Annotated in this window: 201 protein-coding genes, 5 tRNA genes, 1 pseudogene and 2 riboswitches (2 of these 209 cut by a window edge); of the genes and pseudogenes, 123 read left to right on the forward strand and 84 right to left on the reverse strand. The window is 35.6% G+C overall.

Going from position 1 to position 230,686, the window contains the following annotated elements; translation table 11 throughout:
- The 6 genes in view from BXU11_RS02860 to BXU11_RS18010 are tightly spaced (at most 43 nt apart) and all read right to left on the reverse strand, a layout consistent with a single transcriptional unit that may run on beyond the window.
- Positions 1–166, reverse strand: partial view of a sugar kinase gene (locus tag BXU11_RS02860; RefSeq protein WP_078212034.1) — the beginning only. The gene continues 866 nt to the left of window position 1, outside the view; 166 of the gene's 1,032 nt are visible here — the first part of the coding sequence; it begins with the start codon at positions 164–166; the stop codon falls past the left edge of the window.
- A gap of 10 nt (positions 167–176) precedes the next feature.
- The gene (locus BXU11_RS02865) at positions 177–644 is read right to left on the reverse strand and encodes a RidA family protein (RefSeq protein WP_078212036.1); all 468 of its coding nucleotides are present in this window, start codon (positions 642–644) and stop codon (positions 177–179) included.
- A 4-nt stretch (positions 645–648) separates the two neighbouring features.
- Complete coding sequence (locus BXU11_RS02870; RefSeq protein ID WP_078210946.1) at positions 649–1,968, reverse strand: gluconate:H+ symporter; 1,320 nt, start codon at positions 1,966–1,968, stop codon at positions 649–651.
- 17 nt (positions 1,969–1,985) lie between these two features.
- Positions 1,986–3,512: a SusD/RagB family nutrient-binding outer membrane lipoprotein gene (locus BXU11_RS02875; protein WP_024982699.1), complete on the reverse strand. Its 1,527-nt coding sequence runs from the start codon at positions 3,510–3,512 to the stop codon at positions 1,986–1,988.
- A 43-nt stretch (positions 3,513–3,555) separates the two neighbouring features.
- Entirely contained in the window at positions 3,556–5,397 is a 1,842-nt protein-coding gene (locus tag BXU11_RS18005; protein ID WP_223253657.1) for a TonB-dependent receptor domain-containing protein, read from the reverse strand.
- Positions 5,379–6,710 (reverse strand): TonB-dependent receptor plug domain-containing protein, encoded by a 1,332-nt coding sequence (locus BXU11_RS18010; protein WP_223253658.1) that lies wholly within the window; start codon positions 6,708–6,710, stop codon positions 5,379–5,381. The genes BXU11_RS18005 and BXU11_RS18010 overlap by 19 nt, the downstream gene beginning before the upstream one ends.
- Before the next feature lie 235 nt (positions 6,711–6,945).
- Between BXU11_RS18010 and BXU11_RS02885 the strand changes: the two genes are divergently transcribed.
- Positions 6,946–7,710: an amidohydrolase gene (locus BXU11_RS02885; RefSeq protein ID WP_078210947.1), complete on the forward strand. Its 765-nt coding sequence runs from the start codon at positions 6,946–6,948 to the stop codon at positions 7,708–7,710.
- A 17-nt stretch (positions 7,711–7,727) separates the two neighbouring features.
- Here the strand turns inward: BXU11_RS02885 and BXU11_RS02890 are convergent, their stop codons facing one another.
- Positions 7,728–8,159, reverse strand: a complete 432-nt coding sequence (locus tag BXU11_RS02890; protein ID WP_024980290.1) for a cytochrome c oxidase assembly factor Coa1 family protein — start codon at positions 8,157–8,159, stop codon at positions 7,728–7,730.
- Positions 8,160–8,164: 5 nt separating this feature from the next.
- Positions 8,165–9,832, reverse strand: a complete 1,668-nt coding sequence (locus BXU11_RS02895; protein ID WP_078210948.1) for an Ig-like domain-containing protein — start codon at positions 9,830–9,832, stop codon at positions 8,165–8,167.
- A gap of 182 nt (positions 9,833–10,014) precedes the next feature.
- Here BXU11_RS02895 and BXU11_RS02900 point away from each other — a divergent pair, with 182 nt between their 5' ends.
- The 5 genes from BXU11_RS02900 (at position 10,015) to BXU11_RS02920 (ending at position 14,280) form a co-directional block, all read left to right on the forward strand.
- Positions 10,015–10,998: a hypothetical protein gene (locus BXU11_RS02900; protein ID WP_078212038.1), complete on the forward strand. Its 984-nt coding sequence runs from the start codon at positions 10,015–10,017 to the stop codon at positions 10,996–10,998.
- On the forward strand, positions 10,958–13,273 hold the full coding sequence (locus tag BXU11_RS02905) for a hypothetical protein (protein ID WP_078210949.1): 2,316 nt from the start codon (positions 10,958–10,960) through the stop codon (positions 13,271–13,273). The genes BXU11_RS02900 and BXU11_RS02905 overlap by 41 nt, the downstream gene beginning before the upstream one ends.
- 32 nt (positions 13,274–13,305) lie before the next feature.
- Entirely contained in the window at positions 13,306–13,707 is a 402-nt protein-coding gene (gene mce / locus BXU11_RS02910; RefSeq protein ID WP_078210950.1) for a methylmalonyl-CoA epimerase, read from the forward strand.
- A gap of 137 nt (positions 13,708–13,844) precedes the next feature.
- Positions 13,845–13,918: transfer RNA gene (locus tag BXU11_RS02915), tRNA-Ile, on the forward strand.
- 128 nt (positions 13,919–14,046) lie between these two features.
- Positions 14,047–14,280 (forward strand): hypothetical protein, encoded by a 234-nt coding sequence (locus tag BXU11_RS02920; protein WP_024980295.1) that lies wholly within the window; start codon positions 14,047–14,049, stop codon positions 14,278–14,280.
- A gap of 35 nt (positions 14,281–14,315) precedes the next feature.
- Here BXU11_RS02920 and BXU11_RS02925 read toward each other — a convergent pair whose 3' ends face one another.
- Positions 14,316–14,903, reverse strand: coding sequence for a riboflavin synthase (locus BXU11_RS02925; RefSeq protein WP_078210951.1), 588 nt, complete (start codon positions 14,901–14,903; stop codon positions 14,316–14,318).
- Between the two features lie 57 nt (positions 14,904–14,960).
- On the opposite strand from BXU11_RS02925, the gene pdxA reads away from it, so the two are divergent.
- The 6 genes from pdxA (at position 14,961) to accC (ending at position 19,987) form a co-directional block, all read left to right on the forward strand.
- Entirely contained in the window at positions 14,961–16,004 is a 1,044-nt protein-coding gene (gene pdxA, locus BXU11_RS02930; RefSeq protein ID WP_035717323.1) for a 4-hydroxythreonine-4-phosphate dehydrogenase PdxA, read from the forward strand.
- Between the two features lie 102 nt (positions 16,005–16,106).
- The gene (locus BXU11_RS02935; protein WP_078212040.1) at positions 16,107–16,670 is read left to right on the forward strand and encodes a DUF177 domain-containing protein; all 564 of its coding nucleotides are present in this window, start codon (positions 16,107–16,109) and stop codon (positions 16,668–16,670) included.
- A gap of 9 nt (positions 16,671–16,679) precedes the next feature.
- Complete coding sequence (rpmF, locus tag BXU11_RS02940) at positions 16,680–16,874, forward strand: 50S ribosomal protein L32 (RefSeq protein ID WP_007137315.1); 195 nt, start codon at positions 16,680–16,682, stop codon at positions 16,872–16,874.
- Between the two features lie 174 nt (positions 16,875–17,048).
- Entirely contained in the window at positions 17,049–18,047 is a 999-nt protein-coding gene (locus tag BXU11_RS02945) for a beta-ketoacyl-ACP synthase III (RefSeq protein ID WP_024980298.1), read from the forward strand.
- Between the two features lie 23 nt (positions 18,048–18,070).
- Entirely contained in the window at positions 18,071–18,556 is a 486-nt protein-coding gene (gene accB, locus BXU11_RS02950) for an acetyl-CoA carboxylase biotin carboxyl carrier protein (RefSeq protein WP_078210952.1), read from the forward strand.
- 84 nt (positions 18,557–18,640) lie between these two features.
- Positions 18,641–19,987, forward strand: coding sequence for an acetyl-CoA carboxylase biotin carboxylase subunit (gene accC, locus BXU11_RS02955; RefSeq protein ID WP_078210953.1), 1,347 nt, complete (start codon positions 18,641–18,643; stop codon positions 19,985–19,987).
- A gap of 58 nt (positions 19,988–20,045) precedes the next feature.
- On the opposite strand, the gene BXU11_RS02960 is transcribed toward accC, so the two are convergent.
- The 4 genes from BXU11_RS02960 to BXU11_RS02975 all read right to left on the reverse strand — a co-directional run bounded on the left by BXU11_RS02960 (position 20,046) and on the right by BXU11_RS02975 (position 23,971).
- On the reverse strand, positions 20,046–20,336 hold the full coding sequence (locus tag BXU11_RS02960) for an AraC family transcriptional regulator (protein WP_189318496.1): 291 nt from the start codon (positions 20,334–20,336) through the stop codon (positions 20,046–20,048).
- Between the two features lie 25 nt (positions 20,337–20,361).
- Complete coding sequence (locus BXU11_RS02965) at positions 20,362–20,691, reverse strand: hypothetical protein (protein WP_024980301.1); 330 nt, start codon at positions 20,689–20,691, stop codon at positions 20,362–20,364.
- Positions 20,692–20,795: 104 nt separating this feature from the next.
- Positions 20,796–21,992, reverse strand: coding sequence for an aminopeptidase C (locus tag BXU11_RS02970; RefSeq protein WP_078210955.1), 1,197 nt, complete (start codon positions 21,990–21,992; stop codon positions 20,796–20,798).
- Between the two features lie 77 nt (positions 21,993–22,069).
- On the reverse strand, positions 22,070–23,971 hold the full coding sequence (locus tag BXU11_RS02975; protein WP_078210956.1) for a S9 family peptidase: 1,902 nt from the start codon (positions 23,969–23,971) through the stop codon (positions 22,070–22,072).
- 347 nt (positions 23,972–24,318) lie between these two features.
- On the opposite strand from BXU11_RS02975, the gene BXU11_RS02980 reads away from it, so the two are divergent.
- From BXU11_RS02980 to BXU11_RS02990, 3 genes are read left to right on the forward strand one after another with little or no spacing between them, the layout of a single operon-like run.
- A complete protein-coding gene (locus BXU11_RS02980) occupies positions 24,319–25,431 on the forward strand; it encodes an FAD-binding oxidoreductase (RefSeq protein WP_078210957.1) in 1,113 nt (370 codons plus the stop codon).
- On the forward strand, positions 25,431–26,180 hold the full coding sequence (gene mtgA, locus BXU11_RS02985; protein WP_078210958.1) for a monofunctional biosynthetic peptidoglycan transglycosylase: 750 nt from the start codon (positions 25,431–25,433) through the stop codon (positions 26,178–26,180). Before BXU11_RS02980 ends, mtgA begins: the two co-directional genes overlap by 1 nt.
- The gene (locus BXU11_RS02990) at positions 26,177–27,121 is read left to right on the forward strand and encodes a lipid A deacylase LpxR family protein (RefSeq protein ID WP_078210959.1); all 945 of its coding nucleotides are present in this window, start codon (positions 26,177–26,179) and stop codon (positions 27,119–27,121) included. Before mtgA ends, BXU11_RS02990 begins: the two co-directional genes overlap by 4 nt.
- Positions 27,122–27,389: 268 nt before the next feature.
- Here the strand turns inward: BXU11_RS02990 and BXU11_RS02995 are convergent, their stop codons facing one another.
- Positions 27,390–27,707 (reverse strand): hypothetical protein, encoded by a 318-nt coding sequence (locus BXU11_RS02995; protein ID WP_223253659.1) that lies wholly within the window; start codon positions 27,705–27,707, stop codon positions 27,390–27,392.
- 193 nt (positions 27,708–27,900) lie between these two features.
- Between BXU11_RS02995 and ubiE the strand changes: the two genes are divergently transcribed.
- Both ubiE and BXU11_RS03005 read left to right on the forward strand, forming a co-directional pair.
- Positions 27,901–28,632, forward strand: coding sequence for a bifunctional demethylmenaquinone methyltransferase/2-methoxy-6-polyprenyl-1,4-benzoquinol methylase UbiE (gene ubiE, locus BXU11_RS03000; RefSeq protein ID WP_078210960.1), 732 nt, complete (start codon positions 27,901–27,903; stop codon positions 28,630–28,632).
- Between the two features lie 21 nt (positions 28,633–28,653).
- Positions 28,654–29,373 carry a porin family protein gene (locus BXU11_RS03005; protein WP_078210961.1) on the forward strand — a complete coding sequence of 240 codons (720 nt, stop codon included), beginning with the start codon at positions 28,654–28,656 and terminating at the stop codon, positions 29,371–29,373.
- Here the strand turns inward: BXU11_RS03005 and BXU11_RS03010 are convergent.
- The gene (locus BXU11_RS03010) at positions 29,370–30,104 is read right to left on the reverse strand and encodes an RNA methyltransferase (RefSeq protein ID WP_078210962.1); all 735 of its coding nucleotides are present in this window, start codon (positions 30,102–30,104) and stop codon (positions 29,370–29,372) included. The genes BXU11_RS03005 and BXU11_RS03010 overlap by 4 nt on opposite strands.
- 37 nt (positions 30,105–30,141) lie before the next feature.
- Between BXU11_RS03010 and BXU11_RS03015 the strand changes: the two genes are divergently transcribed.
- From BXU11_RS03015 to accD, 3 genes are all read left to right on the forward strand, one after another.
- The gene (locus BXU11_RS03015) at positions 30,142–32,697 is read left to right on the forward strand and encodes a BamA/TamA family outer membrane protein (RefSeq protein WP_078210963.1); all 2,556 of its coding nucleotides are present in this window, start codon (positions 30,142–30,144) and stop codon (positions 32,695–32,697) included.
- 61 nt (positions 32,698–32,758) lie between these two features.
- The gene (gene fbaA, locus BXU11_RS03020) at positions 32,759–33,826 is read left to right on the forward strand and encodes a class II fructose-bisphosphate aldolase (RefSeq protein ID WP_024980312.1); all 1,068 of its coding nucleotides are present in this window, start codon (positions 32,759–32,761) and stop codon (positions 33,824–33,826) included.
- A gap of 114 nt (positions 33,827–33,940) precedes the next feature.
- The gene (gene accD / locus BXU11_RS03025; RefSeq protein ID WP_024980313.1) at positions 33,941–34,795 is read left to right on the forward strand and encodes an acetyl-CoA carboxylase, carboxyltransferase subunit beta; all 855 of its coding nucleotides are present in this window, start codon (positions 33,941–33,943) and stop codon (positions 34,793–34,795) included.
- Between the two features lie 98 nt (positions 34,796–34,893).
- On the opposite strand, the gene BXU11_RS03030 is transcribed toward accD, so the two are convergent.
- The gene (locus tag BXU11_RS03030; protein ID WP_078210964.1) at positions 34,894–36,141 is read right to left on the reverse strand and encodes an ABC transporter permease; all 1,248 of its coding nucleotides are present in this window, start codon (positions 36,139–36,141) and stop codon (positions 34,894–34,896) included.
- A 152-nt stretch (positions 36,142–36,293) separates the two neighbouring features.
- Between BXU11_RS03030 and purH the strand changes: the two genes are divergently transcribed.
- The 6 genes from purH to rodA all read left to right on the forward strand — a co-directional run bounded on the left by purH (position 36,294) and on the right by rodA (position 43,487).
- The gene (gene purH, locus BXU11_RS03035; RefSeq protein ID WP_078210965.1) at positions 36,294–37,820 is read left to right on the forward strand and encodes a bifunctional phosphoribosylaminoimidazolecarboxamide formyltransferase/IMP cyclohydrolase; all 1,527 of its coding nucleotides are present in this window, start codon (positions 36,294–36,296) and stop codon (positions 37,818–37,820) included.
- 44 nt (positions 37,821–37,864) lie between these two features.
- A complete protein-coding gene (locus BXU11_RS03040; protein ID WP_024980316.1) occupies positions 37,865–38,893 on the forward strand; it encodes a rod shape-determining protein in 1,029 nt (342 codons plus the stop codon).
- A 61-nt stretch (positions 38,894–38,954) separates the two neighbouring features.
- Positions 38,955–39,788: a rod shape-determining protein MreC gene (gene mreC / locus BXU11_RS03045; protein WP_024980317.1), complete on the forward strand. Its 834-nt coding sequence runs from the start codon at positions 38,955–38,957 to the stop codon at positions 39,786–39,788.
- Positions 39,781–40,287, forward strand: a complete 507-nt coding sequence (mreD, locus tag BXU11_RS03050; protein WP_078210966.1) for a rod shape-determining protein MreD — start codon at positions 39,781–39,783, stop codon at positions 40,285–40,287. The genes mreC and mreD overlap by 8 nt, the downstream gene beginning before the upstream one ends.
- Positions 40,284–42,236, forward strand: coding sequence for a penicillin-binding protein 2 (mrdA, locus tag BXU11_RS03055; protein WP_078210967.1), 1,953 nt, complete (start codon positions 40,284–40,286; stop codon positions 42,234–42,236). The genes mreD and mrdA overlap by 4 nt, the downstream gene beginning before the upstream one ends.
- A 15-nt stretch (positions 42,237–42,251) precedes the next feature.
- Positions 42,252–43,487 carry a rod shape-determining protein RodA gene (gene rodA, locus BXU11_RS03060; RefSeq protein ID WP_078210968.1) on the forward strand — a complete coding sequence of 412 codons (1,236 nt, stop codon included), beginning with the start codon at positions 42,252–42,254 and terminating at the stop codon, positions 43,485–43,487.
- A gap of 213 nt (positions 43,488–43,700) precedes the next feature.
- On the opposite strand, the gene BXU11_RS03065 is transcribed toward rodA, so the two are convergent.
- Together BXU11_RS03065 and BXU11_RS03070 are read right to left on the reverse strand one after the other, a co-directional pair.
- Positions 43,701–44,453, reverse strand: coding sequence for a DNA/RNA non-specific endonuclease (locus BXU11_RS03065; protein ID WP_078210969.1), 753 nt, complete (start codon positions 44,451–44,453; stop codon positions 43,701–43,703).
- Positions 44,454–44,590: 137 nt separating this feature from the next.
- Positions 44,591–46,870, reverse strand: coding sequence for a carboxy terminal-processing peptidase (locus BXU11_RS03070; RefSeq protein ID WP_078210970.1), 2,280 nt, complete (start codon positions 46,868–46,870; stop codon positions 44,591–44,593).
- Positions 46,871–47,049: 179 nt separating this feature from the next.
- Here BXU11_RS03070 and surE point away from each other — a divergent pair, with 179 nt between their 5' ends.
- The 6 genes from surE to BXU11_RS03100 all read left to right on the forward strand — a co-directional run bounded on the left by surE (position 47,050) and on the right by BXU11_RS03100 (position 54,421).
- Positions 47,050–47,829, forward strand: a complete 780-nt coding sequence (gene surE, locus BXU11_RS03075) for a 5'/3'-nucleotidase SurE (RefSeq protein WP_078210971.1) — start codon at positions 47,050–47,052, stop codon at positions 47,827–47,829.
- Complete coding sequence (locus BXU11_RS03080) at positions 47,822–48,097, forward strand: hypothetical protein (protein WP_024980324.1); 276 nt, start codon at positions 47,822–47,824, stop codon at positions 48,095–48,097. The genes surE and BXU11_RS03080 overlap by 8 nt, the downstream gene beginning before the upstream one ends.
- Before the next feature lie 208 nt (positions 48,098–48,305).
- Positions 48,306–49,292, forward strand: coding sequence for an SDR family NAD(P)-dependent oxidoreductase (locus BXU11_RS03085; protein WP_078210972.1), 987 nt, complete (start codon positions 48,306–48,308; stop codon positions 49,290–49,292).
- A gap of 11 nt (positions 49,293–49,303) precedes the next feature.
- Entirely contained in the window at positions 49,304–51,019 is a 1,716-nt protein-coding gene (locus BXU11_RS03090) for a hypothetical protein (protein ID WP_139363429.1), read from the forward strand.
- 207 nt (positions 51,020–51,226) lie between these two features.
- On the forward strand, positions 51,227–52,339 hold the full coding sequence (lpxB, locus tag BXU11_RS03095; RefSeq protein ID WP_078212043.1) for a lipid-A-disaccharide synthase: 1,113 nt from the start codon (positions 51,227–51,229) through the stop codon (positions 52,337–52,339).
- A 42-nt stretch (positions 52,340–52,381) separates the two neighbouring features.
- Positions 52,382–54,421: a ComEC/Rec2 family competence protein gene (locus tag BXU11_RS03100; RefSeq protein ID WP_078210974.1), complete on the forward strand. Its 2,040-nt coding sequence runs from the start codon at positions 52,382–52,384 to the stop codon at positions 54,419–54,421.
- A 20-nt stretch (positions 54,422–54,441) separates the two neighbouring features.
- Here the strand turns inward: BXU11_RS03100 and BXU11_RS03105 are convergent, their stop codons facing one another.
- The 5 genes from BXU11_RS03105 to BXU11_RS03125 form a co-directional block, all read right to left on the reverse strand.
- A complete protein-coding gene (locus tag BXU11_RS03105; RefSeq protein ID WP_078210975.1) occupies positions 54,442–54,936 on the reverse strand; it encodes a thioredoxin family protein in 495 nt (164 codons plus the stop codon).
- Positions 54,937–54,988: 52 nt separating this feature from the next.
- The gene (locus BXU11_RS03110) at positions 54,989–56,500 is read right to left on the reverse strand and encodes a peptide MFS transporter (protein WP_078210976.1); all 1,512 of its coding nucleotides are present in this window, start codon (positions 56,498–56,500) and stop codon (positions 54,989–54,991) included.
- A gap of 19 nt (positions 56,501–56,519) precedes the next feature.
- A complete protein-coding gene (locus tag BXU11_RS03115; protein WP_078210977.1) occupies positions 56,520–58,178 on the reverse strand; it encodes a peptide MFS transporter in 1,659 nt (552 codons plus the stop codon).
- A 68-nt stretch (positions 58,179–58,246) separates the two neighbouring features.
- Complete coding sequence (locus tag BXU11_RS03120) at positions 58,247–59,923, reverse strand: peptide MFS transporter (RefSeq protein WP_024980332.1); 1,677 nt, start codon at positions 59,921–59,923, stop codon at positions 58,247–58,249.
- 33 nt (positions 59,924–59,956) lie between these two features.
- Positions 59,957–62,128, reverse strand: coding sequence for a S9 family peptidase (locus BXU11_RS03125; protein ID WP_078210978.1), 2,172 nt, complete (start codon positions 62,126–62,128; stop codon positions 59,957–59,959).
- 241 nt (positions 62,129–62,369) lie between these two features.
- Here BXU11_RS03125 and BXU11_RS03130 point away from each other — a divergent pair, with 241 nt between their 5' ends.
- Positions 62,370–63,692: a hydroxymethylglutaryl-CoA reductase, degradative gene (locus tag BXU11_RS03130; RefSeq protein ID WP_078210979.1), complete on the forward strand. Its 1,323-nt coding sequence runs from the start codon at positions 62,370–62,372 to the stop codon at positions 63,690–63,692.
- 5 nt (positions 63,693–63,697) lie between these two features.
- Positions 63,698–64,612 carry a GYDIA family GHMP kinase gene (locus BXU11_RS03135; RefSeq protein ID WP_078210980.1) on the forward strand — a complete coding sequence of 305 codons (915 nt, stop codon included), beginning with the start codon at positions 63,698–63,700 and terminating at the stop codon, positions 64,610–64,612.
- Between the two features lie 87 nt (positions 64,613–64,699).
- On the opposite strand, the gene BXU11_RS03140 is transcribed toward BXU11_RS03135, so the two are convergent.
- Positions 64,700–65,134 carry a hypothetical protein gene (locus BXU11_RS03140; protein WP_024980336.1) on the reverse strand — a complete coding sequence of 145 codons (435 nt, stop codon included), beginning with the start codon at positions 65,132–65,134 and terminating at the stop codon, positions 64,700–64,702.
- Positions 65,135–65,398: 264 nt separating this feature from the next.
- On the reverse strand, positions 65,399–66,649 hold the full coding sequence (metK, locus tag BXU11_RS03145) for a methionine adenosyltransferase (RefSeq protein WP_078210981.1): 1,251 nt from the start codon (positions 66,647–66,649) through the stop codon (positions 65,399–65,401).
- Positions 66,650–67,380: 731 nt separating this feature from the next.
- Between metK and BXU11_RS03150 the strand changes: the two genes are divergently transcribed.
- From BXU11_RS03150 to BXU11_RS03180, 7 genes are all read left to right on the forward strand, one after another.
- The gene (locus BXU11_RS03150; RefSeq protein WP_078210982.1) at positions 67,381–68,661 is read left to right on the forward strand and encodes an O-acetylhomoserine aminocarboxypropyltransferase/cysteine synthase family protein; all 1,281 of its coding nucleotides are present in this window, start codon (positions 67,381–67,383) and stop codon (positions 68,659–68,661) included.
- 31 nt (positions 68,662–68,692) lie between these two features.
- A complete protein-coding gene (locus tag BXU11_RS03155) occupies positions 68,693–68,902 on the forward strand; it encodes a hypothetical protein (RefSeq protein WP_078210983.1) in 210 nt (69 codons plus the stop codon).
- A 132-nt stretch (positions 68,903–69,034) separates the two neighbouring features.
- Positions 69,035–69,139: riboswitch (SAM riboswitch) on the forward strand.
- Positions 69,140–69,217: 78 nt separating this feature from the next.
- On the forward strand, positions 69,218–70,183 hold the full coding sequence (locus BXU11_RS03160; protein ID WP_139363430.1) for an alpha/beta fold hydrolase: 966 nt from the start codon (positions 69,218–69,220) through the stop codon (positions 70,181–70,183).
- A gap of 227 nt (positions 70,184–70,410) precedes the next feature.
- Positions 70,411–72,822, forward strand: a complete 2,412-nt coding sequence (thrA, locus tag BXU11_RS03165) for a bifunctional aspartate kinase/homoserine dehydrogenase I (protein ID WP_078210985.1) — start codon at positions 70,411–70,413, stop codon at positions 72,820–72,822.
- Positions 72,823–72,945: 123 nt separating this feature from the next.
- On the forward strand, positions 72,946–73,371 hold the full coding sequence (locus BXU11_RS03170; protein WP_078210986.1) for an OsmC family protein: 426 nt from the start codon (positions 72,946–72,948) through the stop codon (positions 73,369–73,371).
- 123 nt (positions 73,372–73,494) lie between these two features.
- Entirely contained in the window at positions 73,495–74,667 is a 1,173-nt protein-coding gene (locus tag BXU11_RS03175; RefSeq protein WP_078210987.1) for a PLP-dependent aspartate aminotransferase family protein, read from the forward strand.
- A 152-nt stretch (positions 74,668–74,819) separates the two neighbouring features.
- A complete protein-coding gene (locus BXU11_RS03180) occupies positions 74,820–75,230 on the forward strand; it encodes an Rrf2 family transcriptional regulator (protein WP_024980343.1) in 411 nt (136 codons plus the stop codon).
- Between the two features lie 119 nt (positions 75,231–75,349).
- Here the strand turns inward: BXU11_RS03180 and BXU11_RS03185 are convergent, their stop codons facing one another.
- Positions 75,350–76,132, reverse strand: coding sequence for a sulfite exporter TauE/SafE family protein (locus tag BXU11_RS03185; RefSeq protein WP_024980344.1), 783 nt, complete (start codon positions 76,130–76,132; stop codon positions 75,350–75,352).
- A gap of 172 nt (positions 76,133–76,304) precedes the next feature.
- Here BXU11_RS03185 and BXU11_RS03190 point away from each other — a divergent pair, with 172 nt between their 5' ends.
- The 8 genes from BXU11_RS03190 (at position 76,305) to BXU11_RS03220 (ending at position 83,993) form a co-directional block, all read left to right on the forward strand.
- Complete coding sequence (locus tag BXU11_RS03190; RefSeq protein ID WP_078210988.1) at positions 76,305–76,955, forward strand: 4'-phosphopantetheinyl transferase superfamily protein; 651 nt, start codon at positions 76,305–76,307, stop codon at positions 76,953–76,955.
- An 80-nt stretch (positions 76,956–77,035) separates the two neighbouring features.
- Positions 77,036–77,203 carry a hypothetical protein gene (locus tag BXU11_RS17810; RefSeq protein WP_155959406.1) on the forward strand — a complete coding sequence of 56 codons (168 nt, stop codon included), beginning with the start codon at positions 77,036–77,038 and terminating at the stop codon, positions 77,201–77,203.
- Positions 77,200–77,697: a DUF6169 family protein gene (locus BXU11_RS03195; protein ID WP_024980346.1), complete on the forward strand. Its 498-nt coding sequence runs from the start codon at positions 77,200–77,202 to the stop codon at positions 77,695–77,697. The genes BXU11_RS17810 and BXU11_RS03195 overlap by 4 nt, the downstream gene beginning before the upstream one ends.
- Positions 77,698–77,727: 30 nt before the next feature.
- Positions 77,728–78,468 (forward strand): geranylgeranylglyceryl/heptaprenylglyceryl phosphate synthase, encoded by a 741-nt coding sequence (locus tag BXU11_RS03200; RefSeq protein WP_024980347.1) that lies wholly within the window; start codon positions 77,728–77,730, stop codon positions 78,466–78,468.
- Positions 78,461–79,093, forward strand: coding sequence for a nicotinamide riboside transporter PnuC (gene pnuC / locus BXU11_RS03205; protein WP_024980348.1), 633 nt, complete (start codon positions 78,461–78,463; stop codon positions 79,091–79,093). Before BXU11_RS03200 ends, pnuC begins: the two co-directional genes overlap by 8 nt.
- Complete coding sequence (locus tag BXU11_RS03210) at positions 79,045–81,180, forward strand: DUF4301 family protein (RefSeq protein WP_078210989.1); 2,136 nt, start codon at positions 79,045–79,047, stop codon at positions 81,178–81,180. Before pnuC ends, BXU11_RS03210 begins: the two co-directional genes overlap by 49 nt.
- 1 nt (position 81,181) lies before the next feature.
- On the forward strand, positions 81,182–81,583 hold the full coding sequence (arfB, locus tag BXU11_RS03215; RefSeq protein ID WP_078210990.1) for an alternative ribosome rescue aminoacyl-tRNA hydrolase ArfB: 402 nt from the start codon (positions 81,182–81,184) through the stop codon (positions 81,581–81,583).
- 247 nt (positions 81,584–81,830) lie between these two features.
- Positions 81,831–83,993, forward strand: a complete 2,163-nt coding sequence (locus BXU11_RS03220; RefSeq protein WP_078210991.1) for a TonB-dependent receptor — start codon at positions 81,831–81,833, stop codon at positions 83,991–83,993.
- A gap of 203 nt (positions 83,994–84,196) precedes the next feature.
- Here BXU11_RS03220 and BXU11_RS03225 read toward each other — a convergent pair whose 3' ends face one another.
- Positions 84,197–84,610, reverse strand: coding sequence for a hypothetical protein (locus BXU11_RS03225; RefSeq protein WP_078210992.1), 414 nt, complete (start codon positions 84,608–84,610; stop codon positions 84,197–84,199).
- 249 nt (positions 84,611–84,859) lie between these two features.
- Here BXU11_RS03225 and greA point away from each other — a divergent pair, with 249 nt between their 5' ends.
- The 3 genes from greA to BXU11_RS03240 all read left to right on the forward strand — a co-directional run bounded on the left by greA (position 84,860) and on the right by BXU11_RS03240 (position 86,988).
- Positions 84,860–85,336 (forward strand): transcription elongation factor GreA, encoded by a 477-nt coding sequence (gene greA / locus BXU11_RS03230; protein ID WP_024980353.1) that lies wholly within the window; start codon positions 84,860–84,862, stop codon positions 85,334–85,336.
- Positions 85,337–85,347: 11 nt separating this feature from the next.
- On the forward strand, positions 85,348–85,737 hold the full coding sequence (locus BXU11_RS03235; RefSeq protein WP_078210993.1) for an HIT family protein: 390 nt from the start codon (positions 85,348–85,350) through the stop codon (positions 85,735–85,737).
- A 168-nt stretch (positions 85,738–85,905) separates the two neighbouring features.
- Positions 85,906–86,988, forward strand: coding sequence for a transglutaminase domain-containing protein (locus BXU11_RS03240; protein WP_189318497.1), 1,083 nt, complete (start codon positions 85,906–85,908; stop codon positions 86,986–86,988).
- Positions 86,989–87,056: 68 nt separating this feature from the next.
- Here the strand turns inward: BXU11_RS03240 and BXU11_RS03245 are convergent, their stop codons facing one another.
- Both BXU11_RS03245 and BXU11_RS03250 read right to left on the reverse strand, forming a co-directional pair.
- A complete protein-coding gene (locus tag BXU11_RS03245) occupies positions 87,057–87,296 on the reverse strand; it encodes a GlsB/YeaQ/YmgE family stress response membrane protein (protein WP_024980356.1) in 240 nt (79 codons plus the stop codon).
- Positions 87,297–87,360: 64 nt separating this feature from the next.
- On the reverse strand, positions 87,361–88,506 hold the full coding sequence (locus BXU11_RS03250; protein WP_078210995.1) for a PAS domain-containing sensor histidine kinase: 1,146 nt from the start codon (positions 88,504–88,506) through the stop codon (positions 87,361–87,363).
- A gap of 336 nt (positions 88,507–88,842) precedes the next feature.
- Here BXU11_RS03250 and BXU11_RS03255 point away from each other — a divergent pair, with 336 nt between their 5' ends.
- The 4 genes from BXU11_RS03255 to BXU11_RS03270 all read left to right on the forward strand — a co-directional run bounded on the left by BXU11_RS03255 (position 88,843) and on the right by BXU11_RS03270 (position 91,750).
- A complete protein-coding gene (locus BXU11_RS03255; protein WP_078210996.1) occupies positions 88,843–89,718 on the forward strand; it encodes a flavin reductase family protein in 876 nt (291 codons plus the stop codon).
- An 11-nt stretch (positions 89,719–89,729) separates the two neighbouring features.
- A complete protein-coding gene (locus BXU11_RS03260) occupies positions 89,730–90,110 on the forward strand; it encodes a DUF3127 domain-containing protein (protein WP_078210997.1) in 381 nt (126 codons plus the stop codon).
- Positions 90,111–90,216: 106 nt separating this feature from the next.
- Positions 90,217–90,852 carry a leucyl/phenylalanyl-tRNA--protein transferase gene (gene aat, locus BXU11_RS03265; RefSeq protein ID WP_078210998.1) on the forward strand — a complete coding sequence of 212 codons (636 nt, stop codon included), beginning with the start codon at positions 90,217–90,219 and terminating at the stop codon, positions 90,850–90,852.
- Between the two features lie 58 nt (positions 90,853–90,910).
- The gene (locus tag BXU11_RS03270) at positions 90,911–91,750 is read left to right on the forward strand and encodes a DUF2971 domain-containing protein (protein WP_078210999.1); all 840 of its coding nucleotides are present in this window, start codon (positions 90,911–90,913) and stop codon (positions 91,748–91,750) included.
- A gap of 61 nt (positions 91,751–91,811) precedes the next feature.
- Here the strand turns inward: BXU11_RS03270 and BXU11_RS03275 are convergent, their stop codons facing one another.
- The 13 genes from BXU11_RS03275 to BXU11_RS03335 all read right to left on the reverse strand — a co-directional run bounded on the left by BXU11_RS03275 (position 91,812) and on the right by BXU11_RS03335 (position 102,840).
- On the reverse strand, positions 91,812–92,522 hold the full coding sequence (locus BXU11_RS03275) for a HesA/MoeB/ThiF family protein (protein WP_078211000.1): 711 nt from the start codon (positions 92,520–92,522) through the stop codon (positions 91,812–91,814).
- A 141-nt stretch (positions 92,523–92,663) separates the two neighbouring features.
- Positions 92,664–93,785: a 2-iminoacetate synthase ThiH gene (thiH, locus tag BXU11_RS03280; RefSeq protein WP_078211001.1), complete on the reverse strand. Its 1,122-nt coding sequence runs from the start codon at positions 93,783–93,785 to the stop codon at positions 92,664–92,666.
- Positions 93,786–94,008: 223 nt separating this feature from the next.
- Positions 94,009–94,386, reverse strand: a complete 378-nt coding sequence (locus tag BXU11_RS03285; RefSeq protein WP_078211002.1) for a GxxExxY protein — start codon at positions 94,384–94,386, stop codon at positions 94,009–94,011.
- 126 nt (positions 94,387–94,512) lie between these two features.
- Positions 94,513–95,283: a thiazole synthase gene (locus tag BXU11_RS03290; protein WP_078211003.1), complete on the reverse strand. Its 771-nt coding sequence runs from the start codon at positions 95,281–95,283 to the stop codon at positions 94,513–94,515.
- Positions 95,270–95,908 (reverse strand): thiamine phosphate synthase, encoded by a 639-nt coding sequence (locus tag BXU11_RS03295; RefSeq protein ID WP_078211004.1) that lies wholly within the window; start codon positions 95,906–95,908, stop codon positions 95,270–95,272. Before BXU11_RS03295 ends, BXU11_RS03290 begins: the two co-directional genes overlap by 14 nt.
- A complete protein-coding gene (locus tag BXU11_RS03300; RefSeq protein WP_078211005.1) occupies positions 95,901–96,653 on the reverse strand; it encodes a hydroxymethylpyrimidine/phosphomethylpyrimidine kinase in 753 nt (250 codons plus the stop codon). Before BXU11_RS03300 ends, BXU11_RS03295 begins: the two co-directional genes overlap by 8 nt.
- Entirely contained in the window at positions 96,632–97,225 is a 594-nt protein-coding gene (locus BXU11_RS03305; RefSeq protein WP_078211006.1) for a thiamine phosphate synthase, read from the reverse strand. Before BXU11_RS03305 ends, BXU11_RS03300 begins: the two co-directional genes overlap by 22 nt.
- A gap of 75 nt (positions 97,226–97,300) precedes the next feature.
- Complete coding sequence (gene thiC, locus BXU11_RS03310; RefSeq protein ID WP_078212045.1) at positions 97,301–99,124, reverse strand: phosphomethylpyrimidine synthase ThiC; 1,824 nt, start codon at positions 99,122–99,124, stop codon at positions 97,301–97,303.
- A gap of 171 nt (positions 99,125–99,295) precedes the next feature.
- A complete protein-coding gene (gene thiS, locus BXU11_RS03315) occupies positions 99,296–99,502 on the reverse strand; it encodes a sulfur carrier protein ThiS (protein ID WP_078211007.1) in 207 nt (68 codons plus the stop codon).
- Between the two features lie 66 nt (positions 99,503–99,568).
- Positions 99,569–99,664: riboswitch (TPP riboswitch) on the reverse strand.
- Between the two features lie 37 nt (positions 99,665–99,701).
- Complete coding sequence (locus BXU11_RS03320) at positions 99,702–100,268, reverse strand: DNA-3-methyladenine glycosylase I (protein WP_078211008.1); 567 nt, start codon at positions 100,266–100,268, stop codon at positions 99,702–99,704.
- The gene (locus BXU11_RS03325; RefSeq protein WP_024980370.1) at positions 100,268–100,900 is read right to left on the reverse strand and encodes a hypothetical protein; all 633 of its coding nucleotides are present in this window, start codon (positions 100,898–100,900) and stop codon (positions 100,268–100,270) included. Before BXU11_RS03325 ends, BXU11_RS03320 begins: the two co-directional genes overlap by 1 nt.
- A gap of 106 nt (positions 100,901–101,006) precedes the next feature.
- Positions 101,007–101,660 (reverse strand): queuosine precursor transporter, encoded by a 654-nt coding sequence (locus BXU11_RS03330; RefSeq protein WP_024980371.1) that lies wholly within the window; start codon positions 101,658–101,660, stop codon positions 101,007–101,009.
- A 121-nt stretch (positions 101,661–101,781) separates the two neighbouring features.
- Entirely contained in the window at positions 101,782–102,840 is a 1,059-nt protein-coding gene (locus BXU11_RS03335) for an exopolyphosphatase (RefSeq protein ID WP_035717341.1), read from the reverse strand.
- Between the two features lie 204 nt (positions 102,841–103,044).
- On the opposite strand from BXU11_RS03335, the gene BXU11_RS03340 reads away from it, so the two are divergent.
- On the forward strand, positions 103,045–104,292 hold the full coding sequence (locus BXU11_RS03340; RefSeq protein ID WP_024980373.1) for an MFS transporter: 1,248 nt from the start codon (positions 103,045–103,047) through the stop codon (positions 104,290–104,292).
- Positions 104,293–104,549: 257 nt separating this feature from the next.
- Here BXU11_RS03340 and tsf read toward each other — a convergent pair whose 3' ends face one another.
- From tsf to rplM, 4 genes are all read right to left on the reverse strand, one after another.
- A complete protein-coding gene (gene tsf, locus BXU11_RS03345) occupies positions 104,550–105,374 on the reverse strand; it encodes a translation elongation factor Ts (RefSeq protein WP_024980374.1) in 825 nt (274 codons plus the stop codon).
- 126 nt (positions 105,375–105,500) lie between these two features.
- Positions 105,501–106,262, reverse strand: coding sequence for a 30S ribosomal protein S2 (gene rpsB / locus BXU11_RS03350; RefSeq protein ID WP_078211009.1), 762 nt, complete (start codon positions 106,260–106,262; stop codon positions 105,501–105,503).
- 174 nt (positions 106,263–106,436) lie between these two features.
- Entirely contained in the window at positions 106,437–106,823 is a 387-nt protein-coding gene (rpsI, locus tag BXU11_RS03355; RefSeq protein ID WP_024980376.1) for a 30S ribosomal protein S9, read from the reverse strand.
- Positions 106,823–107,278, reverse strand: a complete 456-nt coding sequence (gene rplM, locus BXU11_RS03360; RefSeq protein ID WP_024980377.1) for a 50S ribosomal protein L13 — start codon at positions 107,276–107,278, stop codon at positions 106,823–106,825. The genes rpsI and rplM overlap by 1 nt, the downstream gene beginning before the upstream one ends.
- Positions 107,279–107,609: 331 nt before the next feature.
- On the opposite strand from rplM, the gene BXU11_RS03365 reads away from it, so the two are divergent.
- Complete coding sequence (locus BXU11_RS03365) at positions 107,610–108,635, forward strand: LacI family DNA-binding transcriptional regulator (protein ID WP_078211010.1); 1,026 nt, start codon at positions 107,610–107,612, stop codon at positions 108,633–108,635.
- Between the two features lie 56 nt (positions 108,636–108,691).
- On the opposite strand, the gene polA is transcribed toward BXU11_RS03365, so the two are convergent.
- The gene (polA, locus tag BXU11_RS03370; protein WP_078211011.1) at positions 108,692–111,547 is read right to left on the reverse strand and encodes a DNA polymerase I; all 2,856 of its coding nucleotides are present in this window, start codon (positions 111,545–111,547) and stop codon (positions 108,692–108,694) included.
- 226 nt (positions 111,548–111,773) lie between these two features.
- On the opposite strand from polA, the gene BXU11_RS03375 reads away from it, so the two are divergent.
- Both BXU11_RS03375 and BXU11_RS03380 read left to right on the forward strand, forming a co-directional pair.
- Entirely contained in the window at positions 111,774–113,009 is a 1,236-nt protein-coding gene (locus tag BXU11_RS03375) for a metallophosphoesterase (protein WP_024980379.1), read from the forward strand.
- A 69-nt stretch (positions 113,010–113,078) separates the two neighbouring features.
- Positions 113,079–113,375 (forward strand): co-chaperone YbbN, encoded by a 297-nt coding sequence (locus BXU11_RS03380; RefSeq protein WP_024980380.1) that lies wholly within the window; start codon positions 113,079–113,081, stop codon positions 113,373–113,375.
- A 50-nt stretch (positions 113,376–113,425) separates the two neighbouring features.
- Here BXU11_RS03380 and BXU11_RS03385 read toward each other — a convergent pair whose 3' ends face one another.
- A complete protein-coding gene (locus tag BXU11_RS03385) occupies positions 113,426–114,067 on the reverse strand; it encodes a polysaccharide deacetylase family protein (RefSeq protein ID WP_024980381.1) in 642 nt (213 codons plus the stop codon).
- Between the two features lie 87 nt (positions 114,068–114,154).
- The gene (locus tag BXU11_RS03390; protein WP_078211012.1) at positions 114,155–117,436 is read right to left on the reverse strand and encodes a DUF2723 domain-containing protein; all 3,282 of its coding nucleotides are present in this window, start codon (positions 117,434–117,436) and stop codon (positions 114,155–114,157) included.
- A gap of 240 nt (positions 117,437–117,676) precedes the next feature.
- On the opposite strand from BXU11_RS03390, the gene BXU11_RS03395 reads away from it, so the two are divergent.
- Both BXU11_RS03395 and BXU11_RS03400 read left to right on the forward strand, forming a co-directional pair.
- Positions 117,677–117,747: transfer RNA gene (locus BXU11_RS03395), tRNA-Gln, on the forward strand.
- A 311-nt stretch (positions 117,748–118,058) separates the two neighbouring features.
- The gene (locus BXU11_RS03400; RefSeq protein ID WP_223253660.1) at positions 118,059–120,077 is read left to right on the forward strand and encodes a BCCT family transporter; all 2,019 of its coding nucleotides are present in this window, start codon (positions 118,059–118,061) and stop codon (positions 120,075–120,077) included.
- Between the two features lie 226 nt (positions 120,078–120,303).
- Here BXU11_RS03400 and BXU11_RS03405 read toward each other — a convergent pair whose 3' ends face one another.
- Positions 120,304–121,128, reverse strand: coding sequence for a universal stress protein (locus tag BXU11_RS03405; RefSeq protein WP_078211013.1), 825 nt, complete (start codon positions 121,126–121,128; stop codon positions 120,304–120,306).
- Between the two features lie 187 nt (positions 121,129–121,315).
- Between BXU11_RS03405 and rimP the strand changes: the two genes are divergently transcribed.
- From rimP to infB, 3 genes are read left to right on the forward strand one after another with little or no spacing between them, the layout of a single operon-like run.
- The gene (gene rimP, locus BXU11_RS03410; protein ID WP_078211014.1) at positions 121,316–121,780 is read left to right on the forward strand and encodes a ribosome assembly cofactor RimP; all 465 of its coding nucleotides are present in this window, start codon (positions 121,316–121,318) and stop codon (positions 121,778–121,780) included.
- A 13-nt stretch (positions 121,781–121,793) separates the two neighbouring features.
- Complete coding sequence (nusA, locus tag BXU11_RS03415; RefSeq protein ID WP_024980386.1) at positions 121,794–123,047, forward strand: transcription termination factor NusA; 1,254 nt, start codon at positions 121,794–121,796, stop codon at positions 123,045–123,047.
- A 51-nt stretch (positions 123,048–123,098) separates the two neighbouring features.
- The gene (gene infB / locus BXU11_RS03420; protein ID WP_078211015.1) at positions 123,099–125,996 is read left to right on the forward strand and encodes a translation initiation factor IF-2; all 2,898 of its coding nucleotides are present in this window, start codon (positions 123,099–123,101) and stop codon (positions 125,994–125,996) included.
- A gap of 242 nt (positions 125,997–126,238) precedes the next feature.
- On the opposite strand, the gene BXU11_RS03425 is transcribed toward infB, so the two are convergent.
- On the reverse strand, positions 126,239–126,562 hold the full coding sequence (locus BXU11_RS03425) for an SPOR domain-containing protein (RefSeq protein WP_223253661.1): 324 nt from the start codon (positions 126,560–126,562) through the stop codon (positions 126,239–126,241).
- A gap of 282 nt (positions 126,563–126,844) precedes the next feature.
- Between BXU11_RS03425 and BXU11_RS03430 the strand changes: the two genes are divergently transcribed.
- From BXU11_RS03430 to BXU11_RS03555, 26 genes are all read left to right on the forward strand, one after another.
- The gene (locus BXU11_RS03430) at positions 126,845–128,173 is read left to right on the forward strand and encodes a c-type cytochrome (RefSeq protein WP_024980389.1); all 1,329 of its coding nucleotides are present in this window, start codon (positions 126,845–126,847) and stop codon (positions 128,171–128,173) included.
- Positions 128,174–128,208: 35 nt separating this feature from the next.
- The gene (locus tag BXU11_RS03435) at positions 128,209–131,259 is read left to right on the forward strand and encodes a TAT-variant-translocated molybdopterin oxidoreductase (protein ID WP_078211017.1); all 3,051 of its coding nucleotides are present in this window, start codon (positions 128,209–128,211) and stop codon (positions 131,257–131,259) included.
- A 36-nt stretch (positions 131,260–131,295) separates the two neighbouring features.
- Positions 131,296–132,699: an NrfD/PsrC family molybdoenzyme membrane anchor subunit gene (gene nrfD, locus BXU11_RS03440; RefSeq protein ID WP_024980391.1), complete on the forward strand. Its 1,404-nt coding sequence runs from the start codon at positions 131,296–131,298 to the stop codon at positions 132,697–132,699.
- Complete coding sequence (locus tag BXU11_RS03445) at positions 132,692–133,216, forward strand: DUF3341 domain-containing protein (protein ID WP_024980392.1); 525 nt, start codon at positions 132,692–132,694, stop codon at positions 133,214–133,216. Before nrfD ends, BXU11_RS03445 begins: the two co-directional genes overlap by 8 nt.
- Before the next feature lie 8 nt (positions 133,217–133,224).
- Positions 133,225–133,770 (forward strand): cytochrome c, encoded by a 546-nt coding sequence (locus BXU11_RS03450; RefSeq protein WP_024980393.1) that lies wholly within the window; start codon positions 133,225–133,227, stop codon positions 133,768–133,770.
- A 27-nt stretch (positions 133,771–133,797) separates the two neighbouring features.
- Positions 133,798–135,273, forward strand: coding sequence for a quinol:cytochrome C oxidoreductase (locus BXU11_RS03455; RefSeq protein ID WP_078211018.1), 1,476 nt, complete (start codon positions 133,798–133,800; stop codon positions 135,271–135,273).
- A gap of 20 nt (positions 135,274–135,293) precedes the next feature.
- Complete coding sequence (locus tag BXU11_RS03460) at positions 135,294–136,448, forward strand: cytochrome c oxidase subunit II (RefSeq protein ID WP_078211019.1); 1,155 nt, start codon at positions 135,294–135,296, stop codon at positions 136,446–136,448.
- A 28-nt stretch (positions 136,449–136,476) separates the two neighbouring features.
- A complete protein-coding gene (locus BXU11_RS03465; RefSeq protein ID WP_024980396.1) occupies positions 136,477–138,273 on the forward strand; it encodes a cbb3-type cytochrome c oxidase subunit I in 1,797 nt (598 codons plus the stop codon).
- 78 nt (positions 138,274–138,351) lie between these two features.
- Positions 138,352–139,374, forward strand: coding sequence for a Holliday junction branch migration DNA helicase RuvB (gene ruvB, locus BXU11_RS03470; protein ID WP_024980397.1), 1,023 nt, complete (start codon positions 138,352–138,354; stop codon positions 139,372–139,374).
- A gap of 2 nt (positions 139,375–139,376) precedes the next feature.
- Positions 139,377–140,300: a tRNA epoxyqueuosine(34) reductase QueG gene (queG, locus tag BXU11_RS03475; RefSeq protein WP_078211020.1), complete on the forward strand. Its 924-nt coding sequence runs from the start codon at positions 139,377–139,379 to the stop codon at positions 140,298–140,300.
- Positions 140,301–140,462: 162 nt separating this feature from the next.
- Complete coding sequence (locus BXU11_RS03480; protein ID WP_078211021.1) at positions 140,463–140,891, forward strand: CBS domain-containing protein; 429 nt, start codon at positions 140,463–140,465, stop codon at positions 140,889–140,891.
- A 135-nt stretch (positions 140,892–141,026) separates the two neighbouring features.
- Positions 141,027–143,312 carry an NADP-dependent malic enzyme gene (locus BXU11_RS03485; RefSeq protein WP_078211022.1) on the forward strand — a complete coding sequence of 762 codons (2,286 nt, stop codon included), beginning with the start codon at positions 141,027–141,029 and terminating at the stop codon, positions 143,310–143,312.
- Between the two features lie 90 nt (positions 143,313–143,402).
- Entirely contained in the window at positions 143,403–143,984 is a 582-nt protein-coding gene (gene ruvA / locus BXU11_RS03490; RefSeq protein ID WP_078211023.1) for a Holliday junction branch migration protein RuvA, read from the forward strand.
- A gap of 23 nt (positions 143,985–144,007) precedes the next feature.
- Complete coding sequence (gene sprA / locus BXU11_RS03495; RefSeq protein WP_078211024.1) at positions 144,008–151,153, forward strand: cell surface protein SprA; 7,146 nt, start codon at positions 144,008–144,010, stop codon at positions 151,151–151,153.
- Between the two features lie 81 nt (positions 151,154–151,234).
- Complete coding sequence (gcvH, locus tag BXU11_RS03500; protein ID WP_024980403.1) at positions 151,235–151,615, forward strand: glycine cleavage system protein GcvH; 381 nt, start codon at positions 151,235–151,237, stop codon at positions 151,613–151,615.
- A complete protein-coding gene (locus BXU11_RS03505) occupies positions 151,608–151,988 on the forward strand; it encodes a VanZ family protein (protein WP_223253704.1) in 381 nt (126 codons plus the stop codon). The genes gcvH and BXU11_RS03505 overlap by 8 nt, the downstream gene beginning before the upstream one ends.
- Positions 151,989–152,165: 177 nt before the next feature.
- Positions 152,166–152,909 (forward strand): deoxyribose-phosphate aldolase, encoded by a 744-nt coding sequence (deoC, locus tag BXU11_RS03510; RefSeq protein WP_078211026.1) that lies wholly within the window; start codon positions 152,166–152,168, stop codon positions 152,907–152,909.
- A gap of 18 nt (positions 152,910–152,927) precedes the next feature.
- Entirely contained in the window at positions 152,928–155,036 is a 2,109-nt protein-coding gene (locus BXU11_RS03515; RefSeq protein ID WP_078212050.1) for a gliding motility protein RemB, read from the forward strand.
- 110 nt (positions 155,037–155,146) lie between these two features.
- Positions 155,147–156,040, forward strand: coding sequence for a heme o synthase (gene cyoE / locus BXU11_RS03520; RefSeq protein WP_078211027.1), 894 nt, complete (start codon positions 155,147–155,149; stop codon positions 156,038–156,040).
- 1 nt (position 156,041) lies between these two features.
- Positions 156,042–156,629 carry a cytochrome c oxidase subunit 3 gene (locus BXU11_RS03525; protein WP_024980407.1) on the forward strand — a complete coding sequence of 196 codons (588 nt, stop codon included), beginning with the start codon at positions 156,042–156,044 and terminating at the stop codon, positions 156,627–156,629.
- A 43-nt stretch (positions 156,630–156,672) separates the two neighbouring features.
- Positions 156,673–157,650, forward strand: coding sequence for a cytochrome c oxidase subunit 3 (locus tag BXU11_RS03530; protein ID WP_024980408.1), 978 nt, complete (start codon positions 156,673–156,675; stop codon positions 157,648–157,650).
- A 20-nt stretch (positions 157,651–157,670) separates the two neighbouring features.
- Positions 157,671–158,021: a cytochrome C oxidase subunit IV family protein gene (locus BXU11_RS03535; protein WP_024980409.1), complete on the forward strand. Its 351-nt coding sequence runs from the start codon at positions 157,671–157,673 to the stop codon at positions 158,019–158,021.
- A gap of 77 nt (positions 158,022–158,098) precedes the next feature.
- Positions 158,099–158,740: a hypothetical protein gene (locus tag BXU11_RS03540; protein ID WP_078211028.1), complete on the forward strand. Its 642-nt coding sequence runs from the start codon at positions 158,099–158,101 to the stop codon at positions 158,738–158,740.
- Position 158,741: 1 nt separating this feature from the next.
- Complete coding sequence (locus BXU11_RS03545; protein WP_078211029.1) at positions 158,742–159,428, forward strand: SCO family protein; 687 nt, start codon at positions 158,742–158,744, stop codon at positions 159,426–159,428.
- A 1-nt stretch (position 159,429) separates the two neighbouring features.
- Positions 159,430–159,972, forward strand: a complete 543-nt coding sequence (locus tag BXU11_RS03550; protein WP_078211030.1) for a DUF420 domain-containing protein — start codon at positions 159,430–159,432, stop codon at positions 159,970–159,972.
- Positions 159,962–160,222, forward strand: a complete 261-nt coding sequence (locus tag BXU11_RS03555) for a hypothetical protein (protein WP_078211031.1) — start codon at positions 159,962–159,964, stop codon at positions 160,220–160,222. Before BXU11_RS03550 ends, BXU11_RS03555 begins: the two co-directional genes overlap by 11 nt.
- A 251-nt stretch (positions 160,223–160,473) precedes the next feature.
- Here the strand turns inward: BXU11_RS03555 and BXU11_RS03560 are convergent, their stop codons facing one another.
- Positions 160,474–161,883 carry a DUF4403 family protein gene (locus tag BXU11_RS03560; protein WP_078211032.1) on the reverse strand — a complete coding sequence of 470 codons (1,410 nt, stop codon included), beginning with the start codon at positions 161,881–161,883 and terminating at the stop codon, positions 160,474–160,476.
- A gap of 165 nt (positions 161,884–162,048) precedes the next feature.
- Here BXU11_RS03560 and BXU11_RS03565 point away from each other — a divergent pair, with 165 nt between their 5' ends.
- The 7 genes and pseudogenes from BXU11_RS03565 (at position 162,049) to tsaB (ending at position 169,895) form a co-directional block, all read left to right on the forward strand.
- On the forward strand, positions 162,049–162,750 hold the full coding sequence (locus tag BXU11_RS03565) for an ABC transporter ATP-binding protein (protein WP_078211033.1): 702 nt from the start codon (positions 162,049–162,051) through the stop codon (positions 162,748–162,750).
- Positions 162,743–163,986, forward strand: a pseudogene (locus tag BXU11_RS03570) (ABC transporter permease). The gene BXU11_RS03565 and the pseudogene BXU11_RS03570 overlap by 8 nt, the downstream one beginning before the upstream one ends.
- A 2-nt stretch (positions 163,987–163,988) precedes the next feature.
- Positions 163,989–165,254, forward strand: a complete 1,266-nt coding sequence (locus tag BXU11_RS03575) for an ABC transporter permease (protein ID WP_078211034.1) — start codon at positions 163,989–163,991, stop codon at positions 165,252–165,254.
- A 31-nt stretch (positions 165,255–165,285) separates the two neighbouring features.
- The gene (locus tag BXU11_RS03580; RefSeq protein ID WP_024980418.1) at positions 165,286–166,401 is read left to right on the forward strand and encodes an efflux RND transporter periplasmic adaptor subunit; all 1,116 of its coding nucleotides are present in this window, start codon (positions 165,286–165,288) and stop codon (positions 166,399–166,401) included.
- 81 nt (positions 166,402–166,482) lie between these two features.
- Positions 166,483–167,847 (forward strand): TolC family protein, encoded by a 1,365-nt coding sequence (locus tag BXU11_RS03585; protein WP_078211035.1) that lies wholly within the window; start codon positions 166,483–166,485, stop codon positions 167,845–167,847.
- Between the two features lie 6 nt (positions 167,848–167,853).
- Entirely contained in the window at positions 167,854–169,149 is a 1,296-nt protein-coding gene (locus BXU11_RS03590; RefSeq protein ID WP_078211036.1) for an efflux RND transporter periplasmic adaptor subunit, read from the forward strand.
- A gap of 74 nt (positions 169,150–169,223) precedes the next feature.
- A complete protein-coding gene (gene tsaB, locus BXU11_RS03595) occupies positions 169,224–169,895 on the forward strand; it encodes a tRNA (adenosine(37)-N6)-threonylcarbamoyltransferase complex dimerization subunit type 1 TsaB (RefSeq protein ID WP_078211037.1) in 672 nt (223 codons plus the stop codon).
- Here the strand turns inward: tsaB and BXU11_RS03600 are convergent.
- The 3 genes from BXU11_RS03600 to BXU11_RS03610 all read right to left on the reverse strand — a co-directional run bounded on the left by BXU11_RS03600 (position 169,892) and on the right by BXU11_RS03610 (position 172,271).
- Positions 169,892–170,716, reverse strand: a complete 825-nt coding sequence (locus tag BXU11_RS03600) for a mechanosensitive ion channel family protein (RefSeq protein WP_078211038.1) — start codon at positions 170,714–170,716, stop codon at positions 169,892–169,894. The two genes, tsaB and BXU11_RS03600, sit on opposite strands and share 4 nt — an antisense overlap.
- A gap of 81 nt (positions 170,717–170,797) precedes the next feature.
- A complete protein-coding gene (locus BXU11_RS03605) occupies positions 170,798–171,220 on the reverse strand; it encodes a hypothetical protein (RefSeq protein ID WP_078211039.1) in 423 nt (140 codons plus the stop codon).
- Between the two features lie 157 nt (positions 171,221–171,377).
- The gene (locus tag BXU11_RS03610; protein WP_024980424.1) at positions 171,378–172,271 is read right to left on the reverse strand and encodes a NifU family protein; all 894 of its coding nucleotides are present in this window, start codon (positions 172,269–172,271) and stop codon (positions 171,378–171,380) included.
- Positions 172,272–172,400: 129 nt separating this feature from the next.
- On the opposite strand from BXU11_RS03610, the gene BXU11_RS03615 reads away from it, so the two are divergent.
- Together BXU11_RS03615 and BXU11_RS03620 are read left to right on the forward strand one after the other, a co-directional pair.
- Complete coding sequence (locus tag BXU11_RS03615) at positions 172,401–173,399, forward strand: type IX secretion system membrane protein PorP/SprF (RefSeq protein ID WP_024980425.1); 999 nt, start codon at positions 172,401–172,403, stop codon at positions 173,397–173,399.
- Between the two features lie 21 nt (positions 173,400–173,420).
- Positions 173,421–173,939 carry a gamma carbonic anhydrase family protein gene (locus BXU11_RS03620; protein ID WP_078211040.1) on the forward strand — a complete coding sequence of 173 codons (519 nt, stop codon included), beginning with the start codon at positions 173,421–173,423 and terminating at the stop codon, positions 173,937–173,939.
- Positions 173,940–173,942: 3 nt separating this feature from the next.
- Here the strand turns inward: BXU11_RS03620 and murI are convergent, their stop codons facing one another.
- The 8 genes from murI to BXU11_RS03660 form a co-directional block, all read right to left on the reverse strand.
- On the reverse strand, positions 173,943–174,719 hold the full coding sequence (murI, locus tag BXU11_RS03625) for a glutamate racemase (RefSeq protein ID WP_078211041.1): 777 nt from the start codon (positions 174,717–174,719) through the stop codon (positions 173,943–173,945).
- Positions 174,720–174,808: 89 nt separating this feature from the next.
- Complete coding sequence (locus BXU11_RS03630; RefSeq protein WP_024980428.1) at positions 174,809–175,306, reverse strand: OmpH family outer membrane protein; 498 nt, start codon at positions 175,304–175,306, stop codon at positions 174,809–174,811.
- Positions 175,307–175,325: 19 nt separating this feature from the next.
- The gene (locus BXU11_RS03635) at positions 175,326–176,363 is read right to left on the reverse strand and encodes an OmpH family outer membrane protein (protein WP_024980429.1); all 1,038 of its coding nucleotides are present in this window, start codon (positions 176,361–176,363) and stop codon (positions 175,326–175,328) included.
- A gap of 35 nt (positions 176,364–176,398) precedes the next feature.
- Positions 176,399–179,149 carry an outer membrane protein assembly factor gene (locus tag BXU11_RS03640; protein WP_078211042.1) on the reverse strand — a complete coding sequence of 917 codons (2,751 nt, stop codon included), beginning with the start codon at positions 179,147–179,149 and terminating at the stop codon, positions 176,399–176,401.
- Positions 179,082–179,822 (reverse strand): isoprenyl transferase, encoded by a 741-nt coding sequence (locus tag BXU11_RS03645; RefSeq protein WP_078211043.1) that lies wholly within the window; start codon positions 179,820–179,822, stop codon positions 179,082–179,084. Before BXU11_RS03645 ends, BXU11_RS03640 begins: the two co-directional genes overlap by 68 nt.
- Position 179,823: 1 nt before the next feature.
- Positions 179,824–180,510: a DUF6089 family protein gene (locus BXU11_RS03650; protein WP_078211044.1), complete on the reverse strand. Its 687-nt coding sequence runs from the start codon at positions 180,508–180,510 to the stop codon at positions 179,824–179,826.
- 166 nt (positions 180,511–180,676) lie between these two features.
- A complete protein-coding gene (locus BXU11_RS03655; protein WP_024980433.1) occupies positions 180,677–181,561 on the reverse strand; it encodes an NAD kinase in 885 nt (294 codons plus the stop codon).
- Positions 181,562–181,590: 29 nt separating this feature from the next.
- Entirely contained in the window at positions 181,591–182,250 is a 660-nt protein-coding gene (locus BXU11_RS03660; RefSeq protein WP_024980434.1) for a CBS domain-containing protein, read from the reverse strand.
- Between the two features lie 114 nt (positions 182,251–182,364).
- Here BXU11_RS03660 and BXU11_RS03665 point away from each other — a divergent pair, with 114 nt between their 5' ends.
- The 3 genes from BXU11_RS03665 (at position 182,365) to BXU11_RS03675 (ending at position 186,293) form a co-directional block, all read left to right on the forward strand.
- Complete coding sequence (locus tag BXU11_RS03665) at positions 182,365–183,078, forward strand: pyridoxine 5'-phosphate synthase (protein ID WP_078212052.1); 714 nt, start codon at positions 182,365–182,367, stop codon at positions 183,076–183,078.
- An 80-nt stretch (positions 183,079–183,158) separates the two neighbouring features.
- Complete coding sequence (locus BXU11_RS03670) at positions 183,159–185,435, forward strand: TonB-dependent siderophore receptor (protein ID WP_078211045.1); 2,277 nt, start codon at positions 183,159–183,161, stop codon at positions 185,433–185,435.
- Between the two features lie 3 nt (positions 185,436–185,438).
- Positions 185,439–186,293: a DUF4249 domain-containing protein gene (locus tag BXU11_RS03675; protein ID WP_078211046.1), complete on the forward strand. Its 855-nt coding sequence runs from the start codon at positions 185,439–185,441 to the stop codon at positions 186,291–186,293.
- A 48-nt stretch (positions 186,294–186,341) separates the two neighbouring features.
- Here the strand turns inward: BXU11_RS03675 and BXU11_RS03680 are convergent, their stop codons facing one another.
- Positions 186,342–187,667: a hypothetical protein gene (locus BXU11_RS03680; RefSeq protein ID WP_078211047.1), complete on the reverse strand. Its 1,326-nt coding sequence runs from the start codon at positions 187,665–187,667 to the stop codon at positions 186,342–186,344.
- 177 nt (positions 187,668–187,844) lie between these two features.
- Between BXU11_RS03680 and BXU11_RS03685 the strand changes: the two genes are divergently transcribed.
- The 3 genes from BXU11_RS03685 to BXU11_RS03695 all read left to right on the forward strand — a co-directional run bounded on the left by BXU11_RS03685 (position 187,845) and on the right by BXU11_RS03695 (position 190,039).
- Positions 187,845–188,606, forward strand: coding sequence for an alpha/beta fold hydrolase (locus BXU11_RS03685; RefSeq protein ID WP_078211048.1), 762 nt, complete (start codon positions 187,845–187,847; stop codon positions 188,604–188,606).
- 27 nt (positions 188,607–188,633) lie between these two features.
- Entirely contained in the window at positions 188,634–188,975 is a 342-nt protein-coding gene (locus BXU11_RS03690; RefSeq protein WP_024980440.1) for a phage holin family protein, read from the forward strand.
- Positions 188,976–189,226: 251 nt separating this feature from the next.
- Positions 189,227–190,039, forward strand: coding sequence for an MOSC domain-containing protein (locus tag BXU11_RS03695; protein WP_078211049.1), 813 nt, complete (start codon positions 189,227–189,229; stop codon positions 190,037–190,039).
- Positions 190,040–190,340: 301 nt separating this feature from the next.
- Here BXU11_RS03695 and BXU11_RS03700 read toward each other — a convergent pair whose 3' ends face one another.
- Positions 190,341–191,099, reverse strand: coding sequence for an SDR family oxidoreductase (locus BXU11_RS03700; RefSeq protein ID WP_223253663.1), 759 nt, complete (start codon positions 191,097–191,099; stop codon positions 190,341–190,343).
- A gap of 161 nt (positions 191,100–191,260) precedes the next feature.
- Here BXU11_RS03700 and BXU11_RS03705 point away from each other — a divergent pair, with 161 nt between their 5' ends.
- From BXU11_RS03705 to serB, 4 genes are all read left to right on the forward strand, one after another.
- Positions 191,261–192,586, forward strand: a complete 1,326-nt coding sequence (locus BXU11_RS03705) for a trigger factor (protein ID WP_078211050.1) — start codon at positions 191,261–191,263, stop codon at positions 192,584–192,586.
- 212 nt (positions 192,587–192,798) lie between these two features.
- Entirely contained in the window at positions 192,799–193,473 is a 675-nt protein-coding gene (gene clpP / locus BXU11_RS03710) for an ATP-dependent Clp endopeptidase proteolytic subunit ClpP (RefSeq protein ID WP_078211051.1), read from the forward strand.
- Positions 193,474–193,600: 127 nt separating this feature from the next.
- Entirely contained in the window at positions 193,601–194,833 is a 1,233-nt protein-coding gene (gene clpX, locus BXU11_RS03715; protein WP_024980445.1) for an ATP-dependent Clp protease ATP-binding subunit ClpX, read from the forward strand.
- A 219-nt stretch (positions 194,834–195,052) separates the two neighbouring features.
- Positions 195,053–196,288: a phosphoserine phosphatase SerB gene (gene serB / locus BXU11_RS03720; RefSeq protein WP_024980446.1), complete on the forward strand. Its 1,236-nt coding sequence runs from the start codon at positions 195,053–195,055 to the stop codon at positions 196,286–196,288.
- Between the two features lie 272 nt (positions 196,289–196,560).
- Here serB and BXU11_RS03725 read toward each other — a convergent pair.
- A tRNA-Pro gene (locus BXU11_RS03725) sits at positions 196,561–196,634 on the reverse strand.
- Between the two features lie 122 nt (positions 196,635–196,756).
- On the opposite strand from BXU11_RS03725, the gene BXU11_RS03730 reads away from it, so the two are divergent.
- Positions 196,757–197,197 (forward strand): ATPase, encoded by a 441-nt coding sequence (locus tag BXU11_RS03730; RefSeq protein WP_078211052.1) that lies wholly within the window; start codon positions 196,757–196,759, stop codon positions 197,195–197,197.
- 9 nt (positions 197,198–197,206) lie between these two features.
- The gene (locus BXU11_RS03735; protein WP_078211053.1) at positions 197,207–197,644 is read left to right on the forward strand and encodes a VOC family protein; all 438 of its coding nucleotides are present in this window, start codon (positions 197,207–197,209) and stop codon (positions 197,642–197,644) included.
- 79 nt (positions 197,645–197,723) lie between these two features.
- Here BXU11_RS03735 and BXU11_RS03740 read toward each other — a convergent pair whose 3' ends face one another.
- Positions 197,724–199,238, reverse strand: a complete 1,515-nt coding sequence (locus BXU11_RS03740) for a GH3 auxin-responsive promoter family protein (protein WP_078211054.1) — start codon at positions 199,236–199,238, stop codon at positions 197,724–197,726.
- Between the two features lie 185 nt (positions 199,239–199,423).
- Between BXU11_RS03740 and BXU11_RS03745 the strand changes: the two genes are divergently transcribed.
- A complete protein-coding gene (locus BXU11_RS03745) occupies positions 199,424–200,218 on the forward strand; it encodes a DUF2797 domain-containing protein (protein ID WP_078211055.1) in 795 nt (264 codons plus the stop codon).
- A gap of 60 nt (positions 200,219–200,278) precedes the next feature.
- On the opposite strand, the gene BXU11_RS03750 is transcribed toward BXU11_RS03745, so the two are convergent.
- Entirely contained in the window at positions 200,279–202,867 is a 2,589-nt protein-coding gene (locus tag BXU11_RS03750; RefSeq protein WP_078211056.1) for an AsmA-like C-terminal region-containing protein, read from the reverse strand.
- Between the two features lie 160 nt (positions 202,868–203,027).
- The gene (gene sppA / locus BXU11_RS03755) at positions 203,028–204,788 is read right to left on the reverse strand and encodes a signal peptide peptidase SppA (protein WP_078211057.1); all 1,761 of its coding nucleotides are present in this window, start codon (positions 204,786–204,788) and stop codon (positions 203,028–203,030) included.
- Between the two features lie 136 nt (positions 204,789–204,924).
- Between sppA and folK the strand changes: the two genes are divergently transcribed.
- Complete coding sequence (folK, locus tag BXU11_RS03760; RefSeq protein ID WP_078211058.1) at positions 204,925–206,055, forward strand: 2-amino-4-hydroxy-6-hydroxymethyldihydropteridine diphosphokinase; 1,131 nt, start codon at positions 204,925–204,927, stop codon at positions 206,053–206,055.
- A gap of 219 nt (positions 206,056–206,274) precedes the next feature.
- Here folK and BXU11_RS03765 read toward each other — a convergent pair whose 3' ends face one another.
- The 6 genes from BXU11_RS03765 to BXU11_RS03790 form a co-directional block, all read right to left on the reverse strand.
- On the reverse strand, positions 206,275–207,600 hold the full coding sequence (locus BXU11_RS03765; RefSeq protein WP_078211059.1) for an HlyD family efflux transporter periplasmic adaptor subunit: 1,326 nt from the start codon (positions 207,598–207,600) through the stop codon (positions 206,275–206,277).
- Positions 207,593–209,779 carry a peptidase domain-containing ABC transporter gene (locus BXU11_RS03770; protein ID WP_078211060.1) on the reverse strand — a complete coding sequence of 729 codons (2,187 nt, stop codon included), beginning with the start codon at positions 209,777–209,779 and terminating at the stop codon, positions 207,593–207,595. The genes BXU11_RS03765 and BXU11_RS03770 overlap by 8 nt, the downstream gene beginning before the upstream one ends.
- A gap of 391 nt (positions 209,780–210,170) precedes the next feature.
- Entirely contained in the window at positions 210,171–210,485 is a 315-nt protein-coding gene (locus BXU11_RS03775) for a hypothetical protein (RefSeq protein WP_078211061.1), read from the reverse strand.
- Between the two features lie 28 nt (positions 210,486–210,513).
- Entirely contained in the window at positions 210,514–211,137 is a 624-nt protein-coding gene (locus BXU11_RS03780; RefSeq protein WP_078211062.1) for a hypothetical protein, read from the reverse strand.
- A 46-nt stretch (positions 211,138–211,183) separates the two neighbouring features.
- Positions 211,184–211,969: a hypothetical protein gene (locus BXU11_RS03785; protein ID WP_078211063.1), complete on the reverse strand. Its 786-nt coding sequence runs from the start codon at positions 211,967–211,969 to the stop codon at positions 211,184–211,186.
- Positions 211,970–211,981: 12 nt separating this feature from the next.
- Positions 211,982–212,836 carry a DUF6625 family protein gene (locus tag BXU11_RS03790; RefSeq protein WP_078211064.1) on the reverse strand — a complete coding sequence of 285 codons (855 nt, stop codon included), beginning with the start codon at positions 212,834–212,836 and terminating at the stop codon, positions 211,982–211,984.
- A gap of 277 nt (positions 212,837–213,113) precedes the next feature.
- Between BXU11_RS03790 and BXU11_RS03795 the strand changes: the two genes are divergently transcribed.
- Complete coding sequence (locus tag BXU11_RS03795) at positions 213,114–213,467, forward strand: helix-turn-helix domain-containing protein (RefSeq protein ID WP_078211065.1); 354 nt, start codon at positions 213,114–213,116, stop codon at positions 213,465–213,467.
- Positions 213,468–213,567: 100 nt separating this feature from the next.
- On the opposite strand, the gene BXU11_RS03800 is transcribed toward BXU11_RS03795, so the two are convergent.
- The 3 genes from BXU11_RS03800 to BXU11_RS03810 all read right to left on the reverse strand — a co-directional run bounded on the left by BXU11_RS03800 (position 213,568) and on the right by BXU11_RS03810 (position 218,436).
- Positions 213,568–217,302, reverse strand: a complete 3,735-nt coding sequence (locus tag BXU11_RS03800; protein WP_078211066.1) for a T9SS type B sorting domain-containing protein — start codon at positions 217,300–217,302, stop codon at positions 213,568–213,570.
- Between the two features lie 96 nt (positions 217,303–217,398).
- Entirely contained in the window at positions 217,399–217,929 is a 531-nt protein-coding gene (locus BXU11_RS03805; RefSeq protein ID WP_078211067.1) for an RNA methyltransferase, read from the reverse strand.
- A gap of 66 nt (positions 217,930–217,995) precedes the next feature.
- Positions 217,996–218,436: a DUF1573 domain-containing protein gene (locus tag BXU11_RS03810; RefSeq protein WP_024980454.1), complete on the reverse strand. Its 441-nt coding sequence runs from the start codon at positions 218,434–218,436 to the stop codon at positions 217,996–217,998.
- A gap of 149 nt (positions 218,437–218,585) precedes the next feature.
- On the opposite strand from BXU11_RS03810, the gene mutS reads away from it, so the two are divergent.
- The 4 genes from mutS (at position 218,586) to BXU11_RS03830 (ending at position 221,972) form a co-directional block, all read left to right on the forward strand.
- Positions 218,586–221,192, forward strand: coding sequence for a DNA mismatch repair protein MutS (mutS, locus tag BXU11_RS03815; protein ID WP_078211068.1), 2,607 nt, complete (start codon positions 218,586–218,588; stop codon positions 221,190–221,192).
- Between the two features lie 144 nt (positions 221,193–221,336).
- Positions 221,337–221,409, forward strand: a tRNA-Gly gene (locus tag BXU11_RS03820).
- Between the two features lie 15 nt (positions 221,410–221,424).
- Positions 221,425–221,510, forward strand: a tRNA-Leu gene (locus tag BXU11_RS03825).
- Between the two features lie 114 nt (positions 221,511–221,624).
- Positions 221,625–221,972, forward strand: a complete 348-nt coding sequence (locus BXU11_RS03830; protein ID WP_024981381.1) for a hypothetical protein — start codon at positions 221,625–221,627, stop codon at positions 221,970–221,972.
- Between the two features lie 260 nt (positions 221,973–222,232).
- Here the strand turns inward: BXU11_RS03830 and BXU11_RS03835 are convergent, their stop codons facing one another.
- The 4 genes from BXU11_RS03835 to BXU11_RS03850 all read right to left on the reverse strand — a co-directional run bounded on the left by BXU11_RS03835 (position 222,233) and on the right by BXU11_RS03850 (position 226,487).
- Positions 222,233–222,448 (reverse strand): hypothetical protein, encoded by a 216-nt coding sequence (locus BXU11_RS03835; RefSeq protein WP_024981382.1) that lies wholly within the window; start codon positions 222,446–222,448, stop codon positions 222,233–222,235.
- 171 nt (positions 222,449–222,619) lie between these two features.
- Positions 222,620–224,779 (reverse strand): S46 family peptidase, encoded by a 2,160-nt coding sequence (locus tag BXU11_RS03840; RefSeq protein WP_078211069.1) that lies wholly within the window; start codon positions 224,777–224,779, stop codon positions 222,620–222,622.
- A gap of 35 nt (positions 224,780–224,814) precedes the next feature.
- Positions 224,815–225,258: a GNAT family N-acetyltransferase gene (locus tag BXU11_RS03845; RefSeq protein WP_078211070.1), complete on the reverse strand. Its 444-nt coding sequence runs from the start codon at positions 225,256–225,258 to the stop codon at positions 224,815–224,817.
- Positions 225,255–226,487, reverse strand: a complete 1,233-nt coding sequence (locus BXU11_RS03850; RefSeq protein ID WP_078211071.1) for a 3-deoxy-D-manno-octulosonic acid transferase — start codon at positions 226,485–226,487, stop codon at positions 225,255–225,257. The genes BXU11_RS03845 and BXU11_RS03850 overlap by 4 nt, the downstream gene beginning before the upstream one ends.
- Positions 226,488–226,628: 141 nt before the next feature.
- Between BXU11_RS03850 and BXU11_RS03855 the strand changes: the two genes are divergently transcribed.
- From BXU11_RS03855 to BXU11_RS03870, 4 genes are all read left to right on the forward strand, one after another.
- On the forward strand, positions 226,629–227,759 hold the full coding sequence (locus tag BXU11_RS03855; RefSeq protein ID WP_078211072.1) for a DegT/DnrJ/EryC1/StrS aminotransferase family protein: 1,131 nt from the start codon (positions 226,629–226,631) through the stop codon (positions 227,757–227,759).
- Positions 227,760–227,868: 109 nt separating this feature from the next.
- Complete coding sequence (gene galE / locus BXU11_RS03860) at positions 227,869–228,882, forward strand: UDP-glucose 4-epimerase GalE (protein ID WP_024981387.1); 1,014 nt, start codon at positions 227,869–227,871, stop codon at positions 228,880–228,882.
- 156 nt (positions 228,883–229,038) lie between these two features.
- Entirely contained in the window at positions 229,039–229,197 is a 159-nt protein-coding gene (locus BXU11_RS17815; protein ID WP_189318498.1) for a hypothetical protein, read from the forward strand.
- Entirely contained in the window at positions 229,182–229,508 is a 327-nt protein-coding gene (locus BXU11_RS03870) for a hypothetical protein (RefSeq protein ID WP_139363431.1), read from the forward strand. Before BXU11_RS17815 ends, BXU11_RS03870 begins: the two co-directional genes overlap by 16 nt.
- 40 nt (positions 229,509–229,548) lie before the next feature.
- Here BXU11_RS03870 and BXU11_RS03875 read toward each other — a convergent pair whose 3' ends face one another.
- Positions 229,549–229,800 (reverse strand): hypothetical protein, encoded by a 252-nt coding sequence (locus tag BXU11_RS03875; protein ID WP_139363432.1) that lies wholly within the window; start codon positions 229,798–229,800, stop codon positions 229,549–229,551.
- 135 nt (positions 229,801–229,935) lie between these two features.
- On the reverse strand, positions 229,936–230,686 hold the 3' portion of the coding sequence (gene fabD / locus BXU11_RS03880; RefSeq protein WP_078211075.1) for an ACP S-malonyltransferase. It continues 122 nt past the right edge of the window; only the last 751 of its 873 coding nucleotides appear in the window; its start codon lies beyond the right edge, outside the window; its stop codon occupies positions 229,936–229,938.

A 230,686-nucleotide genomic window follows, 5' to 3' on the forward strand; every position in this document is an offset into this window, starting at 1 on the left:
TCTGTATGCCTAATTGCGAAAGTAGGATACACACATTTGCCTCGGCACCTCCTGTTTGAATACGCATTTCATTTGCCTGAGTAAATCTAAATCCATTGGTAACGCTCATTCGTAATAAGAGTTCGCCAAAAGCAACCACTTTTGCTTGTGTACTTTCGTTATTCATTTGTGATGTATTAGTATAATTCAAAAATTGCTTCAACTTCTACAGGGATGTTATCGGGTAAAGAACCCATTCCCACGGCACTTCTCACTCCAATTCCGTTTTCTTGCCCCCATACTTCGGCAAACAATTCACTGCAACCATTAATTACATACGGATGTAATAAAAAATCGGAATTGCAATTGACCATTCCTAGTACTTTTATAACTCTCTTTACCTTGTTTAGGCTCCCGAAATTTGTGATAATAGTAGATAGCATGGTTAAGCCTACTTGCTTAGCGGCCAATTTTCCTTCCTCGATATCCATATCTTCTCCTATGCGTCCTATAATAAGGGATTTGTCATTTCTTACAGGGCCGTGACCAGAAATGTATAGGTATTTTCCTTCAACTAAGTAAGGTTTATATATTCCAAGAGGCATAGGTGCTGGCGGTAATGATAGGCCTAGCGTTTCAAATTTTTCTTGTGGTAATATGTTCATGATATTAATGTATAATAAAGTTGAGTATAAAAATGAAAACAATTCCAAGTACAGACACCAAAGATTCCATGACGGTCCATGATTTAATTGTGTCTTTCATGCTGGTATTAAAGTATTCTTTAAACATCCAAAAACCAGGGTCGTTGACATGAGAACACATCAAGCTACCGGCTCCTATGGACAAAACTAATAGGTTAGGATCTAGCTCTTTCAATTGTAGTAGTGGCACTAAAACCCCTGCAGTCATTAAGCCCGCTGCTGTAGCCGAACCAATACAAATTCGAATTAATGCGGTGATTAACCAAGCAAGTAAGTAGGGATGAATGTCTGTGGTTATTAAATTTTCTACAACCGTTTGGCTAACACCACTAACGATCATTACTTCTTTTAGGCTTCCTGCGCCACCAATTATTAGTAATATTAGTGCCACATCTTTGATAGCCATCACATAATCTTCAGAAATCGCCTTCATACTTTTTCCGGTGCGTAACCCTAAAGTATAAGTGCAAATGATTAAAGAAAGTAGCATAATATTACTGGGTTCTCCAATGGTTTTACAGATAATGCTTACTTGTTCATTTTTCCAAACAAGAGGTAATAATGATGTAAGGGTTAATCCGAAAACTGGAAATAAGGAAGAAAAGATACTCACCAAAAAACTTGGTTTTGTTGTTGCTTCGATGGATTGTTCAACGGGTACAATCGTGTTTTCGGAGTTGGGTTTAATATTTTTTAAAACATTAGAGAACAACAAACCTGCAATGAGAATAGTGGGGATTGAAATTAATATTCCATAAGTCAGCACCAAACCAATTTCTGCATTAAGGAGATTGCTTAATGCCATGGGTGAAGGGTGTGGAGGCAAAAAACCATGCGCTACTGAAAGAGAGGCCAACATAGGAATGGCCAAATAAACTTTAGGCAATTTGAATTGATAGGCTACCGAAAAAATTAATGGTACTAAAAGAACAAAACCAACACTGTAAAAAAGTGGGATTCCTACTATGAATCCAGTAATCATTAGTCCTAAGCGGGCATATTTTTCACCTGTCCATTTCATGATTGTCTTTGAAATAACAGTTGCTGCTCCAGATGAAACGGTAAGTTTTCCAATACACGTTCCAAAAACAAGTATAAGAGCAATAGAGCCGAGCATGTCACCCAAACCTTTTTGCACAGTTTGTGTTAATGTCATCATTGGCAAGCCCAAAAGAAGGCCTGCCAACAATGAAGTTATAATAAAAGCAATAAATGGATTAATTTTAAACCATGTTATTTGAAGAACAAGAAAAATAATGCATGCTGCAAGAATTAATAGGCTCATTATATTGTCGTATGTTTTTATTTGTCCCACCAAACTCTTGTTGTAAAAGAGTCGGCACCTTGACGTTTAGAAGCTTCTGCTAAGTTAATTGAATTGACAGAATATTCTCCTGTTGGGTATTTAATTCGTCTAGGGATGGTTCCGTTTGTAACGTTTCCAGGGAAGTTTATCGGTGTTAATTTTGGGTATCCTGTTCTTCTCCAGTTGGCATATATTTCTTGTTCATCAACGAATAAAGCAACCCATACTTGAGTATGAATTTGATCCATTTTTTCATCAAATGAACCGTTAGTGTTAAATGGGTTAGCGGTTAAATATGGCGTAGCATCGTTTATGGTGTAACTTGCGCCGTAGATTCCCATATTTGTAAAAGAAGCTTTTACGGCTTTTTCATACAGGTTTTTATCTGTTTCTGCGGTGTACCATCCTCTTAGTGCTGCTTCTGCTAGATACAAATTAGTTTCTACATTACTAAGAATTATAAGAGGCGCATCAAATCTAAGAACCGTACTTTGATTGGGTTCTGAATAAGTAGCTTGTTCAGATGGAGAAGGGGCTGTTTTGATTCCGTTTGGAAAGCCTTTTTGCGCAGCGCTAGTAGTATTTTGTGTAGTTCCTTGCCAAACGCCAGCATACACAGAAATTCTAGGATCGGATGTTGCTTTTAATACATCAATAAAAGTTTTTGCAAGTTTGCCACCTTCCCCATTTTTTTGTCCAAAAGAGCCTTGAGAAAAATCTTGTCTTCTTGGATCGAAAGCGGATGGATTGCGGTTAAAATCATTTGGGCCGTCTGTATATTTCATTATGGCATTGTCTGTACCGTTAATGATTACTCCTCCAGCAATTGCTTTGGTGACCCAAGATTTAGATAGATTAGGATCAACTTTGGTAAGCCTCAACCCTAAACGAAGCATTAATGAGTAAGAGAATTTTTTCCACTTTGCGATATCTCCGTTATAGATCAAATCGGCATTGCCAAAACTTGATTTAGAAGGGTCCAATCCTAAGGCTGCTTCTTCTAACTCTTTTAAGAGATCTTTATAAATTGATTCTTGGCTGTCATACTTTGGCAGGAAAATTTGGGAAGTACTAGATTTTGCTGCGTCAAAGTATGGAATATCACCATATAAATCGGTTATTCTATGATATAAATAAGCTTTCCAAATTCGAGAAATGTTTAATTTGTTACTGTCATTTGGAGTGTTTTTTAGGGCATCAATTACAATTGAAATTTCATTAATCGCAGTTGGGTAGGCTTGAGAAAAATAGGCCGAATAATACACCTCATTGTTGAGGTATTTATCTCCCACACCAGAGGCTTCTTTATAGGTCGCGTAATGTTGGATCATCCCACCACATTGTAGTATGTTGGTAAAAAAATAATTGTTGTTTAAACCGTCTAATTGGGATTTGCTAAAAATAAAATTAACATTTCCTTTTTCAACCGCATTTGGATTGGTATTGATTTCTTCAAAATCCTTGGTACAAGCTGTGATGCTAAATAAAAATAGCCCAGCGAAATATAATATTGTGTTTTTCATTTTCCTTGCGTAATTATATCTTACTAAAAAAATAAGAATTGATTTATAATTTAACATTTAAGCTTAAACCAAAACTTCTAGTTTTTGGCACTCCAAATTGCTCTACTCCTTGTGCATTTCCAGCGCTGAAAACAGATTCAGGATCAACATTTGGTGTTTTCTTATAGAGAATAAATAAGTTTCTTGCTACAAATGACACAGACGCCCCTTGTATTTTTGACAACATTTTTATTCTACTAATTGGAAGTTGGTAGCCAATTATTATTTGTCTTAATTTAATAAAACTAGCATCATATATAAATTCAGATGAAATATTTCTAAGTCCATCGTAATACGTTCTTAAGTTTTCAGGGGCAATAACCATATCAACTGGTTTTCCGTTTGTATCAACACCTTTGATAGGTAAGCCATTTTCGCGACCTTCTAGTGTTAGTTTTGTGAGTCCCATTCTAGTTCCGTACAAGTCAGTACCTGAATACAGGCTACCTCCAAATTTCCCATCAATTAAGAAGCTAAAGGATAGTGACTTGTATTTGAATTCATTGTTGAAACCAGCTGCCCAAGGATGAACACCTTGTCCTAATTCTTCAAGTGGTCCTCTTGCTATACTAGCAGAGCCGCCACTTACATTGTAAACTATATTTCCTTTACTGTCTTTTAGCGGACTGTATCCTTTTATAGTACTATAGGGTCTATTAATATCGCTTGCAATTGTAACATATCCATTTACTGAGGTTCCCATTGTGATAGAATTCAACTGCTCAGTTAATGCTTCTACTTTGTTTTGATTGTATGAAGTATTAAAACTGGCTTCCCAAGAAAAGTTGGTTGTGTTAATTATTTTCCCGCTAATGAGAAGTTCAACACCTTTGTTACTCATTTTTCCAACATTTAATAAAGCACTATTGGCTCCAGATGCCGTTGAGATGGTGGTTTCTACAATATCGTTGGTAGTAGAACGATTATACCAGGCAAAATCAACATTTAAGCGATTATTGAAGAAACCTAAGTCTGTACCTATCTCGAAAGTTGTTGAGGTAAGTGGGCTTAAAGCTGGATTGGGTACCCTTGATCCGGTTGGAGCTTGTAACTGCTGTCCGTTATGTCCTCCTTGGATCATAGAATATGAATAATTTAATGCATAAGGATCTGGTGTAGCGCCACCTACTTGTGCCCATGAACTTCTTATTTTTGCAAATGAAATCCAGTTCGGCATCGTTGCTAATTCTGATAAGATTATACTTGTTCCTACTGATGGGTAGAAAATACTATTATTGTTTTTTGAAAGAGTTGAAAACCAATCTTGACGTCCTGTGAAATTTAAGAATATCGTATTTTTATAATCTAAATCGATTGCGCTATAGATTGAGTTTGTTTTGGTCTTTCCGTATAGATAGTTGTTGTTTAAAGTAGTTAAATTGGTAAGAGAATAAAAATCTTCTAATACAAATCCAGACCCTTCGATTCTTGTTTCATCCCTAGATGTGGTACGTGAATTTACTCCAGCTAGTGCGGTTAGAGAAAAGTTTTCTAAAATATTTTTTTTACTATAATTAAGTACTGCTTCGGAGTTGAGGTTAGACAAGACCATTTTTGAGCTTTGAACATATCCAATTGGATTGTTTAGAGTAGTTTTAGGTATATATCCGTAAAAATTATAATTTGTATAATCTTGTCCGATACGTCCTTGCAAAAATAGATTTGGAGCAAAATTTAGTTTTACATTTAGCATACCAACAAATCTGTTTTTGTTGTCGTTGTTTTTAATTTTGTTGATTACAAATTGTGGATTTGTTGCTATTGGAACTGGATTCCAAGCAATTTCAGTTCCTGAGGAGTCATAACCAGGAGCTAGGTTTCTAATGTCTACTGTATTGGCAAGCATGTAAGCCCCCAGTTTGGATTCGCTTCTGCATCGGATACTGTAGTTCTGTTGTTTGATTTCTCTATATTATATTGTGTAACTAAATCAAGTTTTAACCAATCGGTTAAGTTAACATTAGTCGAGATATTAATTGTTTTGATATTAAAATTTGTGTTTGGAACAACCCCTTCGTTATTCATATTAGAAAAAGAGAACCTTCCTGTTGCTTTTTCGTTACCTCCTGATAAAGCAATGGAGTTGATGAATGTTGTGCCAGTTCTATAAAAGTTTTTAATATTATCTTTTTGTGGACTGTATGGTCTTTTTACGCCATCAAATTGAACCACGTCTGTTCCGTCCATTTTGGCACCCCATGACCAACGACCATAATTAATAGCCTCAGCTTGAGTAAGTGGTTTTTTTCCTAATGCTCCTGCTCCATATTCATACTGCCAATCCGGAAATATTGATGGAGTTTCAAATGTGAAAGATGTGTTGTATTCAACACCAATTCCTTTTTGGGCGGTACCCCTTTTGGTTTGTATTAAAATTACTCCATTAGCAGCATTTGATCCATACAACGCGGCAGCAGTTCCTCCTTTCAAAACGGTTATGCTTTTTATGTCGTCTGGATTAAGAAGTGTAGTTCCGTCTCCTCTGTCAACATTTATTCTTGTTGATCCAGCGCCATTACCAATGCCGGGCAAGTTGAGTTGAGTGTTGTCTATAGGTAGATCATTTACAATGTACATAGGCTGGTTGTTTCCATTTAAAGAGCCATTTCCTCTTATAATTACTCTACTAGAACCATTAGGTCCCGATGCGGCACTACTTACATTTACTCCTGCTATTTTGCCTGTTAGTGCATTTGCAATATTTGCCTCTTTGGCTTTGTTGACGTCAGAGCCTTTTAGTTCTGTAACTGCATAAGCAACTGATTTGCTGGATTTTTTGACTCCTAATGCGGTAACGATTACTTGGTCTAGTACATTTTCTGATGGCTTTAATGTAATTTGTAATTCGTTTCTATCATTGATTGCTATTTCTGCTTTTGAATATCCCATAAAATTCACCACAATATGTGTTTCGTTTTCTGGAACACTAAGTTTGAATTTCCCATCAAAATCAGAGATAGTTGTTATTTTTTTATTACTCTTTGCTTGTATTATTGCACCAGCGATTGGTGTTCCTGTATCTTGGTCTAAGACTTGACCAGTCACTTCAATTTGTTTGCTTTTTTGTTGCAAATTATACTTTGTTGTAGCAGCTTTGGCTGTGCCTGTTGTGAGTAGTATTCCTCCAACAATTAATAGAAATAATAACTTAATTTTCATATTCTATAATTTTTCATGGTTTTTATTGATTAATTTATTTTTCAAATGTAAATAATTCATTTTATTATCAAGCAATTTTTTTGCAATTTTTTTGCAATTTTTTTGCATTTAGAACATTTTAATTCCATTTAAAATCTAAATGCATCTTTTTTTTCTTAATATATATGCTAAAAACTTAGTAAGATTGTGCTTGTAGCCTTGGGAAAACTTAAATGATTTATTTTAAAAAAGTAAAATGAAAATAGCCATCCTGCAATCGTCCTTAGTCTGGGAAAATCCAGCTGAAAATCGCATTCAGTTCGAAGAAAAAATCCATGAGATGGATGAAAAAGTTGATCTAATTGTATTGCCTGAAATGTTTACCTCAGGTTTTACTATGCGCCCAGAATTGGTTGCCGAAACGATGCAAGGCGAAACGATAGAATGGTTAAGACAATTGGCAAAAGCCAAAAATGCCGCTATCACTGGAAGTTTAGTGATTGCCGAGCACGGAAATTTTTATAACCGATTGGTCTTTGTTTTTCCTTTGGGAGAAGTAAAGTTGTATGACAAAAGACACTTGTTTACTTTGGCGGGAGAAGATAAAAAGTATACTGCAGGCAAAGAAAAAGTCATCATAGAGTATTTGGGTTGGAAAATTTGCCCACTGATTTGTTACGATTTACGTTTTCCAGTGTTTTCCAGAAATGTTGAAACGTACGATGTTTTGCTTTACGTAGCCAACTGGCCCGATACTAGAATAAACGCTTGGGACGCCTTACTCAAAGCTCGAGCGATCGAAAACATGTGTTATACTATTGGAGTGAACAGAATAGGAGTAGACGCCAATCATCATCAATACAACGGACATTCGCAAGTGCAAGATTATTTGGGACGCGCTATTATAGAACCACAAGAATCCGAAGGTGTTTTTGTAGCTACTTTGGATAAAAATGCACTAGTAGAAACCAGACAAAAACTAGGTTTCTTGAAGGATAAAGATGATTTTGAAATCAAGTAAAGTGAGTTTAATACCTTTTATTCAGGCACATGGATTTCTTTTTTTGGATTTTTACAGCGTATGGTAATCTTTTGAAAAATCCATTCGTTTCCTTTTTTGTTGGCTGTAAAATCCATTTTTCCCTGATTAAGATTTCCTTTGATTCTAATGGTCGAAGCTATAGAGGTATCGTTATTAGAATAAACAATATTGCCTTCCAAAATAGTTAATTTGTCGATTGCTTCAATGGTACCGATTGTAGTTTTAACATCCGAATTCGCATTGGCTATAGCAATCGCTTTTTCAAAAACTTTAGTATCAGAATAGGCTTTGATAAACTGAGGAGCTTCGTTATTTAAAACTGGAATAATGGTATAAAAAGTCAAAAATAGGATTGCAATTGTAGCTGGAAGTAGCCATTTCCAATTTCGTTTCGTCCAAGAATCGTTATCAATTACATCATTGTTCATCGCTTCTATTTTTTCTTCTTCTTATCCTTGTCCTCTTTCTTTTTAGGTTCAGGAGTGTAAGGGATGCTGAGGTCAAAAGTTTCGTTGACGTTCCAATTTGCTCTGACATCTTTTATAATTTTCGAATAATAGATTACTTCTTCTGCTTGCCGTTTTTCTAAATAATTTCCACTATCCCATTTTCTGTTTTTGTTGTCATCATAGATAACTCTTAGGATGTAATCTTTAGGTTCAAGGAAATTAAATTCAATTTTTGTATTTTTTTCGGAGTAATCGTGAGCAAGTATTTCTCCTTTTTCATTTGTTAATTCAACAATGACAGGAAAACTTTTTGCGTTAGCTAAGCTTACGGTCAAATTCCCATAGTCACTTTCATTTCGGGTTTCCAATTTGTAGGTTAAAGTGTCATTTGATTTTTCAAAGAAATCTGTTAATGCGCCGGGTAACAATTGAATTTGATATTTCTCTGAGGTCTTTTTCGGAAAGTTTATTGCTAATTTCTGATTAAAATCATCATAAACAGGCGTGAAATCTGTGATTTTTGTTTTGCTGTCCGTTATGAAAATTTTGCTTTTGTCCATCTTAACCAAAGGGGTGTTGGATTCTAAAGTAAAATGATCTCTCATGTGCAAAATACCGCTTTGAACAGCGCTAATGCTCAGAGTGTCCTTTTTTTGATTTTTGATTTTTAAGCTAAAGTCATTTTGATATGCTTCTTTTTTAATATTCAATTGTAAAGAATCTATTTTTATTGGCTTGAACCAAACTTGAAGGGAATCTTTTTTGGGGAATTGGGTAACAATACTTTCGAGCGTTTCGGTATTGTTTTTCAAGATAATTTTAGGTTTTGACAGCTCAAAATCTTGCTTACCATCATAGCCAATTACTAATCGATTACCTGAGGCTTGGTAAGGTTTGTAGCCTTTAAAGGGGAGCACTTCTTTGAATAACTCAATCTCATAAACGGTGTCGTTTGGAATGGTAATATATTGTTTATGGAATCCGATTTTTTCCGACTTTGGGTTGAATTTATTATTGTTATTGCGGTCTTTCATGGCAACCAAAAGATATTTTCCCGCCTTTAGATTTTCTAAACGAAAGGTTTTTAAGCTGTCCAATGTGTTGGTAATGTATCTTGGTGTGCTGGTGTAGACAACTGAATCTTTGAATTTTTCGTTCACCTCATACAACATCACAGAAACAAAGGATTCAACTTCTTTTTCATAAGCGTCTTTCACTCTTCCGCCCAAAGCAAGCGAATCAATGTAAGGACCCGTCGAGAAAACATATTTAAATTGGTTCAAAGGGTTGCCTTCGTTGTTATCGGTAATACTTTGACCGAAATTAAAACTATAGGTTGTATTGGGTTGTAGGGTGTCTTTAATTTTAATGGTAAGGTATTTCGTTACAGTTGATGGAATAATCAGCGGTTCATTTTTCATGGGTGGCGAAACGATGAGTTGCTTTTCTATGCCTTTTAATTTTACATACTCATCAAAAGTGAGTTTGATTTCGTTGCCTTTAAAATTAGTACTAAAGTTTTCTGGGAAACTCATCTTTAGTGTTGGAGCAATAGTATCTTTCAGGCCGCCTGTGATACTTCCTTTTTTGGCACAACCAATACAAAGGAATAGAAGTAAAATTGAAATTAGACGATATTGGGATTGCGACATAGCAGTTTTGAATTAGGAACTACAAAATAACAATTATATTTACTGTAATCGAAATAATTTAGCGATTTATTGGTATGTCTTTTGTAGTAAAATTTAGGCTTTGGATGTTTTTGCGTGTTGGTTATTAATATATTTGTTAAGACTATTAATTCTTATGCCTTTTGAAAAATAAATTGGGTTTTATGCTTTTATTACTTTTGCTTTTGGCTTGCCAACCTAGCAAAAAACCGGCTATATCCTTTTATTATTGGAAAACCATTTTTGAATTAACGCCAAAAGAACAAGCAGTATTGGCTCAAAACAACGTCCAAAAACTCTATGTGCGTTATTTTGATCTTACTCTAAATGTGGCTGCTCATCAAGTTTATCCCACAAGTCCGATTCATTTTAAAACGCCTATTCGGCAATTTACAGTAGTTCCTGTGGTGTACATCAAGAACCAGATTTTTTTAGATTCAACAATTGCTGTAAAAGAGATTGCGCATAAAACAGCAGATTTAATCACAAGAATTAATGCTGCTAATGGGATAGCTTGTCAAGAGATTCAGCTGGATTGCGATTGGACATTGAGCACGAAAGAACGCTACTTGGAGTTTGTTGAGGTTTTTAAAAGAATTTCAAAAAAAAGAATTTCAGCAACCATCCGATTGCATCAAGTAAAATATTTCAAAAAAACCAAAATCCCTAATGTAGATTCGGGGGTTTTGATGTATTACAACATGGGAAAAATCGCTCCTGATTCGCTCAATTCTATTTATGACCAAAAAATTGCCGAAAAGTATTTAGAGAGTTTAAAGAAATATCCGCTGCGACTCAATTTTGCATTGCCTATTTATTCTTGGTTTATTCATATTCAAAACCAAAAAGTAGTAGGGGTGCGAACTAAAATTAGCGTAGCTGATCTAGTAAAGGATAAAAATTTTAAACAAGAAGATGTAAAACATTTTAGGGTAATACAATCTAACTACAAGAATGGCGTTTTTTATCAAGAAAATGATGTCTTGAAATTAGAAGTGATTGCTGCTTCGGATTTGTTAGAAATGGCCTCAGATTTACAAGAAAACACTAAAAAATCTCCTAACGAAATACTATTTTACGATTTAGACCAATTCAATTTTAATAACTATGAAAAATCAATTTTTGAGCAAGTTATTGCTGTTTTTTAGCACCATTTTTCTATTTGTGTATGGTATAATTTACGCTTGTGGTGGTGGTTGGGATTTTAATGATTTTTCATTTGATTCTAATTTTACTCCCGAAACCTTTGTCGATGCTTCTTACGAACCACTTTTTTTATCTGGGGATGTTTTTTATTCCATTGGCTTTGAAGATAATTATAACACGAGATTCAACACATCGATCAGAACCGATTGGGAAACGTATCTAAAAGGGAAAGCCGATTCGGCCACGGTGCATTACTTTTTGTTTGACAGTAGTGCAGTAGCGGTTCAAGACATTTATGCTTTTTATAAAACCAAAAAAAGTACTAAAAACGTGGAGATATGGGATTCCAAATTAAAGTTAAAAGACACAAAAATTAAAAACTTTATCGATTTCTTGTATCTAGCAAAACAAATAGAAACCGTTTCCGTAAACACTGATTATTGGAGCTATGATCCCGTTCCGGTAAAAACGTTTAAAAAAGAAGAGACAGTCAAAACCATCGAAGCTAATTATAAAAACACTAAAAATGCTTTTCTAAAAAACAGGTATTGGTTTCAAACCATGAAGGCTTATTTTTATAGTGATAATCGCAAAGAAGCTTTTGATTTTTTTCAAAAAACAGAAGCAACTGTTCCTAAAAATGAATTGTATTATCGCGCTTTGTCTTATTTGGCTGGATTTTATTACAAAGAAAAAGAGTATGCCAAGTCTAATTATCTTTATGCGATAGTTTTTGATAAATGCCCTGAAATGCGAATCGTTTCGGCTTACAATTTTCATCCTCAAGAGGAGAATGATTGGAACGCTTCCTTGGCTATGGCCAAAGATAATCAGGAGAAAGCAGCGCTTTGGGCGATTCAAGGGTATTACAAAGACGAGGTTCGTGCTGTGGAGAAAATTTTTGAATTAGATCCAAAATCTGCCCATTTGGATTATCTCTTGACGCGTTTGATTAACGAAACAGAACGTAATATGAATCATTCTTTTTCTAAAACAGTAGAAAGTAATGATGTAAAAAAACAAACCGTTTCTGAAAACAAATCCGATAATAAAAAGAAGATTGATGCTGAAGTTTTAGGATTAGTGACCAAAATCGCTGGTGCTGGAACCACGGTTCAACCCTATTTGTGGGATATGGCTTTGGGGTACTTGTATACTTTAACAGAAGATTTCTCTAAGGCAGAGGCTTTTTATACGAAAGTGGAACAAAAAATGCCTGCCAAAAAACTAGCCCATTATCAGTTGCGTTTGCTTCGTTTTGTAAATAATTTGAGCAAAATAGAAAAGTTAACGGCTCAAAACGAAAAGACGATTATTAAAGATTTGAATTGGTTGTATCACGAACTGCCTAAAGAAAAAGGAATTCCAGAATTCAGATTTTGGAATGCTACCAAATGGAGTAAAAAATATTTGGCTTCACTTTATAATGCTAGCGGCAACAGAGTGATGGCTGAATTGTTTGATTATACCAATGATTATTGGAGTTGGAGTACGGGGAATTCATTTTATGACTCAAGTTCGAATTTGCTAGCTATGAAAAACTTTTTGACAAAAACAAATAAGACTGATTTAGAGCAAGTAGGGGAAAGTGTTTATGGTGTGAAATTGGCTGAAATAAATAATTTTCAGGCAGTCAAAGCTACTTTCAAAAATGATATTCCCGCAGCTATTGAGTTCATGAAGCAATCTGATTCGCTTCAAAATATCGTTTTTTATGGAAATCCTTTTAATGGTTGGATCAAAGATTGTCACGATTGTGATCATGTGGCCTATCAAAAAAGAAAATATTCACAATTAGATTTTCTGACCACTATCAAAACGATGCAAGATAAGATTTTGGCTAAAGAAGAGGTGTATACCAATAGTTTGTTGTTAGGAAATGCCTTTTATAACATCACTCATTTTGGGAATGCCAGAATGTTTTATGAGTCTCAAATTGCAGGATATGGTTCTACTCCCTATAGTTTTAGAGCGCCAATCAAAAAAATGATTACGGATTGTAGCTTAGCCAAAATGTATTATCAAAAAGCGTTTGAGGCAGCAAAAAATAAAGAACAAAAAGCCAAATGCTTATACATGATGGCCAAATGTGAGCGAAATGAATACTACAACAAGAAGTATAGCGCGATTGCAAATGTTTGGGAGATTCCAGAGGAAAAAGTAAATTTTATTGCATTTGAGGGCTTCGTAAAATTGAAAACAAATTATTCGGATACTAAATACTATCAAGAGGTCATTGGAGAATGCGGATATTTCAGAACGTATGTCAATCAATAGTTGGTATATTTGCGGCTTTAAAAGTGAGAAAAATGAATAAAATTGAACACATAGGAATTGCGGTCAAAGATTTGCAAGCATCCAATTTACTTTTTGAAAAATTATTCGGAGTTCCCGCTTACAAAGAAGAAGAAGTGGTTTCTGAAGGAGTGAAAACGGCTTTTTTTCAAAATGGCCCTAATAAAATAGAATTATTAGAAGCTACTAATCCAGAAAGTCCCATTGCTAAATTTATTGAAAAGAAGGGAGAAGGCATTCATCATATTGCCTTTGATGTAACCGATATTGTTGCAGAAATAGCGAGATTGGAAAAAGAAGGATTTGTGGTTTTAAATCCAACACCAAAGAAAGGTGCCGACAATAAATTAGTCGCGTTTTTGCATCCTAAAAGTACAAATGGCGTTTTAATAGAATTATGCCAAGAAATTAAATGATTTTTTTATTTTTTTTGAGGACTTCATTATCAGTAGATTCCGTTTTTTGATTTTATAAATGGGGATAAAATTTAAAATCCACGACCAAAATATTTGGTCTAAACCAAAAAAAATAGTAATATTGCAAACTCTTAACCGGTCCTATAGCTCAGCTGGTTAGAGCACCTGACTCATAATCAGGTGGTCCCTGGTTCGAGCCCAGGTGGGACCACATTTTGAATCAAGCCTCTGCTGTAGTTTACAGTAGGGGCTTTTTTTCATAAAAAAACATAAATAATATTTTTTTATACAACAAAATAGTAGTTATTTTGCGCAACAATTTCCAAACTAATAGTTTACTTGAAAAGTACATATAGAAAATCATCTTATATTTTGGCTCTCTTACTTGTTTTGTGTAATGGAGGTATTTTTTTTGGTCAGCCAGCGTCTGTTCCTACTCCTTCTGGAGGAGGTATGCCGCCGCCGCCGCCGAGCTTGCCTGTTGACGATTTTATAGTTTCAATGCTGATACTGTCGATTTTTTATGGTTTGTACACCATTAATGATAAAATAAAAACAAAAACTCCAAGATAGCTTGGAGTTTTTGTTTTTATTGAGGATAATGTTTTTTAATGTAGCGAATGCAAACGTGTTACGTACTTGCCAATAACGTCAAATTCTAAATTGACAACGGTGCCAATTTCGAAATTGTGAAAATTAGTATGTTTATAGGTGTACGGAATGATGGCGACACTAAATTTGTTTTTTTCTGAATTCACTACAGTTAGGCTTACTCCGTTTACTGTTATTGATCCTTTTTCGATTGTGATGTTGTTTAAAGTAGTGTCGTATTCAAAAGTGTAGCACCAGCTGCCGTTGGTTTCGTAGGCTTCGATACAAGTTGCTACTTGGTCAACGTGTCCTTGTACAATGTGTCCGTCTAAGCGATCGCCTAGCTTCATGGCTCTTTCTAAATTAACTTCATCATTGATTTTCCATGACGAAATATTGGTTTTTAGAACGGTTTCGTGTATTGCTGTGACTGTGTATTCATTGTTTTGTATGGCTACTACTGTTAGGCAAATGCCATTGTGGGCAATGCTTTGGTCGATTTTAAGTGCTGAAGTTATGCTCGATGCAAGGGTAAGGTGCAGGTTGTTTTGTTCTTTTTTTATTTCTTGGACAATGCCAAGGGTTTCGATAATTCCTGTAAACATTCTTATTTTATTTTACTAAATTTGCACTTCAAAATTAGCAATAAAAAACGGGAGCTCATGAATAAAAGTGCAGAAAATATAATAGTTGGAATTTCAATTGGAGATCTGAACGGTATTGGAAGCGAAGTGGTCTTAAAAACTTTTGAAGATTCAAGAATGTTAGAGTTTTGTACGCCTGTGATTTTTGCGAATGTAAGAATTGTATCCTTTTTGAAAAAAAGTTTTGAATCTACTTCAAGTATTCAAGGAATTGATAAATTAGATCAGATAGTTTTAGGTAAGATTAATGTTTATAACCTATGGCGCGAAGGAGTTGATTTGAATTTAGGTGCCAATGATGATAAAGTAGGCGAGTATGCTGTAAAGTCTTTTGTAGCGGCGACCAAAGCACTCAAAGAAGGGATTGTAGATGTGCTTGTAACGGCGCCTATTAATAAATATAATATACAGTCGGAGGACTTTAAGTTTCCAGGACATACCGATTATTTGGCTCAGGAATTAGAGGGAGATGCCTTGATGTTGATGGTGAATGATAGTTTGAGAGTGGGATTGCTTACGGATCATGTGCCGATAAATGAGGTGGCAAAACACTTGACCGAAGCCTTGATTGTAAAAAAAATAGAGACTATTAAGCAATCGCTGATTAAAGATTTTAGTATAAATACGCCCAAAATTGCAGTTCTTGGTTTGAATCCGCATTGTGGTGATGGAGGTGTTATTGGTTCTGAGGATGAAACCCTGCTTAAGCCTACTATAAAAAAGTTATTTGATAAAGGAACCATGGTTTTTGGTCCGTTTTCAGCGGATAGTTTTTTTGGGAGCAATCAATATGAAAAATATGATGCGATTATTGCGGCCTATCATGATCAAGGATTGATTCCGTTCAAGACGTTGTCTTTTGGACGTGGCGTGAATTATACTGCTGGACTTGATAAAATCCGAACTTCACCAGATCATGGAACAGCGTATGATATAGCTGGAAAAAATCAGGCGGATTTTACATCGTTTAAAGAGGCGGTTTATTTGGCTTTAGATATCTATAAATCAAGAATACAACATCAAGAGGTGGTTTTAAATCCTTTGAAAACAAAAGAAAAATAGTTATAAACAAAAAAAGGTAAATAACATTATTAGATTTATAATAATTTTATATCTTTGCACCCCGATTCAGGTAATTACTTAATTGGGAAAATTATTGATGCCATGAACAAGAGAAAAGAATTCGTAATTCCATTTGTGGGATTGAAACTGGGAAAACATCAATTTGAATACCAAATCAATCAAGCGTTCTTTGAGATCTTTGACTTTAATGAATTTGAAAAATCAAACATCAAAGTAAAGGTGGTTTTAGAAAAAAAAGCCAATTTATTAGAGTTAGATTTTAAACACAAAGGCACCATTGAGGTAGCCTGTGATTTAACTGGAGAAGAGTTTGATTTGCCAGTTAAAGGCAAGATTAAGCTTATTGTACGTTTTGGAGAAACGTTTAACAATGATAATGAGGAATTATTAATTCTTCCATTCGGGGAATTTGAAATTGATATTGCACAATATATTTATGAAATGATTGTGTTGTCAGTTCCTTTAAGACGAGTACATCCAGGAGTAAAAGAAGGTACTTTACAATCAGAAGCTTTAGAAAAGCTAAGTGAATTGTCGGTGAAAAAAGAAGTGAAAGAAAAGAACAACAAGAATACAGAACAACAGAATAAAGACAATATTGACCCAAGATGGGACAAATTAAAGCAACTATTAACGGATAAATAATATAGTAAAATGGCACATCCTAAAAGAAAAATCTCGAAAACAAGAAGAGATAAGAGAAGAACACATTACAAAGCAACTGTAGCTCAAATCGCTACTTGTCCTATTACAGGAGAAGCACATTTATACCACAGAGCTTACTGGCACGAAGGTAAAATGTATTACAGAGGGCAAGTTGTTATAGATAAGTCTGTAGCTGTTGCTTAATATGTTTTAAAAAAAGAAATGATAGAACTCTCACTTTGTGGGAGTTTTTTTTATTGTTTATAATTTTTGTAAATAAGAAATTTCAAAACAATAGGTTTAGAATAAATTTTGTAATTTTCGGGTCTTTTAAATAAAAAAATCAAATAGTGATATTTGGATGAAATAGTCTATATAATGAATACAATTACCGCAGCAATTACCGCAGTAGGAGGGTATGTTCCTGACTTTGTACTTTCCAATAAAGTGTTGGAAACTATGGTGGATACTAACGATGAATGGATCACTACTCGTACAGGAATTAAAGAAAGAAGAATATTAAAAGAAGAAGGAAAAGGAACTTCTTTCTTGGCTGTAAAAGCCGCTCAAGATTTAATAACAAAAGCCAATATTGATCCGCTCGAAATTGATATGATCATAATGGCCACAGCAACACCTGATATGCCAGTGGCGTCTACAGGAGTATATGTAGCTACAGAAATTGGAGCCACTAACGCTTTTGCATACGATTTACAAGCCGCTTGCTCTAGCTTTTTGTATGGAATGTCTACCGCAGCAGCCTACATTCAATCTGGTAGGTATAAAAAAGTTTTATTAATAGGTGCTGATAAAATGTCTTCGATAATCGACTATACCGACAGAGCCACATGTATTATTTTTGGTGATGGTGCTGGCGCGGTTTTATTCGAGCCCAATTATGAAGGATATGGTTTGAAAGATGAATATTTAAGAAGCGACGGCGTGGGTCGTGATTTCTTGAAAATTCCAGCAGGGGGTTCAATTCTTAGAACTTCTGCTCAAACGGTAGAAGAAAACATGCACAATATCATTCAAGACGGAAAAACGGTGTTTAAATATGCTGTAACTAACATGGCTGATGCAAGTGATTTGATCTTGCAAAGAAATAATTTGACGAATGAAAATGTAGATTGGTTGGTACCTCACCAAGCCAACAGAAGAATTATTGATGCTACAGCCAACAGAATGAATCTTGAAGAAGAAAAAGTATTGGTAAATATTGAACGCTACGGAAATACCACATCGGCTACTTTACCTTTAGTGCTTCATGATTTTGAAAAGAAACTAAAAAAAGGAGATAATATTATATTTGCTGCTTTCGGAGGAGGATTTACGTGGGGATCTATTTATTTAAAATGGGCCTACGACACAAAATAAATTAAAACTAAAACAAAACAATTATGGATTTAAAAGAAATTCAAAACCTAATCAAATTTGTAGCAAATTCTGGAGTTGCTGAAGTTAAATTAGAAATGGATGATGTAAAAATCACGATTAGAACTACACTTGAAGGTAACGTAACTGAAACTACTTATGTGCAACAGTTACCTACTCAAGGAGCGCTTCAGTCAGCACAAGCAGTTATACCACAGGCTGTTACAGTAGCTGTTCCAGTAGAAGCACCAGCTCCATCAGAAGAGTCGAAATATGTTATCATTAAGTCTCCTATTATTGGAACGTTCTACAGAAAACCATCACCAGACAAACCCGTTTTTGCTGAGGTAGGAAGTACTATTGCCAAAGGAGATGTGCTTTGTGTTATCGAAGCGATGAAACTTTTCAATGAAATTGAATCTGAAATTTCTGGAAAAATAGTAAAAATCTTAGTAGACGATATGTCTCCTGTAGAGTTTGACCAACCTTTATTCCTAGTTGATCCATCATAATTTTTAAAAATTCCAATAGACAAATCACAAAATCCAAGGAATTGGAATTTGAAGATTGGAATTTGTAATTTTAAAAAAAAGAAGATGTTTAAAAAAATATTAATAGCAAATAGAGGCGAAATTGCTCTTAGGGTTATTAGAACGTGTAAAGAAATGGGCATTAAAACAGTAGCGGTTTACTCTACTGCTGATGCGGATAGTTTACATGTTAAGTTTGCTGATGAAGCCGTTTGTATCGGACCAGCTCCAAGTAACTTATCGTATTTGAAAATGCCAAATATAATTGCAGCTGCCGAAATTACCAACGCAGATGCCATTCACCCTGGTTACGGTTTTCTTTCTGAAAACGCTAAGTTTTCTAAAATATGTCAAGAACACGGTATTAAATTTATTGGTGCTGCACCAGAAATGATTGATCGTATGGGAGATAAAGCTTCTGCAAAAGCGACTATGATCGAAGCAGGAGTACCTTGTGTACCAGGTTCTGTTGGAATTCTTGAATCGTATGAGCAAGCGGCAGAATTAGCGGACCAATTCGGATACCCTGTAATGTTGAAAGCAACAGCCGGTGGTGGTGGAAAAGGAATGCGTGCGGTTTGGAAGCAAGAAGATCTATTGAAAGCTTGGGAAGGCGCTCGTCAAGAATCAGCCGCTGCTTTCGGAAATGACGGGATGTACTTAGAGAAATTAATCGAAGAACCTCGTCATATCGAAATTCAAGTAGTGGGAGATGCTTACGGTAAAGCGTGTCACCTTTCTGAAAGAGATTGTTCTGTACAACGTCGTCACCAAAAATTGACAGAAGAAACACCTTCTCCATTTATGACCGACGAATTGAGAGAAAAAATGGGAGATGCAGCTGTTAAAGCAGCAGAATACATTAAATATGAAGGTGCTGGTACGGTAGAGTTTTTAGTAGACAAGCACCGTAATTTCTACTTTATGGAGATGAATACTCGTATCCAAGTAGAACACCCAATTACAGAACAAGTAGTGGATTACGACTTAATCCGCGAACAAATCTTAGTAGCGGCAGGCGTGCCAATTTCTGGAAAAAACTATTATCCAAATTTACACGCGATTGAATGTCGTATCAATGCGGAAGATCCATTTAATGATTTCCGTCCTTCTCCAGGGAAAATTACAACCTTACATATGCCAGGCGGACACGGCGTGCGTTTAGATACACACGTGTATTCTGGATATACTATTCCACCAAATTACGATTCGATGATTGCAAAGTTGATTACTACGGCACAAACTCGTGAAGAAGCGATTAGCAAAATGCGTAGAGCTTTGGATGAATTCGTAATTGAAGGAATCAAAACTACCATTCCTTTCCACAGACAGTTAATGGATGATCCTCGTTATATCGCAGGAGATTACACTACTGCATTTATGGATGCTTTTAAAATGAATGATCCAGAATAGCCAAAGGCGAACTATTTTAAAAAAAGCGATTGTACTTATTACAGTCGCTTTTTTTAGTTTAGATCTTCGGGTAGGCTAGTAACAATTGCTTTGGGGTACTACCAAAATGTTTTTTGAAGGTAGTTATAAAATGAGAAACACTTTTGTAACCAAGATATCCTGAAACCTCGCTGATTGTTTTTTTATCTAAAGGCAATTTGCGCGCTCGTTGCATTCTCAATTGGGTGATAAAGGAATGAATGGTGCTATTATAGCGTTGTTTGAATCCTTTTTTTAGTTTGCATTCATTCAATAATACCGCTCTTGACAATTGTTTGATGGAGGGATTTTGAAGATAATTTTTTTCCAAAATAATTTAGCATCACTTAGTTTTTCTATTTCTTCATTATGTTGTGAAGACCAACTTTCTTTTCACTTTCGCAAATTTGAGTCGTCAAAAACAGGGCTTTAAGTTTAGATAGTAAATAATAATGGACTAAAGCTCCTTCGTGTGAATTGGTTACTATTTCTTCTAAAATGGAGATCATTTCATAATTAACGTGGATTTTATAAGTACCTAATTCAACAGGCCTGTTTTGTATTACTTCATTGTAAAAAGGATGACTTTTTGCCCAGTGTTCATTTTTTAATAACCCAAGATAGAATTTTTTGGATAAGAGTATTCTAGTGTAATGTAGTTTTTCGTCATGGCTTGACATTTGCATTTCTGCATCGTAATGCTTGAGATATCCTAATTTAGTACTTGTTTATAAATGAAAAAGGAGTCTGAGGTTAAATTCAGACTCCTTTTTTTGGTATTTAAAAAGTATTATACTCCCAATTTCTTGGCAACATCAGCAGAAAGAGCTGTTTTGTTTACCATAAAAGCCGTTGTTTTATATTTCACGTAATTTTTAGTCACATATAAAAAACCTTTGTAATCATTGGTGGCTCCCCAAGAATTTTTTACGATATAATATTCTTTACCAGTTTGATCTTTTGCAAGTCCAACAATATGCATGGCATGATCGTCAGTAGTTTGATAATTATCAAAGGCTTTTTGACGTAATTCTGGAGTGATTTCTAGCTCAGGTTTTGGACCATTAAAAAGGTTTTCTTTTTCTTCATTGCTCATTTCGTCCATTTTTTTGGTAGGAACGAAAGCAATGCCATTTTTCCAGCTAAAGCTTTTCTCACTAACATCAGAAGCCCAAGCTACTGTGTATCCGTTTTTCAAAGCATGATCGATGATGTCTGTCATTTCGTCCATTTTTACGTTGTATACTTGATCAAAAGACCAGTTGTCTGGAACCATCAACATGGTTTTGGTATAGTAAGGTGCGTCTGTAAAAGAGGAAATTTCAATATATTCATCTGGATTTATTCCTACCGCTTCTTTGGCGAAGGATTGAGGAGTGTAATTTTTGCCTTTGTAGTTAAAGTTTTTAGGAGCTTCCCCTAGATACGAGTCAATTACTGCGGTATATGCTTTTTCCCAATTTGGAGTCAATTCTCCGTTTGGATTTTTTACTACTGCTGCTAAAACACCTTCTATGATGGCTGCCATTTCAGCAAACTTATTTTTGGTAGTTCCATAGTTTAAACCAGTATAAACTTCTTGAGGTACCGCACCATATTTTCGGTACATATTGATTACGTCATGACAGGCGCCGCCATCGCCAAGTGCTACAGCTCCGTGCATGCGTACATAATTTTTTCCTTTTTCGATGTAGGCATTACGAGCCGAGAATATTTGAGCCAACTCTACGGGTTGTTTGCCTAAACGAATCATTTCAGATTCTAAGTACGAATTGGTAGAATAACTCCAACATGTTCCTGAAGAACCTTGGTTTTTTACCGAGGTAGTCGCTAAGTTGATGACATCTTTGAATTTGAAACTCTCTTTGCTTTTCTCGCTAGCATTTATTTTTAATGAATTGACTAGACCGTCTTGTGCGGTAACCGTATTTATGCTCAATGAAACAGCTGAGGCTACCAATAAATTTTTAATTGAAAATAGGGACATTTTTTCTGTTAATTTTAAATTTAGAATGAGATTAAATGATGTTTCGTTACTCAAAATAAAGAAGCAACGATTTTAATTTATAAGGTTTCTTTCAACCATTTATAGAATTCTTTTTGCCAAACTTGGGCATTTTGTGGTTTCAACACCCAGTGGTTTTCTTCCGGGAAGTATAAAAAGCGGCTTTTGACACCTCTTAATTGTGCCGCCTGAAAGGCTTCTTGTGATTGCCCAATTGGCACTCTAAAATCAGTTCCTCCTTGTATAATTAATATTGGAGTATTCCATTTGTCTACTAAAGTAATTGGGTTAAAAGTAGTGTATGATTTTTGCGCCACTTTATTGTCTTTTTCCCAATATGCACCTCCAAAATCCCAGTTGTTAAAGAAGACTTCTTCGGTGGTGCCAAACATACTCTGCGTATTGAAAACACCATCGTGAGCTATAAAAGTCTTGAAACGATTGTTGTGAATTCCAGCCAAATAAAACACAGAATAGCCACCGTAGCTAGCGCCTACACATCCCAAACGTGATTTGTCTACATACGATTCTTTGGCAACATCATCAATGGCTGATAAATAATCGTCCATCACTTGTCCGCCCCAGTCACCTGATATTTTTTCGTTCCATTCTTGTCCGTGGCCGTACATTCCTCTACGGTTTGGAGCTACTACTACATAGCCTTGTGCTGCCATCAAAGAGAAATTCCAACGGAAGGAATAACTTTGTGTTAAAGGAGATTGTGGTCCACCTTGGCAGTATAAAAATGTCGGGTATTTTTTAGTTGCATCGAAATTCGGAGGTAAAATCACCCAAACCAACATTTTTTTACCATCGGTTGTGGTAACATAGCGGCGTTCGGTTTTACTTAACGCTAAAGTTTTGTAAGTTGCTGTATTCACATTAGACAATTGTTTCCAAGTGTTTTTCTTTAGATTATAAGAAAAAATTTCAGCAGCGTGATTCATATCGGTTCTCGTTACCAAAACTTGGTTGCCGGAAAAGCCAATAATATCACTTACGTCGAAATCACCTTTGGTAATTTGGCGTACTGTTACCGCTATTCTAGTCATTCCCGGGAAGTTTACCACAAATAATTGCTTGGTACCGTCTACTGCAGCTACAAAATAGACGTTCTTTCCTTCTAGACTCCACATAAATTGGTCTACACTTCCGTCCCAATTGGCGGTAAGGTTCATTTTGATGCCTTTGAAATCTACAATGATGTCGTTTTTGTCGGCTTCATAACCATCACGTTTCATTTGCAACCAAGTCAAGTGACCCGCTGGCGAGAATTGAGGCGCCGTGTCGTACCCTAAATTGCCTTCAGTTCGGTTGATGGTTTTACCAGATTCGAGTTGGTACTCATAAATATCTGTATTCGTAGAAATGGCATATTGAGTGCCTGCTTTTTTCTTGCATACATACAAAATGCTTTTGCTGTCTGGTGACCAAATATAATCTTCGTCTCCACCAAAAGGTTTTTGTGGGCTATCGAAATTTTCTCCTTTTAGGATATCGATTCCTGTGGCGTTTTCTTTATTTTCTTTGTAAAAAACGTGGTTGAATTTACCTTCATTCCAAGTGTCCCAGTGGCGGTAATCTAGACCGTTGTAGATTTGGACATTCGATTTTTCCAGTTCGGGATAGAAATCTTTTCCGTGTACTTTGTCGATTTTTACTTCTTCGTTATAGACAAGATATTTTCCGTCGGGCGAGCTGTTTTTGTCGTTTAGCAGCCCTTTGGTGTCTTTAATTTCGATGGCATTGCCGCCTTCGATGGGAAGCGAATACAACTTAGAGCTGGATTTGTTTTCAGCCACAGAGGGTGTGCTAACTTTATAAATGACGTTTTTTCCGTCTTTTGAAAGGCCTAGAGGTGTTATGCGACCTAGTTTCCAGAGCAGCTCGGGAGTCAGTGTGTTTTGAGCCATTGTTGTCAAACTCATCATGGATAGGGTTAATAAAAGAATCTTTTTCATTGTTTTCAATTTTAAAAACGTAAAAATAATCATTTAAATCGACTTGTTTTGGATTGCTGAGCGTTCGCTTTAAAAAAGAAGGTAGATATGAATGACACTAATCGAAGTACATATAATATTAATAGATTCGTGAAAATGTAACTATTCAGGTATTTTTTTGGACATTAATTGCCTCCAACTTTAGTTGGAGGGGTGAATTTTTTCAAAAGCAAATATCTTGTGGTGCACTTAGTTTTAGCCCAGATGGGAACGGCATCCTTTTCTATTTTTCTTTAAAATAGAAAAGATACAGTGGACAGCTGGAAATAGCTCCTAAAAAATAGTATTTTTATAAAAATTTTCGAAAGATGCATTTGAGTTATTGGGAAATAAAAAATTGGTTTACCGACGTAGATTACACGATTGTCGGCAGTGGCATTGTTGGTTTGCATGCCGCGTTGCGATTGAGAGAGCGATTTCCTACCGCTAAAATCTTGGTGTTAGAGAAAGGAATGTTGCCACAAGGTGCCAGTACCAAAAACGCTGGATTTGCTTGTTTTGGAAGTCTTTCGGAGATTGTCGAAGATTTGAAAACGCATTCCGAAGAGGAGGTAATTGCTTTGGTGCAAAAGCGTTGGTCGGGTTTGCAATTGTTGCGCAAACGGATTCCTGATGCGGTTTTGGATTACAAACCTTTTGGCGGCTATGAATTGTTTTTGGAAGACGAAGAGAGTTTGTACACTGAGTGTGTCAACAAAATGCCTTTTGTCAATGAAATTTTGAATCCCATTTTTAGAGGTGGAGTTTTTACGAAAGAAGTGGATCGTTTTGGATTTAAAGGGATAAAAGAATACCTGATTTTTAATCCTTTTGAAGGACAAATTGATACCGGAAATATGATGCAAGAATTGTTGCGTCAAGCTGTAGCGGCCAATATTTTGATTCTGAACCAGCAAACAGTTACGGGGTTTGAGGATAAGGGTTCAGGTGTTGAAGTAGCTTTGGGGGATTTTAGTTTTACGACCCAAAAGTTATTGTTTGCAACCAACGGTTTTGCTGCTGAACTCACGCAAGGACAAGTGAAACCTGCGCGTGCTCAGGTGCTGATTACAGAACCTATTCCGAATTTGGACATTAAAGGAACTTTTCATTTGGATCGCGGTTATTATTATTTTAGAAATATTGGTGACCGAATTTTATTAGGCGGTGGACGAAACTTAGCTTTTGAAGAAGAAACCACCACCGAAATGGGGCAAACCGAAATTATTCAAAAAAAATTGGAACAGTTGTTAAAAGAAGTAATTTTGCCGAATCAAGAATTTGAAATTGCACACAGTTGGAGCGGTATTATGGGCATAGGCGCAAGCAAGAATCCGATAGTAACCAACCTGTCCCAAAATGTATATTGTGGCGTCCGAATGGGCGGAATGGGTGTGGCAATTGGCAGTTTAATAGGAACCGAATTAGCAGATTTAGTATAATGGCAACCAAAATTACCCCAAAAAAGACAACTTCAAAAAAACCGGTGAAGAAACAAGAATCTAGTTTTGGAAGTACAATAAAACGCTTTCTTTTCAAAGCAATGCTTTGGTTTTTTGGGCTTTCTATCTTTAGTGTGGTAGTGTTTAAATTCGTTCCCGTTCCATTCACGCCGCTTATGGTGATTCGTTATTTTGAAAATGTTGCTGACGGAAAAGAGAATCATTTTAGTCACGATTGGGAACCCATCGAAAATATTTCTATGAATTTGCAAAAAGCCGTAATCGCTAGCGAAGACGGTACCTTTTTGACCCACAATGGTTTTGATTTTTTGGCGATGCAAAAAGCCTATAAAAGCAACGAAAGAGGACGAAAAATAAAAGGAGGAAGCACCATTTCGCAGCAAACCGCCAAAAATGTCTTTTTGTGGCAAGGTAGAAGTTACTTGCGCAAGGGATTAGAAGCTTATTTTACCGTACTAATCGAAATGATTTGGGGTAAAAAACGCATTATGGAAGTCTATTTGAACAGTATCGAAATGGGCGATGGCGTGTATGGCGCCCATGCTGCGACCCAATATTGGTACCGAAAAGACGCCTCGAGTTTGACCAAAATGCAAGCCGCAGGAATTGCTGCTATTTTACCTAACCCGCGCAAATACAAAGCGACAAGTTCGTCTTCTTACATCAACAATCGAAAAGCCAAAATTGTGCGTGTGATGAATCATGTAGGGACTATAAACTACAAATGAGACAGTTAAAACTCTTGTTTTTACTGCTGTTTGGGATGCCTTTTTTGGGTTTTGCCCAAACTTTCGATAGCAAGCAAGTGGGAGTAGAACTCGATAATGATTTGTATGCTTCTTTAAAAAATGACCGCTATTACACCAACGGGATTACCCTGTTTTATGCGTATTTAAATCAAAAACAATCCTCAACTTTATTAAAAAAGACTACGGAATTCCGATTAGGGCAATACATCTACACTCCCAGAACCCGATTGGCCAACGCCATTAAAGACAACGATCGCCCTTTTGCTGGGTATTTGTTTGGAGAGGTCAATCAAACCTTTTTTATGGCCAACCATGCCGTTTATCAAGGAACGGTGCAAATAGGTTTTGTAGGCCCCAACTCCTATGCCGAAGAAATGCAAAACGGATTGCACGATGCCTTTTCGTTGCGCCATGTGCAAGGTTGGCAAAACCAAATCAAAAATACCTTCGCGCTGCAGACTCAATTTCGCTTTTCCCAAAAGCTTTTTCCAAAAGTGACCACCCCTAATTTTGATGTTCATTTTCAAGGGCAAGCGACTTTAGGAACTGTGCAAACTGGTCTTAATTCTGGTTTTTTTGCTAGAATAGGTTTGAAAAATTTGCAACCCATAGCTCATTCTAATTTTTATAGTGGCGGCGTATTAGGTACTTCCAAAACAGAGGAATTGTATTTTTTTATCCACCCTAGTTTGCAGTACCAAGCCTATGACGCAACGGTTCAAGGCGGCTTTTTTGGGACACAAAGCCCCGTAGAATTAGACCTAATTCGTTGGCGCTGGCACACTGCCGTGGGCATCAAGTATCGCTACAACCATTTCAATTGTCAGTATACTTTTTTTTACCGCTCCAAAGAGGTCAACCATCCGGTAAACATCCCCTATTATTATGGGGCGATTGGGCTTACTTACAGCTTTAGGTAATTGATAAGGAGCATAACGTTTCCTTTTCATCACAACGCCTCGTCCTGCTCTCCGCTATATCTTTGCTTTTTGAAAAAAAAAGCAAAGGATGCCGCTGCGATCAGGGCTCATAAAGGACTTTTTGTTTTTTAGAAGAGCTATTTTTTTTTAAAAAAAAAGTAGGAGTTAAATAAATACTTAATCTCTACTGTGAAGCTGGCATCAAAAACAAAAAAACATCCCGCAAAGGATGTTTTTTATTTGTAAAAAATGACTTGTAAAAGTGGGCTTACTCTTGCAACAGTATTTGTGACAACAATAATAAAATACCAATAAACAATATCGATCCCGTTACAGTAATGATAATGTTAGATATTTTTTTTGAGTAAAACTCAAAGTAGCCTTTAATACCAAATACCACAAAGATACTAAAGGCCAAAAAAATTAAAATTTCCAAAAACAAATTTAATCCTAAGAACGTAGTTTGCGCTTCAAAAAAAGAACCATTCCCGAAGGAAATAGTTTCAAAACTGCTAACAAGAACAAATGCGATTATTAGCGCAAGTATAAACCATTTGAGTTGTGCCATTAAACGAATACTTATCATTTATTTTTCTTTACTTGGCAAATTTGACTATAATTTTAGTGCCATACAATACCCACTTTTAGTGATATTTGCGTTTTTTTTGTTAAAATTTGATTTTTTTAATTGTCATTAAATTCATAGCCATTTTGGATTGCCTTGAAAAGCAATTCGCAGTTAATACAGTTTATAGTATATTTGTGCAAATTAAAAAATGATGTCCGAAAAAATAACTCCCTATAAAGATTCGCAACTTAGCAAAAAAGAACAAGTTGCTACTATGTTCAATACCATTTCAGGAAATTATGATAATTTAAATCGAGTAATTTCTTTTGGTATCGATATAAAATGGCGCAAAAAAGTATTGGATTTGGTTGCCAAATCGAATCCTAAAACCATACTTGACATTGCTACAGGTACAGGTGATTTGGCTATTTTAATGGCGCAAACCCCTGAAAGTAAAATTATTGGATTGGATATCTCTGAAGGAATGTTGGCTGTTGGTGTTGAAAAAATTGCCGCAAAACAATTGTCTGATCGTATTGAAATGCTCTTAGGTGATTCAGAAAACATGCCTTTTGAAGACAACTATTTTGATGCCATAACCGTAGCTTTTGGCGTTCGAAATTTTGAAAATTTAGAAAAAGGATTGGCTGAAATTTTACGAGTGTTAAAACCCGGTGGAACTTTTGTGATTTTGGAAACCTCTGTTCCAGAAAAAACACCGTTCAAGCAAGGGTATCATTTTTACAGTAAAAATATCTTGCCGCTCATTGGTAAATTGTTTTCTAAAGACAATACAGCGTATGGTTATCTCTCTGAATCCTCTGCTGCTTTTCCTTATGGCGAAAGACTAAACAATATTTTGCGAAAAACGGGGTTTATAGAGGTAAAAGATATGCCGCAAACTTTAGGTGTGGCAACAATCTATTATGCTACCAAAAAATAATTAGACACCCGCTGTTTCCCTATGAAGAAAATAACTGTATTCCTTTTTTTGATGTCTTTTGCTCTTGCCTCCGCTCAGTGGAATAAACGCCTCTTTAGCAAAGACCCCATCATCAATTTAGAAAATTTTCAAAAGCAAAAATTGCATTTTGGATTTTATATGGGTTTTAATGCCTATGATTTCAAAATGGACTACAAGAATAATTTACCAGATGTTTTGGTAAAAAGAAGTACAGGTTTTAATGTTGGCTTAGTTTCTGACTTGCGTTTACATGAATACATTAATTTGCGCTTCGAACCGGGATTGTATTACACCAAGCGTGATTTGTATTATCCAAGTGATTATTTTCAGTTTACGCCCACGGCATCTGATCAATTACGTGAGGTGAATAGCACGTATATTCATTTTCCGTTGTTGGTTAAATTTTCGTCTTTACGAACAGGCAATGTTAGACCGTATTTGCTTGGTGGAGGCTCGTTAACTTTAAATTTATCTAGTAATGCCAAGTCAATTGATGATAATGCAGAAGGTAAGTTTAGGGTAAAAGCATGGACCCCCAACTATGAACTGGGTTTTGGGATTGATATTTTTTCAGAATATTTTATCTTTTCACCCTCCATTCGAGGCGTTTTTGGAATCAGTGACGAGTTAATTAGAGATAAAGATCCTAATAGTCCTTGGACCAATAACATCGAATCCATTAAGAGTAGAGCCGTTTTTATCAACTTTACGTTTCATTAAGAAGTACAGCCTCGCTTAAATTCGCTCAAAACAATGGCAGTGGCAGTGGCTACATTTAAACTTTCGGTTTGTTGTAAATCGCCAAATCTAGGGATTGTAATGCGTTGTGTTACTAGGGCTTCAATTTCTGCAGAAATTCCATTCGCTTCGTTACCTAAAACAATAATGCCTTCGGTAGGAAGTGTTGAAGTATAAAGATTGTCACCTTCCATAAAGGTTCCAAAAACTGGCAGTGAAGTGGTCTTGAAATAGTCCGTTAGATTTAAATAATTTACGACTACGCGGGCTATAGATCCCATAGTTGCTTGTACTACTTTTGGGTTGTATAAATCGACAGTTTCTGTGGAGCAGACTACTTGGGTAATGCCAAACCAGTCACAAAGTCTCAAAATGGTTCCCATGTTTCCAGGATCACGAATCGTGTCTAAAGCGACAATGAGTCCTGTATTGATGACTGCTTTTTCTTTTGGGATTTTAAATACAGCCAAGCAGGTATTAGGAGTGGTTAAAGCGCTGATTTTTTTTAGTTCACTTTCAGTAATTAGGCTTTTTTTAGAAGGTAAAACAGTTTCAAAATGATCCACTGTAACATACAAATGCTCTAATTCAAAATTAGAATGCAATAATTCTTGAATCCCTTTTACGCCTTCGGCAATAAATAATTGATGGGCGTTTCTAAACTTTTTTTGATGCAAACTTGAGATAAGTTTTATTTGGTTTTTACTAACCATAAAAAAATGTACTTTTGAATTAAATTTATATGAACACTTGAAAAAGAATTCCACAAAAGTAGTTGCATTTCTTCTAATTGCAATATTTATTTCGGCATGTAATGCTGTAAAACGGGTTCCTGAGGGCAAATTTTTACTAACTAAAAACCAAATTATAGTAAATGATAAGCCGATCAAGGAGTCAACGGCCTTCGATCAAATGTATCAAATACCTAACGGAACATTTGGAGGTTTTAGGTTACGACTGGCCTTATATAATATGGCCAATTTAAATCCCGATTCTACGTACCAAGCTAAATTTGCCAACAAACCCGGGAAATATGAACGAAGCGCAAAATGGTTGTCAGCGAAGCAAGTAGATCGTTTGGGGGAGTCGTTCTATTATAAAGGAATTCATCAGTTTTTAAAGAAAGTAGGTGAGCCACCTGTGATTATTGATACCATTAAAACGCAGAAAACGGTAAATCGGTTGAATAATTATTATTTTAACCAAGGATATTTTAAGGCAAAAACAACCTATTCAATAGATACTTTGAGTGCTAAAAAGGCTAGAGTACAATACAAAGTTAATTTATCGGAACCTTTTATTTTGGATTCTATTACCCAGTCAATTGCTTCTCCAGCATTGGATTCTTTGTTTAATGTAGCAAAAGGGAATCGTTTAATTCAGCCCGGACAACAATATAAGACCAGTGATTTTGAGGAAGAAAAAAATAGAATCAGCACCTATTTTCGAAACAGTGGCGCTTACTTGTTTCAACCCAACTATGTGCTTTTCGATATCGATACAATAGGTAAAAAGAACAAAGCCAATGTAGATTTGATAATAAATAATTATTCCTATCAGAAGAACGATTCGACCTATACGGCTCCTTTTAAATTGTTTACCATTAGTGATGTGAAAATTTTCACTGATTTTTCAGCTAAGAACTCACCCGAGACGGTTACCGATAGTTTAGAGTACCATGGCTTTAAATTGTACAGTCATGGTAAATTGCGATACAGACCTGCAGCAATAACAGATGCAGTGTTTATTACCAAAGGAACTTCTTTTGCGGATACTAAGACCGTTTTGACCAACAGATCGTTGAATAACTTGAAAATTTTTGGTTATCCTAGTATACAGTATGAAGTGGATAAAAGAGATACTACGGCCCAATCCTTGATTGCCAAAGTGTATTTGTCGCCCAAGAAAAAGTTTAGTTTTGGCACTACTTTGGATTTTACCCATTCTAATATTCAAGATTTTGGTATAGGAGGAAGCATCACCGAAACCATTCGGAACGTATTCAATAGAGCCGAAACATTAGAGATTGGTTTTCGTGGAAATATTGGATCTTCCAAAGATTTTGCTAATCCTAATGATGCGTTTTTTAATGTTACGGAATTCGGAATCAATTTGAAGTTGAATTTTCCTAGGATTTTCTTGCCCTTTAATACCGATAAAATTATTCCCAAACGAATGATTCCGTATACGCAGATTTCTTCAGGGTTTAATAAGCAAAGGAATATTGGTCTAGATAAAGAAAATTTCACCACATTGATTACCTATAATTGGAATCCTATAAAAAACAATACCGCTAGAGTTGATTTGGTCAATGTGCAATTTGTTCGCAATTTAAATCCAGCCAATTATTTTAATGTTTATGGTTCTTCTTACAATGCTTTAAATGCTATTGCTAAAACCTATAATACCGAAGCTAAATATTTTGATGACAATAAAAATTTGATCATTAATTCTGGAACAACGGGATTTACGGATGATGTTTTAAACTTAAAAACGGCTATTGGGTATGAGGATAGTGAGTATAAGGAGGTGTTAGGGATTGAAGAACGAAGGTTGCGATTGACGGAAAATGATTTTATTCTGGGGACGAGCTACACCTTTACTCAATCTACCAAGAAAGACATTCAGGATAATGATTTTTATCAATTTAAAACTAAAATCGAATCAGCGGGAACCTTATTAAGTTTGATAGCAAAAGCCAGTAAGTTGCCTAAAAATGCTACAGGACAATATGAACTTTTCAATTTGCCCTATTCGGAATATTTGAAATTAGAATTGGATTATATTAAGCACTGGGATTTTTCCAAGGAAAACGTGGTGGCTTTTAGGAGCTTTTTCGGTATTGCAGTGCCGTTTGGTAATGCCGATTACGTGCCGTTTTCAAGAAGTTATTTTTCAGGTGGAACAAATGATAATAGAGCTTGGCAACCTTATAGTTTAGGTCCTGGGAGTACGGGATCGGTATTGGATTTTAATGAAGCTAATATGAAAATCGCCATAAGTGCCGAGTTTCGTTTTAAAATATTAGGAAGCGTAAAAGGGGCTGTTTTTGCCGATGCTGGAAATATTTGGAACGTGCTCGATGGTATGAATGTTGAGTCGGCGCGATTTTCGGGTATAAAAGATCTTACTGAAATTGCTTTAGGTACTGGTTTTGGTTTGCGCTATGATTTGAATTTTTTTGTTGTTCGTTTTGATTTAGGCTTCAAAACCTATAATCCGGGATATGCCGAAGGAAGTCGTTGGTTTAAAGACTTTAATTTTACCAAATCTGTCTTAAATTTTGGGATAAATTACCCTTTCTAAAAATAGAAATGCTTATTTTTGTGAACCTTTAAAAAAATAAAATAACTTAAAATTTAACAAAATGGCACACAACATAAAACCAGGAGTTGCTACTGGAGATCAAGTACAAGAAATTTTTAGATATGCAAAAGAAAAAGGATTTGCACTTCCAGCAGTAAACGTAACTGGTTCTAGCACAATTAATGGAGTTTTGGAAACTGCAGCAAAATTAAATGCTCCAGTAATTATTCAATTTTCTAATGGTGGAGCGCAGTTTAATGCAGGTAAAGGGTTGTCTAACGCTGGTGAAAAAGCTGCTATTGCAGGAGCTATTGCAGGAGCAAAACACATTCATACTTTAGCAGAAGCTTACGGAGCAACAGTTATTCTTCACACGGATCACTGCGCTAAAAAATTATTACCTTGGATTGATGGTTTATTAGATGCTTCAGAAGAACATTTTGCTGCAACTGGAAAATCATTGTTTTCATCTCACATGATCGATTTATCTGAAGAGCCAATCGAAGAAAACATCGAAATTTGTAAAGAATATTTAGCTCGTATGAGTAAAATTGGAATGACTTTAGAAATTGAACTTGGAATTACAGGTGGTGAAGAAGATGGTGTAGATAACTCAGATGTTGACAGTTCTAAATTATACACTCAGCCTTCTGAAGTAGCTTATTCTTACGAAGAATTATCGAAAGTAAGTCCACGTTTTACCATTGCAGCTTCATTTGGAAACGTTCACGGAGTTTACAAACCAGGAAACGTAAAATTGACTCCAAAAATCTTGAAAAACTCTCAAGAATACGTTCAAGAAAAATTCAAAACTGAAGCAAATCCAGTTGATTTTGTATTCCACGGTGGATCAGGTTCTACATTAGAAGAAATTAGAGAAGCAATTGGGTACGGTGTAGTGAAAATGAATATTGATACAGATTTACAATTTGCTTATACTGAAGGAATCCGTGATTATATGGTAAAAAACATCGAGTACTTGAAAACTCAAATTGGTAACCCAGAAGGTGCTGATGTTCCAAACAAAAAATTCTACGATCCAAGAAGATGGGTTAGAGAAAGTGAAGTAACGTTCAATGCAAGATTAGAGCAGTCATTTGCGGATCTGAACAACGTAAATACACTTTAATTTTAGATTAATTAAAAGTTGTAATGTTTCTGGTGATTATACTAAGAAATATTGCAACTTTTTTTATTGCATTTTTTTTATAGTTTTGTACGCTCAACACTGAATACTTAATAAATGGCTTGGTTTAAAAGAAAAGAAAAAGGGATAACTACTGCTACCGAGGACAAAATGGACGTTCCAAAGGGGCTTTGGTATAAATCACCGACCGGAAAAATAATTGATGCTGATGAGTTAGCACGTAATTTGTTTGTGAGTCCAGAGGATGATTTTCATGTACGAATTGGTAGCGCTACCTATTTTGAAATTTTATTTGACAATAACGAATTTGTTGAGTTGGATGCCAACATGACCTCGAAAGATCCATTACATTTTGAAGATACGAAAAAGTATGCGGATCGATTGAAAGAAGTGATGTCTAAAACACAACTTAAAGACGCTGTTCGAACAGGAGTTGGAAAATCTAAAGGGAAAGACCTTGTGGTTTGTGCTATGGATTTTGCCTTTATCGGAGGTTCTATGGGAGCTGTTGTGGGTGAAAAAATTGCTAGAGGAATTGATCACGCCATCCAAAACAAATTGCCATTCGTTATGATTTCAAAATCTGGGGGTGCGCGAATGATGGAGGCTGCTTTTTCATTAATGCAATTGGCTAAAACTTCAGTAAAATTAGCACAATTAGCCGAAGCTGGTTTGCCTTATATTTCACTTTGTACAGATCCAACCACAGGAGGAACTACTGCTTCCTATGCCATGTTAGGAGATATCAATATCTCTGAACCAGGCGCTTTGATTGGGTTCGCAGGACCGCGTGTGGTAAGAGATACTACAGGTAAAGATTTGCCAGAAGGATTTCAAACGGCTGAATTTTTGTTGGAGCATGGTTTCTTAGATTTTATTTCTCCAAGAAAAGAGCTAAAAGACAAGATTAATTTGTATATCGATTTGATTCAAAATAACGAAGTACGATAAATTATCTTTTATAAAAATTAAAGCCGTTCTGTACAAATAGAACGGCTTTTTTTATGGGTGTGTGAATCTGATTGTTGAGATAGAATCTTTACTGTTTCTTACATTCCGGTGCGAATGGCTTCCACAGGATCTAAATTGGCTGCTGAAATTGCAGGCAAAATTCCAGAAAGCAAACCAATAAAAGCCGCTAGACCTGTTCCCAATGCAATGTTCCCGAATCCCAAAACAAACTCAAAATCTAAGGCATTGGTTAGTACTATTGAAATAATCCAAACAAAGAGTAATCCAATTAGTCCGCCAAATAAAGAAAGGATGATCGCTTCGAATAAAAATTGAAACAAAATAAAGCGGTTTTTGGCGCCTAACGATTTTTGGATACCGATAAGGTTGGTTCTTTCTTTTACAGAAACAAACATAATATTGGCAATGCCAAACCCTCCTACCAATAATGAAAAGCCACTAATAATCCAACCTACTACATTCATTTGGCCAATGATTCCGTCAATAAAATCGGTAAAACCAGAAAATACATTGATGAAGAAATTATCAATTTCACCTGCTTTTAAACCGCGTAAAGTTCTAAGTTTTTGGGTAATTTCACCTTTGTAAGCCTCCATGTCTACACCGCTTTCAGGTTTAAAAATGATGACATTGGTCAAGCCATCATTATTATCGCCAAACAATTGACGTACAAAATTAACCGGAATAAATGCCGAAGTGTCGTCTTCGTCAAAAATACCAGACCCTTTTTTCTTTAATACACCAATAACTGAGAAGCGTTTGCCGTACAAACGAATGGTTTTGCCTATAGGATCGCTATTTTCAAACAACGAACTGGCTACTTCGTGGCCTAGAACAATTACAGCAGCGCCTGAATTAGCTTCGGATTCATTATAAAAACGACCTTGTTCAAATTCTAATCCTTGTATGTCAATAAATTCATGCGAAACGGGTACGATATTCACATCGCTGACAGTTTTAGATTCATGTTTGATGGATTCTCTTTTGGTAAAAATTTGATACCCCATTTGCTCGGTTTGGGTCATGGCTCCCTTCATGTAGATGTATTCGTCGTATTTTACATTGGGGAATTGTTCTCGTTTCCATTGTGGGATGTCAGTGGGTCCAAATGAAAATTTCATCAAATAAATGGTGTTTTTGTCCAAACTGCTCAAATCTTTTGATATTTTTCGGTCCAAAGAATCCACTGCAGCCAAAACGGCTATAATTGAAAATATACCAATGGTTACGCCTAACAAGGAAAGTAAAGTCCTCAATTTATTGGCCAATAAGGCATTCATGGCAAAGCGAAAACTTTCTTTCAACAATCGTAAATAAACCAGCATATTTTTAGAATTGAATTAGTGTAAATTGAGTTTAAATTTTGGTTCAAACTGCTATTTTGATAGGTACGAATTTAATTAAAAATGTTACATAAATTCCGTAGATTTTATTTGTAAAAATTAACTATTTTTGCGCTTTCAAAAAACTACTACACATGAACACTACTAAAAAAATACAATCGGCCTTAATTTCAGTATTTTCTAAAGAAGGATTGGAGCCAATTGTTAGAAAATTACACGAACAAAATGTTGTTTTTTATTCTACCGGAGGAACGGAGGATTTTATCAAAAATCTTGGAATTCCAGTAATTCCAGTGGAAGACGTTACTTCCTATCCTTCTATACTTGGTGGAAGAGTAAAAACTTTGCATCCTAAAGTGTTTGGAGGGATTTTGAATCGTCAAGATCATGAAGGTGATGTGCAACAAATGCAAGAATATGATATTCCTCAAATAGATTTAGTAATTGTTGATTTGTATCCTTTTGAAAAAACAGTGGCGTCTGGTGCAAGTGAGGCCGATATTATTGAGAAAATTGATATCGGTGGTATTTCATTGATTCGTGCTGGAGCCAAAAACTTTAAAGACACAGTAATTGTATCTTCAATGGATCAATATGGTTTGTTTTTAGATATGATTACGAATCAAAATGGAACTACAACATTAGAAGATAGAAAGGTATTGGCGACCAAAGCATTTCATGTTTCTTCGCATTATGATGGAGCTATTTTTAATTATTTCAATACAGACGAAACGATTTATAAAGAAAGTATTGCAGACGGTCAAGTATTGCGTTATGGTGAAAATCCACATCAAAAAGGATTTTTCTTCGGAGATTTTGACGCCATGTTTACCAAAGTGCATGGAAAAGAGTTGTCCTATAATAATTTATTAGACGTAGATGCTGCAGTAAACTTAATCAATGAGTTTAAAACGGATGGGCCTACTTTTGCGATTTTAAAACACAATAACGCTTGTGGTTTGGCTACTAGAGCTACTATTAGCGAGGCGTATGATGCGGCTTTGGCTTGTGATACTACTTCTGCATTTGGCGGGGTTTTGATTTCAAATACACCAATAGATGTGTCTACAGCTTCAGAAATTACAAAATTATTTTGTGAGGTAGTGATCGCGCCAGCTTATGCCCCAGAAGCTTTGACTATTTTACAAGAAAAGAAAAACAGAATCATTTTAGTTCAAAACGACGTGGAGCTACCTTCAAGACAAGTACGTACTTGTTTGAACGGGTTATTGATTCAAGATCGAAACAATGTTACAGATCAAGCATCAGATTTGAAAACAGTAACAACTACAGCACCAACTGAGCAAGAAGTAAAAGATTTGATTTTTGCATCTAAAGTGTGTAAAAACACCAAATCAAACACGATTGTTTTTGCTAAAAACGGCACACTTATTGCTTCTGGCACTGGTCAAACGTCTAGAGTAGACGCCTTGATGCAAGCGGTTGAAAAGGCCAAAGCATTCGGTTTTAGTTTAGAAGGGGCTTCAATGGCAAGTGATGCTTTCTTTCCTTTTCCTGATTGTGTAGAATTGGCAAAAAATGCTGGAATTACAGCAGTGATTCAACCAGGAGGATCAATCAAAGATGAGTTAAGTATTAACTACTGCAATGAGAACAATCTTGCAATGGTATTTACTGGAACCCGTCATTTCAAACATTAATTTGTTTAACTTTGTTATTTAATTTTTACAATACATAAAAACGTATGGGATTTTTTGATTTCATGACTGAGGATATCGCGATAGACCTTGGTACCGCAAACACTTTGATCATTCATAATGACAAAGTAGTGATTGATAGTCCTTCTATTGTGGCTCGAGATAGGATATCAGGCAAAATTATTGCTGTGGGAAAAGAGGCCAATATGATGCAAGGGAAAACGCATGAAAACATAAAAACAATTAGACCTTTGAAAGATGGTGTAATTGCGGATTTTGATGCTTCAGAGAAAATGATCAGTATGTTCATCAAAAGTATACCTGCACTTAATAAAAAAATGTTTACGCCTGCACTGCGCATGATTGTTTGTATCCCTTCTGGAATTACCGAAGTAGAAATGCGTGCGGTAAAAGAATCTTGTGAGCGTGTGAACGGAAAAGAAGTGTACTTAATTCACGAACCAATGGCAGCAGCCATAGGTATCGGTATTGATATTATGCAGCCAAAAGGAAACATGATTGTCGATATCGGTGGAGGTACTACTGAAATAGCAGTGATTGCCTTAGGAGGTATTGTTTGTGACAAATCGGTAAAAATTGCGGGAGATGTGTTTACAAATGATATCGTGTATTACATGCGTACACAACACAATTTATTTGTTGGAGAAAGTACAGCCGAAAAAATAAAAATTCAAATTGGAGCTGCTGTTGAAGATTTAGAAACACCTCCAGAGGATATGTCTGTACAAGGTCGTGATTTGTTGACAGGTAAACCAAAACAAGTAGAAGTTTCGTACCGTGAAATTGCTAAAGCTTTGGATAAATCCATTCAACGTATTGAGGACGCCGTGATGGAAACTCTTTCACAAACGCCTCCTGAATTGGCAGCGGATATCTACAACACTGGAATTTATTTAGCCGGTGGAGGATCCATGTTGAGAGGATTAGACAAAAGAATTTCTCAAAAAACAGATTTGCCAGTATACATCGCCGAAGATCCTTTACGAGCAGTAGTTCGTGGAACAGGGATGGCATTAAAAAACATTACCAAGTTTAAAAGTATTTTAATCAAATAAGTTTTTATACTTCATTATAATTATTTTTTCGCTTCTAATTACTTAACCTTTTTATTTCAAAATGCAGCAAATATTTAATTTTATTACAAGAAATAGTTATAGATTACTGTTCTTGCTGCTTTTAGGTATTTCATTAGCGCTTACTATTCAATTTCATTCTTTTCACAGGAGTAAAATTATTAGTTCGGCCAATGTAATTAGTGGTAGTGTCTATCAAGAAGTGAATAATGCCAAGGAATATCTTAACCTGAAAAAGGAAAATGATGAACTTGCTTTAGAAAACGCAAGATTACGAAGTGCTCTTTTTCAGGTTAAAGATTCTTCATTTATGACTAAAATGGACAGTATCAAAGGTGTTAAGCCTTCGGATATTGTAGTGGCCAAAGTCATAAAAAATTCGTACAGCGTTTACGAAAACTACCTTACCTTGGATGCAGGACAAAAAGACGGTATAAAACCGGATATGGGAGTTATCAATAGCCAAGGAATTGTTGGTATTATTGATGATACTTCTCAAAATTACGCTACAGTGGCCAGTATCTTGAATAAAAAATCAAGAATCAATGCAAAAATCAAGAAATCCAATCACTTTGGTTCCTTAATTTGGAATGGAAAAAGTACGGGTTTTGTGCAATTGATCGATGTGCCTAGACTTGCTGATATTAAAAAAGGAGATACCGTAGTTACTGGAGGACAATCGGTCATTTTTCCTGAGAATATTAATATTGGAACAATTCACAGAGTTTTCCGTGATAAAGATAACCAAACCAATTTCTATACGTTAGAAATAAAATTATTCAATGACATGACAAATCTAGGTCATGTTTATATCCTAAAAAATAAAGGCACCGAAGAGATGAAGGCCTTAGAAAACCAAAGAAAAAAGGATGAGTAGTACATTGTTAGTAAATATCTTCCGCTTTATATTATTATTAGCAATACAAATTATTGTTTTTAATAATATGAATTTCTATGGGTATATCAGCCCGTTTCCTTATATACTTTTCATTATTTTGTATCCTGTTAATGGGAACAAGGCCGCTTTGCTATTGTCTAGTTTTTTTCTGGGATTGCTGCTAGATATGTTTTCTAATTCAGGAGGCGTACATGCTACTTCTTGTTTAGTTTTGGCTTATATGCGCCCTTTAATATTTAAATTCTCCTTTGGGTTGAGTTATGAATATCAAACGGTAAAATTGAATGACGTGCTAACGCCCGAACGTTTTTCCTTTTTATTAATAGCTACAATTACGCATCATTTAGTATTGTTTACCTTAGAAGCGTTTGAGTTTAGTTTTATTTTAGACGTATTATTGCGCACCTTATTAAGTTCCACTTTTACTTTATTGTTATCGATTATCATCATATATCTTGTTAAGCCAAATAAACGATGAGAAAAATTTTATTGCCGACCCTTATAATAATTGGAGCAATTTTGCTTTTAGTTCGAATTTTCTATCTTCAAATTATTGATGATACTTTCAAATTGAAGTCAGAAAATAATGCGATTAAAATAAAGTACGATTATCCGGAACGAGGTTATATTTACGATAGATTTGGAAAACTCATGGTAGCCAATCAAGCTTCGTATGACATCATGGTTATTCCTCGTGAAGTAAAGAAAATGGATACTCTTGAGTTTTGTAGACTCTTGAATATTGAAAAAGCGGATTTTATAAAAAGTATAGAAAAAGCTATTATTTATAGTCCAAGACTTCCATCAGTGTTTTTGGCACAATTAAATAAATCTGAATTTGCAGCTTTCCAAGAGAAAATTCGAAATTATGAGGGGTTTTATTTTCAAAAACGATCACTTAGGGATTACGAAGTAGATTATGGAGCTAATATTTTCGGTTTTATTACTCAGGTAAATGAAAATATTATAAAGAAAAATCCATATTATAAAAGTGGAGATTTAATCGGAAAACAAGGAGTTGAAGAGAGTTATGAAGAAATTCTTAGAGGAGTAAAAGGAGTTACCTATATTCAAAAAGACAAATACAATCGAGAAATTGGTTCTTACAAAGATGGTCGATTTGATACAGTTGCTGAGCCTGGAAAAGACATTACTCTTACCATAGATGCTGCGATTCAAAAATATGGCGAACAATTGATGGTCAACAAAAGAGGAGGAATAGTGGCTATAGAACCTGGTTCAGGTGAGATTTTAGCACTAATTACTGCGCCATCTTATGATCCAGGGATTTTGGTAGGAAGACAGCGTTCCAAAAATTATACAAAGTTGTATCATGATTCTATTGCAAAACCTTTGTATGATAGAGGCTTATTAGCGGAATATCCTCCCGGTTCTCCTTTTAAAATAATGACCGGATTGGTGGCCTTACAAGAGCAAGTGGTTGACGAAAATACCGCAGTAGCTTGTAATCATGGTTTTAGTTATGCTAGAGGTCGTTTCATGCGTTGCCATTGTCGAGGTGGTATGCTACAATTGCATCGTGGGATTTATGAATCGTGCAACGCTTATTTTGGTACAGCTTATATGCGAACCATTAATAAGTATGCTAAGCCAAGTTATGCAGTAGATGTTTGGAGTAATCATGTTAAAAGTTTTGGATTAGGTCAGTTTATGGGATATGATTTACCAACGGGTAGAAGAGGTAAGATCCCCACATCTGCCACTTACAAACGAATGTATCCTAATGGTGGCTGGAGAAGTACAGCTATTGTTTCTAATGCCATCGGACAAGGAGAAGTTTTGATGACACCCATTCAGTTGGCCAATATGATGGCAACGGTAGCCAATGAAGGATATTATTACACGCCTCATATCATTAAGAAAATTGCGGACACCCCTATTGATAAAAAGTTTACCACAAAGCATATTACTACTATTGATAAGAAGTATTTCAAGCCAATTATCAGCGGCTTGTTTGATGTGTACAATATGGGAACAGCGTCAAGCCTTAGAGTGGAGGGCATTGATATTTGCGGTAAAACGGGAACTGCCGAAAATTTTGCAAAAATCAATGGAGTTCGTACTCAATTGAAAGATCACTCTATTTTTGTGGCTTTTGCTCCTAAAGATAATCCTAAAATTGCCATAGCAGTAATGATTGAGAATGGTGGCTTTGGTTCTACTATAGCTGGACCAATTGCGAGTTTGATGATTGAAAAATACTTGAAGAAAAAAATATCTAGAACCGATTTAGAAACTAGAGTTCTTAATATAAGCCTTCAAGGGCAATATGCAAAATTAGGTGGTTTGAATGATGAGGTTAAAAAAGAATTGAGACGTAAAGATTCTATCGCACAATTGAAGTTGAAAAAGCTAAATCCAGCACCTCTGACCGTAGTCAAAAAAGACAGTACTAAGAAAAACTAAAGCATCGGGCATACAATGAAAAACCAAAGTGTAACCAGTAATATCGATTGGATTTGTGTCATCATCTATATACTATTAGTTGTTTTAGGATGGCTCAATATTTATTCGTCTTCTTTGTCATCTGAAGACGGAACTTCGGATAAACAATTGTTTTTTATTTTATTGGCTATTCCGTTGATTTTTACCGTGCTGTCTGTTGATGGTAAGTTTTATGAAAAGTATGCCTCAATTATATTTGTCGTAGCTTTAGTTGCTTTGCTAGGGTTGTTTGCCTTTGGTAAAACTATAGCAGGTCAACGTTGTTGGTACGGGATTGGTGGGTTTACATTGCAACCTTCTGAATTTGCAAAAGCAGCTACAGGATTGGCATTGGCCAAATATTTAAGTGATCCTTTAATCAATCTAAAAGACTTGAATAGGCAGTTTCAAGCATTAGCAATTGTTTTTTTACCCATTCTTTTGATACTGCCTCAGCCAGACCCTGGAAGTGCGCTTGTTTTTTGTGTATTTTTTATTGTGTTGTATCGTGAAGGATTGCCAGGATGGTATATTTGGACAGGATTTTCTTTAATTTTTCTATTTGTATTAACGCTTGTTTTAGAATCTTATATGGTGGTGATTCTTTCGGCCTTGGTCTTGGTTGGAGTTCATTTCAAATCCCGTTTGGCTGAAAGAAATGTACTTAGAAGTGTTGTTATATTAGCGCTTATTACGGGTTTCGTGTTTTCAGTGAGTTATGTATTTGATCATGTTTTTAAACAACATCATAGAGATCGATTCAATATATTATTGGGAAAAACAGTAGATATGAAAGGGATTGGATACAATACCAATCAGTCTGAAATTGCTATTGGCTCTGGTGGATGGCTCGGAAAGGGCTTTTTAGAAGGTACTCAAACTAAAGGTGGCTTTGTTCCTGAACAGCACACCGATTATATTTTTACTACTGTTGGCGAGGAATGGGGATTTTTAGGTGCTACTGTAGTTATTGGGTTATTTGTGATTCTTTTATTACGCATTATTTATTTGGCCGAAAGACAAAAAACCAAGTTTAGTCGTGTGTATGGCTACTCGGTTGCGGCTATTATTTTTCTGCACTTTTTTGTCAATATTGCTATGGTAGCAGGCATTTTTCCAACCATTGGGATTCCTTTGCCTTTCTTTTCTTATGGTGGTTCAGGACTTTGGGCTTTTACTATTTTGCTGTTTATTTTTATCAAAATGGATGCCAATAAAGTAAATGAATGGTAGTTTAAACCTAATGTTCTTGATTGCGGTATTTAGGTTAGAGATTACTTCACTCATGCTATTTTCATAGGAGTTCAGTGAACTTCGTTTGCAGTGAAAATCCTTTATGAGGCTTTTTTTCTGCCTCATAAAGATTGTAACTTAATGCCCGACCTGATTGGGGAACGGCAAAATAGTGAGATTAAAAAAGTGCTGTTTGTAATAAGTATGCGGTAGTTAGTTAAAACTCCAAACTTTGTAGCTAGTTTGTTTTTCGAGTGATTGCTCGATTTCATCAGGTAATTTAGGGAAGAAATCGATGCCTGTCATTTGTTCGATTTTATCTACGGAGACTACAAAATCATACAGTGGTTTTTTACTTTCGGCATTAGGTAGCAAGAAGGCTATCATTCGAAACTTACCTTTGTTTTCTTCTAAAATAATTTTGTAAAAATAGTTAGGAACTGCTACTTTTTCAGTGCCAATGGTTTTTAAGTTGGGAGCCAAAACGCCACCTGTAACTACATAAAGGCGATCGTGTTTTACGGCCCAATATCGTATTTTTTCTTCCAGACGATTCCATATACCACTATTGAACTCATGGTTTTGAGGAGAAACGTTCGAGGTCAAAAAAGTACTTTCATAAGCTTGTTTATTGTATTCTCGATCGGCTGCTGGACATAAATGACCTTTATCGTATCCTGAGTTTTTATAGTTTCGCCAATCTGCAGATCCTGTTGTTACTTTTTTATCTTGAATAAAAAAGGGGCGTTTGTAATTGTAATTAACGATTTGCTCTTTTGTTAATTCATAAGCTACCCATTCGGCTTGTTCGTATTTTTCATGATACGATAATGTATAATAGTCATGATTAATGATAACATTAGTAGTCGAAGTAGGGGGATTTATGATACTTTTTTTCTTTTGTGGAGGCGATGGTATAGGTGATGATGGATTGCTGTATTTATTGACGCCATCAATTGTTAGCATGGGTTCTGTCTTATCGATGCAAGATAGAAAGAGGAGTGCCAACTGGAGTATTGTTATTTTAAAAGCTACCATAGTGTTATAAAAAAAAACGACTCAAAAGCAGTTTGCTTTGAGTCGTTTGTGATGTAAATATTCCGTTAGGATTTTGCTAATTTGTTTTTCAATGTTTTGGCAGGAATTGTTTTTACAAGGTTTTTGGGTTGTAAATCATCTAAAACATTCAAAGCCTCTTCAACATAAATATCTTTAGAAAGACTTTCATGCCATCTTTCTCTTTTTTCTTTTAGCGTAGGATCTTTTTGGTATTCTTCCAATTCATGTGGTAATGAGCTGAATTTTAATTGACTTTTATAGTCGTAAATCGGTTTGTATTTTTTAGCGGTTTCCTCCACTTTATTTTGCTCCGATTTGAAAGTGTCAATGTTTAAACTGTAAGTATTGTCATTACTTTTACTGTCAATCCATTTGGCATTTTCTTCAATTAATTTAAATTGAGGATTGGCCGCAATTCTTGCTTTACTGTTGGCAATGGCTTTTTCGAAATGTTGCGTCATTTTCCATGGCGTATAAGGAGCTGCGTCAATTTTATCCCATGGCATGGCGTTTTCTAAATCACGTTCTCCCATTTTAAGATAGGCATAACGATCGGGCATTACTACATCGCTACTTACACCTTCGCGTTGTGTAGATCCTCCGTTGATTCTGTAGAATTTTTGAGTCGTAATTTTTAAAGCTCCCAAATCACCAACCGAGCTATTTCTTACAAATTGATTCAAATCATGTACATTTTGAACTGTGCCTTTGCCATAGGTTTGTTTGCTACCAATGATAATACCACGTTTGTAATCTTGAATAGCTGCTGCTAAAATTTCAGAGGCTGAAGCTGAAAAACCATTGACCATAATTACCAACGGTCCATCCCATTCTATTTTAGGATCGGTATCGTACAATACTTCTTTTTTCTTTCCAGCAGATTTTACTTGAACAATTGGACCTTCGTGAATAAATAATCCAGCAATATCCACCACGGTTGAAAGCGATCCTCCGCCGTCATCTCTTACATCCAAAACAATTCCGTTTACTTTGGCTTGTTTTAAACGTTCTACTTCTAGGGCAATGTCTTTTCCAGCATCGCGGCCGTCACGATTTTCAAAATCAATGTAGAATTTAGGCAAGTAAATTACACCATATTTTAGCCCATTTTTTTCTACTATACTTGATTTGGCATAGGTTTCTTCAATTTCTACTACATCTCGAACAATAGAAATGTTTTTGATGGTACCGTCTACTTTTTTTACGGTTAAGCGTACAATAGTTCCCTTTGGTCCTTTGATTTTTTTGACTACATCGTCCAAACGCATGCCGACTACATCAACAGGTTCAGCACTTGCTTGTCCAACTTTTAGAATAAGATCTCCTGCTTCTAATTGGCGGCCTCTCCAAGCTGGACCTCCTGAAATCAATTCGCTGATTTCAGTAAAATCATTTTTCTTTTGCAAACGTGCTCCAATTCCTTCTAATTTTCCGCTCATACTAACATCAAAACGTTCTTTTTCTTCAGGAGCAAAATAACTAGTGTGCGGGTCAAAACGAGACATGATGGCGTTGATGTATACTGTAAACCAATCATCTCGAGTCAAATCTTTTATAAATCCAAAGGATTCGTCTAGTGATTTTTCGATGTTGCTTCTGCTTTCAACCTCTAATTCTGCAAAAGTTTTGATTTTTACATTTTTCTCAGCTTTTGAGCTTGCATCCATCCCCAATTCTGAACTTAATTCGCTAGGTTTCGTTTTTTCTGTAGCTTGCTCACTTGATGTTGTTGCTGGTGTATCGGAAGGTTTTGTTTTGCTTTCTTGCACACGTAAACGCTCAGTTATGGAGGATAAAGCAGATAATTTCATCTGTTTGCGCCATCTTTCTACCAATTCTTTTTGGTTGGTAGCATACGGCATTTTCTCGTAGTCCGTATCAAAACTTTCTTCTATGGTAAAGTTATTGGGAGTAGCCAATAAGGTTTTGTAGATTTTTTTGCTTTCTTCCATTCTTGTCATCAAGCGGGAGTAGGTCAATTCAAAAAATGTCAATTCTTTGTTATTGATCTGGTCGTCTAAATCCAATTCATATTTAGTAAATTCGTCGATATCGCTTTGTAAAAAGAAGCGTTTTGAAGGATCTAAGGCTTGTATGTAGTCCTTGTATATTCCTTTGGAGAATTCATCGTCCATAGTTGCGGGATCATAATGCCCTTTTTCAATTACAAAAGTCAGTAATTCTAGTAAAAGGCGATCCTTTTCTGGATCGTCTGCGTTCATTCTTGAACCATTTATTTTAAACGCAAACAGCGCACCTGACAAGAATAATACAGCCAGAATAATTTTAAAATTCTTTTTCATATAGGTAATAATTGCATTCATGACATGAAAGTCTAATTAATGTAAAGATAAAACCAAGAAACATTGGCTCGCTATAAATTTTTGTTAAAGATATAAAAATGTTGATTGGATTTATTTTTTATGATAAAAGTTAACAAAAAGAAGATTTGAAGTTTTTTTAAGAAGCTGGATGCTATATTTGTTGTTCTAAAACTACTGCAATGAATCGAAAAAAACCACTTATACTCGTCACTAATGATGATGGGGTAACCGCGCCAGGAATTAAAGCCTTAATCAGTGTGATGGCCGAAATCGGAGATGTTATTGTTGTGGCGCCTGATAAGCCACAAAGTGCCATGGGACATGCTATTACCATCAATAGCACCTTATATTTAAATAAACTTTCGAAAGAAGGGGATGCAGTTACGCAATACAGTTGTTCGGGTACGCCAGTAGATTGTGTGAAATTGGCAACCAATGAAATATTGAAACAAAAACCGGATTTGTGTGTTTCGGGGATCAATCATGGATCCAATTCGTCCATCAATGTGATTTATTCAGGTACTATGAGTGCTGCCGTTGAGGCCGGAATTGAAGGAATTCCAGCCATTGGATTTTCGTTATTAGATTATAATTGGGAGGCTGATTTTAGTCCTATTTTACCTTTTGTAAAAAAAATTGCCATGGAAACCTTGGAAAAAGGACTTCCTGGTGGCGTAATTTTAAATGTGAATTTCCCTAAATTGGCTCAAGAAGAAATCAAAGGAATTAAAGTATGCCGACAAGCTAAAGCCCAATGGGTGGAGAAATTTGACAAAAGAACCAACCCTTTTGGAAAAGATTACTATTGGCTTAGCGGTGAATTTGTGAATCAAGATAAAGGAGAAGATACCGATGAATGGGCTTTGGGGCAAGGCTATATTTCAGTGGTTCCTGTTCAATTTGATTTGACTGCACATCATGCTATACAACCTCTTAATACCTGGAATTGGAATGAATAAAGTAACTTTTTTTTATGGTTTAGCCCTAGGCTTATTAGTGGCTTTTGTTGGTTGTTTTCTGTTTGTTACTTTTTTTACTGATTATGAATTTACAACCGGAGTTGCATTTTTAAAAGCACAAGGTTTTTTAGGGAAATTAATAGCGATAGGATCGTTGCTAGATTTAGCGCTTTTTGGTATTTTACTCAAGCTGAATAAAGAATTGATGGCTCGAGGGGTTGTTTTTTCTGTTTTTATCTTAGCGTTAGCTACCTTGTTTTTTTTGTAGTCAAAAGATTTCTTTTTTGTTTGTCATAGGTTTGATGCGAAGTGAGTTAGAATTTTAGGATGGTGAAAAAAGAGGGGTTTTAGCTTTTTGTGTAAATTCTTAATAAGAAAAGATTGTAGATTATTTAAGTATTTGTTAAAGAATAAGTTAGTTATTTATTTTAATTTTATACTTTGTAATAATTTATGTTTCACTTAATATTTAAAATATGAAAAATCTAAATTTATCTAAAAGTTTAATTAAAACTTTGTTCGTATTTTCTCTCTTTTTTACGATTTCTTTGATTTATGCTCAAACTACTCCAAAAAAGAATGATATCACCCCAATTGATTCTACTTATTTTGCCAAAGACCGACTGAAAGGAAAGGTAATTATTATAACTGGAGCCGCCCGAGGTATTGGTCGCGCAACGGCAATTAGGGCATCGAAAGAAGGCGCATCTGTAGTGATTGCAGATTGGTTAGAAAAAGAAGGAATGGCTACAGCCAAAACAATCGAAGCCAATGGTGGGAAAGTTTTATTTGTAAAAACAGATATTAGAAGCACCGAAGATTGTAATAAATTGGTAGCCGAAACGATTAAAAAATTCGGAAAATTAGACGGAGCAGTATTGAATGCTGGCGTTATGGATGGAATACATTCTGGAGATCCTTTAGATTATGATAAACAAACCGCTTTACTTCCAGCAGCGGTTGATGCAGCTACTGATGAATACTGGGATTTTGTTATTGATGTAAATACTACTGGGACATTTAAATCTATGCGTTCTGTATTAAAGCAATTGCTAAAAGAAGGTAAAGGAGGTGCCTTAGTTACCGTTGGTTCTATAGCCGGACTAACAGGTTTAGCAGGAAATCCAGCTTATGTTGCTAGTAAATATGCAGTAAATGGATTGACCAAAAGTGCTGCTATTGATTATGCTCCATTTGGAATTCGCGTGAACTCCGTAAACATGGCAGCAACCAAAACTCCAATGACTGATAAAGCCTTCGAATTTGTAAAAGAAGTGAAAAAAAGAGGGATTACCGGAATGGGTGGAGCCAAAACCGAAAGTTTATTGATGCTCAATGATAGCAAACATAGAATGTCTACTCCTTGGGAACAAGCCTCAGTTATTTTATTCCTTTTGTCTGATGAGGCCTCAAATTTAACAGGAGGGACTTACGCCACTGATGGTGGATGGACTGCCTATTAATCTGAGATAACATGCTAAAAAAATATAGCTTATTGCTATTATTGGTTCTTTTTGGAGCCAATATGGCCTTTGCTCAAGAAAGCGGTAACTTTTTGGAAGGAGAAAATATTCAATCGGTTTTTATTGAATTTGAAAATCCCTTGGAGGACGAACAAAGTCAAAAAAATTTAAAAGCTAAAATTGACATGCTTTTTCCAGTGTACCCACAAAGTACCGTGCGAACCATTTTACTGGATGCTTATGCGGCCAAAGTGAGACAATTGCCGGAGGTTGAAAACGCTTTTTATGAAGTTAGACCTTCTCTTACAGGGGATATTATCGTTACTTTGAAAGTGAAGTTGAGTAGCGCCCTAAAAGACAAACCTGCCAAGAGTGGAGTTTTAGTGGGAGGTAATGACTTTCCAATGCTGTATATGGATAATAAATCGTTGCTCACTACTCGATTTGCCTTGGCCGAAATGTTGTATTCCAATAACAATTCTTGGTACGGTAGGGATGATGCTATGTTACAGGGTAATCCACTTGTAAATGGACCTGCTGGTAAAGGGTACACGGGTTGGGGAGAAGCGTGGGCTTTGGCAGGCTTGTACGGTATCACTACATTGTCTAATAAACGCAATATTTATTTGTATGGTGGCGCAAGTGTCATAATGAGTGGAACAGCGGGTAGAGAATTGTTTACTGATGTGTCCCGAATTTATACTGCTTTTGATGATGCTTATGTTGGTTTTTTTGGGACAAAATCCTTAAAAAACGGAAATTTATTTAGTTATAACTTTTCGGTGGGGAGACAGCAGTTTACTATTGGTAATGGTTTTATTATCAGAAATACTGCTTCTAACGGAGGAGATAGAGCCGGGTTACAACTCAATCCAAGATGGGCAGCCGATTATTTAGGATTGGCTACCATCAAGTACAACAATTGGATGTTGCAAGTTTTTCAAATCAATCCGGATGAATTACCTGTTATCGATTCTCGAACTGTGATCAATGGATTCAATACCGAATACGGTAATAATCTTGGACATAAATTAGGGTTTACCTATTTGAACGCTTCTCGATCAGACTTTGGTTACTACACGCCTACGGGTGATGTGTTTAGACGTAACGGGCTTAATGTGTATAACATAAGGTATTTCAAAAATTTAACGCAAGGAAGGCCAGGTCTTTTAATTAAAACCGAGTTGGCTCACGAAACGAATGCAAATTTTGATATGTCGGCCTTTGCAGGTTATGCTGAAGTAGGTTGGAGTTTTGCCAAAGCCAAAGCGTCACCCACTTTCATGTATCGTTTTTCCTATTTTTCTGGAGACGATCCTACTACCAAAACATTCGAAAGGTGGGATCCATTATTGACAGGAGGAAATGGAGAAGATTGGGTATTGGGGGCTAATCATTTTAAAATTGTGCAAAACAGTAATTTAATCGCTCATAAAGTGCAAGCCAGTTTGCGAGTAAGTAAAAAAGTAGAATTGGTGCCGCAGTATTTTTATTTTCAAGCCGCTAACAACAACAATGTAGGAGGAAACCCTGCTTTGAGTTATATGCCTAAAAAAGAATACGGTCAGGAAGTCAACTTAACTTGGAAATATTTTCATTCTAGAAAATGGTATTTTCATGGACATTTTGCACAAACTTTTCCAGGAGCTGGTGTAAAAGAAGCCTTGGGGGGCGATGCCAAATCTTGGTTTAGTGCCATGTTATTTTTCAGATATTCGTTAAATTAATCGAGTACGAAATGCGAGAATAGACTCGTTTTACTTCATATCATTAGCAAGAGGCAAGGGTTTTTATTACCTTTGCCTCTTGTTGTTTAGAGTAGTTTTTTATTATTTTTAGCGACCCAAACAGTGTTCTTGAATGCACTCTGATCATTTATCATGGTAGATTCGTTTGGACATTCTTTTAGTACCATACCTTTCAATTATTTATTTATGAAATATTACATTATTGCAGGAGAAGCTTCGGGAGATTTGCACGGTTCAAATTTGATGAAATCCATTTATCAAGAAGATCCAGCGGCCAATATTCGTTTTTGGGGAGGTGATTTGATGCAAAATGTTGGAGGTACTTTGGTAAAGCATTACCGAGATTTAGCCTTTATGGGGTTCGCCGAAGTGCTTTTTAATTTAAAAACCATTCTGAATAATATTAAACTTTGTAAAAGCGATATCTTGGCATTCCAGCCAGATGTGCTTGTTTTTATTGATTACCCTGGGTTCAATTTGAGAATAGCCAAATGGTCAAAAGCCTTAGGTTTTAAAAATCATTATTATATTTCTCCTCAAATTTGGGCTTGGAAGGAAAGTAGAATTAAGGAAATCAAACGAGATATTGATAAAATGTACGTGATTCTTCCGTTTGAAAAGACATTTTACGAAGACAAGCATCATTTTCCAGTGGCTTTTGTAGGGCACCCATTAATCGATGCGATTCAAGCACATCCTTTGGTAGATGATGTTACCTTTAGAAAAGCAAACGAGCTAAATGATTTGCCCATTATTGCTATTTTACCCGGTAGTCGAAAACAAGAAATCACCAAAATGCTGAGCGTTATGTTAAGTGTGGTTGATGATTTTAAAGGGTATCAATTTGTCATCGCTGGTGCACCTAGTCAGGATTTTTCTTTTTATCAACAGTTTATTACCTCGGATAATATTAAATTCTTGTCTAATAAAACTTACGATTTGTTGCAGCACGCCACCGCTGCATTGGTTACTTCTGGGACAGCTACTCTAGAAACGGCCTTGTTTAAAGTGCCTGAAGTCGTGTGTTATAAAGGCAATTGGATTTCGTACCAAATTGCCAAACGAATCATTACACTCAAATATATTTCGTTAGTCAACTTAATCATGGATGCTGAAGTGGTTACTGAATTGATTCAAGAAGATTGTACTTCCTCAAGAATTAAGCAGGAATTAGCCAAGATTTTGCAAGCTGACCATCGTAAAAAAGTGCTGGAAAATTATGCCATTCTAGAAGAAAAATTAGGGGGTAAAGGCGCTAGTAGTACTACCGCAAGATTGATTGTGAAGGAGTTAAAATAATTCAATTCTTTAAATTCTTACTAAAATTTGTATTTTAGTAGGATGAACTTACTACGTTTCCCGCTTTTCAAATTCAGTATTGGCTTTCTAATAGGTCTAGTATCGGCCTATCATGTGTCGTTTACTTTCTTTTTTTTGATGGGCTTGACAGTTGTTGCTGTCCTTCTTTTTTGTATTGCCTATTTTTTGGTTACCAAAAATGACGTCTACCATTGGTTTTTTGATGGATCGGCACTTTGGCTTTCTATTGTGATAGGCATTAATGTTTTAACCTTACATACCCAAAGTAATTCCCCTTTTCATTACAATCAAGATCCATCTATTTATAAAAGTCCCCACGAGATTAAGGTGGTGATTAAAGAAAAACTAAAGAGTAACACGTTCAGCGATCGTTTTATTGTTTCGGTTGAAAGTATCAATGAACGCCATCAAACGGGGTTATTGCTACTGCACTTACAAAAAAACAAATATGCAAAACATCCTATAGTAGGGACACGACTTCGCTTTAATTCGGTGATAGTTCCCCATGCATTGAATAAAAATCCCAGCCAATTTGACTATGCTACTTATTTAAAAAACAAACAAATCTATGCCCAAATCTACTTGGTTCCCGAGGAGATCAGCTATCTGTCTACCCCAGAGAAATCCGTGTGGTATTTTGCCTCTAGTATAAGGGACAAAATCGTAGATAATCTTCATAAAAGTGGTTTTGATCCTAAAGCTTTGCCTGTTGCCATGGCCTTAATTTTGGGGCAGCAGCAAGATATTGACCCTAATATTGCCAAAGATTATCAATATGCTGGAGCGGTACATATATTGTCGGTTTCTGGATTGCATATCGGAAGTCTAGTTTTTTTTATCCACTTTTTGCTAGGGCCGATTCCTAATACCAAAAATGGACGTTTGTTAAAGTTGATAATTTCCTTATCACTGTTGACTCTCTTTGGTATTTTGGCAGGTTTAGCAGCGTCGGTAGTGCGTTCGATCACTATGTTTGCGATTCTTGCGATTGGACAGTATTTGAACAGAAGTACTTCTATTTTTCATACTTTAATGGTTTCCATGGTATTGATTTTACTATTTCAGCCCTATTTTCTTTTCGATGTGGGATTTCAATTGAGTTATGTGGCTCTTTTTTTTATTGTTTGGTTGCAACCCATGCTTACCTTGTTGTGGTCTCCCAAACATAAGATACTTCAATTTTTTTGGGACTTATTGACGGTTTCATTTGCGGCACAGATTGGAACATTTCCATTGAGCGTGTATTATTTTCATCAATTTCCAGGTTTGTTTTTTGTGACTAATTTACTCGTGCTTCCACTTATAGGAGTAATCATGTTTCTGGGTGTTGTGGTAGTAATTATCGCTTATTTTAGTATTGTACCTTTTTGGATTTTCAAACCACTAGAAATGGGGATTTCGTTTATGAATGCCATCATTCATCAGGTGGCTTCTTTTGAAAGTTTTATTTTTGTAGATATTCCCTTTAATGCTTGGTTGTTCTGGTCAAGTTTTATGTTGATTTTTACCTTTGTGTTCTGGGTCAAAAGGATTACGTTTTACCGAACAGTAGCAATTTTATTTGCCATAATCCTTTTTCAGATTTCCTTTTTTATTATCAAATTGAAGTACGAGTCAACCCAAGAATGGATAGTTTTAAACACCACTAAACAAACGATTGTTTGCGAACGCGTAGGGCAAAAAGTGGCAGTATTTGCGAATCAAAAAGACAGAGAAAATATCCTCAAAAATACTGCAGTACGGAATTATGTAACCGCCACATTCAGTGCTGTTTCAAAAATCACTCCCTTAGGTAATGTGGCTTACTTTCTAGGGAATCGAATTCTTATACTGGATAGTACAGTGGTAAAAATCCCCTTGATGCCTGTTGATATTGTACTCATTACTCATTCGCCAAAAGTCAATTTTGATCGCTTGTTGCAAAGTTGTAATCCCAAAAAAGTAGTGGTCGACGCTTCCAATTATAAGTCGCTAGTGACATTGTGGAAAAAATCGTGTAAACAAAAAAATATCCCTATTCACGTGACTAGTGAAAAGGGATACTTTGCGTTGAAAAAATAATTAACTAGAATGGTATGTACTTACGCTTTTTTCTTTCCTAAGAAACCATTGGCTACAGCTAACCATGCCGAAGGACCTCCTGCAACATAGCCAGTACTACCAAGACCCTCAAAATTTGTTTTACCGTTTTTTGTGGTCGCTTTTGCAAAGTGAACGGTTGGATAACCTTGTATGCCAAACGCTTGTTCTAATTCCGCGTTTTGTTTTTTGATTTCCGCGGTTTGGTACTGTTTTCTTGGATAATCTAATTCAACTAATACAACATTTTCTTTAGCCCAAGTAGTAAATTCAGGTGTTTTTAAGACCTCTTTTTGTAAACGAATACACCATCCACACCAATCACTTCCTGTAAAGAAAAGTAACAAGGGTTTGTTTTTTTTGTGGCTCTCTGTAATGGCTTCTTTCATATCAGTGTGCCATTTCAATTCATTTGATTGATTTTTATTGCCTGTACTTTGTGATTGACCTTCTAAGGAGCAAAAAGTAACCAATAAAAAGAGAATTATTTTTTTCATAGTGATTTAGTTTTGTACAAATGTAAAAATATTTTTGAGGTGTAAATGTCAGCTATTTTACTTCTTGCATTAATTTTCTAACCAAGGGCGAGAGCAAAATTAATAAAACACCAGCAATTAAGGCATAAATGGCCAATTGAAAATAGCCATCAGCATACACATTCAGTTTATCAATATTTGATGCGTTTTCAGAAGCTTCGGCAATATTTGCGCCTAAAATTCCAGCGAAGTACTGTCCATAAGCACTGGCTAAAAACCACATACCCATAATCACCGCTTGTGTTTTGGCCGGAGATAATTTGGTCATAGCAGACATTCCAATGGGTGATAAACATAATTCACCCAATGTAATCACAAACCATCCAAATGTAAAAATCCCCAAAGAAGTTCTTCCAAAACCATCGGCAAAAAACTTGGTGTAATAAAACACCCAGAACCCTCCAGCTAAGAACAAAAAGGCGAGTCCAAATTTCACCACTGTATTGGGTTCAATTTTTCTTTTGTTGAGCCATAGCCAAACGAGTCCTACTAAGGCGGCAAAGCCAATTACAAAGAAAGAATTGGCAGAGTTGTTCACGCCATTTGGACTCAATACAACACCTCCGATAGTGTTGTTCAAATTATTCACGGCAAACAAGCTCAGTGAACCACCACTTTGTTCGAAAAAAGCCCAAAAGAAGACTGAGAAAAGAATGAAAATCAAAGCAGCCCATAATTTCTTGTTTTCGGCTACTGAGAAATTTTTCATTTCGTAAAACAAATACAGTATCGAGGCAGGGCCAATGAAAATCATAAAATAATCGGTGTAGGTCGTATTGGCGACCATCACAATAATCAAAGGGATGATAAGTAATGAGCCAGCATACGTTATCCATTCTAATTTTTTTCTTTTGGCAACAAGTATTTCTTTTAAAGGTGAAAGTCCGATAGGGCCTAAACTTTTTTGGGTTTGGGTAAAAGTCAATAAACTAATAATCATTACGATGGCTGCAAAACCAAAGCCTACGTTCCAACGCAAGTGTTCTGGAACAATAGCTTGCCACATGGATCCTTCGGCCACGGCGATACAAATATATCCACCAATTAAGGCGCCTAAATTTACGCCCATGTAAAAAAACGAAAATCCTGCATCACGTCGTGGATCATTTTCGGGGTATAATTGCCCTACCATTGAAGAAATATTAGGCTTAAAAAAACCGGTACCTACTATGGTAAAACCTAGTCCAGTAAAGAAAAAATTCTTCGGATCTAGTGCCAAAATAACACTGCCAATTATCATTAGAATTCCGCCCCAAAAGAGTGATTTTCGAAGGCCTAAAATTTTATCAGCAAACAATCCGCCAATAAAAGTAAAGGCATATACCCAAGCTTGCGTAGCACCATATTGTAAATTGGCCACACGTTCATTCATTCCTAAATGGCCAACCATAAAGACGACCAACATGCCTCGCATACCATAGAAACAAAAGCGCTCCCACATTTCGCTGAAGAATAAATACCACAATTGTTTCGGGTATTTTCCTTTAAAATTTTGTATTTCTTCTAACGTTATATTTGATTCCATGTAATTCTTTTCCGTATTATTAATTTATTCCTTTTTCTTTCATGACTTTATTAAGCTCTTTGACCAAAGCAAACATAAGTAAAGTGGCAAAAAGTAATAGTCCAAAGTTGATCCAGAAAAAATTAGCTTTATTTTCATAAGTGTCCCACATACTAGCCAAAACGCCACTTAATTTGTTTCCAATGGAAGTAGCCAAAAACCAGCCACCCATCATCAGGGACGTGATGTTTTTGGGACTTAATTTTGAAACGACTGACAATCCCATCGGACTCAAGAATAGTTCTCCAATGGTTATAACACCATAATTTGCCACTAACCACCATACTGATACTTTCTCGGAACCGTTGCTACCAATATGCACCGCTGCGATCATAACTAAAACCGATAAAGCAGAAATGAGTAAACCAAAAGCAATTTTGGTTGGAGTAGAAGGTTCTTTTTTTCTTCCTCTTAAAAAGGTAAATAAGGCCACTACCAGTGGTGTTAAAAGAATCACCCAAGCCGGATTAATGGACTGACTCAAATTGGCCGACCACGTGTAGATTTTGCTTTCTTCTTGTGGTAATTTATCTTTAGCAACATTCCTAAAATACAAAGGATAGTCAACTGTTTTGATCACTTTTCCATCCTTTTTTTGGATTCTAAAAGCTGCATCGTAAAGGGCAACAGAATCTTTTTTATAGGTTAGTGTATCGGTTAGAACTAATCTAGAGCCTATTTGTTGGGCTACACCAGTTAATTCTCTATCTGTATATTTGTCTCCCCAATTGTTTAAGGCAGAACCATTCAATTTGAAAACAGCCCAAAATAAAATAACAACGGCAAAAATGGAAAGTAATGCTCCTATGGGGCGTTTGTCTTCTACTTTGGCTTTAAAATAAAGACTAGCGTAAAAGAAAATTACCGGAATACAAGCAAATACAAAGGCATCGGTACTGTCTGAACCAAAAATGGAACTATCTAGATTGGTTTCTGAAGTAATTCCTTTGATTAACCATCCAATTACACCAAATAATAGGGAAGGTAAAAGGATAAAAAGTACAATTTTGTAAAAGGGCATGTCGCCTTCTTGAACTCCTTTTTTCTCGGTTTTATCTCCATAATGCTTGGTTCCTAATAGGAAAATAAAGACTCCCAAAAACATTCCCACTCCAGCAGCCATAAAAGCTTCTTGCCATCCGAAAAGAATTTTTAGTGCCGCTCCAAAGAAATTACAAATAAAAGCACCAACATTGATTCCCATATAGAAAATATTGTAGCCTTCGTCTTTTTTGTCTTTAAATTCTTCATCATTATAGAAATTACCTAATAAGGTCGAAATATTGGGTTTGAAAAAACCATTTCCTACAATAACCAATGTCATAGCGGTGTACAACATCGGGATGCTATGTACTCCCATAATGAGGTAACCAGCACCCATCATTAGCCCTCCTAGAACAATTGATTTTTTATAGCCCAAATAGCGATCTGCAATCAACCCACCAATGAAGGGTGTTAAGAAAACCAACGCAATGAAAGTTCCGTATAAATCAGAAGCTTCTTTTTCGGTCATCGAAAATCCAGACTCTACATCTTTGAGGTAAAGGGTGAATATTCCGATCATTAAATAATAGCCAAAACGTTCCCACATTTCGGATAAGAACAAAAACGGTAGTGCTTTAGGATGACTTTTCCACATAATATAATTGTATTAAATAAGAAGCCTACAAGAGGGATTCTTGTAGGCTATAATAAAGTAGGTTTCGATTAACGAATACCGTGCATCATCTTTTTCAAAAATGGAGTCAAGGCAAATAGAATCAAGGAAGCGATTCCAGTTAAAACCACAAATACCATAAAGAATTCGAAAAGGTTATGAATTTCAAAACCTGCAAAAACAGGATTATTTGGACTGATTTGATTAGTGTCTAATAACTGTAATTGTTCTGCTGTTGGTACTACTTTTTTGTCCAAAACAGCTTGCAAATCGATACCTAATTCTTTTGCTTTATTAAATTTGTCTCCTGTAGCTGGCAAGATAGAACCTAGTGTTCCAGCCAAAGCATAACCTGCAGCATTCGATAAAAAGAATACCCCGTACAGTAATGAAGAGAAACGTTTTGGAGATAATTTTCCAACCAATGATAATCCAATTGGTGATAAACACAACTCAGCACAAGTTTGAATCAAGTACAATAAAATCAACCAATAGATGGCTAATAAACCATTGTTACCTAAATCTTTTACATTGTGAGCAATAATAAAATAACTGATAGCGATTAATCCTAAACCAAAAGCTTGTTTCATTGGAGAAATAGGTTCTCTTCCTTTTTCTCTTAATTTATCCCAAAGTAAACTAAACGGAACGGCAAACATCACCACAAATAATCCATTAAAAATTTGAACCATCGAAGGAGGCATATTCCAACCAAAAAAGTTCCTGTCGGTTTGGTTATCAGCAATAAAAGTTAAGGAAGAACCGGCTTGTTCAAAAGCAGCCCAGAAGAAAATCACGAAAAAGGCAACAATATAAATAACCAAAATACGATCACGTTCCACCTTGGTCAAAGAAGTATCTGAGATGATTAGACCAGCCAACGCCAATCCACTAGCATAAATGATAGAATAAATAATATTTTGACCTAAATAAAAATGGAAAGCCAATCCTAAACCTACAAATCCTAGGATAGCTAAAAGTAGTGCTTTTGAAGAGAATACAGCAACTTGAGATTCTCCTTCTTCAAAATCGCCTGCTTCATTTTTAGAAGGTAAGCCACCAATAGGTCGTCCTTCTGGTGTCACTACATATTTATCTTTCAAGAAATAAAATACGGCTGTACCTAAAATCATCGCAATCGAAGCGGCTAAGAATCCCCATTTGAACGCATGAATATCTCGCAATCCATCAACATCTTTAACATCACCAATAAGTGGGCAAATCAATTGACCTAAAAAGGCCCCTAAGTTAATTCCCATATAGAAAATAGTAAAAGCGGTATCCAATTTGCTTTTTTCTTGTTTTGGATACAAACTCCCCACCATGCTTGAAATGTTTGGCTTAAAGAATCCGTTTCCGAAAATGATAATTCCTAATGCTACCCATAATAAAGTATTAGCCAAAGATCGATTAGGTTCAAATATACTAGCACTAAAAAACAAAAGCAATTGTCCAATGGCCATCATTAAACCGCCTAACATAATACAGTTTCTGTTACCAAAAAAACGATCCGCAATAAAACCACCCAACATAGGGGTTAAGTAACACAATCCAAGGAAACCACCATAAATTAAGGAAGCATCGGCTTCTTTCATCAATAAGGCATTCACCATAAATAGCGTTAAAATGGCACGCATTCCATAGAAATTGAATCGTTCCCACATTTCTGTTCCAAACAATACCCAAAGTCCTTTTGGATGTGCTGTTTTTACTTGTGTTTCTGTCATTTTTGTTTTTATATTAATTTTGTTAGGTTTATGTTATAAATTTTCAAGTATAAAGTTGGTCATTTTATTATACAGTTGGATTCGAGTTGCACCTCCAAAAACACCGTGATTTTTATCAGGGTAAATTTGCGAATCGAATTGTTTGTTGGCTTGAATCAACGCTTCCATCATTTGCATGGTGTTTTGAACGTGAACATTATCATCTGCTGATCCATGAATTAATAAATACTTCCCTTTTAACTTTTGAACATGATTAATAGGTGAGTTGTTATCGTATCCTGTTGGATTTTCTTGTGGGGTTTGCATGTAGCGCTCGGTATAAATACTGTCGTAAAAACGCCAATTGGTTACCGGAGCCACGGCAATCGCCATTTTGAATACATCATTTCCTTTCAAAATACAATTGGAAGCCATGAATCCTCCAAACGACCAGCCAAAAATACCGATTCTGGATGGATCTACAAAAGCATACTTGCCAATGGTTTTGGCAGCGTCAATTTGATCGATAACTTCGTATTTTCCTAATTCTTTTTGGGTTACTTTTTTAAATTCAGCTCCTTTAAATCCAGTTCCTCTTCCATCTACACAAGCTACGATGTATCCTTTTTGAGTCAAGGATAAAAACCAATAATCATTAGCATCTAACCAATCATTGGCTACTTGTTGTGAACCTGGCCCTGAATATTGAAACATAAATACTGGATACTTTTTGTTCGGATCAAAATCTTTGGGTTTGAAAAACCACATGTTTAGCTCTACACCTTTTTCTGTTTTTAACACCGAAAATTCTTTGGTAGGTAATTGGTAGGCTTTTAATTTATTAGATAATGCTTCGTTGTTTTCTATCACTTGTACTAGTTTTCCCGACTTGCTTTCGTTTAAAGAATAAACAGGAGGTTGCGTTGCACTTGAAAAACTATGGATAAAATATTGAAAATTTGGACTAAAAGTAGCTGAGCTTGTTCCCGTATTTGAGGTTAATCGAACTTTGTTTTTGCCATCCAAATCTATGCGATACACGTCGCGGTTGATTGAGCCATTTTCAACAGATTGGTAAAAAATAGTTTTGGTTTTTTCGTCGAAGCCATAGTAATTAGTTACTTCCCAATTGCCTTTGGTGACTTGGTTTTTTAACTTGCCAGCAGCATCGTAAACATAAATATGATTGAAACCATCTTTTTCGCTGGTCCAGACAAAACTGTTGTCTTTTAGAAAGGTTAGGTTGTCTGTAACATCAATATATGCGTTGTCTTTTTCGTTCAAAACTACTTTAGAAACTCCTGAATTACCATCGATAAACAATAAATCTAAGTTGTTTTGATGACGGTTCAAGACTTGCGCCGATAATACGTTAGCGTCGTTTGTCCACTGTAATCGCGCAATGTAAAAATCAGAGTAAGTGCTTAGGTCAACTTTTTTCTTTGCTTGCGTGTTTACATCATAAAGGTGCAAGGAAACAACGGCATTTTTTTCTCCCGCTTTTGGGTATTTGAAGGTTTGTGTTGTAGGATATAAATTTTTCTCAAAAATGCTCATCGAGAATTCTGGAACTTCCGATTCGTCGAATCGAATAAAGGCTATTTTTTTGCTATCGGCACTCCAATCAAAGGCTTTTACAAAGGCAAATTCTTCCTCGTAAACCCAGTCGGTAATTCCGTTGATGATGCTATTCTTTTTTCCATCTGAAGTAATTGATGTTGTCGTTTTTGAAGCGATGTCGTAAACAAACAAATTATTGTCTTTTGCATAAGCAATTTTTTTTCCGTCTGGTGAAAAAGTAGGCTCCTGCACCGGAAAATCAAATAATCGCACCAGTTGATTGGTTTCGATATTGAATAAAAAATACGTAGCGGTAAAAGAATGGCGAAAAATAGGTGTAGTGCCGTTGGCAATTAGGATTGATTTTTCGTCTTGGCTAAAACTGTAGCTATCAATGCCGTCATTTAGTAGAGGAAAATCTTTGGTGTCTAATAAAGTGCGAACTTTTTGAAGAGAAGCATAGTTGTACAAATCGATTTGCTTGCTTCTGTTTTCTCTGTTGCTATTCAAAACCGTGTATTGATTTGTGTTTTTCATAGCCTGTAAAGCGTCCATTCCTTTGGCTCTAAACGCCCCTGAATAAATGGATTCTACTGTTATTTTTTGTTGTCCAAAAACGGTGAACACACTAACGAAAAATAAGAGAGACAATAGTTTTAATTTCATAAAATTTCAGAGATTATTTGTGCTAATTACTGTTGTTGGTTTTTACTACAAAACCGACTGTACTTTTGAGTTATATTTAAAACGACGCCAATTTTAATAAAAAAAAAGCAATAAATGGTCATTTGGTGTGTTAAAACTTAGTAATAAATATAAAGTAACTTATTGAATAATGTGTCTTTCTGAACTCTTAAAAAAAAACCAAAACCGTATATTTGCGAAAATTAATTTTAATTGCTTGAAAATGAATAATACTATCGCTGGATTTTCTAAATTGTCTAAGGATGAAAAAATAAACTGGATTGCTAATCATTATTTTGCCACTCCTGACGAAGCGATTGAAACGGTTAAGAAATATTGGAATTCAGACAAAGTGTTGCAGCAATTGCATGATGAATTTATTGAAAACACGATATCTAATTTTTATGTACCTCTTGGGGTTGCGCCAAATTTTTTAATTAATGGAAGGAACTATACCATTCCTATGGCTATTGAAGAAAGTTCTGTAGTGGCAGCTGCTTCAAAATCAGCTAAATTTTGGGCTACTCGCGGTGGTTTTACAACAACAGTTGTTGCTACCGAAAAAATTGGACAAGTACATTTTTTATTTTCGGGAGATGAATCGAAATTGACTTCCTTTTTTACTCAAATTAAATCCTCTTTTTTTTCAGATACAGAAGCGTTGACACAAAATATGCGACAACGAGGAGGTGGTATTTTGAATATTGAATTGAGAAACAAAACCGATTTGATTCCAAATTATTATCAATTGCATGTCACTTTTGAAACCAAGGATAGTATGGGAGCTAATTTTATTAATTCCTGCTTGGAACAATTGGCTAAAACCTTGAAGAATCAAGCAAACTCCTATGATTTGTTTTCTACCGAGGAAAAAGAAATCGAAGTGATTATGAGTATACTTTCGAATTTTGTTCCCAATTGTTTAGTGCGAGCTGAAGTGTCTTGCCCAGTTGAAGATTTGAAAGAAAAACATATTGAAAATCCCGAAGTATTTGCGCAACGATTTGTTCAAGCCGTTCGTATTGCTGAAGTGGAGCCCTATCGCGCCGTAACCCACAATAAAGGAATCATGAACGGCATCGATGCTGTAGTGATCGCCACCGGTAATGATTTTAGAGCCGTTGAAGCTGGAGTTCATGCGTATGCCGCCAAAAATGGAGGATATTCAAGCTTGTCACATGCAACCATAGAAAATGGGTACTTTCGATTTTGGTTGGAAATTCCTTTGGCATTGGGCACCGTTGGCGGACTAACCGGTTTGCATCCTTTGGTAAAATTTTGTTTGGAAATGCTTGAAAAACCATCGGCCCAAGAGTTGATGGAAGTTGTAGCAGTAGCAGGTTTGGCACAGAATTTCGCAGCCTTGCGCTCTTTGACTACAACTGGCATCCAAGAAGGACATATGAAAATGCATTTGAATAATATATTGAATCAGTTTCAGGTGACTTCTGACGAACGTAATAGCATCAAACAACATTTTAAAAATGAAACCATTTCTCATAGTGCAGTAGTTCGTTTTATTGATTATTTACGAAATAAGCATTAACGATTATGGAACACACTTTCTATAGTAACGGAAAATTATTGTTAACGGGCGAATATCTGGTTTTGGATGGCGCCAGCGCTTTGGCTTTGCCTACTAAAATGGGACAAAGTTTACAGCTAATACCACAAGAAAACAAAAGCATACATTGGAAAAGTTTTGATGCCGATGGAAGCCTTTGGTTAGAAGAAAAGTTTGCAATTGCCGATTTTTTAAATTTCAAACCTGATGCTGAGGATTCAGTTAAAAACACCTTGTTGCATATTCTTCATCATGCGACGCTTTTAAAGGGGAAAGATTTTTCGTTTAACTCAGGTTTTCAAATCGAGACGCGACTCACTTTTCCTAGAAAATGGGGTTTAGGAACGTCTTCAACCTTGATTAATAATATAGCACAATGGTTTCAAGTTGATGCTTTTGAATTGCTCAAGAATAGTTTTGGTGGTAGTGGTTATGATATTGCTTGCGCTCAAAATGATACGCCTATTTTTTATCGTTTAGAAGAAGGTTTGCCAAGCGTAACACCTATAACATTTGCACCGAAATTTACTTCTAATTTGTATTTTGTGTATCTCAATCAAAAACAAAGTAGCAAAGAGGCAATTGCGGCTTACTTTAATAAGAAGCATCAAAATCTGAATGAAAATATCGAAAAAATAAACCAGTTAACTTTGGCTGTTGCTACAGCGCAAGATCTGCATTCTTTTTCTCGAGCCTTGCAGGTGCATGAAAACGAATTGAGTGCTATTTTAGAGATGTTGACCGTTCAAGAAGCTCTTTTTGCTGATTTTGAAGGTGTCATTAAAAGTCTAGGGGCTTGGGGAGGCGATTTTGTTTTAGTTGCTTCAGAAGATAATCCAACGAACTATTTTGTTGAGCGAGGATTTGATACTGTTATTCCATATAAAAAAATGATTTTATAAAAACACACACCCGTTTCTAGTAGTTAGAAACGGGTGTTTTTTAGGAATGCTAAATCAATAGCAGCTGTAATGTTTTCGATAAGAAATTTATCTTCTGGCCCAAACATCTACTTCTGCTCGGCTACCTATTAAGTTTCTAGTTCTGTATTCAAAACGAATTTTGTCTATTCTTCTTTTGAAAGATAGGTTGATAACTCTAGATTCTCCGCCATCTTTAATGTTGTTTCGCAATTCTACATCTTGCTTTTGTCCATTTTCAAAATAGATCGTCATTTTATTAAAGTTGACGGTATTTTTTCTAACCATGACTTTAAGTGCAGAATAACTACTTCTGCTTGATGGTCTAAAATCATCTTTTTCACCTGTTTTTTGTACGGTTTGTGTTCCAATTTTTTCCCATTGGCCGATTTTATTGGATGATCCCCAATTTTTGTTTTTGTCTCTGTTGCCTTGAGCTTCTACGGATGGTGCAAAAAGAGCTAATCCTAATGTGATTACCGCTAGTTTAAAATATTTTTTCATTTTATTGTTTAAGTATTAGACTTCTATTGTTAAATATTTGACAAATGTAATAAAATACCGAAACCCGTGGTTGTTATTAATTTTAAATTAACAATATTAAGTGGTTTTTAATAATTATATCGATTTTTTTTTCTTTTTTAAAATTTGATTTAGATTAAAAGTGATTTTGTCTAATTTACAAATAAAGAGGAGATAAAAAAAAGCCTTCTCGTTTTTACTACAACAAGAAGGCTTTTGATTTGATTTTATTGAAATGCTTTGATCTTACAATCCGAAAGCAGCTTTTACTTGGTCTACGAAATCTAATTTTTCCCAAGTAAACAAATCTACAGTAACGGTTTTTGTTAATCCGCCTGGAGCAGAGAACGTTTTGGTTACGGTTTCTGGAGTACGTCCCATATGTCCGTAAGCCGCTGTTTCGCTATAAATAGGGTTTCTTAATTTCAATCGTTGTTCGATGAAGTATGGACGCATATCAAAAATTTCTTCAACTTTCTTAGCGATTTCACCGTTAGTCAAATTCACTTTTGAAGTTCCGTAAGTTTCGATGAAAATACCCATTGGTTTAGCTACACCAATTGCATAAGAAACTTGTACTAAAATTTCGTCAGCTACACCAGCAGCTACTAAGTTTTTAGCAATATGACGAGTAGCATAAGCTGCACTACGGTCTACTTTACTTGGATCTTTTCCTGAGAAAGCTCCACCACCGTGAGCACCTTTTCCACCGTAAGTGTCTACAATGATTTTTCTTCCAGTTAACCCAGTATCGCCGTGAGGTCCTCCAATAACGAATTTCCCTGTTGGGTTGATGTGGTATTGGATTTTGTCATTGAATAAATGTGCGTGCTCTGGATTTTTAGCGATAATTCTTGGAATCAAAATATCAACAATGTCTTTTTTGATTTTAGCTAACATAGCAGTTTCTTCATCGAAATCGTCATGTTGTGTAGAGATCACAATCGCATCGATACGAGTTGGTTTGTTATCATCGCTGTATTCTAAAGTTACTTGAGACTTAGCATCAGGACGCAAATAGGTGATTTCATTATTTTCGCGTCTCAATATTGCTAATTCTTGTAGCAATTTGTGCGATAAATCTAGTGCCAATGGCATGTAGTTTTCGGTTTCATTGGTAGCGTAACCAAACATCATTCCTTGGTCACCCGCTCCTTGCTCTTCCTTGCTAGCTCTATCAACTCCTTGATTAATATCAGCTGATTGTTCGTGAATAGCCGAAAGAATACCACAAGAATTGGCTTCAAACATGTATTCGCTTTTAGTGTATCCAATCTTACGAATTACTTCACGAGCAATTTGTTGTACATCTAAGTACGTATTTGATTTTACTTCACCAGCCAAAATTACTTGACCTGTAGTTACTAAAGTTTCACATGCTACTTTGGAGTCTGCATCAAAAGCTAAAAAGTTATCAATTAATGCGTCTGAAATTTGATCAGCAACTTTGTCTGGATGTCCTTCACTTACAGACTCTGACGTAAATAAATAAGCCATAATAATTTGTATTTTAATAAATTAAGCGAGAAAAGTGAGATTGCTTGAAAAAACTAAAGGGGGAGTGTTCCTGCTTTAGCATTTTTTTTATACCGAAATAAGTATCAGTATTCATAATGAATGGTTCATTATGAAGAGGTTGCAATCAGTTCAAATTTTTCCTCTGTATTCGGGCGCAAAGGTATGAAACCATTTTTAATTTCAAATTAATCTTTACTTTTTTTTAAAACTTGTTAGGTTTGTGTTGCTCTGGAGGTCAATTTGTTAGTTTTGCAGTAAACGCTTCTTAAAACTTTGTAAAATGTTTTGCGGTTTGAAAAAAACATTGCACATTTGTGAAAACAAAAAACAAATAAAATGAATTTAGTCTCTTGTAAAATGATGAAAGCCATCCAGGATCATTCCTGCGGGTTGCCTATTGCACGTATTTAAACTCATTCAAAATATAGCAAAAGCCTCCCGCCAAAAACGGGAGGCTTTTTTATTTATACAAAAAAAATAATAATTAAAATTTGAATCTTATGAAACAGATCATCCAACAACAGTCCAAATCTCTAAATGTCAAGTCTATTAAGAATGCCAAGGCAATGGTTATGGGTATGTGTATGATTGAGATGTGCTGATTCTGAAAGTAAGTTTATAAATAACTTTTTTAAACCCTTTTGGAACTATTTCTAAAAGGGTTTTTTGTTACCAAAACGATTAAAAATACAATTAAAAAAAATTAAAAAATGAGTACTACTAAATTCGCCACCAAGGCACTACATACAGGACACGATACTACTAAGACGGCTGGAACACGTGCGGTTCCTATTTTTCAAACCAGTTCTTATGTTTTTAATAATTCTGAACACGCTTCTAATTTATTCAGTTTGTCAGAAGCGGGGTTTATTTACACTCGATTGAATAACCCAACAAATGATATTTTAGAACAACGTTTAGCAGCGTTGGAAGGAGGTATTGGAGCTGTAGTTACCGCATCGGGTACAGCTGCAATAGCTACAACTTTATTGGTACTCTTAAAAGCTGGGGACCATATTGTAGCTTCCAACAGTTTGTATGGAGGGACATATAATCTTTTGAGTGTGACTTTGCCAAGACTTGGAATTACAACAACTTTCGTTGATCCATCGGAAGCGGTGAATTTTACTAAAGCCGCTACAGAAAATACGAAAGTCTTTTTTGCCGAATCGTTAGGGAATCCAAAATTAGATGTTTTGGACCTAAAAGCTATTTCGGCTGAGGCTCAATCGCTTAAAATTCCTTTCATCGTGGATAACACTGTTCCTTCTCCCTATTTGCTCAATCCGATTGAATTTGGCGCGAATATTGTAATTCACTCTTTAACGAAATACATTTCTGGAAATGGAACTTCTTTGGGAGGTGTAATCATTGATGCAGGAACTTTTGACTGGAGCAGCGGAAAATTTCCTGAGTTTACAGAACCTTCTGCAGGCTATCACGGTTTAGTGTATCACGAAGCGTTAGGGAATGCTGCTTTTATTGCCAAAGTTCGTATCGAAGGATTACGAGATTACGGAGCAGCACTGAGTCCGTTCAATGCTTTTCAAATCATTCAAGGCCTAGAAACTTTGCCCATCCGAGTCCAGAAGCACAGCGAAAACGCCTTGGCCTTGGCCCAATGGTTAGAGCAAGAAGATGCCGTTGCTTGGGTCAATTATCCAGGTTTGTCCTCGAGTAAACATTACGATTTGGTAACGCGCTATTTACCTAATGGTCAGAGTGGTATCGTAACTTTCGGACTCAAAGGAGGATTCGAAGCAGCGAAAAAAGTAGCCGATGAAACGAAGCTTTTTTCACTCTTGGCCAACATTGGAGATACGAAGTCGTTAATCATTCATCCAGCGAGTACCACACATCAACAATTGTCCGATGAAGACCAAGTAACAACAGGAGTGACCAAAGATTTGATTCGACTCTCGGTCGGATTAGAAGACATAGAAGATTTAAAAGCCGATTTAAAAGCTGTGTTCGATAGCTTTTCAGATTAAAAAAAAGATAAACATATAAAAAACAATCATCATGATAACAAATATAACCTTCCGTAAAATAGTTTCTTTCTTTAGTAGAAAAAACATCAAAAACAAAATAGAAATAGTAGACCAAACCGTACACGAGTTGATTCATCCACGTTTTATTATGGATAAATCTTCTGAAGCTACGAATGAAACTACTAAAAAATCAATGTTGTTTCATATGTATTCTAACGAAAACGATACGCTTTTCATTTAAAGAATATACCATTCAATAAGCTAACAATAACCAAGTTCACAATTGATTTGTAACTTGGTTGTTGTTTTAAAAATTTGCGTGTTAAAAAAATAAATAGTTACTTTGCAGCTTTAAGTTCACAAACGTATTGAAATGTTATAAAGAAAGGCGGAGGGATTAGACCCAATGAAGCCTTAGCAACCCTTCGGAAATCGAAGAAGGTGCTACATTCTATTCGCCTAGCGAAAAAGATAACGCAACAAAATACCTCTAGTCTCCGCTAGTTTTTCTTTCTAATGTTTCCAAATACAAATCAACAACAACAAAGATTTGAGATTGGAAAATAAACCCAACATACTTACCCTTACTAATTTTACCACCGAAAGTGGTGCTTTTTATGCTACGCTAAACTTAAGTTATCAAGTTTTTGGACCTGCTTTGCACACGGCTCCTATTGTGGTTGTAAATCACGCCTTGACAGGAAACTCACAAGTGATTGGCGCAACAGGCTGGTGGAATGATTTAATTGGTTCTGCAAAAACTATCGACACTCAAAAATATACCGTTCTCGCCTTTAATGTGCCAGGCAATGGTTTTGATGGAAGTGTTATCGAATCTTATTTGGATTTTACTGCTCGTGATGTGGCGCAGCTTTTTAATTTAGGTTTGGAACAACTCGAGATTAATAGTGTTTATGCCATTATTGGAGGCTCTGTTGGTGGAGGAATTGCTTGGGAAATGGCCGCTTTGTCGCCACAACTCGCTCAGCATTTAATTCCAATTGCAACGGATTGGAAAGCGACCGATTGGTTGATGGCCAATTGCTATTTGCAAGAACAAATTCTGAATAACTCCTCTCGCCCAATTGAAGACGCAAGAATACACGCGATGTTGTGTTACCGCACTCCAGAATCGTTTGAAGCTAAATTCAACCGAACGATTAATAGCGAATTGGGTGTTTTTAATATCGAAAGTTGGTTGGCGCATCATGGAGAGAAATTGCAACAACGGTTTCAATTGGCTTCTTATAAATTGATGAATCAGTTGTTGAAAACCATTGATATCACTCGAGGAAGAGGTTCTTTTGAAAGTGTGGTAGCGCCTATAACGGCAAACATTCATATCATTGGAATCAATACCGATTTGTTTTTTACCCCAACGGAAAACCGAAAAACAAATCTAGAATTACAACAATTACAGCTTCAAACATCGTATCAAGAAATTGATTCTATTCACGGACACGATGCTTTTTTGATAGAATTTGAACAGTTGCATCGTTTGCTTGCTACGGTTTTTGAATAGTTGAAAAAATGAGATTCCACTAAAAATTTTTTTGGAATCTTGCGTGAGGGATAGCAGCTGGCTACCAATGTAGCGCGTATAGCCCGACCCTGTTAAAGAAAGGGGCTTTGTAAACGGTGCTATAAATAAGCCCCTTTTTTTAACAGGGTCACGCCCAAATTAAAATGAGGGGAAATATAAAAATGAAGTAAATAAAAGGAGTTGAATGACTCGTAAAATAGAATAAAATGAAAATATTAAAATTCGGTGGAAAATCATTAGCGAATGGCGATGGATTGAATAAAGTTTTGGCGATACTTTTAGACAAAGTGTTGAAGGGAGAAGAATTTGCTGTGGTTGTTTCGGCAAGAGGAAATGCAACGGATGAGTTGGAAGATTTGTTAGCGATAGCGTCTAAAAATGAAAACTACAAACCTTTGTTCGAGAAATTTAAAGCCTATCAACAAGCGGATTACCCAACGGTGGATTTGTCGGAGGAATTTACCGTGCTAGAAAAATTGTTCGAAGGCGTAAGTTTGATTGGCGATTATAGCGAAAAAATCAAAGACCAAGTCTTATCGCAAGGCGAATTACTTTCGGCCAAATTGATTACAGCTATTTTGAAAGAAAAAGGTATCAACGCCAATTTTGCTGACGCTAGAGCATTAATCAAAACCGATGGAAAATTTGGTGATGCGCAACCTATTGAGCAAATTTCTAAGAAAAATGTGGTGCAGTTTTTTAAACAACACAGCGATAAAGTCAATATAATTACTGGTTTTATTGGTTCAAATAACAAAAACGAGGCAACGACTTTGGGCAGAAACGGAAGTAACTACACGGCATCGCTTTTTGCGAATTATTTAAATGCATCCGAATTGCAGAATTTTACGCACGTGGATGGAATTTATACCGCCAATCCAGAATTAGTAGAAGATGCTAAAAAAATTGACTTTTTGTCGTTTAACGAAGCCAATGAGCTAGCCAATTTTGGCGCTACTATTTTGCACGCCAAAACTATTATTCCACTTTTGGAAAAAAATATTCCGCTGCGAATTTTAAATACGTTCAATCACGAAAACAAAGGGACTTTGATTACTTCGAATGCTGGAAAGGAAGGAATTAAAACGCTTTCGGTTTTGGAGAATGTTGCTTTGGTCAATTTAGAAGGTCGAGGTTTGCTTGGAAAAACGGGTGTTGACGCGCGTATTTTTAGAGTGATGGGTGATAATGATATTAGTGTAAGTATTATTTCGCAAGGGTCATCTGAACGTGGTATTGGCTTGGTTGTTGCCGCAGACAAAGCGAGTAAAGCGATGATAGAATTGGAAAAAGAATTCGAAAATGACTTTTATTCCAAAGATGTAAATAAAATTTCGGTTACTGATGAAGTTTCAGTAATCTCGATTATCGGTCAGGATTTGAGTACGTTTCACAAACCTTACACGGCTTTAATCAAAAACAAGATTGTTCCGATTTTGTTCAACAACACCGTGACTGGGAAGAACGTGAGTTTGGTGGTGCATAAATCTGAATTGAACCGTGCGTTGAACGTAATTCACGGTGAAATTTTTGGGGTCTCGAAGAAAATTAATATTGCAATTTTCGGACACGGATTGGTAGGAGGAACGTTGATTAACCAAATTTTGGAATCGGCAGATGCGATTGAAAAACGCAAGGACATCCGATTGAATGTTTTTGCGATAGCCAATTCTAAAAATGTGTTGTTGAATAAAAATGGAGTATCGCCGAATTGGAGAAACGAGATTCAAACGCACGGACATTCCTACACTATAGATGAGGTTATTGCTTATGCCAATGAACATCATTTAGAGAATTTAATTGCTATCGATAATACGGCTAGTGCAACTTTTGTTGAAAATTATATTCCATTAATTGAAAGCAGTTTCGACTTGATTTCTTCTAATAAAGTGGCCAATACATTGAGCTATAGTTTTTATAAAAAATTGAGAAAGGTTTTGGATGAAAATCAAAAAAGTTATTTGTACGAAACCAATGTTGGTGCAGGTTTACCTTTGATAGACACCATCAAATTGTTGCATTTGTCAGGTGAAAATATCACCAAAATCAAAGGAGTATTTTCTGGCACATTAAGTTATTTGTTCAATAATTTCTCAGCCAAAGATGTTCCGTTTAGCGAAATTTTGAAAGAAGCTATCGACAACGGTTACACGGAACCCGACCCAAGAGAAGATTTATGTGGTAACGACGTAGGTAGAAAATTGTTGATTTTGGCGAGAGAATTGGATTTGCAAAACGAGTTTGATGAGATTGCAATCCAAAATTTAATTCCAGAACATTTGCGTGAAGGCGATGTGTCGACTTTCTTGAATAAACTAAAAGAGTTCGACCCTATTTATGCCAAAATAAAAGCGGAACAACAACCCAACCACGTTTTACGCTATATTGGAGAATTGTCTGGCGATTTGCAAAACGACAAAGGAAATCTAGAAGTGAAATTAGTTTCCGTACCTTCGGATACCGCTTTAGGAGGTTTGAAAGGCTCGGATTCTTTCTTCGAAATTTACACCGAATCGTATGGCGACAGACCTATTGTGATTCAAGGAGCAGGAGCAGGGTCGGCAGTGACGGCGAGAGGTGTGTTTGGAGATATTTTGAGGTTGTCGGATAAAGGGTAAAAGCCCCCTAGCCCGCCTAGGCGGGGAATGAAAAGTATTATTATATCAAGTATTAATTATAAAAAGACTTACCTCCAGTCTTATACTCCCTCCCTTTTTGGGGAGGGCTGGGGAGGGGCTGATATGAAAGTAACATTAAAAAGAGTAAACGAAAATTTCCATTTCGAGTTAAAAAATGACAGAGGTCATCTAGTAAATGTAGATGCGCGTCCTGAATTTGGTGGAAATGATATGGGACCAAGCCCAATGGAATTAGTATTGATGGGGGTTGCAGGTTGCAGTGGCATCGATATGATTTCAATTTTGAAAAAGCAACGTCAAGAAATCACCTCTTTCAAAGCTGAGGTAGAAGGAGAACGCGTACAAGTGGGCGAAGCCAAACCCTTCAAAGACATTCACGTAGTGTTTTATTTGGAAGGTGACATTATCCCAGAAAAAGCGGCTCGTGCAGCACAACTTTCTTTTGAGAAATATTGTTCTGTTTCCAAAACATTAGAACCAACCGCAACCATTCACTACAAAGTGGTTTTGAACGGAGAGGAATTATAAATTATTCAAGCAAAAAAACACAGATTGCACAGATTTACACAGATTTGTCAGTTTGTTTTTGAAATTTAAAACAATAAGAATTTGTGCAAATTCGTGCAATTCGTGTTAAAAACAAAAAAATAAATGAACGAACAAGATTTTGGTTTTGAAACCCAAGCCATTCGCGGTCAGATAGAGCGATCACAATATTTAGAGCATTCGGTGCCTTTATACTTAACCTCAAGTTTTGTGTTTGAGGATGCCGAAGATATGAGAGCTTCATTTGCAGAAGAAAAAGAGCGCAATGTATACAGCCGCTACAGCAACCCCAACACCATTGAGTTTATTGATAAAATTTGCAAAATGGAAGGTGCAGAATCCGGTTATGCTTTTGCATCAGGAATGGCTGCCATCTATTCTACGTTTGCAGCTTTACTGAAGTCGGGCGACCATATTGTTTCGTCGAGTAGTGTTTTTGGTGCTTCGCATTCTTTGTTTATGAATTATTTTCCAAAGTGGAATATCCAAACGACCTATTTTGATATCAATCAACCGGAAACTATAGAAAGCTTTATTCAGCCCAACACCAAGATTCTTTATGCCGAATCTCCAACGAATCCAGCCATTGATATCATTGATTTGGAATTATTGGGGGCCATTGCCAAAAAACACAATTTGATTTTGATTATCGATAACTGTTTTGCTACGCCATACATTCAACAACCTATCAAATGGGGAGCAGATTTGGTGATTCATTCGGCAACCAAATTAATCGATGGACAAGGAAGAGTGTTAGGAGGGATTACCGTTGGAAGGTCGGATTTGATTAAAGATATTTATCTTTTTTCTCGTTTGACAGGACCTTCTTTGTCGCCATTTAACGCTTGGGTATTGTCTAAAAGTTTAGAAACTTTGGCGGTTCGTGTCGATAGACATTGTGAAAACGCTTTGAAAGTAGCTGAGTTTTTGGAAAATCATCCGCAAGTCAATAAAGTGAAATATCCTTTCTTGAAATCGCATCCGCAATACGAAATTGCCAAAAAACAAATGAAATTAGGAGGAAACATCGTGGCCTTCGAAATCAAAGGTGGACTTGAAGCGGGAAGAGCGTTTTTGGATAAAATAAAATTGTGTTCGTTATCGCCTAATTTGGGAGACACTAGAACTATTGTAACGCATCCAGCCTCAACCACACATAGTAAATTATCAGTAGATGAGCGTTTGGCGGTTAGCATTACTGATGGTTTGGTACGTGTTTCCGTGGGATTAGAAACTGTTGAAGATGTGATTGCCGATTTAAATCAGGCGTTGTCATAAAAAGTTTTAATTATTGATTCACATACAATAACCCACGGTTGAAACTGTGGGTTTTGTGTTTATATTATTAAAAAGTATACTTTTGTTACATAATAAGGTAAAGATTGCTTTATGTAGAATCAGCAATCGGTAATCGTCAACCCCAATTAATTATGCTTTCAAAAAAAACGAAATACGGAATTAAAGCCCTTACTTTCTTAGCTCGTCGAGAAGATAACACGCCCGTTCAAATTGCCGAAATTGCTAAAGCAGAGCATATTTCTTTGAAGTTTTTGGAAAGTATTTTATTGCTATTACGGCATTCGGGTTTTTTGGGTGCCAAAAAAGGAAAAGGTGGCGGATACTATTTAATTAAAGAACCTAAAGACATTAATATGGCTAAGGTTTATCGCATACTCGAAGGACCTATTGCCTTATTGCCTTGCGCTAGCCATAATTTTTATGAACCCTGCGATGACTGTAATGACGAAGCCACATGTGCCGTCCGAAAACTGATGATGGAAGTCAGAGACAATACTTTGATGATTCTAGAGAATAACACCTTGGCAGACATTGCTTTTTAAAAATTAACCGCAAATTCACAAATTTTAACTAGGTTTTAAAATTTGCGAATTTGCGGTTCTTTGTTATGCTTTTAGTTGCCGTTTTGGTTCTAGAAAGTTTATTTAGTGGTGAGAGAAAATTAAAAAATCAATTTATACCCAACAAAAAACAGCATCATTGCTATGGCATTTCTTAGGAATAAATCTGGAACTTTTCCACTGAGCATGCTTCCTATGTAAATTCCTGGTAGAGACCCCATTAATAATTGCACTAATAGTCCATAGTCCATATTGCCCATAGATGCGTGACCAAAGCCAGCCACAAGCGTTAAAGGAACGGCGTGTGCAATTTCGGTACCTACTAATTTTGGGGTAGGTAAAAGTGGATACAAAAAAAACAGCGTTACAGTTCCCAGGGCACCAGCACCAATAGACGTCAATGTCACTGTTGCACCTAGCATCACTCCAATAGCTACAGTTAGAAAATTTTGAGTCTTACTTTCACTATGAAATTTATCTCCTGCGTGTTTTTGAGAAAATACCAATAATTTCTTTTTGAAAATTATCGCAATAGAGGTGATCAATAACGCCCAGCCTAGACTGTATTTGATGATGCTATTCAGTCCCGAAATATCAGCCTTAAAACTTTCTAAAATCCATAAGGTTACAGTAGCAGCAGGTAAACTTCCTAGCGAAAGCCATCCCACAATGGTCCAATTGATATTGCTTTTTTTATTGTGAACAAATATCCCTCCCATTTTGGTAAAAGCTGCATACAATAAATCAGTTCCTACAGCAGTTGTTGGAGGAATACCAAACCAAAGCAATATAGGAGTCATCAATGAACCCCCACCAACACCTGTCATTCCTACTACAAAGCCAACTACTAAACCAGCAATTACAAAACCTATTTGAAAATCCATTAATTTATTTTTTTTTGGCAAATATAAATAAATTTACAATAATCCTATGGATTTAGTAGAATATAATTTGCAGCTATTTAAAACAAGTTTAACTAGTTTTTGTTTTTTTAATTTGACTATTTTTGAAGTCTAAAATTGTTGCTTTTCTCCTTTTTCAAAAGAATTTTATTCCATGCCTTTATACAAAACTATAGTGCTTTCCGGAACAACCTCGCTTTATGTTTGGCATATAACTGAGCCTTTTTCAGCATTAGAGGAACAAGTAACTTTAAACCCAATAAGTCTCCAAAGGCTCGATAGAATGAAGTCACAACTGCATCAGCGCGCCTTTTTGAGTGTTAGAAAATTACTTGCCGTGGCAGGTTATACAGATTTTGATTTGTTTTATGATGCTACGGGAAAACCACATTTAAAGGATGCAAAATATATTTCTATCACTCATTCACACGAATTTGCGGCTATTATTGTAAGTGATCAAGCTGTGGGCATTGACATTGAATTGCAACGAGAAAAAATTATTAGAATAGCAGATAAATTTGTGGATACCGAAGAGTTAAGTAGATTAAAAAGCTTTTCTATTGATGATTTTGTTCGAATATTAACCGTTAAATGGGGTGCCAAAGAGGCCATTTTCAAAATATGCAACGAGAAAGGTATTAGTTTTAAAAATCATATCAAAGTCGGTCCATTTGAGTTAGGCCAAAAGGAAACTACTGCCATTTTGGATTTCGAAAAAAAGCAGCAATGCTTTACTATTTGCTTTGATGAGTTCGATTCTTTTACTTTAGTTTATGCTTTTGAAAATAATTATATTTGTATATAATAAAATCAGTTTATTTGGTCTCAAAACCCAAAAAGAATACGAAATTCCATCTGAACTAAAAAACAACAAAAAACTAACACATGAAAACTCTAGTTAAAAAGACTGTTTTTAAATCTAATGATGAGGTTATTGAATTGATGTTGGAAAGTAAAAAGCAATCTAAAATCGAAAGTCAAGAACGCTATAATACCGAAGAGTTTCAAGAGATTTTGAAAAAGTTACGCCAGTTGAAAAAAGAAAAAAAATGAGTTATCCTTTTTTATTTGATGGTGGAACTAATAATAGTTATTTTTTTGAAACGGAATTGGAAGTTGTTTATGAAATAAAATTTCGTCCTTCAGATTACTTGTTGGGAAATCCAAAGGCGCCTTACGCTCACTTAATTTTTGAATTTATTATTGAAATTGTACATAATCCTCTGGGAAAGAATCCTCCTTTAGACAAATTAGTTTCAACCACGATTTCTGATATTTTAAAAGATTTTTATTTAAAAAAAGAGCAATCTATCTGTATATATATATGCGATTCATCTGATGGAAAACAAGAACTTCGTAGACGAAAATTTGATAATTGGTTTTATACGCATAATCAATTTGGATTGGTCAAAATAGACGAACATATCCGTGATTCTAAAGGAATTTATTACCCTATTTCTTTAATTATTCAAAGAAATAATCCTTATTTTTCAGAAATAATTGATGGATTTAGTCTGCTTGCTTCACTAAGCAATGAAGATAAATAATCGTCATTAATAAATATCCCAAAAGAAATAATGACTACAATTTATCAAGATATTCTGTCGGCAAAAAAAGAAAGACGCAAGCTCCTTGCCATTCTTCTCGACCCCGATAAAATTGATTTGAATACGGTTCCTGCGTTAATTCAAAAAGTGATAAACTCTCCAGCCACACACGTTTTTATTGGTGGAAGCCACGTAACTCATAATATTATAGACGAGTTAATTCTAAAGATTAAAAGCAGTTGTGAGTTACCTATTGTGCTTTTCCCTGGCAATCCATCTCAAATTTCTATTCATGCTGATGGCATTTTATTTTTGTCCTTACTATCGGGTCGCAATCCCGATTTTTTAATCGAACATCAGGTAAAAGCAGCGCCAATGCTCAAAAAAACCGACTTAGAAATTATTCCTACCAGTTATCTTTTGATAGAAAGTGGCAACGAAACGGCAGTGGCTCGCGTGAGTAAAACTACACCCATATCACGAATCGATGTCGAGGCCGTATGTAATACCGCGATGGCAGGCGAAATGCTAGGGCATCAGCTCATTTACCTCGAAGCAGGAAGCGGGGCAAAACAATCGGTTCCATTAGAAATGATTCGAGAAGTTGCTAAAAACACCACTATTCCACTAGTTGTTGGCGGAGGTATTACCTCTTTGTTAGGGATACAAAATGCGTATGAAGCAGGAGCTGATTTGGTAGTAATCGGAACGGCTTTTGAAAAAAATCCTTCTTTTTTTGAAAACAAACACTACACTATAAACAATGATTGATTATTTTTTTGCACAATATAAAGACTATTCCACACTGATGGTTAGTATGGAACTCATTGCCATTTTTTTTGGTTTAGCCAGTGTTTGGTTTGCAAAAAAAGATAATATTTTGGTATTTCCAACGGGTTTGGTTAGTACTTCAATTTATGCCTATTTGCTTTGGCAATGGGAGTTATTAGGCGATTCGATGATCAATGTGTATTATTTTGTGATGAGTCTTTATGGTTGGTATCACTGGACTCGCAAAAAAGGGGATGAAGTAGAATTTCCGATTTCTTATATCAATTCCAAAGAAAAGATATATGCTATTTTAATTTTTGTAATGACTGTAGTATTTGTAGTACTAGTTTATCTTTATTTTGGTAAATTTACAAGCTGGTATTCCTATGTAGATACTTTATTGACGGCTATTTTTTTCGTTGGCATGTGGTTAATGGCCAAACGGAAAATTGAAAATTGGATCTTTTGGATCATAGGTGATTGTATCTCTATTCCGCTTTATTTTGCTAAAGGGTACACCTTTACTTCATTACAATACGTTATTTTTACTATTATCGCCTTTTATGGTTATTTAGAATGGAAAAAAATCTTAAACAGTTCAATGAAGCTGGAGCTTCAGAAATAATACGAATTGCCATTTTTGGGCCTGAGTCTACAGGTAAAACTACTTTGGCAAAACAATTGGCGCATCATTACCAAACCGTTTGGGTCCCTGAATTTGCTCGTGACTACTTACAAGAAAAATTAGATAGTGGTCTTGGAATTTGCGACATTGATGATATGTTGCCCATAGCTTACGGTCAAACCAAATTAGAAAATGAAAGTGCGGCTATCGCTAATGGATATTTGTTTTGTGATACCAATTTAATGGTGACCAAAGTGTTTTCGGAGCTGTATTACAATTTTTGTGATTCACTCCTAGACAAAGCAGCGCGTACTCATCAATACGATTTGTTTTTTCTAACAGACATTGATGTGCCTTGGGAGGATGACGGTTTGCGTGATAGTCCTGAAGGAAGAGAGTCTGTTTTTTCAGTTTTCAAACAATCACTTATTGATAACAAAAAACCATTTATTACTCTAACTGGAGATAAAGAAACCCGACTGAATAAAGCCATCGCTATTCTAGAAGAATTACGAAAGGCTAAAAAAATGGGAATCGACTCTTTGGATTTTGTGCAAATTTATGAGCATGGTATTCCGATAGCGAAAGTGCAAGAACAACTGACCATTTACAAAAATGGAATTGCCAAAACCATTTTAGACAGACCAGCAACTATCGGTGATGGAATTATGCATTTGTCTACGGAGGAGTTTGTTGAAAAAGCTACTTTTTTTGATGCTAACAAAGCCTCTTTAAAGTTGAAAAAATTAGTGCCAGCTTCAGGAGCAGCAACACGTATGTTCAAGTTTTTGAACGAATTTTTAAAGGATTATGATCACGACACCGAAAGTATCAACGCTTATGTCAATAGAAAGCGCGATTTAGAGCTGTCCCTTTTTATTGTCGGAATGGATAAGTTCCCGTTTTTTAAAGCGATTGATAAACGACTTCGAGCTGATTTTTCCGATTTTGAGTTTTGGTCAGCGGATCAGAAGAATTATTATTTTGTTACTTATTTATTGCATTCGGATTATTTTGATTTTGCCAGCAAGCCCAAAGGTGTTTTGCCTTTTCATGACTATATTGATCATGTAGCCACACCTTTTGAAGAGCATCTAAACGAAAGTGTGGCCTATGCTGCTGTGCAACAAAAAAGTTACTTGCATTTCACGATCACTCAGGCACATCAAGCGTTATTTGAAAGATTAGAACAAGAATTAAAAAGTAAAATCGAAGCGAAATCTAATGTAACTGTTGAAATTGGGTATTCGTATCAAGATAAATCTACCGATTCTGTAACAGTAGATGCCAACAATCATTTGGTAAAGAACCAAAATAATCAACTTTTATTTCGTCCAGGAGGGCATGGTGCTTTAATTGAAAATCTCAATGCTTTGGATGCTGATATTGTTTTTATCAAGAACATTGATAATGTGATTCAAAATCATAGTGACGCTATTGCCTTATACAAAAAAGGATTAGCTGGGATTTTATTAGAGTTGCAAATTCGTGTTTTTAAATATGTAGAAGCCATTTATCAACAACAAGTCGGAGAATCCGAAGTTGATGAAATCGTGACTTTTGTTCAAAATGAATTAAGTATTGAGTTGATCAAAGGGTTTTCGAAATTTACATTTGAAAATAAAATAAAAGAATTAATACGTGTTTTAGATCGTCCTATTCGGGTTTGTGGGATGGTAAAAAATGAAGGAGAGCCTGGTGGCGGGCCGTTTTGGGTAATTGATGGTAAAGGGAAGATGAGTTTGCAAATTGTTGAATCTTCTCAGATGGATCTAAAAAATGAAGAACAGCAGAGAATTTTGGATAATGCCACTCATTTTAATCCAGTAGATTTAGTTTGTGGCATTAAAAATTACAAAAGCCAAAAGTTTGATTTAAGTCAGTTTGTAGATCATAATAGCGGATTTATAGTAGAAAGAAAGTTAGGAAGCGACACCATAAAATCCTATGAATTGCCTGGGTTGTGGAATGGAGCTATGGCCAAGTGGATTACCGTTTTTGTTGAGGTTCCAATGGTGACTTTTAATCCAGTAAAAAATGTAAACGACTTACTTAAGCCAGCGCACCAGTTCCATCAAAATTTATAGTATGGAAATAAATCAAATCGTCAAAGAATTGCAATTTAAGGCCGTTAGAAGCAGTGGGGCAGGAGGGCAAAATGTAAACAAAGTTGCTTCTAAAGTGGTTTTAACTTTTGATTTGAAACAATCTCAAGCCTTAACCGAGGAAGAGAAAATAGTATTAGAAAGCAAATTAGCCAGTAGATTAACGTCAGAACAACTCTTGATTTTGCATTGTGATGAAGACCGAAGTCAGCTTAAAAACAAAGCTATTGTGATCAAACGTTTCCTAGCGATAATCCGCAATGGATTGTTTGTTCCCAAAGAAAGAAAAGCCACTAAAATCCCAAAATCGGCCATAAGAAAACGCATTAAGGATAAAAAGAGTTTGTCAGATATAAAACAATCTAGAAGGAAGCCCGATTTTTAGTAGTTTCAAAAACTTTAAACTTTAGACTTGGAACTTCAAACAAATGATTTATATTTGCCCCGTCTCAAAGGGGTGCTCTAAATAACGAGCTGAGATCATACCCAAAGAACCTGGGCGGGTAATGCTACCAAGGGAAAAAATGACAAAATTATAGAGTCTACGCTATTGTCTTGTCATAGAAACAAATCATTTATTAATTTAAAAACAAAAGAATAATTCCCCCTTTTATTCGTAAAACTATTTACGGATGAACACTATCATTACATCAAAAAGGCAAAAGCCAAAAGGCAAAAGCCAAAACCATTCCAGTAGAATATTTTTTTCACTTTTCACTTTTCACTTTTCACTTTTTACCTTTGCTCAAGTACAAGACACGACCAAAGTCAATCAATTGGATGATGTTTTGGTTTCGGCTGTGCGTGTGACTTCTAAAACTCCAGTTTCTTTTAGCAATTTGACCAAAAAACAAATCCAGTTTCGCAATTTGGGTCAGGACATCCCAACGCTTATGAATTATATGCCTTCGGTAGTGACTACTTCTGATGCTGGTAACGGAATTGGCTACTCAGGAATACGCGTGCGTGGTAGCGATGCTACTCGCGTAAACGTTACCATCAACGGAATTCCGTACAACGATTCTGAAAGTCACGGTACGTTTTGGGTGAACATGCCTGATTTTGTTTCTTCGGTAGAAAGTATTCAGTTACAACGTGGTGTGGGGACTTCTACCAATGGTTCAGGAGCTTTTGGAGCCAGTTTGAATATGCTAACCGATTCGTATGCAACGGCGGCTAGTGGCGAAATTGCTAGCTCGGCAGGGAGTTTTAATACGTTTAAAAATACGGTTAAATTTAGTACCGGATTGTTGAATGATCATTTTGAATTGGCTGGTCGTATGTCGGTCTTGCAATCCGACGGTTACATTGATCGAGCGAGTACGGATTTGAAATCGTATTTCTTACAAGGAACGTATGTAGGTAAAACTACTTTAATTAAAGCCTTAGTTTTTGGCGGAAAAGAAAAAACCTATCAATCTTGGAACGGGATTGATGGAGAAACCTTAAACAATGATCGCACCTTCAATTCGGCAGGAATGTATACAGATGAAGAAGGAAATACTCGTTTTTATGATAATGAAACCGATAATTACCAACAAGACCATTCGCAATTGCATTGGAACGAAAGATGGTCGGATAACTGGAGTACAAATTTTGCCTTGCATTATACCAAAGGGAAAGGCTATTACGAAAATTACAAAGAAGACGCTAAATTTTCTAGTTATGGTTTAAAACCGATTGTTATTAATGGAACAACCATTAACAAAACCGATTTAGTGCGCCAAAAATGGTTAGACAATGATTTTTATGGCACCACTTTTTCTGCCAATTATACTAAAGATGCGTTACAATTAATTTTGGGTGGAGGCTATAATAAATATGAAGGCGTTCATTTTGGAAAAGTGATTTGGGCGCGTTACGCTTCTCAAAGTGAGTTGGGAGATCGTTATTACGAAGATTTTGCCACGAAAACTGATGGAAACTTTTTTGTCAAAGCCAATTATCAAGTTTCAGAACAATTGAGTTTGTATGGAGATTTGCAATACCGAAACGTACACTATAAAGCTGATAGTCCAGAAACTGGATTGGTCAATGACACCTTTCGTTTTTTCAACCCAAAAGCGGGTTTAAATTTTAAGGTTAATGAGGCGAATACTTTGTATTTTTCGTATGCAAGAGCCAATAGAGAGCCTAACCGAACAGATTATGAGAACGGTAATCCAAAATCAGAAAAATTAAACGATTTTGAGTTGGGTTGGAGGTTGAATACCGAAAAAATACAATTGAACACCAATGTGTATTATATGGCGTATAAAGATCAGTTGATTTTGACCGGAAAATTAGATGATGTAGGAAATCCTATTCGTTCGAATAGTGATAAAAGTTACCGATTAGGGCTTGAAGTCGACGCTACGATAGCTTTGTCAGAGCAATGGATCATGCGTCCTAACTTTACTTTAAGCGCCAATAAGAATGTGGATTTGAATATCACAGGTACAAATTTTGGAACAACAGATATTGCTTATTCTCCTTCGGTAATTGTGGGCAATGTATTGGTATTTTCGCCTATTAAAGCCTTGCATTTGTCTTTGTTGCAAAAATTTGTAGGAGAGCAATATATGAACAATATCGAGTTGCCCGCTGCAAAACTGGCTGATTACTTTGTAAATGACTTCAATGTGAGTTATACCTTTAAACCCAAAACAATCTTTAAAGAAATTGTGTTAAGCGGATTAGTGAATAATTTTTTGGATAAAAAGTATGTGTCCAACGGTTATATGTATGACATTTATCCTTCTTATTACCCGCAAGCAGGAATTAATTTCTTAGCAGGATTGAATTTGAAATTTTAATTTTTAGTTTACTTGTTTTCTAAGAATCCAGTGTTGTTATGGCACTGGATTTTTTGTTTAAAGAATATGTGAAGTTTTTGCCCGCGTGAGAGATAGGAGCTGGCTACCGAAGTAGCGCGGATAGCTCGACAGCTCACCACAAAGGGGGCGACTCACCAGCATGATGAGTGGCCCCCTTTGTGGTGAGGTGGCACGCCCAAATTTTAATTGTATACCCGAATTACGTCTCCGATGATTGTTACTCGGTATTGTTTTAGGGGATATTGTAGGTCGCTTAAGCCAGTAAATAAGCTGTATTCTTTGCTGTCGCAGGGACAAATGGCGTTGATGCCTTTGATAGTTAGGGTAGAGCAATTGCTTAGTGCTTGATTCGGACAAGCGGCATCGAATGCATTGAAGCCACTTCCAGTGTTAAAAACTAGTATCCCGCGGGCGCCTACACTAGGGATGTAAACCGCATTGCTGGGGAATTTGAGATTTGAATAGGCGGGTAAACTGGTGTTGATGTCTATAGTAAAGGAATAGTTGGGAACAAAGGGGTTTTTATTGGATGGCGCATTGTCGCTACAGCTTGAAATTAGCACAACTATGCATAGAAATAGCCAATTTTTTATCATTTTTAAAATAGTATTAAAGATTAGTGAAACAAATTTAATTTATTTAACTTTGGATTGGTTAAGGTTAACAATTAATTATAGCATAAAAAAAAATGTAGTATATTTGCGGAAAGAAATCCCGTCCCGATGGGATTTTTTCTATTTATATCATTCAGGTTGTGAACTGTAATAGGTAAGAAAACCAAGGACATGAAAATGGTTGATGTGTGTGAAAACAGAAAACCGCTTAAATTATTTAATACAAAAGTTATGAGTAAAGTATCTTATTATACCGCTGAAGGGCTAAAAAAATTAAAAGACGAATTGGATCACTTAAAAGGGGTGATGCGTCCTAAAGCTTCGCAGGATATTGCTGATGCAAGAGATAAAGGTGATTTGTCTGAAAATGCAGAATATGATGCGGCTAAAGAAGCTCAAGGTTTATTGGAAATGCGTATTTCTAAGCTTGAAGAAGTATATGCTAATGCTCGTTTGATCGATGAGTCGCAATTGGATGTGTCTAAAGTTTTGGTGCATTCGAATGTGAAGATTAAGAATCAAGGGAACGGAATGGAAATGAAATATACCTTGGTCGCTGAAAGTGAAGCGGATTTGAAAACCGGAAAAATATCTGTAACTTCTCCAATCGGGAAAGGTTTGTTGGGCAAAAAAGTAGGCGAAGTAGCCGAAATTACAGTGCCAAACGGAGTATTGAAATTTGAAATCATTGAAATTTCTCGCGACTAAAAATAACAATCATGAGCAGTATTTTTACCAAAATTGTAAATGGCGAAATTCCTTGCTATAAAGTAGCAGAAGAAGATCAATTTCTAGCTTTTTTGGATGTTAATCCGAATGCAGTTGGTCATACGCTTTGTATTCCTAAGCAAGAAATTGATAAGCTTTTTGATATGGATGAGGAATTATATCTAGGATTGATGCGTTTCTCAAAGAAAGTTGCTGCTGCTCTAGAAAAAACAGTGCCTTGTGAACGAATAGGTATGGCTGTAATTGGACTAGAAGTACCTCACGCACACGTACATTTGATTCCGATTCATGAAATGAACGAGATGCGTTTTCAAAATAAAGTCGCTTTGACAAAAGAGGAATTCGAAACTTTGGCAACAAAGATTCAACAGAATTTATAAAATCTTTTTTTCATATATTTAAACACGAATAGCAATCTTTGAAAGCTGTTCGTTTTTTTTTTATACCAATTCTCAATTATGAAAATCTTTTTTTCTTATTGCCTCTTTTTTTGTGCCTTACTAACCTTCGGACAAACGAAAGATAATTTTGTTCTGATAGACGCAAAAATGGCAAAGATTCCAAAATCGTCTACCAAAAACTCAAAAAGTATTGCCGATTATATTGCTGCTAATTTTAAGTCAGAAAATGAGAAGCTAAGAGCTAGTTTTTTTTGGGTGGCATCCAACATTAGTTATGATGTGGCCAATATGGAGAATATCGAATTTAGCGACACTTCGGAACAGAAAATTGATAAAACGCTTAACACCAGAAAAGGAGTGTGTATTCATTATGCCGAATTGTTTAATGCGATTGTGAGTCAGTTAGGCTTTGAAAGCGTAATCATTGAAGGATATACCAAACAATTTGGTAAAGTGGCGGCATTATCTCACGCTTGGTGTGCGGTTAAGAGTGAGGGCAAGTGGTGGTTGTTTGACCCAACTTGGGGTGCAGGCTCCGTAAATAATGGTGTTTTTACCAAAAAGCTCAATAATTTTTATTTCAAAACACCTCCAAAGGCAATGTTGGAAACCCATATGCCTTTTGATTATTTATGGCAATTGTCTCGATATCCTATTAGTAATGCTGAATTTATTTCTGGAAAAGTTGTAGCCAATCCAGCTAAATTAGTTTTTAATTTTGCAGATGAAATAGAGAAGTTAAAACAAAAGACTGAAGAGATTAAGCTATTTGAATGTATTAGCAGAGTGGAAGCGAATGGTGTGTTAACGAAGTTAATAAAAGACTATTTAGAAAATAAAAAGAACGAATTGTCTGGAAAAAGAAACAATCAAGCAGTAGAAAAATTGAACTTGATTGTAGAAGAAAGTAATGCTGCAACAGCTATGTTCAACGATTTTATTTTTTATAGAAATAAAAAGTTTAAACCAACTTTGCCCGATGATACAATTAGAGAAATGATTGCAGCACCTAAAGCAAAAGTAGTAAAATGTCAAAAAGAATTGGATGCTATTGGCACTCTTAACGATAGCAATAGAGCAACTTTGACAGCTTTTCGTAAAAACTTATCCGAATTATTACTGCAAATAGAAGAACAAGAAAAATTTGTAAACGAGTATTTGAGTAATGGGAAACTGTCTCGAAAATCGATGTTTAGCAAAGTAACTTGGTTCGGTTTGCCTGTAAATTAATCTTTGGATGTCAGAAACAAAAAAGGGGATTTCAAATTGAAATCCCCTTTTTTATATGAACTAAGAAATTATTTTTTAAATAAACTGATGACGAAAAGTAGTACCCAAGCACCTCCTGCAGCTATTATAATTTGCCAAAGGAGACCTCCGCCTCCAATTCCTAATTTTCCAGCAAGCCAACCTCCGATGATACTACCAACAATACCCACAATGATATTTCCAAATAAGCCAAAACCACTACCTTTCCAAAGTTGTCCGCCTAGCCATCCTGAAATGGCACCAATCAAAAGAAAATACAAAAATTCCATAAGATTATTTTTTATAAGTTAATCTTCTAAAATTAATTATAAATTAATCATAAAAACAATAATATCAGTATTTTATAAAAATGAGTTGCATAGCGGTACCTTTTCCTACTTCTGACTGTAATACTTTTATTTGTCCTTTGTGATAATCCTTTACGATGCGTTTGGTTAAGGATAATCCCAATCCCCATCCTCTTTTTTTGGTGGTAAAACCGGGTTCAAAGATTTTTTTAAATTGATGCTTAGGAATACCGCCACCAGTATCTGTAATGGTAATGGTTACCGATTGAGCATCTTCCTCGATCCGTAAGTCTAGTTTTCCTTTGCCTTTCATGGCATCAATAGCGTTTTTGACCATGTTTTCGATAGTCCAGCCATGAAGGGTTGCATTGAGTGGGACCCAAATGCTTTTTTGCGGAGCAGAATGAGAGAATTCAATTTGTTTAGAAAAGCGAGATTGTAAATAATCGTAGGATTGTAAGGTTTCGGCAACAATGTCTTTAAGTTCTAGTTTGGGTTCCGAGCCTATTTTTGAAAATCGATCCGTGATGGTTTGCAAACGCTCAATATCTTTTTCTATTTCTTGGGTAGTGGACTCAGCAACTTCTTCGGCTTTTAAAAGTTCGACCCAGCCAATTAAGGACGACAATGGTGTGCCAATTTGATGAGCAGTTTCTTTGGCCATACCAGCCCAAAGTTTATTTTGAGTAGCCATTTTAGTGCTTTTGTAATAATTGAAAACCAATCCGGCAAATAAAACGATAATGAGTAGCAAGGCAACTGGATAGTATTTTAATTGATTCAGTAAAGCAGAATTGCCATAGTATAATTTTTGAATTTTCCCTGGCGCATATGTAATGGTGATTGGATCGTTTTCTCTTTTTAATTGTTGTAAAAAAAGATGCGATTTTTGGGCGTTATTGACGATGGAGGTATCAATATTAACTGTATTAATAATGTGCTCGTTTTCAGTTAAGATAATGGGTATGGAGTTGTTGTTGCTAAAAATCAGCAGCGGTAAATCCACATCGGTATTTTCGTCGGCATTGATTAATGTTTTTTGGGCGTTGGCCCAAAGATTCATTTTGATGCGCTCTTCATTTTTAAAAATTTGAAAAAAAGTAAACGTATTCCAAAGAATTAAAGTCACCAATAAAAAACAGAAGGTGACAATGATCCAGCGGGTGGTGTTGCTTTGGTTAGAAAAGTGCATATGATTTTTTTTAATGGATACCAAATTGTTGAATCAATGTCAAATAAAGGTTGAATGTCATAAAAACTAAAATGAATGGTGCTTTTTTTATGCCATATGCCTTAATTAATCTCTTGATTTAGTGTGAATACTTTTTTGTTTCTGCCAAAATTTTAAATGACCGATGCAATTGAAACGATAAAGATAACGCAATTAACCAAAATGTATTTTGGTAATAGTTAAAGAAAACAGAGGATTTTTAACTATTTTTTTGATCATTATCCTTAGGTTTGGCCGATAAATACCCTTGGTTTTGTTTACTTTTGTGGCTGCAAAATCGCTCTTAAATCTTCGTTTATGGTAAGTATTGATCCAAAAAGTATTTCCACTGCCCAATTACAAGGGTATTTACAAAGTAGTGTGGGACCAAGGCCTATTGCCTTCGCAAGTACTGTAGATGGTAATGGCACGCCTAATTTGTCGCCTTTTAGCTTTTTTAATGTCTTTAGTGCTAATCCGCCTATTTTGGTTTTTTCGCCTGCGCGAAGAGTTCGAGACAATACCACCAAGCATACCCTGCAAAATGCGGAAAGTACCGGAGAAGTGGTGATTAATGTGGTGAACTATGATATGGTACAGCAAACATCATTGTCTAGTACTGAATATCCAGAAGGGGTCAATGAGTTTTTGAAGTCAGGTTTTACTCCGATTGCTTCAGATCTTGTGAAGCCTTTTCGAGTAAAAGAATCTCCGGTGCAATTTGAATGCAAAGTAACGCAGATTATTGCCTTAGGTACCGAAGGTGGTGCGGGTAATTTGGTGGTGTGCGAAGTCGTGAAATTGCATATTAGTGAAACTGTTTTGGATGCTAACGGCGCCATAGATCAACATAAAATTGATTTGGTCTCTAGATTGGGAGGCAATTGGTATTCTCGAGCAAATGCAGGACTTTTTGAAGTTGAAAAACCATTAAATACTTTAGGGATTGGAGTAGATGCCATTCCGGATTTTATCAAAGAAAGCGATTTTTTTGATGGGAATGATTTAGGTAAATTGGGGAATGTAGAAAAAATTCCAACGCAAGAAGAAATTGCTATATTTGTAAAAGAAAATTTTGAAGTCAAAGCTGTATTAAGTGCCGACGATTTAGACAAAAAGTTTCAGAAAGCCAAAGAATACTTGGCAAAAGACCGCGCCATTGAGGCCTGGAAGTTATTATTAGCAAAGAAATAAATTTATATATCATGGAAGTTTTAGGAAAAGTAAAAGTAATCAACCCTGTTCAACAAGTTAGTGCCTCTTTTAAAAAGAGAGAAGTAGTAGTGATTACAGATGAGCAATATCCTCAACATATTTCGATTGAGTTTCAGCAAGACAAAACGGATTTGTTAAACAGTTATGCTGTAGGTGAGCCAGTTAAAGTTTCTATCAATTTAAGAGGTAGAGAATGGGTAAGCCCACAAGGAGAAGTGAGACATTTTAATACTATCGTGGGATGGAGAATTGAGAAACAAGCTCCAGTTGCGGCAGCAGCTCCTACGCAAGCTCCTCCAATGCCAACACCAGAAACTTTTGCTCCAGCAACTAATTTTAATGAGGAAGAAGCAGACGATTTACCTTTCTAAAAGAATAAATATCAAATTCTAAATTCCAAATCCCAAAGCAGTAAGTTGTGTTGGGATTTGGAATTTTTTTTGATGGCATTTTTAATTAAATTATTGAACGTAAAAGATGTATCATTTATCTAAAAACTTATTTTTTCCACCTGTTTCTGAGGCAAATGCTGATGGGATATTGGCTATTGGAGGTGATTTATCTCCAGAGCGTTTACAGTTGGCTTATTCAAGTGGAATTTTCCCTTGGTTTGAAGAGGAGCAGCCTATTATTTGGTGGTCGCCCAATCCAAGAATGGTGCTTTTTCTAGAGGATTTGGTGGTGTCAAAAAGTATGCGGAACATTTTGAATCGAAATATCTTTAAAGTCACTTTTAACCAAGATTTTAGAGCGGTTATTGCTCATTGCCAACAAGTAAAACGCGATGGACAAACAGGAACTTGGATTACAAATGATATGATTGAGGCTTATTGTAAATTGCACGAATTAGGTATTGCAAAATCTGTTGAGGTTTGGCAAGATGATCAATTGGTAGGAGGATTGTATGGTGTTGATTTAGGACATATTTTTTGTGGAGAGAGTATGTTTTCTTTGGTTTCTAATGCTTCTAAAGTGGCATTTATTGCTTTAGTTAACCAATTAAGAAATGAAAACTATAAACTGCTCGATTGCCAAGTATACAACCCTCATCTCGAAAGTTTAGGTTGTAAAGAAATTTCGCGCAAGGAGTTTATGGTAATTTTGAAAAATTAAATTAATAAATTTGAGTAAAAAGAATATTGTGTTTTAATCTATTATTTAATTAAAATTTATGAAAAATCATGTGCCTACTTTAAATATAGATTGGGAGTACGAAAATTATAAATATTCACATAATTTTGATTTAGAAAGTACAGGGGCTTATTTTTCTTCTATTACAGAGAAAAGTGAGAAATTTGTAAAACCAGAATTTTTATATAAGTTTTATGGTTTAAATGAAAATAGTTTGAATTCACTATTAGGAGGTTATTTGTTTTTTTCGAGTCCTAAAAACTTTAATGATCCTTTTGATTGTCTGGTTAATAGAGAAAATCATATTATTAATAGAGGTAGTGAAGGAATAAAAAGGCATCGTGAAAATATAGGTGTTTGCTGTTTTAGTTTAGAAGGTAATAATCCATTAATGTGGGGACATTATGCAAGTAGTTATTCAGGGTTTTGTCTAAAATTTGAAAACGAAAAATCGTTATTACAAAATAAAAACATTGCGATTAAAAGTCATGTAGCATATTTGAAAGATTATAAGCCCTGTAATGAGAATCTTGAGAATGTAATAAAAGAATTAAATACGTTGTTTATAAATGAAGAAATGAAGGAATTTATTCGTAAAGTTTTAACGATGGGATTTGAATACTGTTGGAAAATGCATGATTGGAAATATGAGAAGGAATTTAGAGCAATTTCTATAAATTCTAAATCATTTGACAATAAATTATATTTCGATAAAAGTAGAGTAAAGGAAATATATATCGGGCAAAATATGAAAATTAAAAACCCAAATTCATATGATTTTTTGATGTATATATTAAAGAATGAATATCCACATATTAAAATATTTGAAGTAAAACCTCATCCTCTTTTTGTTAAATTAGAGTTTAACGAGATAATTTAGACAAAGAAATGCAAAAGAATTTCTTCTACTTCTTTGATCCGTGTTCGTTTTAATGTTACTGCTAGAAGTTCAACTTCACAAAACTCCAATCTAAAGTTTTATACAAAATCAATTCATTTTCTAAAGTAGGCAAATCCATAATCAATTTTAGCGTTTCGTGTGCCATCATCGTTCCAATCATTCCTGGAAGAGTTCCCAATACTCCATTTATATTGCAATTGGGTACTGTTTTTGGATCGGGTGGTTCCGGAAATAAATCCCGAAGATTTTTACTTCCTTTATGATTGAAAACCGCCATTTGTCCTTCGAATTGTAAGATGCTACCGTAAACTAAAGATTTTCCTAAAGTAACACAAGTATCGTTTACTAAATAACGAGTAGTAAAATTATCGGATCCATCCACAACGATATCAAATCCTTGGATAATTTCAGAGGCGTTTTCAATGGTTAGTTTCGCTTCAAAAGCTTCTACTGTAATCAAAGGATTCAACGCTTCTAATTTTTCTTTTGCTATCAACGCTTTTGATAAACCTACTTGGTTTTCAGTGTATAAAATTTGCCGATGAAGGTTGTGGATTTCGATTTTGTCAAAATCTATAATTCCTATGGTTCCTACTCCTGCGGTAGCGATGTATTGCAATATTGGACAACCTAAGCCTCCGGCACCTATCACCAATACTTTGGCTTTTTTGAGTTTTTCTTGTCCTTCATCACCTATTTCAGGCAGCATAGTTTGTCGGTTATATCGAAGAAATTCTTGTATGATACTCATGTATTTTGGTTTAAAAATGGTGTTGTTAGCAATTCTACGTGAGGGATAGGAGCGGCATCCTCTTGGGGCGGGGTTCGCCCCAAGAGATATAGCGGATAGCCCGACCCGAAGTTTTTACGTAGGGGCACGTCCAAATTATGACTATGTTTTTTGATGAACGAAATAGGGGTTGTCTTTCCAAACGGGTTCATAGCCTTTGTCTTGTATTATTTGAGCGATTTGATGTACGGGGCGTTCATCGCTAATTTCGAATTGTTCCAAAGATTGCGGGTCTACGACATAGCCTCCGGGGTTGGTTTTAGAACCTGCACTCATACTCGTCACTCCAAGAGGAATACTATTGTTTCTGAATTTTTCGTTTTCTCGGGTCGAAATGGAGATTTCTAAATCTTCGTTCCATAAACGATAGGCGCAGATGAGTTGGGTCAAATCTTTGTCATCCATAATAAAATTGGGTTCGATGATGCCCTCGGCAGGTCGTAAGCGCGGGAAAGAAACGGAGTATTTGGTACGCCAATAGGTTCTTTGCAAATAGTCTAAATGTAAGGCATTGAAAAAACTATCGGTACGCCAATCTTCAAGGCCTAACAAAACACCTAGACCAATTTTGTGAATGCCTGCTTTGCCAATGCGATCTGGTGTGTCTAGCCTGAAATCAAAATTGGATTTCTTACCCTTGGTGTGGTATTTTTTGTAGACTTCTTGGTGATACGTCTCCTGATAGACTAAAACGGAATAGACTCCTGCTTTATGTAAAGACTCATATTCTTCTTGCGAAAGGGGCTGTACTTCAACAGAAATGTTTGAAAAAGTGTTTTTGATTTGGTCAATTGCATTGAGAAAATAGTTGATGTTTACTGTATAATTGGCTTCTCCTGTTACCAATAATACATGGTCAAAACCTAGTTTTTTTAGGGCATCAACTTCTAGTTTTATTTCACTATCGGTTAATGTTTTTCGTTTAATTTTATTGTCCAAACTAAAGCCGCAATAGGTACAAATGTTTTGGCATTCGTTGCTCAAATACAAAGGGGCATACATTTGAATGGTTTTGCCAAAACGCTTTTTGGTTAGCTCGTGACTTATTTGCGCCATTTGTTCTAAATAAGGCTGGGCAGCAGGCGAAATCAAAGCTAGAAAGTCATCGAGATTGCGTTTGGTTTTGGCTAAAGCTTGTTCGACTTCTTTGGAAGTTGTCTGATAGATTTTAGTTTGAATCTTGTCCCAGCTGTATTGTTCGAAAATTGATTTGAAATTTGTCATTTTAAATTTTTTTCAGACATTCTTACTTATTTTTTTGTACGCAGATTTTTTTGTCTTTTTTATTTTTTTGCTGCAGCAATTGAGTTGTTGTTTGTGGCACGCAGATTTTGCAGATTTTTTTATCTTTTTATTTTTCACCACAGGAATTACCTTGCTGTTTGTGGTAAGCAGATTTTACTGTTTTTTTATCTGCTAAAATCGGTAGAATCTGCGTGCTAATTTTTTATACTTTATTGGCTATTCGTTTTATGTCTTCTAAAATAGCTGCAGTGTTGAAATTAACAAGAAGCCCCAGTTTTTTATTTGTCAATTTTAAATAATTGGTAATTTGTTTGTAATGAATTGGCGCTAATTCTTCAACTGATTTTAGCTCAATAATGACTTTGTCTTCAACAAGTAAATCAATTTTAAAGGCTACATCTAACGTGATTCCGTCATAAGGAATAGTGATTGCAATTTGCCTTTCAACTTTTAAATCCATTTTAGTTAATTCATAATACAAAGCGCTTTCGTAAACAGATTCAAATAAACCTGGTCCAAGAGTATTGTAAACCTTGAAAATAGCTCCTCTTATTTTGAATGATATTTCATTTTCTGTCATTTTTTAGTATTTTCTTTGAAGGATAGTTTTTTTATGAAAGCAGATTTTTGAATTTACGCAGATTTTTTTAAATAGGTTTTCATTTTATCTGCGTAAATCTGTAAAATCTGCGTGCCAATTTAAAAATTACTCGTATAAAAACGCTGTCAAAGGACTCGAAGCCACCGCTTGTTTGTATTGTTGAGCCAGTTTTGCTTCATAGGCTTTTCTTCCTGAAATAACAGCTTCTTTAAAAGCTTCAGCCATCAATTTGGGATTTCCCGCTATAGCAATAGCAGTATTGACTAATACGGCATCGGCACCTATTTCCATAGCTTTTGCGGCATCAGAAGGGGCGCCAATTCCTGCGTCAATAATTACGGGAACCTTACTTTGTTCGATAATAATCTCTAAAAAATCGATTGTTTTCAGGCCTTTGTTGCTCCCAATGGGAGATCCTAAAGGCATTACAGCTGAGGTCCCTACGTCTTCCAAATGTTTACACAAAACTGGATCGGCATGAATGTATGGCAAAACAATGAATCCTAATTTAGCTAGTTCTTCTGTTGCTTTTAAAGTTTCGATGGGATCAGGTAAAAGATATCTTGGATCCGGATGGATTTCGAGTTTGAGCCAATTGGTTTCCAGAGCTTCTCTGGCTAATTGGGCTGCAAAAATGGCTTCTTTTGCATTGCGTGCACCAGAAGTGTTGGGTAATAAATTAATTCTAGGATGCTTTAAATGTGCTAAAATAGCATCGGTTTCGGTTTCTAAATCGATACGTTTTAGTGCTACTGTCACCAATTCGCTTTCTGATGCTAAAATTGCCGCTTCCATTTCGGTGTTTGAACCAAATTTTCCTGTTCCTAAAAACAAGCGGGATTCGAAGGTTTTATCTCCTATTTTAAATAATGACATGGCTATATAATTTTTCGTTAAGTTCAGTTATTATTTTGCTTTTGTGATCGCTATGGGTAATGATTCCTGATACTGCGATACCGTGAATGCCAGTAGTCATGAGTCCCTCTACATTTTCTAGCGTTATGCCTCCAATAGCATAAATTGGTGTTTCTTTTTGTTTTGGATTCAATTGATTTAGTATCGATTGATAGCCTCGCAATCCTAAAATAGGACTTAAATTAGCTTTGGTTTTGGTAAATTGATAAGGGCCTAAACCAATGTAGTCACAGCCATTATTGATATGATTGAGCACGTCTTCTAGTGTATTGGCAGTGGCGCCAATAATTTTTGTATTCCCCAAAATAGTTCTGGCTTCAGGAATACTCATGTCAGTAAGTCCAAGATGAACACCATCTGCAGCGATATGTTCGGCTAAATGGACATCATCGTTAATGATAAAGTTTGCTAAGTATTCTTCACACAAAAAATGTACGGCTTCGGCCAATGCAAAAGATTTGTTTGTTTTTTGATTCTTAAATCGCAACTGAATCCAATCACATCCATGATCTAAGGCTTGATGAATATTGTACAATTGTTCTTTAACCGTGTCTCCTTGAGAGATGTATTGTAGTTTGTTATACATAATGATGTCCTAATTTAGAGGGAGTTGACAATAAATAGTTCTCTGTGTAGGTTTTAGCCTTTTCGCAAGCCGTTTTTAGGTTTTGTCCTATGGCTAGATTTGCTGTAATCGCTGATGACAAAACACAGCCCGAACCATGTTTTTCGAAAATTTCTTTTTTAGTTTTTGGACGAAAACGAAAAAATTCATTTTCTAGGTATAAATAATCAATGCCAATTTCATCGGGCTTATGACCACCTTTTAGTAAAACGGGGCAGTATTTGGAGAGTAGCATTGCTGTAGTTTCTGCATTAATTTCTTTAGAAGATAATTGTAAAATCTCATCGTAATTGGGGGAAATTAAATGAATTTCTTTCAGTATTTCAATCAAAGTAGTTTGGTTTTCAATAGTTAAAAAATCAAATTCTGTAGTCGATTTTAAAACGGTATCCCAAACTATTTTGGTTTGTGGCGAATGTTTTTTTATCGAAAAAATTATTTCTTTCAAATATTCTAAAGAAGGAACAATACCAATTTTCAAGGCTTTTATGTCGTAAGAATTAAATATTGTTTGAACAGATTGCAAAACAAAATCCAAATCCGTCCATTGTATGGCTACAAATTCATTTTCGGTTTGAATGGTATTTGCAGTACTAATAGCAAAGCCATACACTTGATGTTGTTCGAACGTCTTTACATCTGCCAAAACTCCCGCGCCTGCTGAAGGATCGAAGCCCGCAATACTTACTGCAAAAGGTCGTGACATAGTTTAAAATTTTCTATTGAATGGTTGTTGTTCCAAATACTACCTAAAAGTGCTACATCATCAAAACCAAATGCTAATGCAGTTTTGATATTTTCGGATGTAATTCCTCCCAGAGCAATCAATGCAGTTGTGTTATTTTTTCTTTGTTCTAATTCTTTTTTGAAATCCAGATTTGAAACATAATTGGGTTTTGAGATACTTTCGAAAACAGGACCAAAAAATGCGTAATCAAAAACACTTGACAGCTCTTCAAAATCGGACATTTGATGAATAGAGGTGGAGAGGCTGAATTTTTTTTCTTTCCACTTTTTTAAATGCTCTTCGGATGTTGCGACTCTGTTTTTTTCTGTAAAATGAATGCGATTAATTCCAAATTCTAGCGCTAATTGATGATGACTATGCAAAACCAATCGGTGTCTGAAAGTTGTTTTTATTTTTGATACAAATGTTTTTATTTCTGTTTCTGAAAAATCAGGTTTCCGAATATGAAGTAACTCCAATCCATTCTCAAAGAGATCGTGTATGGTGTGGATTTCGTTTGCTATTTGAATTGGACTTGTGATTAAAATCATTTTTAGATTTAAAGATTTAAAATGGTTTAGATTCAAGAATTTTAAATTTTTAAATCATTTAATTTTTCAATAATTCTAAATATAAATTTCTTTTCCGTGCTCGATAAATTCTTCAGATTTTGCCGCCATTCCTTTTTCGGCCTCGGCAACGTCACGAATTTCTTGAGAAATTTTCATAGAGCAGAATTTTGGTCCACACATCGAGCAGAAGTGAGCCACTTTTGCACCGTCTGCAGGCAAGGTTTCATCATGAAATTCACGAGCAGTATCTGGATCTAATGACAAGTTGAATTGGTCTTCCCAGCGGAATTCGAAACGAGCTTTGCTTAAAGCATTGTCTCGGTATTGTGCTCCTGGGTGACCTTTGGCTAAATCCGCAGCGTGAGCAGCAATTTTATAAGTAATCACACCATCTTTTACGTCTTTTTTGTTGGGTAAGCCTAAGTGTTCTTTTGGGGTTACATAACACAGCATAGCACAGCCGTACCAGCCAATCATAGCAGCTCCAATAGCAGAGGTGATATGGTCATAACCTGGAGCAATATCAGTGGTTAATGGACCCAAAGTGTAAAATGGAGCTTCGTCACAATGTTCTAATTGCTTGTCCATATTTTCTTTAATCATATGCATCGGTACGTGACCTGGGCCTTCAATGAATACCTGAACATCGTGTTTCCATGCAATTTTTGTAAGTTCACCTAATGTTTCTAATTCGGCGAATTGTGCGGCATCGTTGGCGTCGGCTATTGAACCTGGACGTAATCCGTCTCCAAGGGAAAAAGCAACGTCGTATTGTTTCATTATTTCGCAAATCTCCTCGAAATGGGTGTACAAAAAGTTTTCTTTGTGGTGGAACAAACACCATTTGGCCATAATTGAACCGCCACGAGAGACAATTCCTGTAACACGATTAGCGGTCAAATGAATGTAACGTAATAAAACCCCAGCGTGAATGGTGAAATAAGAAACGCCTTGCTCTGCTTGTTCGATTAAGGTATCACGAAATATTTCCCAAGTTAAATCTTCGGCTATTCCGTTTACTTTTTCTAAGGCTTGATAAATTGGTACCGTACCGATGGGAACAGGAGAATTACGGATAATCCATTCTCTGGTTTCGTGAATGTTTTTTCCTGTAGATAAATCCATAATGGTATCAGCACCCCAACGGCAAGCCCAAACGGTTTTTTCCACCTCTTCTTCGATTGATGAGGTAACTGCGCTGTTGCCAATATTGGCGTTAATTTTTACTAAAAAATTACGTCCGACAATCATCGGTTCACTCTCAGGATGGTTGATGTTGTTTGGGATAATAGCACGCCCTCTCGCTACTTCGCTGCGAACAAATTCGGCTGTAATTTTACTTTTTGGTGTGTTGGCTCCAAAACTATTTCCAGCGTGTTGGCATTGCATTGCTTTGGTTTGTTCGTTTAGTTGTTCGATACGTTGGTTTTCTCGAATGGCTATGTATTCCATTTCGGGAGTGATGATACCTTGTTTGGCGTAATGTAATTGAGTAACATTGGCTCCTTTTTTGGCACGCAAGGGTTTGTGTAAATATTCGAAGCGCAAGTAATCTAACTTTTGATCATTTAAACGGGATTTTCCGTATTCGGAGGAGATTTCGGCTAGTTCTTCTACATCATTACGATCCAGAATCCATTGTTCGCGGATTCGAGGCAATCCTTTGCGAACATCAATTTGAATGTTAGGATCTGTGTAAGGGCCTGAAGTGTCGTAAACGGTTACGGCTGGATTTTTTTCTATTCTGCCATTGGATAGTTTAGTATCCGCTAATGAAATTTCGCGCATGGCTACTTTTATGTGATGAATTTCTCCGTCGATGTATGTTTTTTTGGAATTTGGAAACGGAGTTCTTGAGATCTTGTCTTGGTTGCTCATAGCTTTAGTTTTTTTACTTTTTATTGTTTGGCTGTTTGAAAAGTGCTTTTTTTTGCGTGAGGGATAGAAGCTGGCTACCAAAGTAGCGCGTATAGCCCGACCGCATTTGTAAAAGGTGCGCTCTAAACGGTGCGTTGGATAGCGCCTTTTGCAAATGGGGTCATGCCCAAATCATCCACCTTGTGTGGCTGTAATGATGAGAATTTCGTCGGTTGCTTTAATGAGATGAGTATTCCAATTGGCTTTTGGAATGACGGTATGGTTGATGGCTAGGGCAATTCCGTTTTGATTTTCTGGAATTTCCAAGTCAATGAGAGCTTGAACCGTTAGGTTTTCGGCATCGAATTGTTTTGTTTGGTTGTTGATTTTTAGTTCCATTCCTTTTGAATTTAGTATATAGGTATACTTTAGGAATGGCTACGATTGTACCCAATTATGGTACAAGGAAGTCATCTTACTTTTCCCTACGCTAGTATGAACTAGATCAGGTTCAGAGGGTAAAATCTCAGCCTACAGTTGTAGACACCCCTAAAGTGTGAAGCAAATGTAATGAAAATTATGAATTATAAATTATAAATTATGAATTTCGTTTCCAACAATTTTCTACATGATCATTGACTATGCCTGTGGCTTGCATATGTGCGTAGATAACTGTTGAGCCTACAAACTTGAATCCTCTTTTTTTTAAATCCTTACTAATTGCATCCGAAAGAGTTGAAGTAGCTGGAACTTCTTTCAAGGTTTTAGGAAAATTATCAATGGGTGTATGGTCTACAAATGCCCAAATGTAAGTAGAGAAACTTCCAAATTCTTCTTGTATTTTAATGAAATTTTTTGCGTTGGTTACAGCGGAATACACTTTCAGTTTGTTGCGAATGATACCTGCGTCTTGTAATAGTTCTTGGATTTTATCATCAGAATATTTGGCAATTTTTTTATAATCAAAATCGTCAAATGCTTTACGGAAATTGTCTCTTTTATTTAAGATGGTAATCCAACTTAGGCCAGCTTGAAAAGTTTCTAATAGTAAAAATTCAAATAAGGTAGCATCGTCATATACTGGCTTTCCCCATTCTTCATCGTGGTAATTTTGGTATAGTGTGCTGGAGTTGCACCAGCCGCAACGTTGTAATTCTTTTTTCATTATTTTTTGATTTCCCAGTAAAACCCTTTGACAGAAGGGATGTAGGCATTCCCGTTTTTGATAATTAATTCGGTATGGATTTTTTTATTGTGCTTTATTCCGATGGCGCCCCCTTTTAAGATCGTTTGGTTTTCTTTAATATCGAAGGTTATTATTCCATTCTTAAACTTTGCATCCGAGATTTTTTCTACAAACCATGTAGAGCCCCAATAAAAGTACAATGTATTGTGCCCTGTGTAAGTTACCTTTTTTACAAGGCTTAATGATTCTTTAGGAAAATTAAAGATTTCTATGAGTTCTTTTTTGGTATATGTTTTTCCAATTTGCCCCTGTTCAAACAAATCTTTTAGAGGGGAATTAATTTTTTTTTCGAGAATTATACCTGGAGCTTCAATTATTGATTTGTCGTTTTCAATAAGTGTTTTGCTTTGATTTTTACTTGATGAAGTACGGTTTTCTTTCTTTGAGACTATTGTATTGCCTGATTTGGTAGAGGATTCATTTTCTGTAATAACTACAGAGTTGGAGTTTTGTTCTTGTGAAGTAGTGTCCTCTTTTTCGGAATCATTACCATTACAACCTATCAGGATGAATAGTGCTAAAAGAAAAATAAAGGATATTACTTTGTTCATTTTGGGTAATTTAGGGAACTTTTACTATTGAAATCAGTTGATGTATTGGGTGTAAAAATAATGATATTCAAAATAAAATTTGCCAAATTAATCTAAAATCAAAGTTTTAAACGCTTTCTTTGGATAGGTATTTTTTGATGAGGTTATGTCCCACATAAATAGCCGGAGTCAATAGTATAGCAATGGAAAGTTTAAAGGTATAGCCAGTAAGTGCTGAACTTAAAAAAGTTTCAAAATCTATTTTTCCGGGGAGCCAAAAGGCAATCCCTAAAACAATAAAAGAATCAAACAGTTGGGAAACCAAAGTGGAACCAGTGGTTCTGAGCCAAATTTTCGTATCTCCAGTTCGGTTTTTAAAGAACCAAAACACAGTAACATCAATGAGTTGTGACACCAAAAAAGCAACAATACTTCCCACAATAATCCACATACTTTGTCCAAAAACTGCTTGAAATTGGTCGTCAGTAACCGGACTTATTCCTTTGGCTGCTGGAATTGTCATGGCTAATAGTAAAATGACAAACGAATAGGCTATAAGGCAGGCCGTGATAAAAGAAAGTTTACGAACGCCTTTTTCTCCAAAATATTCATTGATTAAATCAGTGGTCAAAAAGACAATGGGCCAAGGCAAAATACCAATACTCATTACAAAAGGCCCTATTTGGATTAATTTTCCCCCAATTAGTTCGGCGGTTATAGCATTGGTAATGAAAATACCAGCTAGAATGACAAAAACAAAATCTTTACGAGTTTGAAACATAGTTTTGAGTTTGTCAAAAATAGTATTTTATTTTAAGTATTGGAATTGGAACAGTTGTTAAATAAAAAATCCCAAACGTTGTAACACGAATGGGATTTTCTAAATGGTTATAATGATCTTATTAGTAAATCTGTTTTACTCCTCTAGCATTGTCGAATACATAACTTACTAACCAAGCAATTTGACCTTGCTTTGCAAAATAAATCTTTTTGCTTTTCATGTCTGGAATAACTTCAAGACAAGTTTCTAAAAGATTAAATGCGGCGATTAAGTTTTTTTGTTGGTAAGTATTCAATACTTTTTTCTTTTCAACATTATTTTCTGCATCAATAGAAAATCTTTGGTAATTATTTTCAGCTATTGCTTTTAAAGAAAGAATGTCATCATACGTCACTGGTGTAAAGTTTTCTTCTGCTTTTTGTCCAGTAAGTAAAGTGTAAAATGCCCAAGCTGCACCACCAGAAATGTAAACGTTGTTTTTTTGTTGAGATTCAGGACGGTTTGTGTACATTTTTTTGAATGTTTCTCTCAATGTTGGCAGGTATTCAAACATTTGCTCGTTAAATTCAAAAACTGTTTTTTGCTTACATTTTTTGTTAATAAGCTCTGTTAAAGTTACCGTACCTATATCTGATGAAATAGGAAAGAAAACTCCAGAACCATTGATTTCTTTAGCATAACCACCTTTGGAATTACCACCACCAATATCTACAATTACTGAATTTAAGTAGTTTTTTGGAGGAATACATCCTTTTAATAAAAGTCTAGCTTCGATAGATGAAGAAATAACTTCTGTATTTTTCTTTGTTAAAGCTTTAATTTTGTCGGTTAGTTCGGCAGTATTTGTTGCTAAACCTACACCTGAAGAAGCTACAATAAAAATATTCTTGTCTTCAATTTTATATTCAGACAGCATTTTGTTATAGTTGGTTAAAACCACAGCGACAGCCCTGTCAATGTCTTCTTTGAATAGCGTTCCGTCAATGGAAATTCCAGTTGCAATACCCACGTTTTCAGTCCAAAATTCTTTTACATCATAGTAATTTTTCTTTAGGTTTTCAACCTCTAGGACCGTCATTTTAACACCTTTACTTCCAATTTCGATACCTCCGTACAGTTGGGAGTATGACGAAAAAGAAAAGGATAAAAGAGCTAAAGCTAAGTAGAATTTTTCTTTCATTGTTTTTTTGATTTGGGGTTCGATGCAAATCTATACTAAAAAATAAAAAAGACAATATTTTTTTTGCCGTTTTTTATCTATTAAAAAAAATTAAATGTTTTTTACTATTGTTAAGTTTATTTAACATTTCTTTATTGTCATGGTCGAAAAAAAATCTATTTTTGCTTCACTAAAATTAATTTTTTGCCCCAAAAAAAATAAATTATGATAAAGAACTACCTAAACAATTTTAAAAATTTTCCAAAAGAAATTTGGATTCTTACATTAATAACATTTATCAATAGAGCGGGTACAATGGTTATTCCGTTTTTGTCGAAGTACATGAAAGAAAACCTTGAGTTTTCATACAGCCAAATTGGTTGGGTTATGGTTTTTTTCGGAATAGGTTCTATTATTGGAACATGGTTAAGCGGAAAGCTTTCCGATAAGATTGGTTTTTACAAAGTAATGGTTTTTAGTTTGTTTGCCAGTGGGATTATTTTCATTTTACTGCATTATGCTAAAACATTCGAAGAAATGTGTGTCGGGATTTTAGTACTGACTACAATTGCTGATATGTTTCGCCCTGCTATGTTGGTTTGTCTCAAAACGTTCACTACAAAAGAAAATCGTGCTAGTGCTTATTCCTTGACTAGAGCAGCTGTAAATCTTGGGTTTCTTTTTGGTCCAGTTTTGGGAGGTTTAATTATTATGCAATCGGGTTACGAATTTATTTTTTATGCCGATGGTGCTACTTGTATCTTGGCAATTATCGTTTTTGTTTTATTTGTCAAAGAAAGACAATTGCCAGTAAGAACAGTCGCTGACGGTTTGAAACCTCAGAATATTTCAGTGATGAAGGACAAGCCGTTTATGCTTCATTTGGTGATTTGTTTGATCACGGGAATTTTGTTTTTTCAAATATTTACTACTTTGCCTTTGTATCACAAAGAGCAATTTAATATGTCAGAGTTTGATAGTGGATTGCTGTTAAGCTTAAATGGATTGTTGATTCTGTTGTTTGAGCTGCCAATTGTAAATTATGTTAGTAGAAATAAAATAAACAATCATAGGGTGATATTTATTGGTTTGGTGTTGATGGCTACCAGTTTCTTATTCTTGCTTTACCAATGGGAAGGAATGTTGATCCCAATGATGCTTTTCATGACTTGTGGTGTAATGTTGACGTTTCCATTCGCTAATTCGTTTGCTATGGATAGAGCATATGAGCAGAGAGAAGGTAAATACATGGCTGCTTTTACTATGAGTTATAGTTTTGCACATATTTTGAGTGCCAAAACAGGAATGCAAATCATACAAAATTCTGGTTATGAAACCAACTGGATCGTAATGTCGATTCTTGGAGTTGTAGGTTCTTTGTTGGTTTTCAAATTGTTTGCTATGGTGGAGAAAGAAGCGTTAAGTAAAGCGACGATGATTCCTGTAGAGAATGATAGTCATATTCAGAAATAAGTAATAGAGTACTTTACTAAATTTTAATTAAAACAGTAGTAATTTAGTTTACTGCTGTTTTTTTATGATAATATTTCTTTTAGCTTGCATCAGTCTTTTAGTTCTGGTCAAAAACAAGTGTCTATTTTACGTCATTAATGTTATGTTGCGTTGTACAACTTTGCAATTTTGCGCAAGCCATCAATTAAAAAAGTCCCAACTTCAATTGAAGTTGGGACTTTTGTTTGAAATTACAAGAAGTAAAATCAATATTTTAATTATCCTAGAGCAGCTCTTTTGAAACCAGTTACGATAAGATCTTTGTCTAAAGATTTAGCATAAGCAGCAACGCTTAATTTGTTGTCTTTAATGTAGTCTTGGTTTACTAAAGTGTTGTCTTTGAAGAAACGAGCTAATTTACCTTTAGCGATATTGTCTAACATAGCTTCTGGTTTACCTTCTTGACGCAAAAGGTCTTTAGCGATTTCAATTTCTTTAGCGATAGTATCAGCATCAACACCATCTTCATTAAGAGCGATTGGCGCCATTGCAGCAGCTTGCATAGAAATGTTTTTAGCAACTTCATCAGCACCTTCAATGTTTTTAGATAATGCAGTTAAAGTAGCAATTTTGTTACCAGCGTGGATGTAAGAACCGATAAAAGCACCTTCTAATCTTTCGAAAGCACCAATTTCGATTTTTTCTCCAATAACTCCTGTTTGCTCAATTAATTTTTCAGCAACAGTAATTCCGTTGTAGTCAGCAGCCAATAATTCTTCTTTAGTGTTGAAGTTCAAACCTAAAGCAGCTAAATCTTGTGCTAATTTTACGAAAGATTCGTTTTTACCTACGAAGTCAGTTTCACAGTTTAATGAAACTACAACTCCAGCAGTTTTTTCAGCATTTACAACAGCGATAACAGCGCCTTCTGTAGATTCTCTATCAGAACGGTTAGCGGCTACTTTTTGTCCTTTTTTACGTAGGTTTTCGATTGCTAAATCAAAATCTCCTTCTGCTTCAACCAAGGCTTTTTTGCAGTCCATCATACCTGCACCTGTGATTGTTCTTAATTTATTTACGTCTGCAGCAGTAATTGTTGCCATAATATAAGGTGTTTTAATGTTAAAAGTAAAAATTCCAACCTTCAAATCCCAAATTCCAACTTTATCAGATTGTTAAATAGCTGATTTTGGAATTTGGAATTTAAAATTTGGAATTTAAAATTAGATTTATTCTTCAGTTGCTGGAGCTTCAGGAGCTACTTCTTCGGTAGCAGGAGCAGCTTCTACTTCTTTCTCAGTACCTCTATCAGAAAGGCCTTCGATTACAGCTGCAGAAACTAAAGATAAAATTTTGTCAATTGATTTAGAAGCATCATCATTTGCAGGGATAACATAATCTACTTCACGTGGATCAGAGTTAGTATCAACCATTGCAAAAACTGGAATGTTTAATTTTTGAGCTTCTTTTATTGCGATGTGTTCCGCTTTGATATCTACTACGAACAATGCTGCAGGTAGTCTAGACATATCAGCGATTGAACCTAAGTTTTTCTCTAATTTAGCACGAAGACGATCTACTTGCAAACGCTCTTTTTTAGAAAGTGTGTTAAAAGTTCCGTCTTTTTTCATCTTGTCGATAGAAGACATTTTTTTAACCGCTTTACGGATGGTAACAAAGTTTGTTAGCATTCCACCAGGCCATCTTTCAGTGATGTAAGGCATGTTTGCAGCTTTTGCTTTTTCAGCTACGATATCTTTTGCTTGTTTTTTGGTAGCAACAAATAATATTTTTCTACCTGATGCAGCAATTTTTTTCAAAGCTTCGTTAGCTTCTTCAATTTTAGCTGCAGTTTTATATAGATTGATAATGTGGATTCCATTACGCTCCATATAAATGTAAGGAGCCATATTTGGATCCCATTTTCTAGTCATGTGTCCGAAATGAACACCTGCTTCTAGTAATTCTTTTACTTCTACTTTGTTTGACATTTTTGTACTAGTTTACGTTCTGTTGATTATAGCAATGTAGGAATGGCGATGAATCGGCTTCATACATTTAGATGCTAAACTAATCTCCCGACGCATCGGGACAATAACAACATTGTTTTTAATTGAATAAATAATTCTATTAAGTCTTGTTTGAATAAAACAAGACAGGCAATATTAACGTTTAGAGAATTGGAATCTCTTACGAGCTTTCTTCTGACCGAATTTCTTACGTTCAACCATTCTTGGGTCTCTTGTTAATAAACCTTCTGGTTTCAATACACCTCTGTTTTCAGCATTTACTTCGCACATTGCACGAGCGATTGCCATTCTTACAGCTTCTGCTTGACCAGTTACACCACCTCCATAAACGTTTACTTTTACGTCAAAGTTAGATGCATTTTCTGTCATAGACATTGGTTGCATTACTTTGTACTGTAAAGTAGCAGTTGGGAAGTAAGTTGCGAATTCTTTTTTGTTTACAGTGATTACTCCTGTTCCTTCTGAAACATAAACACGTGCAACAGCCGTTTTTCTTCTACCGATTTTGTGAATAACTCCCATTACTTAAGATCGTTTAGGTTAACAGTTCTAGGTTTTTGAGCGCCTTGTTTGTGCTCAGCTCCTACAACAACATTTAAATTTCTGAAAAGTTCTGCTCCTAATTTGTTTTTAGGTAACATCCCTTTTACTGCTTTCTCAACTAATAACGCTGGGTTTTTAGATTGTAATACTTTAGCAGTTAAAGTTCTTTGTCCTCCTGGGTAACCTGTATGACGCATGTAAATTTTGTCATCCATTTTGTTTCCTGTAAGGTTAATTTTTTCTGCGTTGATAACAATTACGTTATCTCCACAGTCCACGTGTGGTGTGTAACTTGGTTTGTACTTTCCTCTTAAAATCATAGCGACTTTAGAAGCAAGACGTCCTAAGTTATGACCGTCAGCATCCACAACAATCCATTCTTTTGTAGAATTGGCTTTTGTTGCTGAAATTGTCTTGTAGCTTAATGCGTTCACAATAATAATTTTTAATTAAACATTCCATCCCCAATAAAGGGAGTGCAAAAGTACAATTAATTATTTTAAATGCAAATAGGTTAAATGATTATTTTTCACTGTGTTTCGTGCTGATTATCAATTCAGTGTTTTTTTTGTAAGTAGAATTACTTTTGAGTTTGAAGATTATGAATTTAAATCATAGTAGTAAAAATGTAAATTTAGCATAACTCTTGCTTTTATGTAGTAGAAATTTTAGAAATTATGATTATCTTCGCTTTTTAATGTTTTTATTTAATATTTTCGTGTCAATTCCAGTTATTGGTAATTTATTCAATTAATTTCTCATTCTATGAAAGCTAAAGCAACGCTAAAACAAATTGCAAAAGAATTAAATGTTTCTGTTTCTACTGTTTCAAAAGCACTTAACGATAGTCCAGAAATTAGTGAGCAAACTAAGATCAAAATCAAAGAATACGCTAAATTGAAAAATTATAAGCCTAATGTTATTGGCTTAAATCTTAAAAACAGAAAAACAAAAACAATTGGAGTGATTATTCCCAATATTTTAAATTCTTTTTTTGCTAAAGTATTCAGTGGTATTGAAAAAGTAGCAGATAAAAAAGGATATAATGTTATTATGTGTATCTCTAATGAATCACTTGATAAAGAAGCGCACACGCTTGAGATGTTAAGTAACGGAACTATTGATGGTTTTGTATTATCTATTTCGGAAGAAGCACAAAAGAAACACGAATACAATCATTTTAAAGAAATTATTAGTGAAGGTACACCTATAGTTTTATTTGACAGAACTACTGATGAATTTGATTGTGATAAGGTTATTGTGGATGACTTTGAAGCAGGTGTTGATTCTACTCAATTCCTTATTGATGCTGGTTGTAAAAATATAGCCTTGATTTCTACTATCGATAATTTAAGTATCGGTAAATTACGCTACGAAGGGTATTTGCAAGCCCTTAAAAATAATAATATTGTTGTGAATGATAAGATTATCATCAGAACAGATACAAGTAAAGGTTTGAATGAAAAAGTAGAATCTTTATATGCTAATAATACTATTGATGGTGTTTTTGCTTTGGCAGAAGATGATTCGGTAGCGGCCTTGAAATTTGGTTTAAAGAAAGGATTACGCATTCCAGAAGATCTTAAAATTATTGGTTTTGCTGATGGAATTTTGGCTTCAAGACGTTTGTCTCCAAGCTTGACCACAGTAAGTCAGCATGGTGTTGAAATTGGTGAAGTAGCTGCTCAATTATTAATTGATCGTCTAGAATCTAAAGAAGAGCATTTACCATATCAAACCAAAGTAATTAATACTAAATTGAAAGAAAGAGAATCTACTCGTTTAAAATAAATTTTAAAAACATAGAAAAAAGGCTCGTAACTATTTTGTTGCGAGCCTTTTTTATTCTAATGCGCTTCCAGCCAATTTTTACCTAATCCGATTTCAACATCCAATGGAACTGCCATTTTGAAGGCGTTTTCCATTTCGTGTTTGATCATGGGTTCTATTTTTTCGAGTTCAGAGTGGTGAACATCAAAAACCAATTCATCATGAACTTGTAATAACATTTTGGATTGCCAATTTTCATCAGTGAGTTTTTTATGAATATTAATCATAGCAATTTTAATGATATCGGCTGCGGAACCTTGTATTGGCGCATTGACAGCGTTTCGTTCTGCCCCTCCACGAACAATAGCGTTGGCAGAATTGATGTCTTTTAAATAACGTCTTCTGCCCGAAATGGTTTCTACATAGCCGTTTTCTCTTGCAAAATCTACCTGTTCTTGTATGAATGATTTTAATCTTGGATAGGTTTTGTAATAGGCTTCAATCAAATCGGCACTTTCTTTTCTAGATAAATTGGTTTGATTGCTTAATCCAAAAGCCGATACACCATAGATAATTCCGAAGTTGACGGTTTTAGCATGACTACGTTGTTCTTTGGTTACTTCTTCTAAAGGAACATTGAAAACTTTGGCGGCCGTACTTTTATGGATGTCTTCTTTGTTTTGAAAGGCTTTAATCATATTTTCATCCCCACACAAAGCGGCGATAATGCGCAATTCTATCTGAGAATAATCCGCAGAAAGTAAAGTGTAGTTTTCATCACGTGCGATAAATGCTTTTCTGATTTGTCGTCCTCTTTCAGTACGAATAGGAATGTTTTGCAGGTTAGGATTATTAGAACTCAAACGACCAGTTGCTGCCACAGTTTGCATATAATCGGTATGCACTCGTCCTGTTTTTTTGTCTACTTGATTGGGTAAGGCATCAATATAGGTACTTTGCAGTTTTACCATTTGGCGCCATTCCAGTATATCACGAACAATTTGGTGTTCATTGGCTAAGTAAGATAAAACTTCTTCACCAGTAGCATATTGTCCTGTTTTGGTTTTCTTTTGTTTCGTTCCGCCAATTTTGAGCTTATCGAATAATATATCACCTAGCTGTTTTGGGGATGCCAAATTAAATTTCTCACCTGCTGTTTCATATATTTGTTGTTCGAAAGCATCAATCTCTTTTTGCATGTCAATCGACATCTTTTTTAGGAAATCAACATCCAAATTGATGCCTTCTTTTTCCATATCAGCCAATACTTGTACTAATGGAATTTCAATATCATCAAATAATTTTTTGGTACCCACTTTTTCTAAAATAGGTTGAAAATGCTCCTTCAATTGTAAGGTGATGTCAGCATCCTCGGTGGCGTATTCTTTAATAGCCTCCAATTCTACTTGACGCATCGATAATTGGTTCTTTCCTTTTTTGCCAATTAAAGTTTCGATAGATTTCGGGCTGTATTTTAGATAGGTTTCAGATAAAATATCCATATTGTGTCGCATATCTGGATTAATCAAATAATGCGCAATCATGGTATCAAACAGTTTTCCTTTGACTTGAATATTATAATTGGATAGAATTTTCAAATCATATTTCATGTTTTGACCAATTTTCTCAATGGTTTCATTATTGAAAAAAGGAATGAATTTTTCAATTAAATCCTGAGCTTCTTCTTGATTTTCGGGAAAAGGAACGTAAAATCCTTTGCCTTTCTCCCATGAAAAAGACAAACCAACAAGCTCGGCATTCAAAGCATCGATTCCTGTCGTTTCAGTGTCAAAGCATACGGAAGTTTGTTGTAATAAATTTTGAAGTAATAATTTTACTGGAAAATCTCCTTGAATGATTTGGTAGAAATGAGGAGTGTCTTCGAGTGTTTGGTAAAACTTATTTAAACCATTTTCGTTGCTATTCTCATCATCAGAGAATCCAAACAAATCCATTTGGTTTTCAGCGGTCTTTTTTGATGCTGTCTTTTTTGAAGCGACTGGATTCGTTTCATTTCCATCTCCATCTATTTCGTCATATTCTTTTCCTGTTCCAAAGAGTTTATCGAATTGTGTTTTCATTTGACGGAATTCCAATTCTTGAAACAAAGCATCTGTTTTTTCTACATCTGGTTTGGATAATTCATAATCGTTGGCATCAAAAGTAACAGGACAATCGAGTAGGATAGTGGCTAGTTTTTTAGACAAAATACCTAATTCCTTGTTGGCTTCAATTTTGGTTTTCATGGCGCCTTTAAGTTGATGCGTATTAGCCAACAAGTTTTCTAAGGTGCCATATTCGGACAAGAATTTCTTAGCGGTTTTTTCGCCAACTCCAGGTAGTCCTGGAATATTATCCGCAGCATCTCCCATCATTCCCAAAAAGTCTATTACTTGTTCTGGTCGTTCAATTTCAAATTTAGCCAAGACCTCTGGAATTCCCCAAATTTCAATGTCATTCCCCATTCGAGCGGGTTTGTACATGAAAATATTTTCAGAGACCAATTGTGCAAAATCCTTATCAGGTGTAACCATAAATACTTGGTAGCCTTCTTTTTCGGCTTGTTTGGCTAAGGTACCAATAAGGTCATCGGCCTCAAAACCTGCTTTTTCAATAATTGGAATATGCATCGCTTTCAATAACTCCTGAATATAGGGAACTGCAATATTTATCGCTTCGGGAGTTTCGTCACGATGGGCTTTATATTCTTGATACATTTCATAGCGATAATCACTACCTCCTTTATCAAAAGCTACTGCCAAGTGATCGGGTTTTTCTCTTCGGATAACGTCCATCAAGGAGTTCATAAATCCCATAATGGCCGAGGTGTCCATGCCTTTGGAGTTGATTCTAGGATTTTTGATAAAAGCATAGTAGCCACGAAAAATCAAGGCATAAGCATCTAGGAGGAAAAGGCGTTTTTGAGTTGACATATTTTTAATCTAAAATTTGAAAGGGTAAAAATAAACAAAGCAATTTGATTTTGTTCATTGCAGTACTTCAATCTCTACTTTCTGCTTGAAAATAGAGATTCAATTGTATGCTAAGTGCAGACTAAAAGTAGTATGTATGGCATTTTTCAAAAACATAAGTTAAAAAAAATAAATAGCGATGCATTGCGCTACCTTTATTTGTTAATTTGTGGTAAATTAAAACAACATGATTTTTCGTTTACTGATTTTTTTATTGGTTATAGCGCTTTTCGAAACTTATGCTTTTCAAGCTTTCAAAACAATAGTAAAAAACAAAACCTTTCTTTGGATTTATGCCCTGTTAAGCTTGGTGTTACTGCTGTATATTGTTTACGGATTGACTCAATTTGATCGTTCCGTAGGGCAAACTCAAGCAAGTCTTCGTACAATGGGATTGTTGTTGTTGGTGTATGTGCCCAAAATTGTAATTACCCTTATTTTGTTAGGGGAAGACGTGTATCGGGTTTTGATGGGGGCAATCAACTTTTTTGTTGACTATAATAAAGAATCTGCTTTTTTGCCTTCTCGAAGAAAATTTGTAAGTCAAATGGGGTTAGGATTAGCCGCTATTCCTTTCCTTTCTTTGATTTATGGTATTTTTGAAGGACGATACAACTATAAAGTTATCAAACAGGCTATTTTTTTTCCTGATTTACCTGATGTTTTTGACGGATTTACTATTACACAAATTTCGGATGTGCATAGTGGTAGTTTTGATAATCCAGATAAAATTGATTACGCAATCGATTTGATCAATCAACAAAAAACGGATTTGATATTGTTTACTGGTGATATCGTGAATACTCATGCCAAGGAGATGCATCCTTGGATTGCTACTTTTAACAAAATCGAAAAACATCCTTTTGGGAAATATGCGGTACTTGGCAATCACGATTATGGTGAGTATGTTACTTGGAAAACCAAGGAAGAAAAAGCTGCTAATTTTGAAGCTATCAAACAATTGTACGGACAAATAGGTTTTACTCTTTTACTAAATGAACATACGTTTATTGAAAAAGAAGGCCAAAAAATAGCTTTGGTGGGAGTAGAAAATTGGGGCCATAATTTCAAGCAAGCTGGAGATTTAAACAAAGCGGCTGCGGGTTTAATCAAAGAAGATTTTAAAATTTTGATGAGTCACGATCCAAGTCATTGGGAGCATGTAGTACAGCATGATGAAAAACATTATCAACTTACCTTATCAGGGCATACACATGGAATGCAGTTTGGTATTGAAATTCCAGGCTATTTTAAATGGAGTTTGGCGCAATACGTTTATAAACAATGGGCTGGCTTATATGAAAACCTAGGGCGATATGTTTATGTTAACCGCGGTTTTGGCTTTCATGCCTATCCGGGAAGAGTTGGAATTATGCCTGAAATAACTGTTATTCAACTAAAAAAAGGGGCAAATAGAGCGTAATTAGTTTAAAATGCTATATTTGCAGTGTAATATCTCTTTTAAAATATTATAAATTAAACATTTTGGTTTATGTCAAAATTTGGAGAACTTATAAATGCTCAAGTTCCTGTGTTAATAGATTTTTACACAGATTGGAACGAATCTTCAGTTTCGATGCATCCAGTAATTAAAGACGTGGCTGCAGCTCTTGGTGATAAAGCCAAGGTAATTCGGATTGATGTTGACAAAAACCAAGAATTGGCTGAAGTGCTAAGAATAAAAGGATTACCCACTTTGATGATTTACAAAGATGGAGTTATGATGTGGAGACAATCAGGGGAACTTGATGCAAACACAATTATAGGATTAGTTCAAGAGCAAATTTAGATTTTATAGTCAACTTTTATAGCGTTAATGAAAAGGATTTGTGTTTGAAACTAACTTGGAATAGTTTCAAACACAAATCCTTTTTGCTTAAGATGTTTGATAGCTTTTGGTAAGGCAAATTTTAAATTAAGGGCAGCTTTTTGACTGTCGTGAAATACAATAATACTTCCTGATTTTGTATTGGAAATAACATTGTCTAAGCATTTTTGTGGAGAAATAGCAGTGTCAAAATCGGCACTCAAAACGTCCCACATAATGATTTTGTATCCTAGTTCTTTTATTTTTTTGGCTTGCTCTTTTTTTATTCTTCCGTAGGGAGGCCTGAATAGTTTAGGTTTTAAATTAGAGGTAGCTGCAATGGTACTTTCACAAAGGCTACAATTTTCTAAATACGATTCAATATCATTTTTCCACCCATTCAAATGATTGTGCGTGTGATTTCCTATATGATGTCCTTCTGAAAGTATTTTTTTGAAAATTTCGGGTTGTGTCACTATGTTTTTACCAATACAAAAAAAAGTGGCTTTGATCTTTTCTTCTTTCAATAGTTGTACTACCCATTCTGTTACTTCGGATGTTGGACCGTCATCAAATGTAAGGTAGATCGTATTCTTTTTGTTGGGTAGATCCCAAATATAGTTAGAAAAGTATTTTTTGATAATACTATTGGTTTTGATCCAGTAGAATGACATGGGCTTTGGTTTTTATTTCAATTAAAAATAAAAAAAATGTAGCATAATTGGATTATGCTACATTGATAAAATTGTTATGTATTGATGTTATTCTTTGTCTCTTCCAAATCGTTCAAAAATGTTGATATATGTATTGAAAGCTACTTTGTTTTTGTTGTAAAATGCGAGGTCTCCACTTTCTTGCATTACAGTCAATAAGCTTCTGTACCGCTCAATATCAGTAATGATGTCAATGGCTATGCTAGATTGATCTGATGGGTTCAACGAGGCATAATACTTTAGGTTGTCTTGGTATTTCAAGATTAATTTTGATAACAAATCTTGGGCTTTTGTTTTTTCATTAAGGTCATAGTATCCTTTTGCAAATGGCTCTACCAAGGAGTAATAGCCAAATTGGTCCAAAGGCATTTTAGTTAAAGCTAATTCAATAATGTTTTTAGCCATGTCATTCTTGCCTTCTGCAATTAACTGGTTCATCAATCTGGACAAGTAAGAGCGGTAGGTGATACTGTTTTTTCTGGTTTCTGGATCGTGGTAAATGGAAAGACTTTCGCTATTCCCCCAGTCCCATTTCATGACGTTACCATACATTTTGTCGCTGTCAATGCCTCCCATGTCAAGAGGGCTGCTATCTTTGGCGGTTTTGGTGCGAATAGGAACTAGCTTGTAAGTCATTCCGTCAAGTTGTAGATAATCTTTCATCCAAAGAAAATCTTCATCGTCGTAGGCGCCACCGCTAAAGTAAATTGGTCTTTTCCAATTGTTGTTGGCAATTAAGTCGAGCATCATCAGACGATTTTTGTATAAAGCACGGCCTTTCATGTCGATGTCGATATACGGAACGATAGAGTCGTATTGCTTAGGAGAAACGACTTTGTTTTTGATGATGTTTTCCTTGTTTACTGTCAATCGAATTTTGTTGGTAGGGTAAAAATGTATGGATTGTCCATTTTGCATTTCAACCAGAGATTTTGGGTGTTTGATGAAGGTAATCATGTCTTTTACATCCCATCTAGTTTCGGTTTTTGGAATATGGGCGGTGTAATCCAATTTGTCTCCCACGTAATCATCGTGATTAAAGGAAATAGGTAATGGCTCAGATTCGTATGCTTTGCGTTTCATTTGGTCAATATACCAATCGGTCATGAACAAACTTGTGTTTACAATTCGGATATCAGTACGTACTTTTTCTATTTCTTGAGCATACCAAAGGGGAAAGGTGTCGTTGTCGCCAATGGTAAATAGAATGGCATTTTTGTCACAAGAATTCAAATACGCTTTGGCCATGGCTACAGCGGTGTATTTGTTAGAACGATCATGATCGTCCCAGTTTTGAGAAGCCATCAATATTGGAGCTGCTAATAAACTAGCAGCAATTAAAACCGGGCCTGCTATTTTTGGTGCCAAATATTTTTGTAAGCTCTCGTATAGGGCATAAACACCAAATCCAATCCAAATGGCAAAAACATAAAAGGATCCTACTAATGCGTAATCACGTTCTCTTGGTTCAAATGGTCGTTCATTCAGGTATATTTTAAGGGCTAAACCAGTAAATAAAAACAATACTAGCAAGACGTAAAAACTTTTTCGGTCTCTAGAGGCGTGGAACATTAGTCCAATTAAGCCTAGGATAAAAGGTAAAAAGTAATAGGTGTTTCTACCTTTGTTGTTTAAAACATCGGCGGGCAAATTTTCTTGTGATGCCAAACGGAATGAATCCATAAACGGAATACCGCTAATCCAATTTCCGTCAAGATTGTCATATTTTCCTTGAATGTCGTTTTGTCTGCCTACAAAATTCCACATCAAGTATCTCCAATACATATAGCCAAATTGGTACTCAAACATGAAGGAAATATTGTCAAATGTAGTTGGTTTTTCAATGATTAAATAATCGCCGTAGCTTTTTAAGAATTTAATGTAACCACTATTGTCAATTTGTTTTTGAGCATAAGCCATTTTGAATTCTGAGACAATTTTTTCAATTTCATTTCGAACTTGAGCGGTTGCTTTATTTAAATCTTCCTCACTGAGTTGGCTTGGGTCAATGCCATATTGCATCAGGTCTTCTTCGTAAGGATAGTTAGGATTTAAACGAAAAGCTGGTGGGTTGGTGAAATTGATGTAATTTTCGATGTGATCGGTACTTCTCATACGAGGCAAAATAGTTTTATGAGCATCGTCACTATTTTGTTCTGCATTTTTATAGTTGTTAACAATAACGTATTTACCTGTTTTGTAATCTCTCTCAAAATTTGGTGCTTTGTCCAAATAAGGGTTGTTTGGGTCTAATCCTGCAAAAGCTTCGGTATATTGTGCTCCGTAGAATAATGGACTAGCACCATATTGTTCTCTGTTGTAATAAGCCAAAACCTCTCTAGCATCCGAGGGCTTATTTTCGTTAATAACAACATTGGCATTGGCTCTAATGGGTAACATCATCCAAGTTGAAAAACCAATTAAAATAAATAAAATGCAAAGAATTATGGTGTTGTAAAAAACCAGCCCTTTTTTGTGAGTGTATTGCAATCCGAAATAAAAGAAGAGACCAAATAATAAAGCCACAAAAATGGTTCCCGAATCAAAGGGAAGTCCCAAAGAATTCACCATAAATACTTCTGTTTTTCCAAAGAAAGCCATGGTAAGCGGTAGCAATAATTTGAAAATAAAAAGGAGTATTGATATTACTACAACATTAGCAATGATGAAGTTTTTTATAGTCACTTTTTCGTAATGTTTAAAGAAGTATAAAAAACCAATGGCTGGAATCGTTAATAAAGCCATGAAGTGTACTCCAAAAGAGAGTCCGGTTACTAAGGAAATAATCAACAGCCATTTGTTGCCCTTTGGCGTATCCATTTCTTGTTCCCAACGTAGACCAAGCCAAAAGAGTAATGCAATTAATAATGAGGCCATGGCGTAAACTTCGGCTTCTACAGCATTGTACCAAAAACTATCAGAAAAAGTATAGGCAAGGGCGCCAACAAATGAACTTCCAAGAATAACTATATCATTATTAGTATTGATTTCGGCTACACGACCAATAATTTTTCGCAAAATCATGGAGCTTGACCAAAACATGAATAGAATGGTAAAAGCGCTTGAAAAAACAGACATCATATTAACCATATAAGCAATGTTTTCATTACCAGTAGCAAACATGGCAAAAAAAGCACCCATCATTTGATACAAAGGTGCTCCAGGAGGGTGGCCAACTTCTAGTTTAGCGGCTGTTGCAATGTATTCTCCACAATCCCAAAAACTCATTGTGGGCTCTACGGTAAGTGTGTAGGTAATTAAAGCAATTCCAAATGTTAACCAACCTATGATTGTATTCCATTTATTAAAGTTAAATGAGGTCTTATCCATGAATTTTTAAAGATTTTGATTTCAAATACAAAGAAAATGTTTTTTTGTGGAAAGCGACAAGCATTAACAGTATTTTCTATAAAAGTATTTGTAAAACATAATACATTGAAAATTAGCGAGTAGTGCTATTTTGCTAGGTTTTCGAAAATAAATATTCGTTTTTTTTGAATAAAATCGGCTAAAAAGTTTGCAGAACTTAAAATTAGTGTTACATTTGCACTCGCAAAACAACAACAAAACTGGTCTATGGTGTAATGGTAACACAACTGTTTTTGGTGCAGTCTTTCAAGGTTCGAGTCCTTGTAGACCAACTAGTTTTTTGAGAACCCCGCAAACATAATGTTTACGGGGTTTGTTTTTTTGTGTTAATTTTTTTTTTTTTTTTTTTGAATTAGCTTGTTTTGCAACTTCTTGTTGTTTAGTCGTTTACTTTTGTTTTAACTTGTTAAGTATCTTGTTTTGCTTTAGTTGAACAATATCATAATCCCTCTTGTTGTAAAGAATAATATTTCTTTTCTCTAAAAAAAGTCTTCAATAAACTACCCTAATTAGATACTATTGTTGAAGTTGTCTTTAGTATTGTTTAGTTTGATTTTAAAAACGCCTATAAAACTGTTTAATTATGGATAAATCTATGACCTTATTATATCTGTTGGAGAAAATTAAGACAAATTTCACTGCCTCTGTAGCTTTGCCAAGTATTTTTTTGATTGTTTTATTGTCGCTTTTTTGTGGTTTTTTCTCAGAGCAAGCTGCAACAATGTTGGGTGTTTTTAAAGGAGTTATTTTTGATAATCTAAGTTGGTTTTATGTTTTGTTGGTAACTGTTTTTGTGTTGTTTCTTTTATTTGTGGCCATTAGTAAATTTGGAAAAATAAAACTCGGTGCAGACGATTGTGAGCCTGAATATTCCTATTTTTCTTGGGTGTCGATGCTTTTTGCAGCTGGGATGGGAATTGGATTAATGTATTTTGGGGTTTCAGAAACCATGGCGCATTATGCCAATCCAGCAATTGGTGATTTGGATGTTCATCTTCGTGCTAAAGAGGCACAATTGTATACTTTTTTTCACTGGGGTATCCATGCTTGGGCGATTTATGGGGTTGTTGGGTTGTCTTTGGCTTATTTTACATACCGATACAATCTTCCTTTAGCGATTAGAAGTGGTTTTTATCCTGTGCTAAAAGACAAAATCAATGGCAGATTGGGTGACATTGTAGATGTATTTGGGCTTTGTAGTACTTTCTTTGGGATTACTACAACACTTGGTTTTGGAGTGGTGCAACTTTGTGCAGGGCTTCATAGTTTAGGGGTGATATCTGATACTTCTTTTGGTTATCAAGCGTTAATTGTGGTTTTAGTGATGGGTGTTGCGGTTGTTTCTGCGCTTTCAGGTTTGGGAAAAGGCGTGAAGATAATGAGCGAAATCAATATTATATTGGCTACTTTATTAATGTTATTTGTTTTGATATTTGGGCCTACGATCTATATTTTAAGCACTTTTACTGAAGGGCTAGGGCATTATGTGAGTCATTTTGCCTCGCTTACTTTCAATACATATGCTTATGAAAAAGAAAGTCAAGCGTGGTTTTCTAACTGGACCATTTTGTATTGGGCTTGGTGGATTTCTTGGGCTCCTTATGTTGGTCTTTTTATTGCTAAAATTTCTAAAGGACGATCCATTCGTGAATTTATTATAGCTGTTTTACTTATACCGTCTCTTTTTAATTTTGTTTGGATGACTGTTTTTGGTAGCAGTGCAGTTTGGATAGATGAGTTTGTGGCTCATGGTGCAATAAGTGAATTTGCTAAGGATCCTAATACTCTTTTGTTTAATTTTTTTGCTTATTTCCCTTTAAGCGGTTTTTTGAATGTCTTGGCAATTGTTATTATCTGTGTTTTTTTTATCACCTCTGCTGATTCTGGAATTTATATAATGAATAGTATTGCTTCTCGTGGGGTTGGTGTGGCGCCTAAATGGCAAAATGTATTTTGGGGTGTTTTGCTGATAATTGTTTCACTTAGCCTGTTGCGTTCAGGAGGACTTGCATCATTGCAGACTATGACTTTGGTTATGGCGCTACCTTTTGGAATAATAATGCTCTTGTTGTGTTTTAGTTTATGGAAAGCTTTGCTTGCTGACGATCAGTATTCATCGATAAAATATTCACATGCCAGTAATAATTGGAATGATGTTCATTGGAAGCTAAGATTGCGTAAAATTCTAAGTTATTCAAAGAAAAAAGATATTAAAACTTTTTTGAATCAAACTGTGCGAGAGGCTTTTGAAGAGATGGTTCTCGAATTGCAAAAAAACGATATTGTAGCGACTATAACCGAAGAAAAATCTCCAATACATGCCATTGAGTTGGTCATTGAGTACGAGAAATTAAAGAATTTTAAATACGGAGTAAAATCCCAAGTTTTAACAGTATCTACAGCATTAAGAAGGGAAGATAATGCACCTGATATTGATCATGAAACTGTTTTTGTTCCCGTAACTTATTTTGATGATAATAGAAGAGGATACGATATTCAATATCTCAGTAAAGATGAGATTATAGCGGATGTTTTGAGGCAATATGAGCGTTTTTTAAATTTAGGATCGGGAGATACAACGGATTTGTTGTTGAAAATTTGACAAGTTTTATTGTTCAAAAATCCTTTCGTATGACAGTTGATAGTTGTTTTTTTTAAGTATTGACTGAGACTTGTTTGCGACTTAACCGACGATGGATATGTTGTAGTTTTTCTTGCTGAGGATTCAATCTTGCTGAGATCAAAGTTGTGCTTCAAATAATAAAAAAAGGAACCCTCTTGTATATCACAGGAGGGTTCCTTTTTTTATGGAGTTATTATTGGTTTTTTTATGCCTTAATAGTGAGTACTGGAAGTTGAGTGTGGTTGACTAAGTCTTCTGTGATGCTTCCATTGAAGAAATGGCTAAGGCCGGTTCTTCCGTGTGTGCTAATGCTTATTAAATCGGCTTGTATGGAATTGGCAAAATTCAAAACACCTTTTTCTATATTGGATTCGTTGTAAATGTGAATAGCGAAATTGGTTAACTCGAATTCTTTTGCAAAAGCCTCCATGGTTGCGGTTGTTGTGCCAGTTGTTTTAAAGCTGTTCGGTGTACAGATGGTTACTAAGTTGATTTTTGCTTCCCATTTGTTGGCTAATTCTTTTATTTTTTTAAAAGGTGCTTTGGCGGTTTCTGTAAAATCTGAAGCGAATACAATTTGTTTTGGATTGAATGCGGTTTCTTCTTTTTTAATAACAATGACAGGAATTTCGGAAAGACGCACCACTTTTTCTGTATTGGATCCTATAAAGATTTCTTCTGCTCCAGAAGCGCCATGTGATCCCATAACAATTAGGTCAACATTGTTCTTTTTGGTAAAATTAAGTACGCCATCAAAAGCTTTTTCGAATTGAATAAATTCGGTTACCTCGATGCCGTCAAGATAAGGACGCTCAAAAATTTCAGCAAATGTTTCTTTTGCTTTTTGGATAAAAAACATTACTTCAGGAATGCTTTTGCCGCTTGAGATAGCGTCGCTCATTTGATTAGGGAGCTCTAACATGTGAAGTAATAAGATTTCAGCATTATGCGTTTTGGCTAGTTGTGCAGCTACTTTTAAAGCGTTTTCCGCATAAATTGAGAAATCTGTAGGTACTAAAATCCTTTTCATGATGGGTTTGGGGTTTTGGTTGTAAGAAAATGTGTTCTATTATTCTAAGAAGTAAAGATAAGATTTTTTTTTACTGCAATCCAATAAAATGATTTGTAAAAAAACACTATATTTGCAAAGTTATTTATTAAAAGTTAAGTAATGAGGGGACAATTGTCCCCTCTTTTTATAAAATAGTTATAAAAATATGACATTTAAAGAAAAAGTAAATGCATTGATTGAGGAGGCGCTGTTAGAGAAGCCCTCAGTTTTTCTAATTGATTTGAGTATATCAGACGCATTTAAAATAATGGTATCTCTTGATGGGGATAATGGTGTGGCTTTGCAGGATTGCATCGATATTAGCAGAGCGATTGAAAATAACCTTGATCGAGAAGAACAAGATTTTTCGTTGGAAGTAGCCTCAGTTGGAGTAGGTTCTCCGTTAAAAATGGTTCGTCAATATAAAAAAAATGTTGGGAGAACATTAATTGTTAAAACAGCATCAGAAATTATTGAAGCAGAATTAGTTGAAGCTACAGATGTTTTTATAATTTTGTCTTGGGAAGCTAGAGAGCCAAAAAAAATAGGAAAAGGAAAGGAAACGGTTCAAAAAGAACTTCAGTTGCCTTACGCAGATATTAAAGAAGCAATTGTTACAGTAACATTTTAATTAAAGAATTCGCATGGAAAATTTAGCATTAATCGATTCATTTTCAGAGTTTAAAGATGATAAACTTATTGATCGTGTAACGCTTATGGCAATTTTAGAAGATGTATTTAGAAATGCATTGAAAAAGAAATATGGTTCAGATGAAAACTTCGATATTATCATTAATCCTGATAAAGGGGATATGGAAATTTGGAGAAGAAGAGTCATTGTTGCAGATGAGGATTTGGATTTTGAAAACGAAGAAATTACTTTAACAGAAGCTCGTAAGATTGAAGCGGATTTCGAAATTGGAGAAGAAGTTTCTGAAGAAGTAAAATTGATTGATTTAGGTCGTAGAGCTATTTTAGCATTACGTCAAAACTTAATCTCAAAAATTCACGAACACGATAATACCAATTTATACAAACAATTTAAAGATATTATTGGGGATATTTATACTGCCGAAGTGCATCACGTTCGTCCAAGAGTTGTAATTTTGGTGGATGATGAAGGAAATGAAATTGTTTTACCAAAAGAAAAGCAAATTCCTTCTGATTTCTTTAGAAAAGGCGATAATGTTCGTGGTATCATTGAAAGTGTTGAGCTAAAAGGGAATAAACCTCAAATTATTATGTCTAGAACTTCTGAGAAGTTTTTAGAAAAATTGTTTGAACAAGAAATTCCTGAGGTTTTTGACGGTTTAATTATGGTTAAAAACGTAGTGAGAATACCGGGAGAGAAAGCTAAAGTAGCTGTAGAAACCTATGATGATAGAATTGATCCAGTAGGAGCCTGTGTTGGGATGAAAGGATCCAGAATTCATGGTATTGTAAGAGAGTTGGGGAATGAGAATATTGATGTTATTAATTATACGAATAACATACAGTTGTTTATTACAAGAGCATTGAGCCCAGCGAAAGTATCTTCCATTAAAATAAATGAAGAAACAAAACGTGCAGAAGTGTTTTTGAAATTAGAAGAAGTTTCTAAAGCTATCGGTCGTGGTGGACATAATATTAAACTAGCTGGTTTGTTAACCGGATATGAATTAGATGTAATTCGTGAAGGTGACATCGCTGGTGCAACAGCAGATGAAGACGATGTTGAATTGACTGAGTTTTCAGATGAAATTGAAGAATGGGTTATAGAAGAATTCGCGAAAATTGGTTTAGATACAGCAAAAAGTATACTAAGTCAAGAAGTAGAGGATTTAGTTAGAAGAACAGACCTAGAAGAGGAAACAATTCTAGATGTAATGAGAATTTTGAAAGAAGAATTCGATAGTTAAGCTATGTTCTTCTAACAACACAACAAAAAAAGATAATAATAAAAAGGTTTTATGTCTGAAGAGAGAATAATTAGAATAAACAAAGTTTTAAGGGAATTGAATATTTCTTTAGAAAGAGCTGTGGATTATCTTAAGGATAAAGGGATTGGTATTGAATCTAACCCAAACACAAAAATTTCTGAAGAGGTGTACAATGTCTTGTGCGGTCAGTTTGCTGGTGACAAAGGGAATAAAGAGGCATCAAAAGAAGTAGGGGAAGAGAAAAGAAAAGAGAAAGAAGCCTTACGGATCGAAAGAGAAAAAGAAATCGAAACGAAACGCAAAGCGGATGAAGAGCGATTAAAGCAACAAGAAATTATCAAAGCTAGGGCAGTAGTAACTGGTCCAGTTCAAGTTGGTAAAATTGATTTGAATCCTAAAAAAGCAACTTCTGTACCTGCTCCAGCTGCAATTGAAGAGAAAAAGGCTACTCCAGTAGTGAAAGCCGTTGAACCAGCAAAAGAAACTCCCACTGAAACTAAATCTATAGCTCCTGAGGAAACTAAAGTAGCACCTGTTGTTATTAAGCCAATTGAGGTTAGTGTTGAAAAAGAAGTGGTGAAAGAAGTGTCAAAGGAAGTGAAACCACAAGCAGAAAAGCCTAAAAGTGATAAGCCGAAAGAGACTCCTGCGGAACCAACATCACAAGAGCCAGTTGAGGAAACGATTACTACTCAGTATCAAAAACTTTCAGGGACAACGCTTACCGGACAGATTATTGATTTGTCACAATTCAATAAGCCAAAAAAGAAAAAAGAAGAGCCTAAAATTACTCCAAACAAACCTGGTGCGCCTGGTGCAGTAGGAGCTAATAATGCCAATAAAAATAAGCGTAAGCGTATTGCTCCAAAACCAGGTGCTCCAAGACCACCTGCAACTCCAGGGACTCCAAATCCAAATAAAATTACCCCAAACACGGGTGGTGGCGGATTTAATGCGAATAGAAATTCAAGACCTGGATTTGTGAAAGGAAATCGTCCTGCTATAGTAGCCAAAGTGGAGCCTACAGAGGAAGAAGTAAAAAATCAAATTCGTGAAACTTTAGAGAAACTACAAGGTAAAGGTGGAAAATCTAAAGCAGCAAAATATCGTAGAGAAAAAAGAGAAACGCACCGCCAGAAAACAGATGATGAACAAAGGGCATTAGATGAAGGTAGCAAAACAATCAAGGTAACTGAGTTTGTTACTGTTGGTGAAATTGCGATCATGATGGATGTGCCGATTACCAAAGTTATTGGTACTTGTATGTCGCTTGGAATCATGGTTACGATGAATCAACGTTTGGATGCTGAGACTTTGACTATTGTTTGTGATGAATTTGGATATGAAGTTGAATTTATCACTGTTGACATTGAAGAAGCCATTCAAGTAGTTGAAGATAAAGAAGAAGATTTGGTAACACGTGCTCCAATTGTTACGGTAATGGGTCACGTCGATCACGGTAAAACATCTTTACTGGATTATATTCGTAAGGAAAATGTAATTGCTGGAGAGTCAGGAGGAATTACACAACATATTGGTGCCTACGGAGTAACTTTGGATAATGGTCAAAAAATTGCTTTCTTAGATACACCAGGTCACGAAGCTTTTACCGCGATGCGTGCACGTGGTGCTCAAGTTACGGATATTGCAATTATTGTGATTGCAGCAGATGATGATATTATGCCGCAAACTAAAGAGGCTATTTCTCACGCACAAGCTGCTGGAGTGCCAATTATTTTTGCGATAAACAAAATTGATAAACCAAATGCTAATCCTGAAAAAGTTAAAGAAAGATTGGCTGGTATGAACTTATTGGTAGAGGACTGGGGAGGAAAAATTCAATCTCATGATATATCTGCAAAGGTTGGTACGGGTGTAAAAGAATTGTTAGAAAAAGTGTTGTTAGAGGCTGAGATTTTAGATTTAAAATCGAATCCTAATAAAGCAGCTCAAGGAACAGTTGTAGAAGCTTTCTTGGATAAAGGAAAAGGTTATGTGTCTACTATTTTAGTACAACATGGTACTTTAAGGGTAGGAGATTATATGTTAGCAGGTAAGCATCACGGAAAAATTAAAGCGATGCATGATGAACGTGGACATGTGGTTAAAGAAGCAGGTCCTTCAACACCGGTTTCGGTTTTAGGTTTAGATGGTGCTGCAACAGCAGGTGATAAGTTTAATGTTTTTGAAGACGAAAAAGAGGCAAAACAAATTGCAGCTAAACGTTCTCAATTGATGCGTGAACAATCTGTTAGAACGCAACGTCATATTACTTTAGATGAAATTGGTCGAAGAATTGCTTTGGGTCAATTTAAAGAATTGAATATTATTCTTAAAGGAGACGTTGATGGTTCTGTTGAAGCTTTATCTGATTCGTTCTCTAAATTATCAACTGACGAAATTCAAATCAATATTATTCATAAAGGAGTAGGTGCGATTACCGAAACGGATGTAATGTTAGCTTCAGCTTCTGATGCTATTATTATTGGATTTAACGTACGTCCTGCTGGAAATGCAAGACAGTTAGCAGATAAGGAAGAAATAGATATCCGTTACTATTCTATCATTTATGCCGCAATTGACGACTTGAAAGATGCGATGGAAGGAATGTTAGCTCCAGAAATGAAAGAAGAAGTATTAGGAACGGCTGAAATTAGAGAGATCTTCAAGATTTCAAAAGTTGGTTCTATTGCAGGTAGTATGGTTATGGACGGTAAAATCCTTAAAAATGCAAAAATCCGTATAGTTAGAGAAGGCGTTGTAATTTTTGATGGCGAGCTTATAGCATTGAAACGATTCAAAGACGATGTTAGAGAAGTAGCTAAAGGATATGATTGCGGTATTCAAATCAAAGGATTTAATGATATTGAAGAGCGTGATGTTATTGAATGTTACCATGAAGTTGCTATTAAGAAAAAATTGAAATAGTAATATGTTTTTCACAAAAAAAGCCTCGTTTATCGAGGCTTTTTTTGTGGCATTAACGTGTTTCTAGTTGAAATCTAATTTATGATAGAGACGGGAATTTAATTTAATCCATTTCGTTCTAAAATAAGAAGAAGTAGGTTTAAAGCTAAAATAGGCGTGTTTGGCTTAGGTTTTTTGTAGTTCATACAATGTGTAAAAGCTGGCTATATATAGCGATTTAAAAAGGGCAGAAAGGTAACGGACTATTTTCCGGGCTTAATTAAAAAAGCTGTTTTATATCTTTTTCTGATTTCAATTAAATTTCTCTCTGCGTCCATTCTGTTTCTAAAATTTCCAACCCAAACTTTGTAATTTGGTGTTTGGAAAATGATAGTTGCATCTAAATTTTTGTTAGATGATTTGAATTCTGTTAACGTTTTTTTAGCAAGATCGCTCGTGCCGTTAAATACTTGTATTTTGTATTGATCAGTAATTGATAAGGTATTATTTATTTTTCTTTTTTCATTTAATAGCTGATCCACGATTGGATCCTGATTAATTTCTGTTTTTTTCTTTTGGGCATCCATTTTCGCTATCGTTATAGTTGCGAGCGCAAAGAAAATTATTCGCTTTTTTAAGTGAGGAAACTTCATAACTGATTGATTTTTATGCAAAAGTAATGCTTTAGTGGAAAAAATGAAAAGCAAACTTTATTTAGAATTAATATAAATTGTATTTAAGACTATTTTAAGATTTTGTGAATAGTTCTTAAAGTGTATTTTTGTCCCGTATTTAAAAAAAAGAAGTGTTTTTTTTCGGGTATACTTTGAAAAAATACATATCAATATTGTGGATAATTACTATACTATATGAAAAAGATGGGTAACCATAGTTCGATGACAAGGAAATTATGTTTTAGTTTAGCATTAATGCTAACGATGTCCTTGAGTTTATTTGCGCAAGATCCTGCCGCTGCTGCTACAGATACAGCTGCGCCAGCACCTAGTGCTGGGGGAGATACAGCTAAAGGAAAGGAATTGTTTAATGCCAATTGTGCTGCATGTCATAAATTAGATGCAAAGGCTACAGGACCTGCATTAAGAGGTGTTGCTTCTAAGTATGAAATGGCTTGGCTTTACAAGTGGGTTAAAAACAGCTCTGATTTAATTAAGTCAGGTGATGCTGCTGCAGTAAAAGTTTTTGAAGAAAACAATAAAGCAGTAATGACTGCTTTTCCACAGTTGTCAAATGAAGATATTGATAATATTATAGCGTATACTTCAGAGCCAAAAGCAGAAACTCCTGTTGCTGCTGCAGGTGCAACTCCTACTGCTGGGGCTCAGAACCAAGAAGGTGGAATTAGTAACAATGTTATTCTTGGTGCATTGGCATTGGTGATGGCTATGTTGGTAGTTCTTTTGTTTTTTGTGAACAATGTATTGAGAAAAGTTGCTAGAGCAAATGGTATTGAAGTGGAGTCTAAATCACCATCGATGCCTATTTGGAAAGCTTTTGCTAAAAATCAATTTTTAGTTTTAGTTTCTGCTATCCTTTTGTTGTTGTGTAGTGCTTACTTTGTTTATGGGTATTTAATGCAAATTGGTGTAGATCAAGAATATGCTCCAATTCAGCCTATTCATTATTCTCATAAAATCCATGCTGGTGATAATGAAATTAACTGTAAATATTGTCACTCGGCTGCAAGAGTAAGTAAAAATGCTGGTATTCCATCTTTAAATGTTTGTATGAACTGTCATAAAAACATCTCTGAAGTAGCTGAAACAACTGCTACTCCTGAATACAGTAAAGCTTTCTATGATGAGCAAATTCAAAAATTATATGCTGCTGTAGGTTGGGATAAAACTACACAATCTTACACTGGTAAAACGCAACCGGTTAAATGGGTTCGTATTCATAATTTACCAGACTTCGTATATTTCAATCACTCTCAGCACGTAACCGTTGCTGGAATTGAATGTCAAACTTGTCACGGGCCTGTTGAAACGTATGAAATTCAAAAACAATTTGCTCCATTAACAATGGGTTGGTGTATTGATTGTCATAGAAAGACAGATGTTAAAACGGAAGGAAACGAGTATTATACCAAAATTCACGAAGAACTTTCTAAGAAGTATGGTGTTGAGAAATTAACAGCTGCTCAAATGGGAGGTTTGGAGTGTGGTAAATGCCACTATTAAAAAGAAATTATTAAGATTTAATATTTATATATAATATGTCATCAAACAAAAAATACTGGAAAAGTGTTGAAGAACTAGACGGAAATAGTTCTATTGTTGAGGCGCTTAAGAATAACGAGTTTGTTGAAGAGATTCCTACCGATGAATTTTTGGGGAATAGCGATAAATTATCTTCCTCTACTTCACGTCGTGATTTTTTAAAGTACGTTGGTTTTAGTACTGCTGCTGCAACTTTAGCAGCGTGCGAAGGACCTGTAAACAAATCAATACCTTATGTGTTGCAACCTGAGGAAATCATTCCTGGTGTAGCAGATTATTATGCTACAACTGTTTTTGACGGTTTTGATTTTGCTAATTTATTGGTTAAAACTCGTGAAGGGCGACCTATTAAAATCGATAATAATACAATTGCAGGAGCTAAATTTTCAGCTAATGCAAGAATTCATGCGTCAATTTTATCATTGTATGATAATATGCGTTTGAAAGAGCCTAAAGTAGCAGGAAAAGCTGCTTCTTGGTCTTCAGTAGATGCTAAGTTGAAATCTAGTGTCGCTGAGGCTAAAGCAAAAGGCGGTCAAGTAGTTTTGCTTACCAATACTTTAGCTAGCCCTTCAACAGAAAAATTGATTGCTGAGTTTACAGCTAAAAACCCAAATGCTAAACATGTAGTTTATGATGCTGTATCTTCTTCAGAAGCGCTAGATGCATTTCAAACTGTTTATGGCAAAAGAGCTTTAGTTGATTATGATTTTTCAAAAGCTTCTTTGATTGTTTCTGTAGGAGCTGATTTCTTAGGAGATTGGCAAGGAGGTGGTTTTGATGCTGGATATGCACAAGGTAGAATTCCTAAAGCCGGAAAAATGTCTCGTCATTTTCAATTTGAAGCGAATATGACATTATCTGGTGCTGCTGCTGATAAGCGTGTGCCAATGTCTGTTGCTAATCAAAAACAAGCTTTAGTTCATATATATAATGTTATTACTGGAAATAATGTTTCAGTAAAATTAGATGATAAATTCAAAGCTGAAGTTACAAAAGCTGCTCAACAATTGAAATCTGCAGGTTCCAAAGGAGTTTTGGTTTGTGGGATTCAAGACGTAAATGCGCAGTTATTAGTTTTGGCTATTAATCAAGCTTTATCAAGCGAAGCGTTTGTTACTTCAGGTGCACGTTTGATCAGAAAAGGTTCAAATGCAGCTGTTGCTCAATTATTAAAAGACATGAATGCTGGAACTGTTCATACATTGATTATGAGTGGTGTTAATCCAGTGTATACTTTAGCAGATAGTAAATCATTTGTTGATGGTTTGAAAAAAGTTACTACTTCTGTTGCTTTAACAATCAAAGAAGATGAAACTGCCTTATTGGCTACTATTGCTGCTCCAGTTCCACATTATTTAGAGTCTTGGGGTGATTTGCAATTAACGGAAGGTTCTTATAGTATTACTCAACCAACTATTCGCCCTTTATTTGATACCAAACAATTTCAAGATGTTTTGTTGTCACTAAATGGTATTCCTGGTGCTTATTATGATTACTTGAAAGCGGTTTCCTCTGCAAATTTTGTAGGTTCAAGCTGGAATAAAGTGCTGCATGATGGTATTTATGTTGGTGCAGTTGGTACTGCTTCTGCAGGAACAGCTAACTATGGTGCTGCTGCAAATGCCTTAGCTAGTGCATCTAGTGTTAAAGGTTTGGAGTTAGTATTGTATACTAAAACAGGTATGGGAGATGGTCAACAAGCCAACAACCCATGGTTACAAGAATTTCCAGATCCAATCACTCGTGTTTCTTGGGATAACTATGTTACCGTTTCTAGTGCAGATGCGGCTAAAATTGGATTATCAAACGAAATTGTGGCTAATGGTGGTTTGAATGGTTCTTGCGTGAAGTTAACAGCAAATGGTGTTACTTTAGAGAATGTTCCTGTTATCGTGCAACCTGGTCAAGCGGTTGGAACTGTTGGTATGGCACTAGGTTACGGACGTAAAGCTGCTCTTAAAGAAGAAATGCAAGTAGGTATTAACGCTTACTCATTATATAAAGATTTTAATGATTTACAAAACGTAACCCTTGAATTGGCTTCTGGAGAACATGAGTTTGCTTGTGTACAAGGTCAAAAAACATTAATGGGTCGTGGAGATATTATTAAAGAAACTACTTTAGAGATCTTTAATACTAAAGATGCTGCTGTTTGGAATGAACAACCAGTTGTTTCTTTGGATCACAAAGAAGTAGAAGCTACTTCTGTTGGGTTGTGGGATTCTTTCGATCGTTCGATTGGTCATCATTTTAATCTTTCAATTGATTTAAATGCTTGTACTGGTTGTGGAGCATGTGTAATTGCTTGTCATGCTGAAAATAACGTACCAGTTGTTGGAAAAGATGAAATTAGAAGAAGTAGAGATATGCATTGGTTGCGTATCGACAGATATTATTCTTCTGAAAGTACTTTTGCTGGTGATGTTGAAAGAAAAGAGAATATAGCTGGTTTGTCTAGTTCGTTATCTACTTTCAATGAAATGGAAAAAGCAGCGGATAATCCACAAGTTTCTTTCCAGCCTGTTATGTGTCAACACTGTAATCACGCACCATGTGAAACAGTTTGTCCAGTTGCAGCAACTTCTCACGGACGTCAAGGTCAAAACCAAATGGCTTATAATCGTTGCGTTGGTACTCGTTACTGTGCGAACAACTGTCCATATAAAGTACGTCGTTTTAACTGGTTCTTGTACAACAAAAACAGCGAGTTTGATTATCATATGAATGATGATTTGGGTAGAATGGTATTAAATCCAGATGTTAACGTTCGTTCTCGTGGAGTTATGGAAAAATGTTCTATGTGTATTCAAATGACACAAGCAACTATTCTTAAAGCGAAAAGAGAAGGTAGAGCGATTAAAGATGGAGAATTCCAAACTGCTTGTTCTAATGCTTGTTCTTCTGGCGCCATGACTTTTGGTGATGTTAATGATAAAGAGGCTGTGGTTGCTAAGTTAGCTGCAGATGAAAGATCATACCATTTGTTAGAGCATGTTGGTACAAAACCAAACGTGGTTTATCAAGTTAAAGTTAGAAATATCTAGTAAAAAAAAATTAATTAAGAATCAATATAAAGGATTATGTCGTCTCACTACGAAGCAGCCATTAGAAAACCCTTAGTTATAGGTGATAAATCTTATCACGATGTAACTGTAGATGTAGCAGCACCTGTTGAAGGTAAAGCTAATAAGCATTGGTGGATTGTATTCACAATCGCATTAACCGCTTTCCTTTGGGGATTGGGTTGTATTATTTACACAGTATCTACCGGTATCGGAACTTGGGGATTAAACAAAACAGTTGGATGGGCCTGGGATATCACTAACTTCGTTTGGTGGGTAGGTATCGGGCACGCTGGAACGTTAATTTCAGCAGTACTTTTACTTTTCCGTCAACGATGGAGAATGGCTATTAACCGTTCTGCGGAAGCCATGACTATCTTCTCAGTTATTCAAGCAGGTTTGTTTCCAATTATTCACATGGGTCGTCCATGGTTAGCGTATTGGGTACTTCCAGTTCCAAATCAATTTGGTTCTCTTTGGGTTAACTTCAACTCACCATTATTATGGGACGTATTTGCAATTTCAACTTATTTGTCAGTTTCATTAGTTTTCTGGTGGACTGGTCTTTTGCCTGATTTTGCCATGTTGCGAGATAGAGCAGTAACGCCTTTTAACAAAAGAGTATATTCTATCCTAAGTTTTGGATGGAGTGGTAGAGCTAAAGATTGGCAACGTTTTGAAGAGGTTTCTCTTGTACTTGCAGGTTTAGCAACTCCACTTGTACTTTCTGTACACACCATTGTATCAATGGACTTTGCTACTTCTGTAATTCCAGGATGGCATACGACAATTTTCCCTCCTTACTTTGTTGCTGGTGCGGTTTTCTCAGGGTTTGCTATGGTTAACACCTTGCTTATTATTATGAGAAAAGTATCTAACTTAGAGGCTTATATTACTGTTCAACATATCGAGTTAATGAATATCGTAATTATGATTACGGGTTCTATTGTAGGTGTTGCTTACATCACTGAATTATTCATCGCTTGGTATTCAGGAGTTGAATACGAACAATATGCATTCTTGAATAGAGCTACTGGGCCTTACTGGTGGGCATATTGGGCAATGATGACGTGTAACGTTTTCTCTCCTCAGTTCATGTGGTTCAAAAAATTACGTACAAGTATCATGTTTTCGTTTGTAATCTCTATTGTTGTAAACATTGGAATGTGGTTTGAGCGTTTCGTAATTATTGTTACTTCTTTGCACAGAGATTATTTACCATCTTCTTGGACGATGTTTTCACCAACCTTTGTTGATATTGGTATTTTTATAGGAACTATTGGATTCTTCTTTGTGTTGTTTTTATTGTATTCAAGAACTTTCCCTGTGATTGCTCAGGCTGAAGTAAAAACAATTTTAAAAGGAAGTGGAGATAACTACAAAAGAGAAAGAGAAGCTAATAAAGATGTACACCATGAGTAATAAAGTAATATACGCTATATACAACGACGATGATGTATTAATGGATGCCGTTAAAAAAACACGTGCAGCACATCATCATATTGAAGAAGTTTTTACCCCTTTTCCTGTGCACGGATTAGATAAAGCAATGGGATTGGCACCAACTAGATTAGCTATTTGTGCTTTTATCTATGGTTTGTGTGGTATTTCATTCGCTACTTGGATGATGAATTATATCATGATTCAAGATTGGCCTCAAGATATTGGTGGTAAACCAAGTTTTAGCTACATCGAAAACATGCCAGCTTTTGTGCCAATTATGTTTGAAGAAACAGTTTTCTTTGCTGCTCACTTAATGGTAATTACATTTTACATGAGAAGTAAATTGTGGCCATTTAAACAAGCTGAAAATCCTGATGTTAGAACAACTGATGACCATTTTTTGATGGAAGTAGCGGTTAATAATAATGAAGAAGAATTAGTTTCTTTCTTTAAAAGTACAGGTGCAGTAGAAGTAAATGTAATAGATAAGAATTAATTGTAGCTATGAGAAGTATATATAAATTGACGCTTTTGGCTGGTATTACTTTGTTAGTTTCGTCATGTCAAGATAAATTGACCCCGAACTATCAGTATTTTCCAAACATGTATGAATCTGTAGGTTACGAGACCTATGCAGAGTCTGATGCTTTTAAAGATGGTAAAGAAGGGCAATTGCCTGCTAAGGGTTCTCTTAAAAGAGGATTTGAAGTTTATGAGTATGAAAATTCAACTGCAGGTTATGAATTAGCGAAAGCTAATTTGAAGTCTCCATTGGATTCTTTAAGTAAAAATCCTGAAAAAGGTAAAGAACTTTTTGAAATTTACTGTATGAGTTGTCATGGAGCAACAGGAAATGGTAAAGGTAAATTAGTTGAAAGAGAAAAGTTTCTTGGTGTGCCTAGTTATGCTGACCGACCAATTACGGAAGGAAGTGTATTCCATGTAATTACTTATGGATTGAATTCTATGGGGTCACATGCAAATCAATTGAGTGCACAAGAACGTTGGTTAGTGGTAGACTATGTTCTTAAACTAAAAAGCGAATTATAATTGTTGAACAAACTGATCGTAATAGATATGTATACATTTTCAAGTAAATTAAAAACTTTTTCTCTTATCCTGATGGCTGTTGGTTTATTAGGTATTGTTTATGGTTTTTATACTGCACCAAAAGATATTCAAGAAGTGGAAGCTCTTCTTGCAGCGGATTCACATGGAGGTCATGGAGAAGCTACTCATGCGGCTCCTACCGAATCACATTCAAGCGCTATAGAGACTCCTCATGCTGCTCCTATTGAAACTCAAGAAGCTCATGGCGAGGCTACTCATACAGCACCAGTAGAATCTCACGAGGTTAAAGTAGAAGAGACACATGATGCTCCAGCAGCTTCACATGATAATCATGCTAAGACTGAAGGTCATGATGCAAAAGCAGATGCTGAGCATAAAGAGCATTTAGAACATGTGTTGCACCAATTAAGCAATAAGCCATGGGCTGCTGTTTATGTAGCTTGTATCTTTTTTATGTTGTTGTCATTAGGAACTTTAGCTTTCTATGCTATTCAACAGGTTGCTCAAGCAGGTTGGTCTCCAGTGTTGTTTAGAGTAATGCAAGGTATCACGGCTTATTTGCCTGTAGGTTCTGTAATATTCTTTATTATTTTAGTTTTATGTGGTTTGCATTTTAACCATTTGTTTATCTGGTTAGATCCTGAAGTTGTTGCTCACGATAAGTTGATACAAACTAAATCTGGTTATTTGAATTTTCCATTTTGGATTGTTAGAGCTGCTATCTTTTTGTTAGGATGGAATGCTTACAGATATTTTTCAAGAAAAAATTGTTTAGCACAAGACGAATCTGATGATAATTCTTTTTACAAAAAGAATTTTAAGATGTCAGCACTCTTTTTAGTTTTCTTTATTGTTACTGAGTCTATTATGTCTTGGGATTGGATTATGTCTATTGACCCACACTGGTTTAGTACTTTGTTTGGATGGTATGTTTTTGCTAGCTTCTTTGTAAGTGGTATCACTACTATTTGTATGGTAACTTTATACTTAAAATCTAAAGGATATTTAGAGCATGTTAATACAAGTCACATTCATGATTTAGCTAAGTTTATGTTTGGTATTAGTGTATTCTGGACGTATTTATGGTTCTCTCAATTCATGTTGATTTGGTATGCTAATATTCCTGAAGAAGTTACTTATTTTGTCACTAGAATTCAACAGTACAATTTACCTTTCTTTGGAGCGGTGGTTATGAATTTCTTATTCCCTCTCTTGATTTTAATTAATACTGATTTTAAGAGAATTACTTGGGTGTTAGTAATGGCAGGTACAGTAATTTTATTGGGTCATTATGTTGATTTCTTCAATATGATTATGCCAGGTACTGTAGGTGATCAATGGTTCATTGGTATTCCTGAGATTGCATCTGTTTTGTTTTTCCTTGGTTTGTTTATATATGTTGTTTTTACAGCACTTACAAAAGCGCCATTGTTGCCTAAAAGAAATCCTTTTATTGAGGAGAGTAAACACTTTCATTATTAATATTTAAACAGAAAAAACAGATGACAAGTTTGTTGGTAATTATAGTTTTAGTTTTATTAGCTGTTGCTCTTTGGCAATTGACTAAGATTTTTGATCTAACTCAAGTTGGATCTAAATCTGATGATTCTCAGATAGCCACTGATAATGATAATAACGTACAAGGATATCTAATGTTTGGTTTTTTAGCCTTCATTTATATTTTTACAATTTATGGTTTGATTAAATGGGGTGATTTGCCTTTGCATACACCTGCATCTGAACATGGGGCTACTGTTGATAGTTTAATGAACATCACTTGGGTATTAATTTTCACAGTACAAGCAATCACTCAAGTATTATTGCATTATTTCTCTTTCAAGTATAGAGGTAATAAAGACAGAAAAGCTTTGTATTATGCTGATAACAATAAATTAGAAGCTATTTGGAGTGTCATTCCAGCAGTGGTTTTAGCAGGTTTGATTTTATACGGTTTGTATGCTTGGACAAACATCATGTTTATCGAAGAAGATGAAGATACTGTTGTAATTGAGTTATATGCGCAACAATTTAAATGGACGGCTAGATATGCTGGTGCTGATCAAGTGTTAGGGAAAGCTAACGTACGTTTGATTGATGGAGTAAATTCTGTTGGTGTTGATATTGCAGATAAAAATGCTGCTGATGACTTCTTAGCCACTGAAATACACATTCCAAAAGGTAAAAAAGTACTTTTCAAAATGCGCTCTCAAGATGTATTACATTCTGCTTATATGCCTCATTTTAGAGCTCAAATGAATTGCGTTCCTGGTATGGTTACTGAGTTTGGATTTACTCCTACTTATACTACAGCCGAATACAGAGATTTGCCTTTTATGATTGAAAAGGTAGCTCGCATTAACGATTTACGTTCTAAGAAAAGTACTGAGTTGGTTGCTAAAGGCGGAACTGCTTTAGATCCTTATACTTTTGACTATCTTTTGTTGTGTAATAAAATTTGTGGAGCATCACACTATAACATGCAAATGAAAGTAGTTGTAGATACCCCAGAGGATTACAAAAAATGGTTAAGTGATAAAGTAGCTTTAGTTAAAGAATACAAAGCATCCAAAGAAGCTCCTGCTACTGATGCTGGAACAGCTAAAGATAGTTCAAGTATTGCAATTGAGCCAGCTGCTGTTAAAGTAGCAATGAAATAATTAATTAAGAATATTTAAAAGTATATATATGTCAGCAGAAGGTCACGATCACGGACACGATCACGAGCACGAACACCATCATAAGGATACATTCATTACTAAATATATTTTTAGTATTGATCATAAAATGATTGCTAAACAATACTTAATTACTGGTATTGTGATGGGGATTATTGGTGTTGGAATGTCTTTGCTTTTTAGAATGCAATTGGCATGGCCAGAGGAGTCTTTTAAGATATTCAATATTTTATTAGGCGATAAATTTGCTCCTGATGGAGTTATGGCTAATGATATTTATTTAGCTTTGGTTACCATTCATGGAACCATAATGGTTTTCTTTGTTTTGACGGCAGGGTTAAGTGGTACTTTTAGTAACTTATTGATTCCGCTTCAGATTGGTGCTAGAGATATGGCGTCAGGGTTCATGAATATGGTATCCTATTGGTTATTTTTCTTGTCAAGTGTAATTATGATTTGCTCTCTTTTTGTAGAAGCAGGTCCAGCTTCTTCTGGATGGACAATTTATCCTCCATTAAGTGCTTTACCTCAAGCAATTCCTGGTTCAGGAACGGGTATGACGCTTTGGTTAGTTTCAATGGCTATTTTTATTGCTTCTTCTTTAATGGGTTCTTTGAATTACGTAGTTACTGTAATCAATTTAAGAACTAAGGGAATGACAATGACTAGAATGCCATTAACAATTTGGGCGTTTTTTGTAACCGCAATTATTGGTATTATTTCCTTTCCAGTTTTGCTTTCAGCTGCTTTATTATTGATCTTTGATAGAAGTTTTGGTACGTCATTCTTCTTATCTGATATATACATTGCAGGAGAGGTTTTACATTATCAAGGTGGATCACCAGTTCTTTTTGAGCATTTATTTTGGTTCTTAGGTCACCCAGAGGTTTACATCGTATTACTACCAGCATTAGGAATTACTTCTGAGATTATTGCTACGAATTCTCGTAAACCAATTTTTGGATATAGAGCGATGATTATGTCTATTTTGGCGATCGCTTTCTTGTCAACAATTGTTTGGGGTCACCATATGTTTATTTCAGGAATGAATCCTTTCTTAGGTTCTGTATTTACATTTACGACTTTATTGATTGCAATTCCATCTGCCGTAAAAGCATTTAATTATATCACTACTTTATGGAAAGGTAACTTACAATTGAACCCAGCGATGTTGTTCTCAATTGGTTTGGTTTCAACTTTCATTACTGGTGGTTTAACTGGAATTATTCTTGGAGATAGTACACTAGATATTAATGTTCACGATACTTACTTTGTGGTAGCTCACTTCCACTTGGTAATGGGTATTTCTGCACTTTATGGAATGTTTGCTGGTGTTTACCATTGGTTCCCAAGAATGTTCGGTAGAATGTTAAATAAGAATTTAGGATACATTCACTTTTGGGTAACTGCAGTATGTGCTTATGGTGTTTTCTTCCCAATGCACTTTATTGGATTAGCTGGTTTACCTAGACGTTACTATACAAATACTAACTTTCCTCTTTTTGATGATTTACAAAATGTGAATGTATTGATTACTACTTTTGCTTTAGTTGGAGGTGCTTTTCAATTGGTATTCTTGTATAACTTCTTTGTAAGTATATTTTATGGTAAGAAAGCTGAACAAAACCCATGGAAATCAAATACTCTTGAATGGACAGCTCCTGTAGAACATATTCACGGTAACTGGCCTGGTGAACTTCCAGAAGTACACAGATGGCCTTATGATTACAGTAAACCGGGTCATGATACTGATTTTGTCCCTCAGAATATTCCAATGAAACCAGGTGAGGAAGTTTTACATCACTAGTAGTTTTAAATATAAGTTAAAAAAGCCTTTCCTTGTGAAAGGCTTTTTTATTGCAAACCCTTTTTTTACCTTTATCGAATGAATGAGAATTTAGACCCTACGAATACTAATTATAATTCGGACGAGCTTGATATAGAAAAAAGATTAAGGCCACTTAGTTTTGACGACTTTGCTGGTCAAGATCAAGTCTTGGAAAATTTGAAAGTCTTTGTTGCAGCTGCTAATCAGCGAAATGAAGCTTTAGACCATACCCTTTTTCATGGACCTCCAGGTTTAGGAAAAACTACGTTAGCTAATATTTTGGCCAATGAATTGCAAGTAGGGATTAAAATAACTTCTGGACCAGTACTTGATAAACCCGGAGATTTAGCAGGTTTGCTTACTAATTTAGAAGAAAGAGATGTCCTTTTTATTGATGAAATTCATCGGTTAAGTCCGATTGTAGAGGAATATTTGTATTCTGCCATGGAGGACTTTAAAATTGATATTATGATTGAATCTGGACCAAATGCAAGAACGGTTCAAATCAATTTGAATCCTTTTACATTGATTGGCGCTACAACACGCTCTGGTCTTTTGACCGCACCAATGCGTGCTCGTTTTGGTATTTCTTCACGTTTGCAATATTATTCTACTGAGTTGCTTACTACTATTGTTGAGCGCAGTTCATCGATTTTTAAAATGCCAATTACCATGGAAGCTGCGATAGAAATTGCTGGAAGAAGTAGAGGTACACCACGAATTGCCAATGCTTTGTTGCGTAGAGTTCGTGATTTTGCTCAGATTAAAGGTAATGGTACCATTGATATAGAAATTGCTCGTTTTGCACTTAAAGCTCTTAATGTTGATGCACACGGGCTGGATGAAATGGATAATAAAATCCTAATCACTATTATTGATAAATTCAAAGGCGGCCCTGTAGGCTTAACTACTTTGGCAACTGCTGTATCCGAGAGTAGTGAAACTATTGAAGAGGTATATGAGCCTTTCTTGATTCAAGAAGGTTTTATTATGAGAACACCACGTGGAAGAGAAGTAACTGAAAAAGCCTATCAACATCTGGGTAAAGTTAGAATGAATGTTCAAGGCGGATTGTTTTAGTAATGATTAATAACAAAGAAAAATATACTCAATTTATAAAAGCCGAATCCAAAAGACTCGGCTTTTTATCTTGTGGTATTTCTAAAGTTGGTTTCCTTGAGAGTGAAGCACCAAGATTAGAGAAGTGGTTGAATCATCAGATGAATGGTCAAATGAGTTATATGGAGAACCATTTTGACAAAAGACTCGATCCTACCCTTTTAGTTGATGGTGCAAAGAGCGTAATCTCTTTGTTATTGAACTATTATCCTTCTGAAGTACAAAATCCAGATTCTTATAAGATTTCAAAATACGCTTTTGGGCAAGATTATCATTTTGTAATTAAAGACAAATTAAAGGAGTTATTGTTTTCCATTCAAAATGAAATTGGTGAAGTTTCAGGAAGAGCATTTGTTGATTCGGCACCTGTTCTAGATAAAGCATGGGCTGCGAAAAGTGGTTTAGGATGGATTGGGAAAAACAGTAATTTAATTACACAAAAGGTTGGCTCATTTTACTTTATTGCGGAGTTGATTGTTGATCTTGATTTAGAATATGATTTTGCCACAACAGATCATTGTGGTACTTGTACTGCTTGTCTTGACGCATGTCCTACTCAAGCTATTGTTGCACCTTACGTAGTAGACGGAAGTAAATGTATTTCTTATTTTACGATTGAATTAAAGGATAATATTCCAACAGAATTCAAAGGGAAATTTGACGATTGGATTTTTGGTTGTGATGTTTGTCAAGACGTATGTCCTTGGAATCGATTCTCGAAACCCCATCAAGAACCTTTGTTTAACCCCAACCCTGAAATGCTCGGGTGGTCAAAAAAAGAATGGGAAGAGATCACATCAGAAACTTTTAATGCAGTATTCAAAAATTCACCTCTGAAACGAACCAAATGGAATGGGCTTATTCGTAATGTGGACCACTCAAAATAGTTTTGGCCCCAGAAATACGCTTTAATAATGTGGTTCATGGTAAACGCAGAAAGAGAAGTAGTTGTATGTTTTTTTGTTTCTGATATTTTTTTTAATTATCGTATTCTTTTGTGTTTTTGAATGTTTATTTTTTTAACTTTATAATTATTTAAATTAATTTATATGACTGTTAATCAAATATTAAGCACCAAGGGGAAGGATGTGTATTCTATACTTTCCAGTAACACTGTTTACGAAGCGTTAACAGTGATGAGCGAAAAAAACATAGGCGCCATTCTGATCATTGAAGAAGGTATTCTAAAAGGGATTTTATCGGAAAGAGATTATGCTAGAAAAATCGTTTTAAAATCAAAATCTTCTAAGAAAGCATTCGTTCATGAAATCATGGTTACCGAGGTTTTTACAGTTAGTCCCTCAGATAAACTAGAGTACTGCATGGAATTGATGAGCACCAAAAGAGTCCGTCACTTACCAGTAGTTGAAAATGATGTAGTTGTTGGTATCATTTCTATTAGTGATGTTGTAAAAGCAATTATCGAAATGCAAAAAGAAACCATTGCGCATTTAAATTCGTATATCACCCAAGGATAAATAAAAAAAAATGTTTTTTAGTAAAAGCTGCATTTGCAGCTTTTTTTTTGTCCTTAAAAGAATCATAAAGTTAATTTTTTAGTTTAATTGTTGTTTTAGAAACTTATCTTTGCGGGTCAGATAAAATCTAAAAAAATGGAGAATAACAACAAAAGAAAGGAAGCTTTATTATACCACGCAAAGCCAACTCCTGGAAAAATTCAAGTAGTACCCACTAAAAAATACGCTACTCAAAGAGACTTGTCATTAGCCTATTCGCCTGGTGTAGCTGAACCTTGTTTAGAAATTGCAAAAGATGTTAATAACGTTTATAAATATACGGCAAAAGGAAACTTAGTAGCTGTAATTACCAATGGAACGGCTGTTTTAGGTCTTGGTGACATTGGCCCCGAAGCTTCAAAACCCGTAATGGAGGGAAAAGGACTTCTGTTCAAAATATTTTCGGATATTGATGTTTTTGATATTGAAATCGGAACCAAAAATGTTGACGAATTCATCGAGACAGTAAAAAATATAGCTCCTACTTTCGGAGGAATCAATCTGGAAGATATCAAAGCACCAGAATCTTTCGAAATTGAAAGACGATTGGTGGAAGAATTGAATATTCCGGTCATGCACGACGATCAACACGGAACGGCGATTATCTCTTCTGCAGCGTTAATTAATGCCTTAGAATTAGCCGATAAAAAAGCCGAAGAAGTTAAAATGGTGGTTTCTGGTGCAGGTTCCGCGGCAATAGCTTGTGCAGATTTATATGTGCTTTTAGGCGTTAAACCTGAGAATGTGTATATGTTCAATAGTAAAGGCTTGTTGACTAAAGACAATCCTACACTTTCTGAAATGCAAAAACGATATGCTCGCGAAGGAGAAAAAATCAGTCTAGTAGAGGCGATGAAAGGTTGCGATTTGTTCCTTGGACTGTCTACTAAGGATGTGTTGACGCCAGAAATGCTTTTGAGTATGGCGGATAATCCAATAGTGTTCGCTATGGCTAATCCTGATCCAGAGATTGAATATAATTTAGCTATTGCTACTCGAAAAGATATCATCATGGCAACAGGGCGTTCTGATTATCCAAACCAAGTAAATAATGTTTTGGGATTCCCTTATATCTTTAGAGGGGCTTTGGATGTTCGTGCAACCAAAATTAATGAAGCCATGAAGATGGCGGCTGTTAGAGCATTGGCTTCTTTGGCCAAAGAATCGGTGCCTGAACAAGTGAATGTAGCGTATGGAGCAACCAAGTTGACCTTCGGACGCGATTATATCATCCCAAAACCATTTGATCCACGTTTGATTTCGGTTGTGGCTCCCGCCGTGGCCAAAGCGGCAATGGACTCGGGAGTAGCTCAACATCCTATTTTGGATTGGGAAAAATATAAAGATGAATTATTGGAGCGTTTAGGTAACGATAATAAATTGGTTCGAATGATTACTACTAGAGCCAAATCAGATCCTAAATCGATCATCTTTGCCGAAGCCGATCATTTGGACGTGTTAAAAGCTGCTCAGATTGTTCATGATGAAGGGATTGGTTTTCCAATTTTGTTAGGAAACAAAGAAATTATTTTAGAATTAAAGCAAGAAATAGGTTTTGATGCTAACGTTACCATTATTGATCCTAAAGAAAAAGAAGAAGAAGAAAGACGCAATCGATTTGCCACAAGCTATTGGGAAACCCGAAAAAGAAGAGGAATCTCTTTTCTAGATGCCCAAAAATTAATGCGTGAGCGTAATTATTTTGCCGCAATGATGGTCAATACCGGTGAGGCCGATGCCTTGGTGACTGGACATACCAGAAGTTATCCCTCAGTGGTAAAGCCAATGTTGCAATTGGTAGATAAAGCCCCAGGAGCGTCAATTGTAGCGACCACAAATATCATGATGACCAAAAGAGGTCCCATGTTTTTCTCTGATACATCAATTAATATTAATCCATCTGCTGATGATTTAGCAAAAATTGCTTTAATGACGGCCAAAACAGCTAAAATGTTTGGTGTTACCCCGGTAATTGCCATGGTTTCTTATTCTAATTTTGGTTCATCTCCTAATCCAAATGCAGAGAAAGTTCGACAAGCCGTTAGTTATTTGCACGAAAACCATCCTGACCTTTGTATTGATGGCGAAATTCAAGCCGATTTTGCATTGAATCCAGAAATGCTAAAAGCTAAATTTCCGTTTTCTAAACTAGCCGACAAGAAAGTAAATACGTTGATTTTTCCTAATTTGGAATCGGCCAATATTACTAGTAAGCTATTAAAAGAACTCGATAAAGTGGAATCTATAGGGCCAATTATGCTAGGAATGGGTAAGCCGGTACACGTTTTTCAACTAGGAGCAAGTGTTGAAGAAATGGTAAATATGGCTACCATTGCCATTATCGATGCTCAAGAAAAAGCAAAGAAAAAAGGGGGTAACTAAATTACTCCATTTTATTTAAAAGTCTAGCGGATGATTTTCAGTCAACTGCTAGACTTTTTTTTGTTATATTTGGTTCTTTAAATAGATTAAATGATTGCACATTTACAAGGAAAATTAGTCGAAAAATCACCCACACATGTAGTTGTCGATTGTGCTGGTGTAGGTTATCATATTAATATTTCATTACATACTTATTCATTGCTTCCTGCTACTGATTTTGTGAAGCTACACACGCATCTTCAAATTAAAGAAGACGCCCATACTTTATACGGTTTTATAGAAAAATCAGAACGAGAAATATTTCGATTATTATTGTCCGTTTCAGGCATAGGTGCTGGTATTGCTAGAACCATGCTTTCTTCATTAGATCCGAGACAAATTACAAATGCCATCGCTGCTGCAGATGTAGCGACCATTCAATCCATAAAAGGCATTGGCAACAAAACTGCACAACGTGTTATTTTGGATTTGAAAGAAAAAGTAGTAAAATTATACGATTTAGACGAACTTTCCGTTTCGCAAAGCAATACAAATAAAGATGAAGCGTTATCTGCTCTAGAAGTTTTAGGTTTTGTTCGAAAAACTTGTGAGAAAATTATCGAAAAAATTGTCTTAGCAGAACCCGAAGCTACAGTCGAAACTATAATTAAGAAAGCCTTAAAAAGTTTGTAAAAAAAACACGAGAGCCCCATTGCATGCATAAAATTTGTATTTTTTTATTTGTTGTATGTGCCAGTGTTGTATCGTATGGACAAGTAATTCCTACCATTCAAGACACGGTCAAAAAAGGATATACAGTTGGAAAGCTTCAAATTAAAGATCCCAAAAGTATAGTGTCTTCATATACCTATGACCCAATAACAGATCGGTATATTTATTCCAGCGATTTAGAAGGAATTACAATCAATTTCCCTGTTATTTTGACGCCTGCGGAATACGAAAAGTTAGTTTTGCAAGAATCAAGACGTACTTATTTTAAGAAGAAAGCAGACGCTATTGATGGTAGAAAGAACGGTGCTGAAGAAGCTAAAAAGGACTTATTGCCTCGCTATTATATAAAATCAAGCTTTTTTGAATCTGTTTTTGGAAGTAATACTATTGATGTAAAACCAACAGGTTCTGTAGAAATGGATCTCGGTGTTCGCTACACCAAACAAGATAATCCTTCTTTTTCTCCAAGAAACCGAGCCAATACTTCTTTTGATTTTGATCAACGTATTAGTATGAGTTTGATGGGGAAAGTAGGAACCCGATTAGGGGTGAACGCTAATTATGATACCCAATCTACTTTTGCTTTTCAAAATTTAATCAAGTTAGAATTTACTCCAACCGAGGATGATATTGTTCAAAAAATAGAAGTGGGTAACGTGAGCTTGCCTTTAAATAGCTCCTTGATTCGTGGCGCACAAAGTTTATTTGGGGTAAAAGCTCAATTGCAATTTGGTAGAACAACTTTTACTGGTGTTTTTTCAGAACAAAAATCGCAAACTAAAAGCTTGGTTGCTGAAGGCGGAGGAACCGTTCAGAATTATGAACTTTTTGCTTTGGATTATGACAATGATAGACACTTTTTCTTGTCGCAATATTTTAGAAATCGATACGATAAAGCACTTGAAGGCTATCCATTCATTGACAGTAGAGTACAGATTACACGTATCGAAGTTTGGGTGACCAACAGACAAAATCGCGTAAATGCTACTTCCAATAATTTACGAAATATTATCGCATTACAGGATTTAGGGGAATCGCAGTTAACGGATTTAGCGGATAACGAAGTGGTGGTTTTGAGTCCCTCCACTGGAATTTTTAACAATCCGGCTAATTCACCTTCAGACAATACCAACAATGATTATGATCCGGGCCAAATTACTGCAGGATCGGGATTGTTGAATTCAAATATTAGAGAGATTGCCACTTCAAGCTCTGGATTTAATACCACAGTTAGGGAAGGTAGAGACTATTCGAAACTTGAAAATGCCCGAAAATTAACCGCTAACGAGTATACTTATAATTCAAAATTAGGTTTTATCTCGTTGCAACAGCGTTTGAGTAACGATGAGGTTTTGGCTGTTGCCTATCAGTACACCATTGGTGATCAAGTGTATCAGGTTGGGGAATTTGGAAATGATGGAGTCGATGCTACCGAAGTTGTAGGCGGAAATAATAATGCAAATCAGGCAATTATTACCCAAAGTTTGATTTTGAAAATGCTTAAAAGCAACCTAACCAATGTCAAGGATCCTATTTGGAATTTGATGATGAAAAACATCTATCAAGTTCCCGGTGGTTATCAATTAAAGCAAGAAGATTTCCGAGTAAACATTTTGTATGCCGATCCATCTCCCATTAATTATATTACAGAGGTAAATGGAAGTCCGTTCCCTTCCAATCCAACACCAGAAAATAAAGTAGCCGAAACTCCTTTGTTGAAAGTATTTAATTTGGATCGATTGAATTTTAATAACGATCCGCAAGCGGGTGGCGATGGTTTTTTTGATTTTCTTCCGGGAACCACTATCGATACCCAAAATGGTAGAATCATGTTTACCACCAAAGAACCATTTGGGGAACTGATCTTTTCAAAATTAAAAAATCCGAATTCGCTTGAAAAATATAATGACGTAGATTCTTATAATGGGAATCAGAAAAAATATGTTTTTAGAAGCATGTACCGCAATACGCAAGCGGGTGCTTTGCAAGATATAGATAAAAACAAATATTTGATTCGAGGAAAGTTCAAATCTTCTAGTGGAGACGGTATTCCAATTGGAGCACTCAATGTGCCGCAAGGCTCTGTAGTGGTTACTGCGGCGGGACGACGATTAGTCGAAGGGGTGGATTACAGTGTAAATTATCAATTAGGAAGAGTACAAATTTTGGATCCTTCCTTACAAGCTTCTAATACTCCAATCGAAGTGTCTTTAGAAAATAATTCGATTTTCGGACAGCAAACCCGACGTTTTATGGGGTTGAATGTAGAACATAAAATCTCAGAAAAATTTGTGTTAGGAGGAACTTTTTTAAAGATGTCCGAAAGACCGTTTACTCAAAAGTCTAGTTATGGACAAGAATCCGTGAACAATACTATTTTTGGATTTAATGGAAACTTTGCTGCAGAGGTTCCTTTTTTTACAAGATTAGTCAATAAACTGCCTAACATTGATACCGATGTACCTTCCAATTTGTCCATTCGAGGGGAAGTAGCTTTTTTAAAACCGGATACGCCAAAAGCAGATCAATTCGAAGGAGAATCTACTGTTTATGTTGATGATTTTGAAGGGTCTCAGTCTACTATAGATTTGCGTTCTCCATTTGCTTGGTTTTTATCATCTACTCCAGTTAATGATGCTGAGAGTTTGTACAATTTCAACGAAAGTGCCACCGATTTAAGTTACGGTTTCAAAAGAGCTAAATTGGCTTGGTACACTATCGATCCTTTGTTTTATACACAAAAACCAGCGGGTATCACCAATAATGATATTTCTTTGAATACTACAAGGCGTGTTTTTAGTCAAGAGTTGTATCCAAATACCGACATTGCTCAAGGTCAAACTCAAGTGATCAATACCCTAGATTTGAGTTTTTTCCCTCAAGAAAGAGGCCCGTATAATAATTCGCCCACTTTTTCGGCCACACCTAAAGATAATTTTGGAGGAATTATGCGTGCCATTAATACCACAAATTTTGAACAAGGTAATGTAGAGTATATACAGTTTTGGGTTTTGGATCCTTATGTAGGCAAAGGCAATGCTAGCCCGACCAATTCAGGCAAGGTGTATTTTAATTTAGGTGAAATTTCAGAGGATATCCTCAAAGACGGTAGAAAACAATACGAGAATGGTTTAGGTTCAGATCAAATACTAGTTAACCCAAGACCGATTTGGGGAGATGTGCCTGCTTCGCAATCCTTGATCTATGCTTTTGATGGCAATGCTGAAAACCGAGCCAATCAAGACGTGGGGTTAGATGGAATGAAAAACGCACAAGAAGCTTCAGTGTATACTAATTATGCTTCTGAACCCGATCCTGCTGCTGATGATTATACTTATTTTGCGAATACGACCGGAGGAGTAGTGGATCGTTACAAAAAATATAACGGAACCGACGGAAACTCTGCAGTTAACATTTCGGATGCGAATAGAGGATCCACTACATTCCCAGATGTAGAAGATATCAATCGTGATAATACAATGAATACCATCAATGCGTATTACGAATATAGTATTGATATGCGTCCGGGTATGAGTGTTGGTGAAAACAATATTACTGATATTAGAAATACACAGGTAACTTTGCCCGATGGTTCGGCTACTGAAGCGCGATGGATACAATTTAAAATTCCGGTTTCACAGCCTCAAAACACCATTGGTGGTATTTCGGATTTTCGTTCTATCCGATTCATGAGAATGTTCATGACTAATTTTGAATCCCCTGTAACCCTTCGTTTTGGTGCCTTAGATTTGGTACGAGGCGAATGGAGACGTTATGATAAGTCATTCGAAGTGAATGATCCCAATACCATAGATGATGATACAAAGTTGGATGTTTTAGCTGTAAATATTCAGGAAAACAACGAACGCTGCCCCATCAATTATGTTACGCCTCCGGGAGTAACAAGAGAGCAGTTATTCAACAATAACACTGTGATTAATCAAAATGAACAATCGCTATCGTTGCGTGTGTCGGGAAGTGGGTTAGAACCCAATGATGCTCGTGCTGTGTTCAAAAATGTGAGTATTGACATGCGACAATTCAATAAATTGAAAATGTTCTTGCATGCCGAGTCTTTACCCAATGAAGTAGCTTTGAGAGACAATCAAATGGTAGGATTTATTCGATTCGGAAACGACTTTACTGAGAATTTTTATCAAATAGAAATTCCATTAAAAGTAACCTTGCCTGTGTCTTTATCAACTTCGGATTGTCCGCCAGTGAGCCCAGAATTAGTTTGGCCAGAAGCGAATGAAATAGATTTGAAATTGGCTTTATTGACTCAGTTAAAAATTTTAGCGATGTCTATCGATCCAGCTACGCTTCCTGCAGATGGTATTTTTTATAAATTTGAAGACGAACTGGACGGGTCTTTAGCAGGTAAAAACAATAAATTGAGAATAGGAATCAAAGGAAATCCAAATTTTGGTTTGGTTAGAACTTTGATGGTGGGGCTAAAAAATGATGATCAAAGGCGTATTCTAGGCGAAGTGTGGTTTAATGAATTGCGTCTAGCCGATATGGACAACAAAGGAGGAATGGCAGCTTTGTTAAACATTGACACTAATATGGCCGACTTTGCAACGCTATCGCTCACGGGTAGAAAAACAACCATTGGTTTTGGTGCTTTAGAGCAAGGGCCTAATGAGCGTAGTCGAGAGGATATACAACAATATGGTATAGTGACCAATTTGAATTTGGGACAATTATTACCTAAAAAATGGGGGATCAATTTGCCTTTTAATTACGGTATTGGCGAGGAAGTAATTACCCCAGAGTACGATCCTTTCAATCAAGACATTAGGTTGAAAGAATTGTTGAAATTTACCACTGACAAAGATGCGAGAGAAAATATAGAAAGTCGCGCTGTGGATTATACTAAGCGTACCAGTATTAATTTTATTGGCGTTAGAAAAGAGAGAAGTCCAGAACAAAAACAAAGAGTCTATGATCCGGAGAACTTTACCTTCTCTCAGTCTTACAATGAAGTAGAGCGTCATGATTATGAAATTGAAAGCTATACGGACCAATTGAGTAATACCACGGTAAACTATGCTTTTAATTTTCAGCCTAAACCAGTAGAGCCATTTAAGAAAAAAACTTTTGTAAAAAAGAGTGAGTATTGGAAATGGTTACAAGACTTTAATTTTAATTATTTACCTACTAATATTACATTTAACTCTAGCGTTATTCGTCAGTACAACCGTCAACAATTTAGACAAGTAGATGTAGTGGGGATTGGGTTAGATCCTTTATATCGTCGAAATTTCGCTTTCAATTATCAGTATGGGTTCAATTATAATTTGACAAAATCATTGCGATTAAATTATACTGCTTCTTCAAATAATATTGTTAAAAGTTATTTGAATGAAGATAATACGCCAATTGATACCTTTACCATTTGGGATAGTTATTTTGATATCGGAGATCCGAACCAGCATACACAGCAACTGATTGTTAACTATGAAATTCCTTTAAATAAAATCCCGGTCTTTAGCTTTGTGAAGGCTAGTTTTACTTACCAAGGCGATTATAGTTGGCAGCGCGCATCGAATGCTTTGTCCGATATTTCTATCGGTGGGGTTGATTATAATTTAGGGAATACGATCCAAAATGCGAGTTCCAAAATATTGAATACTTCTTTCGCAATGGAAACCTTGTACAAATATCTAGGGCTTACTAAAAAAGGAGCGTCGTCAGCCAAACCCAAAGCCCTGGCACCAAAACCTGGAGAAAAAGTAGTGAATACTGCCATAAAACCAATACAGCAAAGAAGCCCTTTTATGGATGGATTAGTGGGTGTTTTGACTAGTGTAAAAAACATTCAAGTCAATTATACGCACAATAGTGGTACGGTGTTGCCTGGTTTTACACAAGGTTTAGGCTTTTTAGGTTCTTCTAAGCCTTCCATAGGATTTATTTTTGGAAGTCAAGATGATATCAGATATGAATCGGCCAAAAGGGGTTGGTTGACCAATTATCAAGACTTTAATCAAAATTATACCCAAGTAACCAATAAAATATTAAAGGCTACTGCTAATGTTGATTTGTTTCCTGATTTTAAAATAGACTTAACTGCTGACCGCTCTTATTCTGAAAATTCATCCGAGCAATACAATGTAATTGATGGCAATTATCGATCATTGTCGCCTTATAGCTACGGAATGTTTTCGATCTCTACCGTTTTAATAAAAACAGCTTTTTCTAAAAGTGATGTCAATGGTTCGGATGCTTTCGACGATTTTAGAAGTAACAGATTAATTATTGCGAATCGATTGGCTTCGCAACGTGGTATTGATCTCTCCAATCCTGCCAATATTGATGCCGATGGATTTCCAAAAGGGTACGGCAAAAACAATCAAGCGGTATTGTTACCTTCGTTTTTGGCGGCGTATACAGGTGGGAATGCCAATGACGTTTCTACGGGTATATTTAGAAGTTTTCCAATCCCGAACTGGTCTATTAAGTACAGCGGTTTTATGAGGTATAATTTTTTTAAAAATCGATTCAAAAGAGTTTCGCTCTTACATCACTATCGCTCATCCTATACGATCAATGATTATCGTTCTAATTTTGAGTATACAAAAAAACCAAATGGAACAGATGTTGGAGGAAATTATTTTAACCCAATTGTATTGTCTAACATCAACTTGGTTGAACAATTTAGTCCGCTTATTCGTTTAGATTTTGAATTGAAAAACTCCTTTAAGGTATTAACTGAAATCAAAAAAGATCGTGCTTTGTCCATGAGTTTTGATAATAATTTATTGACCGAAGTCAAAGGAATCGAATACATTGTTGGTTTAGGTTATCGATTTAAAGATGTGATTTTTTCTTCGCGCTTGGCCGATAGCCCCACTGGAATCATCAAAAGTGATATTAATTTGAAAGCGGATGTGTCGTATCGTAACAATCAAACCCTAGTTCGTTACTTGGATTATGATAATAATAAATTGGCGGCGGGACAAAATATTTGGCAATTGCGTGTGGCTGCAGATTATTCGTTTAGTAAAAATTTGACGGCTATTTTCTATTATGACCATTCGTTCTCGAAAGCGGTAATTTCAACTACTTTTCCGTTAACTAATATACGTTCAGGGTTTACCTTGCGTTATAATTTTGGTAATTAATTTGTACTTATTCTTTGTAAAAAATTAATACAAGATAGTTACCTTTGCTTCTTATTGTAAATAACACAACATTTATATATTATGAGCGTACCATCAAATTTAAAGTACACAAAAGATCACGAATGGGTTAGTATCGAAGGCGATATTGCAACCGTAGGAATTACTCATTTTGCACAAAAAGAGTTAGGAGATATTGTCTATGTAGAAGTAGAGACTTTAGACCAAACATTAGATAAAGACGAAGTTTTCGGAACGGTAGAAGCTGTTAAAACGGTTTCTGATTTATTTTTACCACTTAGCGGAGAGATTATCGCCTTTAATGATGATTTAGAAGCAGCTCCTGAAACGGTGAATGCTGATCCTTACGGAGCGGGATGGATGGTGAAAGTAAAAATTGCTAATCCAAGCGAAATAGAAGAGTTGTTATCTGATGCAGCTTACAAAGAATTAATTGGTGCATAAATATTCTTTTTTCGGCCTTGCTATCGTTTGGACAGGTTTAATTGTTTTTGTTTGCTTGATAAAATCATCTGATGTTCCAACTATTAATATCGTTGGAATTGATAAAGTAGTGCATTTTGTAATGCATTTGTCGTTTACCTCACTTTGGGGTATGGCATTTTTCAAAAGCAAGTTTTTTGATTCTGTCAACAAAGTATTGGTCTTTTCTTTTTTGCTCTCCTTTGTTTTTGGATTGCTGATTGAATTTGCTCAAGGCTTTTTAACAACCACTCGCAGTGCCGATGTTTCCGATATTCTAGCCAACGTTCTAGGGGCACTTTTAGCAATCGCTATGTTGAATGCTTATTGTAACGCCACTAAAGACATTGAATAATTAAAATCCCATTTCGATGGGATTTTTTTTTAGTGATATGGTTTCTTCTTTCTAAATATATCCTTGAGATTAAAAACAAATTCGGCGAAATGAAAAATAACAGCTTCTTTGCTTTTTTTTCTATTTATACAGTACTTTTGTAGCGATTATTTGTAAAATTCTAAAACCTAAATTCTTATGAACCTTAGATCTTACCTCGATTCAACTTATTTAAAAACCAATGAACAAGCTAATATTTCTGAAGCTGAAAATGTTCTAGTGGTTACAGAATGCATTGAAGAAGCGATTCGTGAACAATTCAAATTGATTATGATTCGTCCAGATCGAGTGGCCTTGGCTAAACAATTAATCGAAGCCGCAGGTTCCAAAGTTCTAATTGGTACTGTCATTGCTTTTCCAAAAGGGGATGCTAATCTGCAAGCTAAGTTGGCAGAGGCTGAACAAGCCATAGCAGACGGCGCCGACGATTTGGATTTTGTTTGTGATTACGAAGCCTTTAAAAGAGGGGAGTTTGAATTGGTGAAGCAAGAGATTGTACAAGGAACAAAGTTAGGTTTAGCACATAAGAAGGTTGTAAAATGGATCATTGAAGTGGCAGCTTTGAATCATACCCAAATTATTCAACTTTCTGCATTCATCAAAAATGTTGTTTTGCAGCATTTTGAAGAAGAAGACTTCGCATCAATCTTTGTGAAATCGTCTACAGGATTTTATCAAACAGCCAACAACGAGCCTAATGGTGCAACTGTTGATACGATAAAGTTAATGCTTGAAAATGCTTCGCCCTTACCTGTAAAAGCTGCTGGAGGTGTTAGAAATTATCAAGATGCCATTCAAATGATACAACTTGGTGTACAACGCATTGGAACTTCTGGAGCCAAAGCCATAATCGATGGAGCTTCGGCAGAAGGCGAATACTAAAGAATCAAATTATAGATGATGTATAGAATTAAAATTGTATTGTTTATTGTTAGTATTGGATTCAATTGGTGTTATGGGCAAAACACAAACGTAGCCCCCTTTTCAGAGGTAGAGCGGTTTCCAGTGTTCTCTTCTTGTCAAAATCTTCAAGCCAAAGCAACCGAGCAGTGTTTTTATGACCAAGTGCAAGATTTTGTATTTTCCAATTTTAAAGTGCCCCAAAATGATTCTTTTAGTGGGAAATTAAAAGTACTTTTTGAGGTAACTGAAGAAGGAAAATTTAAGGTTTTGTATGTCGATGCCATTTCGGAATCGTATAGCAACGAGGTGAAAAGAGTTTTTGCGATCTTGCCCAAAGTAAGTCCTGCTACCTATAACGGAAAGCCCACATATTCTAAATATACGATTGCTATTGCTATTCCTTTAAAATCAAAAGAACAGTTCGAAGCGGAGGCACTTGCCAAAGCAGAAATTCTCAATGTTAAAAATCCAAAGCTAACAGAATTAGATAGTATTGTCTACAAAAAATACCGCAATCCTGAGTACGAAAGCCATTTAAATGTGCCTTTTTCTCACAGTCTTTATGCACAGTTTGATGCCAAGATGAATCAAGTGGGAAGTAACAATCATACCGCTTCTAAACCTTATACTTATGCCGAAGTAGCTAAGTATTATGACATGAATGCAGCTGCTGAAAAGTTACAAAAGAAAGCTTCAGGTTGGTGGTCTAGAAAGTTGTGGAACGAAAACATGGTCGCGATTCAAGGCGAGGACTATTGGTTTACCTTGAATCCTATAGTCGATTTGCAATTGGGAAAAGCGTCTCAAACTGATAATTCCTATACGTATGTGAATACTCGTGCACTCAATTTTAGAGGGGGATTGGGGAAACAGTTGAATTTTACTACCACCGTTTTTGAAAGTCAAGGACGTTTTGCAGATTATTATAATCAATATGCAGAATCCATTAAGCCTTCGGGTGGAAATCCTGCAATCATTCCTGGAATTGGAATTGCCAAAAGATTCAAAGATGATGCTTACGATTTTCCTTTGGCGGAAGCCAACATTACTTTTACTCCAAATAAATTTATTGATTTACAGCTGGGTTATGGTAGAAACTTTATTGGAGATGGGTATCGTTCTTTATTAGAAAGTGATGGTGCAAGTCCTTATCCTTACTTTAAAATCAATACTAATTTTTGGAAAATAAAATATACTAATACGTATATGTGGCTCAAAGATGTGCGTCCTGAAGTGACTGTAGATCGAACGTATGCTACCAAATTTATGGCGAATCATTACTTGAGTTGGAATGTTTCGAATCGCTTGAATTTAGGTTTTTTTGAATCAGTAGTTTGGACAAAAGACAACAATAGAGGCTTTGATATGAGCTTTGTGAATCCTATTATTTTTTATCGCGCAGTAGAATTTGGGTCTTCCTCCAGAAGCGGAAATGCTTTGTTGGGGCTTACCTTTAAATACAAATGGGATGCTTCCATTAATGCCTACGGACAATTATTAGTAGATGAATTTTCATTGGGTGACGTAAAAGGAGGTGATAATAGTTGGAAAAACAAATTCGGATATCAATTCGGTTTGAAGTATTACAATGCTTTCAAGGTAAATAATCTTTTATTGCAGTTAGAATACAATCATGTGCGTCCTTATGTGTATTCACACAGTAATCCCGTTACGAACTACGCGCACAATAATCAGAGTTTGGGCCATCAATGGGGAGGGAATTTCAATGAGTTAATTGCCATTGGTCGTTATCATAAAGGAAGACTTTTGGCAGATGCTAAAGTAACCGTTGGAACACGTGGTCTTGATTTTGATACCACCGAAGATAGTTTTAATTATGGCGGCAATATTTATAAAGACTACGATGATAAACGTCCTTTTGATACAGGTGTAAAAGTAGGACAGGGGAACAAGACAAAAGTTTTTATAGCAGACATTCAAGGAGGTTATTTGGTCAATCCAGCTACTAATTTGAAGTTTTTCGCTAGTTACATTTACAGAAGTTTCGATCCTTCACAAAACACAATAGCCACTTTTAATCAGAGTACCAATTGGTTTAGTGTCGGAGTAAGATCTGATATTTTCAACTTCTATTTTGATTATTAATATAGGTGTCTTCTTACGGATATAATTTATGATTTGTTTTTTGTCTAATCCCTTGCGATACCCTACTTTTGCAAAAATTTTTTATAAAATTAACATTACTTTAAAACGCTTTGACAAATACAATTTCGATCAAATCCATTTATTTAGATTTTAAAGCCATTACCAAAGCTGGTCTTGCCATTAGTGTTGTTTTTTCATCCATTGCAGGTTTTGTTTTAGGGATTGATCATTTTGAAACAAGCACTTTGTGGGTCTTGTTTAAGTTAGCTGTTGGAGGCTATTGTATGGTGGGAGCCTCAAATGCCTACAATCAAGTTATTGAAAAGGATTTAGATGCTTTAATGGATCGAACTAAAAAGCGTCCAGTGGCCTCAGGGCGAATGCAGCCAAAGTTGGCTTTGATAGTTGCTACTTTATTGACAATTTTAGGGTTGACTTTGTTATACAGTATTAATCCAAAGTCGGCCATGTTCGGTGCAATTTCGATTTTTTTATATACAAGTATTTATACTCCTTTAAAGACTATGACTTCTTTGTCAGTTTTTGTAGGTGCTTTTCCAGGAGCCATACCATTTATGTTAGGATGGGTGGCTGCGACAGGTGAATTTGGCATTGAAGCTGGTACCTTGTTTTTGATTCAGTTTTTTTGGCAATTTCCCCATTTCTGGGCTATCGGTTGGTTTTTATATGAAGATTATGAAAAAGCAGGTTTCTTTATGTTGCCTACTGGAAAAAAAGATAACGGAACCGCATTGCAGATTATATTATATACGGTTTGGTTAATCATCGCGTCGCTTTTGCCGATGTTCGGATATACAGGTTCTTTGTTTTTAACACCTGTTGCTGCAGTGTTGGTCTTTTTGTTAGGATTGTGGATGTTGTTTTATGCAGTGAAAGTGTATCAATTACGAACTACCAAGTCTGCAAGAGCTTTAATGTTGGTAAGCGTTTCGTATATTACCTTGTTGCAATTAATATATATAGTAGATAAATTTTTGAGATAGTATGGATACAATGATGACTAAAGAAGAATATCAATCTAGGACTGGGAAATCCTATAAATTGATTTTGTTATTCGCAATGGTAAGTATGACCATGATGTTTGCTGGATTGACAAGTGCTTTTGTGGTTAGTAAATCAAGAGTAGATTGGTTAAAAAACTTTGAATTACCTGTTGCTTTTTTTGCAAGTACACTTGTTATTGTGGCGTGTAGTTTAACATTTCATTTGGCTAAAAAATCGATTCAAAAAGACCAGCAAAAAACAACTATGCAATGGTTGTTATTAACAATGATTTTAGGAATTTCTTTTGTGGTATTACAGTTTGTAGGTTTTGGAGAAATTGTGGCTAATGGCTTTTATTTTACCGGACCAGCTAGTTCAATAACTACAACATTCCTTTATATTGTGACAGTTATGCATCTTTTACACCTAGCTGGAGGCTTGGTTTCTCTTTTGATTATTATTTATAATCATTACAAACAAAAGTACAGCGCAACTCAATACCTTGGAATTGAATTGGGTGTAATGTACTGGCATTTTTTGGATGTATTATGGGTATATTTATTTTTGTTTTTATATTTCTTTAAATAAGAAAAAAAATATAAATTTGGGAACTTTTTAACAAATTAATTTTATGGGAGCGACAGTTACTACTGCAAACAACGACGAAAAGACTTGGGGTGGCGCAAATGAGCCAATGGGAGCGAGTTATGGTAAATTAATGATGTGGTTTTTTATCGTATCTGATGCCTTGACTTTCTCTGGTTTTCTTGCAGCTTACGGATTTTCTAGATTTAAATTTATCGAAACTTGGCCATTAGCCGACGAAGTGTTTACTCACTTTCCATTTTTACACGGAGTATCTGCTCCAATGTATTATGTAGCCTTAATGACTTTTATCCTTATTTTCTCATCTGTAACCATGGTGTTAGCGGTGGATGCAGGACATCAAATGAAAAAAGATAAAGTAGCACTTTACATGTTTTTGACTATTATTGGAGGTTTGATCTTCGTAGGTTCTCAAGCTTGGGAATGGAAAAACTTTATCAAAGGAGAGTACGGTGCAGTAGAAACTACTGGTGGAAGTTTACTTCAGTTTGTTGACAAAGACGGAAAACGTGTAGCTTTGGCAGATTTTGCTACCGATTTACACGAAGAACGTGAACAATTAACGCGTAGTCAAGCTAAGTGGTTTATGAGTGAGCCTGCCTTGCCTACTTATTCTGTTGCAGAAATTCAAGCTGGTTTTAAAGCACATCCTGAATTGTTAGTAAGAACAGAAACAATTACTAAAGACAAACAAAAACAAGTATTGTCTAGAGCTGAGTCAGAAGCTAGATTAGCCGATGCTAAAATTGTAGTTGAAGGGGCAAATCTTCATCATAACGAATACGGAAGCAAATTATTTGCTGACTTCTTCTTCTTTATTACTGGTTTCCACGGTTTTCACGTGTTTTCAGGTGTAGTAATCAATATCATTATTTTCTTCAATGTTTTGTTAGGAACTTACGAAAAACGTAGAAGTTACGAAATGGTAGAAAAGGTTGGTTTGTACTGGCACTTTGTGGATTTGGTTTGGGTATTTGTATTTACCGTATTTTATCTTGTTTAATTTTTAAGAAACTTATTATTATGTCACACGAACACGTTTCTAACACCAAAAGAATTTGGTTTGTTTTCGGATTATTATCTGTGGTTACTACAGTAGAAGTAATTTTAGGTATCATTAAACCAGAATCTTTGTTTTTTACTAATTTTCTTGGAATGAACTTGCTAAATTGGATATTTTACATATTGACAATTTTTAAAGCTTATTATATTGTTTGGGCGTTCATGCATATGGAAGGAGAAAAGAAATCCTTACAAAGTGCAGTGGTAATCCCACTCGTATTTTTAATTTTATATTTACTTTTTATTCTATTAACTGAAGGTGATTATGTATTCGGGGTTTTTAAAAATTCTATCATTAAATGGAATTTTTAACTAAATATTAATTCAGAAAAGAGCTCCGATTTATCGGAGCTTTTTTTATTTTTACCTACTCAATTTCTCCATTTCTGATGAAAAAAAATAGCGTCCTTTTTATTTTGTTTATTTTACCTATTGTAGCTTATTTGTTTTTTGCTTCGGGGGTAAATAGTTTTACTAAATTGCCCACCATTACGCCCAAAGTAGCTGATTTTGGTAATTGGAAATCCTTACGTGGTGATGTCGTTCGATTGGATGGTAAAATTACTGTACTTGGTTTTTCGGGCAGCAATTTGTTAGCCAATAGGGGTAATCTCTTTAATCTTAATCAAAAGATTTATCAGCGTTACCATACTTTCAAAGATTTGCAATTTGTGATGCTTTGTCCAATCGGTACCGAAAAAGAAGCACAAGCGGTTGTCGATGCTTTAAAAGCATTTACTGATGTTACACAATGGCATTTTGTTTTTGCCACACCAGATGAAATTCTTAAGTTTTATACTCAATTACAATTGAAAGAACCCTTGGATAAAACCCTTGGGACTCCTAATGTTTTTATTGTAGATAAGGAACGCAATCTTAGAGGGCGAAAAGAAAAAGAAGAATACAAAGAAGGGTATAATACGTTTCATCCTGCAGAGCTAAGTAACGAAATGCTTGATGATTTTAAAATCCTTTTGTACGAATACAAAGCGGCCTTGAAAAAAAATAATAACGCAACTAAACAATTGTAACATGTTTAAAAACAAATCCTATATCGGAATTTCATTCATTGTTTTGATCTTTGGTATTTATGCCATTCCTAAAATAATTGATAAAATCCAAGGAAATACTGTAGTTAACGCTAGTCGATTGGATCAAAAAAATGGATCTGGTGAAAAAGCCGAGGACTTAATTGATGTAGGCAAAGCACCCTCTTTTGCATTGACCAATCAGGATAATAAAGCGATTGCGAATGACTTTTACAATGGGAAAGTCTATGTTTTAGAATTTTTCTTTACTACTTGTCCTACCATTTGTCCTAAGATGAATTTGAGTATGTTACAAATAGAAAAAACATTTTTTGGAAACCCTAATTTCGGAATAGTATCCATTACCATCGATCCAGAAACGGATACTGCTGAAGTGTTGAAAGCGCATGCGAAACTCTTGGGTGTAAAATCCTCTACTTGGAATTTTCTAACGGGAGACAAAACAGCCATTTTCGATTTAGCCAATAAAGGTTTTAACTTATATGCTGCTGCAAATAAAAAAGTGAGTGGTGGATTTGAACATTCTGGTTTATTTGCTTTGGTAGACAAAAATGGTCATATTCGCTGCAGAAAAGACGAGTTTGGAAATCCAATTTTATATTATGACGGTTTGGATCAAAAAGGGGTGAAAGAAATACAAGAAGATATTAAATTACTTTTAAAAGAATAACATGACACAAAATTCAGTCGAACAGAAATACAATAAGTGGATCGTTTTGTTATCCATATTCATTCCGGTAGCAGTAGCTATCTTGTTTAAAGTAAAACTAAAAGACTTTGGTATCCAAGTGGAGCCCTTACGTTTTTTACCACCAATTTATGCCTCTATCAATGGATTAACTGCTGTTTTGTTGGTTTGGGCCGTTGTGGCAATCAAAAAAGGCAACAAGAAATTGCATGAAAATTTAATGAAAACAGCCATCGGGTGTTCGTTGGCGTTTTTAGTGATGTATATTGCCTACCATATGACCACAGATTCTACAAGTTATGGTGGCCAAGGGGTGTTGCGTTATGTGTATTTCTTCATTCTTTTGTCGCACATTTTGTTGTCTATTGCTGTAATTCCTTTGGTGTTGATTACGTATGTGCGTGCTTTGGCAGAACGATTTGACAAACACAAAAAAATTGCCAAAATCACCTTTCCACTGTGGTTGTACGTAGCGGTTACAGGAGTGATCGTTTATTTAATGATAGCGCCTTATTATGCGAATTAAAGATAGAAGTCAGCAGAGAGAAATAAGAAGTAGCAAGACACAATTCCTGTTTTTTGGAATTTGTTTTTTTCTTTTTGAATTTTCCTCGTATGCTCAATGTTCCATGTGTAGAGCGGCTTTGACTAGCGAAGGTAATGCAACTAAAGCGGCGGCAGTTAATGACGGAATAGTGTATTTGATGATAATTCCATATATTCTAGTGGCCGGCATCGGTTATTATGTCTATCGCATGAAGAAGAAAAAATCATAAATGAAAAGAGGCTGTTTCGGTTAGAAACAGCCTCTTTTTTATTTCGCTTAATTCGATAATAAATACATTTTTTTATCTATCACTCACTATTTGGGCGTTTCCACAAAGGCCGGGCTTTACGTTGCAATCTTTTTGAGGCAGAAACAGCCTTAAAAAGGATTTCCACTGCAAACGAAGTTCACTGAATTCCTATGAAAATAGTATGAGTGAAGTAATCTCTAACGCATAAAGCATACTGGATAGAAAAGCTTTTATTTTAATCCATCGATTGTGATCTTAACCGTGCCCTTAACGTTTATGAATGCAATGATCGCTTGGTTGGTCAACTGAATTTTTTGAAACTGAATATCCTCCATTTTTCCATTGACAAATACACCTGGTAGTGGGGAATAATTATTGAGGTAGCTCATTAAGCTTTTCTTGCCTTCTTCCAAATTCGGCTGAATTGAGTACCTGCAACTGGATTCCATTTTGCGTAAAATCAAACCTTGAGCCAGCCAATTGGCGGTTTTTATCAATTTGTCTTTTGTATCTAGAACATAATCTAGTTTGTCAAAATAAATTTCTTTCGTTTTTTCATTGTATTGCGGTACACCCGTTAGGTAGATGGTGCCGTTGATACTGCCCAACAGATCCAAGGCAATGACCATTTTCTCGTTTTTGTGCCATAGCGCCACGTTTTGTACTGTTACTTTTTTACTTCCAGACCCAAAAACCTGACCGCTAAAATTTTTAGTCATAATTCTAGAGGCTTCTAAGTATGTAGACACGGCAGCAATATTGGTGTTGATTTGCTGCGGAATTTGTGTTACAGGCTTCAGTACAATTTTATTCTTGTCATATTTTGATGTAGGTTTTGTGCCAATAAGGGTTTCCATGTTGCATTTCATCCCCATTTCTAGTGCAAAAGAATCGTTTTTTAGTTTCGCACTGGTCGTATAGATTTCAATGGGATTTATTCTTAGCCAAGTAGAGTAGGTGTTGTTTATTTCAAAAGGCGTGCAAACTTTTTCAAGCGCCTCCAAAACATTGGGTTTAAAATCCATCGCTTTTGTAATCGACTCATCAATTTTCTTTTCAATTTTAGATCGGAAAAGACTAATCGCTGGATTGATAATATAGGTAATAGGAACATTTTTTCCAAGGAGAACCATAGTAGGACTCTCTTTCCAATCCAAAGATTTTAACTCAGTTTTGGTATCCATACGCCAGTTGGTTAAGTTCACTTCGCTATGAAGGGTAACCACGCCATTCAAGTTAAATTCTTTGTAGGTGTACAATGCTACCCCTAGTTTTTTGGTTCCGATGCGGTATTTTACCCAAACTTTTAGCGGTAAAACGGTTTTGATTTTTTCAGTGGTACCTTGGTGTGCATTGCTAATCGTGATTGGTGCTTCTTTCCAAACCTTGATTTCAATATCGTCTTCTTCTATGGAAAGGTCTTCGTAAATCAAGCCGTTCAGCATTGCATTGGTTTTGTATTCAATGTCTTTGAGTTTGATCGATACGGGAAGGTTTATAAATGATGGGCTACTGTCGTAGACTAAAGGGACCGCGTCGTCGGGTTCTGGTTTTAAAGTGGCTATTTTGGTAGATGTAGAACAGCTTGCGAACAAGGCAAAAACGAATAATGATGCCCTAGCGGAAAAAAAATTTGACATGTACGTTGTGTTTGGTTTGGTAAAAATACTAAAACAAATTTTATTCCATATCTTTTGTAACATTTTCAAACAATGGCAGTCTTATGCTTTAGAATTGATATAATTTAACTTTTTATAAAGTCAGATTGGTAGTAAAAGACGTAGTATTGTTATAAATATTGTAAGATGATTGAAATTAAAGATTTACACAAATCCTATAAAATGGGATCTTCGGAATTACATGTTTTAAAAGGAATTAATTTCAATATCAAAGAAGGGGAATTGGTTGCTATCATGGGTTCATCTGGTTCGGGGAAATCAACATTACTCAATATTTTAGGAATTTTAGACGAAGCGGATTCTGGAAGTTATATACTTGATACTGTTCCGATAAAGAAATTGAATGAAACCATTGCTTCCAAATACCGCAATCAGTTTTTAGGATTCGTATTTCAATCGTTCAACTTAATCAATTACAAAACAGCGTTGGATAATGTAGCCATGCCTTTGTATTATCAAGGTATCAAAAGAAAAGAACGCAACGAAATTGCCATGAAATATTTGGGAAAAGTTGGTTTAGCTACCCATTCGCATCACTTGCCCAATGAGCTTTCAGGAGGGCAAAAACAAAGAGTCGCAATTGCTAGAGCGTTAGCTTCTAATCCCAAAGTGTTGTTGGCCGATGAACCTACGGGTGCTTTGGATACTAAAACTTCTTATGAGGTAATGGAATTGATTCAAGGGATCAATGACGAAGGAAAAACCATTTTGATTGTGACCCACGAACCGGATATTGCGGCTATGTGTAAACGCAATGTGGTGTTAAAAGATGGATTGATCATAGATGATAAATTAGTAGAACAAGTTAGAGCTTCTTCTTATGTTTAATACTGAACGCTGGCAGGAAATTTTCGAGGCGATTGCCAAGAACAAGTTGAGAACCTTCTTAACGGGTATTTCTGTGGCTTCTGGTATTTTTATTTTAGTGATTTTGCTTGGAGCGGGCAAAGGGCTGCAAAACGGAATAGCCAAACAATTTGAACGCGATGCCGAGGGAATTATTGAAGTTTGGACGGGCACCACTACAAAAGAATACAAAGGGTTGAATCCCGGAAGAGAAATACAGTTTAGGAATAGTGATTATGACTTGGCGGTTACCAAATTTGATGATAAATTAGATCGAAGATCAGCAGTTTATTCTTACTGGAATGGTGTTATCGTTTATGGAAAAGAAACAGGAAATTATCAGTTCCGGGGAATCTATCCAGATTATTTAGCTTTAGAAAATGCAACCATCGTTAGTGGACGTTTTATTAACGAAAATGATTTGTTGCGCAACGAAAAAGTCGCAGCTATTGGTCAAAAAGTGAAGCTGGATTTATTTAAAGATAAAAATTCTATTGGAGAACAAATCGTAATCAATAATGTGAATTTCACAGTAGTTGGCGTTTTTACGGATCCTTCGGGAGAACGCGAAGAGTCAAGAATTTATTTACCGATCACCACTACTCAAAAAGCCTTTAGCGTAGGCGACAAAATTAGCAACATGCAATTTACGCTGAATAAAAAAGCTACTTATGAAGAAGCTTTGGCACAATCCACCAAGTTCACTACCGAATTAGGGCAAATGTTGAGAAGTAAAAATACCGTCGCTCCTGATGATGAAAGTGCGATTGGAATTAATAATTCTATTGAAAATGCCAAACAATTTTATGATCTAAATCTCTACATCCGTTTGTTTTTTTGGTGGGTCGGAATTTGTACCATTATTGCGGGAGTAGTCGGGGTGAGTAATATCATGTTGATTATTGTAAAGGAGCGTACCAAAGAAATCGGAATCCGAAAAGCATTGGGTGCATCACCCGTTTCAATCGTTGGAATGATTTTGCACGAGTCTATTTTTATTACAACTATTGCCGGTTTTGTTGGACTTCTTTCTAGTTTGTTGTTGTTAGAATTAGTAGGGCCGTATGTGAAAAGCGATTATTTTTTGAATCCTGAAGTAGATTTTGGAGTGGCCATAACGACCTTAATTTTATTGGTTTTTGCGGGGCTTTGGCTGGTTTTTTTCCAGCGTATCATGCTGCCAAAATCAAACCTATTGTAGCACTTAGAGACGAATAATTATGTTTGATAGAGACAAATGGAATGAAATTTTAGAGGCCTTGACGGCCAATACCTTTCGAACGATTCTTACGGCTTTTGGTGTTTTTTGGGGTATTTTTATCTTGGTTATTCTGCTAGCTGCAGGTAATGGCTTAGAAAATGGCGTTAAAAAAGGATTTGATGGAATTGCAACCAACACTATGTTTATGTGGTCTCAAACGGCTTCAAAAGCCTATAAAGGACTACCCGCCAATCGAAAATTTAATTTCAAAAATGCTGATGTTTCGGGTTTAAAAGAAAATTTTCCAGATTTGTTGTATGTGTCGCCAAGAAATCAGTTGGGTGGTTTTGAAGGGGCTAATAATGTGGTGAGAGGGACCAAAACGGGTGCATATTCCATTTATGGTGATTATCCAGAGTTAATCAAACAACAGCCAATGGATATTTTAAAAGGGAGGTTTTTGAACCAACAAGATATCAATCTAAAACGTAAAGTAGCCGTAATTGGTCGTGGAATTATAAATGAAATGTATGCACCTGCCGAAGAAGTAATTGGTACCTATATTAAAATAAACGGTGTCAACTTCTTGGTGGTGGGAATTTATAAATCTAAATCAAATAATAGAGATGGTGGTGAAGAAGGGCAAAAGGAAATTTTTGTTCCTTTTACCTCCTTTCAACAAGCTTTCAATTTTGGCGATACCGTTGGATGGATGGCGCTTACGGCTAATGATGGCGCATCTATTACGGAATTGAAACCCAAAATTATTGAGTTTATGAAAGGCAGGCACTCCATAAATCCTGCCGATGATCGTGCCATTGGAAATTTTGATTTATATGCGGAATTTAGTAAAGTACAAGGATTATTCGCGATTTTGCGATTTATAGCCTATTTTGTTGGAACGCTTGTATTGCTTTCTGGAGTAATTGGAATTTCAAATATTATGTTGATTGTCGTAAAAGAACGTACCAAAGAAATAGGGATTCGTAGGGCTTTGGGTGCGACTCCAGGAGCGATTAGGACCCAAATTTTAACCGAAGCTATATTTTTAACCATTATAGCGGGAATGTTTGGTATCGCCATGGCAACGGGCGTTTTATGGATTTTGAATATGATTTTAGATTCCATGCCAAGTGAAGATATGATGTTTGCCAACCCCAGTGTAGACCTTACTGTAGTGTTTTTTGCTTTAATGATTTTAGTGGGTTCCGGATTGTTAGCGGGATTAATTCCTGCTCAGATCGCTATTAAAATCAAGCCAGTGGACGCTTTAAGAACAGAATAAATATAGAAGTAAAACGATAATCAATCAAAAAATGAAAAAAGGAGTAACCATAACTATTTTAATTGTAATCGCACTGGTCTTTTTTGGTGCTTTATACTATTTGTATTCCAAAAATCAGGAGTCGCCAGTGGTGTTTCAAACGGATAAAACCGAAACGAAAACCATTGTAAAAACGACTATTGCTACAGGGAATATTGTTCCAGATGAAGAAGTTTTAATCAAACCGAACATTTCTGGAATCATCGAAGAAGTGTATATCAAAGCTGGAGAAACGATCAAAGCTGGAGATCTGATTGCTAAAATCAAAGTAGTGGCGAATGTTTCTTCTTTGAATACTACTCAAAATCAAGTGCAAACGGCCAAAATTGATTTGGACAATCAAGAAAAATTATTTCAAAGACAAAAGACCTTATTTGACAAGGGAGTAATTTCTGCTAACGATTTTGATGCAGCTCAAGTGGCTTACAAACAAGCCAAGCAGAATTATGCTGCGGCTAGAAAAAGTAACGATATCGTAAAAACTGGAACTACATCTGGAATGGGGAATTATGCTAATACTTTGATTCGTTCTACGGTAAACGGAATGGTACTTGATGTTCCAGTAAAAGTAGGAAATCAAGTTATTGAAAGTAACAATTTCAATGAAGGAACCACTATTGCAAGTGTGGCCGATGTAGGAAGAATGATTTTTGTTGGAAAAATTGACGAATCTGAAGTAGGTAAAATAAAAGAAAATTTACCAATTGAGATTACGGTTGGTGCTATCGAAAACAAAAAATTCGATGCGGTTTTGAATTACATTGCTCCAAAAGGAAAAACCGAAAATGGTGCGATTCAATTTGAAATTAAAGCGAAAATGACCAATAGAGATAACACCTTTATTAGAGCAGGATTAAGCGCCAATGCTTCAATTATTTTAGAAAAAGCCGATAAAGTTTTGGCTATCAAAGAAGCCTTAGTCCAATTTGATAAAAAAACACAAAAACCTTATGTTGAAATTCAAACTGGACAGCAGAAGTTTGTTCGTAAAGATCTAGTTTTGGGTGTAAGCGATGGAATTTATGTTCAGATAAAAAGCGGAATTAAGGCTACAGACAAGATAAAAGTTTGGAATCAAGGCTTGCTAACTGAAGAGCCTAAGCCGTAATTAAGCCCCATAAACTAGTTGCTAATTTTGAAAAAATGTTAAATTTGTGCAGTATATTTGTTGCACTTTCATTCCCGATTTATGAAAAAAAATAATTATTTAAGTTTAGTATTCTTTTTGTTCGCTTCCATTGTTGGAACGGCACAAACCAAGAGCTGGACTTTAGAAGAGTGTGTAAAATATGCGGTAGACAACAATATTTCTATCAAAAACACGGAGTTAGATATCAAAACGGCCGATATTAATAAAAGAGGAGCTTTTGGAAGTTTTTTACCCTCAGTAAATGCTAACGCTTCTCATTCTTGGAACATAGGTTTGAATCAGGATATTACGACTGGTTTATTGCGAAACCAAACTACACAGTTCTCCTCGTTCGGAGCCTCAGTTGGAGTGGATATTTATAAAGGTTTGCAAAATCAAAACAATCTCAGAAAATCCAATTTGGCGATTGTAGCTTCAAAATATCAGTTGCTCAAAATGCAAGAGGATATTGCCTTGAATGTAGCCAACGCTTTTTTACAAGTTTTGTTTAATAAAGAAAACTTGAAAGTTCAAAACGAGCAGTTAGCGATTATTGAAAAACAATTGGTTCGTTCCGAAGAACTAGTAAAAGCCGGATCTATTCCAAGAGGTGATGTATTGGATATTAAAGCAAATGTAGCTACTAACAAACAAAACGTAGTAACGGCAGAAAATGCTTTATTGATTTCGAAGTTAAGTTTAGCGCAATTGTTGCAATTAAAAGAATTTTATGACTTTGATGTTATTGATAATACTTCTCTCAAAGATGAAAACAACATCTTAGGGCAACAAGTAACTGCCATATATGACAAAGCGAAAGAAACTAGAACGGAGTTGAAAATTGCAAAAACGAATCTAGAAGTTGCTGAGAAAGATGTAGCTATTGCAAGAGGTGCTTATCAACCTACATTACAAGGATTTTATAGCTACAATTCAAGAATTGCTTATGCGGATCAAACATTTAAACTGAATGATCAAACCGTAACGGTATCGGCTCCGCCTTTTTGGGATCAATTTCGTGATAATAAAGGACAGGCTTTTGGTTTACAACTCTCCGTTCCAATTTTTAACGGATGGTCAGTAAAAAACAATGTGGATCGTAACAAAGTCAATTTAGAGAAATCTAAAATAGCTTTGGAACAACAAGAATTAGACTTGCAAAGAAATGTGTATACTGCTTTCACGGACGCTAAAGGTGCTTTAAAAACACATGAATCAGCTATTGTTGCTTTAGAATCCAGACAAGAAGCTTTCAATTATGCTAAAGAACGTTATGCGGTGGGCATGATGAATTCCTTCGATTTCAATCAAGCGCAAACCTTGTTGACTAACGCGCAATCTGAAGTAATTCGAACCAAATACGACTATATTTTTAAAATTAAAATACTTGAATTCTATTTTGGAATTCCAATCTTAAAAAACTAATTCATTATGTCTAAGAAAACCATTTATATACTTTTAGCCGTTGCCGTTGTCTTAATAGGAACCTTAGTAGGACTTTCCAAATCAGGTGTTATCGGAAATAAAGATCAAGGAACCGAAGTTGAAATTGCTAATGTTAGCGCATCGACCATCGTTGAAACTGTTTCTGCCACCGGAAAAATTCAACCCGAAATTGAAGTAAAAATATCTTCTGAAGTGTCTGGAGAAATCATCGCTTTGAATGTCAAAGAAGGACAAGTGGTAAAAAAAGGCGATTTGTTGGTAAAAATAAATCCCGATTTGTATACCTCTGGATACAACAGAACGGTCTCGAATTTATCAGGAAGTAAAGCCGTGTTAAATCAATCAGAAGCTTCATTTAAAGAAGCCAAAGCCAATTACGATCGTAACAAATCTTTGTACGATAAAGGCATTATATCTAGAGCCGATTGGGACAAAGCGATTGCTTCTTTCGAAGTTGCTAAAGCGAATAAGCAAAATGCGTATTACAACGTGCAAAGTGCTTCTGCAACTGTTTTGGAGGCCAAAGATAACTTGGGAAGAACCACGATTTATGCTCCAGCAGACGGAACGATCTCAGTGCTAAATGTTGAACTTGGTGAACGCGTTTTAGGAACACAACAAATGGCTGGAACTGAGATTTTACGAGTGGCTAATTTGAACAATATGGAAGTAGAAGTAGATGTGAATGAAAATGATATTGTAAAAATTAAAGTTGGTGACGAAGCTAATGTTGAAGTAGATGCGTATTTAAAAAAACAATTCAAAGGGGTAGTGACCAGTATTTCGAATTCAGCGAGTTCTGCGCTAACGGCGGATCAGGTGACGAATTTTAAAGTAAAAGTGAGAATTTTAAAAGATTCTTATCAAGATTTATTGCAAGGAAAGCCAGCAACTTATTCTCCGTTTAGACCGGGAATGACAGCTACAGTAGATATTATTACGAATACCAAAACGAATATTTTGACTGTGCCAATTAGTTCAGTAGTGGTAAAATCGGATACGGCAGCGGTACAAGAAATTAAAGTGGAAGATCCGAATGAGGACAAACCAAAACCGAAAAGCGATAAAAAATTCGAATGTGTTTTTGTAAAAGTCGGAACCAAAGCCAAAATCAGAGTGATCAAAACAGGGATTCAAGATGATACCAATATTGAAGTGTTATCTGGCCTTAAAAAAGGCGATGTAGTAATTACAGGTCCTTATACCACAGTTTCCAAGGATTTAAATTCAGGAGATAAAGTCTCGTTAAAAACAGACAAAGACAAAGAGAAAAAAAAATAGTTTAGTATAAATTCAACTCGAAAATCACAATCTAAAGTTTAGATTGTGATTTTCGAGTTTATATCATTTAAGTTTTGGCCTACATACTCAACATCGAAACTGCTACTAAGAATTGTTCTGTAGCATTAGCAAAAAATGGAAGTACATTAATTTGTAAAGAATTGGCTGAGGAAGGGTATTCTCATGCTGAGTTTTTGCACGTATTTATTGAAGCAATTATAAAGGAAGCGGGTATTGCTTTTGCTGATTTAAAGGCAATTGCCGTTAGTCAAGGCCCAGGTTCTTACACCGGTTTACGAATTGGGGTTTCAGCGGCCAAAGGATTATGCTATGCCTTGGGAATTCCGTTGATAGCCATTGATACAATGCAAACACTAGCACAACAAGTACAACGAGTTGAGGGTTATATTGTTCCCATGATAGATGCTAGAAGAATGGAAGTCTATAGCGCTATTTTTACATCAAATTATGAAGCTGTTAGAGAAACACAAGCCGAAGTGATTACCGAAAATTCATTTGCAGCAATTAAAGAAACCATTTATTTTATTGGGGATTGCAACGAGAAATGCAAAACGGTACTTTCAGCGCCTAATTTTGTTTTTTTAGAAGGAATTCAATATCCTTCCGCCAAAGAAATGAGTGCTTTGAGTTTTGATAAATACCAAAAAAGCGACACCGTTGATGTCGCTTATTTTGAGCCTTTTTATTTAAAAGATTTTATGATCACGACCAAAAAGGCGCTTTAATTTTTTAATGAAGATTCTCTAACATAAGGTTGTATTACAATTCCTGCTGCATCAAAGGCTTCTTTGCATTGTTCAAGAGTGTCTGAATAAACAGCCCAGAAATCTTCGTTTTTCGCCCACGGACGAACCGCTAGTTGGATAGCATTATCGGTTAGGTTTTTTACGCTTACGTCGGCTGCAGGTTGCTGTAGTATTTTTGGATTTTTTCTAAGGACTTCTGTAATTATGTCTTTAGCTTTTTTAATATCCGTTGCATAGGAAATCGCAATGGTCAAATCGGCTCTTCTTTGACCCTGCATAGAATAATTGATAATCGTGCCATTCGAAAGAATCCCGTTGGGAATAAAAATTGTTTGATTGTTGGCCGTTAGTAATTTTGTTACAAAAATTTGAATTTCTAGCACCGAAGCAATTTGTCCCTGTGCCTCGATCGTGTCACCAACTTTAAATGGTTTGAATAAAATGATCAGCATGCCGCCCGCAAAGTTGGATAAAGATCCTTGTAATGACAAACCTACAGCTAAACCCATAGCACCCAAAATAGCCACAAAAGAGGATGTTTCAATGCCTAGTTTTGAGATAAAAGCAATAAACAACAGAATTCGCAAAGCCCAAATTAAGATATCTGCTAAGAATTTAGTTAGCGTAGGATCTAATTCTCTTTTTACCATTATTTTTTTGATGATTCTAGAAATTAATCGAATGGCATAAATTCCAATGATTAAAATGATAAACGCTGAAATTATTTTAGGCGAATATTCAATTACGGCATTCCACAATAAGGATGCATAATTAGAAAGCTGATTTGGTGATACTTCCATTGATTTGTTTTTTTAATTAAAAAACCTTCTCTTTTGAGAAGGTTTACAAGACAAAAATACTTAATTTTTGTATTTTAAAAGCTATTTTGTTAGATCGTTAACGTCTTTGCCTGTCTCTTCTATAGTTTCTTGAACGGTATCAACTGTTTTTGTTGTTGTATCATTGGTTTTTTCTTTTACTTGTGCCACCAAATCGCTAAGTGCCGTTTCAGCTTTATCTGCGTATTCGTTGATAGTTTCCTTAGTTTTTTCAATTACAGGGCTTGCTGCTGCAGTTACCTTTTCTAAGGTTTCTTCCGCCATTTTTTCCGCTTGCTCTAAATAAGGAGTTGCTGTTTCTTTTACTTTTTCAAAGGTATCTTCAGCAAGCTTGATCGTTTGGTCTAGGTGTGGGGCGGCCGCTTCTTTTACTTCTTCAAAAGTGGATTCTGCTTCTTTAGCTAATTCTGATGCAGTTTCTTTTGCCGTTCCAAAAAGATTTTTAAAAAATGATGTTACTCCCATGGTATTTGATAGTTTAAAGATTAGGCTACAATAGTAATCAATTTATCGTGGAAATCTTTCTTTATTAATTTTAAAATAGCTAAAAATTAATTGTTTAGGTGTTTTTGGAATGAAAAAAGCGCCTCACTTGAGACGCTTGATTTAATGTGGGCAGAAATTATACTGCTTCGACTTTTATATTTTCGTTATTCAACATGCTTTTTAGCATGTTTTCAATACCACTTTTTAAAGTAAATGTTGAAGATGGACAACCATTACAGGCTCCTTGCATCATCACTTTTACAGTATCTGTTTGTTTGTCATAGGAGTGGAAAACAATATTCCCACCATCCGCAGCTACAGCTGGTTTAACATATTCCTCTAAGATGTTGATGATTTTTTGAGAAGTTTCATCTAGACTGTCAAAATTGTCGTCTTTTGTTTTTTCATCTTTCAATGAAATATCCAACAATGATTCATCGATAACCGTTCCTCCGTTTTCAATAAATTGCTTGATAAAAGTTCTCAATTCTAAGGTGATTTCTTGCCAATCGTTGATTTCGTATTTGGTTACAGAGACATAATTCTCGTCGATGAAAACTTCTTTTACATAGGGAAATTTAAATAATTCCTGTACCAATGGCGATGATTTGGCTTGGTCAATATTTTTATACTCTATTGGAGTTTTAGTTAGCATTTTGCTCACTACAAATTTTAGCGCAGCTGGGTTGGGTGTAGTTTCACCATAAACGGTAACCGGTTGCTTTTTGGTTTTGTTATCCTCAATGTTGATAATGGTACCGCCATCGTTCACGAATTTTTCAATTTGTTCAGCTACTGCTTCTTGAACGTCAGTCCACTCAACAATGCTAAAACGTTCAATAGCTACAAAATTTCCTGAGATATAAACCGTTTTAACAAATGGTAAATAAAATAATTGTTGTGCTAAAGGCGAGCTCTTGGTCTCGTCTATGTTTTTGAATTCATAACTTTCATTTTGTGTGATGAAATCTGGGAACTCAAATTTTAATATGGTTGGATTTTGTGTTTCTTTTATTGTTACTTGTGTCATGACTTTAATTTTTTGCAAAATTACTAAAGTTATTTTCTACTTAAACCTAATTTGTATAATTTATATTATAATTGACTAATAAATAGTACTTTTATAGGATTGATTTCATTGATCTTAATTTTAAATTTAATGCTTAAAAATTGTTTCTTTTTGTTAGTTACCTTTCTTTCAACTTTTTTGCTCAAAGCTCAAGAGGGACTGCCCGTTTATTCGGATTATCTATCTGATAATTATTACTTAATTCACCCATCAATGGCAGGAGCTGCTAATTGTGCAAAAGTTAGACTTACCGCAAGAAAACAGTGGTTTGGGCAAGATGACGCTCCACAATTACAAACATTAAGTTACAATGGTAAAGTGAGTGATAGGGCAGGCGCTGGGGTAATTGTTTTTAATGATAAAAATGGATATCATTCTCAAAAAGGTGTGAAAGCTACTTATGCTTATCATTTACTTTTTTCTCGTGATGAGGTTGATTTGAATCAACTTTCTTTTGGATTAAGCGCTGGATTTATTCAAAGTCAATTGAATGAAACCGAGTTTATACAGTCTGGTGATTTTGATCCGATTATTGATGGAACAATAGTACAGCGCGATTCTTATTTTAATTTTGATATTGGAGCTTCTTATAATTTCCTGAATTTTTATGCACATGCTACGGTCAAAAATGTTGTAGAAACCAGAAGAGATATTTATACAGTGTACGAGAGTGATAATTTGAGAAAATATTTATTGAGTGCCGGTTATCTTTTTGGTAATAGAGATAAGATCTTGTGGGAGCCTTCGTTATTGTTTCAATTAACTGAACGAACCAAAGAAAAAGCTATTGATATCAACTTAAAAGCTTATAAAAATCTTGATTTTGGAAGTCTATGGGCAGGTTTGTCTTATAGAAGAAGTTTTGATGGAGCAGAATATCTTAATAATAACAGTGTTGAAAAACAAAATTTACAGTTTTTTAGTCCAATTGTTGGGGTGAATTACAAGAATTTTATGATGGCTTATACCTATTCTCAAGTGGCAGGTGCTGTTCGTTTTGATAATGGAGGGTATCATCAAATTACCTTGGGATTGAATTTGTTTTGTAAACCTCAAAAGTATGATTGCGAATGTCCAGCAATCAACTAATTGTAGTAATAATTTTTATTTATGTTAATTAAATCGGTAAAGGGGAAATCTCCTCAAATCCCTGAGGATTGTTTTATAGCGGAGAATGCCACTATAGTAGGCGAAGTGTATATTGGTGAAAATTGTAGTATTTGGTTCAATGCAGTACTACGTGGTGATGTCAATTCAATAACCATTGGCAATAAAGTGAACATTCAAGATGGTGCAGTGATACATTGTACTTATCAAAAACATCCCACAGTTATTGGGAATAATGTTTCTATTGGTCACAATGCTATTGTGCACGGATGTACTATTCATGACAACGTTTTAATTGGGATGGGAGCCATTGTGATGGACAATTGCGTAATTGAGAGTAACTCAATTGTTGCGGCAGGATCTGTAATTACTCAAAACACCGTTGTTCCTTCAGGGACAATTTTTGCAGGAGTTCCTGCAAAAAAAGTAAAAGACATTGATCAATCTGACTTTGCAGGCGAAATTGAGCGTATTTCTAATAACTACGTAATGTACTCAAGTTGGTTTAAAGAGGAGGAATAATATTTAAAACGCTGTCTGAATTATTCCATAGCGATTTTCTAAAATATCGTCCAGCACTTTTGGATCGGTATTGGTATAAAAAACAGGGAAGCTTTTCTCCAAATTCGAAAGGCCTACTTTTTCATTTAAAACATTTTGCGTTTGTTTCGCAACTGCCTCTCCAGAATCAATGATTTGAATATGGGGAGGTAGTATTTTTTTTATTTGTGGAATTAAATACGGATAATGACTGCAACCTAAAACCAAATAATCAATGTTGGCATTGATCATGGGTTGTAGGTATTCGTTTAACAATTGGGTCATTTCGGGTGAGTTCATGTTGCCACTTTCAATTAACTGTACCAAACCATGTCCAATTTGTTCTATGATTTTGGTATCATGGTACATTTCCACCGTTTTATTGAATAACTCGCTATTTAAAGTTCCTTGAGTGGCCAAAATACCGATGGTTTGCGTTTTGGAGTGAAGGGCGGCAGGTTTTATAGCAGGTTCTATGCCAATAAAAGGTATTTTGTATTTTTCTCTTAATTCTTTGATCGCATTTGTGGTTGCGGTGTTGCAAGCTACTACAATTAGTTTGCATCCTAAAGTCAACAAGTATTCCGTGTTTTTCATACTCAAGGCAATGATCTCAGCCTTGGTTTTTTGGCCGTAAGGCGCATTTTTACTGTCGGCCAAGTAAATGGTTTGTTCATTAGGAAGTAATTCATGGATGGCTTTCCAAATAGAAGTTCCTCCAATACCTGAATCAAAAATGCCGATGGGTTGATTGTTGTTCATAAAAACAAAATTACTCAATTATCAACTTTGTTCAAAAAAAAACTGCTCCATTCAAGTGAAGGAGCAGTTAATATTAGTGTAAAATTTTCTTAGAATCCTAAGTCTTTTTTAACATCAGCAGTCAAATCTGGACCATCAGCTAATAGTAAAGAAGCACCATCTAAAATGTATTGCATTCCTTTTGCTTTTCCAATTTTTTGGATTGAAGTTCTCACTTTGTCATATAATGGTTTAGTGATATCAGACTCTTTTTGTTGTAATTCTTTTTGTGCGTTGTCTCTGTAAGCTACAATACGTTGTTGCATGTCTTGAACTTCTTTTCCACGAGTTTCATTTACTGCATCTGTAACCGTTTTTGCTTCTGCTTCGTATTTTTTTAGTAAGTCTTGGTATTCAGTAACCATTTTTTTGTATTCAGCATCATATGTAGTGCTTAGCTTTTCTAGTTGTTTTTGAGCATCTAGCATAGCAGGCATTTTTGTCATAATTTCAGCAATGTTTACATGTGCTACCTTTGCTTGAGCAGTCATTGTGTTTGCTCCCAATACTACCATTGCTGCGATTAATAAAGTTTTAATTTGTTTCATTGTTTTAAAAAATTTAATATTAATTTACTTTTGTTTTTAGTTTTAATTCTTCTTCTTTTGCTTTTCGCTGTGCTTCTCGTTCTTCTAATATTTTCTTTCTTTTCTCTTCTAATTCTTTCTTACGATTGGCAATCTCTTGCTTTTTAGCCTCTGCTGCTGCTGTTCTTTCAGCGGTTATTTTTTCTCGTTCTACTTCTGTAGCTGTTTTCGTTGCAGGCGCTGCTTCTTTTGATGTTGAAGTTGCTTGAGTTGCTGTTGTTGAATTAGTAGTTTCTTTTTCTACTGTTGCAGAAATTGTGCCATTTCTTTTCGCTTCTCTTTCTTCTTTTATTTTTCGTCTATTTTCTTCAAATTCTTTTCTTTTTTGTTCTTGAAGTTGTATTCGATCTTGAAGTAGTTTTTCTTTTGCGGCTTTTTTAGCATCTAATTCTAATTGACGCTCGTTTAGTTCTGGGTTTTCATCCAAAGCTTCTTGGATTTTCTCTTTAACTAATTGGGCTTCGAGTTGCTTTTTGCTTAATTGTTCTCTTTTTTCAGAATTGTTTAGTTTTCTTAAAACTTGATCACTGATGTCATATCGCTTTGCGGCAAATAACATAGTAAAATCGGATGTTTTATCGAAAATAAAATCAAATTTTTGTTTTTCGGCAATATCTTGTACTACTGTAAAAACTTGATCTTGTACCGGTTTTGACAAAGAACTTTTTTGTACCATATAATCTCCATTAGGTCCAAATCGTTTTTGTTGAAAAGAAACTAATTCTGCTTCTAAAAAATTGATTTCTGTTTCTCTTTCGTCTATCAGTGCTCTAGTGAGTAACGCTTTTTCAATTGAAAGTGTTTCTTTTAGTTTCTTGATATCACTTTTTTTAACTTCAATTTCTTGTTTCCAATTTTGAGCTTTTATCTCTAATTGATTGGTTGCTTCGATGTATCCGTTTACATTTTGTAAAATGAATTCCATGTCGATGTAACCTATTTTTGGGCCACGAGATTGAGCAATGTTGTTTTCAACTATAAAAAGGGATAAAAATATAAATAAAATATGTTTTCTCATAACTTTTAGACTTGATTATAGTTGAATCAAAAAAATTAGAATTGCTGTCCTATGATAAAGTGTGTTTCCCATCCGTTGGCTTTGGTTTGTCCTGGTAAGGCATCAAAACCATGTCCAAAGTCGATTCCAAGTAAACCAAAGGCAGGCATAAATACACGCAAACCAAATCCAGCGGAACGACTTAAGTCAAAAGGATTGTAGTTTTTAAAGTTGGTATACGATGACCCTGCTTCTAAAAATGCTAGTGCATAAATGGAAGCCGATGCTTTTAAGGTTATTGGATAACGTAACTCCATAGAGAATTTGTTATAAACTGTAGCTCCGTCTTGAGAACCGTTAACTAATGGCGTTAAAGAGTTATTCGGATATCCTCTAAGTTGTATGGTTTCTCTACCGTCCATTGCAAAGTTAGCCATACCGTCACCTCCTAAAAAGAAACGTTCGAATGGAATTAAACCTCGGTCTTGGTTGTAGGCTCCTAAGAAACCAAATTCTCCCAATGTTCTTAAAACGAGTTTTCCATATACTTTAGTATACCAATCGGCTTTAAATTTAATTTTATAATATTCTAACCAGTTGAATTTTTGTTGGTCAACTTTGGCAGGATCAGCTGCTGCATCTTTATAGTCTGTTACACTATTAGGTCTTGTATTTTGTGTTGGAATTGCTTCAACATAGTCGCCTTTGTTTACAATAATACCATTATCTCCAACATAAGAATCTCCAAGGCTACCATCATATTTGTATTTGTTTTCCTTTAAATTCTCTAGGTTTTTGTAATCCACTTTATTGAATAAAGAATAAGGAGGTGAGAATTTAGCAGAAAAAGTAAACTCAGATCCATAGGTTGGGAATATTGGATTAATCCCTTTGTTAGAGTGAGTGATTCCGATGGTGTACGCTAAGTTGTTTGAGAATCCATTTCCAAAACTAAATAGTCCTGTAAAATAATTGTTCAAGTCATAGCTTTGAAAACTTATAGCATGTGATAAATAAGTAAAATCATCTGGTTCGCTCAAACGTTTGGATATTCCTAATGAAAGAGAAAGGATGTTAAAGCTTTTGCTTCTATCTGCTCTACCTGTAGTAAAATTATTTAAGAATTGTTTACTGTAGGATAATGAGCTACTAAAAGAAACTGGTTTTTTACCACCAAACCATGGTTCTGAGAAGGATACACTATACGTTTGAAAAAAGGTACTTGCTTGAAGACGTAAGGAAACTTTTTGACCATCACCCATTGGTAAAGGTTTGTAGGATTCCTTGTTAAACATGTTTCTAGCCGAGAAGTTGTTGAATGATAATCCTAATGTTCCAATGAAACCTCCACCGCCATAACCACCTTGTAGTTCGATTTGGCTTGCTCCTTTTTCAACTAAATTGTATTCAATGTCTACAGTTCCAGCTGCAGCATCAACATTTTTAAATTTTGGATCAATAGCTTCTGGATCAAAAAATCCTAACTGACCAATTTCACGGATGGTACGAACCAATTCGTCTTTGCTATATTTTTCTCCTGGTTTTGTGCGGAGTTCACGATAAATAACGCGGTCATTGGTTTTGTCGTTTCCTACTACAGATATTTTATTAAAATAGGCTATAGGTCCTTCGGTTACTCTGATTTCAAAATCAATGGTATCATTAGCTGTTTTTACTTCTACAGCATTAATGTTTGAAAATAAATAACCATTGTTTTGGTACAAATTGGTGATGTCTTCTCCGTCAGGTTTTGTTTTGTCAGCAATACGCTTTTCAAGCAATACGCCATTGTAGGTATCTCCTTTTTGAATACCTAAAACTTGTAAAAGACCGTTGTCTGGATACACTGTGTTTCCAAGAAATTTGATATTTCCAAAATAATATTTATTACCTTCTTCTATATTGATTTTTATGGCAAGTGCGTTTTTTTCTTTGTCATACGATACAGAATCTGAAACGATTCTGGCATCACGATACCCTTTTTCTTTATAGGAAGCAATTACTTTGTCTAAGTCTTCTTTATATTTTGATTTTATGAATTTCGATTTTTTAAATACGCGAGTTATTTTCTTTTGTTTGGTGTCCTTCATCGCTGCCTTTAAGGTTTTGTCGGACACTTTTTCATTTCCAATAAAATCGATCGATGCTATTTTGACTTTGTCACCTGTGTCTACATTGATGAGCATGTTGACATGATTGCTAGTTACAGAATCAGCAGGTGTGTTGTTTATTACAACCTTTGTATTGTAATAGCCTTCTTTTTTATATTTGTTTTCGATGTAATTTTTCGTTGTAGTGATAAGGTTTTCATTAACAATTTTTCCTTTTTGCAGGCTATTGTCTTTGATTAATCCTTCGATTTTATTTTTCTTAACACCGTTGAATTTTACCTCTTTTAGCTTGGGTAATTCTTGAATATTCAACTCTAAATATACGCTATCGTTAACAATTTTGTTTACATAAAAATTGATTTCATCAAATAATCCTAGTTTGCCTAGTTTTTTGATAGCGCTACTAATTTCTTCACCAGGGACAGTGATTTCTTGTCCTTTTTCAAGCCCTGAAAAGGTAATTACTGTTTGTTCGTTAAAACTTATTTTTCCGGTTACATCTACTTTAGCTAGAGTGTATTTTTTGCCTTGATCAAACGGAATACGCTCTTGCGCTATTATTTGTGAAAAACTTCCAAAAAGGAGTAAGGTAAGGGCTGTTTTTATACTTTTATGTAACACTAAACTTTTATTTAATTTGTTCACTTGTTTTTCCAAATCTACGTTCTCTGTTTTGATAACTGAGGATGGCCTCATATAAATCGTCTTCTTTAAAATCAGGCCACAAAACTGCTGTAAAATATAACTCAGCATAGGCGATTTGCCAAAGCAAAAAATTGCTTATTCTGTGCTCTCCACTTGTTCGAATTACTAAATCGACATCCGGTAAGTTGTGCGTGTAAAGATGCTGATTTATAATTGAATCGTCAATACTGTCAATTGAAATTATATTATTTTTAACTTTTTCGCTTATTATTCTTACTGCATTTGTTAATTCTTCTCTAGATCCGTAGCTAAGTGCTAGGGTTAGTGTCATTAATGTATTGTCTTTGGTGAGCTCAATTACTTCCAAAAGTTGTTTTTGAGCATTTTTTGGTAACAACTCTAAATTGCCAATAGCATTCAATCTGATGTTGTTTTTTTGTAAGGTGTCTACTTCTTTTTTGAGCGCATTGATGAGCACTTTCATTAAAGTATCTACTTCTAATTTAGGTCGTTTCCAATTTTCGGTTGAAAAAGCATATAAAGTTAAGTAGTCTATGCCTAATTCAGCACAAGATTGAATGATTTTTTTGACTGATTTTGTTCCGTTTTCGTGACCAATGGCTCTCAAGAAGCCTTGCTTTTTTGCCCATCGTCCGTTGCCATCCATAATAATAGCTAGGTGTTGGGGAAGTCTTGTAAGGTCGATTTTTTGTAGTAAATCCATATTAGTAGGCGCAATAACAAGGTTTCTCGCCAAAAGTATAAGTTAATGTAATGCCAGAAAACACATACCAGTCCGTGTTGTTGATGTTTCCAAATCGTAAATTTTGTAAATTTTCAGCACTCGGATTGTTTCCGTCTATATTGTCTGTAAAGGTGTATCTTGCTCCTACTTCTAGTCCAATAACAAAGCGACGACTAAAATTAGACTTAATGCCTATTGCCATCGGGATGGCTATTGAATTACTTGTTTTGTCTTTGTAGGTGTCGCCAATGCTGTCAATATACAACTCATCATGAAAAAAGAAATTTAAACCCGAAAAGACATAAGGTGTTACTTTTACTTTTGATTCATGTAAATTGAAATCAAAAAAGTTGAATTCAAGACCGCCAGAAAGTTCTTTGATGTTGTTTTTAAAGGAGTAGCCACGTTGTAATCTACTGTTTTCTTTGGAGTCAGCATCATTAGAGTAGAGTTGGGACTGTGTGTAAGAAAAGCGGTAGGCGTGTCTAGGACTCTTATTCCATTTGTACAAAATACCATACGCCATTTTGTTGGGTGCAATGTAAGTGGTAGGCCCAATGTCGCCTACATAATTACTTCCTCCTGCAAAAATTCCTATCTCGTGGATTTGAGAGTATGAAATGCTGCCGGAAAAGAGGATTAAAAGTAAGTAAACGAATTTGTTCATAGGTAATAAATCGCATGCAAATATAATAATATTCAATACCAATTAGTATTCTTGCTCATAAATGTGTGTTTTTTTTGAAAAGATATTCTTTTTCAAAAAAAAAGCGTTGATAAAGTTCTTAAAACGAAAAAAAAGTTAGGTATAGTATACTTTTACTAAAAAGAATTTAATTTCTTCGGTCTTCTCCCCAAAGTAATTTATTTCGAAGTGTTTTCAAGAATGTTTCCTCTTGTATTTCAACCATGTTGATTTTAAAAGGTGTTTTTTTGATGGTCAATACCGATTCGTTTTGAATTGAGGTAATTCGTGAATCGAGTGAGACTAAGTATTGATCCTCACGTCCCGTTACCCGAAGTACAATTTCGGTATCGTCTGAAATTACCAAGGGTCTAGCGTTCAAATTGTGTGGTGCAATTGGGGTGATCACTAAGCTCTTTACGTCTGGAGTTAATATGGGGCCGCCACAACTCAATGAATAACCCGTGGTGCCTGTTGGTGTGGCAATGATTAAGCCGTCTGCCCAATAGGAGTTTAAAAATTCGCCATTTAAGTAGGTTTCTATCGTAATCATTGAGGTGGAATCTTTTCGGCTAACTGAAACTTCATTTAACGCAAAATCTAAGGCAAGTATGGTTTCGTTTTCTGGTGAGCAGGTTAAGCTAAGAAGGGTTCTCTGTGATAAAGTGTATTTTTTATCTAAAACCAATTGCATAAAAGCAGCAATATTTTCTTTTTGAACATTAGCTAAAAAGCCCAGTCTGCCTGCGTTGATGCCTAACAGCGGTACTCCAGAATTGCTAACTAAAGTAACGGCTCTAAGCATTGTACCATCACCACCAATACTGATTAGCATGTCAAAACTACTGTCGAGTTCGGTGTGTGAGCTAAAGGTTTTGTATTCTTTACTGACAATTTTTTTTTCGTAGAGCATGTTGAGAAACGTAGCTTCGATCACCATTTCTACATTGTTTTTATTAAAAAAAACAAAAATGTCTTTGATGATGGGTTCTGTGCTAACCAAATAATATTGTCCGTATAAAGCTACTTTCATGAGTTTTGAGTGTTCGATGGCGAGATAAACTAGATGTTAAGGTATTTATCCAAATAATCGGATCGTTCTTTCAGATTGTTGATATAATTGTCTTCTTGATGTTCCGAAATGATTTCGTAGTTGTAGCGACGAAAGGTTTGAATGATATCGTTCATCGCGCCTAAACTTATTTTAATGGTAATTTGAACAGATTCTGTATTAGCTTCCGAAACAAAAAGGCCTAGAAGTTTACCGTTATTGCTTTCTACAATCTGAGTAATTTGACTCATAGAGTATTCTAGTATTCCTTTCTGAACCACGAGAATGCCTCCTTGCTCTTTTAAAAAAGGGGTTTCATGAAAAAACTTGATGATATCTTCTATTTCGTAATAACCTACGTAGGTGTTGTTTTCGTCTAGGACGGGGACAAGATTGGTGTGGTTTTTGGCAAAAACTTCCAAAACATCTAGCCAAATCATCTGTGTTCTTGCGAAAAAAGGTTCTAGTGCAAAGCGATAATCGGCTACTTTTTTGTCTCCATCAAAAGTTTCAAGATCATCTTTAATGAGGCATCCAATATAAATGCCGTCCTCAACTACAGGGAAATGTGAAAATGGAATTTCAAATAAATCCTCTTGAGTAGCTACAATGGTTTCTTGGCTATCAATGGCTTTGTAGTCGTTGGTGATATAGTTTGAAATCTCTGTCATTATTCTTTCCGAAATATTTTATGCAAAATAATCAAAAAAAGGCAAAAAGTCCTAGGTTTTACTTTGTATTTTTGTGGCATTAATGCAATGTTTGAAAATAGTATTCGATTCAATATGACAAAATTAAGTGTAAACATCAATAAAATAGCTACTTTACGTAATGCAAGAGGCGGAAATGTTCCCAATTTACTACAGGTAGCCAGTGATATTCAAAAATTTGGAGGACAAGGGATTACCATTCATCCTCGCCCAGATGAGCGTCATATTCGCTATCAAGATGCTCGTGATTTAAAACCAATCGTATATACAGAATATAATATCGAAGGGAATCCACAGCATAATTTTATTGATTTGGTATTAGAATGTAAACCAACTCAAGTGACTTTGGTTCCAGATGCTATTGGAGCGATCACTTCTTCTGCGGGTTGGGATACCGTTGCTAACCAATCTTATTTGACCGAGGTGATTCAAGAGTTTCAGCGCCACGGTATTCGAACTTCAATTTTTGTTGATCCCATTGCAGCTATGATCGAAGGGGCTCAAAAAACTGGAACCGATAGAATAGAATTGTATACCGAAGCCTTTGCTCATCAATACAGTTTGGGCAATGAAAAAGGTATCGGACCTTATGTAAAAGCCGCCGAATTGGCCAACGAATTAGGTCTTGGAATAAACGCAGGTCATGATTTAAGTTTGGATAATATTCAGTTTTTCAAACAAAACATTCCCGGTTTGCTAGAAATTTCTATTGGTCATGCTTTAATTGCCGAAGCACTTTATCTTGGGCTAGACAATGTGGTGAATATGTATTTGCAAAAGTTAAAGTAATTAGAAAATTAAATAATTATGATTAGAGAGAATTGGGGTGTAATTGCTTAATTTCGCATTTTTCTTATTAAAATTAAGTATTGAAATCAATTCTTCTCTTTTTCTTGTTTTGTTTTTACGGAGTATTTGCTCAAACAAAAGCTGTGGTATCAGGTACTATAAAGTCTTCTGAAAATGAAAATTTATTTGGTGCTGCAATTTCTTTTACGGTAAACAATATCGATTATTATGTACTAACTGATAGTATTGGTTTTTTTTCAAAGAAGATTCCTTTGGGAAAGATTAACGTTGCGGTAAAACATCAAGATTATGTAGAAAAGCATTTTTATTTTGATTTATCGAAGGATACATTGATTTCGATTAGTTTAGAAAAGGAGCGTTCGGTTTTAAATGAAGTTATAATTACCAATACTAAAAAAGCAGGAATTACTAATTTATCAGGAGGGAAGCTGTCTTTTAATCTAAAGGAGTTAGTCAATGTGCCAACTGTTTTGGGTACTACAGATATAATTAAAATTTTACAACTTACTCCAGGGGTTCAAAATTCAGGTGATGCTAATGGGTATTTGTATGTGCGAGGCGGTGATCCTGGGCACAATGCAATTTTATACAGTGGAACTCCCGTATATGGAATGTCACATTTATTAGGCATTTTTCCTTTTTATAATACAGATCATATCAAAGAAGTTGAGTTTGACAAATCTAGTTCGAACTCAAAGTATGGTGGAAGATTAAGTTCAACAACCCAATTGTTGCCCAATAAAATCTTACCATCCGATTTTTCTGTTCAAGGAAATATTGGGATTTTGGCTTCTCAAGTAACGTTAGCTGCTCCGATAAACAGTAAAACCGGTTTTTATATTTCTGGAAGAAAAACATACATTGACGAAGTGGTGGGGCCGTTGCTAAAAAAAGGTTCAGAGAGTAATGATGTAAATGGTATGAATTATGGGTTTTCGGACGGTAATTTTACTTTTTTATCTCAACTATCAAAGAAAAATCTGTTAACTATTGATGCTTTTGTAAGTGCTGATGCATTGCAAGTCAAAGATGGTAATTTAGCTTTGAAAACCAGTCTAAAATGGAGTAATTTTATTGTTTCTCCAACTTTGGGTACTACCTTTTCTTCAAAAGTATCCATGTCAAATGCTTTTTATTTTAGCCAATATTCTAATGATTTGCGTATGGATCAGGCTACAATTCAGTTTGGAGTTTCTTCTTATGTCAAAGATTTTGGATTTAATAACTCCTTAAAATATTTCATCAAAAACATACCTATTGAATCGGGTTTTCAGTACGTTCTACATAATTTGCAACCGCAAAAAATTAGCATTAAAAATTTAAATGATTCCAGTAATGCTTTTCAAGACAGTAAAATCAATTCAAGTGAGGCTGCGGTTTTCACAACAATTAAACCAAAGATTACAGATCATTTCAATGCAGAACTAGGTGTTCGCATTAATTATTATTTTTCTGGAGCAAAAACTGATTCCTACCTTCATTTTCAGCCGCGTATTTTGTTGAATTACGCTACTGACCACGCATCTTTTTATGCTTCTTACAACAAACAATATCAGTATTTGAGTATGATAACAACCTCAAGTGTTGGTATTCCTACTGATTTTTGGATAGCAAGTTCTGATGGAATTAAGCCACAGGCATCAGATGAATTTTCTGTTGGCTCTAGTTTGAATGTTGCAAAAAACCTAGTCTCAACGTTTGGAGGTTTTTACCGTTCGATGAAAGATTTATTAGAATATCCCTTTGGTGTCACTCAGTTTAATGAAACGACAACACTCAAAAACGACTTACTTGTTGGAAAAGGAGAAGCCTACGGTTTTGAATTGATGCTTCGGAAAAATAACGGCAAGTTCAATGGTTGGCTTAGTTATACACTGAGTTGGTCAGATCGGAATTTTGATGAATTGAATAACGGCAATACTTATTTCGCAAAATATGATAGGCGACATAATCTTTCATTGGTTGGAATCTATGATTTAAATCCAAAGTGGAATTTTGGATTGACGCAAGTCTTTAGTTCTGGAAACCGTTTTACAATGCCAACGTCGTGGTATTTTATCAATAATAACCCAGTCAAAGAATATTCAGCATATAATAATGCACAGATGCCCAATTATATCAGAACAGATCTTTCTGTGAATTACTTTTTTATGAAAACTAATACAAAAGAGAGTGCATTGAATTTTTCAATTTATAATACTTTTAATATTGATAATCCCATTTATGTGGTTTTGAATATTCAGGTGAATGATGATAGAAAAAGTGTAATTGTGAAACAAGAGAAAAAGGTGTTGTATCGAATCCTACCCTCAATTAGTTGGAGATTTAAATTTTAATCAATGAAAAAATGTTTGTTATTTCTTCTGGCTCTACTATTAGTTCATTGTTCTAAAGATGATTTTAATGCGACAGTGAAAGCTGAATCAAAAATTGTAGTAGAAGGATGGATTGAGGAAGGAGATTTTGCTCAGGTATTGTTATCTAGTAGCATTCCTGTTTCTGAAGTTATTGATTCTACAAATGTTTTGAATCATGTTATAAGGTCGGCTAAAATTACGATTTCAGACGGGGTTAATTCAGAAGTTTTGAGGGTGAAGAATGATAAGGATAGAGTGCCTCCATTTGTGTATTATGGTACAACTTTAAAAGGAGAAGCTGGTAAAGAGTACTCATTAAAAATTGAATATTTAAACCGGATCGTTGAGGCGGTTACAACGATACCCAAAAGTGTTAAGCTCAATTCGGCTGAGTATATTAAGAATAAAATTACTGATACTACAGGCTATGTTTTTGTAAAATTTGAAGATCCTTTAAATGATAAAAACTATTATCAAATTGCCACAAGGATTGATAAGGAAGAACCCATTTTTGTACCTTCATTTTATGGAAATTTAGATGATAAAAATTTTCAAACTTCGGCTATCGCTCTACAAATTAATAGAGGTGTTTTGCTTTTTCCTAAAACTAAATTCACTCCTTATTTTGCAGACGGAGATCTTATTTTTGTGAAGTTAAGAACTCAAAACAAAGAAGCGCTTGATTTTTGGAACAGTTGGCAAAATGAAATTGTAAACAGTAGAAACCCAATTTATCCTTCTAATACGAGTTTAAAATCAAATATTAGAGGAGGTATTGGAATTTGGGCAGGTTATGGTCAAAGCACTTTGGAAGTGAAAACGCCACCAAAAAAATAAAGCCGATTTGAGCAATTCAAATCGGCTTTACAGTTTTAATACTTCTTTTTATTTGTCAAAAGCTTTGATGAAATCTTCAAATTTCGTCTCTAATTTTTCAAATCCTTCTGAGAAATAAGTGCTCATGGCTACTTCGGTATTGTCATTGAATTTCAAGTATAATTCTTCATCATAATATTGAATGATAGTACCACCGTTTGGATTGTAGTCCCAATATCCACCATTGGTATATGATTTGTCAACTACCCAAAGATCAGCCATCATTTTATAAGTAGATCCTTTAACGGCACGTTTTACTAATTCAGCTATTTTTGTGCCATCTTTTTTAGAAACTAAAGTTAGTTTGAAGTTCTTGTTAAAGTTTGTAGCATTACCTTCAGCGAATTTTATTTGATAAGCATTTATATCTGTAAAATAAGTTTTTGTTTGAAAATCAACAGTTGGTAAGCTTTTTTCTAAGGCCAATTCATCAGTCGCTTCAGTCGCTAAATCCATGTTAGCAACAATCACAAAATTATCCATGATTTGAACCAATCCATTAGCTTTTCCTCTGTATTGAGTTAAATTGTCATCCTCGATCAATTTGTCAATACTTGCAGTACTTCCAGCATTAAAAGAAACTAAATTTTTCCCATTGAAAGTAAAGGCAGCTTTTGAAGTGTTTTCTGTTGCTTTTGTTCCACTCATTTCCCAAGCGTAACCATCGTTAAGAGCCATTTTGTATGCAAATTCATTCGGAACTTCTTTTCCGTTAGCATATTTGGCGGTTTGTGTGAATGTAGCTGCTGATACATTGTCAATGGTTAAAACAGCATCTGCGGCTGTCGGTAAAAAGATGTAATCATTAACCTCTACACCAGTCTGCCAATTGTAGCTGTCTTGAATTTTTACTTTCACATCAGAAGCTGTTCCTTTAGTAGAAAAAGTTGCATTGTTGGTAGTTAAAGATGCTTTAGCAGGAAAAATAAATTTTAATTCACTTGTAGAAGAAGTTTTTGTCCAAGTGTTTTTTGAAGCATTCCAAGTATAAATTCCGTAAACTCCTGCAGTATTGATGATGTCTTCTACTGAATTGTCATTTTTTCCGCTAAAAACATCAACCGAGCTAACATCTAGTAATCTAGCTAAGTTTTGTAAGGCTTCAATCGCACCCGAGCTTTTTGATTTGTCCATTTGAACTAACATTTCATTGGCTTCTGCTTCTAGTTTAACCTTTTGTTGCTCTGGTGTTAATTTAGAATAAGGTTGCTTAACGATTTCTGCAATTTGTTCTGTAAGGCTTTTTTCAGACTCTGGAGTTTTTGGTTCATCGTTTGTACACGAAACTGTAAGTTGGGCAACAACAACAGATAATAAAAAGATCTTTTTGATCATAGTAATAATTTGTAATGGTTAATAAATGATTTGAGTAATTTTTGTTATAAAAATCTTGCACAAAAGTAGGGTTTATTATATTTCTTACAATACCTACTTTTAGTGATATTGACTCAATTTTGCACATAATTTTAATGAGGGAGATTGTTTATATTTGTGTCGATTTAAATTTAAACAATGTTACACTCAAAAATAGAAGGTATAGGTCAACCTTTAGTGATTCTTCATGGTTTTCTGGGCATGTCTGATAATTGGAAAACCTTAGCTACTCAATTTGCAGCCAACGGATATCAGGTGCATCTTTTGGATTTGCGCAATCACGGACGCAGTTTTCATTCAGATGATTTTAGTTACGAGTTAATGGCGCAAGACGTGTATGAATACTGCCAAGCCAATCATTTGCAAAAAATCAATATCATCGGACATTCCATGGGCGGAAAAGTAGCCATGTTGTTGGCTACGAACTATCCTGATTTGATACAAAAATTAATTGTAGCTGATATTGGGCCCAAATATTATGCACCACATCATCAAGAAATTTTGGCAGGTTTAAATGCGGTTGATTTTTCTACCCAACCCAGTAGAAATGAAGTCGACGCCATTCTAACTGCGCATATCCCAGATTTTGGTACCCGACAATTTCTGCTCAAAAGTTTGTATTGGCAAGAGCCAGGGCAATTGGCGTTCCGATTTAACTTGGCCGTTTTTAACCAAAAAATAACCGAAATCGGAAAAGCATTGCCAGAGCAAAACGTCTTTACAGCACCAACACTTTTCATTCGCGGAGGTAATTCTAGCTATATTTTAGATGAAGATCTAGAAAAAATTCAGCATCATTTTCCCAACATGCAATTGCAAACCATTCCCAATGCAGGCCATTGGTTGCATGCCGAAAATCCCACCTTATTTTATCAATTTTGCATCGATTTCCTTCAATAAAAACTAATCACCAAAAAACCATACACTATGAACATGTTATTGCGTCTTTTTATTACCGCAGGTCTGGTATTGTTACTTTCTCACCTCATTTCAGGTGTTCATGTTGAAAATTTCACCACTTCATTAATCGTGGCTTTCGTTTTGGGTATCATCAATATCTTTATCAAGCCCATTATGGTGGTATTAACTTTGCCATTTACCCTTATTACTTTTGGATTATTTCTATTAGTAATCAATGGTTTGGTGATTATTTTATGCACCAAAATTGTTGGCGGATTTGTAGTCGATTCCTTTTTATCTGCGCTAATTTTTAGTTTGGTGCTTTCCTTTTCACAATCTGTGGTTTACAAACTGATCATCAAAGAATAAGAAGCATTATTCATCATCATAATAGAAATGGGGTGGAGTTCTTGCTTTTTTTGGAGCAAAAACAATTGGCATTTTTAGGAGAAAAGTCCCGTTATCCGCTCTATCTTTAGGGTCGAACCCCGACCCTAAAGGATGTCGCTACTACCGGGGCTAGGGAGTTACAATGGGCTTTTTAACTCACAAAAAAGGGAGTAGTAGTATATTTCTTTCGTCCTAAGAACGCCTTAACTAACCGTCAATCCTTCAAAACCATGTTGCAACTTTCAGAACTCTGGATTTATCCCATCAAATCATTAGGAGGTATTTCATTAACACAAGCACAAGTCACCGACCGCGGATTAGCACACGATCGCAGGTGGTTGTTGGTGGATGAGAGCGGCATGTTTTTGTCCCAACGTGAGCATCCCATGTTGGCGCTTTTTCAGCCTAGTTTTGATGGAAATGTCATGGTTGTCAGTTTTCAAAAAACGGCAACTTCTGTTGAGATACCTTTGCGTTATGCAGATCATCAAAGCCTTTTTACGGTCACCGTTTGGGAAGATAGTGTACAAGCTTTTGAGGTAGATCCGGCAGTGTCGACTTGGTTTAGCCAGTTGTTGGGCTTTTCGGCTCGCTTGGTGTACATGCCCGACCAAAGCCATCGAAAAGTAGAATCAAAGTATGCCATCAGCCCGAACGACATCACCTCGTTTTCGGATGCGTATCCATTTTTGATCATCGGACAATCGTCGCTTGATGATTTAAACAATAGATTAAAAAAACCGATCTCAATGAATCGCTTTCGCCCCAATTTTGTGTTTACAGGAGGTGAACCTTATGAGGAAGAAACATGGTCTGAATTTAAGATAGGTGCTGTTACTTTCTATGGTGTAAAACCCTGCGGGCGCTGTGTCATGACTACCGTGGATCCAACAAAAGGAGTGGTTTCTGGAAAAGAGCCACTAAAGACGCTTGCTAAATATCGCCTTCAAGGTAATTCGGTTATTTTTGGTCAAAATGCTATTGGTACGGGAGCTGGAGTCCTTTTTTTGGGAGATGAGGTGACTGTTGTAGTTAGTAAATAGGAATTGGGGCAAACCCAAAAATAAGCTAGTGTTCCTAGCTTTATATAAAAACATTGAACACTAGCGAATGATTAAGTGATGTTTTATGGCTTACTTTTGTTTTGTGCTACTTTTCGCATTAGGGATTACTTCACTTATACTATTTTCATAGGAGTTCAGTGAACTTCGTTTGCAGTGAAAATCCTTTTTGAGGCTTTTTCTGACTCAAAAAGATTGTAACGTAAAGCCCGACTCTTGTGGTAATGCCCAACTATTGAGAGGTGAAAAATGCTGTTTTATTGTAGTATTAAACGCATTTTAATTAGGCATCTTGTTTGGTGTCTGTAATCACAATTTCTCTTAGTAGCACGCCTTGTGGCAATTCGTAAGCAAATTTGATAGTAGTGGCTACGTCTTTGGCGGTAATATTCACGGCGCCAACGGTTTCTTTCCATTGGTTGTACCCTTCAATGATTTTTTTGTCGGTGGTGTGTCCTAAAAGTTCAGTGGTTACTGCTCCGGGCTCCACTACAATAACACGAACGTTGTGTGCGCTCATTTCCATTCTAGCCGTTTGGGTAAGGCCTCGCACGCCATATTTTGAAGCGCAATACGCGGCGTGATTTCCAAAAGGTTGCATTCCAGCTATCGAAGAAACGTTGATAATGGTGCCACATTGTCTGGCTTTCATATCGTTCATTACAATTTGCATTCCATTCATTACTCCAATAATATTGAGGTCTAGCATTGCTTTCCATTCTGCAGGATCTTGAGTGGCAATATCGCCTAAAAGCATGATTCCAGCATTGTTGATTAGTAAATCGGTTTTTCCGTACACTGCTTCTGCTTCTCTAATTGCGTTTTCAAAGCCATTTTTATCAGTAACATCAACTTTTCTGCAAATTGTATTAGGAAGGTTAAGGGCTTCCATTTTTTCTACTCTTCTGGCCAAAAGCAATAGCGGATAACCGCTTTTTGAAAATTCCTTAGCCATTTCAAGTCCAAAACCCGAGCTAGCTCCTGTAATAACGATGAGTTGTTTGTTCATGATTTTTTGTGTTTTGATAGTAAAATTAAGCATAAATCAACTTTTGGTTCTTGTTTTTGATAGATTATAACATAATTTTAAACAAATTAAGTTCTTGTTTTTCAATCCAAAAGGTTGAGAATAAAAAGCTTGTATGGGTGCTGAAAATTTTATAATTTTGCCACCCAATTTTATTATGTAAATCAAAGAAGAAGATGGATATCAAAAGAGTAGCTATAGATGCTGTGACTGAAACGATTGTGATGACTGTGGTACACATGGATTACAAAGGTCAAGTAGCCAAAAGAATCAACGAGAAAATGCCTTTGGCACAAGTTAAAGGATTTAGAAAAGGGGCTGTGCCTAAAGATTTGGTTGAAAAACAATACGGAAAACAAATAAAAATTGAAGAAGTTAAGAAGGTAATTGACTTAGCTTTGGAGCGTTACATTCAGTCTGAAAGATTAAACTTATTAGGTACTCCTCTTGCAAAAGAAGATGAAAACAGAGATTGGTCTGCTGAAGAATTGACTTTTGAGTTCGAAATTGGTTTAGTGCCTAATTTCGAATTGGATTTAGAAGCTAAAAACGACATCGTAAAATACATCGTTACTGCTGATGATAAATTAATTGACGGTCAAGTAGCTCGTATTCAAAAACAATTCGGAAAAGCAATTCCTCAAGAAGTAGTAGCTGCAGGTAATGATTTAACTGGAGTTTTTGCTAGCGAAGCAAACGGAATCAACAATGCTACATCTATTTCTTTGGATACTTTCAAAGATAAAGCGACTCAAGACTTATTTATTGGTAAAAAAGTGGGAGACGTTGTGACAGTAAACACTAAAGGTTTATTTGAAGACGATCACCAATTGATGGACTACTTAAAAGTAGGTCATGATAATGTACACGATTTAGCGGTTGATGTTGACTTTACAATCGAAGCAATCAATGCTTCTGAGCCTGCTGAATTGAACCAAGAATTGTTTGATAAATTATTCGGAGAAGGAAATGTAGCTTCTTTAGAAGATTTGAAAGCAAAAATCAAAGAAGATGCTGAAGCACAATTCGCTCAACAATCGGATCAAAAATTATTAGCTGATGTTCAAAACTTTTTGATTGACAACACTAAATTCGATTTGCCAGCTGAATTCTTGAAAAAATGGTTGCAAACTGTTGGAGAAAAGAAATTGACTCCTGAAGAAGCTGAAGTTGAATATGCACGTTCAGAAAAAGGATTGCGTTTTCAATTGATCGAAGGTCGTGCTATGGCGCAAAGCAATATTCAAATTACTTTTGAAGATTTGAAAACGTTCACTACCAACGCTATCAAACAACAAATGGCACAATTTGGACAAGCAAATGCTTCAGACGAAGAAGTACAAGGAATTGTAGCAAGAGTATTGTCTAATCAAGAAGAGGTGAAAAGACTTTCTGACCAAGTGGTAGCGGCTAAATTATTGGAATTGTTCAAAGAAAAAGCGAATCCAACAACTAAAGAAGTTACTTACGAAGAGTTTATCGCTGCTTCTTACGGAGAATAAAGTAAAGTTTGAGGTTTGAAAGTAGAAGTTAGTAGTTTTTATTGCTGAAAAGAAAATAAGAACTTTATGATTTCATTTGAAAACCTAAACGATAAAAAATAGTTATATTTGAGCGTCAAAAGAATATTTTTTTGACGCTCTTTTGTTTAAATAGTAAGGATTCATAAGTATGCCTTAAACTTTTAAACTTTAAACTTTTAAACTTTAAAAAAATGAACTACGGTAAAGAATTTAAAAAATTTGCTACAAAGCACCAAGGAGTTAATGCTTTATATTATGATAAAATCGTAGCGGCAATGAATCCTACGAACATGACGCCTTATATTATTGAGGAGCGTCAGTTGAATATTTCGCAGTTAGACGTTTTTTCTAGATTGATGATGGACAGAATTATTTTTCTAGGAACAGGAATCGACGATCAAATTGCTAATATCGTGCAAGCACAATTGTTGTTTTTAGAAAGTGCTGATGCTTCCAAAGACATTCAAATTTACTTGAATTCTCCAGGGGGAAGTGTTTATGCAGGTTTAGGAATTTATGATACGATGCAGTATATCAAACCTGATGTAGCTACTATTTGTACAGGTATGGCTGCTTCTATGGGAGCGGTTTTGTTATGTGCAGGTGCTGCAGGAAAACGTTCGGCTCTGCCACATTCTCGAGTAATGATTCACCAACCTTCAGGAGGAGCACAAGGTGTCGCTTCGGATATGGAAATCAACTTACGCGAAATGTTGAAATTGAAAGATGAATTGTATAAAATCATTTCACACCATTCAGGGCAACCTTTTGACAAAGTATATGCAGATAGCGAGCGCGATTATTGGATGATCTCTGATGAAGCCAAAGAATACGGAATGATTGATGAAGTTTTAAGAAGAAGTTAAATTAGTCTTCAGTGTTCAGGTTTTTAGTATTCAGTTTTAAGAATAAGTTATGTGTTTTTAATACTAACAATTTCTTGTAAAACCGATACTGATGACTAAGCACTGACCACTGACCACTAAAAAAAAGATGGCAAAACAACAGTTACAATGTTCTTTCTGCGGAAGGAAAAAATCGGAGACAAGTCTATTGATTGCTGGTATTGATGCGCATATTTGCGACAAATGTATCGAGCAAGCGCATGGCATTGTTCTCGAAGAAATCAAATCAAATGGCAGCTCGAAATTGTTGGGCGATTTGATTTTGAAAAAACCAAAAGAAATTAGAGCGTTTTTGGATCAATATGTTATTGGTCAAGAACAAACCAAAAAGGTGATGTCCGTTGCCGTATACAATCACTACAAACGTTTGATGCAACAGCAATTAGACGATGAAGTAGAAATTGAAAAAAGTAACATTATCATGGTGGGGCAAACAGGTACAGGAAAGACTTTGGTCGCCAAAAGTATTGCCAAAATGCTAGATGTGCCTCTTGCGATTGTTGATGCTACGGTGTTGACAGAAGCAGGTTATGTTGGGGAAGATGTGGAGAGTATATTGACGCGTTTGTTGCAAGCGGCAGATTATGATGTTGCTAAAGCAGAACGTGGAATTGTATTTATTGACGAGATAGACAAAATTGCTCGTAAAAGCGATAACCCTTCCATCACTCGTGATGTTTCTGGTGAGGGAGTGCAACAAGCGTTATTGAAATTGTTAGAAGGAACTGTGGTGAATGTGCCGCCAAAAGGTGGACGTAAACACCCTGACCAAAAGTTTGTTGAAGTGAATACTCAAAATATCTTGTTCATTGCTGGTGGTGCTTTTGACGGAATCGAAAGAATTATTTCAAAACGTTTAAACCGTCAGGCAGTAGGGTATTCTACCTCTAAAAACGAGGATAATATCGATAAAGACAATTTGTTACAATACATTATTCCAAAGGACATCAAAGATTTTGGGTTAATTCCTGAAATCATTGGACGTTTGCCCGTGCTGACACACATGGATCCTTTAGATAGAGCTACATTGAGAGCGATTTTGACGCAACCCAAAAATGCCTTAATCAAACAATATGAAAAGTTATTCTTGATGGACGAGGTAGCTTTTAGTATCACTGATGAAGCACTAGATTTTATTGTGGATAAAGCTTTAGAATATAAGTTAGGAGCTCGTGGATTACGTTCCTTATGCGAAGCCGTGTTAACTGATGCGATGTATGAATTACCAAGTTCAGATGATAAGGTCTTAGCCATTGATAAAGACTATGCTCAAGAAACCTTGAATAAAAACTTATTGAAACGATTGGAGATTGCTTCTTAAGGAATTTCAAGCGCAATGAAAAGTAAAATAAAGCTCAAAAACGAATGTTTTTGAGCTTTATTCGTTAATGATTTGATCTTAAAAGAGGTCGTTTGTTTCGGATTTATTCATAAACGCAGATGGTTTAAAACATTCTTTCCACTTTTGATAAAAACACGAAAGTCCTTTCTTTTCAGCGTAAGAATCCCGATTTTTGGCACTCATTAAATTTTGCAAAAAATGACAGTAGAAGATAAAGAAATAATTTTGTTAAAGGTTTCAGGTCAGGATAAATTAGGAGTAACCGCTGGCTTAACTTCTATTTTGGCTACTTATGGGGCTACTATTTTAGATATTGGTCAAGCCGATATACATGATACATTGTCTTTAGGTATTCTATTCGAAATTGAAAAGGGATCCAATTCTGGTCCAGTGTTGAAGGATTTGTTATTCAAAGCTTACGAATTGGGCATCAAAGTAAAGTTTACTCCTGTTACCATTGAAGACTATGAAAATTGGGTAAAAGCGCAACGTAAACAACGCTATATTATCAATGTTTTAGGGGAAGAATTAACTGCGGTTCAATTATCTGCAGTGACTCAAATTTTATCCAATAATAAACTAAACATCGATTCAATCATACGATTAACAGGAAGAGCCTCCGTGGTCGAAAAAGAAGAATATCCTCGTTCTTGTATTCAATTATCCGTAACAGGAAGTTTATTGGACAAAACCGCAATGACGTCAAGTTTTATGGACGTGTCTCGCGATTTGAATGTGGATATTTCTTTTCAAGAAGATAATATGTACCGTCGTAATCGTCGTTTGGTTTGTTTTGATATGGATTCGACATTAATTCAAACCGAAGTAATCGATGAATTGGCGGAGTTGGCTGGAGTAGGGGAAGAGGTTAGAGCCATTACCGAGTCGGCAATGAATGGCGAAATTGACTTTAGTGAAAGTTTCAAAAAACGTATGGCGCTTTTAGAAGGCTTGAGCGAAGAAGTTTTGCAAAATGTAGCCATCAATCTTCCAATTACCAAAGGCGCTCATCGCTTGATGAAAGCCTTGAAGTATTATGGATACAAAACAGCCATTCTATCGGGAGGGTTTACTTATTTTGGAGAATATTTGCAAAAAGAATTGGGTATCGATTATGTGTATGCCAATCAATTAGAAATTAAAGACGGAAAGTTAACGGGCAATTATTTAGGAGAAATCGTAGACGGTCAAAAGAAAGCCGAATACTTAAAGGCAATTGCTGAAAAAGAAGGCATTCATATCAACCAAACCATAGCCGTAGGAGACGGTGCTAATGATTTGCCTATGTTGAATTTAGCGGGACTTGGAATAGCTTTTCACGCTAAACCAAAAGTAAAAGAAAGTGCTTCGACTTCCATTTCGAGTTTAGGATTGGATGGTGTCTTGTATTTATTAGGTTATCACGACCGACACATTGATATGATGCAGGAATAGTGTCTGTAAAACAACCTTATTTTTGTCAGTTCGAGGTTTAATTTTTATTCTAAAAAAAGCAATATAAAATGACATTTGCATTGTCAGGTTGAGCGCAGTCGAAACCCTTCTTAAACAAAAACGTCAATGGTAGCGCGGTCGAGAACAATCAATCTCCACTGCGCTCGATTTGACAAAACGATAAAAAAAGGTTACAGTAAATTCTAATCTATTTATAGAAAAACAAAATCCCATTTACCAAGTGTAAATGGGATTTTTAGTTTTAAAAGAAGTCGGGATGACTGGATTCGAACCAGCGACCCCTAGCACCCCATGCTAGTACGCTACCTGGCTGCGCTACATCCCGAGAGGGGCCGAAATTACTATTAAAAGTAAAAAGGACAAAGTAAATTGATGTTTTTTTTTAAGGGTGTTAATTTAAAAATGTAACTTTATTGAATTCAATTGGTTAAAGTAAATTATGATATAATGAAAACATTACAATTTTCAATTTTGATTCAGGCCACAAAAGAAAAAATTTGGTCCGTTTTGTGGGATGATGCTACTTACAGAGAATGGACGTCTGCTTTTTGTGAAGGAACATACGCTCTTAGTGATTGGGAAGAGGGAAGTAAAATCCATTTTTTATCACCCAATGGCGAGGGAATGTATAGCCTTATCCAAACAAAACAAGAATATGAGTATATGGCTTTTAAGCATTTGGGAGAATTGAAAAATTTTCAGGAAATGCCTATAGATGAAGCGACTCAATTATGGAGTGGAGCAATGGAAACCTATCGATTAACAACAACACCAAATGGGGTTTTACTCGATGCGACGATGGATTGTTTAGCACAATATCAGCAGTATTTCGAAGATACTTTTCCTAAAGGTTTAGCCATTGTAAAACAACTTTCAGAAACTAAATAGTGTAAAATTATGACAGCAATCAATCCTTATTTAATTTTTAATGGTAATTGTGAAGAAGCCTTTTTGTTGTATCAATCTGTGTTTGGTGGTGAGTTTCAATCTGTGAGCAGGTTTGGAGATATGCCTCAAAGCGATGGGTCTCCATCGCTATCTGAGGAAGACAGTAACAAGATTATGCACATTTCTTTCCCTATTGGTGCTCATTATGTTTTAATGGGTAGTGATAGTAATAGCGTTTCGGGTGCAGTTGCTTTTGGACAAAACATTTCATTATCAATCAATGCATCGAGTCGAGAAGAAGCTGACAAATTTTTCAATGGTTTAGCTCCTAACGGTGTTTTGACCATGCCCATGAGCGATACTTTTTGGGGCGCTTATTTCGGAATGTGTACTGATAAATTTGGGATAAATTGGATGGTAAATTATGATGAAATCAAGGCGGAATAGATGCACAGATTAAAATGATTTCTCTATTTAAATTAAGAGCCTAATTTTTTAAAAAAAATTAGGCTCTTTTAGATGTTTATTAATTTTGCAATTCTTTCAATTGTTCCAGGTAGTCTCTTTGGTTAGAAAGACGCGGAATTTTGTTTTGCCCGCCTACCTTATCTCTTTGTTTTAGCCAGTCATAAAATAGATTTTCTCGCGCAACATTAATGATCAAAGGGTTTAAGGTCATGTTGTTGTAGCGTTTGGCCTCATAATCTGAATTTAGCGATTGCAAGGTGGTGTCTAACATTTGATGAAAATGATTCAAATCTTTGGGAGGTGTTTTGAACTCAATCATCCATTCGTGAGCACCTTTTTGTTTGCCTTCCATAAAAATGGGGGCCACAGTATAGTCTACAATTTCTGCTTGGGTCGCTGCGCACGCTTTGGCTAGTGCTTGATCGGTGTTTTCCACCATTAACTCTTCGCCAAAAACATTAATATGATGTTTGGTTCTTCCGGTAACTCGTATTCTATAAGGGCTTAGCGAGGTAAATCGAACGGTATCGCCTATCAAATAACGCCATAACCCGCCATTGGTGGTGATAACCATAGCATAGTTTTTAAATAATTCCACCTCGGCTAAACGGACTACTTTTTGGTTAGGCGTACCATAAGTATCCATTGGGATGAATTCGTAAAAAATTCCGTAATCCAACATCAACAACAAATCGCTCGAATAATTTAAGTCTTGTATGGCAAAAAAACCTTCGGAGGCATTGTAAATTTCATAATATTTAAAGTCGTTTTTTGGTAAAATTTTATGGTATTGTTCACGGTATGGATCAAAACTCACGCCACCATGAAAGTAGACTTCCAGATTGGGCCATAATTCGACCAAATTAGATTTGCCAGTTTCTTCTAGCACTTTATTCATCAAGACCAACATCCACGATGGCACACCGGCAAAGCTTGTAACGTTCTCTTGTATGGTTTCTTTGACAATGGCGCTCATCTTGGTTTCCCACTCGCTCATTAATGATATTTTGTTGCTGGGGGTGCTGCTAAACTCAGCCCAAATGGGCATGTTCTCGATCAAAATAGCCGATAAGTCTCCAAAGAAGGTATTGTTGTTTTCATAAATTTGAGAGCTACCACCCAAACGAAGACTTTTTCCTAAAAACATCTCCGAGTCTTCATTGTTGTTGAGGTACAAGCACAATAGATCTTTACCGCCTTTGTAATGACAATCTTCTAACGATTCTGGACTCACAGGGATAAATTTACTTTTGGCATTGGTGGTACCACTCGATTTGGCAAACCATTTTATGGGAGTTTCCCAAAGAATATTTTGCTCTCCTTGGCGTGTTTTTTCGATCAAAGGCTCTAAATCTTCATAACTTGAAACAGGAATACGATCTGCAAATTCAGCATAGGATTTTATGGAACTGTACTCATATTTTTTTCCTATAAGGGTGTTTTCTGAGGAACGAAGTAAATTCATTAGTACTTCTTCCTGAACCTCATTGGGATATTTTATGAATAATTCAATTTGATGAATACGTTGTTTTAAGAACCAAGAAGCAATAGAGTTAATTATAGATAGCGGCATGAAGGTGCTTTGTTTTAGGAATTAGACTGCAGTTTTTAGATTTGAAAGTATCAGCACAAATGCTAACTTTGCAGTAATCCCAAAAATAGTGTTTTTTGTAAAAAAATGTTCAATTTGTTGGAATATTCTATTGCCAAAGTTAGGTTAAATGGAAGTAAGCAATAACATAATCCCACCACTCTAAAATGATATACGAAGGAGTACTCTCTAAAATGCCCACCGAACTCGGAAATCCTATTCAATATTATTTGGTTTTCGAATCCAGTTTTCTAAATCTCAATCAGTTGTTACATAAAGAAATAAGCATCCAATTTGTAGGGTATCAATGCTTGAATTGCGGGAAAAAGAAAAAAATATTTCGTCAAGGGTTTTGTTACGATTGTTTTTATTCTAGCGCGTCGGTTGGTGATTGGATCATGAAACCCGAATTGAGTACTGCTCATTTAGGTATTGAAGATCGTGATTTGGTTTACGAACAAAAAGTGCAGTTACAACCGCATATTGTGTATTTGGCCTTGTCCAGCGAAGTCAAAGTAGGAGTAACGCGCAAAACTCAAATGCCTACTCGTTGGATTGATCAAGGCGCCGAAAAAGCCATTGTAGTGGTTGAGGTTCCGAATCGATACTTGGCAGGAATTACCGAGGTAGCATTGAAAAATCATTTTGCGGATAAAACCAATTGGCGTAAAATGTTGACGAACAATTTTGAAGCGGTTGATTTGGTACAAGAGAAGGCAAAAGTACAAGCTTGGCTTCCCGACGAAGTGCAAGAGTATTTTTCTCCAGAAAAAAATGAAATCACCCAAATGAATTATCCTGTAGTCAACTATCCGGCCAAAGTAAACAGTTTGAATTTGGATAAAACCCCAAGCTATAAAGGACAGCTTATAGGAATCAAAGGACAATATTTGTTGTTTGCTGACGGCACTGTTTTTAATGTTCGAAGCAACGAAGGTTATGTTGTTCAAATAACAGTATAAAAAAGAACAAGCCTCAAAAAATCATTTTGAGGCTTGTTCTTTTAGGAAATAGTGTGGTTGTTATTCTTTCTTTTTGCCAAAAAGGCCATTGATTAGTTTGCCGGCTTGTGCTTTTATGGCTTCTGTTTTTTGATCTTTGGGTGTTGCCGTTTTGGAGGTATCCGACGATTTTGTGTTTTTGTTGATCAAATCGGTCAAAGCAGCGGAGCCTTGTTTTTTTAGTTTTTCTTTTTGTTGATTTGCTAATTGTTGGGTCAAATTGACCACTGCACTTTTCATGTCTGTACTGATTTTTGGAGCAGCAAAACTTCCGCTAAGTAAGGCGTTGATTGGTATGTTTTCTAGTTTTGAAGCATCAGCAGCGGAAAGTTTAGTAAGTAAAGCAGTGGCTTCTGATCCTAAATATTTAGCAGGAACATCTAATTTAATGTTGTAATTCATAGCTTGGTCAAAGCCGTGAGTACCGCCAATAGTCGCTTTGATGTCTTGGTATTTAATATCAAATGGTTTAACGGTTACTTTACCATCTTTAAAGGTTAATGCCGCTTTTAAGTCGTTTAGATTTACTTTTTTAAGGTCAATAAATTTGATATTGTTGTCTAAAGCATTCAATACTGTAGAGTTGCCAGAATTGACTGTAGTCGAAAGTAATTGCCCTAGTAGATCACCTGATATTGTTTTTAAATCAGGAGTCATTTCATTGGCATTAAGGTTACCAGATAATTTAATGGTAGAATTGAGCTTGCCACTTATTGCACCTGCGATTGGGGCAATTTTCTTTAGCATATCGAGTTGTGTAAATGTTTGGGCAATATCAACTTTATGAAGACCTAAATCCATGTTGAATTTTGGAGTTTTCTCTTTTGTTGACACCATTCCATTCAAGCCGATTTGCCCTCCAAAAATATTTGTTGTAACATTTTGTAAAGTAACAGCTTGGTCTTTAATGATTAATTTTCCAGAACAATCTTTCAATGTTAGGTTGTCATAAAATACAGTATTCGCTTTTGCAGTAAGGCTACAATTTAAAAAAGCTGGTATTTTTAGCGCTTCGGGAGTTGCCTTACTTTCTGTTTTGGTTGGTGCGCTAGTGGTCATGAAATCAGCCACTGCAATTTGATTAGAACTCAAGGCAAAGTTCCCTTTTAGTTCTTGGTTTCTAAAAGCAAAGCCATAAAAATTATCCAAAACACCAGTAACGCTAAGGTCACTTTTTCCAGTTGTAGCTTTGAATTCTTGTAGATTCACACGACTAGGATTGAATTGAATTTTGGCACTGTTGATGTTCATGCTTTTGCCATTCTCGTCGGTATATTTGAATCTAGTAAGGCTCGCATTACCGGCATTCTGAATGTTTTGGTATTGACTTTTTTCTACCGAAGCCATATCGAATTTTGTAGTGACATCGGCTTTTAAAATACCTGCAAGCGGTTTTTCTAGTTGTATCGGATACGCTTTCGAAAGATTACCTAGATTGATGGTCCCTTTCAATGAGGCATCAATCAATGCATTTGTTGCTACATTTTTGATATGGGCTTTGGTACTAAATACATCTTGATCGATCGTAAATGAAAGTTGGTTCAAATTCACGAAAGTATCGTCAAGAAGCCCAGTCTCATTAATTATTTTAGTATCAATAATAATGTTTTTGACAGATTTCGGTAAGTCTGGATATTGAAAAGAAGCATTGTTGGAAGCAATAGCAATGTTGAATTTAGGAATACTTGTTGCCGATTTTAATCCTTTTGCAAAACCACTTACCGTAAATTCTCCTGAGGTTTTTACGTTGTCAATACTGCTTCTGTAAGCAGCAGGAATAAGTCCTAAAAAGTTTTTGAACGAAGAAGTAGGTGTTTTGAATTTTAAATCAAATTGTTGTCCTGCGTTTACTAATTGAATAAAACCATCAAATTCAAGCGGTAAATCGTTGATTTTGGCTTTGTTTTCTTTGAAGGTGTATTTGCTGTTTTTTAAGTCAATAGCTAGTACGGCATCCAAGGAAAGAACTACGTTATTGATGTAGTTCATTTTGTCCATAGTTAAAGAAACCTTAGTGGTCGTTTTCGTATCTAAATCTAGTAGATCATTGGTGAAATCTCCTGTTCCCCTATGATAAATACTGTCGAGAACCATTTTTATTTTTGCCCCTTCATCAGTGAATTTAAATTTTAAATTCTCCACCTCGTATCCTTTTAGTTGAAGCGCCAATGGTTTACTTTTACTATCTTCCTTCGTTTCTTTGTTTTTCAAAGCAATGTCATAATTACCTATGCCTTCTTTGTTGATGATCACATGGATTAAAGCGTTTTTTGTAGCAATTTCGCTGATTTGCATCGGCTCGTTTTCTCCGTTAAAAAGCTCCATTATTGACATTTTTAAATCCAATTCTTCCATTGCCACCAAAGTGTCTCCTGCGAAGGGTGCTTTGTTGATGATGGCCAATTTTTGAATAGTAATGTTGGCATTTGGAAAATTTTTAAACAAACTCAAATCGGCATCGTTGAATTTCACGTTGGCATTGACACCTTCGTTAATGGTTTGGCTTATTTTTGTTTTAATTTGATCTTTGAATAAATACGGAATACTAAATGCAACGATTATCAATACGAGCAATACGATTCCAGAAATTTTTGCTATTTTTTTTACCATGATTTTTTTGAGGTAGGTTAAGTTTTTTGTTTTTTAGATATGGGCTTACTTCTTGGCGATAAATCGAAAGTTTATCTTATGAACTCAAATGCCACGAATGTATCCGTGGCATTTTGTGTCTGGTTGTAAATTTAGCTCCAAAAGGGAGGATGTTTTTGGACTACTGAATGGTAATCTCAAAAGGCATAAGGGCTTGTACTCCCTTGCGATTTTGAAAGCGTTTTACTTCTTGTAAAAGGCGGTAATTTTCTTCGCCAATTTCTTCTTTTACAAATGTTGCTTTTGATTTTGCAAAAGGGAAATTTGCAAACAATTCTTCAAAGTCTTTCTTGAATTCAGGATAGTTTATAGTGCTGTACGATTTGATTTTGGCTAATCGTGCGGCTTCTGCCAATGCTTCGCGCATGCCGCCAATTTTATCCACCAAACCAAGTTTTATGGCTTCGCTACCGGACCATACTCGGCCTTGGGCAATAGCATCTACTTGGGCGGGTGTCATTTTTCGACCTTGTGCAACGTGCCCGATAAAAGTGGAGTACACTTGCTCTACGCCTTCCAATGTAACGGCTTTAAATTTGTCGTCAATAGGTACAAATGGACTGTAGTTTGATGCATTTTCGTGTGTGCGTACTTGTTCAGAATGAATGCCATAACGGTTGGCAGCTATTGAAAAGTTTGGTAAAACCCCAAAAACTCCAATGGAGCCTGTAATGGTATTTTTTTCGGCAAAAATCGTGTTGGCATTACAAGCAATATAATATCCACCAGATGCTGCATAATTCCCCATAGAAACCACAATAGGTTTTGTTTTTTTGGTCAATTCAATTTCTCTCCAAATTAAATCAGAGGTTAAGGCGCTTCCACCCGGACTGTTCACGCGCAAAACTATTGCCTTTACGTCTTCATTTTTTCTCGCTTCTTGAAGGGAACGACGCATAGCTCCTTCACCAATTTCATTCACATCGCCTTCGCCACTTCCAATTTCGCCTTGTGCATAAATAATGGCAATGGCATCATTGGTTTCCATGTTGATTGAAGTGGTGGCGGTTTTCTGAGTGTAATCTGTAATGGAAACGGTATTGTAATCTTCGTCTTTGGCTACTTTTAAAATTTTTCTAATGGCATCATGATACACATCTTCATAAGCTATTTTATCAATTAATTTTTCTGCTTTTGCCATTTCTGGAGTGCGCGCCAATAATCCATTGGCAATTTCATTGAGTTTAGCCACAGGAATATTTCGGCTTTTTGAAATGTCCTCCACAAGGTTGGCCCAAACGGATTGGAGTAATGCTGTAGTTTGTTCTCTATTGGCATCGCTCATTTTATTTTCTAGAAATGGTTCAACGGCGCTTTTGTATTTGCCGTGACGAATCACTTCCATTTTTAATCCTGATTTGTCTTGGAAATCTTTGAAAAACATCACTTCGGTAGACAATCCTTTAAAATCCAATTCACCAACCGGATTCAAGAAAATTTGATCGGCTACAGAGTTCAAATAATATTCTTTTTGCGAATAACTATTGGAATACGAGTAAATGAATTTTCCTGATTTTTTAAAACGATCTAAGGCATCACGCAATTCTTTACTTTGCGCCATTCCTAAATTAGAGGTGGTATTCAAAATAGAAATTCCTTTGATGTCAGGATCGGTTGCTGCAATTTCAAGCGCATTGATCACATCGATCAAACCTGTTTTCTTGCGTTCTGAAAACGCAGCGACCCAGGGATCTGTAAATTTCCCAGAATAATCAAGGGATAGGCTCTCTAAATTCAACTCAATAACTGAGTCTTTTTTAACTTCTACTGTTTCTGAATCACCGCCAAAAATCACTCCTAGCAAGATAATTCCGAAGAAAGAAAGCATCATAAATACAAAAATACCAATTACGGTAGCCAATACATTGCCTAAAAATCTCATAATTAATTGTTTAAAATAAGTAAGTCGTACTTCTCATTTGAATGTTACAAATGTAGCCGTAATTTTCGTTTTTCAAAGCAATCCGTACCGCTATAAATAGCGAATCTAATTTTCTTTTAGTTATTTTGTAGTCCATATGAAATCACAACATCAAGTCTTTTTATCGTTAGGAAGTAATCAGGGCAATCGGCTGCAAATCTTGGAGCATTGCATTGATTTGTTGCATCAAGAAGTAGGAACGGTCATCAAAATTTCGTCTGTTTTCGAAACGCCCGCTTGGGGTTTTGAGAGCGAGTCTTTTTATAATTGTGCCTTGGTGTTGCATACCGATTTTACACCTGTTCGCGTGCTCAATCAGATTTTGAAAATCGAAAAAAGTCTCGGACGCACCCGAAATGCTGCTGTTGGCTATCAAGCGCGCACCATTGATATCGATATTATTGCCTATGGCGAAGAGGTGGTTGCCACCGACAGACTCCAAATTCCGCATCCTTTATTGCAAGAGCGAAATTTTGTTTTGTTGCCTTTTCAAGAGCTAACTTCAGATTGGGAGCATCCAATTCTCAAAAAAAATGTTTCCGAATTGATCGCCCAAAGCAGTGACACAAGCAATTGTACCATTGTTGCAAATATTGCTGCGCCTTTGAGCAAAATTCCGCTGGAGCAGTTCAATTATATTGCTTTTGAAGGTAATATTGGTGCAGGAAAAACAACCTTGACGCATAAAATTGCACAAGATTTTAATGCGAAAATGGTTTTGGAACGTTTTGCCGACAACCCCTTTTTACCCAAGTTTTACAAAGATCAAAACCGTTATGCTTTTCCGCTCGAAATGTCATTCTTGGCCGATCGGTACCAGCAATTATCCGATGATTTGGCACAATTTGATCTCTTCAAAGATTTTGTAGTAGCCGATTATCATATTTTCAAATCGCTCATTTTTGCCAAAATCACCTTGGCAGAAGACGAGTATCGCCTGTATCGAAACCTGTTTACCATCATTTACAAAGAAATGCCAAAACCTGATTTGTATGTTTATTTGTATCAAAATACCCAGCGCTTGTTGCAAAACATTAAAAAAAGAGGGCGTGGTTACGAGCAAAACATCGAAGCGGACTACTTGGATAAAATAAACACCGGTTATCTAGATTACATCAAATCGCAGCAAGATTTGAATGTTCTAATTATCGATGTTTCAGATCTTGACTTTGTCAAAAATCAGTCAGATTATCTTTTTGTTTTAAACGAAATTCAAAAGAAAATATAAAACTAAACTGCAAACGACCTTGGCATAGGGTAATTGCAATTGGTCAATTAATAGTTCTATAAATGGAATCGCAATACAAAACGACTTCAGAATAACTCTTCCATATCTATAAAAGTTCAAAATAAGGCATGTAAAATTGTATTTTGGAGCTAACCAAGGTGAATTGGAAGTCAATATTTTGCTTGATAGCATGACCAAGCACTTTGAATAATTCTCATGTTATTTCACCCTATATTTCAAATTGTCAAAAAAGCGTTCTATCAATCGCCTGTCTTCGGTGATGATTTCTGCTGTACCTTTAGCTTCGGCATGAAAGTTCAAAACTGTTCCGTAGTTAGTTTTCAATCCATCGGTTAAATGCACTTGTACCAAATAAGCGTTTACTTTATTTTCCTTGTTCGATAAAGTTTGTTCATTGGTAGCTAGTGATATTCGGCTGACTTTTCCTTTTACCGAACCATATTCATTATAAGGATAATTGTCTAGTTTTATGATTACGTCTTGCCCTATTTTTACTTTGCCTGAACCTTGTTCTGGTAAATTTACCTGTCCAATAATTTCATTCTTGTAAGGAATAATTTTGAACATTTCCTGTCCGGATTGGATAAAGTCGTCATTTTTTAAGAAACTTAAAAAATCAATTCTCCCTGGGATTGGGGCAATAAAAACATAGGTTTGTTCCCATTTTTTTATGGCATCTAATAAGTCATAATAACTATTGTATAATTTGATAATCAATTCGGTTTCTCTGTTGGATTTTTCGATGGCTAATAATTCCAACTTATTTTCGGCTTCCTGTATTTGATAATCGGTGTTTGTAATTTGTTTGTCAATGGCTTTAAAATCAAGTGTCGTATTGGCTTTGGAAATTACGGATTTATCAAAATCAGCAGAAGCCGTCACTTTTTTGCTATACAAAACAGAATCCCGTTTAAATAATTCCATCGAGCGATTGTATTTGATTTGCTGATTTTTAAAATCATTTTGCAAAGCGGCAAGGGTTGTCTTTTGCATTTTTAACAACTTTTGAGTAATTTTTTTTTGAACCACAAAAGGTTGCTGTTTTTTATAATCCAAAAACTGATACAAGGCACTTAAAAAACCAAAATACGCATTGTTGACATCGCCTAAAGACAGATTTTCTGGAAAGAAATTACGATGAGCATCCGAGTTTAGATTGTGTATGGCAACTTGGTGCAACAAATGGTCTAGTATTTGAACATCTTTAAGTCGAGCAGAGTTCTTGATATACCCTAAATAGGTGCCAGCTTGTACAGTGGCTCCTCCTTTTTTTTGCAATAAAACAAGATTTCCTGTGCTGGCCGAAACTATTTTTACGGGAGCTTGCCTTGTGTTAAGTGTAATTTGACCATGCAGCACTTCAGGATACTTGATCAACCAGCCAAAAATCAGTAAGAGCAAAACCAATCCTATGGCGATACCACTCACGGCGACACCGAAACGAACAGGCATTTTTTCTATCAAATGCGCAACTTCTTCCGTTCTGTTTTCGTGTAGACTTTTGTGAAATTCTTTATTATCCATTTATTGTGTCTCCCATTTGTGTTTTTACTAATTGATAATAATGTCCATTTTCTCTTGTCATCAATGAGTCATGATTTCCTATTTCAGTAATAGACCCATTTTTGAGCACAATAATCTGATCAGCTTTTCTAATAGTGCTTAATCTGTGGGCGACAACAATTACAGTTTTGTTTTTAAAAATGTCCTCTAAAGCGGTTACTATTTTTTGCTCGTTTATAGAATCAAGTGAGTTTGTAGCTTCGTCAAAAAATAAATAATCAGGATTTTTATACAATGCTCTAGCAATAAGTATTCTTTGCTTTTGTCCACCACTTAATCCTCTACCACTTTCTCCCATCATGGTTTGATAGCCTTTTGGCATAGCTTCAATTTCGCTAGCAATGTTGGCTACGGTAACGGCTTTTTTTAAGCGTTCATAGTCCACATTTTCATCGTCAAGCACAATGTTGTTTTGAATCGTATCGCTAAAAATTTTACCGTCCTGCATTACGGCACCGCAGCTTTCTCTCCATTGTTTTAGGCTGATGTTCTGTATGTTTAAATTCCCCATGGTCAATTCCCCAAAAGAGGGTTTGTATAATCGGAGGATCAATTTAAGCAAAGTAGTTTTTCCGCTGCCGCTATCTCCCACAATGGCAGTTACTTTTCCTTGTGGAATAATCATTGAAATATTCTTCAATATATAGTCTCCATTGCGGTTGTATTGAAAAGATACATTTCTCAAAAGTAGGCTTTTGTCTTCGGGTAGTTGGATGCTGTTATTGATCTCGTTTTCTTCCTCTTCTTCTAATTCGTGAATTTCATTTAGGCGCAAGAAGCTAATTTTGGCATATTGAGCCGATTGGATAAACGAGATGAACTGCATAATTGGCCCATTGAGCATCCCGATGATGAACTGTGTCGAAATCATTACTCCAAAGGTGATCTCCCCCCGAATAACCGCTTTGGCACAATAAAATGTAATGAACAAATTGGTTAATTGGTTGATGAATTGTGCTCCTAAGTTTTGAGCATTAGTAATGCGTAAAATCTTTTGGTCTATTTTGAACATTCGCACCTGAAGGGCTTCCCATTTCCAGCGTTTTTGCTTTTCGTAATTGTTGATTTTGATGTCCTGAATACTTCCAATGGTTTCTACCCAATAACTTTGGTTTTGGGTATGCACATCAAAATATTCCCAATCTAATTTTTTTCTAAATTGAAGAAAAAACACCACCCAAAGCATAAAAAGTGTACTGCCCACCAAATAGATTAAGCATAAAACGGGACTGTAAATAAGCAGGATAATACCGAAAATGAAGAAGGTAAGAATAGAAAAAACAAAATTGAGCGAATTGTTCATGATGAAATCCCGAATACGCTCATGATCTTGCGCGCGTTGTAAAATATCGCCCACCAATTTGTTTTCAAAAAAAGTAATAGGCAACTTCATCAATTTTATCAGGTAGTCCGAGATTAGCGAAATATTGACTCTTGAGGTGACATGAAGCAAAATCCAGTCCCGTACCATATTGCTCAACAAAATGCTGATGATAATCACTATATTGGCTATCAAGACCAAATCGATAAAATCCACATCGCTAGTTTGAATCCCCACATCGATAACAGATTTAGAAACAAAGGGCAAAAAAGCCTGTAAGCCTGTAACGATGAGCATTACAAAGAACAGGTTCAGAAAACTCTTTTTGTAAGGCGTAAAATAACCCAAAAAATTTTCCAGCGTTTTCCGGCGTTCCAGTTTATCTTGAACCGAGCGTTGCTTGAAATCAGCCATGGGTTCTATCGCTAAAACAGCTCCCACTTTTTCATTGGTCAACCAACCATTTTGGAAATCAGCTATGGAGTATTTTATACGAGCCTTGGCAGGATCAGACACCCAAACGTATTGAGAATTGATTTTATAGACCACTACAAAATGACTGTCTTGCCAATGGATAATGCAGGGTAGCGGTATAAGGCGCAAGGTGTCAAAGTCAATTTTGACACACTTTGTTCTCAAACCGATTTTTTCGCACGCATCGCTAATGTCTAAAAAACTAACGCCTTCTCGGCTAATACCGCAGAGATCTCGCAAATAGGGCAAACTGTAGAATCTGCCATAATATTTTGCTATGATTTTGACACAAGTAGGACCGCAATCCTTAGCATCGAGCTGAAACTCGTGTGGAAATTGAAACATTGAATGTGGGTTGATTTTATTGGATTAATAATCCCGCTAGGGTTCGCGGGATTTGAAGAGACTATTTTTGAAATGATTTGTAGAACTTATTTAAACTTCAGCATTCCCCATGTTCTCTCGATTTCTTGCTTAACTAAACCAACCTGACGACTTTCGTCGTAAAAAAATAATATTTCAACTCTGGCTGTATTGTCTTTATAAAGTTCTAATTTCTTACACCTCGAGTATGTACCCAAATATTTTTCTTTAACTTTTATATTATAAATAATTCCTCTAGTAGCATTAAATCGTTTTAAATACGATTTGTCAATAACTGTTATTTTAGTCAGATTGGTATTGATTTGATTAGCAACAGCTCTCGGTAAAAAACGAGTTAAACCATCTGTAGTTATTAAAAGTTTCTCAGCCCATGTAGTATTTTAGGATAAGCTATAATAGCAATACAACTCATAATACGCTCATTATCATCCTTAATCATAGCTATGTCAATTGTACTTTGGTAAATCTCAGGGTGAATTGAAAAATAACTGTCCGGTGGATTTATACAAAAATAATTATCCGGATTATTAAATTCTAATTTTGCTGCTGCTAATCGCAATTTAACATCTTCGTTTAAAGGACATCTTTGCGATTGCGCACTACTTGCAATAAAGAAAATAAAAATAACAGCAACTTTCTTTCTTTTATTAACGAGATTAATTTTCATTCGTTTATTATATTTGTTAATCTTTCTATTAAGACTTAAATTTCAAGGATCCCCACGTTTTTTCTATTTCTTGGTTTACTAAATTATCTTGACCATACTTATAAAAAAAGAGGATTTCTGCCCTTCCCACATTGTCTTTGTAAACAATAACCTTTTTGCACCGTGGATAAATTCCCAAATACCCTCCTTTTCTTACTTTAAGATTATAAACATATCCTCTATCTGCATTTATTTTTTTTAAATAATCTGTTTTAACAAATCTTAATTGGGATAATCGAGTATCCATTTCTATAGCTAAACCCTTTTTAGAAATATGATTCAGATCTACTGTAGCTATTAAAAATTTATTTATTTTCCCTATAGGTTTAGGGTAAGCAATAGTAGTAATACAAATCATAACCTCATTATCGTTATTAATAATAGCTATGTCAAACATACTTTGTTGAACGTCATGATGTATACTGAAATAACTTGATGGTGGATTTATGCAAAAATAATTATCCGGTTTACTGAATAGTAGTTTTGTTTTTGCTAATTGCGATTTAACATCCATGTCAAAAACACATTGCGATTGCACGCTAATGGTGATAAAGAAAATAGAAACTAAGAGTAGCTTCCATTTTCTTTCATTTCTTATGAGATTAATTTTCATTTTTGTTTATTTTGATTAGCTATAAAAAGACTGAAATATTCTACTATTAACGAGCTTTAATTCCATAAAAAGAAACCATTTCTGATATAGTTACACTACCTTCTTTAGCTTTTTGAGGATCATAAAAGTTAACTCTATTCCCATCAATACTGGTTATATTAACTGCATGAAGCCCTCCAGACGAGGTTCTATATACCCCTATTAATTGATTATCACCACTGGGGTTAGTAGCTGGGTTAATAAATTTTGACAAGAATTGCGTACTAGCCCCACTATAATCTGTAGCAGCAAAAAAATTGCCTGCAAAGCTCAATGCTTGACTTTGTATTATGCCTACTCCTGTAGCAGTTAGAAAGTTATATAAAGTATTTGTTGCGTGATTTGGATTTACAAAAGCATATATATTTGCATAATATTTTGCGTCATGAGCTTGATCACCATACATAGTACTTATCCATCCTAAACATTGAAAAAAACAATCTGTTGGTCCAGGCTGTTGATTAGTGGTGCTAGATGCAGTAATTCCAGATCCGCCACCGTAATAATTACCATTGTAACTAGACCCATAATTACCATAGTAATTCTGGTCATAATTATTATTGGTTGAAACACTAGAATAACCACTCCAAGAGGAAGGGGCTCCTGAATAAAAATTCTGTTGAGAAGAACTACCTCCTCCGATAACAACTGTGTTTAATTGCATAGGATTACCAGGGCCTCCATAACCTCCATAACTACCCCAATCACTACCGCTTCCCCCCATTATGCATTTCATTTCTTCTTTACACATTGTTTCTTCAATGTCTGCAAAACTCATTTTTTTTACTTTCATAATTTTAACTATTTATATTGAATGTAATTGCTTACTTTTTATAATTGATGTTTTTGTGAAATTATATTTTTTCGGGATCGGATTTAATAATTTTCTGTTCGTGCAAGATGTTTTAAATTCAATTAAATGGTAAAACATAACTTCATACATTTCTTTGTAAATTAATATTCCATTATTCCATTCTATATTGCCAGGCAGTCCTTCAACTATTATGAAATCAAAAAAAGCTCTTAGATTGTTTTTTTTTTCTTCTCTTTTAACAACATATGTCATGCTTTCTATGCTATTATGAAGGTCTAATATCGAAACCCCCGTTTTTAATTTTTCAAATAAAAAATTACATTCATCAAAGCAAAAATGAACGGGGCTTCTAAAAACCATTTTATAATCTTTACTTTTCATAAACAATTGATTGATATAACGGTTATTTCTAAATAGACAAAATGAACCAGTTATATAGTCGTGTCGACTGCTTATTATATCGTAATTGTTTAATATTTCTTCTGTCATAAAATTTCTGATAGAACCATATACAATATCAATATCCCCAATTCCCCAAAAATCATAATTAGCAATAATTTCAGTAAATAAGAAACCATAAGAAGGCTTGAAATCACATAATTTATAGGGATAATCTATATTTACTTTAAATCCTAATTTTTGAGAAGCCAATGTTCTGATTTCATCTAGAGTCATGAAAAATATTTTCACATTTTCAGGCTTGTCAACGATTGCCTCTATATTATCTGTTACGATATAAAAATCAACTGTTGGATTAAAAGCACAAGAATGTAAAAAATATGGAAAATACCAGGGATATTTACCATACCAGCAAGTAATAATAGCTATAGAATTGAGTTTTGACATTTACGGTAACATAAATTACAAATCAGTATTGATTAATTTTTGGTTGTTGTTTTTGAATATAATTCACAAGCATCCTTGATTCCTTTCATTTCGTCACGTTCAAGCTATGTCACTAAATTTAATTTTTGTTTTCATATCCAAATATAGTGTTTTAATGGTAATGGATTTACAAATAAAAAGAAAATACCCTAACCTGTTTATTATGATACGGCATAAATTATTATATTGTACTATATTTTATCAAACGATTAAATCTAAATTTATTCAAAACTAAATTATGGAAATAGGAAAAAAATTAAGGACATTGCGTGCAGAGAGAGGATTTACGCAGAAAAAAATGGCTGACTTACTTAGTATTCCACAGGCATCCTACTCAAATTTAGAAAACAATAAAGGAAGAGTTGACCTCAAAACTATTCAGAAAATTGCCGAAATTTACGAAATGGATGCGATAGACATTTTAAAAGAAGACGGACTTTCATTTCATCAAAAAAATAAAAAAGGAGACAATAACGGCTTAGTTATCAATCAACTTTCGGATAAACATATAGAACAATACGAAATTAGGTTAAAAGAAAAGGATGAAGTAATAGCTGATTTGAAACAATTAATAAAAGAGTGGAAAGGTTAGTTTATTAATTGTTTCTTATCAGATGTTTTATAGTCGTTTTTTTTGTTTTATATTTCCTGAATACAATCATTTTAAAATTGTAATGTTAAGTTAATTCTTGTTATCTTTTCAAAGAAAAATGACCTTTAATTTCGGGTGTTCCATTACTAAAGTTTATCACATACCAATAATCGTTAGCCGCCAATGGCGTTCCGTTAAAAGTACCATTCCAACTGATATTTGTAGCATTAAGAATGGTGATGAGTTTGCCAAAACGATCAAAAATATGCACCGTAGTGTTGGGGTATTTTGAAATGCCTTTAATATTCCAAACGTCATTAAATCCATCGCCATTAGGTGTGAAAAATTTAGGAATGCCTACTACAGCAATCGCTTTGCTAACACTACCGCATCCGTTTTTGTCGTTCACATATACGGTATGTATACCCGAGGATACATTGTGAAAAGCATTCGAATCCTGCCAAAAACCACTAGGTTCGTCCAAGCTGTATTGGTAGTCGCCAGGCCCACTTACTTGAACGGTTACTGTATTAACATCACTTAATTCAACAATGTCTATAGCTTCAATGGTTGCAACATTAGAAGCGGTTACTGTCAAGGTTCTCGTGCGACTACAGCCTGCAGCGTTTGTAACGTCAACGGTATATACACCCTCAGTGTTGACGTTCAAAGTAGGCGTGTTAGTGCCAATAGTAGTGCCGTCTTTCTTCCATGAATACTCGTAGTCTGTGGTCGGTGTGGCGTCCAATATTCCTGCGTCTAGCGTAACAAAAAAAGTAGCTAGGTTCGAACATACCAACTCATTTTCTGAACCATTCAGATTTAAGCTAATGTTCGGAACAGGATGAACCGTAAAACGCAAAGCGGTGCTAGCCGTACAAATGGTGTTTATAGGGTTGCTAACTATTGCGTTAACTGTTTGTGAACTCGTTATAAAGGGGTTCGGCAAAGGGCTGGGTAAAAGGGTGTTGTTTTGATCATAATATTGAATCACCATGCCGGTTTGACCTCCTCTAATAATACTGTCAAAAGCAGAAGTGTCGAAAGCAAATGTACCATCTTGCTGTGTTGGTTCTATTTCGTCATCGCAAGCTGTGGTTAAACTCGAAGCAACAGTAAAGGCTCTTGGGGCTTCATCCACAGTAAAGGTGATTAGTGTTTCATCCGAACATTGTTGCGCAGTGGTGTTGGTAACAACGGCCTTGATGGTTTGTGATGTTGAGGCAAAAAGCGCTGGAAAAGGACTAGTAATTGTATTGCCATTGGCATCTATTAATGGTTGATTGGCTTGGTCGAAATAACGAATACTTACATTGGTTTGGCCCTGCAGCAAAGTAGTCTCGAGTGCAGCGGTGTCAAATGGAAATATCCCATCCGAAGTGTCGTCACATTGTCTTGGAATTTGCACCGCATGTGCAATAGGAGGGCTTTCTACAGTTAAGGTTAAATAGGGGCCTAATCCGTAACAAGCATTGTCCAAGTCGCTATCAATTCGAATCCAAATATCTTGCGTGTTCGGGTAGCCTATGTTTCGGTAATTAGAAAGATTAGAAATAGCATTCAACTCCGCCAAGGCATCAGCTTCGTTTCTGTAGTAGTTGATACTGTATGTTTGGTTTGTGGGAAGGAGTGCTAATATAGTTGCTTTTGTCGGCGATAAATCAAAAGTGCTGATACCATCTCGCTTGTTGTTATTGGGAGTATTGTTGCCGTTGGAGTCTAAAAAATCGTCACAAACGGGAGCGAAAGGAATTTTGTAGGTAGGCGGAATATTGGTTGCGGGTACTTTTAACGTGATTTTAGCAACACTAGCACAAGTTGTCAATGGGTTGGTAATTCTCGCCCAAACCGGCATAAGTGTTGGAATGCTATTTTCAAACATCAGCGGATTAGTAATCAGGTCGGTCGCTATTGCAGTATTGGCACCATTTAAAGTAGTATAATATGTAAAAGTTTCGTTGGTATAATTGCTTGAAATAGTAGCGTTGTTAACGGTTAAGTTGAAAAAAGTTTTGCCATCGACTACCAAATCTGTGTCACATTGAATTATACTGACTTCGTTGACCACCGGACGAGGATGTATTATAAAATCTAAAGTAGTAGTCGCTATACAACTGGGGTTAGTAATGTTTTCGATCCTAACAGTTATCTTTTGGGTGCTAGTCAAAAAGGGATTGGGTAATGGGCTCGGTAACAGATTACCAAGGGCATCCGTGTAACTTACTGTCATGCCTGTTTGACCGCCTAAAAGAATGGCTTGGATGCTTGACGTGTCAAAGGCATAGTTTCCATCTTGAGTAGATGAAATGGGTTCGTCATCGCAGGCAGTTGTTAAGGTTTTAGGAACTTCAAATGCTTGTGGTAAATTGTCTACCGTAAAAATTATGTTTGTTTGACTAGCGCATTGCAAAGAGGAGTTATTGGTTACAATAGCTCGTATAGTTTGAGATTTTGTAGTAAATCTTGAAGGAAATGGGCTTACTATTGCTATTCCGTTTTCGTCTTTTAGAGGAGTATTGCTTGCATCAAAATAGGTGACTTTACAGTTGAGTTGTCCTTGCAGTAAAGTACTTTCAAGTGCGCTGGTGTCAAAGGTATAAATACCGTCCTGATTGTCATCGCATTGCCTGGCTATGGAAACAGGATGTGCAACCGGTAAAGGTTCTACAGGAACCGTGATTGCTTTTCGGGAGCTACAGCCATAATCTACATAATAGGTCGTCGTATTGTTTAACGCGGGCGTAGTATAGCTGGTTCCAGAATACAATAAATTTCCACCGTTGGCGGCATCAAACCAATTCACATTGCTAGAGGAGGAAGACACTGCAATGCTCATGGATTGTCCAGCACAAATGCTATTTGGAGGTGTAAAGTTTAATTGTGCTATGGTTATTGAGGTACTCGCCGAAAGTTCTAAAATAGGATCTCCAGGCATTCCTCCATATTCTACAATAAATCCTTTGGGTTGATAATTTCCTGAAGCTTCACCTGTGTTGGACAAGTCATTCCATGAGCCAGCGATACCAACTCCAGGCGCTGTGATGTGTGCGTAGTCTTCGTTGCCTAGTTGGTTTGGTTCGTTGATATTCCAATAGGCAAAGTTAGGACTCGAGCCGTTGGTTAGTCCGTTCCAAAAAACAATACCATTGCCACTATTGGCTAGTCCTTCTGGGCCAGTGACCCACTTCCATACTCCTTCTGTGTTTTCATCTGTGCCACCAACCCATCCTGCGCCATTGGCTTGTTCGCCACAAAGCTTTGCTTCTTCTAAGGATAATAGCGTGGCTAAATAGCCTTTTAGACCATAATAGCGCAGGCTTTCGGCTTGTGCTTTTGCAGCTGTCCAAGTAATGCCTGTGTTGGATACGTATTGATAGTAATGACCGGTAGAAGGGAGATAGTTGGCTTGACCAAGGGTAATAGAAAATGTTCGGTTGCCAGAGGGAGAAGCATCAGCATTAGAATAGCTAATATCTTTTAGGGCGGCCACAAAGTCGGTATACAAAATTCGTACACTGGTTGGGCTATATAGTTTTAGCTTTCCAGCAGCAGCATCCCAGCTACTTGCTATTTTGGGGTGAGCAGCAGGGTTTTCCAGTCGTAATAGATCTAAGTTTCGGTTGTATCCCGCTGCTATTTGAACGTACATCGCCTCTGCATCTGGTTCAGCAACATCATGTGTGATGGAGATGGTTTGGATGATTTTTAATGCAGTTCCTGGGCAATAAACTTGATTGCCTGAGGCTGTTATTTTAGGTGGATCAATCGCAAATGCTAAATTTGAAAAAAAAAGAGCAAGAATTAAAAGTGATCGATATATAACTGATATTTTCATTAGATAAAAATATCGTTAATTCTCTAGAATAACTAGTCTTAGGGTAGTTTTTGGAGTTAAATCAAAGAAATAACTAGACTTGCAATAAATGTGCTACTAATAGTTAAATTTTTTAAATAAATCCCAAACGACAATACCTGCGCTCACCGAAATATTTAAAGAATGTTTAGTGCCCAATTGCGGAATTTCGATACATCCGTCACAAAGGACTACTGCTTCTTGTGCTACACCATGTACTTCATTACCAAAAACTAAAGCATATTTTTGTAAAGGATCTACTTTGAAATCTTGTAAAAAAACAGCGCTTTCTACTTGTTCGATAGCCAGAGTTACCACGTTGTCATTTTTTAAAGCGGTAATGGCTTCTAAAACATCGTCGTAATGTTCCCAAGCTACTGTTTCTGTTGCACCCAAAGCAGTTTTATGTATTTCTTTGTTGGGAGGTGTCGCAGTAATGCCACAGAGTATAATTTTTTCTACCAAAAACGCATCGGCAGTTCTAAATACAGAACCGATATTGTGAAGACTTCTCACATCATCAAGAACCAGAATTAGCGGGGTTTTTTCGGATTTTTTAAATCCTTCTATTGATTTTCTGTCCAGTTCGCTATTCTCTAATTTTCTCATAAGTCAAGATCTTAAAAAAAAAAGCTTCCTAGTCAAAGGAAGCTCTTTAAATGTGTTTTTTATTTTTTAGCTTTTTACGCCCTCAGCAGTTACAGTTCCTTTAATTGTCAAAACTTTTGAAGGTTGTCCTGCAGCGTTAGAAGTTACGGTTACGGTTTTTGTAAAAGCACCCACACGATTGGTGTCATAACTTACGCCAATACTACTGCTTTTTCCTGGTAAAATAGGCTCTCTTGGAATACTTGGAACAGTACATCCGCAAGATCCTTGTGCATTACTGATAATTAATGGAGCGTTTCCATTATTGGTAAAAGTAAATTCACGTTTTCCATCTGAACCACGTGCAATAGTGCCATAATCAAGCGTTTCAGTTTTAAATACTAAACCTGCACCCTGAACTTTTGCTGTAGTTGTTTTGGCTTTTTTTAATTTTTTAGCAGTTTCTTGTGCTGAAGTAGTAGCAATTCCAAAACCGAAAACTAATAAAAGTGTGATTATTTTTTTCATAAGATTTAATTTAAAGTATCGCAAATCTAGGTAAAAATTAGAAAATGTAACACAATTACAGTTTAAAATTTTGTTTTTTGAACCGCCTTTATTCACTATAAATCTATAAATTCGCTGACATATTTTATTGAATTTAATACCCACCCAATTTGGCAGCAAAAGATAAAGGCGTTAAGGAAACGCCGTTAATGAAACAGTATAATGAAATTAAGCGAAAATATCCAGATGCGTGTTTGTTGTTTCGAGTAGGCGATTTTTATGAAACCTTTGGTGATGATGCCATTCGTGCCTCCAAAATACTGGGAATTACGTTAACCAAAAGAGGGGCCGGTTCAGAAACTGAAACGGCTTTGGCTGGTTTTCCGCATCATTCCATTAATACGTATTTGCCCAAGTTAGTTAAAGCGGGTCTTCGTGTGGCGATTTGTGATCAGCTAGAAGATCCCAAAATGACCAAAACGATTGTGAAACGTGGCGTGACTGAGTTGGTTACTCCTGGGGTTTCTATGAACGATGAGGTGTTGCAGTCCAAAACCAATAATTTTTTGGCTTCGGTATATTTTACCAATAAAAATATTGGAATTTCATTTTTAGATGTTTCTACTGGAGAATTTCTAACCGCACAAGGAAATGCAGAATACATCGATAAGTTGTTGCAAAATTTCAATCCTAGTGAGGTCTTAGTGACAAAAAACAACAAAAATACGTTCCGAGAAACATTCGGAGACGATTACCATAGTTTTTATCTCGAAGATTGGATTTACAAAGAAGATTATGCTTTTGAGAGTTTAACGAAGCATTTTCAAACCACTTCTTTAAAAGGTTTTGGTGTCGAAGAATTGAAAGAAGGAATCGTGGCTTCGGGTGCTATTTTGTATTATTTATCAGAAACACAGCATAATAGGGTACAGCATATTACGGCCATACAACGTATCGCAGAAGATGCTTATGTTTGGATGGATCGTTTTACCATTCGAAATCTGGAGTTATATCATAGTTATAATCCTAATGCGGTGACGTTGCTAGATGTAATCGACCGAACACTTTCGCCTATGGGTGGACGATTATTGAAGCGTTGGTTGGCTTTGCCTTTGAAAGATGCAGCCAAAATTCAGAGTCGTCATCAAGTAGTAGGGTATTTAAAAGAAAACCAAGAAGTTTTAAAACAAATACAATATCAAATCAAACAGATTTCTGATTTGGAACGTTTGATTTCAAAAATCGCGGCAGGCAAAGTATCCCCTCGTGAAGTGGTGTATTTGAAAGAATCTTTAGATGCGATCTTGCCGATCAAAACAATCGCTTTGCAAAGTCCACAAGAAGCCGTAAAAGTAATTGGTGATAGTTTGCATAGCTGTGATTTGCTTCGTGAGAAAATAAAAACGACGTTAAATCAAGATGCACCCGTAGCTATTGCCAAAGGGAATGCGATTGCGGTTGGTGTACATTCAGAATTGGATGAGTTGCGCGCTATTTCTACTTCTGGGAAAGAATTTTTAGAAGGAATTGAGAAACGTGAATCGGAGCGTACAGGGATTTCTTCTTTGAAAATTTCTTTTAATAATGTTTTTGGGTATTATATCGAAGTTCGAAATACGCATAAAGATAAAGTGCCAAGCGAATGGATTCGTAAGCAAACTTTAGTGAATGCGGAACGTTATATTACCGAAGAGCTAAAAGAATACGAAACCAAAATTTTAGGTGCCGAGGAAAAAATCCATAAAATAGAAGGTGAGATTTTTGAACAATTAGTGCAATGGATTTCAACGTATATCAAGCCAGTTCAAATGAATGCCAATTTGGTGGCGCAGTTGGATTGTTTGTGTTCGTTTACACAATTGGCTATAGAAAACCAATATGTTTGTCCTGAATTGGATGAAACCTTTGAATTGGATATCAAAAACGGTCGTCATCCAGTAATTGAAAAACAATTGCCTGTTGGTGTGCCTTACATCGCCAATGATGTTTTCCTAGATAGAGACACGCAACAGTTGATTATGATTACTGGGCCAAATATGTCGGGTAAGTCGGCTATTTTGAGACAAACGGCTCTGATTGTGCTCTTGGCTCAAATGGGAAGTTTTGTTCCAGCAGATAGCGTTAGAATGGGTATCGTGGATAAAATTTTTACTAGGGTAGGAGCTTCCGATAATATTTCGATGGGTGAATCTACTTTTATGGTCGAAATGAACGAGACGGCTTCTATTTTGAATAATATTTCGGACAGAAGTTTGGTGTTGTTGGATGAAATTGGCCGTGGGACAAGTACCTATGATGGAATTTCTATTGCGTGGGCTATTGCGGAGTTTTTACATGAGCATCCATCGCAACCCAAAACCCTTTTTGCTACGCATTATCACGAATTGAATGAAATGAGCGATGCGTTGAAGCGCATACAGAATTATAATGTCGCTGTAAAAGAATTAAAAGATAACGTGCTTTTTATTCGAAAACTAATAAAAGGAGGTTCTGCACATAGTTTTGGGATTCACGTAGCTAAAATGGCTGGAATGCCACAGTTGGTGATTTTGAAAGCGCAGAAAATATTAAAGAAATTAGAAAAAGACCATTCAGGTGATGCGTTAAATGGGATCAAAGCGGCAAAAGATGAGATGCAAATGAGTTTTTTTAATCTAGATGATCCCTTGTTGGAAGAAATTAAAGAAGAAATTTTGCAATTGGATATTAATGCCATCACACCAATGGAAGCCTTGATGAAGCTCAATGAAATAAAACGAATGCTCAGTCGAAAATAATTTTTTTGATAACCGCTGGGTTATCAAAAAGTTATCATTTCGGCTTAAATTTTTTTATAAAAAAGGCTTGTATTATTGAATATTTGTGTTACATTTGCAACCGCAATGACAAACAATTGTTGTGGTTCTTTAAGAATATGAAATGCGAAAATAGCTCAGTTGGTAGAGCGCGACCTTGCCAAGGTCGAGGTCGCGGGTTCGAGCCCCGTTTTTCGCTCTAACACTACATCATGCTCGGATGGTGAAATTGGTAGACACGCTGGACTTAAAATCCAGTGAACAGCAATGTTCGTGCGGGTTCAAGTCCCGCTCTGAGTACAAGAAAGCTTCAAACTATGTTTGGAGCTTTTTTTATTTATGACAAATCCTACTGTCACTCTTAGGTGAACGCAAAAAAAATGATTCTAAAAACATTAATGTAAATTATAAAATATGGGCGCTTTTGTGATCAGTAAACGGTTTAATGACACCTATAAATTTGTTTTTACATCTCGTAAAGGGAAAGTGATTTTTACCAGTCAAAGCTATGAGTTGAAGTTTGAAGGGGAAGAAGATATTGAGTTGATTAAGGCTTCGGTAGGTGAGATGGTTTTTGTTAAGGTAAAATCTGTGAAAGGGATGTATTTTTTTAAGCTTTTGTTGGGGGAGCGTCATTTGGCTACTAGTAGAAAGTATACCACCGAATTGCGATTGATTAAGGGGATTAATGAAATTAAGTCTTCTGCAGTTAGTTCTGAGGTTTTGGACTTCTCGGATAATGATTTTGTTTTTCCAGATTAACCGGGGTGGGGTTGTGTTGTTGCTGTGGTGCTGGTTTTTGGTTGTTGTAAGCAGTGTAAATGAGTTGGGTGAATATTTGTTAGGTGTGTTGATTGGATAAATGTTGTTGATTGTCTAGGTGGTATTGTGTGTTGTGTTGAGGTCGAATCATTATGTTAAATTAGTATAAAACAAAAGATCAAGGATTTCTTGAGCTTTTGTTTTATATGCATAAAAAAAGCCATCACATGGATGGCTTGATTTTTTCTGTAATTTAAAAATTACTTAGCTGGAGCAGCTTCAGTTGTAGCAGCAGGTGCAGCAGCAGAATCAACTACAGTAGCAGCAGAATCAACAGCAGGTGCAGCAGCAGAATCAACTACAGTAGCAGCAGAATCAACAGCAACTTCAGTTCCTTCAGCAGCAGCGTCAGCTTTTTTACAAGATACAACAGTTAATACAGCAACAGCAGCTAAACTTAAAAATACTTTTTTCATCTTAATTTTATTATAAAGGTTAATTATTAATTCGAGGCAAAGATATAAAAAAATTAATACGCAAAATATTTTTTTGGATTTTTTTTGAATTATATCCTGTGCTCTCATTAGGGTACATTTCAAATAGTGTGCCAAACTATTATTTACCCCTAAAATAGTTATGGCTAGGGATTATTTTTTACTTTTTTTGTTTTTTTTAGGATGAACTAATTGTAGTTCCTCGATAAGATTTTTGGCACCTGCATACTTGTCAATTACAAAAAGAACGTATCTCATGTCTACCATGATATTTCTGCAAATACTTGGGTCATAATAGATGTCGCTCATTGTTCCTTCCCAAACGCGATCAAAGTTAAGGCCGATTAAATTTCCTTGAGCATCTAGTGCTGGACTACCAGAATTTCCCCCTGTTGTATGATTGGTTCCAATGAAACAAACAGGCATTTTTCCGTTTTCAGCATAATTGCCATAGTCTTTGTTTTTGATGAGTTCAATTAATTTAGGAGAAACATCAAATTCATAATCGCCAGGGATGTATTTTTCCATTACACCATCCAAGTAAGTTACAGGGTTGTAGTAAACACCATCTCTAGGTTCATATCCTTTTACTTTACCATAAGTGACTCTCAGTGTGCTATTAGCATCTGGGAATATTCTTGATTCTTTTGTACTTAATTCTAATTGTGCTTTCATATAGTTGCGTTGCAACTCTGTGATTTTTAAATTCAAAGCATCATAAGAAGGAGCTACTTCTTTTAAAAAGGCATCAGCCATAGATTTTACTAAAACAAAAGCAGGATCTTGATTGATTTTGCTAAGTACTGTTTTGGTGTCACCAGTTAGTAATTCTTTAGCGCCTGCATAAGAAGTAAGTTTAGAATTAGAATAGATGTTTTTGGAAAGTTGATTTACATCTATATTGTTCAAAGAAGAAGGTAGAAATTGTTTTGGAGATTTCGTGGTGTATAAAACGAGTAGTTGTTCGAATACTTTTTCGTCTACTATTGGGCTAAAGTCTTTGTAGAAATCCCCTAATCCGTTGTAGAGATTGTTTTTTCTATCGGTAAAGGCTTGTTCTCCTTTAGTGTTTAGAATTTGTTCTAATTGATAGAATTTAAACGCAACAGAAAGTAGTTCGGTGTTTCTAAGTACGGTTTCGTTAAAATAGTCTCTTGCTAGAGCATAAGGCGCAATTTCATTGTAGTATTTTTCGAAGTCACTCAATAGTGTGCCGTATTCTTTTTGTTTGTTGGCTTTAATCACGTTTTCTTGAAACTTCTTTTCTGCTTCTTTCTTTACCGCAACGGCATTCGATTTTTTGATCCCTAAAGTTTCACCTTGCCATTTTTTCCAATAATTAGCCGTCCCAGCGTATTTTGAAGCGTATTGAATTTTGATCGCATTGTCTTTTCTCATGAAGCCATCCGCAACTTTTAGGGCTTGTTCTCTGATTTCTATTCGGGCAGGATTCAATTCGTTTGCAATTTGATTGATCGCAACAGAAGGTAAGTATTCATTGGTTTTTCCTGGATATCCAAAAACCATGGTGAAGTCGTCTTCTGCAATTCCGTCTAAAGAAATTGGTAAGAAATGTTTTGGAGTGTACGGAACATTGTCTTTTGAATAGGCTGCAGGACGATTGTTTTTATCAGCGTAAATTCTGAAAAGTGAAAAATCTCCGGTATGACGTGGCCAAACCCAGTTGTCTGTATCGGAACCAAATTTACCAATTGATGTTGGTGGCGCACCAACTAAACGTACGTCTTTGAAGGTTTCGGTAACAAAAAGCAAGTATTGATTACCGTCGTAAAAGGTGCGAATTTTGTTTTCTTGCCAAGCTTCTTTTGGAAATGAATTGCTTAAAGCGCTAATGTTTTCTTGGATTTTCTTTTGCTTTTCGGCTTCATTTGATAGTGTATTTACGCCTTCCAAAACTTGTTTAGTAACATCTTCAATTTTTACAATAAAGGTAACTACTAAATCTTTGTTAGGTAATTCGTCTTCCATTTTGAATGCCCAAAAACCATCGGCTAAGTAATCGTGTTCGGTACTAGAGTGTGATTGAATCTGTCCGTAGCCACAGTGGTGATTGGTTAATAAAAGTCCTTTTGGTGAAATTACTTCTGAGGTACAACCTCCGTTAAAATGAGGAACAGCATCTTTTAAGCTTGATTTGTTGGTGTCGTAAATGTCTTTAGCAGACATTTTCATACCCAAGCTTTTCATTTCTTTTTCGTTCATCCCTTCTAAAAGAGAAGGAATCCACATGCCGCCTTGTTGGGCATAGGTTTGAAAAACAAAAAGGAGTAAGAGTAGTTTTAAAAATTTCATAGTATTTGTTATGGATTAGAATTGAGTTTTTGAATTTATAAATGGTATTTCATTAATTGTCGTTTGTGAATGGTAAAACCGTTTTTTAAGTACAGTTGTTGTGCTTTTTCATTATGCTCTTCCACTTCTAAATACATTAATCGGAAGTTGTTTTTATGGCAAAATTCTTGAGTAAAAGCAATGGCTTTTTTTCCTATTCCTTTGCCTTGGGCCTTGGGTTGAAGGTATAATTCGTCTAAAAATGCAATTTTACCTTGGTATTCAAAACTAAAAATGAACGTTAGAATCACATAGCCGACTATTTCTTTATTGTATTTTATCAACCAACATTCGCCTAGGTTTTTGTTGGTAATGAATTCTTCAAATAATTTTTTAGCGACTAAAGCGTCAAAAGGGTAGTGGTCTATAGCGTAAAAATCTTTCATGAGTGCTGTAACAGTCTCAATATCTTTTTTTTGTAGTAGCTCAAATTGAATCATAAAATTTGATTTAAAATCGTTGTAGTTGCACCTTTGTTGTTTTGTACATAAATGCTACAAATTTCGCCTTTTTCTTCTCTAGTTGTGGTATTATTTAACAATTCGTTAAATATTAACTCAAGTTCAGGCTTGTTTTTGATGGAAATGCAGCCTTTAATTTTTACTAAAGCTGTCGCTTCTGCAAAATGCGAATAATTAGGGCCAATTACGATTGGAATTCCAAAAGTAGCGGGTTCTAAAATATTATGTACGCCAGGATTTCCAAAACCACCACCTACATAAGCAATGTCGGCATAGCTGTAGATTTTGGTTAAAATCCCAATGGTGTCAATAATAAATACCTGCTTATCCGAGAGTGTTTGGGTTTCTTTTTCAGAAAATAAGACGGTAGACTTTGTGATTAGTGCTTTTAAGTTTGCTATTTGCTCAGCTTTTATATTATGTGGAGCAATAATGAATTTTACGTTTTCGTTGCCGTAATCGTTAATGTATTGGGCGATGATTTCTTCGTCTTTTGGCCACGAACTACCTACAACAACTGTGATTTTGTCATTCTTGAATTCGGATATGAAATCAAGGGTGTTGTCTTTTTCTAAAATGGTACTCACACGGTCAAAACGCGTATCTCCAGAAACCAAAACATTTTGGTGACCAAGGCTTTGCAAGAGTTTTTTGGAAGATTCGTTTTGCACAAAAAAGAATTCAAAAGCGTCTAATGCTTTTCTGTAAAAGCCACCATACCATTTAAAAAACGCTTGGTTTTCTCTAAGAATTCCAGAAATCAAATAGGTTTTGATGTTTCGTTTTTTGAGTTCGTTTAAGTAATTCGGCCAATATTCGTATTTGATAAAGAAAACCAACTCGGGATTTACTAACTCAATGAATTGTTTGGCATTTTTTTGAGTATCCAATGGTAAGTAAACCGTGCAATCAGCCACAGTATTATTCTTTCGTACCTCGTAACCTGAAGGCGAAAAAAAAGTGACGATAATTTTATGAGAAGGAAATTTTTCTTTTAGTTGCTCAATAACTGGAAGTCCTTGTTCGTACTCGCCTAGAGAGGCCGCGTGAAACCAGATCGTTTTGTCGTTGGGCTGAATTTTATCTTTTAGAGTTTCAAAAACAATAGTGCGACCCTTAACAAAAAGCGCCATTTTTGGGCTAAAAAGCGCTACAATTTTTAACAGCAATCCTGCAAGACTAACAATGCAATTGTACAAAAAAAACATATGATTAAATTTTGGCTAAAATACAGTTTCTTTATGGTTTTTCATTGTGCTAAGGCATTAAATGACTATTTTTGTCTCACTTTTTTTCGAAAATAAATCAGGATATTTTCTCTTTATTTTCAAACTTTAAATTATTTTCCAATGAAAAAAATCCAAATGGTTGACTTAAAAAGTCAATATGATAAAATAAAAGACGTAGTAAATAACTCAATTCAAAACGTTTTAGATACCAATGCGTACATCAACGGACCTGAAGTGCATACTTTTCAAAAAGAATTAGAAACGTATTTGGGAGTTAAACACGTCATTCCATGTGCCAATGGTACCGATGCGTTACAAATTGCGATGATGGGATTGGGTTTACAGCCCGGAGACGAAGTAATCACTGCCGATTTTACGTTTGCAGCAACCGTAGAAGTGATTGCATTATTGCAACTTACCCCAGTTTTGGTAGATGTTGAGATGCACAATATGAACATTTCTCTAGAAGCTATCAAAAAAGCCATTACTCCAAAAACCAAAGCGATTGTACCCGTACACTTGTTTGGTCGTGCTGCTAATATGGAAGCGATTATGGCTTTGGCAAAGGAGCATAATTTATACGTAATCGAGGATAATGCACAAGCTATTGGTGCCAATTGCAAATTTTCAGATGGTACCAAAAAGAAAGCGGGAACTATCGGTCATGTAGGAGCGACTTCTTTTTTTCCTTCTAAGAACTTAGGGTGTTATGGTGATGGTGGCGCTATTTTTACTAACGATGATGCTTTGGCACACACCCTTCGTGGTATTGTAAACCACGGAATGTACGAAAGATACCATCACGATGTGGTGGGCGTAAATTCACGTTTGGATAGTATTCAAGCAGCAGTTTTGAATGCCAAATTACCGTTGTTAGATCAATACAACAAAGCGCGTCAAGATGCAGCTCGCAAATATACCTTGGCTTTTCAAGATCACGCTAATATCATTGCGCCAAGTATTTGTGACATCTGTGATTGCCATGTTTTTCATCAATATACCTTACGCATCATCAACGCAGATCGCAATGGATTAATGCAGCATTTGTTGGATAAAGGTATTCCATGTGCTATTTATTATCCAATTCCATTGCACGCACAAAAGGCTTATTTGGATCCAAGATATAAAGAAGAAGATTTTCCAGTTACGAATCAGTTGGTGCAAGAAGTGTTATCTTTACCTATGCATACTGAGCTTGATGATGAGCAAATTAAATTTATTACCGATAGTGTTTTAGAATTTTTAGGATAGTTTTTAGGAGCTATTTCCTGCTGTACGCTGTATCTTGCTTGGTCTCGTAGAAAAAACGAGACCAAGCAAGGATGCCGCTTCCATCAGGGCTAACCCAAACCACACAATTATGAAGATATTGGTTACAGGAGGCTTAGGCTTCATCGGTTCTCACACCGTAGTAGAATTGCAAAACAAAGGATTTGAAGTCCTAATCGTCGATAACTTATACAATTCGTCTATTGACGTTTTACAAAGAATCGAAAGCATATCTGGAATTGCGCCGCATTACAAAAACATCGATATGCGCGACAAAGCAGCCGTGCAGGCGCTCTTCAAAGAATATTCAGATATTGCAGGAGTCATTCATTTTGCAGCTTCCAAAGCTGTAGGAGAAAGCGTTGAGAATCCGTTGTTGTATTACGAAAATAATATTGCAGCCTTAGTGTATCTATTGCAAGAATTGCAACAAAAAGATGCAGCTTCCTTTATATTTAGTTCCTCTTGTACCGTTTACGGTCAGGCCGAAAAAATGCCTATTACCGAAGATGCTCCTGTACAACAACCCATGTCACCTTACGGGAATACCAAAAAAGTAGGAGAAGAAATCATTAGAGATACTGCAAAAGCATCGTCTATCAATGCGATTTTATTGCGCTATTTCAATCCTATTGGAGCCCATCCAAGTGCCGAAATTGGAGAATTGCCAATTGGTGTGCCACAAAATTTGGTCCCATTTATCACGCAAACTGGAATTGGATTGCGCCAAGAATTATCGGTTTTTGGAAATGATTATCCAACGCCTGATGGTACAGCGGTTCGCGATTATATTCACGTAGTTGATTTAGCCAAAGCACACGTTATTGCTCTAGAGCGCTTGTTAGACAAGAAAAATACAGAAAAAGTAGAGACTTTTAACTTAGGAACAGGTAAAGGAAGTTCAGTACTCGAAGTGATTCAGAGTTTTGAGCGCGTAAGTGGTCAAAAATTACCTTATAAAATCATGCCTCGAAGAGAAGGTGATATCACAGAAGCCTATGCGAATACCCATAAAGCCAACACAGTTTTGGGTTGGAAAGCCGAGTCTACGCTCGATGAAGCGATGGCAAGCGCCTGGAAGTGGGAACAGAAAATACGCTCGTAAAAAAGTATTCAGTCATCAGTAAATAGTCATCAGTAAGAAGCACCAAAGTATCCCTTGATAATTTGGTGTTTTTTTCTTTAAAGAACTATTTGTAAATTCGTTAGGTAAAAATATAAAAGAATGAGTGCTAAAAAAATATCCTCAAAATTGCCCAAAGTGGAGGAACCAGCCGTGGTTTATGAATCTTCGCAGGTGAAGCCTAAAGGAATAGATCGAGCAACATTTGATTTCGATACGGAGTTCGCTAATGGATTGACTCCAGAAGAAGCAAAAGAAGAAGCTAAAAGAAGAATTAGAGCGTGGTGGGGAAAATAAAAGTTGTTTTTACCCCCAAAGTAATTGCTGATTTGGATGATTTTGTTCAGATTTTATACAAAAAAGAGTATTTTGGATTTATCGAATCTGCTGAGGAATATGTCTCAAGGATTTATGATGCTACTTTCGAAAGATGTCAACTGGATATACATAAAATAGCTCCGAAAAACATCAGTCATTTAGGCACCTATTATATTTTTTACAAATCGAATAAAAGGACTACTTGGTACATTTTTTTCGAAAAGAAAGCAACTGCTATTTTGATTACTGGAATTAGCAATAATCATTGTGAAGAAGCGAAAGAGTTGTAAATAAAAGAAAAGCCGAATCCTGAGGGATTCGGCTTTTTTGTTACTTTTTAGCAGCTTCTTTCAATTTGTCGGCAGCTTTGTCTAGTTTTTCAGTACTTTTTTCTATCGCTTTATCGGTTTTGGCTTTGAGTGAATCAACCGCTTTTTCAACCTTTACTGTAGCGGTGTCAATTTTTTCCTCTACTTCTGAGGTTACAGCCTCTTTAGCTTCATCCAATTTTGCTTTGGTTTCTTCCTTGCAAGAAACGGTTACCGCAGCTAAAAAAGCCAATCCTAAAATTATTTTTTTCATAATCAATGTGTTTTTATGGGTTGTTATTTTTTTGAAAACTAAAGATAAACAAAAAATCCCCACAAACTTTACGTTTATGAGGATACTGTTGATAAGAATTGCTATCTAAATTCTGAAATTTGCTATCTGAAATTTCTAAGCATTCGCAGTAGCCGCTTCTTTATTGATTTTTCCAATCAGTCCGGTCAATACTTTTCCAGGACCTACTTCGGTAAATAATGTTGCTCCGTCTGCAATCATTTGTTGCACGGATTGTGTCCATTTTACAGGAGCAGTCAACTGAATGATTAAGTTTTTCTTGATTTCGTTAGGGTCAGAAACTGCGCTTGCCGTTACATTTTGGTACACAGGACAAATCGGAGTAGCAAAAGTAGTCGCTTCAATAGCTGCGGCTAATTCTTCTCTAGCTGGCTCCATCATTGGAGAGTGAAAAGCGCCACCAACAGGCAAAATCAACGCTCTTTTAGCACCTGCTTCTTTCATTTTTTCGCAAGCTAACTCTACAGCTTTGTATTCCCCAGAAATCACCAATTGACCAGGACAGTTATAGTTTGCTGCCACCACAACACCATCAATCGAAGCGCAAATGTTTTCTACTATTTTGTCGTCTAAATTCAAAACGGCTGCCATAGTCGAAGGGGTAATTTCGCACGCTTTTTGCATCGCTAATGCTCTTTGAGAAACTAATTTCAATCCGTCTTCAAAAGACAAAGCGCCATTGGCTACCAAGGCAGAGAATTCACCCAAAGAATGTCCAGCGACCATTTCAGGTGCGAAATTTTCTAAAGTTTTGGCCAAAATAACCGAGTGCAAAAATACTGCAGGTTGTGTTACTTTGGTTTCTTTTAGTTGTTCTGCAGTACCTTCAAACATAATATCGGTGATG

Origin of the sequence: Flavobacterium sp. LM5, assembly GCF_002017945.1 — a bacterium.
Classification (GTDB): domain Bacteria; phylum Bacteroidota; class Bacteroidia; order Flavobacteriales; family Flavobacteriaceae; genus Flavobacterium; species Flavobacterium succinicans.

Bases quoted from the DNA above. Each gene is read 5' to 3' on its own strand.
- ubiE (WP_078210960.1), top strand. From the start codon at position 27,901: ATGTCCGAAAAAATAACTCCCTATAAAGATTCGCAACTTAGCAAAAAA.
- BXU11_RS02870 (WP_078210946.1), bottom strand. From the start codon at position 1,968: ATGAGCCTATTAATTCTTGCAGCATGCATTATTTTTCTTGTTCTTCAA.
- BXU11_RS02945 (WP_024980298.1), top strand. From the start codon at position 17,049: ATGAATACAATTACCGCAGCAATTACCGCAGTAGGAGGGTATGTTCCT.
- infB (WP_078211015.1), top strand. From the start codon at position 123,099: ATGTCTGAAGAGAGAATAATTAGAATAAACAAAGTTTTAAGGGAATTG.
- BXU11_RS03150 (WP_078210982.1), top strand. From the start codon at position 67,381: ATGAGTACTACTAAATTCGCCACCAAGGCACTACATACAGGACACGAT.
- BXU11_RS03240 (WP_189318497.1), top strand. From the start codon at position 85,906: ATGGCAAAGATTCCAAAATCGTCTACCAAAAACTCAAAAAGTATTGCC.
- nrfD (WP_024980391.1), top strand. From the start codon at position 131,296: ATGTCGTCTCACTACGAAGCAGCCATTAGAAAACCCTTAGTTATAGGT.
- queG (WP_078211020.1), top strand. From the start codon at position 139,377: ATGATTAATAACAAAGAAAAATATACTCAATTTATAAAAGCCGAATCC.
- pdxA (WP_035717323.1), top strand. From the start codon at position 14,961: ATGAATAAAAGTGCAGAAAATATAATAGTTGGAATTTCAATTGGAGAT.
- BXU11_RS03185 (WP_024980344.1), bottom strand. From the start codon at position 76,132: ATGGATTTTCAAATAGGTTTTGTAATTGCTGGTTTAGTAGTTGGCTTT.
- BXU11_RS03615 (WP_024980425.1), top strand. From the start codon at position 172,401: ATGCTTAAAAATTGTTTCTTTTTGTTAGTTACCTTTCTTTCAACTTTT.
- BXU11_RS03300 (WP_078211005.1), bottom strand. From the start codon at position 96,653: ATGTCACGACCTTTTGCAGTAAGTATTGCGGGCTTCGATCCTTCAGCA.
- BXU11_RS03175 (WP_078210987.1), top strand. From the start codon at position 73,495: ATGAACGAACAAGATTTTGGTTTTGAAACCCAAGCCATTCGCGGTCAG.
- BXU11_RS03340 (WP_024980373.1), top strand. From the start codon at position 103,045: ATGATAAAGAACTACCTAAACAATTTTAAAAATTTTCCAAAAGAAATT.
- BXU11_RS03675 (WP_078211046.1), top strand. From the start codon at position 185,439: ATGAAAAAATGTTTGTTATTTCTTCTGGCTCTACTATTAGTTCATTGT.
- BXU11_RS03565 (WP_078211033.1), top strand. From the start codon at position 162,049: ATGATTGAAATTAAAGATTTACACAAATCCTATAAAATGGGATCTTCG.
- BXU11_RS03320 (WP_078211008.1), bottom strand. From the start codon at position 100,268: ATGAAAAAAGAATTACAACGTTGCGGCTGGTGCAACTCCAGCACACTA.
- BXU11_RS03645 (WP_078211043.1), bottom strand. From the start codon at position 179,822: ATGGATTTACTACAAAAAATCGACCTTACAAGACTTCCCCAACACCTA.
- BXU11_RS03580 (WP_024980418.1), top strand. From the start codon at position 165,286: ATGAAAAAAGGAGTAACCATAACTATTTTAATTGTAATCGCACTGGTC.
- BXU11_RS03785 (WP_078211063.1), bottom strand. From the start codon at position 211,969: ATGAAAGTAAAAAAAATGAGTTTTGCAGACATTGAAGAAACAATGTGT.
- metK (WP_078210981.1), bottom strand. From the start codon at position 66,649: ATGGCTTATTTATTTACGTCAGAGTCTGTAAGTGAAGGACATCCAGAC.
- BXU11_RS03850 (WP_078211071.1), bottom strand. From the start codon at position 226,487: ATGTTTTTTTTGTACAATTGCATTGTTAGTCTTGCAGGATTGCTGTTA.
- BXU11_RS02975 (WP_078210956.1), bottom strand. From the start codon at position 23,971: ATGAAAAAGATTCTTTTATTAACCCTATCCATGATGAGTTTGACAACA.
- BXU11_RS03855 (WP_078211072.1), top strand. From the start codon at position 226,629: ATGAAAAAAATCCAAATGGTTGACTTAAAAAGTCAATATGATAAAATA.
- rimP (WP_078211014.1), top strand. From the start codon at position 121,316: ATGACATTTAAAGAAAAAGTAAATGCATTGATTGAGGAGGCGCTGTTA.
- BXU11_RS03555 (WP_078211031.1), top strand. From the start codon at position 159,962: ATGCGAATTAAAGATAGAAGTCAGCAGAGAGAAATAAGAAGTAGCAAG.
- BXU11_RS03285 (WP_078211002.1), bottom strand. From the start codon at position 94,386: ATGACAGAAAATGAAATATCATTCAAAATAAGAGGAGCTATTTTCAAG.
- BXU11_RS02995 (WP_223253659.1), bottom strand. From the start codon at position 27,707: ATGATAAGTATTCGTTTAATGGCACAACTCAAATGGTTTATACTTGCG.
- BXU11_RS03425 (WP_223253661.1), bottom strand. From the start codon at position 126,562: ATGGATGCCCAAAAGAAAAAAACAGAAATTAATCAGGATCCAATCGTG.
- BXU11_RS03445 (WP_024980392.1), top strand. From the start codon at position 132,692: ATGAGTAATAAAGTAATATACGCTATATACAACGACGATGATGTATTA.
- BXU11_RS03800 (WP_078211066.1), bottom strand. From the start codon at position 217,302: ATGAAAATATCAGTTATATATCGATCACTTTTAATTCTTGCTCTTTTT.
- BXU11_RS03585 (WP_078211035.1), top strand. From the start codon at position 166,483: ATGAAAAAAAATAATTATTTAAGTTTAGTATTCTTTTTGTTCGCTTCC.
- BXU11_RS03435 (WP_078211017.1), top strand. From the start codon at position 128,209: ATGTCATCAAACAAAAAATACTGGAAAAGTGTTGAAGAACTAGACGGA.
- BXU11_RS03840 (WP_078211069.1), bottom strand. From the start codon at position 224,779: ATGAAATTTTTAAAACTACTCTTACTCCTTTTTGTTTTTCAAACCTAT.
- BXU11_RS02970 (WP_078210955.1), bottom strand. From the start codon at position 21,992: ATGTCCCTATTTTCAATTAAAAATTTATTGGTAGCCTCAGCTGTTTCA.
- BXU11_RS03270 (WP_078210999.1), top strand. From the start codon at position 90,911: ATGAAAAATCATGTGCCTACTTTAAATATAGATTGGGAGTACGAAAAT.
- greA (WP_024980353.1), top strand. From the start codon at position 84,860: ATGAGTAAAGTATCTTATTATACCGCTGAAGGGCTAAAAAAATTAAAA.
- mreC (WP_024980317.1), top strand. From the start codon at position 38,955: ATGCAGCAAATATTTAATTTTATTACAAGAAATAGTTATAGATTACTG.
- BXU11_RS03665 (WP_078212052.1), top strand. From the start codon at position 182,365: ATGACAAAATTAAGTGTAAACATCAATAAAATAGCTACTTTACGTAAT.
- BXU11_RS03005 (WP_078210961.1), top strand. From the start codon at position 28,654: ATGAAGAAAATAACTGTATTCCTTTTTTTGATGTCTTTTGCTCTTGCC.
- clpP (WP_078211051.1), top strand. From the start codon at position 192,799: ATGAACTACGGTAAAGAATTTAAAAAATTTGCTACAAAGCACCAAGGA.
- BXU11_RS03120 (WP_024980332.1), bottom strand. From the start codon at position 59,923: ATGACAGAAACACAAGTAAAAACAGCACATCCAAAAGGACTTTGGGTA.
- BXU11_RS03260 (WP_078210997.1), top strand. From the start codon at position 89,730: ATGGAAGTTTTAGGAAAAGTAAAAGTAATCAACCCTGTTCAACAAGTT.
- rpsB (WP_078211009.1), bottom strand. From the start codon at position 106,262: ATGTCAAACAAAGTAGAAGTAAAAGAATTACTAGAAGCAGGTGTTCAT.
- clpX (WP_024980445.1), top strand. From the start codon at position 193,601: ATGGCAAAACAACAGTTACAATGTTCTTTCTGCGGAAGGAAAAAATCG.
- BXU11_RS03830 (WP_024981381.1), top strand. From the start codon at position 221,625: ATGGGCGCTTTTGTGATCAGTAAACGGTTTAATGACACCTATAAATTT.
- BXU11_RS03460 (WP_078211019.1), top strand. From the start codon at position 135,294: ATGACAAGTTTGTTGGTAATTATAGTTTTAGTTTTATTAGCTGTTGCT.
- BXU11_RS03730 (WP_078211052.1), top strand. From the start codon at position 196,757: ATGAAAACATTACAATTTTCAATTTTGATTCAGGCCACAAAAGAAAAA.
- mtgA (WP_078210958.1), top strand. From the start codon at position 25,431: ATGGCAACCAAAATTACCCCAAAAAAGACAACTTCAAAAAAACCGGTG.
- arfB (WP_078210990.1), top strand. From the start codon at position 81,182: ATGGAAATAAATCAAATCGTCAAAGAATTGCAATTTAAGGCCGTTAGA.
- BXU11_RS03635 (WP_024980429.1), bottom strand. From the start codon at position 176,363: ATGAGAAAACATATTTTATTTATATTTTTATCCCTTTTTATAGTTGAA.
- BXU11_RS03390 (WP_078211012.1), bottom strand. From the start codon at position 117,436: ATGGATAAGACCTCATTTAACTTTAATAAATGGAATACAATCATAGGT.
- BXU11_RS03325 (WP_024980370.1), bottom strand. From the start codon at position 100,900: ATGAACAAAGTAATATCCTTTATTTTTCTTTTAGCACTATTCATCCTG.
- BXU11_RS03680 (WP_078211047.1), bottom strand. From the start codon at position 187,667: ATGATCAAAAAGATCTTTTTATTATCTGTTGTTGTTGCCCAACTTACA.
- BXU11_RS03295 (WP_078211004.1), bottom strand. From the start codon at position 95,908: ATGTATAACAAACTACAATACATCTCTCAAGGAGACACGGTTAAAGAA.
- surE (WP_078210971.1), top strand. From the start codon at position 47,050: ATGAATCGAAAAAAACCACTTATACTCGTCACTAATGATGATGGGGTA.
- BXU11_RS03685 (WP_078211048.1), top strand. From the start codon at position 187,845: ATGTTACACTCAAAAATAGAAGGTATAGGTCAACCTTTAGTGATTCTT.
- BXU11_RS03190 (WP_078210988.1), top strand. From the start codon at position 76,305: ATGCCTTTATACAAAACTATAGTGCTTTCCGGAACAACCTCGCTTTAT.
- sppA (WP_078211057.1), bottom strand. From the start codon at position 204,788: ATGAGATTTTTAGGCAATGTATTGGCTACCGTAATTGGTATTTTTGTA.
- rodA (WP_078210968.1), top strand. From the start codon at position 42,252: ATGAAAAACCAAAGTGTAACCAGTAATATCGATTGGATTTGTGTCATC.
- BXU11_RS03305 (WP_078211006.1), bottom strand. From the start codon at position 97,225: ATGATTTTAATCACAAGTCCAATTCAAATAGCAAACGAAATCCACACC.
- BXU11_RS18010 (WP_223253658.1), bottom strand. From the start codon at position 6,710: ATGAAAATTAAGTTATTATTTCTATTAATTGTTGGAGGAATACTACTC.
- accC (WP_078210953.1), top strand. From the start codon at position 18,641: ATGTTTAAAAAAATATTAATAGCAAATAGAGGCGAAATTGCTCTTAGG.
- BXU11_RS03550 (WP_078211030.1), top strand. From the start codon at position 159,430: ATGACACAAAATTCAGTCGAACAGAAATACAATAAGTGGATCGTTTTG.
- thiC (WP_078212045.1), bottom strand. From the start codon at position 99,124: ATGAGCAACCAAGACAAGATCTCAAGAACTCCGTTTCCAAATTCCAAA.
- BXU11_RS03200 (WP_024980347.1), top strand. From the start codon at position 77,728: ATGACTACAATTTATCAAGATATTCTGTCGGCAAAAAAAGAAAGACGC.
- BXU11_RS03515 (WP_078212050.1), top strand. From the start codon at position 152,928: ATGTATAGAATTAAAATTGTATTGTTTATTGTTAGTATTGGATTCAAT.
- BXU11_RS03805 (WP_078211067.1), bottom strand. From the start codon at position 217,929: ATGAGAAAATTAGAGAATAGCGAACTGGACAGAAAATCAATAGAAGGA.
- BXU11_RS03155 (WP_078210983.1), top strand. From the start codon at position 68,693: ATGATAACAAATATAACCTTCCGTAAAATAGTTTCTTTCTTTAGTAGA.
- BXU11_RS03375 (WP_024980379.1), top strand. From the start codon at position 111,774: ATGATTTTTCGTTTACTGATTTTTTTATTGGTTATAGCGCTTTTCGAA.
- BXU11_RS03775 (WP_078211061.1), bottom strand. From the start codon at position 210,485: ATGAAAATTAATCTCGTTAATAAAAGAAAGAAAGTTGCTGTTATTTTT.
- aat (WP_078210998.1), top strand. From the start codon at position 90,217: ATGTATCATTTATCTAAAAACTTATTTTTTCCACCTGTTTCTGAGGCA.
- murI (WP_078211041.1), bottom strand. From the start codon at position 174,719: ATGAACAACAATCAACCCATCGGCATTTTTGATTCAGGTATTGGAGGA.
- BXU11_RS03700 (WP_223253663.1), bottom strand. From the start codon at position 191,099: ATGCTTAATTTTACTATCAAAACACAAAAAATCATGAACAAACAACTC.
- BXU11_RS02890 (WP_024980290.1), bottom strand. From the start codon at position 8,159: ATGAACAATGATGTAATTGATAACGATTCTTGGACGAAACGAAATTGG.
- gcvH (WP_024980403.1), top strand. From the start codon at position 151,235: ATGAGCGTACCATCAAATTTAAAGTACACAAAAGATCACGAATGGGTT.
- BXU11_RS03485 (WP_078211022.1), top strand. From the start codon at position 141,027: ATGGAGAATAACAACAAAAGAAAGGAAGCTTTATTATACCACGCAAAG.
- BXU11_RS03010 (WP_078210962.1), bottom strand. From the start codon at position 30,104: ATGGTTAGTAAAAACCAAATAAAACTTATCTCAAGTTTGCATCAAAAA.
- BXU11_RS03765 (WP_078211059.1), bottom strand. From the start codon at position 207,600: ATGGATAATAAAGAATTTCACAAAAGTCTACACGAAAACAGAACGGAA.
- BXU11_RS03690 (WP_024980440.1), top strand. From the start codon at position 188,634: ATGAACATGTTATTGCGTCTTTTTATTACCGCAGGTCTGGTATTGTTA.
- galE (WP_024981387.1), top strand. From the start codon at position 227,869: ATGAAGATATTGGTTACAGGAGGCTTAGGCTTCATCGGTTCTCACACC.
- ruvA (WP_078211023.1), top strand. From the start codon at position 143,403: ATGATTGCACATTTACAAGGAAAATTAGTCGAAAAATCACCCACACAT.
- BXU11_RS03400 (WP_223253660.1), top strand. From the start codon at position 118,059: ATGGATAAATCTATGACCTTATTATATCTGTTGGAGAAAATTAAGACA.
- BXU11_RS03660 (WP_024980434.1), bottom strand. From the start codon at position 182,250: ATGACAGAGATTTCAAACTATATCACCAACGACTACAAAGCCATTGAT.
- BXU11_RS03090 (WP_139363429.1), top strand. From the start codon at position 49,304: ATGCTAAAAAAATATAGCTTATTGCTATTATTGGTTCTTTTTGGAGCC.
- BXU11_RS03835 (WP_024981382.1), bottom strand. From the start codon at position 222,448: ATGAAAAAAGTATTTTTAAGTTTAGCTGCTGTTGCTGTATTAACTGTT.
- mrdA (WP_078210967.1), top strand. From the start codon at position 40,284: ATGAGAAAAATTTTATTGCCGACCCTTATAATAATTGGAGCAATTTTG.
- BXU11_RS03210 (WP_078210989.1), top strand. From the start codon at position 79,045: ATGGAAAAAAATCTTAAACAGTTCAATGAAGCTGGAGCTTCAGAAATA.
- BXU11_RS03790 (WP_078211064.1), bottom strand. From the start codon at position 212,836: ATGTCAAAACTCAATTCTATAGCTATTATTACTTGCTGGTATGGTAAA.
- BXU11_RS03180 (WP_024980343.1), top strand. From the start codon at position 74,820: ATGCTTTCAAAAAAAACGAAATACGGAATTAAAGCCCTTACTTTCTTA.
- thrA (WP_078210985.1), top strand. From the start codon at position 70,411: ATGAAAATATTAAAATTCGGTGGAAAATCATTAGCGAATGGCGATGGA.
- ruvB (WP_024980397.1), top strand. From the start codon at position 138,352: ATGAATGAGAATTTAGACCCTACGAATACTAATTATAATTCGGACGAG.
- BXU11_RS03810 (WP_024980454.1), bottom strand. From the start codon at position 218,436: ATGAAAAAAATAATCACACTTTTATTAGTTTTCGGTTTTGGAATTGCT.
- sprA (WP_078211024.1), top strand. From the start codon at position 144,008: ATGCATAAAATTTGTATTTTTTTATTTGTTGTATGTGCCAGTGTTGTA.
- BXU11_RS02865 (WP_078212036.1), bottom strand. From the start codon at position 644: ATGAACATATTACCACAAGAAAAATTTGAAACGCTAGGCCTATCATTA.
- BXU11_RS03125 (WP_078210978.1), bottom strand. From the start codon at position 62,128: ATGAAATTAAAACTATTGTCTCTCTTATTTTTCGTTAGTGTGTTCACC.
- BXU11_RS02885 (WP_078210947.1), top strand. From the start codon at position 6,946: ATGAAAATAGCCATCCTGCAATCGTCCTTAGTCTGGGAAAATCCAGCT.
- BXU11_RS03040 (WP_024980316.1), top strand. From the start codon at position 37,865: ATGGGATTTTTTGATTTCATGACTGAGGATATCGCGATAGACCTTGGT.
- BXU11_RS03845 (WP_078211070.1), bottom strand. From the start codon at position 225,258: ATGATTCAATTTGAGCTACTACAAAAAAAAGATATTGAGACTGTTACA.
- BXU11_RS03330 (WP_024980371.1), bottom strand. From the start codon at position 101,660: ATGTTTCAAACTCGTAAAGATTTTGTTTTTGTCATTCTAGCTGGTATT.
- rpmF (WP_007137315.1), top strand. From the start codon at position 16,680: ATGGCACATCCTAAAAGAAAAATCTCGAAAACAAGAAGAGATAAGAGA.
- BXU11_RS03455 (WP_078211018.1), top strand. From the start codon at position 133,798: ATGTATACATTTTCAAGTAAATTAAAAACTTTTTCTCTTATCCTGATG.
- BXU11_RS03365 (WP_078211010.1), top strand. From the start codon at position 107,610: ATGAAAGCTAAAGCAACGCTAAAACAAATTGCAAAAGAATTAAATGTT.
- BXU11_RS03115 (WP_078210977.1), bottom strand. From the start codon at position 58,178: ATGTGGAAAAGTCATCCTAAAGCACTACCGTTTTTGTTCTTATCCGAA.
- BXU11_RS03740 (WP_078211054.1), bottom strand. From the start codon at position 199,238: ATGCCGCTATCTATAATTAACTCTATTGCTTCTTGGTTCTTAAAACAA.
- BXU11_RS03385 (WP_024980381.1), bottom strand. From the start codon at position 114,067: ATGTCATTCTACTGGATCAAAACCAATAGTATTATCAAAAAATACTTT.
- BXU11_RS03275 (WP_078211000.1), bottom strand. From the start codon at position 92,522: ATGAGTATCATACAAGAATTTCTTCGATATAACCGACAAACTATGCTG.
- fbaA (WP_024980312.1), top strand. From the start codon at position 32,759: ATGGCACACAACATAAAACCAGGAGTTGCTACTGGAGATCAAGTACAA.
- BXU11_RS02905 (WP_078210949.1), top strand. From the start codon at position 10,958: ATGAAAAATCAATTTTTGAGCAAGTTATTGCTGTTTTTTAGCACCATT.
- BXU11_RS02935 (WP_078212040.1), top strand. From the start codon at position 16,107: ATGAACAAGAGAAAAGAATTCGTAATTCCATTTGTGGGATTGAAACTG.
- BXU11_RS03575 (WP_078211034.1), top strand. From the start codon at position 163,989: ATGTTTGATAGAGACAAATGGAATGAAATTTTAGAGGCCTTGACGGCC.
- BXU11_RS03590 (WP_078211036.1), top strand. From the start codon at position 167,854: ATGTCTAAGAAAACCATTTATATACTTTTAGCCGTTGCCGTTGTCTTA.
- BXU11_RS02895 (WP_078210948.1), bottom strand. From the start codon at position 9,832: ATGTCGCAATCCCAATATCGTCTAATTTCAATTTTACTTCTATTCCTT.
- BXU11_RS03560 (WP_078211032.1), bottom strand. From the start codon at position 161,883: ATGTCAAATTTTTTTTCCGCTAGGGCATCATTATTCGTTTTTGCCTTG.
- polA (WP_078211011.1), bottom strand. From the start codon at position 111,547: ATGTCAACTCAAAAACGCCTTTTCCTCCTAGATGCTTATGCCTTGATT.
- lpxB (WP_078212043.1), top strand. From the start codon at position 51,227: ATGAAATATTACATTATTGCAGGAGAAGCTTCGGGAGATTTGCACGGT.
- BXU11_RS03065 (WP_078210969.1), bottom strand. From the start codon at position 44,453: ATGCTAACAATTGATGGCGTCAATAAATACAGCAATCCATCATCACCT.
- BXU11_RS03430 (WP_024980389.1), top strand. From the start codon at position 126,845: ATGAAAAAGATGGGTAACCATAGTTCGATGACAAGGAAATTATGTTTT.
- BXU11_RS03245 (WP_024980356.1), bottom strand. From the start codon at position 87,296: ATGGAATTTTTGTATTTTCTTTTGATTGGTGCCATTTCAGGATGGCTA.
- BXU11_RS02990 (WP_078210959.1), top strand. From the start codon at position 26,177: ATGAGACAGTTAAAACTCTTGTTTTTACTGCTGTTTGGGATGCCTTTT.
- BXU11_RS03255 (WP_078210996.1), top strand. From the start codon at position 88,843: ATGGTAAGTATTGATCCAAAAAGTATTTCCACTGCCCAATTACAAGGG.
- BXU11_RS03250 (WP_078210995.1), bottom strand. From the start codon at position 88,506: ATGCACTTTTCTAACCAAAGCAACACCACCCGCTGGATCATTGTCACC.
- mce (WP_078210950.1), top strand. From the start codon at position 13,306: ATGAATAAAATTGAACACATAGGAATTGCGGTCAAAGATTTGCAAGCA.
- BXU11_RS03540 (WP_078211028.1), top strand. From the start codon at position 158,099: ATGAAAAAAAATAGCGTCCTTTTTATTTTGTTTATTTTACCTATTGTA.
- BXU11_RS03290 (WP_078211003.1), bottom strand. From the start codon at position 95,283: ATGTCATTATTTAAAATAGGAGATAAAACCTTCGAATCCCGCTTGTTT.
- purH (WP_078210965.1), top strand. From the start codon at position 36,294: ATGAACACTACTAAAAAAATACAATCGGCCTTAATTTCAGTATTTTCT.
- folK (WP_078211058.1), top strand. From the start codon at position 204,925: ATGAAATCACAACATCAAGTCTTTTTATCGTTAGGAAGTAATCAGGGC.
- thiS (WP_078211007.1), bottom strand. From the start codon at position 99,502: ATGGAACTAAAAATCAACAACCAAACAAAACAATTCGATGCCGAAAAC.
- BXU11_RS03465 (WP_024980396.1), top strand. From the start codon at position 136,477: ATGTCAGCAGAAGGTCACGATCACGGACACGATCACGAGCACGAACAC.
- pnuC (WP_024980348.1), top strand. From the start codon at position 78,461: ATGATTGATTATTTTTTTGCACAATATAAAGACTATTCCACACTGATG.
- BXU11_RS03745 (WP_078211055.1), top strand. From the start codon at position 199,424: ATGATATACGAAGGAGTACTCTCTAAAATGCCCACCGAACTCGGAAAT.
- nusA (WP_024980386.1), top strand. From the start codon at position 121,794: ATGGAAAATTTAGCATTAATCGATTCATTTTCAGAGTTTAAAGATGAT.
- BXU11_RS03695 (WP_078211049.1), top strand. From the start codon at position 189,227: ATGTTGCAACTTTCAGAACTCTGGATTTATCCCATCAAATCATTAGGA.
- BXU11_RS02965 (WP_024980301.1), bottom strand. From the start codon at position 20,691: ATGCAAATGTCAAGCCATGACGAAAAACTACATTACACTAGAATACTC.
- BXU11_RS03650 (WP_078211044.1), bottom strand. From the start codon at position 180,510: ATGAACAAATTCGTTTACTTACTTTTAATCCTCTTTTCCGGCAGCATT.
- BXU11_RS03770 (WP_078211060.1), bottom strand. From the start codon at position 209,779: ATGTTTCAATTTCCACACGAGTTTCAGCTCGATGCTAAGGATTGCGGT.
- BXU11_RS03735 (WP_078211053.1), top strand. From the start codon at position 197,207: ATGACAGCAATCAATCCTTATTTAATTTTTAATGGTAATTGTGAAGAA.
- BXU11_RS03195 (WP_024980346.1), top strand. From the start codon at position 77,200: ATGAGTTATCCTTTTTTATTTGATGGTGGAACTAATAATAGTTATTTT.
- accB (WP_078210952.1), top strand. From the start codon at position 18,071: ATGGATTTAAAAGAAATTCAAAACCTAATCAAATTTGTAGCAAATTCT.
- BXU11_RS03705 (WP_078211050.1), top strand. From the start codon at position 191,261: ATGGATATCAAAAGAGTAGCTATAGATGCTGTGACTGAAACGATTGTG.
- rpsI (WP_024980376.1), bottom strand. From the start codon at position 106,823: ATGGGAGTTATTCACAAAATCGGTAGAAGAAAAACGGCTGTTGCACGT.
- BXU11_RS03525 (WP_024980407.1), top strand. From the start codon at position 156,042: ATGGATACAATGATGACTAAAGAAGAATATCAATCTAGGACTGGGAAA.
- BXU11_RS03795 (WP_078211065.1), top strand. From the start codon at position 213,114: ATGGAAATAGGAAAAAAATTAAGGACATTGCGTGCAGAGAGAGGATTT.
- BXU11_RS03610 (WP_024980424.1), bottom strand. From the start codon at position 172,271: ATGACACAAGTAACAATAAAAGAAACACAAAATCCAACCATATTAAAA.
- BXU11_RS03135 (WP_078210980.1), top strand. From the start codon at position 63,698: ATGGAACACACTTTCTATAGTAACGGAAAATTATTGTTAACGGGCGAA.
- BXU11_RS03110 (WP_078210976.1), bottom strand. From the start codon at position 56,500: ATGGAATCAAATATAACGTTAGAAGAAATACAAAATTTTAAAGGAAAA.
- BXU11_RS03335 (WP_035717341.1), bottom strand. From the start codon at position 102,840: ATGAAAGAAAAATTCTACTTAGCTTTAGCTCTTTTATCCTTTTCTTTT.
- BXU11_RS03080 (WP_024980324.1), top strand. From the start codon at position 47,822: ATGAATAAAGTAACTTTTTTTTATGGTTTAGCCCTAGGCTTATTAGTG.
- BXU11_RS03030 (WP_078210964.1), bottom strand. From the start codon at position 36,141: ATGCTGGTTTATTTACGATTGTTGAAAGAAAGTTTTCGCTTTGCCATG.
- BXU11_RS02925 (WP_078210951.1), bottom strand. From the start codon at position 14,903: ATGTTTACAGGAATTATCGAAACCCTTGGCATTGTCCAAGAAATAAAA.
- BXU11_RS03530 (WP_024980408.1), top strand. From the start codon at position 156,673: ATGGGAGCGACAGTTACTACTGCAAACAACGACGAAAAGACTTGGGGT.
- BXU11_RS02900 (WP_078212038.1), top strand. From the start codon at position 10,015: ATGCTTTTATTACTTTTGCTTTTGGCTTGCCAACCTAGCAAAAAACCG.
- BXU11_RS03545 (WP_078211029.1), top strand. From the start codon at position 158,742: ATGTTTAAAAACAAATCCTATATCGGAATTTCATTCATTGTTTTGATC.
- BXU11_RS03620 (WP_078211040.1), top strand. From the start codon at position 173,421: ATGTTAATTAAATCGGTAAAGGGGAAATCTCCTCAAATCCCTGAGGAT.
- deoC (WP_078211026.1), top strand. From the start codon at position 152,166: ATGAACCTTAGATCTTACCTCGATTCAACTTATTTAAAAACCAATGAA.
- BXU11_RS03875 (WP_139363432.1), bottom strand. From the start codon at position 229,800: ATGAAAAAAATAATTTTAGGATTGGCTTTTTTAGCTGCGGTAACCGTT.
- BXU11_RS03780 (WP_078211062.1), bottom strand. From the start codon at position 211,137: ATGAAAATTAATCTCATAAGAAATGAAAGAAAATGGAAGCTACTCTTA.
- BXU11_RS03380 (WP_024980380.1), top strand. From the start codon at position 113,079: ATGTCAAAATTTGGAGAACTTATAAATGCTCAAGTTCCTGTGTTAATA.
- BXU11_RS02875 (WP_024982699.1), bottom strand. From the start codon at position 3,512: ATGAAAAACACAATATTATATTTCGCTGGGCTATTTTTATTTAGCATC.
- BXU11_RS17810 (WP_155959406.1), top strand. From the start codon at position 77,036: ATGAAAACTCTAGTTAAAAAGACTGTTTTTAAATCTAATGATGAGGTT.
- serB (WP_024980446.1), top strand. From the start codon at position 195,053: ATGACAGTAGAAGATAAAGAAATAATTTTGTTAAAGGTTTCAGGTCAG.
- BXU11_RS03220 (WP_078210991.1), top strand. From the start codon at position 81,831: ATGAACACTATCATTACATCAAAAAGGCAAAAGCCAAAAGGCAAAAGC.
- BXU11_RS03405 (WP_078211013.1), bottom strand. From the start codon at position 121,128: ATGAAAAGGATTTTAGTACCTACAGATTTCTCAATTTATGCGGAAAAC.
- BXU11_RS03630 (WP_024980428.1), bottom strand. From the start codon at position 175,306: ATGAAACAAATTAAAACTTTATTAATCGCAGCAATGGTAGTATTGGGA.
- tsf (WP_024980374.1), bottom strand. From the start codon at position 105,374: ATGGCAACAATTACTGCTGCAGACGTAAATAAATTAAGAACAATCACA.
- accD (WP_024980313.1), top strand. From the start codon at position 33,941: ATGGCTTGGTTTAAAAGAAAAGAAAAAGGGATAACTACTGCTACCGAG.
- BXU11_RS03085 (WP_078210972.1), top strand. From the start codon at position 48,306: ATGAAAAATCTAAATTTATCTAAAAGTTTAATTAAAACTTTGTTCGTA.
- BXU11_RS03480 (WP_078211021.1), top strand. From the start codon at position 140,463: ATGACTGTTAATCAAATATTAAGCACCAAGGGGAAGGATGTGTATTCT.
- BXU11_RS03600 (WP_078211038.1), bottom strand. From the start codon at position 170,716: ATGGAAGTATCACCAAATCAGCTTTCTAATTATGCATCCTTATTGTGG.
- BXU11_RS03105 (WP_078210975.1), bottom strand. From the start codon at position 54,936: ATGAAAAAAATAATTCTCTTTTTATTGGTTACTTTTTGCTCCTTAGAA.
- BXU11_RS03450 (WP_024980393.1), top strand. From the start codon at position 133,225: ATGAGAAGTATATATAAATTGACGCTTTTGGCTGGTATTACTTTGTTA.
- BXU11_RS03140 (WP_024980336.1), bottom strand. From the start codon at position 65,134: ATGAAAAAATATTTTAAACTAGCGGTAATCACATTAGGATTAGCTCTT.
- BXU11_RS03130 (WP_078210979.1), top strand. From the start codon at position 62,370: ATGAATAATACTATCGCTGGATTTTCTAAATTGTCTAAGGATGAAAAA.
- BXU11_RS03100 (WP_078210974.1), top strand. From the start codon at position 52,382: ATGAACTTACTACGTTTCCCGCTTTTCAAATTCAGTATTGGCTTTCTA.
- BXU11_RS03070 (WP_078210970.1), bottom strand. From the start codon at position 46,870: ATGAATGCAATTATTACCTATATGAAAAAGAATTTTAAAATTATTCTG.
- BXU11_RS03655 (WP_024980433.1), bottom strand. From the start codon at position 181,561: ATGAAAGTAGCTTTATACGGACAATATTATTTGGTTAGCACAGAACCC.
- BXU11_RS03225 (WP_078210992.1), bottom strand. From the start codon at position 84,610: ATGATAAAAAATTGGCTATTTCTATGCATAGTTGTGCTAATTTCAAGC.
- BXU11_RS02980 (WP_078210957.1), top strand. From the start codon at position 24,319: ATGCATTTGAGTTATTGGGAAATAAAAAATTGGTTTACCGACGTAGAT.
- BXU11_RS18005 (WP_223253657.1), bottom strand. From the start codon at position 5,397: ATGCTTGCCAATACAGTAGACATTAGAAACCTAGCTCCTGGTTATGAC.
- BXU11_RS03535 (WP_024980409.1), top strand. From the start codon at position 157,671: ATGTCACACGAACACGTTTCTAACACCAAAAGAATTTGGTTTGTTTTC.
- mreD (WP_078210966.1), top strand. From the start codon at position 39,781: ATGAGTAGTACATTGTTAGTAAATATCTTCCGCTTTATATTATTATTA.
- BXU11_RS03750 (WP_078211056.1), bottom strand. From the start codon at position 202,867: ATGGTAAAAAAAATAGCAAAAATTTCTGGAATCGTATTGCTCGTATTG.
- BXU11_RS03170 (WP_078210986.1), top strand. From the start codon at position 72,946: ATGAAAGTAACATTAAAAAGAGTAAACGAAAATTTCCATTTCGAGTTA.
- BXU11_RS03235 (WP_078210993.1), top strand. From the start codon at position 85,348: ATGAGCAGTATTTTTACCAAAATTGTAAATGGCGAAATTCCTTGCTAT.
- thiH (WP_078211001.1), bottom strand. From the start codon at position 93,785: ATGACAAATTTCAAATCAATTTTCGAACAATACAGCTGGGACAAGATT.
- BXU11_RS03605 (WP_078211039.1), bottom strand. From the start codon at position 171,220: ATGGGAGTAACATCATTTTTTAAAAATCTTTTTGGAACGGCAAAAGAA.
- BXU11_RS03640 (WP_078211042.1), bottom strand. From the start codon at position 179,149: ATGAGGCCATCCTCAGTTATCAAAACAGAGAACGTAGATTTGGAAAAA.